The sequence below is a fragment of the Anaerobacillus sp. 63XJN7_4_ISO-PGPR-S23-413 genome, from assembly GCF_056173725.1.
Map to the genome: position 1 here is coordinate 3,335,954 of NZ_CM149688.1, position 230,686 is coordinate 3,566,639.

At 40.0% G+C, this 230,686-nt stretch carries 243 protein-coding genes, 1 tRNA gene, 1 other RNA gene, 3 pseudogenes and 3 riboswitches (2 of these 251 cut by a window edge); of the genes and pseudogenes, 54 read left to right on the plus strand and 194 right to left on the minus strand.

The annotated features are described in order from the left end of the window. From AC0VYO_RS17475 to AC0VYO_RS17515, 9 genes are all read right to left on the minus strand, one after another. Positions 1-474: the 5' portion of a sulfite exporter TauE/SafE family protein gene (locus tag AC0VYO_RS17475; protein ID WP_430246987.1), read on the minus strand. It extends 348 nt beyond the left edge of the window; the window shows 474 of its 822 coding nt (coding positions 1-474); its start codon is at positions 472-474; the stop codon falls past the left edge of the window. A gap of 11 nt (positions 475-485) precedes the next feature. Then, on the minus strand, positions 486-1,340 hold the full coding sequence (locus AC0VYO_RS17480) for a DUF72 domain-containing protein (protein WP_194218984.1): 855 nt from the start codon (positions 1,338-1,340) through the stop codon (positions 486-488). 168 nt (positions 1,341-1,508) lie between these two features. Continuing rightward, on the minus strand, positions 1,509-2,906 hold the full coding sequence (sufB, locus tag AC0VYO_RS17485) for a Fe-S cluster assembly protein SufB (protein WP_194218983.1): 1,398 nt from the start codon (positions 2,904-2,906) through the stop codon (positions 1,509-1,511). Between the two features lie 101 nt (positions 2,907-3,007). Continuing rightward, positions 3,008-3,451, minus strand: coding sequence for a Fe-S cluster assembly sulfur transfer protein SufU (gene sufU, locus AC0VYO_RS17490; RefSeq protein ID WP_430246986.1), 444 nt, complete (start codon positions 3,449-3,451; stop codon positions 3,008-3,010). Beyond that, positions 3,441-4,661, minus strand: coding sequence for a cysteine desulfurase (locus tag AC0VYO_RS17495; RefSeq protein WP_430246989.1), 1,221 nt, complete (start codon positions 4,659-4,661; stop codon positions 3,441-3,443). Before AC0VYO_RS17495 ends, sufU begins: the two co-directional genes overlap by 11 nt. Before the next feature lie 3 nt (positions 4,662-4,664). Further along, positions 4,665-5,972, minus strand: coding sequence for a Fe-S cluster assembly protein SufD (gene sufD, locus AC0VYO_RS17500; protein WP_430246985.1), 1,308 nt, complete (start codon positions 5,970-5,972; stop codon positions 4,665-4,667). 18 nt (positions 5,973-5,990) lie between these two features. Beyond that, complete coding sequence (gene sufC / locus AC0VYO_RS17505) at positions 5,991-6,776, minus strand: Fe-S cluster assembly ATPase SufC (RefSeq protein ID WP_430246984.1); 786 nt, start codon at positions 6,774-6,776, stop codon at positions 5,991-5,993. Between the two features lie 345 nt (positions 6,777-7,121). Further along, positions 7,122-7,298: a YuzK family famiily protein gene (locus AC0VYO_RS17510; RefSeq protein WP_475365733.1), complete on the minus strand. Its 177-nt coding sequence runs from the start codon at positions 7,296-7,298 to the stop codon at positions 7,122-7,124. Between the two features lie 228 nt (positions 7,299-7,526). Beyond that, positions 7,527-7,829, minus strand: coding sequence for a carboxymuconolactone decarboxylase family protein (locus AC0VYO_RS17515; RefSeq protein WP_194219604.1), 303 nt, complete (start codon positions 7,827-7,829; stop codon positions 7,527-7,529). Between the two features lie 251 nt (positions 7,830-8,080). Between AC0VYO_RS17515 and AC0VYO_RS17520 the strand changes: the two genes are divergently transcribed. Continuing rightward, on the plus strand, positions 8,081-9,031 hold the full coding sequence (locus tag AC0VYO_RS17520) for an L-lactate dehydrogenase (RefSeq protein WP_430246983.1): 951 nt from the start codon (positions 8,081-8,083) through the stop codon (positions 9,029-9,031). Between the two features lie 53 nt (positions 9,032-9,084). On the opposite strand, the gene AC0VYO_RS17525 is transcribed toward AC0VYO_RS17520, so the two are convergent. The 14 genes from AC0VYO_RS17525 to metX all read right to left on the minus strand — a co-directional run bounded on the left by AC0VYO_RS17525 (position 9,085) and on the right by metX (position 25,586). After that, a complete protein-coding gene (locus AC0VYO_RS17525) occupies positions 9,085-9,924 on the minus strand; it encodes a MetQ/NlpA family ABC transporter substrate-binding protein (RefSeq protein WP_475367898.1) in 840 nt (279 codons plus the stop codon). Positions 9,925-9,947: 23 nt separating this feature from the next. After that, positions 9,948-10,616 (minus strand): methionine ABC transporter permease, encoded by a 669-nt coding sequence (locus AC0VYO_RS17530; RefSeq protein ID WP_430246981.1) that lies wholly within the window; start codon positions 10,614-10,616, stop codon positions 9,948-9,950. Then, positions 10,609-11,631 (minus strand): methionine ABC transporter ATP-binding protein, encoded by a 1,023-nt coding sequence (locus tag AC0VYO_RS17535; RefSeq protein WP_475365734.1) that lies wholly within the window; start codon positions 11,629-11,631, stop codon positions 10,609-10,611. Before AC0VYO_RS17535 ends, AC0VYO_RS17530 begins: the two co-directional genes overlap by 8 nt. A 179-nt stretch (positions 11,632-11,810) precedes the next feature. After that, positions 11,811-11,920: riboswitch (SAM riboswitch) on the minus strand. 132 nt (positions 11,921-12,052) lie between these two features. Beyond that, complete coding sequence (ilvA, locus tag AC0VYO_RS17540) at positions 12,053-13,063, minus strand: threonine ammonia-lyase (RefSeq protein ID WP_475367899.1); 1,011 nt, start codon at positions 13,061-13,063, stop codon at positions 12,053-12,055. Then, the gene (gene leuD, locus AC0VYO_RS17545) at positions 13,060-13,650 is read right to left on the minus strand and encodes a 3-isopropylmalate dehydratase small subunit (RefSeq protein ID WP_194219601.1); all 591 of its coding nucleotides are present in this window, start codon (positions 13,648-13,650) and stop codon (positions 13,060-13,062) included. The genes ilvA and leuD overlap by 4 nt, the downstream gene beginning before the upstream one ends. 15 nt (positions 13,651-13,665) lie before the next feature. Further along, on the minus strand, positions 13,666-15,072 hold the full coding sequence (gene leuC, locus AC0VYO_RS17550; RefSeq protein WP_475365736.1) for a 3-isopropylmalate dehydratase large subunit: 1,407 nt from the start codon (positions 15,070-15,072) through the stop codon (positions 13,666-13,668). 27 nt (positions 15,073-15,099) lie between these two features. Continuing rightward, positions 15,100-16,206: a 3-isopropylmalate dehydrogenase gene (gene leuB, locus AC0VYO_RS17555; protein WP_475365737.1), complete on the minus strand. Its 1,107-nt coding sequence runs from the start codon at positions 16,204-16,206 to the stop codon at positions 15,100-15,102. A 16-nt stretch (positions 16,207-16,222) separates the two neighbouring features. Then, on the minus strand, positions 16,223-17,764 hold the full coding sequence (locus AC0VYO_RS17560; protein WP_475367900.1) for a 2-isopropylmalate synthase: 1,542 nt from the start codon (positions 17,762-17,764) through the stop codon (positions 16,223-16,225). Beyond that, positions 17,751-18,776 carry a ketol-acid reductoisomerase gene (gene ilvC, locus AC0VYO_RS17565; protein WP_430246975.1) on the minus strand — a complete coding sequence of 342 codons (1,026 nt, stop codon included), beginning with the start codon at positions 18,774-18,776 and terminating at the stop codon, positions 17,751-17,753. The genes AC0VYO_RS17560 and ilvC overlap by 14 nt, the downstream gene beginning before the upstream one ends. Positions 18,777-18,809: 33 nt before the next feature. Then, positions 18,810-19,331 (minus strand): acetolactate synthase small subunit, encoded by a 522-nt coding sequence (gene ilvN / locus AC0VYO_RS17570; protein ID WP_194218971.1) that lies wholly within the window; start codon positions 19,329-19,331, stop codon positions 18,810-18,812. Then, on the minus strand, positions 19,328-21,049 hold the full coding sequence (ilvB, locus tag AC0VYO_RS17575) for an acetolactate synthase large subunit (protein ID WP_408962576.1): 1,722 nt from the start codon (positions 21,047-21,049) through the stop codon (positions 19,328-19,330). The genes ilvN and ilvB overlap by 4 nt, the downstream gene beginning before the upstream one ends. Positions 21,050-21,422: 373 nt before the next feature. Next, positions 21,423-22,328, minus strand: coding sequence for a branched-chain-amino-acid transaminase (gene ilvE, locus AC0VYO_RS17580; RefSeq protein WP_430246974.1), 906 nt, complete (start codon positions 22,326-22,328; stop codon positions 21,423-21,425). Positions 22,329-23,197: 869 nt separating this feature from the next. Next, positions 23,198-24,496, minus strand: a complete 1,299-nt coding sequence (locus AC0VYO_RS17585; RefSeq protein WP_430246973.1) for an O-acetylhomoserine aminocarboxypropyltransferase/cysteine synthase family protein — start codon at positions 24,494-24,496, stop codon at positions 23,198-23,200. Position 24,497: 1 nt separating this feature from the next. Further along, the gene (metX, locus tag AC0VYO_RS17590) at positions 24,498-25,586 is read right to left on the minus strand and encodes a homoserine O-acetyltransferase MetX (protein WP_430246972.1); all 1,089 of its coding nucleotides are present in this window, start codon (positions 25,584-25,586) and stop codon (positions 24,498-24,500) included. 150 nt (positions 25,587-25,736) lie between these two features. Continuing rightward, positions 25,737-25,847: riboswitch (SAM riboswitch) on the minus strand. A gap of 213 nt (positions 25,848-26,060) precedes the next feature. On the opposite strand from metX, the gene AC0VYO_RS17595 reads away from it, so the two are divergent. Continuing rightward, positions 26,061-26,486 (plus strand): TlpA disulfide reductase family protein, encoded by a 426-nt coding sequence (locus AC0VYO_RS17595; RefSeq protein WP_430246971.1) that lies wholly within the window; start codon positions 26,061-26,063, stop codon positions 26,484-26,486. An 89-nt stretch (positions 26,487-26,575) separates the two neighbouring features. Here AC0VYO_RS17595 and ltrA read toward each other — a convergent pair whose 3' ends face one another. The 7 genes from ltrA to AC0VYO_RS17630 form a co-directional block, all read right to left on the minus strand. Further along, entirely contained in the window at positions 26,576-27,811 is a 1,236-nt protein-coding gene (gene ltrA / locus AC0VYO_RS17600; protein ID WP_475367901.1) for a group II intron reverse transcriptase/maturase, read from the minus strand. Then, positions 27,778-28,083: a hypothetical protein gene (locus tag AC0VYO_RS17605; protein ID WP_475367902.1), complete on the minus strand. Its 306-nt coding sequence runs from the start codon at positions 28,081-28,083 to the stop codon at positions 27,778-27,780. Before AC0VYO_RS17605 ends, ltrA begins: the two co-directional genes overlap by 34 nt. A 339-nt stretch (positions 28,084-28,422) precedes the next feature. Continuing rightward, positions 28,423-29,679: an anti-sigma factor domain-containing protein gene (locus AC0VYO_RS17610; RefSeq protein WP_475367903.1), complete on the minus strand. Its 1,257-nt coding sequence runs from the start codon at positions 29,677-29,679 to the stop codon at positions 28,423-28,425. A 21-nt stretch (positions 29,680-29,700) separates the two neighbouring features. After that, on the minus strand, positions 29,701-30,465 hold the full coding sequence (gene sigI, locus AC0VYO_RS17615) for an RNA polymerase sigma-I factor (protein ID WP_430241070.1): 765 nt from the start codon (positions 30,463-30,465) through the stop codon (positions 29,701-29,703). 337 nt (positions 30,466-30,802) lie between these two features. After that, complete coding sequence (locus tag AC0VYO_RS17620) at positions 30,803-31,120, minus strand: thioredoxin family protein (RefSeq protein WP_475365740.1); 318 nt, start codon at positions 31,118-31,120, stop codon at positions 30,803-30,805. 69 nt (positions 31,121-31,189) lie between these two features. Further along, a complete protein-coding gene (locus AC0VYO_RS17625; protein ID WP_303535493.1) occupies positions 31,190-31,522 on the minus strand; it encodes a toprim domain-containing protein in 333 nt (110 codons plus the stop codon). Between the two features lie 153 nt (positions 31,523-31,675). After that, entirely contained in the window at positions 31,676-32,203 is a 528-nt protein-coding gene (locus AC0VYO_RS17630; RefSeq protein ID WP_194218965.1) for a TraR/DksA C4-type zinc finger protein, read from the minus strand. Between the two features lie 139 nt (positions 32,204-32,342). Between AC0VYO_RS17630 and AC0VYO_RS17635 the strand changes: the two genes are divergently transcribed. Continuing rightward, positions 32,343-32,846 (plus strand): peroxiredoxin family protein, encoded by a 504-nt coding sequence (locus AC0VYO_RS17635; protein ID WP_430241076.1) that lies wholly within the window; start codon positions 32,343-32,345, stop codon positions 32,844-32,846. A gap of 219 nt (positions 32,847-33,065) precedes the next feature. Here the strand turns inward: AC0VYO_RS17635 and AC0VYO_RS17640 are convergent, their stop codons facing one another. The 9 genes from AC0VYO_RS17640 to AC0VYO_RS17680 all read right to left on the minus strand — a co-directional run bounded on the left by AC0VYO_RS17640 (position 33,066) and on the right by AC0VYO_RS17680 (position 42,201). Further along, positions 33,066-33,314 carry a YusG family protein gene (locus AC0VYO_RS17640; protein WP_194218963.1) on the minus strand — a complete coding sequence of 83 codons (249 nt, stop codon included), beginning with the start codon at positions 33,312-33,314 and terminating at the stop codon, positions 33,066-33,068. A 163-nt stretch (positions 33,315-33,477) separates the two neighbouring features. Beyond that, positions 33,478-33,867, minus strand: coding sequence for a glycine cleavage system protein GcvH (gene gcvH, locus AC0VYO_RS17645; RefSeq protein ID WP_194218962.1), 390 nt, complete (start codon positions 33,865-33,867; stop codon positions 33,478-33,480). A gap of 101 nt (positions 33,868-33,968) precedes the next feature. Continuing rightward, a complete protein-coding gene (locus AC0VYO_RS17650) occupies positions 33,969-34,328 on the minus strand; it encodes an arsenate reductase family protein (RefSeq protein WP_475367904.1) in 360 nt (119 codons plus the stop codon). Positions 34,329-34,600: 272 nt separating this feature from the next. Next, a complete protein-coding gene (locus AC0VYO_RS17655; RefSeq protein WP_194218960.1) occupies positions 34,601-36,385 on the minus strand; it encodes an acyl-CoA dehydrogenase family protein in 1,785 nt (594 codons plus the stop codon). A 30-nt stretch (positions 36,386-36,415) separates the two neighbouring features. Further along, entirely contained in the window at positions 36,416-37,591 is a 1,176-nt protein-coding gene (locus tag AC0VYO_RS17660; protein ID WP_475365743.1) for an acetyl-CoA C-acetyltransferase, read from the minus strand. 19 nt (positions 37,592-37,610) lie between these two features. Then, positions 37,611-40,007 (minus strand): 3-hydroxyacyl-CoA dehydrogenase/enoyl-CoA hydratase family protein, encoded by a 2,397-nt coding sequence (locus tag AC0VYO_RS17665; protein WP_475367905.1) that lies wholly within the window; start codon positions 40,005-40,007, stop codon positions 37,611-37,613. Between the two features lie 186 nt (positions 40,008-40,193). Further along, positions 40,194-41,108: a proline dehydrogenase family protein gene (locus AC0VYO_RS17670; RefSeq protein ID WP_475367906.1), complete on the minus strand. Its 915-nt coding sequence runs from the start codon at positions 41,106-41,108 to the stop codon at positions 40,194-40,196. Positions 41,109-41,547: 439 nt separating this feature from the next. Beyond that, positions 41,548-41,823: a YusU family protein gene (locus AC0VYO_RS17675; RefSeq protein WP_475365745.1), complete on the minus strand. Its 276-nt coding sequence runs from the start codon at positions 41,821-41,823 to the stop codon at positions 41,548-41,550. Between the two features lie 45 nt (positions 41,824-41,868). Next, positions 41,869-42,201: a hypothetical protein gene (locus tag AC0VYO_RS17680; RefSeq protein WP_194218955.1), complete on the minus strand. Its 333-nt coding sequence runs from the start codon at positions 42,199-42,201 to the stop codon at positions 41,869-41,871. A gap of 385 nt (positions 42,202-42,586) precedes the next feature. Between AC0VYO_RS17680 and AC0VYO_RS17685 the strand changes: the two genes are divergently transcribed. The 9 genes from AC0VYO_RS17685 to AC0VYO_RS17725 all read left to right on the plus strand — a co-directional run bounded on the left by AC0VYO_RS17685 (position 42,587) and on the right by AC0VYO_RS17725 (position 51,366). After that, positions 42,587-44,068 (plus strand): FAD-dependent oxidoreductase, encoded by a 1,482-nt coding sequence (locus AC0VYO_RS17685; RefSeq protein ID WP_475367907.1) that lies wholly within the window; start codon positions 42,587-42,589, stop codon positions 44,066-44,068. Positions 44,069-44,141: 73 nt separating this feature from the next. Next, positions 44,142-44,321 carry a hypothetical protein gene (locus AC0VYO_RS17690; RefSeq protein WP_475365748.1) on the plus strand — a complete coding sequence of 60 codons (180 nt, stop codon included), beginning with the start codon at positions 44,142-44,144 and terminating at the stop codon, positions 44,319-44,321. A gap of 72 nt (positions 44,322-44,393) precedes the next feature. Then, a complete protein-coding gene (trhA, locus tag AC0VYO_RS17695) occupies positions 44,394-45,038 on the plus strand; it encodes a PAQR family membrane homeostasis protein TrhA (RefSeq protein WP_430241143.1) in 645 nt (214 codons plus the stop codon). Positions 45,039-45,147: 109 nt separating this feature from the next. Next, the gene (locus AC0VYO_RS17700; protein ID WP_475365749.1) at positions 45,148-46,011 is read left to right on the plus strand and encodes an ATP-binding cassette domain-containing protein; all 864 of its coding nucleotides are present in this window, start codon (positions 45,148-45,150) and stop codon (positions 46,009-46,011) included. Then, positions 46,008-48,263 carry an ABC transporter permease gene (locus tag AC0VYO_RS17705; protein WP_475367908.1) on the plus strand — a complete coding sequence of 752 codons (2,256 nt, stop codon included), beginning with the start codon at positions 46,008-46,010 and terminating at the stop codon, positions 48,261-48,263. Before AC0VYO_RS17700 ends, AC0VYO_RS17705 begins: the two co-directional genes overlap by 4 nt. Further along, positions 48,260-48,826, plus strand: a complete 567-nt coding sequence (locus tag AC0VYO_RS17710; RefSeq protein WP_226615125.1) for an RNA polymerase sigma factor — start codon at positions 48,260-48,262, stop codon at positions 48,824-48,826. Before AC0VYO_RS17705 ends, AC0VYO_RS17710 begins: the two co-directional genes overlap by 4 nt. After that, the gene (locus tag AC0VYO_RS17715) at positions 48,807-49,607 is read left to right on the plus strand and encodes a hypothetical protein (RefSeq protein ID WP_226615126.1); all 801 of its coding nucleotides are present in this window, start codon (positions 48,807-48,809) and stop codon (positions 49,605-49,607) included. Before AC0VYO_RS17710 ends, AC0VYO_RS17715 begins: the two co-directional genes overlap by 20 nt. Before the next feature lie 9 nt (positions 49,608-49,616). Continuing rightward, entirely contained in the window at positions 49,617-50,483 is an 867-nt protein-coding gene (locus AC0VYO_RS17720; RefSeq protein ID WP_430241092.1) for an ATP-binding cassette domain-containing protein, read from the plus strand. Positions 50,484-50,607: 124 nt separating this feature from the next. Then, positions 50,608-51,366 carry a potassium channel family protein gene (locus tag AC0VYO_RS17725; RefSeq protein ID WP_430241094.1) on the plus strand — a complete coding sequence of 253 codons (759 nt, stop codon included), beginning with the start codon at positions 50,608-50,610 and terminating at the stop codon, positions 51,364-51,366. 151 nt (positions 51,367-51,517) lie between these two features. Here AC0VYO_RS17725 and AC0VYO_RS17730 read toward each other — a convergent pair whose 3' ends face one another. The 5 genes from AC0VYO_RS17730 to AC0VYO_RS17750 form a co-directional block, all read right to left on the minus strand. Further along, positions 51,518-52,321, minus strand: coding sequence for a cupin domain-containing protein (locus tag AC0VYO_RS17730; RefSeq protein WP_475365752.1), 804 nt, complete (start codon positions 52,319-52,321; stop codon positions 51,518-51,520). A 316-nt stretch (positions 52,322-52,637) separates the two neighbouring features. Continuing rightward, a complete protein-coding gene (locus tag AC0VYO_RS17735) occupies positions 52,638-53,642 on the minus strand; it encodes a S8 family peptidase (protein ID WP_283153713.1) in 1,005 nt (334 codons plus the stop codon). A 114-nt stretch (positions 53,643-53,756) separates the two neighbouring features. Further along, complete coding sequence (locus AC0VYO_RS17740) at positions 53,757-55,118, minus strand: PhoH family protein (RefSeq protein WP_475369071.1); 1,362 nt, start codon at positions 55,116-55,118, stop codon at positions 53,757-53,759. 150 nt (positions 55,119-55,268) lie between these two features. Further along, the gene (locus tag AC0VYO_RS17745) at positions 55,269-55,760 is read right to left on the minus strand and encodes a GNAT family N-acetyltransferase (protein ID WP_475367909.1); all 492 of its coding nucleotides are present in this window, start codon (positions 55,758-55,760) and stop codon (positions 55,269-55,271) included. Positions 55,761-55,814: 54 nt separating this feature from the next. After that, positions 55,815-56,039 (minus strand): hypothetical protein, encoded by a 225-nt coding sequence (locus tag AC0VYO_RS17750; RefSeq protein WP_475367910.1) that lies wholly within the window; start codon positions 56,037-56,039, stop codon positions 55,815-55,817. 156 nt (positions 56,040-56,195) lie between these two features. Between AC0VYO_RS17750 and AC0VYO_RS17755 the strand changes: the two genes are divergently transcribed. Continuing rightward, positions 56,196-56,354 (plus strand): Fur-regulated basic protein FbpA, encoded by a 159-nt coding sequence (locus AC0VYO_RS17755; RefSeq protein ID WP_194218945.1) that lies wholly within the window; start codon positions 56,196-56,198, stop codon positions 56,352-56,354. Between the two features lie 135 nt (positions 56,355-56,489). After that, positions 56,490-56,762 (plus strand): HU family DNA-binding protein, encoded by a 273-nt coding sequence (locus AC0VYO_RS17760; protein WP_226615133.1) that lies wholly within the window; start codon positions 56,490-56,492, stop codon positions 56,760-56,762. A gap of 154 nt (positions 56,763-56,916) precedes the next feature. Here the strand turns inward: AC0VYO_RS17760 and AC0VYO_RS17765 are convergent, their stop codons facing one another. The 3 genes from AC0VYO_RS17765 to AC0VYO_RS17775 all read right to left on the minus strand — a co-directional run bounded on the left by AC0VYO_RS17765 (position 56,917) and on the right by AC0VYO_RS17775 (position 58,504). Next, positions 56,917-57,558 carry an MOSC domain-containing protein gene (locus AC0VYO_RS17765; RefSeq protein WP_475367911.1) on the minus strand — a complete coding sequence of 214 codons (642 nt, stop codon included), beginning with the start codon at positions 57,556-57,558 and terminating at the stop codon, positions 56,917-56,919. Between the two features lie 98 nt (positions 57,559-57,656). After that, on the minus strand, positions 57,657-57,776 hold the full coding sequence (locus AC0VYO_RS17770) for an FbpB family small basic protein (RefSeq protein WP_370314259.1): 120 nt from the start codon (positions 57,774-57,776) through the stop codon (positions 57,657-57,659). Between the two features lie 116 nt (positions 57,777-57,892). Next, positions 57,893-58,504 (minus strand): TetR/AcrR family transcriptional regulator, encoded by a 612-nt coding sequence (locus AC0VYO_RS17775; protein WP_475367912.1) that lies wholly within the window; start codon positions 58,502-58,504, stop codon positions 57,893-57,895. A gap of 147 nt (positions 58,505-58,651) precedes the next feature. On the opposite strand from AC0VYO_RS17775, the gene AC0VYO_RS17780 reads away from it, so the two are divergent. From AC0VYO_RS17780 to AC0VYO_RS17800, 5 genes and pseudogenes are all read left to right on the plus strand, one after another. Beyond that, the gene (locus tag AC0VYO_RS17780) at positions 58,652-59,539 is read left to right on the plus strand and encodes an ABC transporter ATP-binding protein (RefSeq protein ID WP_475365756.1); all 888 of its coding nucleotides are present in this window, start codon (positions 58,652-58,654) and stop codon (positions 59,537-59,539) included. Continuing rightward, on the plus strand, positions 59,536-60,342 hold the full coding sequence (locus AC0VYO_RS17785) for an ABC transporter permease subunit (RefSeq protein WP_475367913.1): 807 nt from the start codon (positions 59,536-59,538) through the stop codon (positions 60,340-60,342). Before AC0VYO_RS17780 ends, AC0VYO_RS17785 begins: the two co-directional genes overlap by 4 nt. Before the next feature lie 23 nt (positions 60,343-60,365). Beyond that, entirely contained in the window at positions 60,366-60,821 is a 456-nt protein-coding gene (locus AC0VYO_RS17790; protein ID WP_226615137.1) for an NUDIX hydrolase, read from the plus strand. 111 nt (positions 60,822-60,932) lie between these two features. Next, positions 60,933-61,130 (plus strand): annotated as a pseudogene (locus AC0VYO_RS17795) (c-type cytochrome); the annotation flags it as partial. Between the two features lie 243 nt (positions 61,131-61,373). Continuing rightward, complete coding sequence (locus tag AC0VYO_RS17800; protein WP_430241107.1) at positions 61,374-62,480, plus strand: hypothetical protein; 1,107 nt, start codon at positions 61,374-61,376, stop codon at positions 62,478-62,480. A 59-nt stretch (positions 62,481-62,539) separates the two neighbouring features. On the opposite strand, the gene AC0VYO_RS17805 is transcribed toward AC0VYO_RS17800, so the two are convergent. Further along, positions 62,540-62,707, minus strand: a complete 168-nt coding sequence (locus tag AC0VYO_RS17805) for a Fe3+ hydroxamate ABC transporter substrate-binding protein (protein WP_475367914.1) — start codon at positions 62,705-62,707, stop codon at positions 62,540-62,542. Between the two features lie 138 nt (positions 62,708-62,845). Between AC0VYO_RS17805 and AC0VYO_RS17810 the strand changes: the two genes are divergently transcribed. Next, on the plus strand, positions 62,846-63,007 hold the full coding sequence (locus AC0VYO_RS17810) for a DUF4021 domain-containing protein (RefSeq protein WP_194218936.1): 162 nt from the start codon (positions 62,846-62,848) through the stop codon (positions 63,005-63,007). A gap of 163 nt (positions 63,008-63,170) precedes the next feature. On the opposite strand, the gene AC0VYO_RS17815 is transcribed toward AC0VYO_RS17810, so the two are convergent. The 3 genes from AC0VYO_RS17815 to AC0VYO_RS17825 all read right to left on the minus strand — a co-directional run bounded on the left by AC0VYO_RS17815 (position 63,171) and on the right by AC0VYO_RS17825 (position 64,342). Beyond that, positions 63,171-63,485, minus strand: a complete 315-nt coding sequence (locus AC0VYO_RS17815; protein WP_283153710.1) for a TIGR04104 family putative zinc finger protein — start codon at positions 63,483-63,485, stop codon at positions 63,171-63,173. Between the two features lie 212 nt (positions 63,486-63,697). Continuing rightward, entirely contained in the window at positions 63,698-64,087 is a 390-nt protein-coding gene (locus AC0VYO_RS17820) for a hypothetical protein (RefSeq protein ID WP_475367915.1), read from the minus strand. 33 nt (positions 64,088-64,120) lie between these two features. Beyond that, a complete protein-coding gene (locus AC0VYO_RS17825) occupies positions 64,121-64,342 on the minus strand; it encodes a hypothetical protein (RefSeq protein WP_430241112.1) in 222 nt (73 codons plus the stop codon). A 243-nt stretch (positions 64,343-64,585) separates the two neighbouring features. On the opposite strand from AC0VYO_RS17825, the gene AC0VYO_RS17830 reads away from it, so the two are divergent. Together AC0VYO_RS17830 and AC0VYO_RS17835 are read left to right on the plus strand one after the other, a co-directional pair. Continuing rightward, positions 64,586-65,041, plus strand: coding sequence for a LytTR family DNA-binding domain-containing protein (locus AC0VYO_RS17830; protein WP_430241114.1), 456 nt, complete (start codon positions 64,586-64,588; stop codon positions 65,039-65,041). Further along, the gene (locus AC0VYO_RS17835) at positions 65,042-65,455 is read left to right on the plus strand and encodes a DUF3021 domain-containing protein (protein ID WP_475367916.1); all 414 of its coding nucleotides are present in this window, start codon (positions 65,042-65,044) and stop codon (positions 65,453-65,455) included. Between the two features lie 231 nt (positions 65,456-65,686). Here the strand turns inward: AC0VYO_RS17835 and AC0VYO_RS17840 are convergent, their stop codons facing one another. Next, a complete protein-coding gene (locus AC0VYO_RS17840; RefSeq protein ID WP_194218924.1) occupies positions 65,687-66,130 on the minus strand; it encodes a cell wall hydrolase in 444 nt (147 codons plus the stop codon). A gap of 183 nt (positions 66,131-66,313) precedes the next feature. Next, positions 66,314-67,144 (minus strand): tyrosine-type recombinase/integrase, encoded by an 831-nt coding sequence (locus tag AC0VYO_RS17845; protein WP_475367917.1) that lies wholly within the window; start codon positions 67,142-67,144, stop codon positions 66,314-66,316. A gap of 424 nt (positions 67,145-67,568) precedes the next feature. Between AC0VYO_RS17845 and AC0VYO_RS17850 the strand changes: the two genes are divergently transcribed. Next, complete coding sequence (locus AC0VYO_RS17850) at positions 67,569-68,636, plus strand: SDR family oxidoreductase (RefSeq protein WP_475367918.1); 1,068 nt, start codon at positions 67,569-67,571, stop codon at positions 68,634-68,636. Positions 68,637-69,134: 498 nt separating this feature from the next. Here the strand turns inward: AC0VYO_RS17850 and AC0VYO_RS17855 are convergent, their stop codons facing one another. The 6 genes from AC0VYO_RS17855 to AC0VYO_RS17880 form a co-directional block, all read right to left on the minus strand. Next, the gene (locus AC0VYO_RS17855) at positions 69,135-69,665 is read right to left on the minus strand and encodes a GNAT family N-acetyltransferase (RefSeq protein WP_475367919.1); all 531 of its coding nucleotides are present in this window, start codon (positions 69,663-69,665) and stop codon (positions 69,135-69,137) included. A gap of 251 nt (positions 69,666-69,916) precedes the next feature. After that, the gene (locus AC0VYO_RS17860) at positions 69,917-70,369 is read right to left on the minus strand and encodes a VOC family protein (protein ID WP_475367920.1); all 453 of its coding nucleotides are present in this window, start codon (positions 70,367-70,369) and stop codon (positions 69,917-69,919) included. A 160-nt stretch (positions 70,370-70,529) separates the two neighbouring features. Beyond that, the gene (locus AC0VYO_RS17865) at positions 70,530-70,715 is read right to left on the minus strand and encodes a hypothetical protein (protein ID WP_303533611.1); all 186 of its coding nucleotides are present in this window, start codon (positions 70,713-70,715) and stop codon (positions 70,530-70,532) included. A 232-nt stretch (positions 70,716-70,947) separates the two neighbouring features. Beyond that, positions 70,948-71,481, minus strand: a complete 534-nt coding sequence (locus AC0VYO_RS17870) for a GNAT family N-acetyltransferase (RefSeq protein ID WP_475367921.1) — start codon at positions 71,479-71,481, stop codon at positions 70,948-70,950. A 139-nt stretch (positions 71,482-71,620) separates the two neighbouring features. Next, entirely contained in the window at positions 71,621-71,809 is a 189-nt protein-coding gene (locus tag AC0VYO_RS17875) for a hypothetical protein (protein WP_475365780.1), read from the minus strand. A gap of 105 nt (positions 71,810-71,914) precedes the next feature. Further along, a complete protein-coding gene (locus tag AC0VYO_RS17880) occupies positions 71,915-72,535 on the minus strand; it encodes a VanZ family protein (RefSeq protein WP_475365781.1) in 621 nt (206 codons plus the stop codon). A 187-nt stretch (positions 72,536-72,722) separates the two neighbouring features. Between AC0VYO_RS17880 and AC0VYO_RS17885 the strand changes: the two genes are divergently transcribed. Further along, complete coding sequence (locus tag AC0VYO_RS17885) at positions 72,723-72,887, plus strand: DUF4083 family protein (RefSeq protein WP_475367922.1); 165 nt, start codon at positions 72,723-72,725, stop codon at positions 72,885-72,887. Between the two features lie 74 nt (positions 72,888-72,961). On the opposite strand, the gene AC0VYO_RS17890 is transcribed toward AC0VYO_RS17885, so the two are convergent. From AC0VYO_RS17890 to AC0VYO_RS17920, 7 genes are all read right to left on the minus strand, one after another. Beyond that, complete coding sequence (locus AC0VYO_RS17890) at positions 72,962-73,372, minus strand: hypothetical protein (protein ID WP_475367923.1); 411 nt, start codon at positions 73,370-73,372, stop codon at positions 72,962-72,964. A gap of 527 nt (positions 73,373-73,899) precedes the next feature. Then, positions 73,900-74,130 (minus strand): PF20097 family protein, encoded by a 231-nt coding sequence (locus AC0VYO_RS17895; RefSeq protein ID WP_283152820.1) that lies wholly within the window; start codon positions 74,128-74,130, stop codon positions 73,900-73,902. A 224-nt stretch (positions 74,131-74,354) separates the two neighbouring features. Further along, positions 74,355-74,768, minus strand: a complete 414-nt coding sequence (locus tag AC0VYO_RS17900) for a hypothetical protein (protein WP_475367924.1) — start codon at positions 74,766-74,768, stop codon at positions 74,355-74,357. A gap of 113 nt (positions 74,769-74,881) precedes the next feature. Continuing rightward, complete coding sequence (locus tag AC0VYO_RS17905; protein ID WP_475367925.1) at positions 74,882-75,208, minus strand: hypothetical protein; 327 nt, start codon at positions 75,206-75,208, stop codon at positions 74,882-74,884. A 418-nt stretch (positions 75,209-75,626) separates the two neighbouring features. Next, positions 75,627-76,061, minus strand: coding sequence for a YhfM domain-containing protein (locus AC0VYO_RS17910; RefSeq protein WP_194218891.1), 435 nt, complete (start codon positions 76,059-76,061; stop codon positions 75,627-75,629). Positions 76,062-77,067: 1,006 nt separating this feature from the next. Beyond that, entirely contained in the window at positions 77,068-77,223 is a 156-nt protein-coding gene (locus AC0VYO_RS17915) for a hypothetical protein (RefSeq protein ID WP_475367926.1), read from the minus strand. A 264-nt stretch (positions 77,224-77,487) separates the two neighbouring features. Beyond that, positions 77,488-77,682 (minus strand): hypothetical protein, encoded by a 195-nt coding sequence (locus tag AC0VYO_RS17920; protein ID WP_475367927.1) that lies wholly within the window; start codon positions 77,680-77,682, stop codon positions 77,488-77,490. Between the two features lie 379 nt (positions 77,683-78,061). Here AC0VYO_RS17920 and AC0VYO_RS17925 point away from each other — a divergent pair, with 379 nt between their 5' ends. Further along, a complete protein-coding gene (locus AC0VYO_RS17925; RefSeq protein WP_194218881.1) occupies positions 78,062-78,358 on the plus strand; it encodes a hypothetical protein in 297 nt (98 codons plus the stop codon). 67 nt (positions 78,359-78,425) lie between these two features. Here the strand turns inward: AC0VYO_RS17925 and AC0VYO_RS17930 are convergent, their stop codons facing one another. Continuing rightward, positions 78,426-79,148 (minus strand): YebC/PmpR family DNA-binding transcriptional regulator, encoded by a 723-nt coding sequence (locus AC0VYO_RS17930; RefSeq protein WP_194218880.1) that lies wholly within the window; start codon positions 79,146-79,148, stop codon positions 78,426-78,428. Between the two features lie 204 nt (positions 79,149-79,352). Here AC0VYO_RS17930 and AC0VYO_RS17935 point away from each other — a divergent pair, with 204 nt between their 5' ends. Next, positions 79,353-80,369 (plus strand): DmpA family aminopeptidase, encoded by a 1,017-nt coding sequence (locus tag AC0VYO_RS17935; protein ID WP_475369072.1) that lies wholly within the window; start codon positions 79,353-79,355, stop codon positions 80,367-80,369. A 43-nt stretch (positions 80,370-80,412) separates the two neighbouring features. Here the strand turns inward: AC0VYO_RS17935 and AC0VYO_RS17940 are convergent, their stop codons facing one another. Then, positions 80,413-81,171, minus strand: a complete 759-nt coding sequence (locus AC0VYO_RS17940; protein ID WP_194218879.1) for an SDR family NAD(P)-dependent oxidoreductase — start codon at positions 81,169-81,171, stop codon at positions 80,413-80,415. A 96-nt stretch (positions 81,172-81,267) separates the two neighbouring features. Between AC0VYO_RS17940 and AC0VYO_RS17945 the strand changes: the two genes are divergently transcribed. Beyond that, complete coding sequence (locus AC0VYO_RS17945; RefSeq protein WP_475367928.1) at positions 81,268-81,636, plus strand: MerR family transcriptional regulator; 369 nt, start codon at positions 81,268-81,270, stop codon at positions 81,634-81,636. 66 nt (positions 81,637-81,702) lie between these two features. On the opposite strand, the gene AC0VYO_RS17950 is transcribed toward AC0VYO_RS17945, so the two are convergent. The 11 genes from AC0VYO_RS17950 to AC0VYO_RS18000 form a co-directional block, all read right to left on the minus strand. Next, on the minus strand, positions 81,703-82,809 hold the full coding sequence (locus AC0VYO_RS17950) for a glycerate kinase family protein (RefSeq protein ID WP_430247129.1): 1,107 nt from the start codon (positions 82,807-82,809) through the stop codon (positions 81,703-81,705). Positions 82,810-82,825: 16 nt separating this feature from the next. Beyond that, positions 82,826-85,441 carry a mannosylglycerate hydrolase gene (mngB, locus tag AC0VYO_RS17955; RefSeq protein WP_475367929.1) on the minus strand — a complete coding sequence of 872 codons (2,616 nt, stop codon included), beginning with the start codon at positions 85,439-85,441 and terminating at the stop codon, positions 82,826-82,828. Between the two features lie 22 nt (positions 85,442-85,463). Further along, positions 85,464-87,407: a PTS 2-O-a-mannosyl-D-glycerate transporter subunit IIABC gene (gene mngA, locus AC0VYO_RS17960; protein WP_475367930.1), complete on the minus strand. Its 1,944-nt coding sequence runs from the start codon at positions 87,405-87,407 to the stop codon at positions 85,464-85,466. A 119-nt stretch (positions 87,408-87,526) separates the two neighbouring features. Next, entirely contained in the window at positions 87,527-88,276 is a 750-nt protein-coding gene (locus AC0VYO_RS17965) for a MurR/RpiR family transcriptional regulator (protein WP_475367931.1), read from the minus strand. A 137-nt stretch (positions 88,277-88,413) separates the two neighbouring features. Continuing rightward, positions 88,414-89,508: a glutamate 5-kinase gene (proB, locus tag AC0VYO_RS17970; protein WP_430244787.1), complete on the minus strand. Its 1,095-nt coding sequence runs from the start codon at positions 89,506-89,508 to the stop codon at positions 88,414-88,416. A gap of 157 nt (positions 89,509-89,665) precedes the next feature. Continuing rightward, positions 89,666-90,703: a ribonucleotide-diphosphate reductase subunit beta gene (locus tag AC0VYO_RS17975; RefSeq protein WP_226615165.1), complete on the minus strand. Its 1,038-nt coding sequence runs from the start codon at positions 90,701-90,703 to the stop codon at positions 89,666-89,668. Positions 90,704-90,717: 14 nt separating this feature from the next. Continuing rightward, the gene (locus AC0VYO_RS17980; RefSeq protein ID WP_475369073.1) at positions 90,718-92,931 is read right to left on the minus strand and encodes a ribonucleoside-diphosphate reductase subunit alpha; all 2,214 of its coding nucleotides are present in this window, start codon (positions 92,929-92,931) and stop codon (positions 90,718-90,720) included. A 154-nt stretch (positions 92,932-93,085) separates the two neighbouring features. Further along, a riboswitch (cobalamin riboswitch) is annotated at positions 93,086-93,261 on the minus strand. A gap of 358 nt (positions 93,262-93,619) precedes the next feature. Beyond that, positions 93,620-94,942 (minus strand): sensor histidine kinase, encoded by a 1,323-nt coding sequence (locus AC0VYO_RS17985; protein ID WP_475367932.1) that lies wholly within the window; start codon positions 94,940-94,942, stop codon positions 93,620-93,622. Continuing rightward, entirely contained in the window at positions 94,929-95,615 is a 687-nt protein-coding gene (locus AC0VYO_RS17990; RefSeq protein WP_430244791.1) for a response regulator transcription factor, read from the minus strand. The genes AC0VYO_RS17985 and AC0VYO_RS17990 overlap by 14 nt, the downstream gene beginning before the upstream one ends. A gap of 146 nt (positions 95,616-95,761) precedes the next feature. Next, positions 95,762-96,292 (minus strand): hypothetical protein, encoded by a 531-nt coding sequence (locus AC0VYO_RS17995; protein ID WP_475367933.1) that lies wholly within the window; start codon positions 96,290-96,292, stop codon positions 95,762-95,764. 103 nt (positions 96,293-96,395) lie between these two features. After that, complete coding sequence (locus AC0VYO_RS18000; RefSeq protein WP_475367934.1) at positions 96,396-97,481, minus strand: mechanosensitive ion channel family protein; 1,086 nt, start codon at positions 97,479-97,481, stop codon at positions 96,396-96,398. Between the two features lie 135 nt (positions 97,482-97,616). On the opposite strand from AC0VYO_RS18000, the gene AC0VYO_RS18005 reads away from it, so the two are divergent. Continuing rightward, positions 97,617-98,516 (plus strand): DUF4349 domain-containing protein, encoded by a 900-nt coding sequence (locus AC0VYO_RS18005; RefSeq protein WP_475367935.1) that lies wholly within the window; start codon positions 97,617-97,619, stop codon positions 98,514-98,516. An 11-nt stretch (positions 98,517-98,527) separates the two neighbouring features. Here the strand turns inward: AC0VYO_RS18005 and AC0VYO_RS18010 are convergent, their stop codons facing one another. From AC0VYO_RS18010 to AC0VYO_RS18030, 5 genes are read right to left on the minus strand one after another with little or no spacing between them, the layout of a single operon-like run. After that, positions 98,528-99,442, minus strand: coding sequence for an ABC transporter permease (locus AC0VYO_RS18010; protein WP_475367936.1), 915 nt, complete (start codon positions 99,440-99,442; stop codon positions 98,528-98,530). A 28-nt stretch (positions 99,443-99,470) separates the two neighbouring features. Further along, on the minus strand, positions 99,471-100,397 hold the full coding sequence (locus tag AC0VYO_RS18015) for an ABC transporter ATP-binding protein (protein ID WP_194218864.1): 927 nt from the start codon (positions 100,395-100,397) through the stop codon (positions 99,471-99,473). A 1-nt stretch (position 100,398) separates the two neighbouring features. Continuing rightward, positions 100,399-101,097, minus strand: a complete 699-nt coding sequence (locus AC0VYO_RS18020) for an ABC transporter ATP-binding protein (RefSeq protein ID WP_430244800.1) — start codon at positions 101,095-101,097, stop codon at positions 100,399-100,401. Further along, entirely contained in the window at positions 101,094-101,474 is a 381-nt protein-coding gene (locus AC0VYO_RS18025; protein WP_226615176.1) for a GntR family transcriptional regulator, read from the minus strand. Before AC0VYO_RS18025 ends, AC0VYO_RS18020 begins: the two co-directional genes overlap by 4 nt. A 3-nt stretch (positions 101,475-101,477) precedes the next feature. Then, positions 101,478-102,248: a hypothetical protein gene (locus AC0VYO_RS18030; protein WP_430244802.1), complete on the minus strand. Its 771-nt coding sequence runs from the start codon at positions 102,246-102,248 to the stop codon at positions 101,478-101,480. Positions 102,249-102,434: 186 nt separating this feature from the next. Here AC0VYO_RS18030 and AC0VYO_RS18035 point away from each other — a divergent pair, with 186 nt between their 5' ends. Beyond that, a complete protein-coding gene (locus AC0VYO_RS18035) occupies positions 102,435-103,403 on the plus strand; it encodes a class F sortase (protein WP_226615178.1) in 969 nt (322 codons plus the stop codon). Positions 103,404-103,479: 76 nt separating this feature from the next. Here the strand turns inward: AC0VYO_RS18035 and AC0VYO_RS18040 are convergent, their stop codons facing one another. The 8 genes from AC0VYO_RS18040 to AC0VYO_RS18075 all read right to left on the minus strand — a co-directional run bounded on the left by AC0VYO_RS18040 (position 103,480) and on the right by AC0VYO_RS18075 (position 112,739). Then, entirely contained in the window at positions 103,480-104,889 is a 1,410-nt protein-coding gene (locus tag AC0VYO_RS18040) for an alanine/glycine:cation symporter family protein (RefSeq protein ID WP_226615179.1), read from the minus strand. A gap of 209 nt (positions 104,890-105,098) precedes the next feature. Further along, entirely contained in the window at positions 105,099-105,737 is a 639-nt protein-coding gene (locus tag AC0VYO_RS18045; RefSeq protein WP_226615180.1) for an SDR family oxidoreductase, read from the minus strand. Between the two features lie 82 nt (positions 105,738-105,819). Further along, the gene (locus AC0VYO_RS18050) at positions 105,820-106,869 is read right to left on the minus strand and encodes a GGDEF domain-containing protein (RefSeq protein WP_475365806.1); all 1,050 of its coding nucleotides are present in this window, start codon (positions 106,867-106,869) and stop codon (positions 105,820-105,822) included. Positions 106,870-107,060: 191 nt separating this feature from the next. Continuing rightward, complete coding sequence (locus AC0VYO_RS18055; RefSeq protein WP_475367937.1) at positions 107,061-108,164, minus strand: NADH:flavin oxidoreductase; 1,104 nt, start codon at positions 108,162-108,164, stop codon at positions 107,061-107,063. A gap of 261 nt (positions 108,165-108,425) precedes the next feature. After that, complete coding sequence (locus AC0VYO_RS18060) at positions 108,426-108,893, minus strand: divergent PAP2 family protein (protein WP_194218855.1); 468 nt, start codon at positions 108,891-108,893, stop codon at positions 108,426-108,428. Between the two features lie 229 nt (positions 108,894-109,122). Continuing rightward, entirely contained in the window at positions 109,123-109,494 is a 372-nt protein-coding gene (locus AC0VYO_RS18065; protein ID WP_430244812.1) for a VOC family protein, read from the minus strand. Positions 109,495-109,623: 129 nt separating this feature from the next. Further along, positions 109,624-111,555: an endonuclease MutS2 gene (locus tag AC0VYO_RS18070; RefSeq protein WP_475367938.1), complete on the minus strand. Its 1,932-nt coding sequence runs from the start codon at positions 111,553-111,555 to the stop codon at positions 109,624-109,626. Between the two features lie 416 nt (positions 111,556-111,971). Next, complete coding sequence (locus tag AC0VYO_RS18075; protein WP_475367939.1) at positions 111,972-112,739, minus strand: SDR family NAD(P)-dependent oxidoreductase; 768 nt, start codon at positions 112,737-112,739, stop codon at positions 111,972-111,974. A gap of 196 nt (positions 112,740-112,935) precedes the next feature. Between AC0VYO_RS18075 and AC0VYO_RS18080 the strand changes: the two genes are divergently transcribed. Then, positions 112,936-114,288 carry an alanine/glycine:cation symporter family protein gene (locus AC0VYO_RS18080; protein ID WP_194218851.1) on the plus strand — a complete coding sequence of 451 codons (1,353 nt, stop codon included), beginning with the start codon at positions 112,936-112,938 and terminating at the stop codon, positions 114,286-114,288. 38 nt (positions 114,289-114,326) lie between these two features. On the opposite strand, the gene AC0VYO_RS18085 is transcribed toward AC0VYO_RS18080, so the two are convergent. The 7 genes from AC0VYO_RS18085 to AC0VYO_RS18115 all read right to left on the minus strand — a co-directional run bounded on the left by AC0VYO_RS18085 (position 114,327) and on the right by AC0VYO_RS18115 (position 120,534). Continuing rightward, positions 114,327-116,081, minus strand: coding sequence for an ABC transporter ATP-binding protein (locus AC0VYO_RS18085; RefSeq protein ID WP_475367940.1), 1,755 nt, complete (start codon positions 116,079-116,081; stop codon positions 114,327-114,329). A 219-nt stretch (positions 116,082-116,300) separates the two neighbouring features. Beyond that, on the minus strand, positions 116,301-116,936 hold the full coding sequence (locus AC0VYO_RS18090; RefSeq protein WP_194218849.1) for a nitroreductase family protein: 636 nt from the start codon (positions 116,934-116,936) through the stop codon (positions 116,301-116,303). A gap of 116 nt (positions 116,937-117,052) precedes the next feature. Beyond that, positions 117,053-117,553, minus strand: coding sequence for a Crp/Fnr family transcriptional regulator (locus tag AC0VYO_RS18095; RefSeq protein ID WP_475367941.1), 501 nt, complete (start codon positions 117,551-117,553; stop codon positions 117,053-117,055). A gap of 71 nt (positions 117,554-117,624) precedes the next feature. After that, positions 117,625-118,041, minus strand: a complete 417-nt coding sequence (locus tag AC0VYO_RS18100; protein ID WP_194218847.1) for an RrF2 family transcriptional regulator — start codon at positions 118,039-118,041, stop codon at positions 117,625-117,627. Positions 118,042-118,111: 70 nt separating this feature from the next. Further along, a complete protein-coding gene (locus tag AC0VYO_RS18105; RefSeq protein WP_194218846.1) occupies positions 118,112-118,459 on the minus strand; it encodes an IDEAL domain-containing protein in 348 nt (115 codons plus the stop codon). Between the two features lie 87 nt (positions 118,460-118,546). After that, complete coding sequence (locus tag AC0VYO_RS18110) at positions 118,547-119,554, minus strand: LLM class flavin-dependent oxidoreductase (protein WP_475365815.1); 1,008 nt, start codon at positions 119,552-119,554, stop codon at positions 118,547-118,549. 218 nt (positions 119,555-119,772) lie between these two features. Next, a complete protein-coding gene (locus tag AC0VYO_RS18115; protein ID WP_475367942.1) occupies positions 119,773-120,534 on the minus strand; it encodes a DeoR/GlpR family DNA-binding transcription regulator in 762 nt (253 codons plus the stop codon). 285 nt (positions 120,535-120,819) lie between these two features. Here AC0VYO_RS18115 and purU point away from each other — a divergent pair, with 285 nt between their 5' ends. Continuing rightward, positions 120,820-121,686: a formyltetrahydrofolate deformylase gene (gene purU, locus AC0VYO_RS18120; protein WP_475367943.1), complete on the plus strand. Its 867-nt coding sequence runs from the start codon at positions 120,820-120,822 to the stop codon at positions 121,684-121,686. 43 nt (positions 121,687-121,729) lie between these two features. Here purU and AC0VYO_RS18125 read toward each other — a convergent pair whose 3' ends face one another. From AC0VYO_RS18125 to AC0VYO_RS18145, 5 genes and pseudogenes are all read right to left on the minus strand, one after another. Then, complete coding sequence (locus AC0VYO_RS18125; protein ID WP_136948892.1) at positions 121,730-121,816, minus strand: YjcZ family sporulation protein; 87 nt, start codon at positions 121,814-121,816, stop codon at positions 121,730-121,732. Between the two features lie 119 nt (positions 121,817-121,935). Beyond that, positions 121,936-122,040 (minus strand): annotated as a pseudogene (locus AC0VYO_RS18130) (YjcZ family sporulation protein); the annotation flags it as partial. A 377-nt stretch (positions 122,041-122,417) separates the two neighbouring features. Next, complete coding sequence (locus AC0VYO_RS18135) at positions 122,418-123,035, minus strand: flavodoxin family protein (RefSeq protein WP_194218841.1); 618 nt, start codon at positions 123,033-123,035, stop codon at positions 122,418-122,420. Positions 123,036-123,145: 110 nt separating this feature from the next. Then, positions 123,146-123,448: an EthD family reductase gene (locus AC0VYO_RS18140; protein ID WP_194218840.1), complete on the minus strand. Its 303-nt coding sequence runs from the start codon at positions 123,446-123,448 to the stop codon at positions 123,146-123,148. An 85-nt stretch (positions 123,449-123,533) separates the two neighbouring features. Further along, complete coding sequence (locus AC0VYO_RS18145) at positions 123,534-124,130, minus strand: TVP38/TMEM64 family protein (RefSeq protein ID WP_430244828.1); 597 nt, start codon at positions 124,128-124,130, stop codon at positions 123,534-123,536. 355 nt (positions 124,131-124,485) lie between these two features. Between AC0VYO_RS18145 and AC0VYO_RS18150 the strand changes: the two genes are divergently transcribed. Further along, positions 124,486-125,772, plus strand: coding sequence for a hemolysin family protein (locus AC0VYO_RS18150; RefSeq protein ID WP_430244829.1), 1,287 nt, complete (start codon positions 124,486-124,488; stop codon positions 125,770-125,772). A gap of 54 nt (positions 125,773-125,826) precedes the next feature. Here AC0VYO_RS18150 and AC0VYO_RS18155 read toward each other — a convergent pair whose 3' ends face one another. From AC0VYO_RS18155 to AC0VYO_RS18215, 13 genes are all read right to left on the minus strand, one after another. After that, on the minus strand, positions 125,827-126,606 hold the full coding sequence (locus tag AC0VYO_RS18155) for a sulfite exporter TauE/SafE family protein (protein ID WP_430244831.1): 780 nt from the start codon (positions 126,604-126,606) through the stop codon (positions 125,827-125,829). A gap of 56 nt (positions 126,607-126,662) precedes the next feature. Then, a complete protein-coding gene (locus tag AC0VYO_RS18160) occupies positions 126,663-126,890 on the minus strand; it encodes a sulfurtransferase TusA family protein (RefSeq protein WP_194218836.1) in 228 nt (75 codons plus the stop codon). Positions 126,891-126,906: 16 nt separating this feature from the next. After that, positions 126,907-128,028 carry an MBL fold metallo-hydrolase gene (locus AC0VYO_RS18165; RefSeq protein WP_475367944.1) on the minus strand — a complete coding sequence of 374 codons (1,122 nt, stop codon included), beginning with the start codon at positions 128,026-128,028 and terminating at the stop codon, positions 126,907-126,909. 80 nt (positions 128,029-128,108) lie between these two features. Next, the gene (locus tag AC0VYO_RS18170) at positions 128,109-128,672 is read right to left on the minus strand and encodes a sulfurtransferase TusA family protein (RefSeq protein WP_475365820.1); all 564 of its coding nucleotides are present in this window, start codon (positions 128,670-128,672) and stop codon (positions 128,109-128,111) included. Between the two features lie 20 nt (positions 128,673-128,692). Then, positions 128,693-129,001 carry a rhodanese-like domain-containing protein gene (locus AC0VYO_RS18175; RefSeq protein WP_475367945.1) on the minus strand — a complete coding sequence of 103 codons (309 nt, stop codon included), beginning with the start codon at positions 128,999-129,001 and terminating at the stop codon, positions 128,693-128,695. 11 nt (positions 129,002-129,012) lie between these two features. Further along, positions 129,013-129,372: a rhodanese-like domain-containing protein gene (locus tag AC0VYO_RS18180; RefSeq protein WP_404683267.1), complete on the minus strand. Its 360-nt coding sequence runs from the start codon at positions 129,370-129,372 to the stop codon at positions 129,013-129,015. 12 nt (positions 129,373-129,384) lie between these two features. Beyond that, the gene (locus AC0VYO_RS18185; protein ID WP_194218831.1) at positions 129,385-129,864 is read right to left on the minus strand and encodes a DsrE/DsrF/DrsH-like family protein; all 480 of its coding nucleotides are present in this window, start codon (positions 129,862-129,864) and stop codon (positions 129,385-129,387) included. 53 nt (positions 129,865-129,917) lie between these two features. Beyond that, positions 129,918-130,178, minus strand: coding sequence for a metal-sensitive transcriptional regulator (locus AC0VYO_RS18190; protein WP_194218830.1), 261 nt, complete (start codon positions 130,176-130,178; stop codon positions 129,918-129,920). 138 nt (positions 130,179-130,316) lie between these two features. After that, positions 130,317-130,685 carry a YidH family protein gene (locus AC0VYO_RS18195; protein WP_226615201.1) on the minus strand — a complete coding sequence of 123 codons (369 nt, stop codon included), beginning with the start codon at positions 130,683-130,685 and terminating at the stop codon, positions 130,317-130,319. Between the two features lie 113 nt (positions 130,686-130,798). Continuing rightward, on the minus strand, positions 130,799-131,926 hold the full coding sequence (msrB, locus tag AC0VYO_RS18200) for a peptide-methionine (R)-S-oxide reductase MsrB (protein ID WP_475367946.1): 1,128 nt from the start codon (positions 131,924-131,926) through the stop codon (positions 130,799-130,801). A 3-nt stretch (positions 131,927-131,929) separates the two neighbouring features. After that, complete coding sequence (locus AC0VYO_RS18205) at positions 131,930-132,973, minus strand: sensor histidine kinase (RefSeq protein ID WP_475367947.1); 1,044 nt, start codon at positions 132,971-132,973, stop codon at positions 131,930-131,932. Further along, positions 132,970-133,662, minus strand: coding sequence for a response regulator transcription factor (locus AC0VYO_RS18210; protein ID WP_475367948.1), 693 nt, complete (start codon positions 133,660-133,662; stop codon positions 132,970-132,972). The genes AC0VYO_RS18205 and AC0VYO_RS18210 overlap by 4 nt, the downstream gene beginning before the upstream one ends. A 12-nt stretch (positions 133,663-133,674) precedes the next feature. Next, positions 133,675-134,166, minus strand: a complete 492-nt coding sequence (locus AC0VYO_RS18215; protein WP_475367949.1) for a DM13 domain-containing protein — start codon at positions 134,164-134,166, stop codon at positions 133,675-133,677. A gap of 246 nt (positions 134,167-134,412) precedes the next feature. On the opposite strand from AC0VYO_RS18215, the gene AC0VYO_RS18220 reads away from it, so the two are divergent. Further along, on the plus strand, positions 134,413-134,781 hold the full coding sequence (locus AC0VYO_RS18220; RefSeq protein WP_194218824.1) for a winged helix-turn-helix transcriptional regulator: 369 nt from the start codon (positions 134,413-134,415) through the stop codon (positions 134,779-134,781). Positions 134,782-134,869: 88 nt separating this feature from the next. On the opposite strand, the gene AC0VYO_RS18225 is transcribed toward AC0VYO_RS18220, so the two are convergent. Further along, positions 134,870-135,847 carry an acyltransferase family protein gene (locus AC0VYO_RS18225; protein WP_194218823.1) on the minus strand — a complete coding sequence of 326 codons (978 nt, stop codon included), beginning with the start codon at positions 135,845-135,847 and terminating at the stop codon, positions 134,870-134,872. Positions 135,848-136,185: 338 nt separating this feature from the next. On the opposite strand from AC0VYO_RS18225, the gene AC0VYO_RS18230 reads away from it, so the two are divergent. Beyond that, the gene (locus AC0VYO_RS18230) at positions 136,186-137,628 is read left to right on the plus strand and encodes a carbon starvation CstA family protein (RefSeq protein WP_475365825.1); all 1,443 of its coding nucleotides are present in this window, start codon (positions 136,186-136,188) and stop codon (positions 137,626-137,628) included. 18 nt (positions 137,629-137,646) lie between these two features. Here the strand turns inward: AC0VYO_RS18230 and AC0VYO_RS18235 are convergent, their stop codons facing one another. From AC0VYO_RS18235 to AC0VYO_RS18245, 3 genes are all read right to left on the minus strand, one after another. Continuing rightward, complete coding sequence (locus AC0VYO_RS18235) at positions 137,647-138,252, minus strand: nitroreductase family protein (RefSeq protein WP_194218821.1); 606 nt, start codon at positions 138,250-138,252, stop codon at positions 137,647-137,649. Between the two features lie 176 nt (positions 138,253-138,428). Beyond that, the gene (locus AC0VYO_RS18240) at positions 138,429-139,421 is read right to left on the minus strand and encodes a Gfo/Idh/MocA family protein (protein ID WP_475367950.1); all 993 of its coding nucleotides are present in this window, start codon (positions 139,419-139,421) and stop codon (positions 138,429-138,431) included. A gap of 15 nt (positions 139,422-139,436) precedes the next feature. Beyond that, positions 139,437-140,093 (minus strand): GTP pyrophosphokinase, encoded by a 657-nt coding sequence (locus AC0VYO_RS18245; RefSeq protein ID WP_430244853.1) that lies wholly within the window; start codon positions 140,091-140,093, stop codon positions 139,437-139,439. Positions 140,094-140,286: 193 nt separating this feature from the next. Here AC0VYO_RS18245 and AC0VYO_RS18250 point away from each other — a divergent pair, with 193 nt between their 5' ends. After that, a complete protein-coding gene (locus AC0VYO_RS18250; protein WP_194218818.1) occupies positions 140,287-140,484 on the plus strand; it encodes a hypothetical protein in 198 nt (65 codons plus the stop codon). Between the two features lie 43 nt (positions 140,485-140,527). Here the strand turns inward: AC0VYO_RS18250 and AC0VYO_RS18255 are convergent, their stop codons facing one another. Both AC0VYO_RS18255 and hpaB read right to left on the minus strand, forming a co-directional pair. Continuing rightward, positions 140,528-141,853, minus strand: a complete 1,326-nt coding sequence (locus tag AC0VYO_RS18255; RefSeq protein ID WP_475367951.1) for a short-chain fatty acid transporter — start codon at positions 141,851-141,853, stop codon at positions 140,528-140,530. A 118-nt stretch (positions 141,854-141,971) separates the two neighbouring features. Continuing rightward, complete coding sequence (gene hpaB / locus AC0VYO_RS18260; protein WP_475367952.1) at positions 141,972-143,414, minus strand: 4-hydroxyphenylacetate 3-monooxygenase, oxygenase component; 1,443 nt, start codon at positions 143,412-143,414, stop codon at positions 141,972-141,974. A 190-nt stretch (positions 143,415-143,604) separates the two neighbouring features. On the opposite strand from hpaB, the gene AC0VYO_RS18265 reads away from it, so the two are divergent. Beyond that, positions 143,605-144,339 (plus strand): SurA N-terminal domain-containing protein, encoded by a 735-nt coding sequence (locus tag AC0VYO_RS18265; protein WP_430244860.1) that lies wholly within the window; start codon positions 143,605-143,607, stop codon positions 144,337-144,339. Positions 144,340-144,364: 25 nt separating this feature from the next. On the opposite strand, the gene AC0VYO_RS18270 is transcribed toward AC0VYO_RS18265, so the two are convergent. Continuing rightward, complete coding sequence (locus AC0VYO_RS18270) at positions 144,365-144,778, minus strand: acyl-CoA thioesterase (RefSeq protein ID WP_475365830.1); 414 nt, start codon at positions 144,776-144,778, stop codon at positions 144,365-144,367. A 209-nt stretch (positions 144,779-144,987) separates the two neighbouring features. Between AC0VYO_RS18270 and AC0VYO_RS18275 the strand changes: the two genes are divergently transcribed. Next, complete coding sequence (locus AC0VYO_RS18275; protein ID WP_475365831.1) at positions 144,988-145,410, plus strand: VOC family protein; 423 nt, start codon at positions 144,988-144,990, stop codon at positions 145,408-145,410. Positions 145,411-145,553: 143 nt separating this feature from the next. On the opposite strand, the gene AC0VYO_RS18280 is transcribed toward AC0VYO_RS18275, so the two are convergent. Together AC0VYO_RS18280 and ilvD are read right to left on the minus strand one after the other, a co-directional pair. Beyond that, a complete protein-coding gene (locus AC0VYO_RS18280) occupies positions 145,554-146,534 on the minus strand; it encodes a nuclease-related domain-containing protein (RefSeq protein WP_475369074.1) in 981 nt (326 codons plus the stop codon). 139 nt (positions 146,535-146,673) lie between these two features. Next, a complete protein-coding gene (gene ilvD, locus AC0VYO_RS18285; RefSeq protein ID WP_475367953.1) occupies positions 146,674-148,368 on the minus strand; it encodes a dihydroxy-acid dehydratase in 1,695 nt (564 codons plus the stop codon). 244 nt (positions 148,369-148,612) lie between these two features. Here ilvD and AC0VYO_RS18290 point away from each other — a divergent pair, with 244 nt between their 5' ends. Both AC0VYO_RS18290 and AC0VYO_RS18295 read left to right on the plus strand, forming a co-directional pair. Continuing rightward, on the plus strand, positions 148,613-149,407 hold the full coding sequence (locus AC0VYO_RS18290; protein WP_475367954.1) for a helix-turn-helix domain-containing protein: 795 nt from the start codon (positions 148,613-148,615) through the stop codon (positions 149,405-149,407). After that, positions 149,397-149,837 carry an SRPBCC family protein gene (locus AC0VYO_RS18295; RefSeq protein ID WP_475367955.1) on the plus strand — a complete coding sequence of 147 codons (441 nt, stop codon included), beginning with the start codon at positions 149,397-149,399 and terminating at the stop codon, positions 149,835-149,837. Before AC0VYO_RS18290 ends, AC0VYO_RS18295 begins: the two co-directional genes overlap by 11 nt. 57 nt (positions 149,838-149,894) lie before the next feature. Here the strand turns inward: AC0VYO_RS18295 and AC0VYO_RS18300 are convergent, their stop codons facing one another. Then, the gene (locus tag AC0VYO_RS18300) at positions 149,895-150,053 is read right to left on the minus strand and encodes a DUF1540 domain-containing protein (protein WP_194218808.1); all 159 of its coding nucleotides are present in this window, start codon (positions 150,051-150,053) and stop codon (positions 149,895-149,897) included. Between the two features lie 171 nt (positions 150,054-150,224). On the opposite strand from AC0VYO_RS18300, the pseudogene AC0VYO_RS18305 reads away from it, so the two are divergent. Next, a pseudogene (locus AC0VYO_RS18305) lies at positions 150,225-151,427 on the plus strand (MFS transporter). 89 nt (positions 151,428-151,516) lie between these two features. After that, positions 151,517-152,059: a DUF6944 family repetitive protein gene (locus tag AC0VYO_RS18310; protein ID WP_475367956.1), complete on the plus strand. Its 543-nt coding sequence runs from the start codon at positions 151,517-151,519 to the stop codon at positions 152,057-152,059. Positions 152,060-152,099: 40 nt separating this feature from the next. Here AC0VYO_RS18310 and AC0VYO_RS18315 read toward each other — a convergent pair whose 3' ends face one another. Further along, positions 152,100-152,651, minus strand: a complete 552-nt coding sequence (locus AC0VYO_RS18315) for a DJ-1/PfpI family protein (protein ID WP_430244874.1) — start codon at positions 152,649-152,651, stop codon at positions 152,100-152,102. Between the two features lie 184 nt (positions 152,652-152,835). Between AC0VYO_RS18315 and AC0VYO_RS18320 the strand changes: the two genes are divergently transcribed. The 4 genes from AC0VYO_RS18320 (at position 152,836) to AC0VYO_RS18335 (ending at position 155,475) form a co-directional block, all read left to right on the plus strand. Then, positions 152,836-153,714 carry a LysR family transcriptional regulator gene (locus tag AC0VYO_RS18320; RefSeq protein WP_475367957.1) on the plus strand — a complete coding sequence of 293 codons (879 nt, stop codon included), beginning with the start codon at positions 152,836-152,838 and terminating at the stop codon, positions 153,712-153,714. Positions 153,715-153,830: 116 nt separating this feature from the next. Beyond that, positions 153,831-154,262 carry a carboxymuconolactone decarboxylase family protein gene (locus tag AC0VYO_RS18325; RefSeq protein ID WP_475367958.1) on the plus strand — a complete coding sequence of 144 codons (432 nt, stop codon included), beginning with the start codon at positions 153,831-153,833 and terminating at the stop codon, positions 154,260-154,262. 173 nt (positions 154,263-154,435) lie between these two features. Continuing rightward, positions 154,436-154,975 carry a PadR family transcriptional regulator gene (locus AC0VYO_RS18330; RefSeq protein WP_475367959.1) on the plus strand — a complete coding sequence of 180 codons (540 nt, stop codon included), beginning with the start codon at positions 154,436-154,438 and terminating at the stop codon, positions 154,973-154,975. 14 nt (positions 154,976-154,989) lie between these two features. Next, positions 154,990-155,475 carry a DUF4188 domain-containing protein gene (locus tag AC0VYO_RS18335; RefSeq protein WP_475367960.1) on the plus strand — a complete coding sequence of 162 codons (486 nt, stop codon included), beginning with the start codon at positions 154,990-154,992 and terminating at the stop codon, positions 155,473-155,475. A gap of 83 nt (positions 155,476-155,558) precedes the next feature. On the opposite strand, the gene ssrA is transcribed toward AC0VYO_RS18335, so the two are convergent. The 14 genes from ssrA to rpoN form a co-directional block, all read right to left on the minus strand. Beyond that, positions 155,559-155,917: a transfer-messenger RNA gene (gene ssrA / locus AC0VYO_RS18340) on the minus strand. 100 nt (positions 155,918-156,017) lie between these two features. Beyond that, complete coding sequence (smpB, locus tag AC0VYO_RS18345; RefSeq protein WP_194218797.1) at positions 156,018-156,485, minus strand: SsrA-binding protein SmpB; 468 nt, start codon at positions 156,483-156,485, stop codon at positions 156,018-156,020. A gap of 98 nt (positions 156,486-156,583) precedes the next feature. After that, positions 156,584-158,911, minus strand: coding sequence for a ribonuclease R (rnr, locus tag AC0VYO_RS18350; protein WP_430244884.1), 2,328 nt, complete (start codon positions 158,909-158,911; stop codon positions 156,584-156,586). Between the two features lie 38 nt (positions 158,912-158,949). Then, positions 158,950-159,696 (minus strand): alpha/beta hydrolase, encoded by a 747-nt coding sequence (locus tag AC0VYO_RS18355; protein WP_475367961.1) that lies wholly within the window; start codon positions 159,694-159,696, stop codon positions 158,950-158,952. Between the two features lie 361 nt (positions 159,697-160,057). Further along, complete coding sequence (gene secG, locus AC0VYO_RS18360) at positions 160,058-160,288, minus strand: preprotein translocase subunit SecG (protein WP_098445013.1); 231 nt, start codon at positions 160,286-160,288, stop codon at positions 160,058-160,060. A 103-nt stretch (positions 160,289-160,391) separates the two neighbouring features. Next, complete coding sequence (locus AC0VYO_RS18365; RefSeq protein ID WP_475367962.1) at positions 160,392-160,586, minus strand: hypothetical protein; 195 nt, start codon at positions 160,584-160,586, stop codon at positions 160,392-160,394. Position 160,587: 1 nt separating this feature from the next. Beyond that, a complete protein-coding gene (gene eno / locus AC0VYO_RS18370; protein WP_224882172.1) occupies positions 160,588-161,877 on the minus strand; it encodes a phosphopyruvate hydratase in 1,290 nt (429 codons plus the stop codon). Positions 161,878-161,903: 26 nt separating this feature from the next. Beyond that, the gene (gpmI, locus tag AC0VYO_RS18375) at positions 161,904-163,436 is read right to left on the minus strand and encodes a 2,3-bisphosphoglycerate-independent phosphoglycerate mutase (RefSeq protein ID WP_475367963.1); all 1,533 of its coding nucleotides are present in this window, start codon (positions 163,434-163,436) and stop codon (positions 161,904-161,906) included. Further along, positions 163,429-164,190 (minus strand): triose-phosphate isomerase, encoded by a 762-nt coding sequence (tpiA, locus tag AC0VYO_RS18380; protein WP_475367964.1) that lies wholly within the window; start codon positions 164,188-164,190, stop codon positions 163,429-163,431. The genes gpmI and tpiA overlap by 8 nt, the downstream gene beginning before the upstream one ends. 41 nt (positions 164,191-164,231) lie before the next feature. Further along, positions 164,232-165,416 carry a phosphoglycerate kinase gene (locus AC0VYO_RS18385; RefSeq protein ID WP_475367965.1) on the minus strand — a complete coding sequence of 395 codons (1,185 nt, stop codon included), beginning with the start codon at positions 165,414-165,416 and terminating at the stop codon, positions 164,232-164,234. A gap of 133 nt (positions 165,417-165,549) precedes the next feature. Then, a complete protein-coding gene (gene gap / locus AC0VYO_RS18390; protein WP_404683297.1) occupies positions 165,550-166,557 on the minus strand; it encodes a type I glyceraldehyde-3-phosphate dehydrogenase in 1,008 nt (335 codons plus the stop codon). 47 nt (positions 166,558-166,604) lie between these two features. Then, positions 166,605-167,636, minus strand: a complete 1,032-nt coding sequence (locus AC0VYO_RS18395) for a sugar-binding transcriptional regulator (RefSeq protein WP_430244892.1) — start codon at positions 167,634-167,636, stop codon at positions 166,605-166,607. Between the two features lie 149 nt (positions 167,637-167,785). Further along, positions 167,786-168,022 carry a glutaredoxin family protein gene (locus AC0VYO_RS18400; protein ID WP_430244894.1) on the minus strand — a complete coding sequence of 79 codons (237 nt, stop codon included), beginning with the start codon at positions 168,020-168,022 and terminating at the stop codon, positions 167,786-167,788. A gap of 81 nt (positions 168,023-168,103) precedes the next feature. Then, the gene (gene rpoN, locus AC0VYO_RS18405) at positions 168,104-169,399 is read right to left on the minus strand and encodes an RNA polymerase factor sigma-54 (RefSeq protein WP_475367966.1); all 1,296 of its coding nucleotides are present in this window, start codon (positions 169,397-169,399) and stop codon (positions 168,104-168,106) included. A 192-nt stretch (positions 169,400-169,591) separates the two neighbouring features. On the opposite strand from rpoN, the gene AC0VYO_RS18410 reads away from it, so the two are divergent. Next, a complete protein-coding gene (locus AC0VYO_RS18410) occupies positions 169,592-169,870 on the plus strand; it encodes a hypothetical protein (protein ID WP_475367967.1) in 279 nt (92 codons plus the stop codon). Positions 169,871-170,034: 164 nt separating this feature from the next. Here the strand turns inward: AC0VYO_RS18410 and AC0VYO_RS18415 are convergent. Further along, positions 170,035-170,113 (minus strand) — tRNA-Arg (locus AC0VYO_RS18415). Between the two features lie 302 nt (positions 170,114-170,415). Between AC0VYO_RS18415 and AC0VYO_RS18420 the strand changes: the two genes are divergently transcribed. Beyond that, the gene (locus tag AC0VYO_RS18420) at positions 170,416-170,802 is read left to right on the plus strand and encodes a YhjD family protein (protein ID WP_475365843.1); all 387 of its coding nucleotides are present in this window, start codon (positions 170,416-170,418) and stop codon (positions 170,800-170,802) included. Between the two features lie 164 nt (positions 170,803-170,966). Continuing rightward, the gene (clpP, locus tag AC0VYO_RS18425; protein WP_098445023.1) at positions 170,967-171,551 is read left to right on the plus strand and encodes an ATP-dependent Clp endopeptidase proteolytic subunit ClpP; all 585 of its coding nucleotides are present in this window, start codon (positions 170,967-170,969) and stop codon (positions 171,549-171,551) included. A 206-nt stretch (positions 171,552-171,757) separates the two neighbouring features. Here clpP and AC0VYO_RS18430 read toward each other — a convergent pair whose 3' ends face one another. The 16 genes from AC0VYO_RS18430 to AC0VYO_RS18505 all read right to left on the minus strand — a co-directional run bounded on the left by AC0VYO_RS18430 (position 171,758) and on the right by AC0VYO_RS18505 (position 185,541). Beyond that, on the minus strand, positions 171,758-172,012 hold the full coding sequence (locus AC0VYO_RS18430) for an HPr family phosphocarrier protein (RefSeq protein ID WP_430244900.1): 255 nt from the start codon (positions 172,010-172,012) through the stop codon (positions 171,758-171,760). Between the two features lie 322 nt (positions 172,013-172,334). Continuing rightward, a complete protein-coding gene (gene whiA / locus AC0VYO_RS18435) occupies positions 172,335-173,276 on the minus strand; it encodes a DNA-binding protein WhiA (protein WP_194218784.1) in 942 nt (313 codons plus the stop codon). A 40-nt stretch (positions 173,277-173,316) separates the two neighbouring features. Beyond that, complete coding sequence (locus tag AC0VYO_RS18440; protein ID WP_226615241.1) at positions 173,317-174,285, minus strand: gluconeogenesis factor YvcK family protein; 969 nt, start codon at positions 174,283-174,285, stop codon at positions 173,317-173,319. Position 174,286: 1 nt separating this feature from the next. Beyond that, the gene (rapZ, locus tag AC0VYO_RS18445; protein ID WP_194218782.1) at positions 174,287-175,177 is read right to left on the minus strand and encodes an RNase adapter RapZ; all 891 of its coding nucleotides are present in this window, start codon (positions 175,175-175,177) and stop codon (positions 174,287-174,289) included. A gap of 45 nt (positions 175,178-175,222) precedes the next feature. Next, complete coding sequence (locus AC0VYO_RS18450; RefSeq protein ID WP_408962562.1) at positions 175,223-175,696, minus strand: 8-oxo-dGTP diphosphatase; 474 nt, start codon at positions 175,694-175,696, stop codon at positions 175,223-175,225. Between the two features lie 369 nt (positions 175,697-176,065). Next, positions 176,066-177,025 carry a thioredoxin-disulfide reductase gene (trxB, locus tag AC0VYO_RS18455; RefSeq protein ID WP_276511794.1) on the minus strand — a complete coding sequence of 320 codons (960 nt, stop codon included), beginning with the start codon at positions 177,023-177,025 and terminating at the stop codon, positions 176,066-176,068. A 121-nt stretch (positions 177,026-177,146) separates the two neighbouring features. Next, a complete protein-coding gene (locus AC0VYO_RS18460; protein WP_475367968.1) occupies positions 177,147-178,727 on the minus strand; it encodes a tetratricopeptide repeat protein in 1,581 nt (526 codons plus the stop codon). A gap of 191 nt (positions 178,728-178,918) precedes the next feature. After that, positions 178,919-179,056, minus strand: a complete 138-nt coding sequence (locus AC0VYO_RS18465) for a hypothetical protein (RefSeq protein WP_165994973.1) — start codon at positions 179,054-179,056, stop codon at positions 178,919-178,921. 67 nt (positions 179,057-179,123) lie between these two features. Next, entirely contained in the window at positions 179,124-179,753 is a 630-nt protein-coding gene (hisIE, locus tag AC0VYO_RS18470; RefSeq protein WP_194218778.1) for a bifunctional phosphoribosyl-AMP cyclohydrolase/phosphoribosyl-ATP diphosphatase HisIE, read from the minus strand. Beyond that, positions 179,750-180,508 (minus strand): imidazole glycerol phosphate synthase subunit HisF, encoded by a 759-nt coding sequence (gene hisF, locus AC0VYO_RS18475; protein WP_475365845.1) that lies wholly within the window; start codon positions 180,506-180,508, stop codon positions 179,750-179,752. Before hisF ends, hisIE begins: the two co-directional genes overlap by 4 nt. Before the next feature lie 2 nt (positions 180,509-180,510). After that, on the minus strand, positions 180,511-181,230 hold the full coding sequence (hisA, locus tag AC0VYO_RS18480; protein WP_475365846.1) for a 1-(5-phosphoribosyl)-5-[(5-phosphoribosylamino)methylideneamino]imidazole-4-carboxamide isomerase: 720 nt from the start codon (positions 181,228-181,230) through the stop codon (positions 180,511-180,513). Position 181,231: 1 nt separating this feature from the next. Continuing rightward, positions 181,232-181,867, minus strand: a complete 636-nt coding sequence (gene hisH, locus AC0VYO_RS18485) for an imidazole glycerol phosphate synthase subunit HisH (protein WP_404683306.1) — start codon at positions 181,865-181,867, stop codon at positions 181,232-181,234. Next, positions 181,868-182,461 carry an imidazoleglycerol-phosphate dehydratase HisB gene (gene hisB, locus AC0VYO_RS18490; RefSeq protein ID WP_408962561.1) on the minus strand — a complete coding sequence of 198 codons (594 nt, stop codon included), beginning with the start codon at positions 182,459-182,461 and terminating at the stop codon, positions 181,868-181,870. Beyond that, on the minus strand, positions 182,461-183,732 hold the full coding sequence (hisD, locus tag AC0VYO_RS18495) for a histidinol dehydrogenase (RefSeq protein WP_475365847.1): 1,272 nt from the start codon (positions 183,730-183,732) through the stop codon (positions 182,461-182,463). Before hisD ends, hisB begins: the two co-directional genes overlap by 1 nt. Then, on the minus strand, positions 183,719-184,360 hold the full coding sequence (gene hisG / locus AC0VYO_RS18500) for an ATP phosphoribosyltransferase (protein WP_427391271.1): 642 nt from the start codon (positions 184,358-184,360) through the stop codon (positions 183,719-183,721). The genes hisD and hisG overlap by 14 nt, the downstream gene beginning before the upstream one ends. Continuing rightward, the gene (locus AC0VYO_RS18505) at positions 184,360-185,541 is read right to left on the minus strand and encodes an ATP phosphoribosyltransferase regulatory subunit (protein WP_475365848.1); all 1,182 of its coding nucleotides are present in this window, start codon (positions 185,539-185,541) and stop codon (positions 184,360-184,362) included. The genes hisG and AC0VYO_RS18505 overlap by 1 nt, the downstream gene beginning before the upstream one ends. Before the next feature lie 305 nt (positions 185,542-185,846). Between AC0VYO_RS18505 and cax the strand changes: the two genes are divergently transcribed. Both cax and map read left to right on the plus strand, forming a co-directional pair. Next, the gene (cax, locus tag AC0VYO_RS18510) at positions 185,847-186,920 is read left to right on the plus strand and encodes a calcium/proton exchanger (RefSeq protein ID WP_475365849.1); all 1,074 of its coding nucleotides are present in this window, start codon (positions 185,847-185,849) and stop codon (positions 186,918-186,920) included. 212 nt (positions 186,921-187,132) lie between these two features. Further along, positions 187,133-187,888 carry a type I methionyl aminopeptidase gene (gene map, locus AC0VYO_RS18515; RefSeq protein WP_475365850.1) on the plus strand — a complete coding sequence of 252 codons (756 nt, stop codon included), beginning with the start codon at positions 187,133-187,135 and terminating at the stop codon, positions 187,886-187,888. 36 nt (positions 187,889-187,924) lie between these two features. Here the strand turns inward: map and AC0VYO_RS18520 are convergent, their stop codons facing one another. From AC0VYO_RS18520 to uvrB, 14 genes are all read right to left on the minus strand, one after another. Further along, positions 187,925-188,431, minus strand: a complete 507-nt coding sequence (locus tag AC0VYO_RS18520) for an acyltransferase (RefSeq protein ID WP_475365851.1) — start codon at positions 188,429-188,431, stop codon at positions 187,925-187,927. After that, positions 188,428-189,072 carry a pyrophosphatase PpaX gene (ppaX, locus tag AC0VYO_RS18525; protein ID WP_475365852.1) on the minus strand — a complete coding sequence of 215 codons (645 nt, stop codon included), beginning with the start codon at positions 189,070-189,072 and terminating at the stop codon, positions 188,428-188,430. Before ppaX ends, AC0VYO_RS18520 begins: the two co-directional genes overlap by 4 nt. After that, positions 189,062-190,012: a nucleoside recognition domain-containing protein gene (locus tag AC0VYO_RS18530; protein WP_475367519.1), complete on the minus strand. Its 951-nt coding sequence runs from the start codon at positions 190,010-190,012 to the stop codon at positions 189,062-189,064. The genes ppaX and AC0VYO_RS18530 overlap by 11 nt, the downstream gene beginning before the upstream one ends. 10 nt (positions 190,013-190,022) lie before the next feature. Then, positions 190,023-190,835 carry a prolipoprotein diacylglyceryl transferase gene (gene lgt, locus AC0VYO_RS18535; RefSeq protein WP_475365853.1) on the minus strand — a complete coding sequence of 271 codons (813 nt, stop codon included), beginning with the start codon at positions 190,833-190,835 and terminating at the stop codon, positions 190,023-190,025. 36 nt (positions 190,836-190,871) lie between these two features. After that, the gene (gene hprK / locus AC0VYO_RS18540; RefSeq protein WP_194218766.1) at positions 190,872-191,810 is read right to left on the minus strand and encodes an HPr(Ser) kinase/phosphatase; all 939 of its coding nucleotides are present in this window, start codon (positions 191,808-191,810) and stop codon (positions 190,872-190,874) included. A 221-nt stretch (positions 191,811-192,031) separates the two neighbouring features. Continuing rightward, entirely contained in the window at positions 192,032-193,708 is a 1,677-nt protein-coding gene (locus tag AC0VYO_RS18545; protein WP_430244960.1) for a glycerol-3-phosphate dehydrogenase/oxidase, read from the minus strand. 272 nt (positions 193,709-193,980) lie between these two features. Beyond that, complete coding sequence (gene glpK, locus AC0VYO_RS18550) at positions 193,981-195,477, minus strand: glycerol kinase GlpK (RefSeq protein WP_430244932.1); 1,497 nt, start codon at positions 195,475-195,477, stop codon at positions 193,981-193,983. 31 nt (positions 195,478-195,508) lie between these two features. Beyond that, on the minus strand, positions 195,509-196,336 hold the full coding sequence (locus AC0VYO_RS18555; protein ID WP_475367520.1) for an MIP/aquaporin family protein: 828 nt from the start codon (positions 196,334-196,336) through the stop codon (positions 195,509-195,511). A gap of 203 nt (positions 196,337-196,539) precedes the next feature. Next, positions 196,540-197,100 carry a glycerol-3-phosphate responsive antiterminator gene (locus AC0VYO_RS18560; RefSeq protein WP_430244934.1) on the minus strand — a complete coding sequence of 187 codons (561 nt, stop codon included), beginning with the start codon at positions 197,098-197,100 and terminating at the stop codon, positions 196,540-196,542. Between the two features lie 85 nt (positions 197,101-197,185). After that, positions 197,186-197,548 carry a phage holin family protein gene (locus tag AC0VYO_RS18565; RefSeq protein ID WP_430244936.1) on the minus strand — a complete coding sequence of 121 codons (363 nt, stop codon included), beginning with the start codon at positions 197,546-197,548 and terminating at the stop codon, positions 197,186-197,188. Between the two features lie 63 nt (positions 197,549-197,611). Next, a complete protein-coding gene (locus AC0VYO_RS18570) occupies positions 197,612-198,664 on the minus strand; it encodes a DUF4097 family beta strand repeat-containing protein (protein ID WP_475365854.1) in 1,053 nt (350 codons plus the stop codon). A 43-nt stretch (positions 198,665-198,707) separates the two neighbouring features. Next, complete coding sequence (locus AC0VYO_RS18575) at positions 198,708-199,001, minus strand: magnetosome magnetite crystal formation protein family (RefSeq protein WP_194218760.1); 294 nt, start codon at positions 198,999-199,001, stop codon at positions 198,708-198,710. Positions 199,002-199,109: 108 nt separating this feature from the next. Next, entirely contained in the window at positions 199,110-201,977 is a 2,868-nt protein-coding gene (uvrA, locus tag AC0VYO_RS18580) for an excinuclease ABC subunit UvrA (RefSeq protein WP_475367969.1), read from the minus strand. Positions 201,978-201,984: 7 nt separating this feature from the next. Continuing rightward, complete coding sequence (uvrB, locus tag AC0VYO_RS18585; RefSeq protein ID WP_430244942.1) at positions 201,985-203,961, minus strand: excinuclease ABC subunit UvrB; 1,977 nt, start codon at positions 203,959-203,961, stop codon at positions 201,985-201,987. Positions 203,962-204,166: 205 nt separating this feature from the next. Here uvrB and AC0VYO_RS18590 point away from each other — a divergent pair, with 205 nt between their 5' ends. Continuing rightward, the gene (locus tag AC0VYO_RS18590; RefSeq protein WP_194218758.1) at positions 204,167-205,033 is read left to right on the plus strand and encodes a sulfite exporter TauE/SafE family protein; all 867 of its coding nucleotides are present in this window, start codon (positions 204,167-204,169) and stop codon (positions 205,031-205,033) included. A gap of 3 nt (positions 205,034-205,036) precedes the next feature. On the opposite strand, the gene AC0VYO_RS18595 is transcribed toward AC0VYO_RS18590, so the two are convergent. The 18 genes from AC0VYO_RS18595 to AC0VYO_RS18680 form a co-directional block, all read right to left on the minus strand. Then, complete coding sequence (locus AC0VYO_RS18595; protein ID WP_430244947.1) at positions 205,037-205,267, minus strand: DUF2198 family protein; 231 nt, start codon at positions 205,265-205,267, stop codon at positions 205,037-205,039. Positions 205,268-205,400: 133 nt separating this feature from the next. Further along, positions 205,401-205,955 (minus strand): acyl-CoA thioesterase, encoded by a 555-nt coding sequence (locus AC0VYO_RS18600; protein ID WP_242057229.1) that lies wholly within the window; start codon positions 205,953-205,955, stop codon positions 205,401-205,403. Positions 205,956-206,071: 116 nt separating this feature from the next. Continuing rightward, complete coding sequence (locus AC0VYO_RS18605; RefSeq protein ID WP_226615289.1) at positions 206,072-206,407, minus strand: hypothetical protein; 336 nt, start codon at positions 206,405-206,407, stop codon at positions 206,072-206,074. 294 nt (positions 206,408-206,701) lie between these two features. Further along, the gene (locus AC0VYO_RS18610; RefSeq protein ID WP_475365856.1) at positions 206,702-207,892 is read right to left on the minus strand and encodes a PDZ domain-containing protein; all 1,191 of its coding nucleotides are present in this window, start codon (positions 207,890-207,892) and stop codon (positions 206,702-206,704) included. Positions 207,893-208,140: 248 nt separating this feature from the next. Continuing rightward, a complete protein-coding gene (locus AC0VYO_RS18615) occupies positions 208,141-209,580 on the minus strand; it encodes a S41 family peptidase (protein ID WP_475369075.1) in 1,440 nt (479 codons plus the stop codon). A gap of 158 nt (positions 209,581-209,738) precedes the next feature. After that, complete coding sequence (locus AC0VYO_RS18620; protein WP_475367970.1) at positions 209,739-211,094, minus strand: murein hydrolase activator EnvC family protein; 1,356 nt, start codon at positions 211,092-211,094, stop codon at positions 209,739-209,741. 52 nt (positions 211,095-211,146) lie between these two features. After that, positions 211,147-212,040 carry a permease-like cell division protein FtsX gene (gene ftsX, locus AC0VYO_RS18625; protein WP_430245873.1) on the minus strand — a complete coding sequence of 298 codons (894 nt, stop codon included), beginning with the start codon at positions 212,038-212,040 and terminating at the stop codon, positions 211,147-211,149. After that, positions 212,030-212,716, minus strand: coding sequence for a cell division ATP-binding protein FtsE (ftsE, locus tag AC0VYO_RS18630; RefSeq protein WP_430245871.1), 687 nt, complete (start codon positions 212,714-212,716; stop codon positions 212,030-212,032). Before ftsE ends, ftsX begins: the two co-directional genes overlap by 11 nt. A 435-nt stretch (positions 212,717-213,151) precedes the next feature. Continuing rightward, a complete protein-coding gene (locus AC0VYO_RS18635; protein ID WP_475367971.1) occupies positions 213,152-214,726 on the minus strand; it encodes an IS1182 family transposase in 1,575 nt (524 codons plus the stop codon). A 176-nt stretch (positions 214,727-214,902) separates the two neighbouring features. After that, on the minus strand, positions 214,903-215,283 hold the full coding sequence (locus AC0VYO_RS18640; protein WP_430245869.1) for a c-type cytochrome: 381 nt from the start codon (positions 215,281-215,283) through the stop codon (positions 214,903-214,905). A gap of 89 nt (positions 215,284-215,372) precedes the next feature. Further along, positions 215,373-216,245, minus strand: a complete 873-nt coding sequence (locus tag AC0VYO_RS18645; RefSeq protein ID WP_303534350.1) for a YitT family protein — start codon at positions 216,243-216,245, stop codon at positions 215,373-215,375. 289 nt (positions 216,246-216,534) lie between these two features. After that, positions 216,535-217,639 (minus strand): peptide chain release factor 2 gene (prfB, locus tag AC0VYO_RS18650; RefSeq protein WP_430245867.1). Its coding sequence is split into 2 segments (ribosomal slippage): positions 216,535-217,566 and positions 217,568-217,639, totalling 1,104 coding nucleotides; the frame shifts between segments, so codons are not numbered across the junction. A gap of 72 nt (positions 217,640-217,711) precedes the next feature. After that, positions 217,712-220,225 (minus strand): preprotein translocase subunit SecA, encoded by a 2,514-nt coding sequence (secA, locus tag AC0VYO_RS18655; protein ID WP_430245865.1) that lies wholly within the window; start codon positions 220,223-220,225, stop codon positions 217,712-217,714. A gap of 219 nt (positions 220,226-220,444) precedes the next feature. Then, the gene (gene hpf, locus AC0VYO_RS18660; protein WP_194218748.1) at positions 220,445-221,008 is read right to left on the minus strand and encodes a ribosome hibernation-promoting factor, HPF/YfiA family; all 564 of its coding nucleotides are present in this window, start codon (positions 221,006-221,008) and stop codon (positions 220,445-220,447) included. 281 nt (positions 221,009-221,289) lie between these two features. After that, positions 221,290-221,490: a cold shock domain-containing protein gene (locus tag AC0VYO_RS18665; RefSeq protein ID WP_194218747.1), complete on the minus strand. Its 201-nt coding sequence runs from the start codon at positions 221,488-221,490 to the stop codon at positions 221,290-221,292. 140 nt (positions 221,491-221,630) lie between these two features. Next, positions 221,631-222,023, minus strand: a complete 393-nt coding sequence (locus tag AC0VYO_RS18670; protein ID WP_475365857.1) for a ComF family protein — start codon at positions 222,021-222,023, stop codon at positions 221,631-221,633. Positions 222,024-222,340: 317 nt separating this feature from the next. Beyond that, the gene (locus AC0VYO_RS18675; protein WP_475367972.1) at positions 222,341-223,450 is read right to left on the minus strand and encodes an ATP-dependent helicase ComFA; all 1,110 of its coding nucleotides are present in this window, start codon (positions 223,448-223,450) and stop codon (positions 222,341-222,343) included. Positions 223,451-223,859: 409 nt separating this feature from the next. Beyond that, positions 223,860-224,708 carry a DegV family protein gene (locus AC0VYO_RS18680; RefSeq protein WP_475367973.1) on the minus strand — a complete coding sequence of 283 codons (849 nt, stop codon included), beginning with the start codon at positions 224,706-224,708 and terminating at the stop codon, positions 223,860-223,862. A gap of 310 nt (positions 224,709-225,018) precedes the next feature. On the opposite strand from AC0VYO_RS18680, the gene AC0VYO_RS18685 reads away from it, so the two are divergent. Beyond that, positions 225,019-225,945, plus strand: a complete 927-nt coding sequence (locus AC0VYO_RS18685) for a C40 family peptidase (RefSeq protein WP_404683329.1) — start codon at positions 225,019-225,021, stop codon at positions 225,943-225,945. Between the two features lie 119 nt (positions 225,946-226,064). Here AC0VYO_RS18685 and AC0VYO_RS18690 read toward each other — a convergent pair whose 3' ends face one another. Next, positions 226,065-226,769, minus strand: a complete 705-nt coding sequence (locus tag AC0VYO_RS18690) for a response regulator (RefSeq protein ID WP_159785070.1) — start codon at positions 226,767-226,769, stop codon at positions 226,065-226,067. 3 nt (positions 226,770-226,772) lie between these two features. Then, positions 226,773-227,924, minus strand: a complete 1,152-nt coding sequence (locus AC0VYO_RS18695; RefSeq protein WP_430245854.1) for a sensor histidine kinase — start codon at positions 227,922-227,924, stop codon at positions 226,773-226,775. Positions 227,925-228,193: 269 nt separating this feature from the next. Between AC0VYO_RS18695 and AC0VYO_RS18700 the strand changes: the two genes are divergently transcribed. Both AC0VYO_RS18700 and AC0VYO_RS18705 read left to right on the plus strand, forming a co-directional pair. Then, a complete protein-coding gene (locus tag AC0VYO_RS18700) occupies positions 228,194-228,826 on the plus strand; it encodes a YigZ family protein (protein ID WP_430245852.1) in 633 nt (210 codons plus the stop codon). 203 nt (positions 228,827-229,029) lie between these two features. Next, entirely contained in the window at positions 229,030-230,109 is a 1,080-nt protein-coding gene (locus tag AC0VYO_RS18705) for a glycosyltransferase family 4 protein (protein WP_226615308.1), read from the plus strand. Between the two features lie 31 nt (positions 230,110-230,140). Here AC0VYO_RS18705 and AC0VYO_RS18710 read toward each other — a convergent pair whose 3' ends face one another. Continuing rightward, positions 230,141-230,686, minus strand: the 3' portion of a protein-coding gene (locus AC0VYO_RS18710) for an LCP family protein (protein ID WP_475367974.1). Its footprint extends 423 nt past the window's final position; 546 of the gene's 969 nt are visible here — the last part of the coding sequence; the start codon falls outside the window, past its right edge; the stop codon is at positions 230,141-230,143.

The window sequence follows — 230,686 nt, forward strand, 5'->3', positions numbered from 1 at the left end:
AGCTGCTACGGCAGAAAAGTTATAGTTCATCTCTGTCCCATTCGGATCCGTATACGTTCGTTCAAATTGACCATTTAGTTTCATAGGGCGTAAACGGTTCCTTACCATTAATAATATGGAAACAAGCACCATAAATACCCCAAAATAAATGGAAAAATAATCAACCTGAATAAATTTATTTAGCCACGCCCCTAGAATAGCCCCTGGTCCACTTCCTAGAAAAAAAAGCGCTCCGCTTTTATAATCAACGCTTTTCTTTTTCATGTAAGCAAGTGTAGAGGAAAGACCGATCACGACGAGGACAACGATCGAGCTACCTACAATTTTCTGAGGCGTTAAATCAGAAAGCCAGTTCGTATATTGATCGATAATGAGAAGAACAGGAACGATAATAATGCCTCCCCCAAGACCGACAAGGCTTCCAATCGTACCTGCTAATAGACCAATGATAAATAATAAGAACCACGTCACCATAGGTATACTCCTTATAAATCAAAGAGATCAAGTTGCTTCGGATTTAAATTCGTGTACTCAATATCGAGCATTTGAATCATTTCCTTAGCATTATTAGCAGCATGACCTCCTGAATTATTATTAAATAAAATAAATACATTTTTACATTGTCGTTCTAATTCTAATATTTGTTCCTTCCATTGTAAGAGTTCTTCTTGATTATAATCATATAAATACCGAACTTCCCTCCAGTTATGGCGATTACCTGGATTCGTCCATCCATTTGTATTTCGACCATGTAACCTGACAAGGACCTGATCCTGGTTTAGGGTTTCCATCACTAAAGGAACCGATCCCTCGCCAGCTTGTGGCTCATCGCAAATCGTATGGATAAAACCCTGTTCCTCTAGAAATGAGAGCGTCTTATCACGAAAAGCTTCATGATACCAGGACTGATGTCGAAATTCTACCGCACATGGAATATCTCCCATCCGCTGTTTACAGTCCCTCAAGATGTTAACATTATCTTTATTCACATCAAACCAGGGAGGAAATTGAAAAAGCACCATCGCAAGCTTTCCTGCATTTCGCAGGGGACGAACCGATTCCTTGAAAGCTTGAAACATTTCATCTCTTGTTTCAAAGGGAATATCCCCACGTTGATGGCCAGTCATACCCTGGTAAGCCTTAACGACAAACCGAAACCCTTCTGGTGTCTCATCTACCCATTTCTGAAAATTACGTTCTGGTTGCACAGCATAGAAGGACGAATCAACTTCAACAGTAGGAAAGTGCGAACCATATATCGAAAGTTTTTCATTGCTTTTTACACCTGGTGGGTAAAGATCATCATGGTCTCCCCACCCTGTTACGCCTATGTAAATCATGCAATTCTTCCTCTCATCTCGATTCTCTTTCTCTATTCTCATATCATTACCCGAAAATAGCAAGTGAAAATCCCTCATACTATTTTGAAATAACAATTAGGATTTAGCCCTTTACACTTTCACATATAAAAAACGAACCGGAAGATCCGGTTCGTTTAAAATGGAAGCTTAACCGATTGAACCTTCCATCTCAAATTTAATGAGACGGTTCATTTCAACCGCATATTCCATAGGAAGTTCTTTCGTAAATGGCTCGATGAAGCCCATTACGATCATTTCAGTTGCTTCTTCTTCAGATACGCCACGGCTCATCAGATAGAAGAGCTGCTCTTCAGAAACCTTCGATACTTTCGCTTCGTGTTCAAGTGAAATGTTATCGTTTAGGATTTCATTGTAAGGAATTGTATCAGAAGTAGACTCGTTATCCATGATAAGCGTATCACACTCAACGTTTGAGCGAGCACCTTCCGCTTTACGGCCAAAGTGAACGATACCACGATATGTTACTTTACCGCCTTGTTTTGAAATAGATTTCGAAACAATTGTCGAAGAAGTGTTAGGTGCTAAATGAATCATCTTAGCGCCAGCATCCTGGTGCTGTCCTTTACCAGCAAGAGCGATGGAAAGCGTCATACCACGAGCGCCTTCACCCTTTAAGATAACAGCTGGATACTTCATTGTAAGTTTGGAACCAATGTTACCATCGATCCATTCCATCGTAGCATTTTCTTCCGCAACTGCACGCTTCGTAACAAGGTTAAACACGTTGTTAGCCCAGTTCTGAATCGTCGTATAACGGCAGTATGCATCCTTCTTAACAATGATCTCAACTACAGCACTGTGTAGAGAGTTAGTTGTATAAACCGGTGCAGTACAACCTTCAACGTAATGTACAGAAGAACCTTCATCAGCGATGATAAGCGTACGCTCGAACTGACCCATGTTCTCAGAGTTAATTCGGAAGTATGCTTGTAGAGGCGTATCGACTTTCACACCTTTAGGAACGTAGATGAATGAACCACCTGACCATACAGCAGAGTTAAGAGCTGAGAACTTGTTATCCGTTGGAGGAATTGTTTTCGCAAAATACTCTTTAAAAAGATCTTCGTTCTCTTTAAGTGCAGTATCTGTATCTTTAAACACAATCCCCATGTTCTCAAGGTCTTCTTGCATGTTATGGTAAACTACTTCAGATTCGTACTGTGCAGAAACACCCGCAAGGTATTTTTGCTCAGCTTCAGGGATACCTAATTTATCAAATGTCGCTTTGATTTCTTCTGGTACTTCATCCCATGATCTTTCAGACTTCTCGGAAGGCTTTACGTAGTACGTAATTTCATCAAAATCTAGATCAGCAAGGTTTCCGCCCCATTGAGGCATTGGCATGCTGTAGAAATGTTCAAGCGATTTCAAGCGGAAGTCAAGCATCCACTGTGGTTCATCCTTCATGCGAGAAATTTCTTTTACAATTTCAGGAGTTAATCCACGCTCTGAACGGAAGATCGAAACGTCTTTATCACTAAAACCATATTGGTATTCGCCAACTTCAGGCATTTTTTTAGCCATTTTATTTCCCTCCTTGACATTACACATGTCAGTGTTTGGCTGATGTTCTCTTTCCATCATTCTAGTATGAAAAAGAAGCGGTGACAACACCTGGAAGCGGGTTAAGCTTCATCCTGTTCCTTGAAACCCTTCTCCATTGCCTTCCAGGAGAGTGTTGCACATTTAATACGAGCAGGAAACTTCGAAACGCCTTGAAGTGCTTCAATGTCGCCTAGATCGAAATCTTCTTCTTCATATTCTTTCCCCTGCATCATATCAGAGAAAATACCGGATAGCTTCAAGGCCTGATCAACTTCAAGTCCTTTAACTGACTGTGTCATCATCGACGCTGATGCCAGGCTTATAGAGCAACCTTCTCCAATAAACTTCGCATCCGAAATCTTCCCATCATCTACTTTCAGCTGAAGCTGAATTGTATCTCCACATGTAGGGTTATTCATGTTTATTTTAAGGGCGCCTTCTTCAAGCTCCCCTTTATTTCTTGGATTTTTATAATGATCCATAATGACCTGTCGATACAACTGGTCTAGATTATTAAAAGACATTACCGAAAAACTCCTTTGCTTTTCGTAATCCGGCTACAAACGTATCCACGTCTTCTTCAGTATTGTATAAATAGAAGCTAGCACGCGCAGTAGCCGATACCTCTAGCCACTTCATTAGTGGCTGAGCACAATGGTGTCCAGCGCGGACAGCGATGCCTTCTGTGTCAAGTACGGTTGCCACATCATGTGGGTGAACGTCATCACTATTAAAAGTGACAACCCCAGCACGTTTTTCAGGTCCGTAAATGGATACGCCTTCGATAGTTGATAACTGCTGCATAGCATATTTAGCAAGATGAGTTTCATGCTGTTGGATGTTGTCCATGCCAATTTCATTTAAGAAATCAATCGCAGCTCCAAGACCAACCGCACCTGCAATGATTGGTGTGCCCCCTTCAAATTTCCAAGGGAGCTCTTTCCATGTCGAATCATACAGACCAACAAAATCGATCATTTCTCCACCGAATTCAAATGGCTCCATGTTTTCAAGGAGCTTTTTCTTCCCGTAGAGGACGCCTATCCCAGTAGGTCCGCACATTTTATGTCCAGAAAATGCAAAGAAATCGCAGTCAAGATCCTGAACATCAATCTTCATATGAGGGGTGCTTTGAGCCCCATCAACAACCATAACAGCGCCATTTCGGTGCGCAATCGCGGCAATTTCTTTAATCGGGTTAATTGTCCCAAGCACATTCGAAACTTGCATAACAGAAACAATTTTTGTGTTTGCTGTTACCGTTTTCTCAACGTCTTCCAGCGCAATTGTTCCGTCTGGTTGAAGAGGAATATATTTTAGAGTGGCTCCAGTTGCTTTTACAACCTGTTGCCATGGAATAATGTTGCTGTGATGCTCCATCGGTGTGATGACAACTTCATCACCTTCTTGAAGATTTGCACGTCCATAGCTTGAAGCGACCATATTAAGGGCTGTGGTTGTTCCGCGAGTAAAGATCACTTCTTCTGTTGAAGAAGCATGAATAAATTCACGAACCTTTTCACGTGCGCCTTCATAGGCATCTGTCGCATGTGTTCCAAGCGTATGAACACCACGGTGAACGTTTGAGTTAATTTCCTTGTAGTAACGCTCTACTGCGTCAATTACTTGAGTAGGTTTCTGAGACGTTGCTGCACTATCAAGGTAAACAAGAGGTTTCCCATTTACCTCTTGATGTAAAATGGGAAACTGCTTGCGAATGTCCTGGACATTCATCATTTAATTAACTTTCCCTTCAGTTACCTCAACCGCACGTTTACGAACACCTTCGATCGGAAGTTCGTTAATAACTGGAGCGAGGAAACCGTGGATGATCAAACGTTCAGCCTCTTGACGGGAAATCCCGCGACTTTGCAAATAATAAAGCTGAATTGGATCAACTTTACCAACAGATGCAGCGTGGCCTGCCATAACATCATCTTCGTCAATAAGAAGGATCGGATTTGCATCCCCACGCGCTTTCTCATTCATCATTAGAACGCGCTGTGTTTGCTCACCGTTTGATTTCTTAGCACCGTGTTCAATCTTCGTAACACCGTTAAAGATGGCGCTAGCACTATCTTTTTGGACACCGTGCACAAGAAGAACACCCTCAGAGTTTTGACCGTGATGGAAAATCTGATTAGTGAAGTTCTGACTCTGGCTTCCACGACCGATTGTTACAGTCTTAGAATCAGCATAAGAACCATCACCAATAAGGTGCGTTGTATTTGTAGAAACCGTGTTGCCATCGTTCATTTGAGCAAGAGCCCAATCAACTTTACCGTCTCGTGCCACATTTGCACGGCGATTTACGTAAGTAGTGACACCTTTTGCAAGGTTATCAACAGAACCAAACGTAACGCGAGCATTCTGTCCTACATGAACTTCAGCAATAATGTTCGCAACGGATTCAACATCGTGACCATAAGATAAGAAGTTCTCAACATATGTCACAGAACTATTATCCTCTGCTACGATAATCACGTGGTTGAATATCCCAGCTTCAGGGTCTTCTTGCCAATTTAGTGCTTGGATTGGCACTTCAACTTCTACATTGCGAGGTACATACAAGAAAGTACCGCTATTAAGAAGTGCTGCATGAACGGCAGTTAAACGGTTCTCATCAACCTTCATAACGTCTTTCATGAAATACTTCTCAACTAGATCACCATGATTTTGAAGAGCTGTTTGAATATCTGTGAAAATCACACCTTGTTCTTTCAGCTCATTCGATAGCTGATTGAAAACAGGTGTAGAGTTACGGTGCACAAGAAGATTTCCTGACTGTTGATCTTTAGCAACAAGATCGCGCACATCTTCAGGAAGATCATCAAGTGATGAAATCGCTTCTCCAGCTACATCGTGTTTAAATGAAGTGAAATTCCACTTATCGATTTTTGTTTTATCAGGTCTTGGCATTGGAAGACTTTCTGACTTCTCTAAAGCCTTTAAACGAAGAGAGGCCATCCATTGCGGCTCCTGACGTTTTTCTGAATAAGATTTAATGTATTCTTGATCGAATGCAATTTTCGTATCCACTGACATTGTCATCCTCCTTACTGCTTACGCTTCTTGACCAACTGTTTCGTCTTTAATTCCAAGTTCTTCTTTAATCCACTCATAACCTTCTTCTTCAAGACGCTGTGCTAGTTCCGCACCGCCTGATTTCACAATGCGACCTTGCATCATAACGTGTACTTTATCAGGAGTAATGTAGTTCAATAGACGCTGATAGTGAGTAATGATCAAGCAACCGAAGCTCTCATTGCGCATAGCATTAACACCTTTAGAAACAACTTTAAGCGCATCGATATCTAGACCGGAGTCAATTTCATCCAGAACAGCGATTTTTGGTTCAAGCATCATAAGCTGAAGAATTTCGTTACGTTTCTTTTCACCACCAGAGAAACCTTCGTTAAGGTAACGCTGTGCAAATTCTTCACCCATATCAAGTTCAGCCATTTTACCGTCTAGCTTTTTGATGAATTTCATTAGAGAAATTTCATCGCCTTCTTCACGACGAGCATTAATTGCAGAACGAAGGAAATCAGCGTTTGTTACGCCACTTACTTCACTTGGATATTGCATTGCAAGGAAGAGTCCAGCTTTTGCACGCTCATCAACTTCCATTTCAAGTACATCTTCATTATCAAGGAAGACACTGCCTTCAGTGATTTCGTATTTCGGATGGCCCATAATTGCAGAAGCAAGGGTAGATTTCCCTGTACCGTTCGGCCCCATTACTGCGTGAATTTCTCCACCATTTATTTCAAGGTTCAATCCTTTGATAATCTCTTTTCCCTCAATGGAAACATGAAGATTCTCAATCTTTAGAGTTGATGCTGCCATTTGTGAATACCTCCAATAACGTTTATACTATTCCTTCCTTATTGTAGTACCTATAAGGTGTATGTCAAGGAATGTGTGCTGAGTCATTCTCAATCTATTTTCATTCTTATTTTATAACAAATCCAAACTAATATCAAGGAACGCAAGACTCATACTTTCTAGCGTTAGCCAAGGTATAGCTTGCTATTCAAATTGAGAATGAATCGTTTATATTTTCGTTGCATACCTTTCTAAGCCTACCATTTAATCACCAGAGCTACAACGAAATACACGTGATTATCTTCATACAAAAAAACCAGTCGTAAGACTGGTTTTTCGTATATCATAGTTATTTTGGATGCTGATTCATCTAGATAGTTTACGGTCGAATTCACTAACCATTTTGAGACTCCGACGGTGATCCAGCTCACGCTCTCGCTCGACTTGCATTCGCTTGTTGAAATTACGACTATACTCCGCATAGCCAACTCCGTGAGACTGGTACATCGCCTTTTCCATTTCAGGTGTGTGGTTTAACCGCATGGGGCTAATAATGAATCAATCCTTTCAATATCGTTTTACTTACAAAAATTACTTTACCACGTTACATTAGTAGCTACAAACAGCATTTTAAGGGCTGAGGGGGGTTCCGGAGTGGTGAAAGAAGTTCTGAATAGTTAAAAAACATCCATTCTTACTTTTCCTCCCATATCCACCCTATTTCAGTCCTTCGACACAATACACTATTTAAATAGTAGAAACACGAATTCATTAATGCTTCGGTTGGTTCAAATCTTTCATACATTCCTGTACGAGAGTAACGGCCTGGCTCATCGCTGCGCCACCACCAAATGCAGCTGTCACTCCTACCGTTTCAAGTATTTCTTGTTCAGAACATCCTTGATCAAGACAACCTTTCGTATGGTAGATAATGCAATATTCATCTTGTGAAAAAATAGATATACCGAGCGCAATCATTTGTTTCTCCTTTTGACTCACTTCCCCATCTTTAAAACACGCTTCAGTAAATGCCGAATACTTCTTAGCTAACTGCGGCATCTTCTCTGTAAACATTCCTAATCCTTCTTTATAATCATGTAGCGCCGCTTCTGCAAAGTTGTTAAATTCCTGTTCCTGTTTCAAGACACAGGCCTCCTTTATTCAATATCATCCGTACTAGTATGAGAATTGGGTAACAAAGCTATCCATCATTTTCTTTAAATTGTTTTTGGATGAGTGCGTTTACATGTGATGTATGTCACACTAATAAGTAAACGGATACGTTATGATGCTTATGAAGACAATATCTACTAGCAGAGGTGAAGATGATGTATGAAGGAAAAACAACGCGCGTAGCATTAATTGGCACTGGATTTGTAGGGACAAGCTATGCCTTCTCGTTATTGAATCAAGAACTAGTAAACGAACTTGTACTAATCGACGTAAATAAAGAAAAAGCCGAAGGGGAAGCAAGAGACTTAAATCACGGCCTTCCTTTTGGCGCTCCAATGAAAATTTGGGCTGGCGACTATCCCGATTGCAAAGGCGCAGATATTGTCGTGATCGCAGCGGGCGCAAATCAGGCACCAGGTGAAACACGCTTAGACCTTATTGATAAAAACACTGCGATCTTTAAAACAATCGTTTCAAGCGTTATGGAAAGTGGATTTGATGGTATTTTTATCGTTGCAACGAATCCTGTAGATGTGCTTACTTATGCGACTTGGAAGTTCTCAGGCTTGCCTAAAGAACGGGTTATCGGCTCAGGTACGATTCTCGATACGGCTCGATTCCGTTATTTACTGAGCGACTATTTTAATGTAGATTCTAGAAATGTACATGGCTATATTCTCGGGGAACATGGTGATACTGAACTTCCTGTCTGGAGTCATGCTACAATCGGTAGTCGACCAATCATGTCTCTTATTAAAGATAAACCAGAGGCTAAAGAAGATCTTGATGCGCTTTTCGTCAATGTTCGCGATGCGGCTTATCATATCATTAATCGTAAGGGAGCAACATACTACGGTATCGCAATGGGCCTCGTACGGTTAACAAGAGCAATTATTCGAAATGAAAACTCTATTCTTACCATCTCTACGTTACTTGAAGGCGAATATGGTTTAGATGATTTGTATATTGGCGTACCCGCGATTGTAAATAACAACGGCATTCGTGAAATTATTGAACTTGACCTTGATCAAACCGAGCTAGACCAATTGCACCATTCTGCAAAAACGTTAAAAGAAGCGATGAAGCCAGTTTTCCAACATTAAAATAATTAAAAAAAGGTCCTCCGTCGTTTTGGCGGAGAACCTTTTTTTCTTTCTTATTCGTCTACTGGTACAACAGCGCCATCGTATTCTTCTTCAATAAAACTCTGAATTTCATCAGAATGAAGAACTTCTACTAACGCCTTGATCGCTTCATTGTCTTCGTCACCTTTGTTTACTGTAATCACATTCACATATGGTGAGTCTGAATCTTCAAGTGCGATGGCATCTTCTTGAGGATTAAGCCCTGCATCAATCGCATAGTTTGTATTGATCATCACTGCATCACCTTCACCTTGCTGGTAAATCTGCGGAAGCAGTGAAGCCTCAACATCTGTTTTGAAATCAATATTCTTAGGGTTTTCAGCAATATCTTCAACCGTTGCATCTGAAGCCTTTACGCCTTCTTTTAATGTGATAAGACCCTGTGCTTCAAGTAATGAGAGCATACGTCCATGGTCAGAAACAGAGTTACTCATTATGATCTGAGCACCATCAGGAAGCTCATCTAAGCTCTTGTAATCCTGAGAGTAAACACCGATTGGCTCGATATGAATGCCTCCAGCATTCACGAAGTCATAATTATCGTTTTCTTCCATTTGCAAGTCCATATAAGGAATTGTTTGGAAATAGTTTGCATCTAATTCACCATTTGCAAGCGTCTTATTAGGTAGAATATAATCCTGGAATGTTTTAATTTCAAGCTCTATTCCTTTTTCCTCTAACATCGGCTTAGCTTCTTCAAGAATTTCAGCATGGGGGATGTTTGAGGCACCTACTACGATTTTCTTCGAATCTTCACTGTCACCAGAACCTTCGCTGCTTCCGCCATTATTCCCACACGCAGCAAGCACTGCAAGAGCAAGAACTACGATTAGCGATAAAAACTTTTTCATCATAATCTCTCCTTTTCTCCTCATTATCTTTTGTCTATTACTCGTGTTGCAATGTCTCCACAAACCTGAAGAATCGCAACAATTACTAATATCAATACTGTTGCAACAAGTGTCACATCAGGATTATTCCTTTGGAAACCTTCAAGATAAGCTAGGTTTCCGAGACCCCCTGCGCCTACAACACCAGCCATAGCGGTGTAGCTTACAAGAGCTATCGCCGTCACAGTAATCCCTGAAATAAGGGCTGGCATTGCTTCTGGTAGAAGCACTTTAAAAATAATCGAACCATTGGATGCTCCCATTGACTGAGAAGCTTCAATGACCCCTTTATCTACTTCACGTAAAGCAATTTCAACCATTCTCGCATAAAATGGCGCCGCTCCTGCAATAAGGGCTGGAAGGGCAGCATTAGCACCTAGCATCGTCCCTATAATGTAAACCGAAAGAGGGATCAGCAAGATAATCAAAATGATAAATGGTATGGAGCGAAATAAGTTCACGACTCCGGCAATAATACTATTCACAAATTTGTTTTCCCATATGTTCCCTCTACCTGTTAGAAACAACAATAAACCAAGGAGGATTCCGAGAATAAACGTTGCCAGAACCGAAATTGCCGTCATGTACGCTGTTTGTAGAGTGGCTTCCCACATAGATTCCCACCTGACGTTAGGAAATAACGATTCAGTCATTCGTAATCACCTCCGCTTTAACACCTTGGGCCTGCACATAATTCAAGGCCTTTTCTACCACAGCTGGTTCCCCTTTAAGGAACACAGAAAGTTTTCCATAAGGACCATCCTGTGTATGAGAAATCTTCCCTTGAATAATGTTGACTTCCACATCAAATTCACGAATCAACTCTGTCACAAGTGGTGAACCTGTTTTTCCTTTCACAAAAGTAAACTGAACAAGTTCTCCATCCTGACTCGTTGCCAGATGTGCAATCGATTCCTTCATTTCTTCAGGCTCGCTTAGCTGATTAACAAAGTCTTTCGTAATCTCTTCCTGCGGATGGTGGAAAACTTCAAGGACAGAACCATTCTCCACTACTCGTCCATTCTCCATAACGGCTACACGATGGCAAATTTTGCGTATGACGTGCATTTCATGCGTGATGAGGACAATCGTTAGGCCAAGTTTCTGATTAATTTCAGTCAGAAGTTCTAGAATGCTATCCGTCGTTTTAGGATCTAAAGCAGAAGTAGCTTCATCACAAAGCAAAACCTTTGGATTGTTAGCAAGTGCTCTCGCAATTCCCACTCGCTGCTTTTGTCCACCACTTAGCTGTGAAGGATAAGCTCCTTCCCTACCTTCGAGTCCAACAAGGTTAATTAATTCATCAACACGCTTCATTCTCTTTTCTTTCGGAACACCTGATATTTCAAGAGGAAAGGCGATGTTATCACGTACCGTTCTTGACCAGAGAATATTAAAATGCTGGAAAATCATACCGATTTCCTGTCTTGCTGCACGAAGATCTTTCCCATTAAGAGAAGATAGATTATTACCAGCCACTGTGACTGTCCCATCAGTAGGTCTCTCAAGAAGGTTAAGCATTCGAATTAGCGTACTTTTCCCAGCACCACTGTAGCCAATAACACCAAATATTTCGCCTTTTTTGACTTCAAGGTTAACATCCTTAACGGCTTCCACCTTCCCGGATTTCGAAAAGAAGGTCTTATTAATGCCTTTAAGCTCAATCACATGTCTCACATCCTTTATGCATTTGCATGATCAGCTACCTGAAAAAGGACTTCAGTCCCATGCCTTTGTTCTTTATTTCTGTGCACTTAGAAGCCTAATTCGCTTATCACTTTGTATAGTAAAGTAAAAAAATGCCCTTCTGCTTTGAGCAGAAAGGCATTTGATAAATCGATGTCTTCCTCTCATTTCTCAAAGCAGTCGCTTTGCAGGAATTGGCACCTTTTCAAACGAGTCGTTTGACGGTTGCCGGGCTTCATAGGGCCAGTCCCTCCACCTCTCTGAATAAGAGATATATAGTTGTAATTACTTTACTGTGGTTAAGTGCTAAATGAATTCTAGCATGGTACTTTATGAGTGTCAATTACTGAGCAAAAAGTCGGAATAATCTAAAATATATACTTTGAATCCCATTAGAAAACCATCAGCTTATTCGCCTGATGGTTTTCGCTCGTTGAGAAAGTTGTTTATAAAGGGATATTTTCGCAAGATCCGCATTCCCTCCACTAACAACAACACCAATTCTCTTACCTTCTAAACGATTTGACTTGCATAAGACAGCAGCTATCGATGCAGCACCCGCACCTTCTACAAGCGTTTTGTGTCTCTCAAGCATAAAGACAATCGCTGCAGCAATTTCTTCTTCTGACACGGTTAGCATATCATCAACAAGCTCTTCAATAATTGGAAAAGTTAATTTTCCAGCTTCTTTCACAGAAATACCGTCTGCAATCGATTTGACAGATTGAAGGACAAGAGGACCAGTACCTTTAAATCGATTCCATGTCGCAGATGCTTCAGAAGCCTGGACTCCGATGATTTTCACGTGAGGAAAGAACGACTTAATCGCCATCGCCATTCCAGCTAACAATCCTCCACCTCCAACAGGTACGAGAATCGTATCTAAGTCAGGACATTGTTGCATCATTTCGAGTGCAACCGTTCCCTGTCCTGCCATTACTTCAGGATCATCGAAAGCATGAACGAATGTGGCCCCTTTCTCAACACGCTCACGATCCGCTCCACTAAACGCTTCGTTATACGATTCTCCTTCAAGAACAACCTCTGCTCCATAAGATCGCGTCGCATCAATTTTGCTTGTCGGTGTATGGACGGGCATATAAATCTTAGCTTTAATTCCACGCTCTCTAGCAGAAAGCGCCACTCCCTGAGCATGGTTTCCAGCCGATGCAGCAACAATCCCTCGCGCTGCCTCAATATCCGTTAGCGACGCAACTTTGTTATAGGCACCTCGAAGTTTGAAGGAACCCGTTCGTTGAAGGTTTTCCATCTTCATGAAGACATCTTTATTTGTATAATCATTAAGCGTTGTCGACTGCTGAAGCGGGGTCCTGTGGACGGCTTCCAGCAAATTCTCCATTGCTTTTACGACATGAACGTTATATTTCTCCTGGTAATTCCCAACGTCATTCACTCTCCTACAAGTTGTTTTTCTTCATATAATTTAATTTTATCTTCGAGAGATAAAGTTCGAGACACTTCATCCCATCCATTTAACAGCATTTCTTTCCAATAAGGATCGATCTCGAACGACGCATTTAGTCCTTCTCCATCAATTACTTGCTGTTTACTTAGGTCTACGCTAAGTTCGTATCCATCCTTTGCTTTTTGAAAAAGCTCCGAGATCGTTTCTTGATCAAGAGCGATAGGAAGTATACCGTTTTTTACACAGTTGTTATAAAAGATATCAGCAAAGCTTGTCGCAATGACAATTCGAAACCCATAATCTAGAAGGGCCCATGGAGCATGTTCTCTTGATGAACCACACCCAAAGTTTTTACCCGACACTAGAATAGAAGCATGCTGGTATTGTTGTTCGTTCAAATTAAAATCTTCACGCGGTTGACCATCATCATCAAACCGCCAATTGTAAAAAAGAAACTGACCAAAGCCTTGCCGTTCAATTCTCTTTAAAAACTGCTTCGGAATAATTTGATCTGTATCTACGTTAACCTGCTCAAGGGGATAAACGATCCCTTTGTATTTATTAATCGGTTCCAGGACGTCTCACTCCTTTTACACTACAAGAGGTTTTATTTTTCTAGCGTCTGTAAATCGGCCTTCAATGGCAGCAGCTGCAGCCATAGCTGGGCTGACAAGATGTGTTCTAGCGCCATTCCCCTGACGCCCTTCAAAATTACGGTTAGATGTAGACGCGCAGCGCTCGCCTGGTGGAACAATGTCATCATTCATCGCAAGACACATGCTACATCCTGCTTCTCGCCACTCAAACCCAGCTTCTTTAAAGATCGTATCTAACCCTTCTGCTTCAGCTGCATCCTTCACTGATTTAGATCCAGGTACTACGAGAGCTGTCACACCTTCATGAACTTTTCGACCACGAACAATATCAGCAGCTGAGCGCAGATCACTTAATCGTGAATTCGTACACGATCCGATGAAAACATATTGAATATCTATATTCTGAATAGGCGTTCCCGGTTTAAGATCCATATAGGCAAGTGCTTGCTTAATTGCTTTTTGGTCACCTGGATCTGCATAATCCTCAGGGAAAGGAACGCGAGCATAAACAGAAGATCCCATTGAAGGGTTCGTCCCCCATGTTACTTGTGGCTCGATTTCGTCAGCTCCAATTTCGAGCACTTCATCATACGTTGCCCCTGGATCAGATGCGAGCTCTTTCCACTCAGCAACAGCTCGATCAAAATCTTCTGGAACATGTCTTTTTCCTTTTAAATAGGAAAAGGTAGTCTCATCTGGGCTAATAAGCCCTGCTTTTGCGCCAGCTTCAATTGACATGTTACAAACAGTCATACGTTCTTCCATTGTCATATTTCGAATCGCTTCGCCTGTGTACTCCACAACCGCGCCAGTACCTGCATTAACACCAAATTTAGCAATAACAGCAAGAATTAAATCTTTAGCGGTCACCCCAGAACCAAGGCGTCCGTTCACACGTATTTCAATTGTTTTGGGTCTTGATTGCCATAGCGTTTGAGTAGAAAGAACATGCTCTACTTCACTCGTTCCAATCCCAAAGGCAAGGGCACCAAACGCCCCATGTGTTGAGGTATGACTGTCACCACAAACGATCGTTTTTCCTGGCTGCGTTAAGCCCAGCTCAGGACCAATGACGTGAACAATCCCTTGATCTGGATGATTAATATCGGCGATTTCCACTCCAAATTCATGACAGTTCTCTTCAAGCTTCTCCATTTGAACTTTTGATACAGGGTCATTAATAATATGACGTGCAATGGTTGGAACGTTGTGGTCCATAGTAGCAAAGGTTAAATCTGGTCTTCTTACACTTCTATTATTCATCCGCAGACCCTCAAAGGCCTGCGGAGAAGTCACTTCATGAACAAGATGCAAGTCTATATATAGGAGATCCGGGCTACCTTCTTCTTCATGCACAACGTGTTTATCCCAAATCTTTTCAATAATCGTTTTCGGCTCCACACCCATCCTCCTCTTACCTGTTTGTCATTAAGCGTATGCTTCCATGATGCCTGCTGTAGCATCCGCTTCTTCTAATTGATAAATCACTTTCTTGATCATAGCGTCTGTCCCAAGAGCTTTCGGCGAGCCATTTGCAAGATCATTCGTATAATATCCGGCATCAAGTACTTCTTTCACAGCCTTTTCGATTGACTCCGCTTCTTCATTCATATCGAATGAATACTTCAGCATCATTGCACTTGATAAAATCATCGCCAGTGGATTCGCAAGATTTTTCCCTGCGATGTCTGGCGCTGAACCGTGTACTGGTTCATACATTCCAAAACCGTCGCTACGAAGACTTGCGGAAGGCAACATTCCAAGTGATCCTGTGATCATCGAGGCTTCATCGCTCAAAATATCTCCAAATAGATTCTCAGTTACAATAACATCAAAGTGAGCCGGGTTTTGAACCAGTTTCATTGCTGCCGCATCGACAAGCATATGCTCCACTTCTACTTCAGGATAATTCTTCGCTTTTTCTTCAACGATTTCTCTCCACATTCGGCTTGATTCTAGAACGTTCGCTTTATCTACGCTTGTTAATTTCTTGTTTCGCTTACTTGCAGCTTCAAATCCCTGATCCACAATACGTTCGATTTCTTCTCTTGTGTAACGAAGCGTATCAACAACTTCTTTCCCATTTTGACGACGCTCACTCGGAGTACCGAAGTACAAACCACCCGTTAATTCGCGAACAATTAACATATCCACACCTTTAATCCGATCCGGTTTAAGTGGAGATGCATCTAATAGACTTTCAAATGCCGTCACAGGACGAAGGTTCGCAAACAAGCCTAGTTCTTTTCGAATACCAAGAAGACCTCGTTCAGGACGAAGATGGCCAGGAAGAGTTTCCCACTTAGGACCACCGACAGCACCTAGTAGAACAGCATCGCTTTCCCTACAGATGCGCAGTGTTTCATCTGGTAGTGGCGAGCCATCCTCATCAATAGCAGCCCCTCCAATTCTTCCCTGTTGAAATTCAAACGTATGGCCAAATCGATCTGCCACGGCATTTAGAACTTTCATCGTTCCTTCCATTACTTCTTTACCAATTCCATCACCGGGTAATACCGCAACTTTTCTCTTCATCCTTCTAACCTCCCTGTTAGACGTGCGCTTTTTTATTAACTTGATAGCTTTCACGAGCAAGAACGCGATTCACTGCATTCAAGTAAGCAATAGCGGAAGATTCAAGAACATCCTGCGCTGTGCCGCGACCATTCGACTCAACCCCGTTATACATGACTCGCACATGAACTTCAGCAAGAGCATCTCTTCCACCACCGACGGAATTAATTCGATAGTCCTGAAGCTGAAGTGTGCCAGGAATCATTGCTTCAAGCGTGTTATAGATCGCTTCTACACTACCCGATCCTGTTCCAGCTTGTTGAATCATGGTTCCATCAGGCTTCTCAATTGAAATAGTAGCCGTCGGAATGTTTGCAGTTCCATACTGTACTTGAATACTATGAATCTCATATTTATCAACAAATTCATCTGTTTGAATATCAGTTAACAATGCGAAAAGGTCATCTTCCGTAACCTGCTTCTTCTTATCAGCAAGATCTTTAAAGTCTGCAAATGCCTCATTAATCTTCGCTTCGTCAAGTTCAAAGCCTAAATCCTTCACTTTATCTCTAAAGGCGTGACGGCCAGAGTGTTTTCCAAGAACAAGACTATTCGACTGAACACCGATAAGCTGTGGACTAATAATTTCATAGGTTGTTTTTTCTTTTAATACTCCATCCTGGTGAATGCCTGATTCATGAGCAAAAGCATTCGCCCCAACAACTGCTTTATTACCAGGAACCGCCATGCCAGTAAGCTTGCTGACAAGGTTGCTTGTTCGTTTAATTTCATCAAGTTTCAATCCTGTTTCTGCTTGGTAGAAATCATTGCGAATTCGAAGCGCAACGGCAACTTCCTCAATTGCTGCGTTACCAGCGCGTTCTCCAATACCATTAATCGTTCCTTCTATTTGAGTCGCGCCACATTCAATCGCAGCTAGGGAATTCGCTACCGCCATCCCTAGGTCATTATGGCAATGGGCAGAAAGATCAACGCCCTCAATATTCGGAACATTGTTTCGCAAATAATTGAACAGTTCTCCGTATTCCTGTGGACTTCTGTATCCAACTGTATCTGGAATGTTAATGACAGATGCTCCTGCATCAATCACTTCTTTAATAATCTTTGCAAGAAAGGAGCGGTCGGAGCGGCAAGCATCTTCTGCTGACCACTGCACTTTCGGGAAAAATTTCTTGGCATACTTCACTGCTTCAACTGCTGTTTCAACTACTTCATCAGGAGTCTTCTTTAGCTTGTGAGTCATATGAATGGGAGACGTTGCAAGAAAAACATGAAGTCTTGGATCAGCGCCACCTTTTAAAGCATCCCATGCTGCATCAATGTCTTTCATATTCGCTCTCGCAAGACCAGTAACGGATACATCCCTTACAGTATCAGCAATGTTCTTCACACCCTGGAAGTCACCTTTGGAAGCAGCAGGAAAGCCTGCTTCCATAATGTCGACTCCAAGTCTCTCAAGCTGCTTCGCGATTTCCAGCTTCTCTAATGCATTCAGATTGACTCCGGCTGACTGTTCTCCGTCACGAAGCGTTGTATCGAATACATTAATCTTTCGCACTGGCAACCACTTCCTTCTTTGATTTTGGTTTCACGAATGGCATCATCGCACGAAGCTCTTTTCCTACTTGCTCGATTGGATGATTCTTCTCTTTCTCGTTGATCGCGTGGAATTCTGGACGATTTAGTTTATTTTCTAGGATCCAGCCCTTCGCAAATTTACCTGTTTGGATATCTTCAAGAATATCTTTCATACGCGCTTTTGTATCAGCATCAACAACACGTGGTCCAGATACGAAGTCCCCCCACTGAGCTGTGTCAGAGATCGAATAACGCATACCAGCAATACCATCTTCATACATCAAGTCAACAATAAGCTTTAGCTCGTGCAAACATTCGAAGTAAGCGACTTCTGGTTGATATCCCGCTTCCGTGAGCGTTTCAAATCCAGCTTTTACTAGTGAGGATAATCCGCCACATAGGACCGCCTGTTCACCAAAAAGATCTGTTTCAGTTTCTTCTTTGAAGGATGTTTCAAGTACCCCAGCACGAGCACCGCCGATTCCTTTTGCATAAGCTAGTGCAAGCTCTTTTGCGTTACCAGATACGTCCTGATAAACACCGAATAGTGCTGGAACCCCTGCACCATCTTCAAATGTTCTTCTTACAAGGTGTCCAGGTCCTTTTGGAGCAACAAGGAAAACATCCACATCTGATGGGGGTACAACTTGATTGAAGTGAACGTTAAACCCGTGAGCAAAGACTAGCGCATTTCCAGCACGAAGACCTGGTTCGATTTCCTCTTTGTACACTTCAGGCTGATACTCATCTGGAAGAAGAATCATGATAACATCTGCTTCATCACTTGCTTCCTTTACTGTTTTTACATCAAAACCATCTTCCTCTGCTTGATTCCATGAACGCCCTTTACGTAAGCCGACTGTTACATCAAAACCACTCTCGCGAAGATTTAGTGCATGCGCATGACCTTGAGATCCGTAACCAACTACTGCGATTTTCTTTGCTTTTAGCATTCCCTCGTTGATATCACCGTTATAGTATACTTTTGCCATTTTCATTCATCCCTTCATATTTAGGTTTATTAGTTAATTTAAAATGGAATACTGTTTCAAATCTGTTACTGACTTTTGACTTCCTCTTGGAAAAGCCGTTATACCTGTTCGAACCATTTCCTTAATGCCATATGGCCTGAGAAGGTCTAAAATCGCTTCAATTTTGTCGGAGTTACCCGTTACTTGTACGGTAATGCTCTCTCGACTGACATCGATGATAGAAGCCCTAAACGGCTCAATAATTCCTGAAATCTCACTTCTAATTTGGGCGTTACTTATAACCTTAATTAACGCTAATTCTCGGACAACGATAGCTTGATCCGTTATATCAGTTACTTTCAAAACATCAATCTGCTTATTGAGCTGTTTGATCAGCTGCTCAATCTTCGCATCACCGTCGACATTAACGACAAAGGTCATTTTGGATACCCCTTCTGTCTCGGTATGACCAACCGTTATGCTTTCAATGTTAAATTGCCGCTTGGTCATCAACCCCGTAATGCGGTTTAGAACACCACTTTGGTTAATCACTGTTGCAGTTACGATTCGTTTCATGGTTTCACCCCAATCATCTGATGAAGCCCTTTACCAGGCGCAATCATTGGATATACATTTTCCTTTCCAGCTACTCTACAGTCGATCAAAACTGGATCTCGGTGAGAAAAGGCTTCTTCAAAAACAACTTTTGCTTCTTCTTCATTGGTTACTTTAAAAGATTGGATACCGTAAGCTTCACCAAGCTTCACAAAATCTGGCTGTACAGGTATAAGGGATTGAGAATAGCGTTCTTCATAAAAAGCTTCCTGCCACTGCCTCACCATTCCAAGCGTCTGATTGTTCATGATGACTACTTTCACAGGAAGGTTTAACTCTTGGAGAGTCGATAGCTCCTGTAATGTCATCTGAAATCCCCCGTCTCCTGTAAGAGCCACAACCGTTTGTTCAGGGAATGCGAGCTGTGCTCCAATCGCGGAAGGGAAACCAAAGCCCATCGTGCCAAGTCCACCAGATGTTACCCATCGGTTGGCATCTGCAAATGCGTAGTACTGAGCCGCCCACATTTGATGTTGACCAACGTCCGTCGTAACAATAGCGTCTCCCTTCGTGTATTCATGCACGAGTTCAACTACTCGCTGTGGAAGAAATTCCGTTGAAGATGTTTTCTTCCAAAGTGGGAAATCTTCACTATTTTGAGTTAGCACCTTACGCCAATCCTCTGTATCTGGAACTGGTGAATCAATATCTAGAAGCTTCTTCAATGCCTCTCTTGCATCAGATACGATTGGAATCTGAGTAGGAACGTTTTTCCCAATTTCTGCAGGATCAACGTCGATGTGAGCAACCGTTGCATGAATGGCAAAATGGTCAAGGTTACCTGTTAATCGATCATCAAATCGTGCTCCAATGCTAATTAACAAGTCACATTCATAAAGTGCCATATTCGCTGTGTACGTTCCGTGCATTCCTCCCATTCCAAGGAATAGAGGATGATTGCCAGGATAGCTTCCTAAACCAAGTAATGTATTGATGACTGGAATGCGATGCTTCTCAGAAAAAGCGACGAGTTCTTTTCCTGCATTCGCATGGAGAACACCAGCTCCAGCTAAAATCACCGGTTTCTTTGCTGCACCAACCGCATCCGCGAGCTTCTTGATCTGCAAAATGTTTGGCGAGAAAGTTGGCTGATAGCCGGGTAGATGAATAGTAGAATCATAGCCGGGTGAAATGGTTTTGTTCGCCACATCCTTAGGGATATCAACTAGAACTGGACCGGGACGTCCTGTTGTTGCAATATGGAACGCTTCTTTAATAATTCTTGGTAGATCCTGAACGTCACGCACCTGATAATTATGTTTTGTAATTGGTGCTGTAATTCCCATAATGTCTGCTTCTTGAAAGGCATCTGTACCAATCACCGTACTTGCAACCTGCCCAGTGAAGATAACCAGTGGTAATGAATCCATCATGGCATCTGTAATCCCCGTTACGAGGTTTGTTGCTCCTGGACCTGATGTTGCAATAACTACACCTGGTTTCCCACTAACCCTCGCATATCCTTCAGCCGCATGAATGGAACCTTGTTCATGCTTTGAGAGAATGTGTTTAATTGGCGATCGATAAAGTGCATCATAGATCGGAAGAACTGCTCCTCCCGGATATCCGAAGAGAACTTCAACATTTTCTTTTTTTAAAGAGTCAATCAATACGTCTGCCCCGGTCATTTCCGCTGTTACCGCTTCGGCTTCTGGTTTAGCCTTCGCCCGCATATTCATACCCTCCAATGCTTTATTGTGTTGCACGCCTCCGTTCGATAACGGGTTTGCGTATTTCACTGTTTATTACTAATAAAAAAAAGCCTTCTCATCCCTACGCCGCTTTTTTTACGGTCCATAGGGGCGAAAAGACTTCACGGTACCACCCTACTTTGCGACAAAAAGATGCCGCCTCATGAGCAAACTGCTCGTTTTGATAACAAGTGTTTTTAGAACACTTGGCTGATCCTATGTTACTTGATTCAGATCAGCACTCGGAGGGGATGTCGATACAGGGGGTAATACCGGCTTCCACCACTACCGGCTCTCTGGTTAATACCAATTCCTGTTTCTTTTGCCTCGTCATCGATTATTGATATTTATTTTGTAAGAATTATCCTGCTTGAACGTCTCGTTTTGAAGGGTAAACACTGACACCATCGACAGTGACGATATCTCGAAATGCTCCAAGCAACTCGTTCGTCGTTTTACCCGGCTTTGCTTCACCAATTTCTCGACCATCTACTTTTACGACCGCAATAACTTCAGCAGCTGTTCCAGTTAGGAACACTTCATCTGCAACATAGACATCATGACGTGTGAAAGTCTCTTCCCTCATGTCATATCCCTTTTGTCTTGCTAATTCCATAATGGCATTTCGCGTAATTCCTTCTAATGCACCAACATATCCAGGTGGTGTTTTGATCACATTTCCTTTTACGATGAATATATTATCAGCTGATCCTTCAGCGACATATCCCTGATCATTTAACATTAGAGCTTCGCTGACACCAGCTAAATTCGCTTCGATTTTTACAAGAATGTTATTTAAATAGTTGAGCGATTTAACCTTCGGACTTAAGACATCCGATCGGTTTCTTCTACTTGCTACCGTTACAATATCAATTCCTGTTTCATATAATCGCTTAGGGAACAAGGCTAGTGATTCTGCAATAACGATCACTTGAGGTTCCTTACATGTGAAAGGATCAAGTCCCAGGTTCCCAACTCCGCGTGATACAACAATGCGGATATAGGCATCCTGAAGGTTGTTTTTCTTCAGCGTTTCCACAATAATGGCGGTCATTTCCTCCATAGTGTGCGTTATTTTAAGCATAATTGAATGAGCTGAATCATACAGCCGTTGTAAATGATGTTCTAATCGAAAAACATTTCCGTCATACATGCGAATTCCTTCGAACACCCCATCGCCATAGAGAAAACCATGATCGTATACAGATACTTTGGCATCTTCTTTCTTCACAAATTCTCCGTTAAGGTAGATCCACTGTTCACTCACCTTGTTCACTCCTTTCTGTTTGTTAAGTAGACGCAGTAAAGCGTTAGTGTTTAATGATAGGACCAACGTAATCCGGGGTCCTAATTGTGTGTTTGAGTTATTTGAATACTTTGTTTAATTGAGGATTATATTACGCCGGTTTGGACTTAAGGTCAACACCTAAAATATAAGTTTTTTGATAATTTCGATATATCAATCTATTTGGAAACGCTTACAACGTTGGTATGCGTGAGATTTAATCACACGAAAAATTTTTAATTATAAATTCAATAAAACGCTTACAGTTTTAGTTGTTTTATGACAAGGAAATTTAAAAGAAAGATCTGGATCCATCTGTACCTTTTCTTGGCCAAGCCCTCTCCTGATCTTTAAACCATTCCCAAAAAATTTTAAATATATCTTATATACTTTACACCTGCCAACGCCATACGCAGTGCTATCTTCTGTGAGAATTCCTATACTGAGCTATAACTCTTTCAAGTATATACCTGGATTTTTCTAATTATTTTAGCCAATTTGATAAAAACTGAATTAAACAACAAACCTATCTCAATGAGTAGCATCATAGCGAAGCTCTCGTTTTTATGAAAAAGCATAGTAGAAAAAATCACGACTCGATTTACTTATTGAAAAGAAAAAGATTAAACTAGGAACGACCAAACGGCTTAGTCCTCTTTCGTAATTGACCATTGCATCACCAAAAAGGTAAGCTTTCTTTCTGTATGTTTATTTACAGTTGTCATGTGTATATATGATGAGCTTTGAAGACTAGCCATCTTAGTCTCTCATTCAACATTAGACTTAATGAAGTAAAAAACTGCTAAACTAAAAAAAGCTCTCTTCAAATGGAAGAGAGCTTTAGTGCTGAATTATACGTTAGCTTCAACTTTTGCTTTTGCAATGGCCTGATCCAGGTCAGCAATTAAATCATCAATATGTTCAATTCCAACAGATAAACGAATGAGGTCATCTCGCACACCGGAAGCTGTTAGCTCTTCCGCACTTAGCTGCTGGTGGGTCGTGCTAGCAGGATGAATAATTAAACTTTTCGCGTCTCCCACGTTCGCTACATGAGACCAAAGTTCAACTGAATTAATGATTCCTGCTCCGGTTTCGCGTCCTCCCTTTATTCCGAATACGACGACAGCTCCAGCGCCTTTAGGTAGATACTTTGGCACCAATTGATTCGATACGTGATCCTCATCTTCAGGATAGCTCACCCACTCAACTGCCGGATGATCTTTTAAGTAAGAAACGATTTTTCGAGTATTTGCAATGTGCTCTTTCATACGAACATGGAGTGTTTCTACACCTAGGGCAATTTGAAAAGCGTTAAATGGACTAAGCGCAGCACCTGTATCTCTTAGGAGCTGGACCCTTGCTTTCACGATATACGCGGCTTCGGGTAGCGCTTCTGCGAATACTATGCCATGGTACGTGTGATCGGGTTCGGTGAAGCCCGGGAACTTAGGTGAATTCCAATCAAATTTACCACCATCGACAATAATCCCTCCCATTGTGGACCCGTTTCCGCCAAGCCATTTTGTGGCGGAATGAACGACGATATCTGCTCCATGCTCAATTGGTCTACAAAGATACGGAGTAGCAAATGTATTGTCTATAATAAGTGGGATTCCAGCTTCATGTGCAATATCTGCTACTTTTTCAATATCTAATACATGTAGACCCGGGTTGCCTATCGTTTCTGCAAAAATAGCTTTCGTATTTGGAGTAATGGCTGATTTAAATGATTCCAGATCTTCAGGATCAACAAAATTGGTCTTTATTCCGTATTTCGGAAGTGTAGCAGAAAAGAGGTTATACGTTCCACCGTATAAAGTCGAAGCAGATACAATTTCGTCTCCGCTATTGGCTACATTTAGAATGGCAGTTGTAATGGCAGCCATACCACTTGCAAGAGCTAGTGCTCCAACACCACCTTCTAGTTGAGCAATACGTTCTTCAAGTGTACCGACTGTAGGGTTGCCGATGCGCGAATAGATAAACCCTTCTTCCTTTAAGGCAAATAAATCGGCTGCGTGATCAGTATTATTAAATCGATAAGCATTCGATTGATAAATCGGTAGAGCCCTTGCGCCTGTAGCTGGATCAGCTTGTAAACCTCCATGAATTCCAATTGTCTCCAAATTATATTTTTTCTCTGCCATTTCACTTCACTCCTTCGATATTTTTAGTTAATGTTACTTGTTCCTTTATAAGCGGTCCCCATTTATCAAACTCAACGAGAAATCCATCATGACCAAATTTCGTGTTGATTAAATAAAACGGAGAAGAATGAGCTTGAGCAAACAATTTTTCTAAATCTTCTGGAGGATAGATTAAATCCCCTTTAAATCCAATAGCAAGAATGCTCGCTTTAATGTTCTTGATGATGGATATAAGATTACCTCGCCCTTTACTAATATCATGTGTGTCCATTGCCCTTAATAAATACAAATAGCTATTTGCATCAAATCGGCTTACAAGCTTATTTCCTTGATAGTGTAAATAAGATTCCACTTCGTACTGTGCTTCTTTATGATTTTCTTCTGAAGTTTCGATCGCCGCTCGACCGAATTTTTTTTGAAACATTTCATCTGTCCGATAAGAAATCATACCGATCATTCTTGCAGTTGCAAGCCCCGATGTTGGCTGGTGATGAGGATCGTAGTATCCATCCTTCCAATCAGGATCGTTTGTAATAGCAAATCTAGAAATCGCGTTATAAGCTATTCCATACGTATTTAAGCTTGGAGTTACTGCAAGTGGAATCAGATGCTCCATTCCATCTGGGTAAAGGGCACCCCATTCAAGAACCTGCATTCCTCCAAGTGATCCACCAATCACAGCATGAAGGTGATCGATACCTAACACTTCAAGTGCCTTTTTCTGTGAGTGCACCATATCTCTCACTGAAACAAATGGGAAGTCCGCTTTATACTGTTCTCTGGTGACTGGATTAATCGATAGCGGTCCTGTAGAACCGTTACATCCTCCAAGAACGTTAAACGTTATAACTTGAAATTCGGAAGTATCGATATAGCCATCCTTTCCTATTAATCCTTTCCACCAGCCGGGCTCCGAATCACCAATTGTATATTGATTTCCTGTTAATGCATGACAGACAAGAATAACGGGAGCGTCTTCTGGTCCAACGCGTTCATAAGCGAGTTCTACTTCATGTAGCGTCTCGCCCGACTCAAGTGTGAACGATCCAATCAATACGTTCTGAGCTTCGTATCTCGTCTCACTTTCCAAACCCCTATCACCCCTTTCGAGCAATCCATCTTTATTCATTAAGGCTATAATAATGAGCCATAAATCTAGAACCAATGCTATAAGAAAACGTCGCTTCAATATAAAAAAACCTCTCCGAAAGACAGAGAGGCTTGATTTATTCATCAGCTCCGCTTATCTTTCAGGATTTCTCCTGCAGGATTTGGCACCTTTTCAAACCACAATTGGTTTGACGGTTGCCGGGCTTCATAGGGCCAGTCCCTCCGCCTCTCTAGATAAGTAAGAATATTTTGTTTTTGTTTAATTGAGTTTATTTTAGCAAGGTGGCGCATTAGTGTCAAACACTTTTTCGGAATTATCATTCTTTTCATTTTTTTAAAGAATGTCTAAGTTAATCCAAATTATCGTGAAACAGAGCCTACAGTGTATTAAGTTTGATTAGAATCGAATTTTTGATAAAGTAGCCTTAGAATAATTTTGAAGAGGTGATTGATAGTGCAAGCGCCGTCCTTTGCGTTAGAAGAAGTACAAAGCGGAGAAATCATCAGCTTAACGGACTTCAGGGGGAAACCAGTTATGATTACATTCTGGGCTTCCTGGTGCCCCGATTGTATGAAAGATTTACCGATGAAAGAACAGTTCTACCAGCATGCAGATACTGATACATTAGCATTCTTAACAATTAACGTGACAGGTCGTGAACGGTCAGAAGAAGCCGGTAAAGATTTCACGATCAAAAACAATCTTCCTTTCCTCGTTTTACAAGACAGTGGACGAGAAACTTACGACAAATTTGGTTGTACAGGTGTCCCAACAACTGTATTGCTTAATCAAGATCATCAAATCGCACATGTGTTCGATGACAAATCATCATTTCTTGATATCGCAAAGGCATTGCCCGACATCATGACATCAAAATAAACACACCAATCGAGTAGGAGGGGGTGACTAACCCCCGACCTCTCACACCACCGTACGTACGGGTCCGTATACGGCGGTTTCATGAAAATCTAACGTTCTTCTAACGACTTCAATCCTAACTTGCGCCAATAGTCGTCATTTAGGGGTCGATGGAGGATTGGGCTACTGGCAACTCGCCAGTAGCCTTTTCTTGTGTTTGCCCATTCAAAAGCTTTCGCTTTTCTTACACCTAAAGAAAGAAGATGTTTTCTCCTTGTCTTTGGGGTTTTCCATTCTTTCCATCGAATCATCCGTAATCTTCTTCTCAACCATGCCATTAATTCTCTGAAGATTGAAGGTGTCTCAGCGAGCTGAAAATAGTTACGCCACCCCACGATGAATCGGTTGAGCTTCCTGATTCGTTCTTCTATTGCTATACTCCACTTTCGTGACGTTAGGCGTCGGAATTCCTGTTTCGCACGGTGAATCGCCTGCTTTGCGACCCTGATCTTCGCTCTTCGGTGTGGGGTGAAACTAAAACCTAGAAACGTTCGTTTCCACGGTCGGTCAATCGCACTCTTTTCTTTATTAACCTTCAGTTTTAATGTCTTCTCGATGAACTGGCTGATATTTCTAAGAGTGCGCTCGGCTGCCCTTTTTGAGCCTACGTAAATCTGACAATCGTCAGCGTATCGGACGAACCGAATGCCTCTCGACTCTAGCTCTTTATCCAATTCATCTAACACGATATTTGAGAGAAGGGGACTTAAAGGACTACCTTGTGGTGTTCCTGTTTGGTTCGTCTGTGTTAAGCCGTTCTCCATAACTCCAGCTTGTAGGTATCTCCGAATGATTCGAAGGACACGACTGTCCTTGACACGATAACTTAATGTACGCATGAGTCGGTCGTGGTGAACGCGATCAAAGAATTTCTCCAAATCGATATCCACCACCCACCGAAATCCGTCATTGATATATTCTTGCGCTTTTCGAACCGCGTCGTGCGCTCGTTTTCCTGGTCGGAATCCAAAGCTTGAGTTGGAAAACGACGGATCGTAGATCCGTTGAAGATAAAGGTTGATAGCTTGTTGGATCAAGCGATCCATGGCGGTTGGAATTCCTAGCTTCCGTTTGCCTCCGTTTGGTTTCGGGATTTCGACACGACGGACGGGTGACGGTTGATAGGTTCCATCCAGGAGTTGGGGTTCGATGTCGTTCCAGGACTCCGAGATCTGGGATTTCAGTTCGGACGTGGGAATGTGATCGACCCCGTGACTTCCTTTGTTTCGCACCACTCGTCGATAGGCTCCATTTAAATTGTTTCGATGAAGTATCTTTTCCAACATGCTTTCTTCCTCCACGTGACAGGTTTCGTTCCTTGTGTGACATCGATTCTCCACGCTCCGTATGCCCTCCGAGACTTCACTCTTCCCTCATAAGTTGAGCTGATATGTTCTGTGTCATCGAATGATGCGTACATCGGAGAAACCTGTTCTCTTTTCATGATTCGGTCCTTCCCGTCCCAACTCGAGTTTGGGGTGGTACTACGACCTCGGCTGACTTCTGATGACTCAGTGGCTTCTTGAAAGTCAGTTACCGCAAGTGTGCGGCTCGTCATCAGATCTCCCCGGGTAAGTGCACAAACTTCCTCTCCATATACCCGCCTTATTTACTACCATTCCCTTTGGTTGTATGGATTTTAATGTGTTTAGCCATTTCGTCCAAGAATGATAGCCTTCTATAAGGTTCGTGTTCCTCAGGTCGGAGATTTGCCTCCAGCTTCCTTCAGATTCCAAGTCGCCCTGGACACCCTTGCCTTTGGCTAACGGTTACTACAACCTTCACCGTTCGGGACTTGAACCCTAAAGCGTGTGCACATGCCGGGCACACTAAAAAAAGCCAGAGGGATCCCTCTGGCTTAAAATAATGAAAATAAAATAAATAATAGCATGTTGCGTTATTTGTCTTTTTTATCTTTCTTGTCTTTCTTGTCTTTCTTGTCTTTCTTGTCTTTCTTGTCTTTATCCTGCTTTTCGTCTTTCTTTTTGTCCTTTTTATCCTCTTTTTCTTGAGCTTTTTCTATTTTTTTATCCGATTTTTCCTGAGATTTCTCTATTTTCTCGTTTGCTTTTTCAGCTTTCTTTTTTTCTTTGTCTTGTTCTTTAGCTATTATAGAATTAGATTTGTCTTCGTTTTTCTCTATTTTATCTTTTTGCACTTTGTTGTTATCTTTAGAGTCTTCAGTTTGATCTGACGGGCTGGTTTCTTGTTCTGAAGGCGTGTCCTTTTGTTCTTTCTCCACCTTTTCAACCTTATCAGAAGAGCTTTGCTCAGGCTCCTGAAGAACTAAATCACTATCTTCTCGATTCTGATTAGGTACCGTCTTATCGTTCAACTGGACGACAGAATCTTCTAGCTCCAAAGAACGATCTTTCGACTTTGATTCCACTGCGGTCATGCTTTCGGTCTCTAATTCATCCATGTTTTTGACAGACAAATTCCGTACATCCTCTATTGATAACGTAGCTCCCCGATCAACAGCAGCAAGATAAGTCATATATTTTCCTGGTGTTATCCCATTTTCTATAGCTTTTGCTCGAGTACTATAGTCAGTATCAAGTATGGTTGTAATAGCAACTGCTTGATTGACTAATGCTTCATTCTGTTCTATTCCTTGAATCGTATTCTCAAGCTGATCCTTAATCGCCTGATAACGCTCTTTCTTCTCCACATTTGAGGCGACAATAAGCAGTTTTCTATCTTCTGTTAGATACCCCTCTTTGTCGAGTTTCGAGACTAGGAGCCCTCCAAATTCGCTTAGAGGCATGTTCGTTACCTCTTGATCTAAGTTTAACCCTTCACCGTCCGAATTCCACGCTTGATATTGAACAACTTCAAGGTCGGAGTTGACTCCAACCTCAATACTTGGATTGATATCAAAGCTTACATAGGCCGCAACTGCGTCATTTTGTCTAACAGGAATCACACCTGTCACGATTACAACTAATAACAAAATTGCTGCCATACCGGCCAGGGTGGGCATAGAGGGGGTAAAATAACCTTTTTTCTTGTTTAATGGTTTTGGTGTAAGTTTAATTTCAGAGCCGATTGTTAACGTATGATTTCGCTTCAAATTGATCGTAGTAAACTCCCCATCGGGTGTTAATACAACCGCTTTACGTCCACGAATGTCCATTATGACCCCATTTTTCATCCCCTGGCCCCCTTAATTCAACTACTGTATATATGATTTCAGCGCATTAAATCCACCCAGATGAATTAACGCCACTGCTATTATATACTTTCGATTACGTTCAATCGTTTTTCGACTGCATGTAACGAGCGCTAGCAAATCTTTTATAGGGAGCTGCTTTTTTTCTAGCAAATAACTTGAAAGAATGTCATCTTGAGCAATCAATTGCGCAATCATCTTTGCATTTTCTCTTGCATCAATATGTTTAGGACAGTTTTTGCTCAGAACTTTAAACGTAATGCTAAATTTCTTCAACAATTGTTCGTATTCCTCAATTTCATACATTCTTACTTCACGCTGTCTGTCCATTTCGTATACATCAAGTGCAGCTTTCTGTTCTGCAAAACTATCTTCTAGTCGGCCTTCCTCATCAAGTTCCTCAGGCTCAAGATAAATATACTTATTTTGTCTTGCTTCTTTACGGATATGGTCGATGACTCTTCTTCTAATCACCATATCAGCAAAGGTTAAAAATCTACTTCCTTGTCCTTTTCGAAACTGATCCATCGCTTCGTTAAAAGCTGAAAGTCCGATACTGAACTCATCCATCGAATGATTGATATAACGATTACAAACTTTGGACGTGATTTTCTTAATAAACGGTTGGTAATCTTCTAATAGCTGGTTTCTTAATAACTGGTTTCCGTTTTGTATACTATCAATTTTATCTTCTAATGTAATATTATCTTTTTTATTTTCTTTATGATTTGCGAAATTTCCCATTGTGCTGATTGAAATGGTTGTCATGTTATACACCTCTCATCTTGCAGTCAATTTCTAATTGATTGCTTCTCGGGTTGGATTCTTAGATGTTTTTAGTTTGAGAATTCTAAATTAGTAATTAAAATAAAAATGCGTCACCATTCGTATCAAACATCGGAAAGGTGACTCTATTCAGTTATACCATTCAATCAGCATGAACGAAAATACAATTTTATGACAATGTTACTGTTTCTTTACTTCCTGTTATATTAATTTATCATTATTAATCTTGCTTAATTTTCAGCGAATTGCGTATTCATTCAAGCCCGTCTTGAAGCGATTTTCTAAAACCAGAAAATAACGATAAATTGGTCAAATTTCATCAAACGAATTTGTGTTCACTAAGAAATGCATCCACAGTTACGACTGATTCGAAGGCAAAAAGGGTGTTATTTCCGCCCTTCTCCCTAATAACTGTTAATGCAGGTACACTTTGTATTTTAAGTGTTTCCGCTACCCAAGGAAAATAATTTAAATTACATGAGTAGATATGTGATTCAACCCCTTTAGAGCTCGAAACAATTTGTAACATTCGCTCTGCAATTTTACACGTCTGACAAAAAGGCGTGTAAAAGAAAAAAACAGTGCCTTCCTTTTGTAAAAGTTCACTAACCATGGATTCATCGGTTATGTCTTGCATGTTAATACCCCATTCTATGTAAGAGCGAAAAGGAAGCTTCGTTAAGCTTCCTTTTCGCTCATTTCTTGATTATTGGACGGTCACTACTTTAAATTTCGCCGCCCTTAAAATCCTATTTAAATAATTTAGAGGTGTTTCTGCTACTTCACGATGAAGCATTGTAATGTAGAGATGTTCGGCATGTGGAATTTCTTGTGTAAGCTGCCGTCTTAATTTCTCACCGGCATCATCAGCATCTACAAGAACATATACATCCTTCTCCTCAAGCTCTTCACTAAGTTCTTCTAACCTGTCAAAACTAATCGTTCCATAAGTGCAGATAATCTCCACTTGCTCATCTAACACTCTCATTAACTGTTCTTTATCTGTCTTTCCTTCTACAATAATTACTTTATCAGTCATGGCACAACGCTCCATTTCAAGCTGTCGTATCAATTCATTTACTATAGCATATGGTAGTTGAAGCATTTCGTTTCAAGGCATATGATTTAATTTATTCATTTTGAAGTGTTAGATACAACAGCTACTCATTGAGCCAGATGAATGACAGCTTTGTTAATCATTGTCTTGATCAGGATCGTCCTCTTCTAAATATGTTTCAGATGTTGAATTACCGTGTTCATTCTGAAGATCATCTACTGTGCGAAGGCGATCATCGACTCTATTGCCTGACGTTTCAAATGTAGCCTCATCATCCGGTCTATTGCTGTCTTTGGCCTCTTCCAATTGATCTTGTGCTTCTTTGGTACGTATTGCATAAGGAATGGCTTCAAGACGTTCTTTATCAATTTCTTCACCAGTATCCACACATATTCCGTAATTACCTTCTCGAATACGATCAAGTGCTGTATTAATTAAGCTTAGTCGTTCTCTAGCTGCATCTTCTAGTGTAATATCTTTCTCGCGTTGATCCAATTCAGAAGCCATATCAGCAAAATGATTGTCGTACGATGTTAATTCTCCTGTTTCCTCAGATAGTGCGGCATTTTCATCTCGGTGACTTGCACCACCATCTAAAAGATCTTTCTTTTGATCTAATAATTGTTTTTTAAAATGCTGTAATTCTTGTTTCGACAAAGCCATAGTAATTCCCTCCATAGGTCATTTTCTTTTCCAGTACCTATTTTCCCTTTACCCTACTCACACTAAACCACACAATTATGTTTTATCATGCTCAACTGGTGGAAATAAATCAATAAGATTAAAGATTGGAGTGGTCATAATGGCAAAGTTAAAACTTGGACAGGAAGTACCATCCTTTTCGTTAATTAATACAGAAGGTGAACTGTTTCAATTTGAACAGCACCAAAAGGAAGACAAGCGTTGGCATATGCTCGTATTTTTCAGAGGAGAATGGTGCCCTGTATGTAATGAGCAATTAGAAGAGCTTCAAGAGCATCTAGGTGCTTTTAGAAAGTTAGACGTCCATCCAATTGCAATTGCAAAAGATAGCTTAGAATCTCTTAGAAAAATGAAAGAAAAGCATAACCTCGAGTTCCCAGTACTAAGTGACAAAGAGAATGCGGCAATTGACTCCTTTGGCGTTATGATGCATCGAGAAGACGACCCTTATGAAGATCACGGTGAGCATGGAGAGCCTGCCATCTTTCTTATCGATGAGAACGGCAAATTAATGGCGCAATATTTACAGTCAAGCCCATTTGGAAGACCGTCAGCTGATGGTCTAATCACAACGATTAAATATATTCGCAAAAACAAAGCATAAAAAAGACCGGCCAAATGGCCGGTTTTTTTGCAGTAATAAAGTCGTTGGCGTTAGAAGAGAAGTGCTTGTCGGGCCTTAACGAGCGTATTCGCTTTTCTTGTCCAGCTACTACGCTCAGTCCCTCGATCACTTCTCCTTATGATTTGAACACAAAGAGCGTGTTCGAATCATAAGGTTCCAGTGCTTGTCGGGCCTTAACGAGCGTATTCGCTTTTCTTATTAACACCAGCCGAGGTCGCAGTCTTCTACATACCTTCCATTTTGCTCGATTACTTGTTCGTAATGATAAATTTTGTTCTGCTCCATCTCAAATCCTTCAAGAAACTCATATTGATTTCCTTGATCTGAGAATAAGATACGGCCAATTCTTTCCTTGTCCATAAACAAGTTCATCGCTTGTTGATCAAATTTACCATATACCTTTCGAGTAACGTCGATTCTTTGCATTGGGCGAGGTGTCTCAATCATTGGTATCATCCCCTCTTTATTGTGTCATTCCGTAAAGCCATCATGTATTCATTCTATGACTGAAATTAGGAAACACATTCATTTATAAGAGTTTACGATGATGAGTGGACTTTTACGCTCATAATTCGACTAGCAATGGAGAGCTATAAAATGAATGACTGATTTATTCGTCTTCGCTTACCATTTTTTCGTATGCTTCAGCTGTCATTAGTTCTTCTACTTGAGAAGGCTCAGAAGGTTCTACAACGACCATCCATGCTTTTTCGTATGGTGAATCATTAACGAATTCAGGGCTGTCTTCTAAATCCTCATTGACAGAAAGAACTTTGCCTGAGATTGGTGCGTATAGCTCAGAAACAGTTTTTACAGATTCCACGCTACCGAACGGCTCGTCAGATTCAATCGTGTCGCCTTCTTCTGGAAGCTCAACAAAAACGATATCTCCAAGTTCTGATTGTGCGAAGTCTGTAATACCGATGCGGATGTTTCCGTCTTCTTGTACTTGCACCCATTCGTGTTCTTCTGAGTAGCGAAAATCTTTTGGTAAGTTCATTAGTAATTCCTCCCTGAAATAATTCCTCTTAATAAAGGTTAGTAGTCAATATTATTTACAATAACTATCGTATAATAGTTATTATTAATTAAGCAACTATTTTATCGTTTCCATGTTTCCTCAAATACATCCTCTTTAAACCCAACAGTAACTTTTTCTCCGTCAGTTACGATTGGACGTTTGATTAACATCCCATCAGAAGCAAGGATTTCAAGCAATCCGTCTTGAGTCGATGTAGCGACCTTATCTTTTAATCCAAGCTCTCGATATTTCTGCCCACTCGTATTAAAGAATTTCTTAATTGGTAAGCCGCTATAATTAAGCAGGACAGCTAACTCATCTTTTGAGGGCGGATTTTCGACAATGTGTACTTCATTTACTTCAATATCGTTTTGCTCGAACCATTTCTTCGCTTTACGGCATGTACCACATTTGGGATATGCATAGAATGTAATGGGCAAATCTGTTCCTCCTTAAAGACACTCAAGTGATTATAACGTTAGTTTACCACATGAGAGGAGTTGGACAAATACAGATGCACCTAAAAGTAAATTTCGTCATCTATTAACAAAATCCTTTCATTATTCCACTCACTATTTTTCCTAATTAAGAGAAAAAAATCCCCCCATTTCTGGAGGGACAATAGAGAACATGGTTTGGAAGTTAGTTTTGATCCTACCGGTTATGACCAATTCAAATTGTTATTTTACATTAGTATAGCGATGATAGCTTATTAAACCGTAAAACGCTGTTGTTCAAGAATGCTTGCAGCGATTTCACGTTTCTTCGCAATAACATTAATTGGCGTGTAACGTGATAGTTTACGAAGAGCAGATATCATCATGCGAAGTGAATCGCCTGTTTCGACGGCAACCAAAGTCTCTTTAGCATGAGCTTCAATACGGTTGAAAGCTTCCTGACAGAAAACTTGTGTTAGAAGAAGTTTATTTTGTTGCTTTTCTGCACCAGTTTTATTAATCGCTTTCTCTGTGCGAAGTACGGCTGATTCCATAGAGTAAATTTCGCTTACGATATCTGCCATGTTTGATAAAACTTCTTGTTCTTTATCAAGAGCCTTGCCATATTTTTGAACAGCTGTACCTGCAGTCATAAGCATAATCTTCTTTGCCATCTTAACGAGATGCTTTTCCTGTTCAAGAGGTGCATCACCAATTTCTTGTGGCGTTAACATCATGAGCTCTTCTTGAAGTGCAGTAGCCTTTTCAAGGAATGGAAGCTCGCCTTTCATTGTTTTACGGACAAGCGTGCCTGGAACTAGAAGGCGGTTGATTTCATTCGTTCCTTCAAAAATACGATTGATACGAGAATCACGGTACATTTTCTCAACTTCATATTCAGACATAAAGCCGTATCCACCGTGAATTTGTACTGCCTCATCTACAACATAATCTAGCGCCTCTGAAGCAAACACTTTATTTAGTGAACACTCAATTGCATACTCCGCAATTGCTTCTGCGACTTTCGCTCCGTCTTTTTGTTCTTCATCCGAAAGCTTTCCTAACTTCTGCTCAAAAAGACCTCCTGTGCGGTAAGTAGAACTTTCTGTCGCGTATGTTGCTACTGCCATATTCGCCAGTTTCTCTTGTATGAGAGAGAACTTTGCAATTGGCGTGTTAAACTGCTTACGCTCTAAAGCATACTTAGCGGAAAGTTCGATCGAACGCTTCATTCCACCAATAGTACCTACTGCTAGCTTATAGCGACCAACGTTCAAGATGTTAAACGCAATGATGTGCCCTTTACCTGCTTCTCCTAGTAAATTTTCTTTTGGCACGGCTACATCTTCAAGAATCAATGTTCTTGTAGAAGAGCCTTTGATGCCCATTTTCTTTTCTTCGGGACCAGTTGAAAGACCTTTGGAATCCCGCTCAACAATGAAAGCAGAGAAATGTTCGCCATCAATTTTTGCATAGACAATGAATACATCTGCGAAAGCGGAGTTCGTGATCCACTGCTTTTCACCGCTTAGAAGATAGTGTGTTCCTTCAGCATTGAGCTTAGCTGTGGTTTTAGCCCCAAGAGCATCAGAACCTGAACCAGGCTCAGTCAAAGCATAAGCAGCAATTGTAGCTCCTGACGCAAGACCTGGAAGATACTTTTTCTTCTGCTCTTCGTTTCCGAAAAAGACGATAGGTAGAGAACCGATTCCAACATGGGCGCCATAACTTAGGGAAAACGAACGAGCACGAGCGAATTTCTCAGTAATAACAGATGAACTGATTTTATCAAGGCCAAGACCGCCGTATTCTTCTGGGACGTCCGCTCCAAGAAGTCCGAGATCACCAGCTTTTTCGAGAAGCTTCCGTGAAATTTCAAATTCATGATTCTCAATTTTATCAAGCGCTGGAACGACTTCCTTTACTACAAAGTCTTCCGTTGTTTTCCCCATCATGACATGCTCATCTGAAAAATCCTCCGGTGTGAAAATATCTTCTGCCTTTTGATCTTCAATCAAGAAGCTTGCACCTTTAACCGTTTTGTTCATTGTATTAGACATGCTTGTTTTCCTCCCTTGTTTTCGTTGCTCTTAAAGAATTTCAAACACTCCAGCAGCGCCCATTCCTCCGCCAATACACATCGTCACAACGCCAAATTGTTCTCCGCGGCGTTTCATCTCATGAATTAAGCTTAAGGTTAACTTCGTCCCTGTACATCCAAGTGGATGACCAAGTGCAATCGCTCCACCATTTACATTCACTTTGTCTTCATCAAGTCCAAGCTTTCTAATGACGCGAAGAGATTGTGATGCAAAAGCTTCATTTAATTCGAATAACCCAATATCAGATAGCTCAAGTCCAGCGAGTCGAAGAGCTTTAGGAATCGCTTCAACCGGTCCGACTCCCATTATTTCGGGTGCTACACCAGCAACAGCAAATGATCTGAACTTAGCCATAGGCGCTAAGCCTTCACTTTCAGCTTTTTCTCGATCCATGACGAGAACACTTGCTGCTCCGTCACTTGTTTGTGATGAATTTCCGGCGGTCACAGAGCCTCTAACATTAAATACTGGACGTAACTTACCGAGAACATCAAGTGACGTATCTGCCCGAACACCTTCATCCTGTGAGAAAAGAACTTTCTTTTCCTGTAATTTGTTTTTCTCATCAATCCATCTTTTCGTTACTTCGATCGGAACAATTTCATCCTGAAACTTCCCATCTTTGATTGCCTGAGCTGCACGCTGATGACTCCTTAGTGCAAAAGCATCCTGATCTGCTCTGCTAATCTCAAAGCGACGTGCGACTTCTTCCGCTGTGTGTCCCATTCCCATAATATATTCAGGTTTTTCTTCTACAAGAGCAGGATTGGGCTTTATTACATGACCGCCCATCGGCACAAGACTCATCGATTCCACTCCACCAGCCAATATGGCACCGGATTGGCCAAGCATTATGCGTTCTGAAGCATAAGCGATACTCTGTAAACCTGAAGAACAATATCGGTTGATTGTAATGGCTGGAACCGTCTCAGCAAGACCTGCTCTAGCTCCAATCATTCTAGCTACATTCAGCCCTTGTTCAGCTTCAGGAATAGCGCATCCCATAATCACATCATCTATTTCACCATCATAACCGCCGGCACGCTTTAACGTTTCCTTAACGGTAAGTGCTCCAAGATCATCTGGACGCATATTGGCAAGCGTTCCACGGTTTGCTTTTCCAACAGGTGTTCTAGCACCGGATACAATAACTGCTTCTTTCATCAAACTTCCCTCCTCCATACTAGTTACGCAGCGGTTTTCCTTTAAGTAACATATGCTGCATTCTTGCTTGCGTTTTTGGCTCTCCTAGCAGGCTGAGGAACGCTTCACGCTCAAGATCCAGAAGATACTGCTCATCGACTAATGTTCCTTCTTTTACTTTTCCGCCCGCAATGACGTGAGCAAGTTTGGTCGCAATCGTTAAATCGTGATCGGACAGGTAACCGCTCCATTTCATCGTTTTCGCTCCCATTAGCATTGCAGCATAACCTGCTTCTCCAGCAACTGGGATCTTTTTAGCAACAGGTGGCTGATAGCCTTGTTCAGCAAGGAAAAGTACTTTTTCCTTTGCATCATGAAGAACGTGATCCGCGTTAGCACTAATACCATCCTGAGGTCGAATGAATCCTCGTTCCATTGCTTCATGAGCTGATGTTGAAACTTTCGCCATCGCAATCGTTTCAAAAACGTTGGCTGCAATATCAGTTAAGTTAACATTAACTCCTGGAGGCGTTTGCTCTAGCTGACGCATATAAAGTTCTTTATTTCCGCCTCCACCTGGAATCAAGCCAACACCTACTTCTACGAGGCCCATATATGTTTCTGAAGAAGCTTGAATGGAAGCTGCTGGCATACACACTTCTGCCCCACCGCCAAGCGTCATCTGAAACGGCGCTGCTACGACTGGTTTTTGAGAGTAGCGAATACGTGCCATGGACTGTTGGAACTTCCTTGCAACCATTTCGATTTCAAAGAAATTATCATCTTGAGCTTCCATTAACATATACGCGACGTTGGCACCAACACAGAAATTTTTGCCCTGGTTTCCAATCACAAGTCCTTCGAAGTTTTTCTCCGTTTCATCAACGGCTTCATTAATCATCTGGAGAATATCCATTCCAATTGCATTGTTTGGGGAATGGAATTCAAGGCCTGCAACCCCATCTCCAAGATCAAGAAGCGTTGCTCCAGTATTTTTCTTAATCACGCGATTTTGCGCTTTTAATCCTTTAAGGTGGATAATTTTCTTGCTTTCCTCCACTACTCTTTGCTCACCATTATGGTAGAAAGATTGAGTGGCACCTTCCTGCTTATAGAAAGACGTTTGCCCTGAGGCAAGCATTTGATCAACCCATTCAGGAATCGTTTCACCTTCTTCCTTCATTCGAGCCACTGATTTCTCAACTCCAAGAGCATCCCACGTTTCAAAAGGACCCATTTCCCATCCAAAGCCCCATTTCATGGCACGATCGACGGCGTCGATATCATCAGCAATTTCATAGGTTTTCTCAGCAGAGTAAAGCAAAACAGGCTTCATGATGTTCCAAATTAATTCACCTGCGCGGTCATTCGCGTAAGCAAGCGCTTTCAGTTTATCCGCTTTTGACTTCGCTTGTTTACTTGCCTCAACAGAAGCTGTTTTTAATTTCTGTCGTGGTTCATATTCAAGCGTAGATGGATTTAACTCTAGAATTTCGCTTCCTTTTGCCCCTTTTTGTTTTATGAAAAAGCCCTGACCTGCCTTTGCTCCAATCCAGCCTTTTTCTTTCATCTGTTGCATAAATTCAGGAATCCGGAATACTTCTTTCTCATCACCTTCAACCTGTTCAAAAACGTTGTTCGCTACGTGAATAAACGTATCAAGTCCAACTACATCAAGTGTTCGAAACGTTGCACTTTTTGGACGGCCGATTGCTGGGCCAGTTACAGAATCTACTTCTCCAACTGAAAAGCCGCGATTCATCATTTCTCTAACTGTGACAAGCAGGCCATAAGTTCCAATTCGATTGGCAATGAAGTTTGGCGTGTCTTTCGTTTCTACGACACCTTTGCCGAGAGTATCTTCACCAAATGTTTTCATATAGGAAAGGACGTCTCGATCCGTGTCTTTCGTTGGAATCACTTCAAGAAGCTTTAAATATCTTGGTGGGTTAAAAAAGTGCGTACCAAGGAAGTGCTTCCTAAAATCTTCTGATCTACCTTCAGCCATTGCTTCTACGGAAATACCGGAAGTATTCGAACTAACAATGGTTCCAGGTCGTCTATATTCATCTACTTTTTCATATACTTTTTTCTTGATCTCCAGGTTTTCGACAACAACTTCAATGATCCAGTCAACTTCTTGCAAGCGCTCCATATCGTCTTCCATATTTCCCGCTTCAATTAATTGAATGTGATCTTTCTTAGAAAGCGGTGCCGGTTTTTGTTTCTTAAGTTTCTCAATCGCTTCTGCCGCAAGTCTATTTCTGACAGAACGGTCAGCGAGTGTAAGTCCTTTGACTTTTTCCTTTTCATTCGGTTCCTTTGGTGCAATATCCAATAGCAAACTTGGAATTCCTACATTCGCCAGGTGGGCGGCAATGCCTGATCCCATTACTCCTGCTCCTAATACAGCTACTTTATGAATGCTACGTGTCATAGCGAACCTCCCCTGTTGAATGAATGCTCATTCATTTTTAATTTAAAAAAAAGAGCGAGATCATTTCCTCTGTCTATACTATAAAATATATTCTGAAATTTAGCAATATATCACACGGATTTTTTTGACAAAATTTTATAAATTTAAACAAAGCTTATTTTAAAGCGGACATTCGTCCGCTTTTCACTATTTCATCATTTTTTTAAGGACGAAAGCTACGTTTGCAGGCCTCTCAGCAAGTCTTCTCATAAAATATCCATACCAGTCTTTTCCATAGGGTACGTAGACACGCATTTTGAAACCTTCTTTAAGGAGCTCATCTTGTTTATCTACACAAATACCATATAGCATTTGAAATTCAAATTGAGAACGGGGGATATTGTATTCCTCTACGAGCTTCTTTGTGTATTCAATGATGCGATCATCATGGGTCGCAATGGCTGTGTAATTTCCATTCAATAAGTGCATTTTAATGATTTTTTTGAAATTCTCGTCGACATCCTTTTTATCCGGAAATGCGACTTTTGGTGACTCTTTATAAGCACCTTTAACAAGTCTAAGATTTGGAGATAGATCGTTCAGCTTTTCTACATCTTCAGCTACGCGGTATAAGTAGGCTTGAAGAACTGTACCAATGTTCGTATACTCCCTCTTTAGGTTAGTAAAAATCTCTATTGTTTTTCCGCACCTCTCGAAATCTTCCATATCAATCGTAACAAAGACATTGTGCTGATCAGCAGCTTCAAGAATTCGGCGCATATTTTTCATCGTCATATCGTAATCAATGTCTAACCCCATTGATGTGAGTTTAAGAGAAAGCTGAGAATCAAGATTTTCTGCTGCAATTCGCTCAATTGCTTCAATACAGTGGTTTGTCATTTCATCAGCCTCAGCGGCGTTATCTACAAACTCACCAAGATGATCGATTGTAACAGAAAGTCCCTTTTCATTTAGTTTCTTAATAGCATTTACAGAGCTATTAAGAGACGCACCGGCTACAAACCGGCTAGCTCCAAAGCGCATACCATACCGTTTCGCTACTTTTGTAGCTACTTTATTCTTCCCCATGTATAAAAAGAAATTACGCATTACTTGTTCCATCATAACCCCTCCATGTAAACGCATACAAAACGTCTAAAAAAATATATAGTAGAGAAAATCGGCATATAGTATCAAATACCGCCATATTTCGCCTTTAATGCTATTCTACCATGATATGCTGTCGTTTAGTCTATTTTTGATAGATTTTCTCCGTAATAAATTTTGTTAAATATTTACTTGAATTAGTATTCTATACCCCGCTTTTCACGAAAAAAACTGGAACTTAAAATAGTATATTTAAATGTTTCAAAATCGGATACTTCTCTTCTCATCTATTTTCATAACCTTTTTTCTTAACAACCACCTCATTTCTCAAGGGATGAGCTTCTGAAATGAAACAAAATCCTATATTAGCTTAAATGGTTGATTCTCGAATAAGCTAAAATCAAAAACGTTCGAAAATGTAGCCAAAAAAAAAGAAACCAGGGAAGTCCTGGTTTCACTTATCTGATTCTTTCTGGTTATCCTGTTGGTCTTTACGATGCTCTTCGTTCATAGTTTTGATTTCGGTCACTAGCTCTTTCATGGCATCCTTCGCATCAGGATACGTTTGATTCCAATGTTTCGCAAGAGGAGGCATCGTTTTTGAAAGATGCGTGTACATCGCCCATAGCTTCACTTTTTCCTTCAGCTCAGGGCTCGTATCTCCAAGGAGAAGCTCGGTGTATTTATCCATCAATCCATCGACTTGTTCCTGAAGTGTTTCAAGACTCATTTCATTCACTCCAATCACTAGCAGAATATCCTGATTATAGCATAATTAATGGGATACTCGACCGTTCACCTGAACTTCTCTTAACCTTCCATAATCAATGCGTTCTTGATTTTCTTTAATTGCCTTTATCAACTCTTCTATAAGTACCTTTTCATCCGTCACAATAAAGAAACGGCATGATATCATCGCGAAGTCGCCAAAAAATGCTCTGCAACCAGCATATCGTTTTGCATCACGGACTGGCTGATAAGGAAAAATAAAATTTCCACTTTGTTCAAATGCAGGATCAAGAGGATGTTCTTCAAGTTTCTTAATCAGCTCTCGAATCGTCAGCTCTCTTCCATGCTCATTTGTTCCTATTTCGATAATTTCAAGCAAGGTTGATTCCCCCTTCTTTACAAGATTCGAAAGCAAACTGCTCTGATAGAGGGCCGAAAGTGGAATGCACTCATTTCATGCGCTTTGATCCGAATCAATAGGCTATTATACATGCATTATCTAACATAGCCAAAAAAAAGAGTCAGAATAAATTCTGACTCTACAATGGGTCACAAAGAGTGAGTATATACAGAGGGGGGACCTGACCTCACTCTTTAATTTATCTTATGTTTCTTTTAACTTTGTGGCTGGACAAGTACCCCGGTACAAACATGGAAATTTCTCATTCATTAAGCTTCTTCTCGACACACTCATACATGATTTGCAACATCATACCTATTATAATAGAAGGATATCAAGCTCGGACCATCTTGGAGGGATCATTATGGATATTGTTGTTATTGGTGGTGGCATTGGCGGACTGACTGCTGGAGCATTACTGGCGAAAGAAGGCTACAACGTAACAATACTTGAAGCATCGAATGAATGGGGTGGATCAGCAGGAAAATTTACACGAGGGCATTTTCTCTTCCCTGTTGGAGCGACGATGGGGATGGGGTTCGAAGAAGGTGGATTACACTATCGCATTTTCCAAGAACTCGGTTTGTCCTTCCCTGTTTTTTCGTTGGATGAAATTATGAGAATATACGATGGCAATCGCGTCATGCCTTATTATACAGATCGAAATCGCCATTTATCAGAATGCGCTACCCAGTTTCCAGAACACTCCAAACAAATTGTTTCTTTCTATCGAGAAATATGGAAAATTGGAGCCGAAGTACGTAAGTTAATTGGACCTCTCCCTGTTGTACCTCCAGTCACCCTATCAGAATGGAAAGGGCTTCTACTATCTCTCAAACCAGGAACTCCCGGACTGGTTCCCTACCTTCGGAAAACAATGGGAGATCTTCTAAAAAAACATAATCTTAATGATGCACTAGACTTTCACCATTTTATTGATGGACAATTAATTGATAGCATGCAAACAACTAGTGAAGAGTTCTCAGCACTTATGGGTGCTCTTGCTCTCGATATTTATCACGAAGGGGCATATTACTCTGAAGGTGGATTGTATCGCATCGCTGAAACACTACAGCAATATATTGAACAGAACGGTGGTCGAACTTACCAGAGAAAGCAAATTCAATCGATTCGGCGTGAAAACAACCGTTGGGTAGCTGTCGATCAAAAAGGGGAGAGTTGGAGAGCTGATCACCTTATTAATAACTTACCTGTACAGGGCTTTGTTCCACTTCTTCCAGAACCACTTCAAGAACAACTCCCCACTAAGTTAAGAAAACGAAGTCAAATGACTCAGTGGGGAGCTTTTACGATGTATCTTGCTTTAGATGAAAAAATCATCCCTGAATATACGTCCCTCTTTAGTCAAGTCTTTTCGGATAATGGAAAAATGACCGAAGGAAATCACCTCTTCTTGTCACTTTCAAAATCCAATGATCTCTTTCGTGCGCCAGAGGGCTTTCGCACATTAACAGTCAGTACACATACAGAGCTTCACCATTGGGATACGAAAGAGAAATACGATCAATATAAAAAGGAGCTAACTGAGAAAATGCTCACAGGTATTGAAAGAGTGATACCTAATGTAAGAAGTGGAATCGAATTACAAATGACAGGTGCACCACGAGCATGGGAAAGATTTACGAAAAGACCTAAAGGCATGGTTGGAGGTTTCCCACAAACGAATGAATTTAGTTTGTTCAACAGTCTTTCTCACCGTACTGGTCTCAAGGGATTGTGGCTTTGTGGCGACAGCGTTTTCCCTGGAGCAGGTACTATTGGGGTTTCTACTAGTGGATATCATGTCTATCGCTCTATCACTAAGGAAATGATGAAAATAAAATAAGTCATTTTAGAATAAAATCGCTTCCTTAAGGCACAATGAGACTATCATTTAATGTTGAAGGAGCGAACCAACCGTGGATCAAAAGAATAATTTAGTTACTACTGACAGTGAAAAGTTACTTACTTCAATGCGAGAAGAAATTGCGGAAGAGTTTCTCGTTATGGCAGCTGCCACAGAACAAGTAGAAGAAAAAGATTTTTACACTTATCATCTCTTAAAAGAAGCAGAAAAACTACGTAATCTTAAAAAATAAGGTTCGATCAGAAATGACGTTCGGGAAATCATGTAGTATACTTCTAGTAATTGATCTAAAGGAATGATGCGAATCATGACAACTCATACGTTTACAGTTGGCGAGGAGCGAGCAAATTATATTACTCACGGAATTGGAGCTATCATAAGCGTTGCCGCTCTAGTCATCTTAATTGTGTTTGCGTCTCTCTATGGAACTGCCTGGCATATTGTAAGTTTTACACTTTTCGGTACAACGATGCTGATGCTTTATACGGCCTCTACACTCGTTCACAGCTTTCCACCTGGGAAAGCGAAAGACTTTTTCGAAATACTAGATCACTCTTCTATCTATTTCTTTATCGCTGGTACTTACACCCCCTTCTTGTTTATTGTAATTGAAGGTTGGCTAGGTTGGACACTATTTGGCATCGTGTGGGGACTCGCGATTATTGGAACAGTATTTAAAGCTTATTTTGTAAAAAAGTTTCTATTTGTCTCAACCATTCTCTACGTTTTAATGGGCTGGCTGATCGTTCTTGCCTGGAATCCACTCACGCAGAACTTGGCTCCAAACGGAATGATGCTTCTCATTGTTGGGGGTGTTCTCTACACAATTGGAGCGGTATTCTATGTCTGGAGAGCTTTTAAATACCATCATGCAGTTTGGCATCTTTTCGTGGTAGCTGGAACACTTGCTCATTTCTTCTGTGTTCTCTTCTATGTATTACCTCTTTAAAACCAATCCTCTGCACGCATCGTGCAGAGGATTTTTGTTTTCCATAACAAAACCTTTTATCGACTATAATCGTCTTAGCCATAGAATACTAGTAAAAGGATGAACGATTTTGATTGAAGTATCTCATCTAACTAAACAGTTCAAAAAAGAGAAGATTCTACATAACCTCACTTTGTCCATCGAAGGAGGCATGGTAGGGCTTATTGGTCCAAATGGTGCTGGAAAAACGACATTTATGAGAATGCTAGCTGCGGTCTCAAAGCCTTCTTCCGGAGAAATCTATCTTAAAGGTTATTCACTTAACCGAGAAGCTTCAAGTGTTCGGAAAGAAATCGGTTACCTCCCTCAACATTTCAAGCTGTATCCGCAGCTTACTGCATCTCAGTTTTTGGACTATGTTGGGAAGTTGAAACGAGACCACCATTATGATCATGAGCGAGAAAAAAAACGATTGCTTCATGCCCTTAATTTAGAAAAGCAACAGAATCAAAAAATTAAGACGTTCTCAAATGGAATGCAGCAACGTCTCGGCATTGCCCAGGCGCTTTATGGAGAACCCGCTGTGATGATATTCGACGAACCTTCTGCTGGACTTGATCCTGAAGAACGCTTACGCTTTCGCAACTTACTAGCTGATGTTTCTAGCCGAAAAACCGTCATTCTTTCTACGCATATTGTAGAAGACATTGAAGGAAGCTGTGATACGCTGATCGTTCTAAATAAAGGGCGCATTCTTTTTCAAGGCACACCAGATGAGCTTCAACGTAAGGGGAATGGACTTGTTTGGGAGTTCGACCTCTTTGATAATAACTGGGACCAATTAAATGGATTACAAATGACACTTACAAAACGAAAAGCAACAGGATTAAGGTGTCGAGCAATATCTCCAGTAGCACCATTTGAATTTGCCGAAGCCGTGGATCCTACCCTTGAAGAAGGGTACATGGCACTGATTGGGCGTGATGGACTATGAGAAAATGGCTTATCCAGTTTAAGCTTGAATTTTCTTTTTTGTATAAAAACTGGTTTTTCGCACCTCTTCCTTTCTTATATTTGATCTGGTTACTTTTTAGCATGAGTGCAGATCAAGAAGGAGGACATGGCAACCTCTACAGAACAACCTATGAAACAACGCACTCTCTTATATTCATTCTCGTTATTGGCTTAAGTATTCTGATTGGCGTTTATTTAATACGACGAGACGTTGGGAATGAATCATTTGAGTGGCACCAATCATTTCCCGTGTCCAATTTCGTATTCATATCAGCAAAATTGATGTCCGCGCTCATCTATATGACGATATATACGGTCCTAATGAGTGGAACCTACTTTATCTTTGCTATGAGAGATAACATTCCGGTGGAAGAAACGTTCACAATTCTGCGTTTCTATGGGACTCAATACGAAGTAGCGTTCTTTATTAGTTTAACTCTTGGCATGCTTTTATCGGTACTTATTAAAAATCGCTTTGTTTACTTAATCGCCTTCTGCGCCTGGATGTTTGGTACGCTATTCATGGAAATTTTCATTATTGATCAAGGCGGACACTTTTATCTTAAAGCGTTCCATCTAACCTACTTATTTGTCGATTCTGTTCTTGTTAATGGCACCTGGGGAATTGAATTAATGAAAGAAGAACTACAGTTACAGCGCATTTTTGTTTTAACGGTTTCTTCCTTTCTCCTGGTACTCATCATTTTCATTCTCAATAAACGCAGACCTCATCCATATACGTGGCTGTGGAAGGTTGCACTCATGATCAGTATAGGAATTGTCGTGATTTCGTATCTTCCATATGCTTCTTTCTGGAAGGAGCGAACTGATGAATTTAGTAAGATTAAACAAGAATCTCCATTGATAACAGACGAACAAAACGGTCAAGCTAGTTACATGTCTTTCCCTTCCCTTTCTTCTCCTAATACTCTTATGAAAGAGGAAGAAGAGCTCTATCAACCAGAACGTTTTGAAATAAAACAATTTGACTTATCCATTCAGCATGAAGATCAATCACTTTTCATTGATGCATCTCTCACTCTACCATCAGCAGAATTTCAAACAAAGGAGTTCATGAAATTCACATTGAATCAGACATTTTCAGTTAACCAAGTCACGATTGATCAACATCCAATTCCATTTACTCAAGAGAATGATTTTCTGACCGTTACTTTACCTGAAAATATGAAAGAACCTGTTATTCGTATTCAATATGAAGGACCATACAAACTATGGGCATCTAATAATGGTCAGGAATACTATCCGGGCCATGTTGGAAATGATCAAATGATTATGCCTTCTCAAACAGCCTGGTATCCATTGCCAGGGCATCAATATTTATATGACATGAACGGAGAATCACAAACGAATATTGGGATTTCGAATAGAGCCACTTTTAATGTTGAAGTTTCAAGTATAGCACTACCCTTATATGGCACAATCGATGAACTTAAAACAAATGTTGGAACCTATAAACTTCAAGGGAAAACTTCTAAATTAGACCTTTATGCTGGAGATCTGACTGAAGTTGATTCTACTTATTATCCAATGTCAATCGTAACGGACAGTTACAATCGTGATCGTGCTGTTGAGCTCATGAAGGAATTGGACAAACGCCTTCTATACACCAACCACTATTTAACGAAAAAAATAGAGCCTATGCGTCATTTTTTTATCGTTCCTGTAGAGAATATTCGCTGGGCCAATTACGTGAGACAACAAGGTTTTATTGATCAAAACTATATCCTAAGCGAATCCACTTTCTATCAAATGGATGAAACTTATCTTATGAAATTGCTCTTTCAAGTGAGTCTATTCCATGATGGTACTGAGATTTATGGGTATGAGGACGGCGAGCTAGTAACAAGTGCCATCCAAAGTGCTTATACGTACATTTATGAATTAGAAAATGGAAATAAAAAAAAGGCCAGTCAAATCCGCGACCTTGTTATCAAGATTCAAGATGATATCCCACTGGAAGACTACAGTGAGGAAGAAATCAAAGCTAACCAGATTTTCACAATGATCAACGAAGCCATTGCTGATGAAGATAGTAAGCAAGTGAAAGAAGTCCTAGATCGAATATATAGCGAACGCTGGGTAGACCCGGGATTCGCAGCAGATTTCACCTTGTTTCGAGAACCTTCTACTCTCATTCCTTACGAAGAATGGCAGAAAATATGGGATGAAGTGATGCAAGGTCATCAGACTAGAAAGGAGGATGGTTCATGACAGATGAGGAACTAGTAGTCGCTATGGCACGTGGAAATCAGGCTGCTTTCGAAGCCCTTGTTCATCGTTATCATGCTCCGCTTCTTGGTTATCTAGAACGGATGTTACGTGATAGAAGAAAGGCCGAAGATGTTGTTCAAGAAACCTTCCTGAAATTAATTAAACAACTAAAAACAAAGAAAACCCCAGAAAAGATCAAGCCCTGGCTTTACCAGGTGGCCACAAATCAATGCCGAGATTATTGGAAAAGCGCGGGATTTAGGTCAGAAAAGCAAATTCTCGACTTCATTCCAGATCAAGCTGACCGAGAACCATCAGTAGTGGAACTATTTGAAAGGCAAGAATCACGCGTGGAGTTTCTCAAGCAGCTCGATACGCTTTCTGAGACGCAAAGAGAAATTGTGTATTTACGGTTTTACCAGGAATTAAAGTATCAAGAAATTGCAGAAGCTTTGGAACTTCCACTCGGTACAGTAAAGTCGAACTTATTTCATGCCTTGAAGAAACTAAAAGCTTCAATAGAACGAAAGGAGGAAGTTAGCCATGCAAGACATCGATCTTGAATTAGAAAAGTTAGAAGAAGATCTAGAGCAGCCGATCAAGTCATATCTGGCAACGTCACCCCGTTCAGAGGATACACAGAAGCTGCTTCTTTCGTTACAGGATCCTTTCGATGAACTTAAACCTTCTCAAATCGAATTTGATTTCGATGAAAAACCTGAGCCTGCAAAACCGTCACTAACAAAGCAATGCCTTAATCAATTCCGTTCTTATCACTGGGCTTACTGGCTGATTAGCGTATTGATTTTTGCAATGTTAACGATGATTTCGGCTGGAAGCATGGAATCAGACAGTTTATTTCCTATCGTTGTTCCCATTTATCTATTATTTGGTGTGCTTTATAGTTATAAAACCTGGAACAAAGAAATGCGGATGGTCGAATCGATTACACCTTTTCCTCCAGCACTTCTTCTCTTAAGTAAATTGCTTGTTGTCTTAGTCGTAAACATTGGTTTGGCCCTGTTATCTACCTTATATATTGTGAAAGATAATACGATGGTTAACCCCGCTACGTTTCTTTTGCATTGGTTCGCGCCGCTTCTCTTTCTGACAGGTTTGCTTGCCTTTGTCATGTTCCATAAAGGGGTAATTGCCGGATTTATCGCCTCACTTGCTGGATGGGCGCTTACTTTTCTTGTATTACCTTATACTGTTTTCGAACTATCTGGTGAAGCACTTCAACAAGACTTACTCTTTGTTGTCTCCTACCTTATTATCCTTGGACTTGGAGTTGCCATGCTCTTCTTATCGTATCGGAAGAGTTTGCATCTTCAATATTTGTGAGATTAGGGTATGATTCAACTACAAAACATCAAATATACTCGAAAACAATTCTCACTTGCTATTCCCGAACTAACACTTGGTTCCGGAATCACCATTCTAGTTGGTAAGAACGGCGCTGGTAAATCTACCTTACTACAACTTCTAGCAACAGCAATAAGACCACATAGAGGCATCATTGAATATGGTGGGAGAACAGTTGATACCTCCCTCCCCTTTATTCGTAAGAATATCGGCTTTCTTCCAACAGGTATCGAATTATATGAAGAAATGAGAATGAAGAGGTTCCTTAGGTATATGTGTGAATTAAAAGGGGTCCTTCACCAGGATGCCGTTGATCAAACGATGGAAGCCCTACATATTCAAACATGTAAAAGGAAGAAAATTAAAGCTCTCTCTCAAGGAGTGAAACAGCGTGTTGGTATTGCACAAGCCATTCTTGACTGTCCTCCTATTTTGCTACTTGATGAACCGTTAAACTACCTCGATAGTCGTGAACGAAAGAACGTCGTCTCCCTTCTATCAAGATATGCCGAAAAAAGGCTTGTTCTTATCGCGACACATGAGTTAAATGAATGGGAAGATATTGCTGACGATTTAATATGGCTTCATGAAGGGGAAATTCTTTTTCATGGGTCCATTTCTCTTTGGAAAAGAGAGCTTCCTTTACGTGTGTGGGAAGGGAAAATCCTTCTTAACGAAATCGCTCAACTAGAGCAGGAGCGGATTATTCACATGAAACGATTAAATAAACAGTACTTGATTAAATACATTGATATCACAAAACCCTTCGATCATTTTCGTGAAGCGGAAACAACCATTGAAGATGCCTACTTCATTCGCAAGAAATCATGGGATGGAGACATCATCCCAATCTAAAGTTCTTTTGCTTTTATCAAAAAAGCTTAACTTCAGTCCCCCAATTTATGGAGGACTTCTTTTTTTGCAGGGAGATTCTTCTTGATAGCGAAATAGTGATAAATAGACAAAAGAAGGTGATCCATTGCAAAAGCAGTCTCTAGGATTGATTTATGAATTTGTGCTCGCCCTTCTCCTTATTTTTTCACTCGTCATTGATTTACCCGATCCCGAAGGCGCAGCGCTCGATTTTTTTATTTGGATTTTATTCTTACTTGATTATGCGACGCGGCTTTTTTTAAGTGATCACAAATGGACTTTTATCAAACAACATCCGCTGGATTTGATTGCTATTATTCCGCTCGATCAATTGTTTCGGACCGCAAGACTCGTCCGCTTTATACGGGTGATTCGATTAGTCGCACTTATTAATCACCGCACGTCTGTTTTTGAACTCTTTCTAACCAAATATAAAATTGATCGTGCGTTTGTCTATGTTATCTCACTCCTCTTCATTTCAGCGCTTTCGATGAAATGGATTGAACCAGAATTTGAGACATATGGTGATGCCCTCTGGTGGGCAGTTGTGACTACTACTACGGTGGGGTATGGAGACCTCTATCCTGAAACAACTGCAGGCAAACTGGTTGCTGCGGTATTAATGATGGTCGGAATTGGAACGATCGGTGTTATTACAGGAACCGTTGCGGCTATGTTTTCAAATAACAGTCGAAATAAACTCCCTACTGAGTTAGATGACATTAAAAGAAAAATCAATCATTACCCTAATATTAGCCAGCTAGACTACAAGCATATGATCGAACAACTTGAAAAAATAAAGATACAAGAAGCAAATAGAACGGATGACCCACAAAACACGAAAGAAAGTGATGACTCCTTTTGAAGTTAAACTTCCAATTAGCACAAATATGGTTTCACCTCAGAAGAGCTAATCCTTTTTAAGCTCTTCTGGGGTGAAAAATTTCTGTTAAACAATTCGAACCCTGATCAATCTACGACCGTAGAGCATCTTGTTCATTTTCTTAAGCTATTTTCTACATGTTCTTACTTTGTTGAAGAAGTTTGGACTGTCCAGTTCGCTCCCAATCTTCCACTATTTCATAGGCTTTTTCAGGAGAGTAACCCTTTCCAACCAGCACTCCCATTAGAATAAACTCTTGAAGAATGTGTGTTGCATTTATACCTCTTTCGACATCTTCCAACCCTTCATTTACTAAGAATTCCGTGTATTTCACCCATTCATCTGGCGTTTTGCCAAACACAGCTGAGTTTCGATTACGCTCGCCTTCTTCCGCCGCTATAGCATCTTCTTTTGTCTCATGAACCGTTCCAAAAGGATGATTAGGTGGAGCATAGATCGAGTAAAGCTTAATCGGAACATCTCCAGTATTTGTGAGATTGTGCCATGTGCCAGCGGGTATAAATACAGCATAATCATCATAAACCTCTCGTTCATAATTCAAAGAATCTTTACGTTTCCCCATTTGCACCTTTCCCTGCCCTTGTTCAATTCGCAAAAATTGGTCAAGGTTCGGGTGCATTTCCAAACCAATGTCTTCACCAACATCGATACTCATTAACGTTAATTGTAAATGTTCACCTGTCCATAAAGCTGTGCGAAAGGTATCGTTTTGCTTCGTTGCTTCATTAATATTAGCGACAAATGGTTTCGGTCCATAATCTTTGAATTCCCTACTTCCAGCATTGTTAGAAGATGGAGATGCAAGACCTTGCTTTGTCAATTGAGGCAAAGGTTCGTAACCAGGCTGTCTCTCCTCGTTATAAGTTGGCGGACGTTGATAGTGATGATAAGGATGCACAGAAGGATCATAGTACATAGTTTCTCAATCCCTTCACAATGTATAAATTATCCTATGCATCTATCATGGGTGTGTACCTAATAAGAACTAGGAAAATATCATTAACCTTATGAAGATCCTCCTAGCTCACATCAAAAATGAATGCTTTGTTGCATAGTGAATCCTTTTACATACTTTTTCTCAAGTCCACTTCTTTTGAACCTGATTCACCACCTTAGATTGGAAATATCATGCACCAACATATTTATATAACACACAAATCGTAGTGCGAATCTTAATTCGCACTACGATTTGTGATGTAAATGATAATATTGATTTCACTTTACTTGTGAAGTTATTTCGTTACTTTTTCTGATTTCACTTCAGTTTGATCCCACGCGGTTGTATAAATATTAAAGAGCGATTCGAGCTGATTCATAAAATTTAAAGCGAGAAGGCCATTTCCTTCAGCTTGCTTTGTACAACCGATAGGCACGGTTCTCTTGATAAGCTGTGAATAAATTTCAGCTTCACTAAGCGTGCGCTTAAATTCCTTCTCAGAAACATTCATGAGAAGTGCCAGTGCCCCTGATACGTGCGGAGCAGCCATTGAGGTTCCAGAAAGAACAGCATATTCACTACCAGGATAAGTTGAAAGAATATCTACACCTGGTGCAATTAAGTCAATCTCATTATTCGTATTGGAAAATGGAGCGAGCGTGCGTTGGAAAGAGGCCGCTCCTACTTCAATTACTTCATTATAGGCACCTGGATAAGCAAATTCAGATGTGTCTTCTCTATCGTCTCCTTCATTACCAGCGGCGCACACAACTGAAATATTTTGATTCACGGCATCTTTAATAACATCGTGAAGTTCTGGTACATCAGATGGTCCACCGAGCGACATCGAGATCACATTTACCCGTTCACCTTCTGTCCCCTTCCAATCGATGGCATACCGAATCCCATTAATGATAGATTGATATGAACCACTTCCTGCTTCATTCAGTACTTTAACGATCAAGAGCTTTGAATCTGGGGCAACACCTTGAACCCCTTTTTCTCCGTTCGTTGCTGCAATCGTTCCGGCGACATGCGTACCGTGACCATTATTATCATCATAACGATCTGCATCTCCACCGAAATCTTGCGTAAAGTTCTTACCTCCAATAATACGTGATTGAAGATCAGGATGATCAATTTGACAACCTGTGTCTACTACCGCAATGATTCGTCCTTTTCCTTTTTCAGATTCTTCCCATACCGCTGGTGCTTGAATCATTTCAATCCCATCTGGAAGAATTCCTGCTTCTTGAACGACTGCATTAACCTCGAATGGTATTAATCTAACATCACTCATGTTTAGCGCCCCTCTCTTTTAACTGAATTATCTGATAGAAAAGATCGGTTTGTCTAGTTCCATATGGTCTAATTTCCCATTTTATTTTTTGAGGATATCATCCCTTCGTACTACTTAAAGAAGTCGAGCAGCTATTTCAGCAAGCTTACTTCGCTCTGTACTCGTTAAGTGGACAATTCCTACCTCATCTTCCTGCTTTAGCCGTTCAACAGCATACGTTAAACCATTGTTCACTGAATCGAGGTAAGGATGATCAATCTGTTCGGGGTCCCCAATTAGAACAATCTTCGTTCCCTCGCCTACTCTTGTTAAAATCGTTTTCACTTCATGTGGAGATAAGTTTTGAGCTTCATCAATAATCACAAATTGATGAGGGATGCTCCTCCCTCTTATGTACGTTAACGCTTCGACTTTTAGCGTCCTCAAGCCAGTTAAAATGTTTGTTAACTCTTCTTCATTACTGGCATCAAATAAAAATTCTAGATTATCATAGATTGGTTGAATCCAGGGTCTAAGCTTCTCTTCTTTCTCACCAGGTAAAAAGCCGATATCATTTCCAACTGGTACCACGGGCTTTGAAACAAGTAGCTTTTGATAATGCTGCTCGTCTTCCGTCTGACTAAGTCCTGCAGCAAGTGCAAGAAGCGTTTTCCCCGTTCCCGCCTTTCCAGTTGCACAAACAAGTGAAACACTTTTATCCATCAACTGTTCCATTAACATACGCTGCTGCACGTTTTTTGGGAGGATTCCCCAAATATGTTCACTTTCTCGGTTTAGGCCTTGAATTACTACTTTCTGATTTCGAATTAATACTCTTCCAATCCCAGAATGACTACTTCCAAAAATATCTTTTAAAAGGATAAAATCTTGACTATAAACTTCTGTGTTCATATACTCACGCAGAATATTCATAGAGAGTTCGCCGCTCTTATAAAGAGAGTCAATGATTTCAGGAGGCACTAGAATTTCATGATAGCCTCTATGAAGACGATCGACGTGCTCAATAAGACGATCATTTTCATATAGTTCAGGAAAAAAAGATGGTAACTCAAGTGATTTTTTTAAGGCATCTGCTTTCGCGATCATTAACATATCATTTGAAACAAGAACGACATCTCCTATATCATCCGCGCTTAAGTTAATCGATACTGCAATAATGCGATTATCATTGGAATCTTCACTAAACTCATTTCGTAGTTTATCAAAAGAGCGATGATTTAACTCAATTCGAAATGTTCCTCCAGATTCAAATGGAATCGGTTCATCGAGCTTGCCTTTGTTTTTATCTCGCAGTTTTTTGTACATTCTGCTAAATTCTCGTGCATTACGACCTACCTCATTCATCAACCGCTTCTTAGAATCGATTTCTTCAATCACAATCGCTGGAACCACAACGTGATTGTCACCAAATCGAAATAGGGAATGAGCATCATGCAAAAGAATATTGGTGTCTAGAACAAAGGTTTTCAACAACAGAACAGCTCCTTTTTAACGGAAGTTTAAGAAGGCGAAGGATTAATTCTTCACGTTGAGTATTCCAGATTCTCTCTTCGCAATCCTACCTTTTTACAGAAACACAATGAGATTTACAGCATCTTCACAAAAGGTTGGCTACTGTTTGCGCTTCTATTCTCGGATATATTGCTTATACTCCGCATACTCCCTAAACCCCAGCTTTCGTAGAATAGGTTCAGAAGTACCGACTCTCGCTTGCGTCACCGCTATCTCGCATCCTCTTTGACTCGCTTTATATAAACGTGCCTTCAGCATGTTTTTGTAAATCCCTTTCCCTCTATATTCAGGCAGAACCGCTGCTCCATTTAAATAAAGAGCTTTCCCATCCTTACTATAGCGATAATTTGAATAACCGATTGGATACTTTCCGTCTAGTAAGAGCGTATAGCCTCCTCTTCGCTCAGCGAACTGAAGATAAGAAGCTCTTTCATTAATAGCAGCTTGCATCGCCTGATTGTCATAACCCCAAACCTTCCCTGCGGTCTCTACATGCCCAAGAACGTCTTCTTTCGTTGTCACTTCCTTATGGATATATTCTGATGATGACGGAATTTCTTCTGTTAGTTCCTTTGCTAAACCAACGTATGTATCTGCGTGCTTCATCCCCAATTTAATAAGCTTTTTTTCGAGTTCACTAGACTCAGAACTTGTTTGGATCTACCAGGAGAAGGGACTGTTCTGAAAATACGCTATCGCTTCTTCAACCTCGTTAAGAGTTCGACTGAAGCGAACAACCTTATTCGCATAGACGCTTGCTGATTTATCATTTTTGATCATCACTAGGTCATCTTTTTGAATATAGTGAATAGATTCAGGTACAAGAGCTTCTTCGTAATCCCATTGAATGGCTTCAATTGCACAAATAATTTGCTCCTCATTCATTGCTCATCATCTCATTTCTATAAAAAGCTTCAATTATGTATAAGGCGCTCTAAGAATCCTACATGTCCTTTGTCCAATCTGTCACATCTAATTTTGATTAAAATGCATAGCCCCAGGACATACTGGGAATAAAAAATCGTTAAGGAGGATGTGCTCATGGAAACCAATCAGCTCAGAAAAGCACTAGAGCAACGTAGAAATTACTACATTTCGAAGCTTATTGAGGCAGGAGCCTATTCCACCGCTGACCACCATCTGTATCAATGTACACTGACGGACCTTCAAAAAGAGTACAAACAACTATCCAACTATTAATATCCTATAATCACTGGAGATTCGTTAAGAGTCTCTTTTTTATATTCTTTTATTCACGATGTATAAATCACTGATGTACTGGCGAAAATAGTGCCATAGCATTGAAACTAGCAAATTTAGAAAGGATGAAACTCAGTGAATAAAGCGGAACTTCTAACGACAGTTGCGGAAAGATCGGAAATGTCAAAGAAAGATACTGCAAGAGTGGTAGACACGTTAATGGATACGATTGCTGAGGCACTTGCGAAAGGGGAAAAAGTGCAGCTTGTAGGATTTGGTAATTTTGAAGTAAGGGAACGTTCTGCCCGAAAAGGACGCAACCCGCAAACTGGTGAAGAAATTCTCATTCAAGCTTCAAAGACACCTGCTTTTAAACCTGGGAAAGCATTAAAAGAAAAAGTTGTTTAACTTACAGATAAGCTGGATCCACTCGGTTCCAGCTTTTATTTGAGGAGAAATCAATGGAACTGATGCAGATTGTTAAATACACCGTTACTTTCGTTACGATTATTATGCTGATCGTCTTTTATTATAGAATGGCTAAAAAATAATGGCGCGCAACTTAAAGCGCGCTCAACTGTTTACTTAGCTTGTTATACCAGTTTTCATTCAGTTCTTTTGCAAGTAATACCTTTTCGAGCCCAGCGCGATCTTTTCGATCATTGTACGTAACGCGATTGACTAAAGCAACAGTTACATCATGATCTGGACGACTCTCAAGGGTTATTTCATCCCCGGCTTTAACTTCACCTTCTTCTAACACTCGGAGATAATAACCACTGTATCCATTTTCCATCACAAATAAGTGCATGTTATCATCTTCAAACTTCTTCGCGAGTTTAAAGCATGGCTGCCTCGGTAAGCTAACCTGTACTTGAATCTCACCAATTCGATAAATATCACCGATACGAGCTTCTGTCTCATCCATTCCAACTACTGTAAAATTCTCACCAAATGCACCAGCCTTCAGTTCACATCTTAAACGTTCTTCCCAATAGGCATAATGCTCCAAGGGATAAACACAAATGGCTTTCTCTGATCCTCCGTGATGAACAAGATCCGCTTGCCCATCTCCTTCTACTTGTAATTTAGATACATAAACTGATTCACTCACTGGTTGTTTGTATATGCCTGTAGAGATCAACTTCCCTTTGTAGCGCGTTTCAATAGGTTTCCCTACATTCAAACTTACTAATTTCGCCATCCGACCGCCTCCTTTCTATAGTTTAGCACAGGGAGAAGCAACAAATATGATTCTAATTCATGCAAAAAAACAGCCGATTGACGACTGTTTCCTTTGAATTAAACGTGTCTATTATCAATACGTTTTTCTATTTCAGCTAATTCTTTTTCATTTTTAAGAAGTTCTGCTTTATTTTGATCAACGAGCTGTTTAAAGGTTAACTTTTTCAGCTTTTTCAACAAAATTCACCAACTTTCCCTCTGTATGGTTTCATTATACAACAGGTGTGTGTTAGATAAATTAACAAACTATTAAAATTTTGTGAAAATTTACACACATTTCAGTTTATGAATGATTATTCAGATTCATTCCTACTTGAAACTGGACCACCACTTAAACCATAAAAGAATAGTTGAAGAACATCGTCGAGAAAGTCCTTTCGCTCTGACCATGTTTCGGCTGGAATGCGCTGCACCTCTGTCTTTAAGGCATTGAGATATAGCATAATCGACTCCATCGAAAGCGAAGCATTAATTTCTCCTCGTTCACGTGCCTTTTCTAAGAGTTGCACAAATAACGGAAGTGTCTGTGTCCGATAAAAATAATCCACGTAATCCTTCAGCTCTTCATCTGTCGTTAACATTTCTGCTAGAAGCGATGGATTAAGGCTTTGGACTGCCTTATGCTTTTCAAAAATAATCAATTCAATCACTTCAGCGAAAGAATGCTCCTGCTGAACTACTTCTTTAAAAGCTTTAAATTGATTGTTCATATAGTCTTTTAGCACCGCTCTTACAAGCTCTTCCTTACTCGTAAAATGATTATAAATCGTGACCTGAGAGACATTAGCAAAACGAGCAATGTCACTAATCTTTACCTTTTTTATACCTTCTTCGTTAAATAACGTAAAAGCTGACGCCACTATATCTTTGCGCTTCTGTTGTTTACGTAATTCAAATCCATTCATTCTCATCACCATTATTAGTATATCACTTATTGAACTTTATATTAAATATGAGTTCAATAAATGTTGCTTATTATTATAGAGTCATTTATGATAAAAATGAAATATATAATATAATATAGTTCAAAAATCAGCCGAGGGGGCACCTCAATGATCGAATTAAACGGGTTAACAAAGCAATTTCCAAACGGAAAAGGAATTTTCGATGTTACGTTCTCTATTCCTAGAGGCGAAGTATTTGGATTTCTCGGCCCAAACGGTGCTGGTAAATCGACAACGATACGTCACTTAATGGGATTCATGAAGCCTTCAAAAGGCACGGCTACGATAGATGGAGTGAATACGTGGAAAGATGCTGCCAAAATCCAGAGGAAGATCGGATACCTCCCTGGTGAAATAGCCTTTCTAGATGGAATGGATGGCATCGGTTTCCTTCAATTAGTTGGCGGAATGAGAGATCTAAAAAACACCACATACCGTGATCAGCTAATTGATAGACTTCAATTCGATGTAAAAACTCCTATTCGTAAAATGTCCAAAGGAATGAAACAAAAAGTGGGGATCGTAGCTGCTTTTATGCATGAACCTGAAGTTATTATATTAGACGAACCAACCTCTGGTCTTGACCCGCTCATGCAGCGAATTTTCATTGAAATTGTAATGGAGCAGAAAGAGAAAGGCACTACATTCCTAATGTCTTCTCATAGCTTCTCCGAAATTGAACGAACGTGTGACAGAGCTGCGATCATTAAAGATGGAAAAATTGTTGTCGTCGAGAATATTCATGATCTGCAGCAAAAGCAGCGTCGTCTTTTTGATGTTACGTTTGCTACTGAAGCAGAAGCAAAGCGTATCAAAGAAAGTAACCTCGAGGTCATATCAGTCATAGATAACCGCGCAGAAATAGCGGTTCAAGGTGACTACAATCAATTTATTACTGCTTTAGGAGATTATCAGATTCGGAACATTGATATTCATGAACAAAACCTTGAAGAAGTCTTTCTTACTTATTACGACAGGGAGGCAGAGAAATCATGAATATGACACTCTATGCTAGGATGCTAAAAGTCCATGCCAAGTCCATCTCTAGCTATGCAATTGGCTCTGCACTTTACCTGCTTCTTATCATCGGCATCTACCCTTCGATTGCAGATGCACCTGGTTTGAATGAATTAATGGAGTCTATGCCCGAAAGCTTTCTAGCTGCATTTGGAATGGAAGGTGGATTTCAGCATGTAAGTGACTTTATTGCAGGGGAATATTATGGATTACTGTATATAGTCATTTTATCGATTTTTTGCTTAATGACAGCTTCACAGCTAATGGCTCGTCACATTGAAAGAGGATCAATGGCTTACATTCTCGCAACACCAAACTCACGAAAGAAAATTGCGTTCACTCAATCTCTTGTGCTGCTCACCGGACTTCTTATTATCGGATTAACAACTGCTCTTGCAGGAGTCATTGGAACAGAAATATTAATTGATGATAAGCCGTTTGAAGCCATGACGTTTATGAAGGTTAATCTCGTCGGTATTCTTTTGTTCTACGTCATCTCAGCCTACTCGTTTCTATTCTCTTCCTTATTAAATGATGAGCGACAGGCACTAGGACTTTCTGGATTACTCACCATCGTCTTCTATGGAATGGATTTAATCGGGAAAATGAGCGATCAACTCGATTGGATGGTGAATCTCTCACTCTTTTCAACATTTCGGCCAGTTGAGATTGCCAGAGGTTCTGTTGAAATCTGGCCATCAATGACGTTCCTATTCTTACTAGGTACCGTCCTTTATGCCCTTGCCATCATGATCTTTGCGAAAAGAGATCTTCCTTTATAATAGGAAGAAAAGGAGCGATAGGCATGAATTATGTGAAGGAATTGCGTGACGTTGTTGGTCATCGGCCACTGATCTTAGTCGGGGCCGTCGCAATAATCTTAAACGAAAATGGAGAAATTCTACTCCAACAGCGTAACGAAAAACAAAAACGCTGGGGGTTACCGGGTGGATTGATGGAACCAGGAGAATCAACGGAAGAAACAGCCGTAAGAGAGTCTTTTGAAGAAACGGGTTTAACAATCCAAAAGCTCACTCTTTTTAAACTCTATTCTGGTGAAGAATTTTTCACGAAAGCAGATAACGGTGATGAATTCTACTCTGTCACTACGGCTTATGTTACAAATGAGTATGCTGGAGATCTCACCCACACTGAAGAAAGTATAGCTTTAGGATACTTCTCTTCAGACCATCTTCCAGAGCTGATGGTTGGAAGCCACAGACGAATGATACGAGATTATATTAGAAATAAAACACAATAAATACCCAAAAAGCAGTGGAACTCGTTCCACTGCTTTTTGGCATTTCAACGCATTTTCCAAAACAGCACTGACTTTTCAATCAATTGTTAATAAAGGATTTACATAAAATGAAGGTTTCCTTATACTAGAACACCTTCTCAGTTTGATGTTCCAACGCTACTTGGCGTCTTTGCAACAGCGCCTTATTTACACGATGGAAGTGCTAAAACCATCGACGACGCTATTGAACGCCATGAATATGAAACAAAACCTCAATTCGAAGAAGGCGAAGTTGCCGCAATCGCTGAGTACGTGCGTTCCATTGACTAAACTGAATGAACCTCTACATGTAAAATTGTTTCACCTGTCAACATCTTTAAAGCTGCCATCCATTTAAAAGGACGGCAGCTTTTCTTTGTAAATGATCGCTTTCGATATGAAATATAGTACTGATTACCTCATTTCACCTTATTACCTGTCTATTCGTTCGGTTTTACTCGGGATGTGTTAGAATGAGAAGGTCGTTTTGACAAAACTATGAATCTCATTAACTTACATAAGGAAGTGAATATCATGAGGAAGCTATTCCTTTTCCTTCTCGTTGCTTTAGTAGCTTTAGTTACCGCATGTTCGAACACCGCCTCAACAAACGAGCAAACTGACGAACAAGCTGATCAGCAAGCAACGAATGAAGATGAAAACAAAGAAAACGAAGAAAAGACGGAAAAAAAAGAAGAGACTCCTCAACCTTTCAAAGCCATGGAGCCTTCTGAGGACGCTAAACCGCTTGATGAAACCATGACCGAAGAAGAATTAGCGAAAATGCCTGTCGTTGAAGCCCACGGTGAAGACCGCACAAGAAAAACACCCGTTGGCGAAACGCTAATGGAAGGCACAACTGATGAAACGGATGGTATTCTAAAAGATTACCGCCTTGTTGCTTACTATGGTCAACCGAACTCCACTCAAATGGGCATTCTCGGTGAGATGGAACCTGAAGCCCTGATGACGAAATTAAAAGAACAAACACAAGCTTATTCCGATGCTGATCCAAACCGGCCAGCGATTCCAACAATTGAGTTAATCACAACGATTGCTCAGCGCGATCCAGGACCGAATGGAAAATATTATCATATGACCTCAGAAGAGGATATTGACGAATACGCAGAGCTTGCTAAGAAACATAATGCCATTTTAATGCTAGATGTTCAGCTTGGTCGTGACACTGCTCTTCATCAAGTGAAGCTTCTTGAAAAATGGCTTAAGCTTCCTTACGTTCATGTTGCCATCGATACGGAGTTCCACGTAGAAGAAGGTCAAACACCAGGTATCGATCTAGGTAGTGTGGATGGCTCAGAAGTACAGGAAGTTGTCGACTATGTATCTAAATTTGTTGAAGATAATGATCTACCTGATAAGATTGTTCTCGTCCACCAGTTCACTGATCACGCTGTGACGAACAAACAGGCAATCAAGCCAACAGATAACGTAGAGGTTGCTCTAAACTTTGACGGATACGGCGACTATGGAACGAAAATGTCGCTTTACCGTAAATTTGTTCGAAATGAGCCTGTTCAATACGGCGGATTTAAAATTTTCTATAACAAAGATAAACCGGTTCTAACCCCATCCGAAGTGTTGCAACTTGATCCAAATCCAGCGATCATTAATTATCAATAATGGATGTCGCCCAAAAGCGCCTCACCCTTTTCTATAAGGGCGAGGCGCTTTTTTTAATCTTAGTTGTTTTTAAAACAAGTCTCACAAATGAACGTACCTTCGTTTTTCAGAAATGCTTTGATTTCCGTCATACCTTTATGTGAAGGATATCGCATCTTAACATAGACAACATCATTTCCTTTGATTTCTTTTTTACAAATACTACAAGTTGATTTTTCTCCGAACACTCCTACCACCTCCATAAAATGGTTATTTCTTTCATACGGACAAGTGTGTGAAATGTTTCAGAAATAGTGGTTATCCGGCTCATTTAATAGGTATACTTTTTCCATGATTAGCCAACCTATTCAGTGGAGGTGAATATCATGGACAAAAAGACACCAAGCAAAAGCGAAATAAATCAAAACAATAGAAACAAATTTACGAATGAATATGGTGCGGATTTAGATGAACAGGCGATGAATGGTGATTACGGCATGCTCGAAACTGAGGAAGAAGATCGAGCGAACAAAAAAGCGAAGAACTGATTAGATGGGGTCACCTTATCACATAAGAAGGTGAGCCCTTTCTCTTTAAAAAGAATTGTGTCTTTATGTCCGTTTCTATTCACCTTTAAATCGGCCCATCACAAGCAATTTTTATAACTCCTCCATCAAAAAACAGGCTAATGTTGCAACCCTATAAACGTATTCAATATAAATCCGGTTGTTTCCCATATTTCAAAGTAATCATATATGGAAAGAGGAAGATCAATAATAGCAAGAAAACGACAACACCTCCAATAAACAAAGACACTGTGAATTTCTCGCTATAAAAAAGAAAGAACATCAAATAAATATGAAAAAGAATAAAGAAAGGAATATAGCGAGATCTTCTTAATTGAGAATAATGAGGTGCCTGACAGTTTGGACATGTTATCCCTGAAATAAACTGCTTCATTCCAATTGTATTCTTTGTCATCTCCATCCACTTAAATTGATAACCACAATTCTTACATTTCGGCATGCACCATACCCTCTCTCTTTAACATTCATTTATAGCATCATCTACCCTTTTTCAGCTAAAAATGAACTACTCAAGATAAGATTAATATCTGCTAATCTACTTCTTTTATTTTTTTAAAATCTCTCTTAATTACTCGTTTTGTACTTGAAGTTGATCCGTTATTTCCACCCACTCTATTTAGCTTATTCACATCATTTTTATTGTTCCTTAACTTACTCGCCCTGATCGTACGTTTGCAGAAAATTTTTTCTAACATATATGGTATAAACTATTACAACCACTGAAAAAAGCATATTCCCGAAAAAGGGTTGCTGAGATTGATTCGAAACAAGGATTGAACTAATGAATCCGAAAACAATGGAATAAGTAATCATCATCCAGAATCCCCACTTTTTCAACCTCATATATCCATAAATCATCCCTAAAGAAAGAAAAGCGATACCTACTCTCACTAACCTTTCCGGTGCATACGGTAATCCAACTCGATCTGCCATTCCGATAGAATTCGCATTCGGATCATAAAAGACTGACGTTACTAGTAAAACAACAGCTCCAAATAAATAGAAATAACTTATGAGTGAAACACCTATAGGTCTTTTCAACGATCTCCTCCTTGCTCGTTAACTATAAAACGGTTAAAATTCTTCATCAACTTCTTCTTCCTTTTCTCGCTTTTGATGGTAGGTTCTCTTCTTTTCATCTTCTCTTATGAAAATAACTAGGTGCAAAGCGATACCAAATACAATAATGCTAATACCAAGCTCATCAAACCAAGTCACATAAAACCCATCAAAATAAGCAAACGAAAATAATAAAAAACCTAACGTTACATAAATCGCTGCTACAATATGTCCCATCTTGATTAACCTCCGCACTTTATTTCCTCACTCCCAATTATTTCAAAACAGTATCTTACTGGCAATCATTTCTTTTAGCAGCTTAAATTGTTCTTAGCAACCTCCGTCATTGCAACGTAAGAGAAACGTCGCCAGATGCATCTGATCCGCAAGTAATGACCCCTTACCTTCATTCTAATGACATCCACCTTTTCCAGATCTATACTAACCATAAGAAGGACGCAAAAGGAAGGACGTGAACAAGTGAAAATTTCACTCGACGTTGACGGGAAGTATCGAGAAACTAGCGTTACGATTCACTGCAAAGAAGTGGATGATTCAATAAAAGAGATACTCGATTATCTTAATACACAAAAAACAGAGTTCATTGTAGGAAAAAAAGGCGAGCAGCAGCACATTATAAAACCAAATCATGTGCACTACTTCCATTCAGAGGGGGATCAGGTCATGGCGACAACTTCCGAAGGTGTTTTTAAAGTGAAGGAGAAATTATATGAGCTAGAAGAGAGTCTTCCATTTAGTACATTTATACGCCTCTCCAAATCCGTTATTGCTAATCTGCACGAAATCAATCATTTTGAGCCATCTTTTAACGGAACACTTGCTGTACACTTCCACTCTGGCAAAAAAGAATATGCTTCAAGACACTATGTAGGAAAATTGAAAGACGTTCTAAAAATGAATAGGAGGAACAAATAAATGAAAACATTTCTATTTAGAAGTATGATAGGACTATTTTTCGGGGGATTCCTGGCTGTTTTGCTGACGTACGCTGTGATCTTTTTCGGAGAACAAACGACACTTGATTCAAGCCTTTTTGTGACAAACTCCTTAGGTGCCATTTTCTGTGGATGGCTATTTACCGTGACACCACTATACTTTGAAATTCGTTCACTAAAACTTCCACAGCAAACGGCTTTACATTTTTTCACAGTAACAATCGTTTACTTTATCCTAGCGTATGGAATCGGTTGGATTGAAGGTGGAGCAATAAACATTCTTATATTCCTCATTATATCAACCATTTTTTATAGCGTGATGTGGATAGCTTTCTATCTATACTTCAAGCATGAATCAAAGAAATTAAATGATGACCTTCAACATATTAAATAATTGAGAACTTTCTTTATATAAAATCTTAATAGTATCAACTAAACTCTCGCCTTAATATGGTGAGAGTTTAATTTTTTATCAATTTATTTGATGATAACAGGAATTTACAGTCCTTTCTTCAAATATCATTTAATTATTTTTTCAATTAGATAAAATACAAATGAAAAGCGAATGCAAGTAGCATCCGCTTTCAAGAAGGCTTTCATATCTTAATTTCTGAATAGAAAAGACTCACCCACCAATATAGACACTGCCACATGTTCCAGGTGCTGGTTCATAATAACAATGATTTTTATATTGACCAGCGAAAGGCTGACCGTACCATGTAGGAGGACAAGGACCATATGGATTGAAATACCATAGAGAATATTTCCCTGGGTGTTCTCTCCAATAATCCAAATTCTTTTTCGCTAACCTTTTCTCAGCCGATCTTGCTCTGTTGTAGAAGACATTACCCTTTTGAACTGCTTCAAAAGAATAATTCCCTCCCTGGACTTGATAAATAACTTGAGGAATAGTTCTCACATCTTGGAAATCTAAACAATTCGCTTTTGCACGATTCACAATGACATTCCCTACATATAGCATGCCTTGCTTTCCTTCACCCTCGGCTTCTGCTCTCATCATCCTTGCCATTAAGTCGATGTCTTTACTTGTGTATTTCACTCTTGGCATTTTTCCCACCCCAACAGTATTGTATGAAAGAAGGCTGGTTTGATGTCATTATATTTATATATTGCTGAAGAAAAAAAGAAATGAATAGGTGCTTTTAAGATTAACTTGCTGACTTGAAGAATCATTATAATGGCACGTGTGCCCGTCAGCTCAATACTAAGTATGGTCGTTTAAATGAGCTTCTTAGAAATACTTCGTATAGAAATCGTATCTTAATTTTCCACTAAGCTGGGCGTACAATTTGGTTGTTTCGCTTTTCTCGTGCCCCATCAAACTTTGGATTACCTCAAGAGGCGCACCGTTGTTAATCATATGCGTCGCGTAGCTATGTCTTAATTGATGAGGGTGAATCTCTTTTTTTAGCCCTGCATTTCTAGAAATTCGTTTAATGATATAGCGAATAAGGTCAATACTCATCCGTCTTTTTGGCCTTCTCTCAGTTATAAATAAGCAAGGATCAAGATCACCACGCTCATCAAGATAGCGTTTCAACCAGATTGAGCAGCGTGTGTTAAAATACACTTCTCTTTCTTTGTCCCCTTTTCCATGAACAATGACTGAATTTGTATGGAAATTAATATCTTCACGATTGAGCTTCACAACTTCACCAATACGACAACCAGTTGAGTAAAAGAATTCAAACAAAGCTTTTTCCATCGTGTTCTGACAACCCTCTCTCAAGAGTTCAATTTCTATTTCAGTAAGAAACTTTGGTATCCTTTTACCAAGCTTAGGTTCTTTCAATTTAGCAGCTGGATTTTTCTGAATAAACCCTTCATCATAAGTCCATTTAAACAACGATCGTATACACCGGATACGATGCCCTAAGCTAGAAGGCTTTAAATGACTCCCCATTTTCAATAAATATGATTTAAGCTGATTTGTCGTAATCACATTCATATCAACATTACCAAAGTGACATAAGAGCTGATTGTACTGAAAATAGTAAGTCTTGAGCGTTAATGGAGAATATCCTTCAATTTTCTTATCAAGATTATACTTTTCCCAAAACAAGCGATAACAACATCCAATCCACTCCCCCAAGTTACGAATCTAGTAATCTTGATTTTATTATGTCCAGGAAGTGGGAAGTTTATGCTAGAGTTATTCAACAATCGCATTCTTAGCTTAATTACTTTACTTCAAATTCTCTGGGAGTTGTAAAGATAGTATTGTTTGATGTATCACCACTAAAAGCAGTTCCTACGTATAGTTGATAATGATCTTTTTGAAGTTTAAGTCCCTTAATTGTTTGAGAAAATTCATCTTCTTTTTTTTCCTGTTCGTTTTAACAATTAAAAATTTAAGGACGTCGATCCACTCATTTGATGAATTCTTCCACAAGGCATTCCTGGGAAAAGGTGTTTAAAAGGAGTTAGTCGTGGGAAGATTCTATCCATTGGTAAAATATTCTTTTCTAATCTTGGAGGTACAGAATATGCAGAAAAAAACAGCTTTGGTTGCCGGAGCCACAGGAGTCATCGGAAGCTATATTGCCAAACACTTGAGTAAACTAGAAGACTGGAATGTCATTGGCATATCCCGTCATATTCCGGAAGATGAATCGGACATCACCTACATATCAGCGGATATGATGAATGCTCAAAATGTCCGAAAGAAATTGGAGTCGTTCTCAAAAGTGACCCATTTTATTTATGCGGCTTATCAGGACTATGAATCTGATCCGCAGAAGCAAGTGGAAGTCAACCAGACGATGTTTGAAAATACATTAAATGCCGTGGAAGAAACCGCCGACAACCTGGATCGTCTCATATTGATGCAGGGAGCAAAAGCCTACGGCGTGCATCTTGGGCCGATTAAAACACCGGCGAAGGAAACGGATGCTCGTTATATGCCGCCGAACTTCTATTTTAACCAGGAAGACTATATGCGCCGCGCTCAGGAAGGGAAAAGCTGGAGCTGGACCATTCTTCGCCCGGATGTCGTTTGCGGCTTTTCTGTTGGAAAGCCTATGAACCTTGCGATGGTCATCGGTGCGTACGCTTCGATCTCCAAGGAGCTTGGTCTACCACTTCGTTTTCCGGGAAAAGCACTCCCCTATCTTGCTCAAGTAACGGATGCAACCCTTCTCGCTAAATGTGTCGAGTGGGCAGCGGTGGAGGAAGCGTGCGCATTTGAAATTTTCAACGTGACGAACGGGGATTTCTTCCGCTGGGAGCACATTTGGAAAACAATCGCTGACTACTTTGATATGGAAGCCACCGGAGCTGAGCCGCCGATTCAACTCTCTGAGATGATGGCCGATAAGCAGGAGTTATGGGATCAAATGAAACAGAAATATCAGCTTCAGGACATTCCTTATGACAAGCTTGCCTTATGGGCTTTCGGAGATTTCATTTTCAACTGTGACTATGATGTAATGTCTGCTACAACGAAATTGAGGGAATTCGGATTCTATGAATTCGTAGACAGCGTAGAAATGTTTACTCGTCTATTTCATGAGTTTCAGGAGGAAGCCATTCTTCCCGATTTTTCGAAGCATTAAAAGGATGAAGATCCACTTGAATGACGGGTGGATCTCAATCTGTATGAAAAGTATGTTGTTCCGTGGAGTTATTCGAAAGTGGTTCGATGGCCACGTGCGGCTAACCGGTGGATGCTTACCACAGGTACAACCTCAGCTAACTTTGGCAGAAAGACCACCTGCCTCAAGTGAATCTTCGTCTCGTGTTGTTCCTGTAAGGGGTACCACCGAACGCCCTTCGTGACTACACTAAATGAAGTACGGAATAAGGAAAAGTCCTATTGCTAAACAACAGAACATCCTTTATTTTACGGCTAAAATCACAGGTGAAAGAACTATGGTTATACAGCCATCCGGTCTAAGAGAAGCACAGCCTTTATCTATGGTTGTTTACGACCTTCTTTTTCTAAGGCTTTGTTAAAGTTTCTTGTTGATATTACTAACAAATATTGGGCTTATTTAACTAAAGCTCCGAGTTTGTTGAAGACTTTAAATCAAGATGATTTGTATGGCTTTAATCTACTTTTCTTCCAGCCACTCCTTCTCTAAAATACTCATTTCCCATAAACTCCAGTATTCTTCACCAATTTTCCATGATTCTCTCAGTAAACCTTCCTTTTTAAATCCAGCCTTTTCATAACAAGCAATTGCTGAAGAATTAAAGTCAAACACACCAAGACTGACTCTATGTAAATGTAGTTCATCAAATGCTACTTTAAGAATTTCGGTCATCATTTGTTTGCCGATCCCTTTTCCTCTTACACTCTTATCGCCAACTAATACTTTTCCTACTCTTGCAGAGTTATTTCCTCTATCGATTTTACCTAACGAAATATGTCCTATTACTGTTTCAGTTTCTCTATCAAAAACACTATAAATTAATACTTCAGAATCATCATTGTTGGCATCCTTCAAATAAACCCCAAGCTGATCTTCATCTAATGGAAAAGTGAAATTAGGACCTCCCCATTGTAGTAGGAACTCAGGAGTTTCAATCCAATTTATAAGTTTATCAAAGTCAGCACGTTCAAAAGGTTTCAATTCAATCATTATAAATGTCTCCTCATTTCATTTCGAATCGCTTTAATCACATTTAAAACGATAACTGTTTATTTTATTCCTGTTTTGCTTCGAGTTTGTTGAATGAGAATTCCCTTCGAATCGAGACGGATTGGCATATAACGTTTTCGCGTGAATCTGCTTCCCTACTTCTTCGAATTACTTTCACACTGCTTGTCTGTTTTAATTTTCACTTCAGTAATTTATATTTCAGTAAAGACTCTTTATAATACCTCACTTACTTATTTGTTACCGAGTTGTTCTGCCAAACCGATTAGAAGTCCTTCGATTCCACGAATGTAGCAGAGCCGATACGAGTCCTCGTATTGAACCATTTCGCCAACGAGCTGAGCACCATACTTAGTGAGTCTTGATACCATTTCGTCAATGTCTTCAACGGTGAACATGACGCGTTGATAACCGAGGGCATTTACAGGAGCAGTCCGGTGATCTGATATAGTAGGTGGGGTGAGAAATCGCGAAAGTTCAAGTCGGCTATAACCATCTGGGGTAACCATCATAGCAATCTCTACGCGCTGAGAACCCAATCCTGTTACGCGACCAGCCCACTCACCTTCGACAGTGGCTCGCCCTTCGAGGCTCAAGCCAATCTCCTCGAAGAATGAGATTGCGGCATCAAGGGATTCTACAACGATGCCGACATTGTCCATTCTGAGTAACCTGCTTTTTGCCATAGTTAGATCACTCCTTTTAAATTTTGATCAAGACTATAGACTAATAGCACCGAACTCAGGTAAATTTATATTAAGTAATAACGTTCCTGGTCTTCTAGATAAGCTCCGAGCTTGTTGAAGACTCGATCTCAAATTAATCTATCTTGTAATGATCGAAGTTTTACGTTCGATCAGATTTCTCTTCTAATAACCTATCTATCTTCGCTTCCACTCGCCCTAGTCTAGACGCTCTCTTATTTAATAAAATGATGAGCATCACAATCCCTACAGGTATAGCTACTAAAAGAAGAAATGCAATAACCTGGAATATAACATCCCCAGTATTAAATCCAGCTGCTAATAACATAAAAAACCTCCAATTAAAATAAAAGTACATTCATAAAAAAATTGCTAACTTATCACTTAATTCCAATTATTTCAAAGCACACCCACATACTCAACCTTATTCTAAAAAAAGACGTAATTCCTCAGTTGGGGATTACGTCTGATAAATGAAGATTGATATTCCACGTTTACAAAGCTATGATATTAAAGAATTGCTCCGAGATTCTTGAAGACTCGAAATCAAGATACCTATTCTAAGTTTCATTAATTAGACCAAACACATAATGGTCTACATATTCGTCGTAGAGCAATTCTGATTTTTGGAGACAGCCCTCTTTTTTGAATCCTAATCTGTGTGGAATGGCTAAACTTTTTTCATTCTCAGTTGCCACTCTTATTTCTATACGCTTGAGATTAAGTTCATTAAAGCAATAATTTATGACTTCTTGACAAGACTTTGTCATTAATCCTTTTCCTTGAAAAGAATCTCCAAGCCAGTAACCTAAGGAAGTAGATTTGTGTGACCAATTAATAGTATGTAATCCAACAATCCCTGCTAATTCACCTTTATACCAGATTCCCGCCTGGAACCCATCATTGTTACAGAATTGCTTTAATGTTCCCTCAATAAATCCCTTTGAATTATCTTCTGTCTTTGTACTGTCAATCCAAGGTAACCATTTACGCAAACTATTTCTTGAAGCATCAATGAGTTGAAATAATTCTTCAGAGTGCCTTAATTCTAGTAAACGAAGTTCAGTATCTTCGTTAATTTTACATTTAAACATTCATTATTCCCCTTTCGTTCTGCACCGTAGAAGACGATTCTCTTAATGGATAATCGCTCCGAGTTTGTGGAAGATTGTCATATTACTTCCAATACTCGATTACTGTAACCATTAGTGAAAATACCTAGTAGGAGATTACTCATATATCTATACCAAAAAAATTTAATAGTTCTGAAACGATTTCATCACTTCCTGGTGTAAACATAAATATTGAGAACGCAATACTTATGACACCTATCAATACCAAGCCATTTCTTTTATTCCCAAGTAGCCCCTTAACAACTAAAAATATTCCTACAAATAATATTAAGAAATACCAAAACCCCATAACCTCACCCCTTAATAGAATAACGTTTCGTCAAATCTTGCACCAGATTGCTAAGGGATAACCACTGTGTAGCTATCGCTCTGAGATACTTTAATAAAGGGAAATTCAATTATTCATTAGTCCACTTGATCGTTGGGATGGTGTCATAGCCTTACTCAATTTAGCAAATATCATTTTATAAACAAGGAAACCCAAAACAGTCCCTAGTACATTACAAATAACATCGTCAATATCGACTACGCGTCCCAATCCAATTCCTAAAAGAAGTTCAACAAATTGTAGGCATTCTATAGATAAAGAGGCAAGAAGTCCAAGTAAAAGTGTATTCTTTAGCCTCTTGTACATATCTAATAACATCGGAGCAAAGAATCCCAACGGCATCAGCAATAGTATGTTACCACCAACATTTTTCACTATCAGCTTGAGCATAAACAGTGTATCTCCATTATAAGCTGTACCTATTTGTTCAATGTCTCTGAATATAGAGGTAAGAGGAGTGTAATTTAATGACCTAAAAGAATTCATTCCGTACGTGTTATCACCTAATACCAATGGGAATAGCGTTACTGAAATAACCACAAATATGTATATTACAGCTAGCATTCTTAATAATTCTTTCAACCATATAAAAGACTTTTTGTATTTAAGTTTTAATGCGAATATTCCCCTCACCGCTATGTAACATATTATTCCAAAAACAATAACCACTTCTCCATCAACTAACAAACTTATCAACCATCCTTAATACAGTGAGAATAATGTATTCTAAAAGTGAGCTTCCCTTTGTTATTCAAACATCGCTCCGATTTAACAGAAGACTCGGTATCAAGATGATTAATTATTTTCAAGACATATTTTTGTAAAATATACCAATAAGTGGTGGTATAATATTCTAAAGTGAGGTGAGAAAACTTTGAATATTGGTGACATTATTTTTCAGGTATTTGCATTTTTAATTCCTATTGCTATTGTAGTGGCTATTGTATTTTTTGTTCGATCTTCAAAAAAGAGAAAGGAACAATTAAATAGAATCGAAGAGAAACTAGACACAACATCTGTACAATCCCCCAAAAAATAGATTATAGAGCTCGGTTTAAAAAATCGAGCTTATATTTAACCTTCTCCAATTTGATGAAAAGCAAAACCACCGCACTAACCGATCGTTATATGAGGAATTTTATTTAATTCAAAAACCCTGAAAAAGTTATCAATATTCTTTTTAATTATTTCACTTAATTTATCTATTAAATCAATCTCCGATAAAAGCAAATGATCAAGTGTATCAGAGCGTTTATACAATTCGTATATATAACGTTTAGAATTATTTTTTATGTACCCTACATAACCGTATGATCTTGGAAGACAGAGTGTTAGTGGGAATGTAATCTTGTTTACGATTACCAAATCATCGGAAAGCTCATCTAAAAGGTCATCTTCCCATTCAGGGATAATAATATAAATAATCACTTCTCGTTTATAGAGATTATCAAGCATAGAAATAAAACTTTGTTCATTAATATCCTCATCGATCGATAGTTCTCTTATCTTCGGAACGCTTTCCAATAACATCACTCCCTTTCTAACAGCAGCAATAACAAAGTGCACTCACTTTTATGAAACAAACGCTCCGATTTAACGGAAGATTGAATTATTATCTACTAGCCATCGTAACAAAGTCTATATTCAAGTCACATTTATTCAAGTGCCAAATATCAGAGTGCCAAAGAAGAGATAAATAAAGGGGAACATTATTAAGACGCCGTTTCCTACTATAGCAGCTATTGAAAAAACACTCTTTTTATAACCCAAAGCCTTCGCCGCGAAAAGGAGCCCTATTGTGCAAAATAGTAATGGAAAGAATATAGGCAATCCTTGCAGCTTGTTGAGCGTAATAAAATCCAAGAAAAAATTAGCGATGAATAAAACGGGAATCAAGAATAATAAATAAGAAATTACTAATAGTAGTCTATACAATTTAAAGCCTCCACCCAATATTTTTAAAAAAATTTGATTCCATCAGTTGACTATCCCTCTTCCAGATATGCTCCGATTTAACGAAACAATAAACTCAATTCAAAATTACTTTACTGCTATTTTATATCTTTGTTTTCACCATGTTTGAAAATAACTACACTACACTCTTCACACCTTAACGCTGGAACTTTTTTGACTTTTAACCATGCATCACCTATTAATATTTCACTTCCAAAATCCGCAAAGATGGAATCAGGTGAGTCTGACCAGCAAATTCTTCGAGGAGAGAAAATATATCCTTGCTTCAATTGGTTACCACATTCAGGACACATTACAACATCGTCCATTGTTAATTACACCACCTTCATCGTAGCGTTCTTAATGGAATAACTGGTTAGCCTGCACCTTCAATTTTAAATTAACTTTTATTTTGCCCGATGATTATGTAATAAGGACGAGTACTTTATAAAGTATTAGCTCCGAGATTGTTTAAGATGAAAAGTTGCAAACTATCGAAGTTCAAAGTCTTTTTTTAATTGACTTTCGGATTATACTTTTCAACTAAATCTTTTCATTTACTGTTCTTGAATATTTCTAACATTTCACCTTTACCTGATATAAATTCAATGGTTTTATCATTGTCTTTGTATGTAGTTATAGGAATTTTAATTTTTATAGACTTGATTTGCTTGTTCGCCGCTAAATACCTTTCGTAATCTGATGCCTCATCAATACCTTTTCTTACCTCATCGCCGATCAAAGAATATTTTGTAGAGTTTTTTAACTCCTCTTCCAATTCTCTTTGTTGAGTCAAAATATCGAATATTTCCTTGAATGTTACAACTTTTGTCTCAGTTTCAACTTTCTTGTTATTTTCGTATGAATACAATTTAGCATGAGCCAATATATTCGGTATATTTGCCAATATGACGATTAGAATGACAGCACCTAGTATGATACTAATTTTTTTAATAGGTTTGTTCATCCCCTCTTTGTATAATTGTTGGATCCCTTATCCTAATTCAACTCTACTGTCCTAAATTTTAAAAAGGAAATTCTCTTATAAGAGAATCGCTCCGAGATTATGGAACAAAGGTTTTATCTTACTAACTTATTATTTTCATCATAAAAAAACAATTCCGCTGGAAAGGTTTGTTTTAAATTGCTTGGCAATTTTTTATACCTTAAAAACGTTTCATCTTTAGATACATCAGAAGTAAAACTATAATTCTCGGACAATAATTCCGCTTTAATTTTACTAATCTCCAAATTGGAATTTCTGCCTATCAAGACTCCATACATGCCAATGTTGGTTTTAATGCTTCTGTATGAAACTTCATTTGTGCCATGCCCGGATTGTAGAATTTTAAATCTTCCATTCCATCCTTTAATAAATTGAGCATAACCTACGTCACCATTCTTCAATTCAAAAAATGCGATGTAAGAATTAGAACTATCCAGTTGTGAAAAACTTATTATAGTTGGTTCTACCTTTTCACCATGACCTCTATCAAACCAACGTATCAGGTTTGACTGTATTGCTGCTTGATCGTTTTGAATATGGTAGTTCTTATAATAAGATGAGAAATATATACCCCCACTAATAGCTATGATTAAAATAACAAATGAAATTATAATCTTTACCTTTTTCTGAATAATTTCCCCCTCCCCTATAAATGAATGTTTTGTAAAAAGCTATATTTCTGTGTCTAAATAAACCTACTTCAATTCATTAATACCAATTATTTCAAAATGTTGAGAATAACTCACTTCTTTTTTCGTAAAGAGGTCTCTATGTTATTACAGGTAAGCTCCAAGATTATGGAACACCTCACAAACTATTTCATTTTTCAAATTCGATGTTTGGTAGAAGCGTAACATTATCTTGTTGGTTTAAAATATTTGTTACATCTTTTACCGAACCTTCATCCAATCGGTATGTTAGGCTATCTTCTGGTAAAAGACTTTGAATGAACCCTTCTCCATCTTCAGTAATCCATAATTGAAATGCTTTATTATTGCTTCCTTCAATAATAAGATTGTAGGTCAATACTGGAGGGGTTTTAATTACCTTTTGATCATCAAGTTCTTTTGCATTGTTGGTGGCACCAACGAATACATCTACCTCTTCCTTCTCTTTAAACGCTACTTCTTCTGATTGTTTTTCATTTCCAATCCAAAAGCTTGCTTCTACTTTTTCAACATTTTGTAATTCGTTAGTTGAACAGGCGCTTAGAGATATTGAAAGTATAATCATAATCAATAGGTTTCTTTTCATTATTCGTCCTCCCGGTTATTCTACCCTTCTCCCTAAAGCCTACTTAGCCTTACAATTTATTACGCAAACGCTCCGATTTTACGGAACTAGAATAAAAATGATATATTAGTTTTCGTTATTCAATCCTTTAGTTCGTTGATACATAAACACGAAAGTCAATATAGTAAGTAATGAAAATAAAGATATTCCTATGACCACGAAAGTGTCATTATATAAAAGTGCACACAGAGTTGTCCAAATTATTACACCTATTACAAAAGAAGCTCTTGGATAAAAAACTTTGATTGCAACTAAATTAAATATAGTCAAAAAAAGAACTAATGTGAAACCATTGTAATACCAAAACTCGATATCCTTTATATCATAAATAAAAAAAGAGAAAAAAAACGGAAATGCCAATATAACTAACAATTTACTTCTATTATCTTTGGTCATATTAATCCCTTCTGATTCCATATAGGTAAAAGTTTGGTTTTAGTTCCAAGACTCTCAATTATGTCGAATTCAATCCTTTCATTACACTGCCCAGTTACTAGCAAAAAATAGAGCATAATCGTTTTAGAGTAAAGCTCCGAGATTGCTTAAGACTCGTAGTATCTATTGTATGCACTAATAGTAACTCCACTGAAATTGAAAAAGCTGCTCTCAATTCTATTTTTCTTTCTTTCGGAAATATTTCCATTTGTATGCGGTACTTAATGCCAATAAAGCGATAATTAGAAAGGACTTAAGATAAGGGTTTGATACTGTGAAATATACGAAAAAAGTAGATATTACTATAAATAAGTAAACAAGTAATAAAGATAAAGGTAAAGGCTTATCTGACTTCAAAGTATCACCTCTTTAAATTAATTATTTATAGTCTCTTTCTAATACAGTAACAAAGGAGTAAGATGACTTAATTCTCCTACCAACATTCCAGAATCATCTCCTAAACCTACATTGAGAGCTTACTTTTTATTAAGTAAACGCTCCGATTTTATTGAATAACCCTACACTAATTAACTTAGAACATTAGATTTCGTACAAATAAAACACCATATAGTAGAGCTCCTCCAATAAAAACTAACAGTCCGACCATTACAAAACCATAGATATATCCTTTCCCCATTGCATATAAGTCTGAAATAATATTCTTAACCTTTTTGAGTAGTATTTGCATAGTATCCCCTCTAACATAACAGTTGTTACTCTAGCTATCTTAATTATCAATACGAAACATTCTGTTGAATGGTTTCATACATCTTCAACGGAAAACTTCCCTAAACTTACATAGGGAGTTCATTTTTTATTAAGCAAAAGCTCCGAGATAACGAAATACTCGCTTACTCTCCAATAATATCTTTAGATTTTACTATAATAAGTAACAAAAAGCTCAACCACGAGATACTTAGCATTATCACAAATAAAACATTCCAATTTGATATTACTTTGCCGTTTCTTCTTTCTCTTTCCAATGAAGGACAATAAGGCTTGCGGAGAAAATTAACAATAGCAACATAAAAATTGGGGAGATTAGTGATGTAATCCCAGCTTGATTGCTAAAGTTACTGAAAATCTCGAACAAAAAATAGGGCATTAACAGTATGCTTATTACAAATATAAGAACTTCAATTTTCACCTTTCTTACCTCCATTTCATATTTTTACTTTTAATGGTATCCAGTCTAAGGATGGGAAAGTAAATAGATTCACTAACCTGCTTCGTCAGTTTAATTAACTAAATTTGCTATGCTTATGTAATAAAGCTTCCTAATAAACATACGAAATCAATTCAATTTAGTTTCATACTGTCTATTATCTCGAAACTGAGTCTTCCACAATCCTGCCCTTTAACTGAACAACTACTTCTATTATCCTCATCACCAATATTAACATATTATTCCACAAAATCACTGAACTCCCCTATTCACAAAACATATTTTCTAATAAACTTCGGTTAGAAACATTCAAAAAAGAAAAGACTAGAAGCATTCTATTGTATTGGGAAGGAATTTGGTCATGACATTTCCTGTTATTCATACAAACTTCTGGGACGCTGTTCTTGCGGTGCCTGTAGTGATGATTCTGACACAATTAATCAAGATTCTCACACCTATACCTCGTACCTTTGTTCCAACACTAGCGATCATTCTAGGACTTGTGATCTCAGTCTTTTATAGCCATCCTCATCACCTTGTAGCTGGTATCTTTATGGGTTATTTTTACGGATATGCAGCGATTGGAAACTATGCATCTTTAAAGACATCGCTTCTAGCATTAAAAAAGAAAAGAAGAAATAAAGAACATTTTTCATAATCGAATGTCAATCCATATTAAAAGAGCGGACCTCCGAAATCCGGAAGCCCGCTCTTTTGTCTTTGTTTTATTCTTCGCCTAGTTCAACGTTATGATATACCTGTTGCACATCTTCTAATTCTTCAAGCGCATCGATCATTTTCAAGAACTGCTCCTGATCTTCTCCAGCAAGCTCAACGTCATTTTGGGCAAGCATCGTAAGTTCAGCTACGGTAAACTCAGTAATCCCCGCATTCTTAAATGCTTCCTGCACCGCATGGAACTGGTCAGGTTCAGCATAGACGATAACAACCTCATCTTCTTCCATAATGTCACGCACATCTAGATCTGCTTCCATTAACAACTCAAGTACTTCATCTGCTGATTTGCCTTCAATTCCGAATACGGCTGTTGAGTCGAACATGTAGGCAACTGAACCGTTCACGCCCATGTTTCCACCATTTTTCCCAAATGTTGAACGAACGTCAGATGCCGTGCGGTTTACGTTGTTTGTTAACGTATCAACGATCACCATGGATCCGCTTGGACCAAATCCTTCATAACGAAGTGTGTCGTAATTTTCATCTGCTCCGCCTTTCGCTTTTTCAATCGCCCGGTCAATGATTGCTTTTGGTACGTTATATGTTTTCGCACGTTCGAGAACTAAGCGAAGAGCCTGGTTAGCTACTGGATCCGGTTCACCCTGCTTTGCTGCTACATAAATTTCACGACCAAACTTTGCATAAATTCGACTTGTATTCGCATCTTTTGATGCTTTCTTTTCCTTAATGTTATTCCATTTACGGCCCATTCTATTTCACTCTTTTCTACTAGTTATCTGTTGCATGACAAATTCAAATTACTCTCTATACGTCTCGTCAATTATACCATATTTTACAGTTAACATTTGCTTTAGGGACTTGGATGAAATAGAAATAATAGTAAACTAATAGAAAAGAGGAGTGATCATTTGAGTCAGAAAAGATTGCGAGATTACGGAGTTACAATCGGGGAAATGGAGCCTGGCGAAAAAAATGCGATTACGGACGTGGAAGGAGTAACCGTCGGACATACCACTCTGAATAATGGGGAGGTTCAAACTGGCGTAACAGCGATCCTACCGCATCAAGGGAATCTGTATCAGCAGAAACTAATCGCATCCAGCTATGTTCTTAACGGGTTTGGTAAAACAATGGGAACCATTCAGCTGAATGAGCTTGGTACGCTTGAGACGCCAATTATCTTAACGAATACATTAAGTATCGGAACGGCTGCCGATGCGGTGTTTGATTATATGTTGGAACAAAATCCTGAGATTGGCAACACGACCGGGACGGTTAATCCTATTATCGGCGAATGTAATGATATGTTCTTAAATGATATTCGAGGGCGTCACGTTCGAAAGCATCACGTTCATGAAGCAATCGCAAATACTTCTAGTACATTAGAGGAAGGCTCTGTTGGAGCTGGGAGAGGCATGCTATGCTACTCGTTAAAAGGTGGAATTGGCACTGCTTCAAGAAAAATAAAACTCCAACATGGGAGCTATACCATTGGTGTCCTTGTTGTCACAAACTTTGGTATTCTTCGTGATCTGCACGTGAATGGAAAGAAAGTAGGCAAGAAGTTAAAAGAAGCTCTTCTTCATTCATGGGAAGAAAGGGATAAAGGGTCCATCATGGTGATTGTTGCAACAGATCTTCCCGTTTCTGAAAGACAGCTTCATCGCATTATTAAACGGGCTTCTACAGGTCTTGCAAGAACAGGATCGATTATCACAACAGGTAGTGGTGAAGTTATCATTGGGTTTTCCACCGCTAACACAGTCTCTCATCAATATAAACCGCAAACTCAATCACTAGAAACCATTCATGAAGAAGAAATCGACACCGCTTTTCGTGCCGTTGGGGAAGCGACGGAAGAAGCCGTTCTGAATTCGTTAGTAACCGCCACAAATGTGATTGGACGAAAAGGGAATGAGAGACCAACGTTAATGGATTTACTTCAGAAATTTAGTATGAAACTTACATAAAATAAAAATCCTCCCGTCATCACGACAGGAGGATTTTATTTTCTTAACGGTTGCGTGCTACATAAGGATAGATTGGGTTTTTCAATTGGAATTCATACGTATTGCCATCAACGATTCCAACGACCTTATTGCTATCGTAAAGATCTAGCATAAAGTCTGCCATTTCTTTTGCTGTATGGAACTTTGGCACAGTCCCTTCATATTCGAAATTATCTACATCCATTGAACGGTTTGCAAATTCTGTCTCCGTCGCTGCAGGTGCCAGAACTTTAGCCTGCATTTTTGCTCCCTGTCCTTGAAGCTCCTGAGCAAGTCCTTCTGTAAAGGCACTTACAAAGAATTTCGTTGCACAATACGTCACGGCATCGGCTACGATCGTATAGCCTCCACCAGATGAAACGTTAATCAATTGCGTTCCTTCTACATTCGCATAGTCACGAACATACAAGGACGAAAGAATCGTTAACGCCTCATTGTTCAAACGAAGCATTGTTTCAATTTTAGGAAGCTTCTGCTCACCAACTGGATCGAAATTACCGAATCCTGCATTGTTAATAAATGTTTCAATTTCAATATTTTCTAAGCTTTCATAAAATGCGTAAACATTATCATTCAAAGATAAATCTGCTTCACGAATAATCACATCAAGGTCAGAATTGATTTTGTGTACTTCGCTTTTCAACTCTTCTAATTTGGCTGTGCGACGCGCAGCAATGACAAGGTTCTTCCCTCTTGCCGCAAACGCTAGTGCAGCTTCATATCCAATACCTGAACTTGCTCCTGTAATAACGGTGTACTTCATGCCAATCCCTCCACTTATTCATTATGATACAATCTTATTGTAGACGTTTGAGTGCACTCTAAGTCAAACGATAACTAAAAAGTAAGAGGCGATTGAATGTACTCGATAAGTGAAATAGCCGAAAAGGTTGACATAAGTGCTCATACCCTTCGTTATTATGAAAAAGAAGGAATCATTAAGCCTGTTCGTAATGATAGTGGTGTTAGACAATTCGACGAAAAGCACTTGCAATGGTTGCAATTTGTTAAGAAATTAAGAGAAACCCAAATGCCCGTATCCCAGATCAAAGAATATACGCGGCTATTTCTAAAAGGAGAGCACACGGCGAATGCCCGTCTTAATCTTCTTGAAGAACACCAGCAGTATATTCGTGATCAAATTGAAACACTGCTCGCGACGGATGACATGTTAACAAAGAAGATTTCAACTTATAAAGAACTCATGAGGAAATCTTTAGTTAAATAATGGAGAGAAAAACCCGATTCCTTTCTTGCGTTAGAAAGGAATCGGGCTTTGATCACTATTCATCGTTTACTTGTCTCTTTCGCTACTCCAAATGCGCATTACTTGTTCAGCTGAAAAAGCAAGTTGTGCTTTCGCGATGTCTGGTTTAAGCGCATGTTGTAGTGAATGGCATCCCTGCTGTATCGAAACAACTCCAGTTAATTTCTCATATAAGTTATGCACTGGTTCAACGACCTGTCCTGCTAATGCAATGCAAGGAACACGATGCTTTTTGGCTAGTTCTCCAACACCAGCCGGTACTTTCCCATAAGCCGTTTGACGATCGATTTGCCCTTCACCAGTAAAAGCAATGTCCGCGACAGACAGCTTTTCCTCTACTTTTAAAAGTTGAAGCATCCACTTTATACCAGGTACATAAGTTGCGCCAAGAGAATAGAGAGCTCCGCCAATTCCACCGGCTGCACCAGCACCTTTTTGTCGTTCGGATATAGAAAGAAGGTCTGCCACTCTATGAAGGGCAGCATCGTAAGAGGGAATCTCTTCTTTCTTCATCCCTTTTTGTGGTCCAAAAACATAAGCCGCTCCACGTTTTCCTGCGTAAGAATTATCTACATCTGTCACCAAATAGAGGTTAGCGCTCAGCTTCGTGTTACTTTTACGGATCGTCATCGTATGTTGCAAAGGGTTATGGAGGAGTGGCAGTTCTTTACCGGAGTGATCTAAACACGTATATCCAAGTGCTTGTAACATTCCAAGTCCTCCATCCGTAGTACCAGTCCCCCCGAGAAAAACGTAAATGTCACTTGCGCCTTTGGCCTCTGCATCCTGAATTAATTCACCGACACCGTAGCTTGTTAACAGTGAAGGTTTAAGTTCTTCAGAAGAGATCAAGTGTAATCCAACTGCTTCAGCTGATTCAATATAAGCAGTTTGACCCGCTCGATAATACCGAGCATCCCTTAACTTCCCGTCTAGCTGATGAATCTCCGCCGTCTCGAACTGTCCGGGAATTGTCTGGATTGCCTCTAGTGACCCTTCTCCTCCATCTGCCACAGGAATAACTTCAACGAAACTATTTGGGAAGACTCTCTTAACACCTACCTTAACTGCTTCACCTGCGTCCTTCGAGGAAAGAGAACCTTTGAATGAGTCCATTGCAATCAATACATTCATTTCTCCACCTCCCTGGCTATTGAATCAAAAAGCTCTTCACCTGACTAGGTAAAAACAATATGTTGGATTCTTTGTGTTGATTATCAACCCTAACTTCATTTAAATTCGCTTCCCTCACTTTATAAATAGTGGGATGACCTAACCTAATCGTTTGATCTTGACGAGAAGGATTATAATATCGAATGATGAAAGCATCTTCAGATTCAGCCTTTTTCAACGTACTCATCACTAGCTCTGTTTCTTCAAAAGAAAACAAACTGAATTCAGAAGGAACTTGAACGTTTTCTTGATTCAACTTCATTGCATTATGCGGGATTTTGTTATACGAAAGAAAAGGGCTGACATATCTTTTCACACATTGGGCTACTTTAGCTGCATCTCGATTTCCTTCCACATATGCGAATCCAAAGTCAAAGGTATATTCGCCAAGCATTTGTGAATCAGGTGTTGGTAATTTGATTCCTGATGGACGCCCTGGACGTCGAACAAGCTCTTCCTTACCAAGAACACCAACGCTTCTAAAGAGCGTGAGCGCAATAGTGTCATAGGAGTCTCCGATAATCTCATATTCTCGAACGCTTTTCGTCATGACAAACGCGCTCTTCTCCTGATCCTCAAGTCCCACATAACTAAGGAAAGGATAAATCGCATCCGGTCGTTCATCCCAACCTTCTGACTCCCAAACCGCCATTCCATCATCGATAACGTTACGATCAATTGTACCAAATTGTTGATCTGCAAAAGAAAAAGAACTGGAAATATTTGTTGGAACTATGACGCGGATCCGGTGATCTTTCGCATTATTTTTAACTTTACATGAAACTTCGATCGCATTACTTTCAATTGGAATCGTAAGCTCAATATGGAAATCTATGGTTTCCATACGCCCATCATCTTGCTTTCTCGCTTCAAGATCCGCCGGTACAATCCATTGATAAGCGATCTTAACATGATGAGTATGTGGTGTTGACTGTAAACTGATTTGAGCATCCGTTATTTCCTCAGCACTAAAGCGTGGTATTTCTCCTTCTAAAGGAGAGAAATCATATTCATCTCCATCATCCCCAACATTCTCAAGTCCAAGAACGCCAACATGAGTTTGACCAGTCTGTTTATCAGTTAGTGATAACGTACCGTTTTGCTCAAACTGAATCGAGTAAGCAACCGTTTCAACGGAGCGATGGATTTCTCTTGGAAGTGCTAGCTGATGATCGTTTGTTTCAACTACATAGTAAGTGTGATATCCGATACCAGGAAGTTGGGTTTTCACTTCAATTGTAAATTCCACAAATGGATCATAGTTTCCGTAATGCACGATTTGTCGGTCAATTAAACCGGGATCAATCACTTTTGTAGAAAGAATTTCATATTCGAGTTCTTTTCCATGGTCGTCCATGAGTTTAAATGAACTAAACTTTGTCGTGACAGTCGTTGTTGTTACTTCTTCGCGCTCCTCAGGAAGAAGATTAAAGAAAACAAGACGATCCTCTTTGCGATCTGTATTGATATGGTCTGTGATTTTACGTTTATAGAAATCGACCAAGCGGTCTGTCCGTTCTTCAGCATTCTGGAAGCGCGCCATAATTTCCGCATGAACTTTATCAGAACAGCAACATCCGATACTATCATGTGCATGGTTTTTCATAATTTCTTTCCATATCGGCTCAATTAAACCGTGATGATACTCAAATCCTAGTTTGTAGGCGAGTGATGCTAAAGGTTCTAGATGATTCGTCAGTTTATTCTCAATCCGAGTATTTGCTGCTTTTATATCCGCTCTAGTTGAGTAAATACTTCTATGGACTCGCTGGTATTTACCGTGAAGAAACTCACCGTAAATCTCATCAAGACCTTCATTTTTCTCGATTCTCTCGAGCAAGTCTTCATAACGACTTAAGAAAAACTCTCTTTCTGGATAAAGTTTTTTCAATACCGAGATTATTTCATATATGTTTTGCTGGATAGGCATCTGGTCATGTCCATTTGGAAGGAGCACATCTTCGCCTGTAGCGCCTCGATCGAGCACAGTAAAATATTTATCCATTCTTTTTTGTAATGCAGCTTCTTCTTCAGGTAGATACTTCCCAATGGCATAACCAAGCGGCATAAGTTGTACAAGAACTTTTGACTCCCCAGGAGCAGTCCAATAAAATTCGGTTTTATCCGTACCGTGATTCTCAGAAGTTCCTCTCCAGAAAATCGAATATTTAATATCAAACCCATTTAGAATTTGCGGCATCTGAGCAGATTGTCCAAAAGAATCAGGGAGATAGCCAATTTTCATTGGCTCACCAAATTCTGCGCTATCTTTTATACCGTAATAAAGATTTCGTACAATGGACTCTCCCCCAACAACCATCTCGTCCGTCTGCGTGTACCACGGACCAATAATCAACTTACCTGCTTGAACAAGTTTCTTCACGCGTTCTCTTTGCTTCGGACGAATTTCAAAAAAATCCTCTAAAATCGCTGTTTGTCCATCTAATACATAGTAAGGATAATCAGGATCGTTTTCTAATCTTGTTAGAATCTCTTCCATATTATTTACGAGTAAAATCCGTGATTCTTCTGTTGAAAAATACCATTCTCGATCCCAATGCATGTGAGGGACGATGTGGACGTTTTTTGTCATAGCTGCTCACCTCATTTAAAAATTATGCTGCTTGTTGCTTTAATGCTTTTTCATATCCATATTTTTTGATCTTTTGTTTTCTCGTTAAGATAAGAAGGATCGTTGAAATGGCTGCACCAATTACTGCGGCACCAAACCAAATGACTGCATTCATAACCCCGCCCGTTCCTCCTTGAAGGAGAGCAAGTGAGAAAATACCTGCGCCAGGTACGTTTAACCCGATATTCGCTACAGAAATAATCGCTCCAGTCACCGCTGATCCCGCTACAAGTGAAGGAATAACGCGTAATGGGTCATTAATCATAAACGGAATGGCTCCCTCCGTGATTCCTGCTAAACCAAGAATCCACGTCTGTTTTCCAACAGCTTTTTCACTTTGACTAAACGATTTATTTGCAATGATGGTAGCTGCTGTAACGGAGAAAGCGGAAACCATTTTTACTGAAGCGAAAGTGGCATAAGGAATAAAGTTACCGCTCGCCATGGCTCCAATACAGAATGTGTATGCGGCTTTATTGACTGGACCGCCTAAATCAAAGGATACAAAACCTCCAATCAATGCTCCTAGAATAATCGCATTCGTTCCTGTCATACCATCAAGCCAGTTAAGTAGAGTTTCATTTAGCCACGTAACTGGCTCGCCAACGACAAATAACATAATTAAAATGGTGATAAGAGAACCGAGCACCGGATACACCCAAAAGCTTACAAATCCTGCAAAAGTACCACTAGGCTTAATTTTTTGCTTCATGTATTTCAGTAGATAACCAGCAAGGAAACCACCAAGCATCCCACCAAGGAATCCGCTTCCAATCATATTGGCCGCGACACCAGCTGCAAATCCAGGTCCGAGACCAGGTTTATCCGCGATAGAGTATGCCATGTAGGCAGCAAGGATCGGAACCATTAGTGTGCTTAATAACAGCCCACCTAACGTTTTAACCTGGAATAACCATGATCCCTCGGTTGCTAGTACATTCTCTAATCCGAACCCTTGCGCAATAAGCGTTGCAAATGCTGAAATCATCCCACCTGCAACGATGATTGGAATAATGTACGAGATTCCCGTTAGAATTGAATCTTTTATTTCGGTTTTAAAAGGTTTGTTGTCTTCATCTTCACTCATCTCATCTAGATGTTCCGTGTTTGAAGTGGAAGATTGTTTCTTCTGAAGGACTTTTTCAATTAATCCTTTGCCGTCTTTCATAGGGGAAGCGACATTCGTTTTCACAGTTGGTAAGTGTTTGAAGCGTCCCTGGTCCTTTACAGCTACGTCATTTGCAAAAATAACACCAACTGCTTCACTTAAGTCTTTCTTTGTATGACGACCTTCGATGCCATTGGCACCTTGCTTCTCTACTTTCATTCTTACATTCAATTCTTTTGCGGCCTTCATAAGTGCCTCTGCTGCCATATAAGTATGAGCAATCCCTGCTGGACAGGCCGTAACACCTAGCACAAGCGGTCGAGTCTCCTTACTTGTGACTTCTTCCTCTTGCGGTTTCTCTTCAGCGTCACCAAGAGCCTCATATAACTCATTTGCTGTTTTCATTTTGACTAATTGATCTTTATAAGTTGAATCAGATAGGCGTGTGACTAACTCTGCTAAGAGAGAGACATGTGTTGATCCTGCTTCCGCTTCAGGGATAGCCAGTAGAAAAACCAAATCAACCTGGTTTGTCGGATCCACACTTTCCCAATCTTCTATTGGTTTACTTACTGTCGCTACAGCGAAGGCTGCCTCTTTAACACCTTTCGATTTACCGTGCGGAATCGCAAGTCCACCTTCAAAACCTGTCGGTGAAAGCTTCTCTCGTTCTAACACAGCGTTGAAGTATTGATCTCTATCTGATAGCTTTCCTGCTACTTCCAGCGCTTCAGTTAATGATTCAATCGCTTCACGTTTTGTAGCGTAATTTTGATTTATCTTAATTAAATCGAGAGAAGTGACGTTTTGTAGATTCATTTTTTTACCTCCCCATCAAGTAATCGCTTACAAATTCATCATAATTGTTTTAAAGGTTCGAATCGCCATTTTGTTAGCGCATTCACAAAAACTAATAGAAATAGATAAGCTCTGTGTATTTATACACAGAGCTTACGGTAAGATTCAACTAATAACCGAGCAATCATGGCCATAGGAACGAAATTTGTGGTGTTATAGCCTTTTGTCTCTTCTTTTGGAGCGTAACAATATAGCATTAAATCAGCTAGCTCAGTTAAGCTACTTTCGCCAATATGACTCATTCCAATGATTCTAGCTCCTTGATTTTTCGCATATTTCCCAAGATCAAGAGTTTGCTCTGTTTCTCCTGATTGACTTAGCAGAATGACAACGTCTTTCTTAGTAAAACGTTGTAAGGATGCCATATTCTCATGACGGTGTTCAGAAAAAGTAACATCTTTATGAAATGGCTTAATGTTCATCACAATTAATTCACTTATATAAGAATGTGCTCCCGCCCCAAACACTAGGAGACGTTGAGAATGATGAATCCACTCACTAGCCAATTGAATCAATCGCTTATCTGTTAATTCCATCGTTCGTTCCATTTCATATTGAAAAAATGGACTTTTTGTTTCTTTCGTGGCCATTTCATCTTTCAATCTAAGTTTCAATTGCGTAAATCCTTCATACTCCAATTTCTTCATAAGTCTCATAACAGAATTCGGTACTGTATGAGTTTGCTGTGCAAGATGTTGTACCGACATTTTGACAACATCCGCTTTATTTTGAAGAATATATTGAATGATTTGATCTTCGAGATCCGTTAACTGAAATTCAAATTTACGATATCGATCTTCTAAAGATAACATGCTATACCAGTCCTTCAATTAGATTCATAGCTCTATTCTACCATCGTTTTCTTCTATGTTCTAAAACCACAGATTCTTCATATGGGGAGATTTTTCCTATAAGGAAAGAGATGCCCTCCGCTATCAGGTTCGGAGGCATCTCTTTTCTTGATTTATTATGACTTCATCATCTCTGCCACCCATTGATCTCTATGAATCACTTCAACTGTGGTGCTCTCATTCTCATGATCTCGAATCACGTTCTCCAAGAAAGAAGAGGAATATCGAACCTGTCCTTTTCCAAGCTTTCCATTTTTCCCGTGTACTTCTACGACATCTCCTACACTAAAGTCGCCTACGACTTGCTTAATTCCGCCATAAAGCAAACTCTTCCCTTTTAGAATAATCGCTTCTTCCGCCCCTTCATCAATATAAAGCTGACCTGATACGTGAGAGTGCATCGCAATCCACTGTTTTTTAATTGGGAAAGATGTGGCTTTCTCTCGACTGATATAAGTTCCGTCTCCGACACCAGAGAGAATTCGAAGTAACTTTTCACTACCAGTTTCATGACCGATAAAGACGCGAACGCTCAGGTTTAAAGCTGTCTTCGCTGCAATTAGCTTTGACTTCATGCCCCCTGTTCCAGCGCTCGATCCAGCGCCGCCGGCTTGAACAATCATCGTATCATCAATCTCTGTCAGAGAGTGATGTTTAACAGCCTCAGGGTTCGCTGCCGGATTCGAATCGTAGATACCGTTCACATCTGTTAAAATGATGAGCTCATCTGCATGAACCAGTCCGCTTACAAGAGCTGAAAGCATATCGTTGTCACCAAACTTTAACTCTTCCGTTGAGACCGTATCATTTTCATTAATAATCGGCATGACCCCTCTTGCCAGCAATTCAGAAAGCGTATCAAACGCATTTTTGTATCGTTCTTGATTCGAGAAATCGGGGCGTGTTAAAAGAATTTGAGCGACTGAAATGTTCCGCTGACTGAATTCCTCGATATAAGATTTAATAAGTAAACTTTGACCAAGAGCGGCTGCAGCCTGCTTTCCTTTTAACGTGACGGGTCTTGCTGGATATCCAAGTTCTTTAAAACCTGCCGCAACTGCGCCTGAAGAAACAAGAAGTACTTCATGTCCTTCCTGACGAATTAATGCGAGGGCGTTAACATGATCAATGAGCTTAACTAGATCAATTTCTCCCTTACCGTTTGTTAATGAACTGCTCCCAATCTTAACAACAATTCGTTTCTTTCTCATGTTACATCTCCTTATATGAATACGTTCTTTCACGTTAAAGTACAAAATGATTTTTAGTATCTTACCACAAAATTTCTTTTTTGTCGTACATTACTTTTACTCTTAATGTCTAAAAAAAGATCAACTCATTATTTGAGTTGACCTTTCTTTCATTTCTTTATAAATCATCAAATCCATTATCATCAGACACTTTTGTATACTGACGTGATTTCTGTTCGAAGAAATCACTTTTCCCAGCGTTCACATCCGCGTAGGCTTTGATCCACCGCATAGGGTTCTCTCGGTGACCTTCAAATGGGCGTTCGATACCAAGCTGATTGACGCGATTGTTTGCCATAAATTTAATGTAGTCATTGAGTTCGTTCATTGTAATACCAGGGAAACGATTACCAATAATGTATTCTCCCCATTTCATCTCAAGCTCAGCAGCTTCACGAAATGTATTCGTGATGAAATCATGATTTTCTTTCGTATTCAGTTCAGGATGCTCATTGAACAATTCTTTCACTATATTAACGAACAACGTCACATGCAGCTGCTCATCCCGATTAATATAGTTAATCATTGTTGAGGTAGACACCATCTTTTGATTTCGAGCAAGGTTATAAAAGAAAGCGAACCCGGCGTAGAAGAAAAGCCCTTCAAGAATAATGTCATAAACAATCGATTCAAAAAATGTTTGTGGAGTTGGATTTTTAACAAATGCTTCATAACCAGAAGCAATAAATTGGTTTCGTTCTAGGAGCACGTCATCATGCTTCCAATATTCAAAAATGCGGTCTTGCTCATTTTTATTTACAATGGAAGAAAGTACATAGCTATATGACTGATTATGCACAACTTCCTGGAACGAAAGCACCTGCATGAGCGCAGAAAGGCTTGAATCTGTTAAGTAATCCGCAACCTTACTTGAATAGTCGGTTTGAATCGAATCTAGGAAGGCAAGAAGACCAATAATTTTCTTAAACGTATCTTGCTCATCTTCGCTTAATGCTTCCCATTGCTTCACGTCGTTCGACATATTGATTTCAAACGGAGTCCAAAAGTTTCCTAGCATATTTTTGTACATAGGATATGCCCAGCTAAAGCGGACATCATCCCAGTTTAAAACGTTTGAGCTTTCTCCATTAATAATTCCAGTCGAGCTATTCGGTGCGGAGACATCGTATAGCTTTCTTTGTTGAATCGTAGCCATTTCCAATTCCTCCTTTAGCTTGCGCAGCTTTCACAGTCGTCAATATCTACAGATGTACTTCGTGTATAGTAGGTTGTTTTCAACCCTTTTTTCCAAGCTGTCATATGAATGTTCAATAAGTCCTTCGCTTTTACCGTACTTTGCACATAGATATTAAACGATATTGATTGGTCCACATGACGCTGTCTGGCTGCATTCTGCTCAATACTCCAAAGCTGATCAATGTGATAAGCCGATTTGTAATACCAGGTCGTTTCAGGTGAAAGATCAGGCGCTGTAACGGGAATTTTGTAGTTCTTCTTTTCTTCAGAGTATTCTTTTTGGAAAATCGGATCGATTGATGCTGTTGATCCAGCTATTAAACTTGTTGAACTGTTAGGGGCAACCGCTAAAAGATAGGCGTTTCTGACACCATTCGTTTGGACCCTTTCCTTAAGGGACTGCCATTTTTCACTAACGTAACCTCGTTGCTTAAAGTACTCCCCATTTTGCCAATCAGAGCCTTCAAAGAGAGAGTAGCTTCCTTTTTCAACGGCAAGCTCATGACTTGCCTGTATCGTTAAATAATTGATTGTTTCATATAGTTCGTCCGCATAGTCTGCCGCTTCCTGACTTTCCCAGACAATCTCTTTTTTCGCAAGGAGGTGATGCCAACCAAACGTTCCAAGACCAATGCTTCTATACTTCTCATTCGTTAACTGGGCTTGAGGCACTTCGATCGTATTAATATCGATCACGTTATCCAGCATTCTTACCTGAATTGGAATTAATCGCTCTAGTGCATTAGCTGCAACCGCACGCCCAAGATTAATACTTGATAGATTACAAACGACATAGTCACCAGGCGTTTTCGTAATGATAATTTTACCGTCTTTCGTGATTTCCTCTTCAACAGTCGTTGCACTCATATTTTGCATAATTTCCGTACAAAGATTGGAAGCATAGATCATACCAGCATGCTTATTCGGATTCGCTCGATTCACCGTATCTCGATAGAACATATAAGGCGTCCCAGTTTCCAATTGTGATTTCATAACTCGCTTCATAATCTCAATCGCCGGCACGGTTTTTCTTGAAAGTTCAGGATGGTTCACACATTTCCTATATTTCATACGAAACTCTCCTGATCCTTTTTCTTTGTCATAAGCATCTTCAAGAGAGAACCCCATCACCTGACGGACTTCATGCGGATCAAATAAATACCAGTCTCCACGGTCTTCCACTGCTTCCATAAAGATATCTGGAATACAAAGACCCGTGAAAAGATCATGTGTCCTCATTCGTTCGTCTCCGTTATTAAGCTTGGCATCAAGAAATTCGAAAACATCTTTATGCCAGACATCAAGATATACAGCAACAGCACCTTGACGCTGTCCTAGCTGGTCTACGCTCACAGCTGTATTGTTTAACTGCTTCATCCATGGTAAAACCCCAGATGAATTTCCTTTAAATCCTTTAATATCACTCCCACGAGAACGAATTTTCCCGAGATATGCTCCAATTCCTCCTCCATTTTTCGAAACGGTCGCTACATCTGTATTGCTGTCATAGATTCCTCTAAGACTGTCATCCACCGTATCGATAAAGCATGAGCTTAGTTGTCCATAGCTTTTCCCTGCATTTGAAAGAGTAGGAGTTGCTACTGTCATATATAAATTAGATAGCGCCCAATACGCTTCTTCAATCAGATTTAACCTCTTATCTTTTGGTTCATTTACCATGAGCGTCATAGCAATGACTAGAAAGCGCTCTTGAGGTAATTCATACACATTCTTATCATGATCTGTAGCTAGATAGCGGTCTGCGAGCGTTCGTAGTCCGATGTATGTAAACAAACGATCTCTTGATGGCTCGATTAATTTAGCAACATGCTCTACTTCATTCTTGGAATAAGACTGAAGGAGTGCCTTGTTATAAATCCCTTCATCTGTCAACTGTTGTAGAAGGCGATAGAAGCTTCCCCCACCATATACCTCTTTCTCAGTTCGATGTGAAAGAGACTTACGATAGAGCGAACGAAGATGAAAAGCTGCTGCCACATAAGTCCAGTCAGGTTCTGTTGCGCTAATTCGTTCAAGGGCATTTAAAACTAGAATATTACCAACCTCTTCTTGCGTTGATTCTTCTGAAATACCATCAATTGTTTTTTCAATAAAACTCTCACTAGCAAGTAACGGGTACTCATCTAAGAGCGTTCTTACTTCCTCTATCATTTTTGTTACTGTCATTTCTGCTACAGTACTCATATACCTCTCTCCTTTATCCATCCAAAATAAAAGGCTCACTCTCGGAAGAGTGAGCCTGGAGAAAACGACAACGTATAAATGAACGTACTCGTACATTTACCCTGCCATTTCTCACCCTCAACCCCCGAAGAATAGAAACGTTTTTGACTATACGGCAGGTCTACTGGCTTGTGCTTCTTCCTTGGCAAGCCTTCCCGGAATTAACTCCAGTGGCTTCTTGCCTCGTCCACACGACAGTTGCGGGGACAGCTCCGGATTCAGACCGGATTCCCTATTAAGTCGTTATACGACACCGCATACTCAATTATTTAATTACGTACAATTCACACCATATATAGTATCCGAAACACTTGATAGTTACTAAATATTGATAACCTCATCTTACATGATGCTTTAATTTAGCACAAGCTTTATTGTTACATTGACTTCGATTTATTTCAACTCTAAAGACACTCACCTATCACTTTCAACATGCTCATGCATATATTGTTGATACCTAAAAAAGTTTCCTAAAGGAAAGAAAGGTGAGTATGATGAAAAGATTATCTTCGGTTAATTTTAAGAAATTGGCTGGCTATACACAACTCTGTCAGAAATTTGGTATTTTGAGTGAACAAGAAAGCAAAGAAATTCTACAAAAGTTAAGTGAGCATAAAACATAAAGTTCTAACTACGATTGAAAAGGAAGCGAGATCACGATCCTTCCTCCCTTTTTATTGTCTTCGGCGTAAATGTTACCATTATGCTTTTCTACTATTGTTTTCGTAATCGATAGACCAATGCCAGAACCTGACTTGTCACCTGTATAGAATCGTTCAAAAACGCGCTGTGGATTCTCGCCAAAGCCTTTACCATCATCTTCAACCTCAATATAAACTTGACCATTATCTTGGTGGACATGTACTTCTATAACGGACGAAGCGAATCGAAGGGCATTACCGAATATATTCATAAAAGCTTGCTTCATTTTATCACTGTCCATCTTAACGTCTATGGCATGATCAGTGTCATACCTTACCTCTATTTGCCGTTGATGTGCAAGTGGTTTTACCGCAGTGATGACTTCCATCAACACGTGATGAAGATCGACTACTTCATAAGTAAAAGATTCATCTACTGTTTCTAACCTAGTTAAATAAGAAATGTCCTGCACGATCTTTTTTAAACGCTGCGTTTCTTTCACAATTACTTCAAGACTATACTCGACGTCCTCTCCTACGATTACTTCATCTAGAATCCCTTCCGCATTCCCTTGAATGGCCATTAGAGGTGTTTTTAATTCATGAGACGCATTTTGAAGGAATTCCTTCTGATCAAAATCATTTTTTCGAAGTTGCTCCGTTAGTTCTTGAAACGTCTTAGCAAGTTCATTGATTTCATCCTTTGTTTTAAGCGTCAACGGGGGTTGTTCCTTGCGCATCGTAAATTCCCTCATGTGGTTGGCAAGTAATCGAATTGGCCCCGCTATTCCTTTCTGCATAATAGCAGCAAGGAGCACGGCAACAGCAGCAGATACTAAAAGACTAACAGCCTGTGATTGCTGAATAATCCGATTGAAACCTTCAAGACTTTCTACCTTCGTAAATAGCACAATACTGCCAACTTGCTCTCGTGAAAGACTAATTGGCACTTCCTCTGTAACGTATAATTTTCCTTTGTTTTCTTCATAATCAATTCGAACTACTTCATCGACATTCGAATAAATTGCCTTCTCGTTTGCATTATAAATTATAAATTGAGATGAGATTAAATTGCCTGCCATTTCAATTCTTCTGCGATCAAGTAACCTATTTGGTGAATTTTCGCCCTTCCACTGTCGATCTTCGAGCATTTGACTAATTTGCAATCCCTCTTTTTGCAGCTGTTCTCTCGTTTCGCGCACAAGATATTCTTGAAACAAATATTGAAATGAAATAGTAGTAATAAGCAGAATAACAACAATAAGAACGATATAACTAAGAAACAATTTGGTACCGATATTAACCTTCTTCATCGATTTTATAGCCATACCCCCAGACTGTCGCAATCTTCGCTTGCGCATTTGCATCTGACATCTTTTTACGTAGCCTTTTCACAAGGTCATCAATAATCCTGCCATCACCTACATATTGATAACCCCAAATGGCTTCAATTAATCTCTCTCTTGTAAACGGTTGTCCTGAATGTTGGAGGAGATAGGCGAGCACATCGTACTCTTTCGGCGTTAAAGCCATTTCTTCCTCATTCACTAATAACAGTCTTTTTTTCTTATTTAAACGTACGTTCTGAACAGTGATTTCTTGTGAAGAATGGTTTTTCTCTAGGCGATTCATCCGTTTGAATAGATTCTTAATACGCACAACAAGTTCTCTAGGGCTAAAAGGTTTCGTTAAGTAATCATCAGCACCAAGTTCAAGGCCTAGTATCCGATCAAGCTCTTCATCTCTTGCGGAAACAACGATAACGGGAATGTAAGAATACTTTCTTAACCGTCGAAGGAGTTCAAGTCCATCAACATTTGGCATCATAATATCTAATACTAATAAATCGGGTTCAATTGTTTCTAGAGCACTTAACACTTCTGCCCCATCTGTAAAGGTTGAGACAATAAACCCTTCTTTTTTTAAATACTTCTCTAAAATATCACGTATATTTTGTTCATCATCTATCACAAAAACGTGCTGCATCTCTCTCAACTCCGTTCCCTTTTCACATCTTAGACGAAATGTGCTTTTCATACTCTTTATATTATCCTAGCCTTATCTGACAGTAAATCAGCCGCATGTCTTCAAAACATACGAAAGAGATAGGGGGCCCCTATCTCTCGCTAAGATTAGCTAAGTTTTTCAATCAGCTGATCAAGTATATCATTTTTTTGTTTCACAATTTCTTGAGCCTGCTCTCGCTTGGCTTCCATCTCTTCGCGCATTTCTTCTCTTGCGGCTTTCTCTTCGTCGGTTAACTCTGGACGCTCTCCACTTTCTTCAAGTTCCTGCTTCTTAGACTCTCTCTCTTCATGAGCAGCCTGTGCTTCATCATGCATCGCATCAAGCTGTGAGTTTAGATCAGCAAGCTCTTTCTGAAGCTCATCGACACCTTCAACACTAGAAGCATCCTGATCAAGCAAAAGGTCGATTAATTGATCTTTTTTCTCAGCAGTTGCCATTTTCAGTTCGCGATCTAGAGAGCGGTCTTCGAAGTGACCTCTTTTCCCATGATGTCCTCTAGTACCTGCCATCTCCTGGGTTTGCCCTACTGTTTGCTCTTCTATTTCAGTTGACTCGTCATCTGCCGCATTAACATTTGCTCCAGCTATCCCCCCAGCTAAAACCATAGAGGCAACACCAATCATCCATTTGTTCATCTTCATCAATCTCCCTTCATAGGTATGTTCTTACAATACCTATTATGGACAACAACTTACGAAGAAATTTGTAAGAATGATGTGAAAATGATGTGAGTTTGCTCTATCTCTTTTTTAATTGGTCGATCACTTTAGCATCCAAACTACGTACATGCAAATCACGCTGTGGAAACGGTATCTCAACGTTGTGATCTGCAAGAATTCGGTTAATGCGGAAGTTTAAATTACTCTTCGTTTCTACCGCTGCTTTTGGTGACGAGATCCAAATGAATAGTTGAAAATCAAGTGATGAATCACCAAAACCAAGGAAATTCACAAAAGGAGGAGGAGTCTCAAGCACATACATGGAATTCTCTTTTTCTTCCATAGCTACTTGAAGCAATAGCGATCTCACAAGTTCCACATCTGAACCGTATGCCACCCCTATTGGTAAAACGAGGCGCAATCTTGAGTCTCCATAAGAGTGGTTCACAACCTGCTCTTCGATAAAATACGAATTTGGCATAATAATCCGTTCATTGTCTAGTGTTCGAATAATCGTGGCACGCATGTTAATTTTTTCAATGTCTCCAATAACATCGTTTATGATCACTCGATCACCTACTTTAATTGGTCTTTCAAATAAAATAATTAAACCAGAAATAAAGTTATTTGCGATGTTCTGCATTCCAAAACCGATTCCAACCCCAAGTACTCCTGCAAAGACCGTTAAAGCACTTAGATCAATCCCGACTGTCGTTAAACTAATAACGACCGCTATCACCATCAATGTGTAATGAAAAACACGATTGAACGTAAATTGCAAGCCTGTATCCAGGCTGTATCGATCATAAAGCGGAGGCATAAGAAAGGAAGTTGCAATCTTTGAAAGTCGATTTGCAAGAGTAATGATAAATAGTGCAATTAATATAAGAAACAACGAGATTTCAACACTACCAATTGCAAATAATTGACTAAACATCCAACTGTTATCGGAAAAATAAAATAAAACAAATAGCAGGATGGCATACCCTGTTGTCCAATTTATAAATGAGAGGAAAGCTGGTCGAATACCGTTTGGGTAATTCTCCTCTTTGTCTCGTTTTGTCAGCCATAATTTGATCAGAAATCGAATCAGGAATAGACCTAGTATCACAGAAATTGTAATGACTATGTCCATAATGTTCGCATTGTCTAAAATTGAATGCACAAAAGGCAACCCCTTTTTTATTCAGTTATCCTTTATCATATCATGGAAATTGTAACCTCCGCAGGTCTTACACCGTCTAATTCTTTAAGAAACTTCTAATCGATTTACAAATAATCACGAAGCGGGGACAAACTTATGAGAAGATGGATCCTTCTTATCTGTACATCAATTCTTTTACTAGCAGGATGTAGTTCTAATAATGGAAACTTTTCAAATGAAAGTAGCGATATAGCTACTTCAACTGATCAATCCACAGATGAAAACCAGGGAGGAAATGAAAGAGAAAAAGAGAAAAATTCGTCTTCTATAGAAAAATCAGAAACGCCTGCCTTACAGCAAGATCGCAAGGTAATCTTCAATGCAAACCTTTCCTTAACAGTTGAAGGTTTACCTAAGGCTACTGCCAAAATCAAAGATCTAACTAGAACTTATAAAGGTTATGTTGTCGAAGAAAGTATTGCTTCAGAAGAAGATTCTCTCTTTGGATCAATGACCGTACGCATACCCCAACCTGAATTTGACTCTTATCTCAATGCAGTTGAAGGGCTTGGGAAAGGAGCTCCACAAAAATCGATATCCGGAACCGATGTCACCGAAAACTACGTTGATCTTACCTCAAGGCTGAAAGCAAAAGAAGCTGTTCAAAAACGACTGGAATCATTTCTTAACGAAGCAACTAAAACAGAAGATCTGTTAGCTATATCTAATGAGCTTTCCCGTGTACAGGAAGAGGTCGAACAGCTGAAAGGTCAACTAAATTACCTCAATAACCAAAGTGAATATTCGACTGTTACGATTTCACTCGAACAGCAGAAAATTATTGTTCCTTCTATTGATAAGAATGAATTTCAAACTCTAACAGAGGCAAAAAAACTGCTAATGACAACTGTAAATGGGCTCCTTTCCTTTTTCTCCACAGTGGCTGTACTTTTGATTGGTCTCTCACCTATTTTGGCCCCGCTCGTTCTTATAGGATTATTTTTCTTGTATAGAAAGCGAAAAAAGAAGAATCAAAAAGCCGATCAGCATACCTGATCGGCTTTTCCTTATGATGCTACATCACGTTTCGTGAATAGTAGCCATGACAATGACAAGAACAAAACAAAGTAGACGAGAAGCATGGTCAACGAGAAACCGAGCGTCATACTTTCAATTATAGGTGAACCATCGAAATAAACACTTAAGTCCGTATTGGCAAAGAGGATATACTTCACCCAATCGTATTGACTAAGAATAAAAGTAAGTTGGCTCCCTGTAAACATAAGGAATATAGCTAATCCAATCGCAAGAGAGGAACTTCTAAAGATACTCGATAGCATGAATGCAAATGTTACCATCATAAGCAAATTCACACTGGCAAGCGCATATTCAACAATATAATGAATGGCCATACTCGTTTCGGCCACTTCCCCACCTGAATAAGTTAGGTATGGTTGATCGACTGCACTAAAACCGAGGAATAACCCGCCGATAATAAAAGTAGAAATGTATAAGATGACGAGAGAAAATAGCGCAAATAATAGCGTTGAAATAAATTTAGAAGCAAGGATTTTCGTGCGTGAAGCAGGTCTGATCAACAATAACTTAATGGTTCCCCACGAATATTCACTCGCTATAACACCTGCGCCGATAATAATCGTAAAGATGGAAATTAAACTCACAATGCCAGTTGAACTATCCATAAAACTCCATATTGAATCACTTTCTAAAGGGGGAATATCATTCTCTAACCGATATTCATTTATCGCAATAGAACGTTCCTGACTGTCTTTAAAGGCTTTGGGCATTCCCTCTGAATCTTTTAGCGTTTGTTCTGCCTGTTGGATCGCATTTTCAGAATCAGTGCGCCAGTTCGTAGTCTCATCACTCGCATTCATATTAGTAAAAATGCCTGCTACAAGTACGGCTGCCACCACAAGTCCGATCATCACCCATGTTCCAACTCTTCTATAAATCTTCATGTTTTCATTTTGTATTAAATGTAGCATACTAGACAACTTGCTCACCCCCAGTTACTTCCAGAAACACATCTTCTAACGTTTTCACAGAGGATTGAATACCGTATACGCGGACGCCCTTTTCCACGAGAACAGCTGTTACCTCTGGAATAAGCTCATGTTCTATTTTAATCGTCAACTTACGCTCCGATTTTTCCATCTCACAATCAGGGAAATTTGCTTTAACAGCGTGAACCGCGTGTTCTACTGGATCGACTTCAAATGAAACCATAACGGCGTGATCATTTTGAACAAAGTCATTCACTCGCTGCACATCGACCATTTTTCCGGCCTGAATAATGCCAATTCGATCACACATGAGTTCGATTTCGGATAATAAATGACTAGAAACAACTACAGCAACATTTTCTTCTCTTGCAAGCGTTCGTAAATATTGTCTGATTTCTCGAATACCCGCGGGGTCTAGTCCGTTTGTTGGCTCGTCTAGAATGAGTAGCTTAGGTCGGTGTAGCAGTGCCTGGGCAAGTCCAAGACGCTGTCGCATTCCAAGTGAATATCCCTTCACTTTTTCATTGATACGACCTTGGAGTCCAACCAATTGAATGACTTCTTGAATGCGTTCTTTTGAAACACCTTTGACCATTCGAGCATAATGAACAAGGTTTTGGTACCCAGTCAAAAATTTGTACATTTCAGGATTTTCAACAATCGCTCCTACTTTTACAATCGCATTCTCGTAATCTGTTTTAATACTGCTTCCATCAATGAGAACTTCGCCTTCCGTCATTCTCATTAGCCCAACCATCATCCGAATTGTTGTTGTTTTTCCTGCTCCATTCGGCCCCAGAAAACCAAACACTTCACCTGGGTATACATCAAATGAAAGTTGATCAATGATTGTTTTCTTTCCAATTACTTTTGTTAAATCTCGAATCTGAACAACTGGTTTTACAGCCATTTTACCCCTCCTCTTGATACAACTTTTTCAACCACTCCACTATTCTCATACGATCTCGCTCGCGAATGGTTTCAACATCTTCGAGCGCGAGAACCTTACCATTTCGAATCGCAATAACCGTTTCAAGTAATGGTTCGATTTCCGTTACTTCATGTGTCGTGATGATTACCGTTTGTTTTTCTAAGTCGATAAAAGAAAGTAAACTTTTCACAATTGAATCTCGCACCATCGGATCAAGACCTGATAACGGCTCATCCATCAGAATAATAGGTACATCTCTCGCAAGGGTAAGAGCAATCTTCAACCTCCCACGATTTCCTTTAGATAAATGCTTCACCTTTTGATCCTGATCCACTTCCATAAATTTAACAATATCGTGGGCCTTTTCAAGATTAAAATCGCTAAATTGACTTGCAAAAAAGCGGATTGTCTCTTTCACTGTGAAGAATGAATAGTAAGCGTCTAACTCTGATAAATAAGCAACTTTATTTGCCGAACGCCTCGAAACTTGTTCTTCGTTAAGCATTACTTTGCCTTCACTAGGCACTACAAGACCTGCGATTATCTTCATGAAAGTAGATTTCCCACTACCATTGGAGCCAACAAGGCCAATGATTTTCCCTTCAGGAATTCTTACGTTCACATCTGATAGAGCTTGTTTTCTAAGATAACGTTTAGATACGTTCTCGAATGTAATCATGATTGATTCTCCTTTTCGTTCGTAACGTAAGTTCGAATACCTTCAATCATATCTTCTCGAGAAAATCCCATTTGCTTCATTTCATCAATGAAATTCTGGATGTGGTTAATCTTGAGCTGTTCTCGAAGTTCGGTCAGTCTTTCTTTTTGCTCCGTTACAAACGTCCCTTGCCCTCGTTTCGTCTCCACAATCTCCATCCTCTCCAGTTCATTGTAAGTTCTCGACACTGTATTTGGATTTACGCCTGATTGAATGGCCATATCCCTTACAGAAGGAAGCTTTTCACCAGTTTTTCGTTCCCCTTTAATAATCTCCCAGCTAATGCGGTCCACTAGCTGCAGGTAAATCGGCTTTGAGGGATTAAATTCTTCTCCCATCCCTTACACCTCCACTTTTCGATCAAGTACCCAGCATGTCATTATGAAAACAAGGATGATAGTAATGAGATCAAATATTACATTCCCAATTGCAAACGGAAATGTTGAAACGGTTAATTCAAATGCCTGCTGACTAACCTCCATATTTAACGGTGACGGTAGCTCCACATACCCCCACTCGATCATCACTTCATAAAGACGAGTCCCACTCAACCATGAACCAAACCAACTGATAAAACCAACAATTAAGAGAATAAGAAGAAGTGCCCACTTGCCGATATACGTTTTCAGAACTTGATACAAAGTCCAATAGAAGATTAGCCAAACCCCCATATAGACTGATCCTGTAATAATAACGGTGAGAAAATAAAATCCGAACAGCCACACATTATCAATTGGAAGTTGAATGAGGCTAGGTTCAAGGTTATAAGCTAGAAGAGATAAACTACTGACAATACCAATAGATAGCAGTAATGCTAATAACCCATTTAGCAATTTAGCTCCGAGTAAACGAGCTCCTGATTGTGGATTGTGTAGCCAGAGGTGTAAGTTCCTTCCTTCAGTGTTCAGACTAATTAATAAATAGAGTGGCAAAAAGAAGACGTGCATCGCCGTTAGTACGGCTCCAATAATAGCTGTTAAATAAGGGATTTCCCATCTTGCAGAGGCAAGAAAAAATCCAATCATTACTAGTAAATCAAACGCTGTAACGCCTAATAGAAGGGCTCTTGAAACACGAAATTCCTTTCGTAATAACCCACTCCAATTCTTCATGATATAGTTCCCCCTCAATGTGTTGGTGTATTAGTTACATAGTACACCAGTACTTTGGAATGGTCAATATTTTTATTTTCAATTTCACAAAAAAATGATCCATTTGAATATTGATTTCGTTAGCTATATAAGAGTATAGTCAATAAAAAATGCTAAGATATAACTTAAGTAAAAGAGGTGAAGAACGTGAAAAAAGTCTTATTGCTCGTAGTTGGTGCGATTATTTGGCTCGTACTCGCAGGGTACAATAACTACGCTGAACCCGTAACGAATACAGCCGTTGAAAAAGAACAAACGAATGCTGCGTTAGAGGTAGAAGAGATAGAGAAACCAGATGTGCTATCAGACGAATTTCTTCTTCTTGATGATCAGAAGAAGAAAATCGAAGAAGCCAAAGAATCCCAAAACGTTCAAGAGGGAATGGAGCCTGTACAAGTAGAGATTCCTGCAATCGATGTTAAAGCTCCCGTTGAAAATGTCGGTATATTAGAAAATGGACAAATGGGTGTTCCCGAGGACATCAACAAAGTTGGTTGGTTTGAACCTGGCTTTAAACCAGGAACAAAAGGAAATGCTGTCTTAGCTGGGCACGTAGATAGTAAAACAGGACCGGCTATTTTCTTTTATCTTGAGAAGCTTTCAAAAGGTGACGAAATTATTTTGACTGATAAAGAGGGGGAAAAAATGACATTCGTTGTCACTGGTAAAGAACGATATCCTTACAACGACTCTCCTATCGAAAAAATATTCGGAACAACTGATTCACGCACGTTGAATCTTATTACGTGTGTTGGAACATTTAATCGCTCAAAAGGAACACATGAGGAGAGACTTGTTGTTTCTACAGAGTTAAAGGAAGATCCGAGTAAAGAGAAAAAAGAAGTAGATCCTAACGAAGTTCCAGATGCTCCAACAAACCTTAGCGTTAGTGGGAATTTCTTATCATGGCATGCTGTTCGCGACGAAAATGTTGTAGGATACCGCATTTACAAAGCTGACGCATACGGTGTTTATAAGCAAATTGAGAGCATTTCTAACCTTGAACGTAAGAGCTTCTCAGATCCCGACGCTTCAACCTCCTCATACTATGTAACTTCTGTAAATATATTTGGAAACGAATCAGCTCCATCTAAAAAAATGACTCCTGAGAAATAACAAAAGCGCGGCTGGATTTTTTCCAGCTGCGCTTTAGTTTCATTAAATGAAGAAAATGTCTCTATACATCAAATGATTAACTCGCTTTTTTCATTTGAGATTCTACAAGATAACGATTAAAATAATCATCTGTTTCGCTTCGTATGACTTTATAAAGTAATAATAACGCAATTAAGTTTGGAATCATCATCAAAGCATTTGCCATATCCGCAAAAGCCCAAACAGTAGTCAGGTTCGCAACTGTACCAACAAAGCATGCCAATACATATACTGCTCCATAATAAATGGTTACTTTCGTACCAACTAGGTATTCAAAGCATTTATAACCATATACGTACCAACCAATAATGGTTGAGAACCCAAAGAAAATAACGGAGAAAGTTACAATATACTCTCCGATCAGACCGAGACTTGAACCAAATGCAGCCGTAGTCAAAGCACCTGCTTCTAGATTCGGATCATGCACGACTCCCGACAGGTCTCCTCCCGTTGGGTCCCAAAATCCAGAGATAAGGAGCACAAGGGCTGTCATTGTACAAACAATGATCGTTACGATAAACGTACCAGTCATGGCTACGAGAGCCTGTTTCACTGGATGATCGGCTTTCGCATTACCAGCAATAAGGGCAGCCGTACCAAGTCCTGCTTCGTTCGAGAAAATCCCTTTGGAAACTCCTGATTTTACAGCTTCCATTACAATAACACCTGAAAATCCTCCTACCGCCGATATAGGTGAAAAGGCATATGTAAAAATCAGCTTCATAGCTGGGATAACAGCATCTATGTTAATGACGATAATAATGAGTGCACCAACTACGTAGAGAACCGCCATAATCGGAACAAAGAAACCTGCAACAGAACTAATTCGCTTTACGCCACCGAAGATGATGAGCGAAGTAAGTGCAGCAAGGATAATCCCAGTTACCCATCCATCAATTTGGAAGCTTTCATCAACAACACTTGCGATTGTATTTGATTGTACGCTATTTCCGATTCCGAGTGAGGCAATCGCTCCAAATAAAGCGAACGAGATAGCGAGCCACTTCCATTTTGACCCTAGTCCCTTTTCGACATAATACATCGGCCCTCCGGCATATTCTCCGTTATCATTTTTCACACGATATTTCATCGCAAGTAAAGCTTCTCCATACTTCGTTGCCATTCCAACAAGACCTACAATCCACATCCAGAAAATCGCACCTGGACCCCCAATTGTAATCGCTGTAGCAACTCCTGCAATATTACCATTTCCTATCGTGGCAGCTAGTGCTGTCATCAGAGCTTTATAGTTACTAACGTCACCTTCAGCACTGCTATCCTCTTCTTTTTCTTTTGAGAATGCTAATTTGAAAGCATATCCCAGCTTTCGAAACTGCAGTCCTTTCAGAATAAATGTGAGAAAGACACCTGTCCCAAATAATAAAATTAGGCTTGGTGCTCCCCAAAGAACTCCATTAATTTTCTCTAGCCAATCTAAGATGTTCATTCTCTCTCTACTCCTTTGTGTTAACGCTTTCATGCACTGACCTTTACCACATTATCATTTGTAAGCTTGAAGCGCAATTCCCACCTTTAAATTTGGGGAAATAGTCACTATTCAATTTTTACTATAGCCCATTAAGAAATTCAATTAGTAACTTTCTCCAACGTAAAAGAGAGACTTAACATAAGTTAAGTCTCTCTAGATAACTGCTCTTACAATTGACCGATGGCATCACTTATCGATTGATCGCCATTTAAAACTTCAAATGTTCGGTTAAACGTATGCTTGTTCTCCAAGACTTCAGTAAGAACAGCAGCCACATCTTCACGTGGTATTTCACCAGATTTATCTTCAAGTGTTTCGGCTGCTCTAATTTGTCCTGTTCCAGGCTCATTTGAAAGACTACCTGGACGAAGAATAGTATAAGTTAAGTTTGTTGCTTTCAAGTGCTCATCGGCACGTTTTTTCGCATGTAAATAAGGCTTCATATTATCTGGACCTTTTTCAGGATAATCAGATCCAACAGTACTTAGCATGACAAAGCGTTTAATTCCTTGTTGCTTCGCTTCATCAACTGCTTTAATCGCACCTTCCTGGTCAATCATAATGGTTTTATCTGCGCCAGTGTGCGGTCCTGAACCTGCAGCGAAGATAACCGCTTCACATCCGTACAGCGCTTGTGAGAAATCTTTTTCAAGATCGCCAAGCACGGTTTTACCGCCTGCATCTTCAATCGCCTTAACTTGATCTGTATCGCGAATCATACCAACTGGCTCATGACCGCGTTCTGCTAATTTTGTAATTAAATGTGTTCCTACTTGTCCGTTTGCTCCAATAACGAGTACTTTCATGACAATTCGTCCTCCTTTAAAAACCTTAACACTTGTTATATTCCGCAAATTCATCTTTTTAAACCAACGAATGTGCAAAATGCTAAAAGCATACTTCGTTTCGCCCATTTTTCTTCGCTCTGTAAAGAGACTTGTCTGCTCGTTCAACGGATGCCATTAATGGTTTTTCAAGATCGAGTTCAGCTAATCCAATTGAAACAGAAACATCCTTTATTTCGTCTCCCATCTCGGTCATAAATCGCTGCTTACTTAAATTGTGCTGCAAATCCTTCATGCGATCATATGCCTCATCTTTCGTTGATGCTTCAAGCATGACAATAAACTCTTCTCCTCCGTATCGTGCAACGAGCCAATTATCGCTTTGATCTGAAAGGAACATGGCAAATTCAGCCAAAACGCGATCCCCGTTAAGATGACCATATTTATCATTAATTTGCTTAAAAAAATCAAGATCAAGCATGGCTACCATTTTTATCAAATGAGTCTCCTGAGCTTTCGCTTTCTTTAGAAAACTTCTCAGATTAAGTAATCCGGTCAGAGAGTCGTGTTCAGCATAAAAGCGAAGTTGCTGACTCATCTCAAGATTATTAGTGCTCATTTGAATAAAGAAATACATAATTAGGGCAGATAGCTGAAAGGAGATAAACCGTATTAAATAAGAATAGAGCGTGATGTCTTCTGAAATGATATAGCCAACGATCGCATCTGAAATAAACCAGATGCCAACAAAATAAAAAAACAGCTTCAAATATGTGAGGTTTCGAAAAAGCTTCTGTCGTACTAGCATTGTTACAACTGTTGGGATTAACAAGGTGAAAAAGATCTCTAAGTAAATAAAGTCACCTGGAAAAGCGAATCGAGCTAGTGTAATGATTATGAGCACGGGAATGCCATATTGATACCCATGGTACAGAATTAGTATTACCATAGGAATGGTTCGTAAATCATATAGATACCCGTCTAACGATACCGGCAACATATAAAGGAAAATAATACCGATTGCCACAATGAATATGTGCGCGACAGCGACAACCTGACTCGGCCACCGCTTCTGAAAGGCAAGATAGTATACGCTTTGGATGCATAGGTGCATAAATAATAAGATGGAAAAGTTCGCTAATAAAGATTGCATCTGCCGTGTCACTTCCATAATGGTTATTTTTTAATCATTCTTACTTATAGATTTTACACCTATCTTAGCATTTTTTGGAAAATAATAGAACATTATTATCCTATGTATTATGAATAAAACCAAGTATCCCTCTTTCTAGAGAAATACTTGGTTTTCATTATAAGCAGTCAGATAATGACCACTTCACATATTTAGTATAATTTTTGAAGAGCTTCTTTATCAAATGGTAATAAATCATCTGCGCGGCCATCACGTACTTTGCTTACCCATTCAGGGTCCATTAATAACGAGCGACCAATTGCTACAAGATCAAACTCTTCACTATCAAGCTTTTCAATCAAGCCATCAAGACTTGTCGTATTTGCTCCAGCAAAGCTTGTAAATTCTCCATCTAGTCCGACTGAGCCTACTGAAATAACTGGCTTACCAGTTAGTTTCTTCGTCCAACCAGCTAGATTCAATTCGGAACCTTCAAATTCAGGCTCCCAGAAACGACGTGTTGAGCAGTGGAAGATATCTACTCCAGCTTCAACGAGCGGCGTTAGGAACTGTTCTAATTCCTCAGATGTAGTCGCAAGCTTCGCTTTAAAATCGTTCATTTTCCATTGAGAAAAACGGAAAATAATCGGGAAGTCTGGCCCCACTTTACGACGGCAGGCTTCGATGATTTCTACAGCAAATTGAGTTCTCCCTACAAGATCGCCACCATAACGGTCAGTCCGTTTATTTGTCTGCTCATAGAAAAATTGGTCGATCAAATAACCATGTGCTCCGTGAAGTTCAATCGCATCAAATCCAAGTCGCTTCGCATCTGCTGCTGCATCTGCATACGCTTCAACTAGCTGTTCCACTTCTTCTGTTGTCAAAGGCTCGTTTACCTTCTCACCAGATAGTGCTAGACCTGAAGGACCAACTGGTTGTGCTTCTTCGTTTGGCAGTTCGCCCATTTTTCGGGTCATCCCAACATGCCAAAGCTGAGGTGCAATTTTACCGCCAGCTTCATGGACTTCTTTCACAACATTTTCCCAGCCTGCTAGTGCTTCTTCACCGTGAAAGACAGGAATGCTCGCACCTGAAACCGATGAAGGATGGTTAATCCCAGTTCCTTCTGTCACTATTAGCCCCACGCCATTTTCTGCTCTACGTCGATAATAAGCAGCTACATCTTCACCTGGTACATTTCCTGGTGAAAAGCCTCGAGTCATTGGCGCCATAACTGTGCGATTTTCTAAAGATAATTTTTCACTATTGAACGTTCTAAATAACGCTTCAGTTGTTTTCGTTGTATGTGTCAATTTATTTCCTCCTCTAACCTGTTTGCATTCATTATTATTTCAAAATCATTCTCCAAAAGAAAGAAATCTGTTTATGTAATGTGCTGGTGATCCGATGAATCCTCTAGAAAGCTATTAATTCCGCGATACTTAGGATATTTCCGCGAAAAGTCGATTTTTTCCGCGAAAACTGAAATATATCCGCGATTTTGCGATTATTTCCGCGATATGCCAATGTACGAAAAAAATCATAGGCGAAGCGCCTATGATTTCCTCTCTCTACTACTTATTCTCATATTTAGCTGAAAGAAAGCCTAAAGCTGCCCCTAATATGGCTCCACCTAGAACCTCAACAGGTTGATGTCCAAGAAGCTCTTTCAACTCTTTTTCCCTTTCCACAAATTCCATGCTAGGGTAATCTCCAGAGATCGTCGCTAGATTATCCTCTAGATCGTTTACTAGAGCAGCAATTTCTCCTGTATGACGCCTAACCCCCTGGGCATCGTACATAACAATCACACCGAAAATAGTAGCGAGAGCCGTTTCTGTATGACGAGATCCTTTATTTGAAGCAATGTAAGAAGTAAGGGCTGCAACACCAGCTGAATGCGAACTAGGCATTCCACCCGTTGTCGCAACTTGCTTCACATCCCATTCTCCTTTTAACACCTTATGAGTTAGGATCTTCAAACCCTGAGCAATCGCAATTGAGGAAACTGCTGTTAAAATTCCTCTGTTCATTTTTTGCATCTCTCTCATCCTCCACTTTGCCATCTTTTCTGCCTGAGCAGAATGTTCTATTAGATGCATTACCCTTTAGGAAGGAATTTTACGCAGAGAAATTGTTTTTCAGGAAATCTACCACGCTTACATTCAATTCACTTTTCACTGAATATAAAATGGTTTCCAATGTTTACATTCAAATTTCTTTCATGCAATCAAAGAAATCTTTAGTAGCTGATACAATCGATTCTCGATTTCATCTATGCTGATCAACAAGAATGGGATTGCCATCAGGGTCTTCTATTGTAAAACTCGTTGGCCCTTCACTTGATTCATCCGCTTCAGAAAGAATATTCACTCCGTTTTCTTTTAGCTGCTTTTGAAGTGTTCGAATATCTGTAAACACTTCAAGATTTTCAGCGTTCTCATCCCAACCTGGATTAAACGTTAGAATATTTTTGTCAAACATCCCTTGAAACAGGCCAATGACGGTACTGTCATTCTTCATAATGAGCCAATTTTGAGAAATATCTCCTCCAAACGATTGAAAACCTAATTTTTCGTAAAAATGCTTTGAGGCTTGGATATCCTTTACACTTAAACTTACAGAAAAAGCTCCGAAATTCATAATTATACCTCCTCATTATCGTTGCTATAAAAGATTCTTCTCTATTCCCTCCTTTCCTACCTTCTTTTAATTGGATTAAGATAAAGTTACTTATAGTGTGGTTCCAAACTAGAATTTTTTCTTTGCTTTTCAATACTCTTCATAATCAATTTTCACACCATCAATATGCTTGCGATTCATCAATTTCTTTTTCTTTCTGTTCTCAACAGTTTCAAATAGGATATCAAAATCATAATTCTCCGGATAAAGCTCGCTGGCAGGCAAGAGTAGTTTTACACGCTTCGCATGAATCGTTTCTTTTTGGCCATTTATCATTACAATCAAATTCCCAAAATCGTCCATTGGTTTATAAACGATTCCTTTCTCTTTCAACGAAGGGATCGCTACACTATCTCCAATCGAATAATTCTCAAAAATCTTCTCGACCTCCACTTTTTTCTGGCTTCGCGGTTTCTCTATTTTTTTACTTTTTAGCTGCTGCTCATAGTGCCAGTGATCTTTTTGGTTGAACCCTTCTCGATAGGATTGCTTTTCTTGATACGTGATTTCATGAGCTCGCTCAATAATATTCGGATGCATACCAAGACGTAATGCGATGGCAAATGCCTGACTTTCCCCTGGAACACCCATCCGTAGTTTAAACGTTGGACGCAATGTCTCTGGATCGAACTCCATTGATCCATTCTCAAAATCTGGATGAGCTGAAGCGAAATTTTTCATTTCACTATAGTGTGTTGTGGATAGAATAGTTGACCCCAGACGATTCAATTGTTCTAAAATAGAAACGGCAATACCCATCCCCTCACCGGGATCTGTACCCGAACCAAGTTCATCCAGAATAACAAGAGAATCCGGCGCTGCTGCTTGTAAAATGGAAATAATGTTCGATATTCGAGAAGAGAAAGTACTCAACGATTGTTCAATGCTCTGTCCGTCTCCAATATCAACTAATATTGATCCAAAAATCCCAAAAACAGAAGACTCATTAGCAGGTATGTGTAAACCACATTGCACCATCATTGAAAGAAGCCCGACTGTTTTAATTGATACGGTTTTTCCACCAGTATTGGGACCGGTTATCACAAGTCCTTTATATGCTTTCCCTAACTCAAGGGAAAGCGGTACAGCCTCATGAGAGAGTAAGGGATGACGACCATTTTGTAACTCAAGTATTGGCTCGCTTGATAGCTTTACTTGATTGCCATCAATCGCTACACTATATTTCGCCTTTGCAAAAATATAATCGTAGTGTGTCATTGTTTCAATGTTGATTGAGATCTCTTGCGCATATCGCTCCACTTCTCCAGTTAATCTGCTTAGAATTCGCTGTTCCTCCAAGTATTCATCTGCCTTTACTTCATTTAATTCCATTTGAACTTTACGAACTTCTTCAGGTTCAATATATACAGTCGAACCGCTTGAAGATTGGTCATGAACGATTCCTTTTATTTGTTTCCGATATTCTTTCTTCACAGCGACAACATAGTGGCCATTTCGATCGCTGATGATCGTATCCTGAAGTGCTTTCCTTTTCGAAGATGAACGCAGAAGATGATTCAGTTTTTCTTTCACTCGTTCTTCATAAACGGTTATTTTCTTTCTAATTCTCCCAAGCTCCTTACTCGCTGCATCATCAATCTCACCATTTCTGATCGCTCGTTTCAATTCTTCTTCAAGATCCATAATCTCATAAAGAGAATAGATATAAGTTGAAATTGTAGGCGCCAGCCATTCTTTCCCCGTCATAAACTGTTTCAGTTTCCGGCCGCTTTCGATTAAATCAAGCACAGTTATCAGCTGATCTGGCCGTAAAGGAACACCTTTGTTTAATTGTTTCATCACCTGGATAATGCCATGAAGACCATGAAGAGGGACGCTTGAACTTTTCTTAATAATTTCTTTCGCCTCTGTCGTTTCATTTAATCGATTTTGCACAACCTCTTTATCGTGCAACGGTCTCATTTTCTGGATCTCACTTTTTGCTTCTTCTGAAAGGGCATAGTGAGCTACTTCGCTTCGAATTTTATCAAATTCAAGTGTTACCATAGTTTGTTCGTTCAATGTTCTTCCTCCTCGATTCGTATATGTTCGCGCATCTTAAGAAAAACTTCCATTCAATTAACATACATGTCACTTCCTTTCCAACAAAAAAAGAGCTACGAATGAACACAGGTTCATTCGTAGCTCTTCTATAAAAGGGTAGACGACACCCATCCCCCCCCATGCTTAAAAAGCATACAAAAAGCTGCGCACAGAGCGCAGCTGGAATGGTTGTTGTCATTCTTGAGCTTTTCTGTGTTCTTAACTAAATTGACAGAAGGCATATTTAAATAAGCATAGAATACATGCTACTTTAAAAGCCAATCCATCTATAAAATTACGTTAGTTAAGAATCACCGATAACATAAAATTTGCCCCTTTTACTTTTCAGGTTACATTTATTATAAATGGGAATCGTTGTTCTTTCAAGTTGCTCTTTAGAAAGCGTGTGAAGTCGTTCCGCCATCAATAACAATATTTTGTCCGGTCGTATAGCTCGCATACGGTGATGCAAGAGATAAAAAGGCTGGAATCAATTCATCTAACCGACCAACTCGATGCATCGGATTACTTCCGTTGATTTTATTTAAAAGAATAGGATTCTCTAATGCTTTTTCGTTAAACGGCGTTTTAATAAAGCCAGGACTTATCGCATTAACAGTGATCCCAAGTGGGGAGAGTTCCTGTGATAACTGTTTTGTTAATTGCACTACAGCCGCTTTACTTGGGCCATACGGGGTGGAAAAAGGAAGTCCAACTTCACTTGCCATCGATGCAATGTTAATAACCCTAGATCCTTCGCCTTCTTTTAAATCAGGGAGAACTGCTCTAGTCATCATATAAACTGATTTCTCATTCGTTTCCATCACATCGTCCCATTCATCCGCTTCAAGATCTTCAATTGTTTTTCGAACAGTTTTCCCAGCATTATTAACGAGAATGTTAATTGTCCCTATGCTTTCATGAATGTCACTTATGATTTGCTGAATGCTTCCCTCATTCGTGACATCTCCTACAAATGCAACGACTGATCTATTTGTTTCCTTACTTATTTCTTTTGCTGCATCTTCAAGAACTTCTTTTGTTCTACCAACAATGGCGACAGTAGCTCCCGCTTCGGATAGAGCACGTGCAATTGTTTTGCCAATCCCTCTGCCTCCACCTGTAACGACGGCCACTTTATTTGTGAAATCAAAATACTTCATCTAGCATCCTCCTCTACTTTATCTACCATACAAAATATTCTTATTTCCATCCATTAGAGTGCTTCAATGATGATGTAAAAACCTTGTTTGTATCATTATTCGACAGCATCCTAAAAAAATTATTTTGTATTTGAAAGGTAATTGTGGTAATTTGTTAGAATATTTAGTATTAAGATACATAAAGGAGGAGTTCTTATTGGAAGCAGCATTAAATAACATTAGTGGATTTGTATGGGGGTGGCCTCTGCTCGTCCTACTTGTGGGAACGGGTATTTACCTCACTATTCGCCTTGGGTTTCTCCAGTTTACCATGCTTCCATATGCGTTGAAGCAAGCCTTCACGAAGAAACAAGATAAAAACGCAGAAGGGGATATCTCTCACTTCCAGGCTTTGATGACGGCACTTGCCGCTACGATCGGAACAGGAAACATTGCCGGTGTCGCAACGGCTGTTTTTGTTGGTGGACCTGGTGCCGTTCTCTGGATGTGGATCAGTGCTCTCTTTGGAATGGCAACGAAATATGCTGAGGCAATCCTTGCTGTTAAGTACCGTTCGGTGAATTCGAATGGTGAAATGTCCGGTGGGCCGATGTACTACCTTGATAAAGGACTTAATATGAAGTGGCTTGGGATGATTTTTGCCTTTTTTGGTGCTTTCGCAGCTTTTGGAATCGGAAATATGGTACAGTCCAACTCAGTAGCAGATGCTGTCGCTACTTTCGGGATCGCTCCGTGGATTACTGGACTTGTCCTAATGTTCTTTACTGGAATGGTTATTCTCGGTGGGATTAAAAGCATCGGTAAAGTGACGGCTTACTTTGTTCCAGTTATGGCCTTATTTTATGTTATTGGTGGATTAGTCGTGATCTTTATGAATCTTAGCCTTGTTCCTGCTGCTGTTTCCCTTATCTTCTCAGACGCTTTTACAGGTGAAGCTGCTGCTGGTGGTGCCATTGGTGCCGTAATTCGTTATGGTGTTGCACGTGGAGTATTTTCGAATGAAGCTGGTCTTGGCTCTGCGCCAATTGCGGCAGCTGCTGCTAAAACCGATTACCCAGGACGTCAGGCACTTGTCTCTATGACACAGGTGTTCATTGATACGATTGTTGTCTGTTCCATCACTGGAATCGCGCTCGTTATGGGTGATCTCTATGGTGGAGATTTGAACGGAGCAGCCTTAACGACAGCGACGTTCGAGAAATTCCTGGGTGTTCCTGGAGCACTTATCGTTACAATAGGTCTTATTTTATTTGCTTATTCAACTGTTCTCGGATGGTCTTACTATGGCGAAAAATGCTTCTCTTATCTTTTTGGAGACGCGTCGATTAAATATTATCGTCTCGTTTTCGTATTGGCCGTTTTTGTCGGAACAACATTAAAACTAAACGTTGTTTGGCTTCTAGCTGATATTTTCAATGGCTTAATGGCACTACCAAACTTGATTGGACTTCTCGGTCTTTCAGGAGTTGTTGTCGCTGAGACAAAACGCTTCCTGGAGAAAGTGAAGGAAGAAAAGAGAGAAGCGCATTCAACGGGTGTATCTAATTAATACTTAAAAAAGGAGTCGGGAGCTCCCGACACCTTTTCTTATAAACTTTCTTCAATTTGAAACTGTTGCTGAGCAAGCTCTTTATAAAGACGGCTTGTCATATATAGCTCTTCATGTGTGCCCTGATCTGATACAATACCGTTTTCCATAACTAAGATTTGATCGGCATGAACAACGGTCGAAAGACGATGAGCAATAACAATCGTCGTACGTCCCTTCATTAAATTGTTCAACGCACGTTGAACCTGAACTTCTGACGTACTATCAAGACTAGATGTAGCTTCATCCAACAAAAGAATGTATGGATTTCGAACAATCGCTCTTGCAATTGCAATCCGCTGTCGCTGCCCACCAGAAAGCTTGATTCCTCTTTCGCCAATTTCTGTCTCAAAACCGTTTGGAAGATCTTGAATGAAAGGTAGGGCATAAGCTTGCTTTGCTGCCTCTTCAATTTTCTCATCTGAAACATCTTCTTCTAGCCCATAGACAATATTCTCTTTAATGGTTCCTGCTATGAGCGGACTTTCCTGAGAGACATATCCAATTTGCTTCCGCCATGAAACAAGTGAAAATTCATGAATGTTTTTTCCGCCAAGTGCGATTTCACCTTTTTGAGGTTGATAAAATCGTTCAATTAATGAAAATGTAGTCGTTTTACCGCTACCACTTGGACCAACTATTGCAGTGATTTTACCTGGTGGTACTTCAAAGGAAGCCTTTTTCAACACAAGTTCTTTCCCATAGGAAAATTCAACGTTATGAAATGAAAGCATCTTTGCTGGATCTTCAACTTCATCTCCGCTAAGTCGTTCTTCACTATCATGATCAAGTAAAAATTGCAGACGTTCTGTTGCACCCATTGCTTTTTGGATTGCTGTTAAGAACCTTGCCATTGAGCTGAATGGAATAATAATTTGAAAAAGGTATAAAAGAAAAGCGACAAGCTCACCAGCTGATAGTTCTCCTGTTGATACGCGAACGCCACCGTAGCCAACAATGACGACGAGAACCCCCATTAACAATAACGTCATAAGAGGCATAAGAAGGGCATAGATTTTCGCTTCCTTCATGCTGTAAGAGAAGACATTTTTAATGCCATTTTTCCCATTCTCTTCTTCCACATTCTCTGCCATCGAGAATTTCACAAGACGAACTTCTGATAATACTTGTGTGATTGTTGCTGTAAACTTAGCCGTTTCTTCCTGCAATCCCTTTGATACTTTATACATTCGCTTTCCGATAAAACGAATCCCAATCATCATAATAGGGACAACCGCAAGTAAAATGGCTGTTAATTTCCAATCAAGGTATAGTAATATCCCAATAGAACCGACAATCGACAGCGTACTCGTTAACAAACTAATTAAATGATTCGAGACAAGATCTTTTATTACTCCAGTATCATTCACAATACGACTTGTCGTATCCCCAACCCTATTGCTGTCAAAATAAGATATTTGAAGAGAAAGGACTTTCTTCATTAATCGCTCTCTCAACCGAGCTACCACTGTCTCTCCTATATACAACAGGAGGTACATAGATAAACCAGAGAAGATCGCCTGAACAACAAAGGCAGCAATTAATAATGTAATAACTCCCGAAGATAGCGAGCTACCTGAGAGCTGATCAACTAGATTTTTCGTAAAAAATGGCACGATTAATCCAGCTACGGTTCCAATCATACTCAATGCAATAGCAAGTGCTACAAGAGACTTTGAAGGATTTGTATCACGAATTAATTTTGATAGTCCGCGCCAATTCATTTTTTTCTCCGTATTTGCTTTTTGTTCCATTATATTCCCCCTTACGATCTCTCCTTAGTATACCTTGTCTTATCGTTAAATCAGAAAACGGAATGGAAATCATTCCGACGTTTCATTATTTCTCAAATACACACTCGCTAGAAACACTATGAAAAATAAGTATAGTGAGGCTATTGCGTTTGGCTATCAAGACTTTGTTAAGACAGAAAAAAGGAAGGGACAGTGCCCTTCCTTTAACATGATTTAAGATTAGAAGCTTTCTTTCACGACAACACGCTCAAGTGGGAAGCGAGCTGTTCCATGCGCTTCAACAGCTGCTTTACCAACAGAAATAAGCATTGTTGGTACATAACGCGAAGGAATGTTAAACTCTTCTACAAGGGCAACTGGATTAAAACCACCCATTGCCACCGTGTCATAGTCTTTTGCTTTTGCAGCAAGCATCAATTGCATTGCAGCCAATGAGCTATTCTTGATTGCTTCGCTTAAAGCAAAGCCTTCTCTTTCGTAAGCGCCATTGATTTGGCTAACAAGCGTTTCTTTTATAGCATTTTCCATGAATCCTAATTCAACTGCCTGGCCATAAATTTCTTCAGCATGTAGATTTGCTTCAAGGTCTCCTAGAATAACAATAGTAGCAGAGCTATCTACGATTTGTTGCTGATTAAAAGCAATTGGAAGTAGCTTTTCTTTTTGCTCATCACTTTCAATAACAAGGAACTTCCAATGTTGAAGGTTCCAAGAAGACGGAGCTTCAATCGTAGCATTTAAAATCTCATTCATAACTTCCTCAGGAATTTCGATTCCTTTTTCAAATTTCCTTACAGAATGACGATCTTTCATAACATCTAGAACACGATTGTTCTCTTGTACACTAACAGACATCGTTTGTTTCTCTCCTTTTTCTATCCATAAAATTTCTCTCTATTGATGGTCTAATAACCTATCTCACCCACACTATAATGTAACATATATCATTACAGTTAGAAAACAAAAAATCATTAGCAATTGTGGCAGTATCTTCCCTTTTTGCTAGTATTTTTATTAATCAAATTCTGAAATCCGTTTTTAACCTGCTTCACAAAAGAAGTTGCTGTGCGTTCAGGAAAATCAATGATTAATTTTAATCTTGATAGCTCCGTTGTTAGTTTAATTGCTAATTCAGGGTAAGCCAGATACAAAGCACGATAGGACGTTTGATCAAGTTGAATGAGCTCAACATTAGTTATTGTTTTTGCATACAAGTTTTGATGTACAAAAATAGAGCGATTGCCCAAAACATCATTCGGCCCAAGAACTGCTAGAGACTCATTCATGTTATCCGCATGATAAATGGCAATACTACCACTTTTAATAATATATACATCGCGATTTGTATGTTCTGGCTTTATCAAAAATCTTCCGTTGTTTCTCTTAATTAGCTGACCGGATCTTTCTAATCGATTCCAATCTTTCATATTAAGCTTGCTTCCTTCATTTCTTACCATCAGACCTGTACTCATGTCTGCTCACCCCCAACGTTTTTATTGAAACTTTTTTTGTTACAGTTAAGATATAAAACAAAAACAATTACTTATAATTGTTTTTGTTTTAGGCTTTGAATAATATCACGAATCGTATATTGTTTCAAGAATGCTGTTAAATGATTCTCAGCATCTGTGAAAATATCGCCCAGTACATTTGATAAATTCGCTCCCACAAGACAATACTGATTCGAATCAGGACACCTTGGTTGGAGAGTACCTATAGAAGTAAGGTTATAGATCTTATCAAGCGTGACATCTTCTACACGACAAGATAAAGTAAACCCACCTCCAGCACCCTCTTTTGAAACGATATAACCGTTTTTCTTGAGTAAACTAAGAATTTTTCTCATACGAACGGGATGGACAGAAGCACTTCCGGCAAGATAATCACTAGTTGCCATCTGCCCTGGCTTAATTGCGAGCAAAGCCAGACTGTGTACGGCGAGAGTAAAATCACTATTCAATTGCAGCGCCTCCCAACACTTTCTTCCACTTCCATCCTATCGTACTTCTTTTGTAGCTGGCAAGAAAATTTTAACAGGGAACTGCTTCCTCCGACTCATGTCGAAGCTGCTTAAGTTGTGCAGAAAGTTCCATGAACCATTGTTTATCTTTCGTAATTAAAGAAACTTCAATAAGGTTTAACAAGAAGGATTCATCCTGTTCAAAATTTGGTTCCTCCAGCTGGGAAATACGATTCTGGAAAGTTTCGATTACTTTTCCTACAGTTTCAGGATTATCACATTCTAGAACAAATACTTTAATCGTTCCAAGATAGTTATTTACAGATTCAACATATCCATGAATTAGTTCATCATGGACTGACTTTCCTTTTACCCAATCACCTTTTTGATATTGAGTTTGTTGATGTAATTGATTCATCATCATTTACCTCCTTATTTGGAAGACTAGTTTGTGTTCCAACTGAGTCAAGGTATAGTGTAATTCTAATTATTACAGTTCATTTTGTCAAGAAGAGGGTTTCTCATCTATTTGAAATGCATCTGCAATGAGTTTATAAGACTTCAGTCGAGTTTGAAAATCGTGTGTAATCGTATTAATGATCACTTCATCTGTTTGATAAGCATTTGCTAATTCTTCAATTTGTTTTTTCACCTGGGTCGGACTACCTACGATCATTCTTTTTCTGTTTTCCCGAATCCGTTCTTTATCAAACACTGTATATGGAAAGCTACGCGCTTCATCAGGGGATGGAAATCCGTCACCTGACTTTCCTTGTTCGATTAATAAGATCGATAAATCCAAACTAGATGCCAAATATTCTGCTTCTTCTTCTGTTTCACCACAAATGACAAATATAGCTACATTTGTTTTCGGTGTCTCGTTAAATTCAGATGGTACAAAACGAGAACGATATTTGTCAACCACATTCGTTCCACCATATCCATTAATGAAATGTGCAAAGGTAAACGCAAGTCCGCGCTGCGCTGCCATCATTCCACTTGCCCCACTTGATCCTAACAACCACATCTCAGGTGCCGTACTTCCAAGCGGTGTTGCTCGTACGTTCATTCTCTCAGGGTCTTCCCCTTTTAAATAGGCAGCTAGTTCGTTCACCTGCTCTAAATAGTTATCAATCCCCATACTGTTTCCCCCAGCGAGAGCTTTTGTAACATTCGGCATCCCTCCTGGAGCGCGTCCAAGCCCAAGATCAATACGATTGGGATTTAACGTTTCAAGCATACGGAAGTTTTCCGCTACTTTGTATGGACTATAATGTGGTAACAGCACCCCACCAGAGCCAATCCTCATACGCTTTGTGTTCGCTGCCAGATGTGAGATCAGGACTTCAGGACTAGACCCAGCCAGACTCTTCGTACTATGGTGTTCTGAAACCCAGAATCGATGAAAGCCTAGCTTCTCAACTTCTTGTGCAAGTACTGTTGTTTCTCTAAGTGCTTCTGTTGGCGTATTGCCTCTTGATACAGGTGATTGATCAAGTACGCTTAACTTCATATTCTTTCCGCTCCTTTAATGTAAAAATCATCATTACAGTTTATCTTATCAGATGAAAAATTGTTGACCAATAAATATGCTTACTATTAGATGAACCTCTTCATACTAGTAGTTACCCTTTTAAGACACAAAAAAACGGACCGTCACGCCCAATTGGTTACGCCGGTCCATTCTTTAGAAAATCATAAGCTCTCTTTATATGACGTCATTCTAGAAACTTAAGTCTCTGCAACAACGAGCTTAACCTGATGTCGCCTTAGCATTTCCTGCACTTTCTCTTCAGGAATTTGATCCGTAATAATAAGATCAATATCTTCAAGATGAGCAAAAGTAAAAAACTCAGAACGATAGAACTTTGAATTATCAGCAAGTGCGATAACATACTGAGATTGTTGAATCATCTTTCTTTTCACCATTCCATCTTCTTCATGAGCAATGGTTAATCCCTGCTTTGAGATTCCTATAACTCCTATAAAAGCAATATCTGCATTGTAGGTCGCCACCTTTTCGACTACAGCCGAACCATATAGGAAACGATGATCTTTCTCGAGTTTGCCTCCAAGAAGATGAATATCAATATGACTTCCGCTCGATAGAATATCTGCTTGATGAATGGAATTTGTAATCACTGTTGCTTGTTTATCAATTAGAAATTCAGCGCATGACTGAACGGTTGTGGATGCATCAAGAATAACCACGTCACCAGCGTTAACATATCCTGCGGCCATTTTGCCTATTCGCTGTTTTTCCTTTGACACAACTTTTAAGCGGTCATGATACGACTGGATCTCATGACGAAGCTGAGGAAGTACGGCTCCACCTCTTGTCCTCGTAACGGCTTCTTCTTCTTCAAGCTTCACAAGATCACGTCTCGCCGTGTCTCTTGACACTTGAAATAACTCGCAAATTTGATCTACAGATATTCTTCCGTGTTTTTTTAGATGATCTAAAATCGCTAGCATTCTTTCTTCTTGATACACTGCCTACACCTCATTTCCATGCACTTACATTATAAGTTTTCGTAAGTAATAAATCAATATTTATTAAGTGTTTTCGATTTTATATAAGTTTTTATAAGTAATTCTGCTTATTCTTATTATTTCCTCTTATTGCCCCATGATGATTTTTCGCATCATTACAATGGTAAACAAGATAGAACTTAAACAGTCAGTTCACAGAAAAATCCTAGACCATAAAATCCTTTTGCGCTTTACCTTGAAATAATGTATTATTGAAAATATTTACTAGATAAATGGAGGCTAATGATGAAGGGAAATTTAGATAAAGGCATTTTATTAATATCTTGCCCAGATAGAGAAGGAATTGTTTCAGCTGTCTCAACGTTTTTATTCACAAATGGTGCAAATATTATTCACTCTGATCAGCATTCGACCGATCCTGTTTTGGGACACTTTTTTATGCGCATCGAATTTAGCCACCCTCAATTAAACGAACAATTAGGAGAACTTAAAAGGGCTTTTGAAGAAACGGCATCTCCATTTCAAATGGAATGGTCCATAACGGCTTCTTCTAAAAAAACTCGTCTCGCTATTTTTGCTACGAAAGAAGATCACTGTCTTCAAGAGTTGATATGGAGATGGCAATTGGGGGAGCTACATGCGGAAATTGGAATGGTTATTAGTAATCATCTAGACTTTAAAGAATTAACGGAAAGCGCTGGGATCCCCTTTTATCATGTTCCAGTGACAAAAGATTCGAAAGCACAAGCAACAGCTGAACATCTTCATTTACTTGAAGAGCAACAGTTCGATACGGTTATTCTTGCAAGGTACATGCAAATCATACCTGAAGAAATTATTAACCTTTATCACAACGACATCATTAATATTCATCATTCATTCCTACCAGCCTTTATCGGTGGTCACCCTTATCAACAGGCCTTTGATCGAGGCGTCAAGATTATCGGGGCAACAGCCCATTATGTGAATGCAAAGCTTGATGAAGGTCCAATCATCGAACAGGACATCACTCGTATTACTCACCGTTATAATGTGAACGATTTGAAAAGACATGGCAAAGACATCGAACGCATCGTCCTCTATCGCGCAGTGAAATGGCACCTTGAAAAGCGTGTTATTGTTCACGGCAACAAAACAATTGTTTTTCAATAATGTTCCATAAGAAAAAGCACCCGAATCGGGTGCTTTGCTTATTTTAGTAAGCCCATACTGCGCCAACGATAATCAAAAGAATGAACAATACAACGATTAGCGCGAAACCTTGACCATAACCGTAACTCATGCGTATCCCTCCCTTCATGCTAATTTAACAAGAAAGGTTTAGTAGCCATATCCTCCGCCGTAACCGCCGTAGCCACCTTTTCCGTAACCACCACACTGACCGCCGTAGTTAGCTCCACCAACTGCCGCAGCTCCAACGATAATCAAAAGAATAAACAATACTACGATCAACGCAAAGCCTTTACCGTAGCCTCCGCCATGCCCTTGCTCTTTTCCACCACTCATTAGAAAACCCCCTTTCCTGGAAGGTTACTAATACTATATGTCGTAAGAAAAAGAAGGATTAGGCTGGTGTCCATAGTTAGATAGAATTATCATTTCTACTTATTTGTCACGCTTAAATAATGCCTGCTACAGCAAGTAAAATAATGACAAGAAGAATGAAAAGAATCAGAAACAAAATCAGTTCATCCACTGAGATCCCCCCGTATTTGGTCGTTTAATAACATATGTGACTCTGGGCGCGCCGGTGAATTCGCGTTCTCGTTTTCCAATTCATAACCAGATCATCTTATTGAGATCTCGAGTGAGCCGTCATTCAATAATCATTACCATAGCCTAAAAAATGCCCCTTCCTATTGGAAGAGGCTTAGCTCATTGCATTATTCCATCGTGTTCCCTTTAGCAGGAATAGGATTTTCATTAAAGATTCGTGCAAAATGAATTAAGTTATACGCCATTGTTTTCGCATGACCGGTAGAAAAGTCATTCTTTTGACCGTTCGCTTCGATATAAGAAGCGCCTGGTCCGGCTTCTCCAACCCAGTAAGCATCTACGTTTGGAGGAACGGTAATGCCAATATGAGAAAACCCGTATAGCACAGAAGCCGCTGCATGCTTAGCACCATCTTCGTTTCCTGTAATCACGACGCCGCCTACTTTATTGTAGTATAACGACTGCCCTTTCTCATTTGTTAATCCGCTTCCTCCGTATAATCGCTCGATTGCAAGCGTAGCGACACTACTCTTTTCACCTAGCCAGAGAGGAGTACCTAGTATGATAATATCCGCTTCTTTTACTTTTTCAAAAATAACTGGCCATTCATCTCCATGACCTTCATCTTCCGAAACACCATAAGCGATTTTATAATCGCTTATGCGAATGCTTTCAGATTCAATTCCCTCTTTCTTAAAAATCGCTTCTGCTTCTTGATAAAGAGCATCCGTGTTAGAAGTCGTTTCACTCGTTTTAAGAGAACAATTTAGAAATAGTGCTTTCATATTAATAAACTCCTCCTTCACCTTTGGTTATTCCTACCAACTATTTACCTCCTAGAAAAAAACTTAAACAAAAGAGCACTTGAAATAAGATCCAAGTGCTCTTTCCTTTGCTATTCTGTTATAAGTAATAATGGAGCCTCATTTAAGAACTTCATCATGTTTTGTCCATCTTCTGATACTTTTGCCCATGCCGGTGACTGCATTGCTTCTTCTAATTGCTCTTTTGAACTAAATTCAATAGTAGCTGTTAAGAAATAGTTCTTGTCTGTATTCATTGCTGCCGTCACATAGTTAACTTCAGCATTCGTAACGTTCGGAACATCCTTTACAAGAGCCATATGATTGTTCTCATAATAGTTCTTAAACTCATCGACATCTTTCGGTTCTTGATAAATCACTATGATTTTTGCCACTTTTCATCGCTCCCATTGATTTAGTTATTCATCTACATCATAAGGTCAGTGAAGCTGATAAGAAAGTAATATGCACCGCTAAAGTTTATACTGATCCGCTTAGCTTTTTTCGATTCGACCTCATTTTCCCGAATAGAAGCAGAACAATGATGATCGCACTTGCCCATATAAACCGCGTTTGGTACTTTTCTAAGTTCGCTAAATCATGACCTACAATTGTGTATAAAATGGTTCCAGGAATTTGACCTAGCGCAGTAGCTAACGCAAACGATCGAAATGAAATGCGACTTAACCCTGCAAGAAAGCTAATAAAATCAAACGATACAATCGGGACTAATCTGGCAACGAGTATTAAGAAAAAACCATTTTTCCCGCTGTACCGATTGGCCTTTTCAAGAATGTCGCTCTTCTTTGTTACTTTTTCAACAAATGCGGCTCCAAACCATCTTGCTAGCCAAAACATCACGAGAGCAGCTGCCATTCCACCTGACCAAGAAACGAGGAAGCCAAGTGGAATTCCAAAAGCGAGACCGTTAGCTGCTGTAATGACAAAGGATGGGAGCGGCGCGAGAATTCCTTGCGCAATCATTAAAGCAATACTAATAACGGGCGCCCATATTCCTAAGGAGCGAAAGTAATCAGCGAGCAGAGGGAGTGAATCAAGCGAAATAAATGAACGCATTTGAGCCAACCATGGTGGATTGATTAAAAAGATGATTATAATAACGATTAGGAGACATACTCCTATCCCTATCAAGGGTTTGGTGGACTTTTTCATAATTAACCCCGATTCTGAAAAAACTATAACATAAACGCTCACGATATCATTATCAGGTTGGTAAGGTATGGTCACAAAAATGATCATAGCATCTTATGAATGATAAAATCTATTTCTTACAACCTTGAGCGTTCAAACATTCTCATTGAGGTAGATTTTTTTTGTTTTACGTTACCCCAAAAGAGGAAAACATCGTTATAATAACGTTACAATAACTATTACATAGGAGGTGAACCCTTACAACTCTGTAAGGGCCTTATTGGAACTAATCAAAGTAATTGCTGTTCTATTGTTAATTGTATTAACGGCATTTTTCGTAGCATCTGAATTTGCGATCGTAAAAATTCGAAGAACGAGAATAGATGCACTTGCCAGTGAAGGAAACAAGAAAGCCAAAGCCGTTCAAAAGGTACTTGGTAACTTAGATGGGTATCTTTCAGCATGTCAATTAGGTATTACCATTACAGCGCTAGCTCTTGGTTGGCTTGGTGAAGAAACCGTTGAACAGCTTCTGCATCCTTTATTTGAGCTTATTAACCTTCCTGACTCAATCGCTACACCAGTTACGATTGCGCTCGCCTTTGCGATTATAACCTTTCTACACGTTGTTCTTGGTGAGCTTGCTCCGAAGACATTTGCAATTCAAAAAGCGGAAGCTGTTAGTTTACTTCTAGCTGGTCCACTTATCTGGTTCTATCGTATAATGTATCCGTTTATTTGGGCATTAAATGGTTCAGCTAGAGGCGTGGTAAAGTTATTTGGTCTTAAATCAGCGAATGAACATGAACAAGCCCATTCTGAAGAAGAACTTCGACTCATTTTATCTGAAAGCTACAAAAGTGGGGAAATCAATAAATCCGAAATGGAATTTGTGAATAATATCTTTGAATTTGATGAAAGAATGGCCCGAGAAATCATGATTCCAAGAACGGAAATGACCTGTCTATTTTTGGACAACACTACTGAAGAAAATCTTGAAATCATGAAGAATGGTAAATATACACGTTATCCTGTCGCTGATGGGGATAAAGATAAAATCGTTGGGGTCGTTAACATTAAAGAAATTTTAACACAGTACAAATGGGGCGAAGAGCTTATACTTAATGAATACATCCACCCCATTAATCACGTTATTGAAACTGCCCATATTAAGACACTACTAGCGAAAATGCAAAAGAGTCACAATCATATCGCGATCGTCGTCGATGAGTATGGTGGAACGGCCGGACTCGTTACAGTTGAAGATATACTTGAAGAAATTGTTGGCGAAATTCAAGATGAATTTGATTTTGATGAAAAAGCGCCTATACGAGAAGATTCAAATGGACAAACAATCGTCGATGGAAAAGCTTTAATTAGTGATATCAATGAGCTACTCGGAACATCAATTGATCATAAAGAAGTGGATACAATTGGTGGCTGGATCCTAACTCATGATATAGAACCGGAACAAGGAACATCATTTACCGTAGAAGGCTATCAATTTACAGTTCGTGAAGTTGATGGACATCAGATTAAAGAATTAGAAATTAAGCAACAAGTATAAGAAAAGCTGTCTCCTCAAATTGCATGTAGCAATGAGAGAGACAGCTTTTTCCGATTATGAGAGAAGGTCAATCCAAATCTTAATAGACGTTCCAAGAATTAGGGCAGCAAGCACCCATTGAAGAATTTTTGTATTGATCTTCTTACCAGCATTCGCACCAAGTGGCGAAGCAATTAAGCTTGCGACAATCATTATCGCAGCAGGAAGTAAAAGAACCTGCCCTGTTGCGAGTTTTCCAACCGTCGAACCTATCGAAGAAATAAACGTGATCGCAAGAGAAGATGCAATCGTCATCCGCGTCGGAATCTTTAGCACGACGAGCATGATCGGAACGAGAAGGAATGCTCCTGCGGCGCCAACGATCCCAGCGCCAATACCTACAATAAAGGCAAGAGCTGATGAAAGTAGTTTATTGAATTTCACCTGATCAAGCGGTATATCATCAATGCCTTTTTTCGGTATAAACATCATGACAGCTGCAATCGCAGCAAGCAGTCCATAGACGACATTGATTCCCTGTTCGGACAAAATGGTCGAACCATATCCTCCAATAAAACTACCGATTAGAATACTAACCCCCATGTAGAGGATCAATTGCTTATTAAGATAACCACCTTTACGGTAAGCCCAAACACCACCAATGGTTGCGAAGAATACCTGAACTGCACTAATACCAGAAACTTCGTGGGCACTAAATGCCGCAAAACCGAGTAGTGGTGGGATATAAAGTAGCATCGGGTATTTAATAATCGAGCCACCGATTCCAACCATTCCTGAAATAAAAGATCCAATAAATCCAATTGCAAAAATCGTTATTATAAAACTCAAATCCATCCTGTTCACCCCTTACATTAAAACGGAGGTACTTATTCAGTACCTCCTATCATGTACTAAGCTTTTTTAATCCAGAAATAGAACACGCCGTCTGTTTCTTCAGACTTCATTAGTTCATGACCACCTGATTTCGCCCATGCAGTAAGGTCACTTTGAGCTCCTTTATCAGTCGCTTGAACTTCAAGAACTTCACCTGACTCCATGTCTTTCATTGCTTTTTTTGTTTTTACGATTGGCATTGGGCATGCTAGCCCTTTTGTATCTAATGTTTTTTGTGCATCCATTTGTAATTCCTCCTTATTAGTTAACCGCACAGCGGTTTGGTCCAATTTCCATTTCTCTTTTTGTTTCTTCATCAGGGGTAATTTTCCCCATATTTGTTTCACGAATTTCCTGATAAGCATTAGGCTGTGGAGGAAGATTTTCGGTTACCATTTTTCTGAAATCTTCTTCCTTCTCCACATTTAGACCATCATTCTTTTGGTAAAGATCCTGGAGTTTTGCAGACACGGCTCCATTTTCATCAAGCTCAGCCATTTTTGAGAAGTGAGCTGGAAGAACAACTAATTCCCCTGCCATCTCTTTATACCGGTTATAAAGTGTTGTGCGAAGGTCAAGAACCCAATCTTCAGCTTTGCCAGCTAAATCCGGGCGACCAATTGATTCAACAAATAGAATATCACCAGTTAAAAGGTAAGCATCATTGATCATAAGTGACGTACTTCCGATGGTGTGTCCTGGAGAGTAGATCGGTTCAACTGTTACGTTTCCAATAGACACTGAAGTTCCTTCTTTAAGTGCTGAATATTCGAATGTTACTTCACCAGCATCTTCTTCTGGAAGGTAATACGTTCCATTTACCTGGTCAGCTAACGACTTCCCCCCAGAAATGTGATCTGCGTGAAGATGTGTGTCAAATGTTGCTTTAATCGTAAGACCTTTGTTTTCTGCAAAGGTTGTGTAATTCTCAATCATTCGATTCGCATCCACAATAGCAGCCTCTCCATTTGATTCAATCAAATATGAAAGACACCCTTTACCAAGGCGAACAAATTGATAGAGTGCTCCTCCCGGAAGATCGCCTACTTTAACAGGCTCAAGGTATTCACTCCATGCCTTCATTCCGCCAGAAAGATAAGATACATTCTCCATTCCCGCTTCAACGAGTTCTTCACCTACAAAGATCGAAGAACCTTCTTTTGCACATACAACTAGAATTTCTTTATCCTTTGGAAGCTTTGGCAGGATCTCTTCAACGCCGTCAATTAAATCGAAGTAAGGAACATTCATAGACGTAACAGATTCACCTTCGATTTTCCAATCGCCATAAGCTTCTTCATTTCTTACATCGAGAATAAAAAGCTCTTGCTTATTAATCACTTTTTTTGCTACTTCACTTGCATGTTTTTGTTTCAAATCCACCTCATATACCCCCGTCCGTATTTATGTTTCCAAAAAAAATTAAGTTGTACGCGGGGAAAAAATCCCCGCCCTTTTATCTTTTAAAGATCAGATGTAGTAGGACCATCCCACTCGGACATTCCTGGCACAACATTGATCACATCATAGCCATTTTCAGCTAACTTTTGAGCCGCAAGATCGCTTCTTGTACCTGTACGACAAACTACATAAATCTTCTTCCCTTTATCTAACTCTGCCATACGGTTATCTAAATCGCCAAGTGGCAAAGAAATCGCATTTGGAAGGTGACTGAACGCATATTCTGCTGGCTCTCTTACGTCAACGATCGTCATTTCATCATCTGAGAGTTTAGCTGTAAGATCTGCATTTGAAATCACATGTGGATGACTCTGCTCAAGTGTCGTCTCACCATCTGAAGCCTTACGAAGATAATGTTTCAAAACGTCACCTTCTTCAATTGTTCCAAGATAGTGATGCCCTACTTTGTCAGCCCATGCCTTAAGATCTGCTTTTGATCCTTTATCTGTTGCTAGGATTTCAAGAACGACTCCTGATTCAAGATCCTTCATCATTTTCTTCGTTTTCACAATTGGCATCGGGCACGCTAGGCCCTTTGCATCGAGTACGTGATCAGTTTGTATCATTAGTCTACCTCCTGTAGTCGTTATTCTGTTTCTCCAGTCCATTCAAGCATGCCGCCTGTCATATTTAACACGGAATACCCGTTTGATTTTAGAACCATAGAAGCCATGCTGCTTCTGCCACCTGATCGGCAGACGATAATATGCTCCGTTTCCTTATCAAGCTCATTCATTCTTCCCTGTAATTCATTAACCGGTAGATTGTAGGCACCAGGAATCTTTCCTTCTGCCACCTCTTCTGGTCCGCGAACATCGACAATACTAATTGATTTATTTTCCTTCAACATGTTATTCACTTCAGTTGGCGTTACATCTTTTACATAACCAGACATTCTAATTCCCCCTATTTCCACATATTCATTCCGCCGCGAACATTCGATACAGACGTGAATCCTTGTCTCTTCAATTCTCCGCAAGCTTTTGAACTTCTCATTCCACTTTGACAAATCACGACGACTTCTTTATTAGGATCCAGTTCTTTTGTGCGTTTGCTAAGTTCGTTGAGCGGCATATTTTTAAATTGCTTCACTTTTTGACCTTTATATTCACCAGGTGTACGAACATCAATAAATTGAACATTGCGATCGCCAAACTTCCTTTTTGCTTCTTCAGAGGTGATCGTTGTTACACCTTTTCCTGGTCCTACCTTTTTATAAATGAACCATCCAGCTATCACAATGACAGCTATTAGCAAAAGTTCCATTCTTTTCGCTCCTTAAATGAAGAGATTGACGTTACCATCTTCAGCGTCGCCTAGATATGCAGCAACACCTGCATACTCGATTTCTTCTAGCAGCTCATCCTTTTGAAGACCTAAAAGATCCATTGTCATCGTACAAGCAACGAGCTTCACTTCCTGTTCTTGCGCAAGCTCAATCAGCTGCGGAAGTTCTGTTACATTGTGCTTCTTAATGACGTTCTTAATCATCTTCTTACCCATTCCACCATAGTTCATTTTTGAAAGACCCATTTTATCAGCACCGCGGGGCATCATTTTGCCAAACATTTTCTCTAGGAACCCTTTATTGACTTCAACTTGCTGATCTTTCCTAAGAGCGTTTAACCCCCAGAATGTATGGAAAATGGTTACCTCATGGTCATATGCGGCGGCACCATTCGCGATAATGTAGGCAGCCATTGCTTTGTCGTAATCTCCACTAAATAGGACAATCGTTGTTTTCTTTTGTTCACTCATTCTATTTCCTCCTCTTATACACCTTGGGGTATATAATGTGTTAAATTTTTTTATTATCGACTTCTTACTAAAAGATTAACAGCTTCCTTCACAACATCATCAGTAGATTCTCCCTGTTCAATCTGTTGGTGAAGACACTGTTCAAGATTTGAACTTACAATTAATCCAATCGAACGATCGATACCAGAACGAGTGGCAGAAAGCTGATTTACAATGTCTTCACAGCTTTTCTCTTGTTCCATCATCTGGATAACACCGCGAATTTGTCCTTCAATTCGCTTCAATCGATTCATAACTGCTTTATCATATTGCATTTCATTTCCTCCTCACCTTATACCCTACGGGGTATAAAATCAAGTAAAAAAATTTATCTGTAAATCGAATTCGTTTGTGTTTTTTAATACCTATAGGGGTATTATAACGCACCTGTATGAAATGTCAACACCCTGGTTTTAAGAAAGCCAATTGATTTGAATAATAAAATACGTGGCGATCAGTGCAATCATTAACAACACTACTATAAGAAGAAACACAACAATCCATGAAGAAGAAGGAACCTCAAATTTCATAATGCGTTTTTTCGTTCGGTAGAACTGCACCGCTCCTCCAGCGATCGTTAATAATCCAAAAAATAAAGATGAGAAACTAATGAACACGGCGACCTGATCATCAGCTCTCTCTCCAGCAGCTCTAGTAAAATGTAAGCTTGCTGTTAGAAAACCAATACCAATGATCGCAATAGAAGTTCGAACCCATGCTAGAAACGTGCGCTCATTCGCTAATAACTGTTGCACACGTCCATCTGCCTTTTTATTTTCCACCCTTATTCACCTCACATGATCTGTATTATATACCCCTTAGTGTATGTATTCAATGTAGAAATCTTATTCAACTACTCTTATTCTTCTATCATGAACAAAAAAAGCAGAATCCATTAGGATTCTGCCCCTTCTTCAAATTCATCCAAATATTCTCCGTAACCCTTTTCTTTCATTTCGTCTTTTGGAATAAAATCAAGCGCTGCAGAGTTTAAGCAATAGCGGAGACCTGTTGGTTCAGGGCCATCTTCAAACACGTGACCTAAATGAGAGTCAGCGTTCATACTTCTTACTTCCGTCCTAACCGTAAACCAGCTTTTATCCTCTTTCTCTACAATGTTCTCAGGTACAAGGGGCTTTGTGAAGCTAGGCCATCCTGTTCCTGATTTATATTTATCCGCTGAACTAAAAAGAGGTTCTCCTGAAACGATATCGACATAGATTCCTTCTTCTTTGTTATCCCAATACTCATTATCAAAAGCTTTCTCTGTGTCGTCCTCTTGCGTCACACTATATTGAATCGGTGTAAGCATCTCTTTTAGCTCTTCATCAGAATACGTGAGATTTGTCTTCGCTTCTGGTGCATCTACCTCAAGATCATCTCCCCATGCTTTCTCAAGAAACTGATCTCGTCCTGAATTATTTCGATAATATTTATAACGCAGTTCATTTTCTTTGTAATAATCTTGATGATACTCTTCCGCTACATAAAATGTTTCTGCTTGTTCGATAGGCGTGACAATAGGTTTATTAAATCTGTTTGAACTTTGAATTTCTTCCTTAGACGCTATAGCAGCTTTCTTTTGCTCTTCATTATGATAGAAAATTCCAGATAAATATTGGTCTCCCCTATCAACAAACTGTCCTTCATCATCAGTAGGATCGATTTGTCTCCAAAATACATCTAACAATGTTTCATAGCTCACAACGGAAGGGTCATAATATACTTGGACAGCTTCTACATGCCCGGTTCCACCAGAAGATACCTCTTCATAAGAAGGGTTTTCTGTATTCCCGCCAGTATAGCCTGAGACCGCTTCTCTTACGCCATCTAATTTCTCAAACGGCGGCTCCATACACCAGAAACATCCTCCTGCAAAAGTCGCCACCGCTTCATTATCCTGTACAGCTTGTGCTGGCTCGCTTCCATAAGAACGTTTAAAAATCACATCATAAAGTTTTGGAATAGCAAATACGAGCACTGCCGCAATCCCAATTAACAGAAACCATCTCGTTATCTTCATTCATTATTCCTCCTTCTTCTCAAGTGGAAGCATAAACCAAAATTCGCTGCCATGACCTACGTTACTTTTAACGCCTATCTTCCCTCCATGAAGCTCAATCAATTGTCTCGATATGGCTAGACCCAGTCCGGAACCCCCGTACCTTGTGTTACGCGATTTCTCAACACGGTAAAAACGATCAAAAATCCGTTCTTGTTCTTCTTTCGGAATTCCGTTTCCTTCATCTCTTATAAAAAAGAGAGCAGCTGTCTCAACCTTTTTCAGTGTAATATGGATCGTAGAATGATCATCTGAGAACGCGATTGCATTTTGAATTAAGTTCGTAAGCACGCGTTTGATATGGTCTGGCATCATAGGGATGACACCTAGCTCTTCATCAATTTCAACTGCAAGTTCAATCTCTCTCTCTTGTAGCTTGCGATCGAACTGCTGTAGCGTTTCAACTAAAACGACGTCAGGGTGAACGAATCTAGGTTCATATGGTAAAGTGCCACTTTCTAGTTGAGATAAATTCAACAGCTCTTCAATCAAGTGACTAAGCCGTTCTGTTTCTCTTTCGATCGTATCTAGATACTGTCTTTTTGTTTTCTCATCTGTAACGACGCCATCTTGAAGTGCTTCAGCAAAGGATCGAATCGAAGAAACAGGTGTCCTTAAATCATGAGAAACGTTCGCAATCAATTCTGTTTTGTATTGCTCCGAACGCTTCACTTCTGAAAACATTAGATTTAGCTTCTCGGACATCACATTGAAATGCTGTGCAAGCTCCTGTATTTCTGTTGGCCCTTGCTCTGCCACCTTGACATCGAACTTTCCTTCAGCGATTCTGCTCGTATCTTCCGTCATCTGATTCACTGACTTCAAAATTTGCGATGTGAATATAAAATGAGCCAACATCGATAGAGAACCAGCTCCAATCGTAATGAACGTAAGGGTGAGGATCAGTTCAGGTGAAAGGACCATTCTTACGTAACTAATAATGAGAAAGACTAGGATAAAAGCAATCGATATCCCATTGGCAAGCATTAGCATCGTTCGCAATTTCATGTTGATTCTCCTTCAAACTTATACCCGATGCCCCATACGGTTTTAATCCATTTAGGCTCTGCTGAATCTTTTTCAATTTTTTCACGTAGACGTCTTATATGAACATTTATCGTATTGCCATCACCGTCGAATTCATATCCCCATATCGCTTCAATCAATTGTGAGCGAGGAAAGACACGTGTAGGATGACTGGCTAACAAATAGAGAAGTTCAAATTCCTTAACAGTCAATTCCACTTCATTCCGATCGACTGTTACCTTTCTTCGAGATTCATCAATTGTAAGCTCACCGTACGTTAAGAAAGAGGCATTCTCCGCATGTTGTCGTTTCGTCCGACGCAATATATTTCGCACTCTAAGAACAAGCTCTCTTGGGCTAAACGGTTTAGTTAAATAATCATCCGCGCCGACCGTTAATCCTAAAAGACGATCTCGTTCCTGACCTAAAGCTGTCAGCATAATAATAGGAACATCATCGACCGCTCGAATCTCCTCCGCCGTTTCCATTCCATCTTTTAACGGCATCATCAAATCAAGTACAATGAGATCTGGCTTCTCTTTTTCCCACCTACTTATAGCCTCTTCTCCATCTGCTGCAGTAATCACGTGATACCCATCTCTCTCCAAATACCTCCTACTAACGTCAAGTATGGATTCTTCATCATCCACTAGTAGGATTTTTTCTGCCAATGCACTTCACCTCTATTCCTTATGAAACAGTTCCGCAAAGCCGAAATCAACTTCAAAAGCTTTGCACCAAACGACAATCCGATCGCCTTCTTCAAGTGAAGACGAATCAGGAATGCGATAGTTCTGACTGCCAACATTTCCTTTCAATTTCCCAAGTATCGTTCCTTCATCTGTTGACTGCCCTTCTTTTACGAGTACAGTATATAAGTCAGGACCATTCGTCACTTCGAAGTTCTCAAACCTAACCCATTGTTTCGAATCAGTGTAAAACGATGTGACGTTACCTGAAGCATGATGGGTATCATCACCATCGACAAACATCCCTGAGTGGGATACAGCTGGTGATTCTTCATTGGATGTCTCTTCAGCATTAGTTGTTGCTTCAATCGTTGTCGGGAGATCTTCATCAACCACTTCATCAAGAAAAAGAGGAGAAACCATCCACCATCCAACCACGATCAAAAGCACAAGAAAGATACTTCCAATCCATCCTTTCTTACTCATCAACATCGTTCCTTCCTCTTATAGGATATCCTCATCATAAGAAATAAAAATTAGTGATTCCTGAAGAAAGTATTACGATTTGATTAACTCTTCTCTAGTGTAACTCATTTTAAACGTTGCGTAGATGTTTGATCGGTTTTGAAAAGGGGTCCGGGTGTATCATCATTTTTCTGGTTAAACAAAGCTATAGGTGATAGGATATGAGTATAGAATTCAACCATATATTTATTGTAAGGAGTATATACGATGAAAAAATATAATATTCCTGTCGAAGCTGCCCTGGAAGTGATCGGAGGAAAGTGGAAAGTCGTCATACTCTGTCATTTAATAGAAGGCACAAAGCGTACAGGTGGACTTAAAAAGTTGATGCCTGGCATAACTCAGAAAATGCTGACCCAACAGCTACGTGAGTTAGAGACAGATGGTGTGATACTAAGAAAGGTCTATAACCAAATCCCCCCTAAGGTTGAATATTCTCTTACGGACTATGGATGGTCTTTAAAAGAAATTCTGGATTCACTTTGCGCTTGGGGAGAACAACATATTGAGAAAACCTATCCATGTAAAGAAGACGTTCTTCTTCAGCCTGAAGAGCGTGACACAATGAAAGCCTAATTGCCATTCTTTCCACATAGCTCATATCAGAATCAACCATCCCATATAAAAACGGTACGCCACTCAATAGTGACGTACCGTTTTTTTGTTATCTTCGTGCAGATGTCAATTTGTCAGGAGACGGTAGCCACCTGTCGAACGCCAAGAGTTTCGAAAAGAAAGGCATTGCGAACAAAGTGGAAATAAATAAAGTAAAGACTAAAATAAAAGGTACGCCCCATATCGTGGCGATAACTTCAGACGACTGCTGTTCTAAGAACCATTTAATAACAAATCCATGGAACAAGTAAATCGCAAAAGTTCTTGATCCGAGTGGTGTAAATACAATTGGTCCCTCTGGAATCATTGAAAAGAACAAGAACATCACAATTGCTGTACCAACATAATAAGTTAGTCGAATCAACAAGTCTGTGTTTGATTCATAAACATACGTACCATAAAGTAGATCAGCAAGTCCTTCTATTTTGTATAAATAAAACAGTAGGAACAATCCGCCGAGCACAACAGGGGCTATCCACTTCATATGTGGAAATCTGATCGGTTTTTTTCGACATCCCATGACCATCCCAAGTACGAAGAAAGGCAAGAAAACAAAAAGTCGATCTAATGATAAAAATCTCTCAACATCAAAATAACCCACAGCGAGCCCTGCACCAATACTTAATGGAAGCAAAATGCTTGCTTTCATTTTAAGCAAAAGCGGTGAAATCAGTTTATAAGCGGCTATACATAAAAGGAACCACATTGCCCATCGCGGCGTTAGAAACTCGATTGCAAATGACTTTTGATAAAGGTTTGTATAATAAATCGAATAAACAACTTGAAAAATCACATAAGGCAATAAAAACGTTGTAAATATTTTCCAGAAATACCTAGTTCCAGATGCTTTTCTAGTGAAATAACCAGCTAGGAAAATAAATGCAGGCATGTGAAAAATAAAAATAACGTGGTAGAGACTATACAAAAAACGTGAATCGTCAATAAACGGAGTCAGCATATGTCCGCCCACTACTAACAATATTAATATAGCTTTACTATTATCGAAATACGCAATACGTTCTGACACGAAAAACAACCTCCTCAAAGGATTGAAAGACGATCACACGTATCGTCTTTCTCTATATACCCACTTTTTCGTATTTTCACCCTATATCTTTGTAAGTTATTCGCACCTTACCTATATTAATCTGTCAATATCACCAAAAGAAAGAATATTCAGATGATGTTTTCGTGTAATTCACACCCTTTTTACTAGTTAACACCAGGTCAAACGAACCAATTTTTAGTGAAAACGTTTGAATTAATAGAAAAATGTATTTTTTCTGAATAATTCTATTGTTTTTTCTCCCGGTGGTGAGTAGAATGAATGTTATATTTTCATACATCGAAAAGGAGGCGGGAGACATGATCACATTTGTCGGAGCCATTTGTTTATTGATTGTTGGCTATTACGTTTATTCTAAGGTGGTTGAACGAATTTTCGGCATAGACGATGATCGTGAAACGCCTGCATATACAAAGCAAGACGGCATGGACTTTATGCCAATGAGCTGGTGGAAAGGAAGTTTGATTCAGCTACTTAATATTGCTGGACTAGGTCCTATTTTTGGAGCCGTTCTTGGTGCTCTTTATGGACCAGTTGCGTTTATTTGGATCGTCATTGGTTCCATCTTCGCAGGGGCTGTTCATGATTATTTCTCCGGTATGATGTCGCTTAGACATAACGGTGAACAATATCCATCTCTCGTAGGTCGTTACCTTGGGAAGGGCGCAAAAGGAACAATCAATATTATCTCGATCGTTCTGATGATTCTAGTAGCTGCTGCCTTTACAGCTGGACCTGCCCAGCTGATGGCGCAGGTTACACCGCTTAATTTTACAATGAGCTTAGTCTTAATCTTTGCTTATTTCGTTTTAGCAGCCATTCTTCCAGTTAATAAAATTATTGGGCGTATTTATCCGATTTTCGGCGTCATTCTTATTCTGATGGCCGTGTCAATCGCAATCGGCTTGTTCTTTATGGACAATCCTGTACCAAACTTAACACTAGCCAATCTTCATCCAGATAATTTGCCATTATGGCCACTCTTAATGATCACAGTATCTTGTGGAGCGATTTCAGGATTCCATTCGACTCAAAGCCCAATCATTGCAAGAACAATGAAACGTGAAAGCGATGGAAAAAAGGTTTTCTATGGAGCGATGATTGCAGAGGGAGTAATTGCTCTTATCTGGGCGGCTGCCGGAATGACTTTCTTTGGAAGTACAGGTGGACTTCAAGGTGCCCTTGCAGCAGGAGGACCGTCTGGGGTTGTAAATGAAATCAGTTCATCCTTACTTGGAACGTTTGGAGGCATCTTAGCAATCGTTGGCGTCATCATACTTCCAATCACAACGGGGGATACATCACTTCGATCGTCTCGAATGATGTTAGCTGATTTGTTTACTAAAAAAGGAAAGTCAGAAGCGGCAGATGGAAAAGGCAAAACGCTTTTGTTAACGGCAGCTGTTGCCACACCAACTTTTCTTTTAACCCAAATTGATTACACTTTCCTTTGGAGATACGTAGGATTCACGAATCAGCTTGTTGCCACTGTGATGCTTTGGACAGCGGCCATGTATCTAGTTAAAAAGCAAAAATTTCATTGGATTTGTAGCGTTCCAGCACTTTTCATGACTATGACCGTAGCTACCTATCTCTTTCTTGCACCAGAAGGATTTCAGCTACCTTATGCGACATCCATGTTCATGGGTGGAGGCATCACATGTTTAACTGCTGGATGGTTTGGTTATCAGCTGTGGAATGCACGCAAAAAAGAAAACGTACCAGTAGAAAAAGTAGCATAGAAAAAAGAACATTCCTCTTTACATATAAGAGGAATGTTCTTTTTTAGATTGGGGCGCCGTGTCGCAAATTGTGAGGCTGTTCTTAATGGATTTCCGCTCTTTAGGATTCGGAATAACAGCGGGCTTTCCAATATGAAGCATGCCAACAATAACATCATCAGCTTCTAGCCCGATTCCTTCTCGAAACACCGGATCAAAAATAAATCCATTTGTTTTCCACACGACCCCAAGTCCTTTTGACCAGGAAAGAAGCTGGACATTTTGTATGAACGCACATGTAGCTGCAAAATCTTCATGTCTTTCTTTAGCTGATTCAGAGGACTTCATATAAACAACTAAATGAATGGGGATTTCATTAATGAATTGATTGATTTTCTCCTTCTTCTTCTCGCTCTTCTCTTCATCCAACTCATTACGGACAATGCTTTCCTGCACTTGATCAATGAGTTGACCTTTCCCATCCCCTTTGTATAGGACAACTTCCCATGGTTCTCTAAATTTATGGTTTGGAGCCCATTTGGCATCTTCAAGTATCTCCACAATTGTATGTAGAGGAATATCGTCTGGATGAAATTTGCGAATCGTTCTTCTCGAAACAATTGTATCCTGAATCATCTCATACATGTCTAAAGCACCCTTTCTCTATATACCTGCTTATCTTTGTGGCAATTAGATCTATTCAGATAAACTATTCTAATACTTATTTTATTGATAATGATTATCAATGTCAAATGGAAAATGATCATATTATGAATTTTACCCATTAGATCACTTTTAACGAATTAAAAAAGAAGCCTACTTTATAGGCTTCCGCTTTTCTGATAATAATTTGCCACAAGCTGATCCATTACTTTACTTGTTCGTAAAGCTGTCTTACCAGTACTTGGTGAATGACTTTCTCCATTCAACTCATTTACGATCGTCTGAATTAAAGGTTGTTGAACATGCTCAGGGTAGACGACTTCGATTTCACGTTCGCCCTGTTCATCTTTCAGAATCATTGGACGCTCTTGGAGAGTGGAATAGAGGAGTGACCCTTTATCACCAACAATCTCATTCCAATCTTCATTCTTATAAGAATTAAAGCACCATTGCCCCGTACCGTGAACACCTGATTCAAAGACGTATGAACCAGAGACAATATCTTCAGCCTGATATAGCTCCGCCTGATTCGTTGCAAATCCATTTACACTTTCAATAGGTCCAAGTACATAATCAAGAAAATCTAACGTATGACTTGCAAGATCAAAGAAGTGACCACCGCCTGAAATTTCCGGCTGCACGCGCCATGGCAAGTTTCCGTTCTTTTCTTGTTCAGAAGCTTTCTTATGGTGCACCGTAGTAACAAATCGAATGTTACCAAGAGCTCCACTCTCGATTACTTCCTTCACTTGCAGTAAGGCAGGCATAGCACGGCGATAGAAGGCAACAAACAGTGGCACGTCGTTCTCTTCGCATGCCTTAATCATCTCCTCGCATTCCTCTGTATTTAGTGCCATTGGCTTTTCCACATAAACAGGCTTTGAGGCTCTAGCTGCAAGAATGGCGTATTCTTTATGTGTTGATGGTGGCGTAGCGATATAAATCGCATCTACTTCTTCATCATGAATGAGTGCTTCTGCATTTGTGTACCACTTTGGAACATTGTGTCTTCTAGCATAGTCTTCAGCAAGTGTTGCGTCTCGACGCATAACAGCAACGAGCTCTGAATTCTCGGCTTTCTGAAAACCCGGGCCGCTCTTCTTCTCTGTCACATTCCCACAACCGATGATTCCCCAGCGAATTTTCTTCACATGAACACCCCTAAATTAAGTTATTGTTTGCTTCTCTTCTTTTTCATGCTCTTTAAATTCATTTACTTCGTCTTTAATTCTCATCATTTTGGCATCAAGGTAATGCACAATCTCGGCTGCCTCTTTTAATTCATCACTAAGATTTCCAGGTATTTCACCTTCAAATTTATAATAAATTTTGTGCTCTAAGCTTGCCCAGAAATCCATTGCAATTGTACGCAGTTGAATTTCAACTCTTACTAACTCAGGACCCTTTGATAAAAAGACTGGAATTTCAACAATCAGATGCAAACTTTTATAGCCATTCGGCTTTGGATTCTTAACATAATCTTTTACATCGATTAAGCGAATGTCATCCTGACTTTCAATCATTTCATAGATTCGATAAATATCATTTGTAAAGGAACACGTCACACGAACTCCAGCAATATCGTTTATATGTTTTTTTACATTTTCAGTTGTTATTTCAAGACCTTTACGTTCAAGCTTCGCCATAATGCTTTCTGGTGACTTAATGCGAGACTTTACATGCTCAATAGGGTTATGTTGATGCACAAATTGAAATTCATCATTTAAGATAGTTAACTTTGTATTAATTTCATCCAGAGCAAATTTATAAATAAATAAAAAATTCTTCCATTCTTCTATTCGTTCTTGGAATTCCTTCTTCATACTGAAATCATCCTCTCACCACATACGGTACCACATTTTTGTGAATGGAGTATGAACGACCTTTGACGAACTCTAAACAATATTCTTTTACATGTCCTTGGATTGATAGAAATTTATTATGCCTGTCGATTTTATTTTGTCGCCTAATTCTTTTGAGAAATTATGTTAAACTGACATGAAAAGGAGGAGAATAATGGATAAACCAAAATTTCATCCTTTCACCCTGATCAATCTATTCATTAGCGCCGTGGCAATGGGGATGTTTGCCTATGATATGTATAGTGAGAGCAAATTAGCCTACACCCTTACTTTTGTTATACTTTGTCTCTTTTTCACTTCTTCTGCAATCTATGGAATCATACGAAACCAAAAGCTAGATCGCGCGAATTAAATCAATCCACTACCCTATTGCAAAGTGGAGGAAATCCCCTCCCTTAACTTATGAAAACAAGCCCTAACGAAATTGCCACTCCACTTACGATTAGAACAATAAAGCAGTATCCCATAATGTCTTTTGCTTTTAATCCCGCAATCGCAAGAGCAGGCAATGCCCAAAACGGTTGGATCATATTTGTCCAGGCGTCTCCCCATGCGACAGCCATTGCCGTTTTAGGAACGGAAACCTCAAGCGCTTTTGCTGCATCTAGCATAATAGGTGCCTGAACCGCCCATTGCCCCCCACCAGAAGGGACAAAGAAATTCACAATTCCTGCACTTAAAAAAGCAAAGAATGGAAAGGTAAATTCGTTTGAGATGGAAACAAACCCTTCTGAAAGCTGAGCAGCAAGACCAGAAGCCACCATCATCCCCATTATCCCTGCATAAAAAGGAAATTGAATAATAATCCCGCTAGCTCCTTTAACTGCATTACCTACAGATTCAAGAAACAGACGCGGTGTACCATGAAAAAGAATGCCCAGGAAGAGAAAGCCAAAATTCACGATATTTAAATTCAGTTCAAATCCGGCGTTTACGAAATAATAAACAAGATAAGCAAGCCCAACAAATGAAATGATCATCGAGATGACGCGACTATTCTCGAGACGCTCAGCAGGTGTTAAATCTCCCTCCACAGTTGTAGCATGAAGGTTCCCTTCTTCTAGCAAAGTGCGATCAATTTGGACACGCTCTTCTTCCGCTGGAGACATAAAGTAATTAATAAGGGGTAACAGAATAAATAATGACGCGACAATAACGAGATTAAATAGGGAAAAGATTGTTTCCTTCGTTGATATGGTTCCAATGAGATCGGCTGTAAAATGATCAGGTGTTGCAATAGTCAATGGTATCGATCCAGCTAACCCACCATGCCACACAAGAAATCCACTATAGGCACTTGCGATCAGCAATCGGTAATCTATTTTTTCTACTTTTTTAGCAAGCTCTTTCGCATATAATGCTCCGATCACAAGACCAAATCCCCAATTGATCCAGCTTGCTACTAACGATACGAGTGTGACATACACAATGGCTTGTCCAGGCGTTTTCGCTCTCGCCGCAAGAAAACGGAGGGCTTTCTTGAAAAGAGGACTACTCGCAAGAACATATCCTGTTACAAGAACGAGTACCATTTGCATAGAAAAAGCTAGTAAACTCCAAAACCCTTCTCCAAAGTATTGCACCATCTGAACCGGTGAACTTCCAGTAAAAACAAGTCCAAATGCAAATACCACGAAAGTGAGGATGATCACAAATAAAAACGGATCGGGTAAATAGCGTTGCATGATGCGATTCGAAAATGAAATAGATGCTTTTAGCATATCTTCAACTCCTTTATGTATTGTGCCCCCTTCACATCATTCGTTAATAACAATCCCGTCTCCTTCCACACTACAGAAAACGCTTACAAATTGAATCAAAAGCCGCACAGCGGCGACTTTATTCTCCTACTTTATTTAAGAATGCCTCAACCATATCGACATATGGCTGAGTATAATATCGGTTGTAATGAACAGCTGCAAGACGGACGGGATCCCCAAAGAAGAACCTTTCAAATTGTGTTTGACGAGAACCAAAGGCGCTCATACCAAGGTCCCAGGCCATTCGAAACAATCTGACTCGCTCTTTCGCTTCAATATTCGCTCCTTGCAAATATTGTGCTAAATCTTCTTGGATATCGGAATTGAAATCTTTTTCAGTTGGTATGGAAATTAATCCACTTGCGCCGAGCAACTGAATAATTTCAATTAACCTCGGGTAAACAGTTGGAAAGTATTGACTGGCAGCTTTCAACGGCTGACTATCAGGTACAAGCGTTCCATAGTGATTGAGCTGACTATTGACCTCCGATGCCAGTAACAGAGCTTTCATAATCTCAAGAGTTGTGATAATTTCACTCATTTTTTGCTTCACATGCTCATACTCTTGAATTTGAATGGCATCTCCCATTGATTCGCAAAGCCCAAGAATATACTCTAACTTCACAACCTGCCTGCACACTGATTGAAATTGCAGAAACGTGTACATACCAGTCGCATCTTCCATTGCAGCAACGGTCTGGATATTCTTATATATAAAAACACATTCCCATGGTACAAGCACTTGATCAAACACAACAATAGAGTCATTTTCCTCAAATTGTGAGCCTAATGGATGGTCGAACTTCGAATCGCTATAGCAAAATGATTCCCTACATAGAAATTTGAGCCCTTTTGTATTTGATGGAATCATAAAACCAAAGATATACGAATCATCTAACGTATGCCCACCTGCGGGCAAGACAAGCAGTTCATCCGTCAATCCCCCCTGTGTCGCTAACAATCTTGCACCATGAATGACAATGCCTTCCTTCTTTTCTTCTACAACTTTAGCAGCTGTGATCGTAGAGTCATCAAAATATTGACCAATGGACCGATTTACCTGGGGATTAATAAATGTATGCGTTATGGATAGATCTTCTGTTCTTGCTTTTTCATATAATCTTTTGATGTTGTCACCAAAGACTTCCCGGTCCTCAGCAAAATGTTTAGCCGCAACACCAAGTGTCATAAGTAATGTATTCATATAGTCAGGCGAGCGCCCCATTAACCCCGCATTCAACCTTGCCCACTCCTGTGTTGCTTTTCGACGATTGGATAAATCTTTTATTCGCTTTGGTTGATGATAGGAAAACCCATATTCTTTCTTTAAATGAGGTAACGCATAACGAAAAAGCTCTTCATTTTCCTCCTTACACTGATACTCGTATAGAGCAGCTTTGCTTTTCACTATTCCTTTAAATGGTGCTAACTCCGATATTTTGCCTGTGCATTTCTCTCCTGCAATCCATACTTCATTATTGAGCGCATCAATACGCTCAACATACTGCTTCCCATTAATCATGGAGTCTCACCTCTTAGTAATAAACTTCTTATTACTCTATGCGCTAGGCATCCTAGAAGTTAGTGCTTCCACCTGAATCACGAAAGAATGTAATAAGAATGTGGTATTTATCCCATACTTACTGTTAGGGGTTTTCAACTCTATCTTTTTGTGGAACAATAGACACAGCCTTTTGAAAGGAGCATGTGAATTGCGTAAATTAACTTACTTACTCATAACAGGTTTACTAATCGTTGTATTAGCTGCCTGTGGAGGAAATGAAGAAAGCAGTAATGACAAGAAAGAAGAAGATACAAATACAGAAGAACAAGCACAATCCGGAGAGCAGGAACAACCGGAAGTTGATAAAGTTGATGCAGATAAGGTAGTAGCAACCGTTAATGGTGAAGAAATTAAAGGGGAAGATTTCAATGCCCTTTATAGCCAGAGCCAAATGCAGTACGTACAAATGGGCCAGGAAGTGCCTAAAGATCAGCTAGACCAAATGAAAAAACAAGTCGCTGAAAGCATGGTTGGACAGGAATTAATTCTCCAAGCCGCTCAGAAAGAAGGCATTGAAGCTTCCGACGATAAGATCAAAGAAGAGCTTGCCGGTATTAAAGAGGGCTATGAAGATGAGAAGAAGTTCGAAGCAGCACTTGAACAAAGCGACATGACAATGGAAGATCTTGAAAAAGAAATTGCGAAGAACATCCAATATACAACTTACATCGACCAGGAAATCGAAGTGGATGAAGTGACTGAAGAAGAAATGAAAGAATACTATGATCAAGCAAAAGAACAGGGTACTTCAGAAGAAATGCCAGCTTATGAAGATGTGAAACCTCAGATCAAAAAAGGTCTAGAAGATGAACAAAAATCGAAGAAAACTCAAGAATTAGTTGAGAAATTAAAGAAAGATGCTGACGTTAAAATCAACATTTAACTTTTATGAAAAGCCACTAGCGAAGTTACTCGCTAGTGGCTTTTTGAGTTGTGTAAAGATGTGCTTCAAGCTGATTTCGTATGTCATCTGGTATTGGCATGCTTTTTTGTTGATCAAAATGATAGTTCACATACGTGGCCGATCCTGTTACACAAACTTTTTCTTTCTGATGAATTTCCTCATAAACCTCAAAACTCGTTCGCCCAATTCTCTTGATCCAAGTGTATACGGTTATCGGCGTTCCGTAATAGAGTTGGGAGAGGTATCTCGCATTCATTTTTAAAAGGACGCAGTGCCAATCATGAAAGGTTAAATCTGGATTAAACAGTCGAAAAATCGGATCTCGACCAGATTCAAACCACACTGGAATGACCGTATTATTAATATGCCCTGCTCCATCTGTTTCTGAGACTCTTGGATCGATTACTTTCTGATACATACAGCACCTCCTATTGTTTTACTAATTCGCTCTGAAAAGCCACTCTTCCTTTCTTTAAAATAGCGTGAGTTTCCTTTCATATGCCCTACGAAAAACCCTCGCTGAATTGTGACATTTCGTGACGAACGAATGTTCTTTAGTATTTCTAGTCATAACGTTATACTAGATGTAGATAGACAAGCGACCTCATTTAAAGGAGAGTGAAGGCTATGAAGCACCATCCGATTCCTTATTTCACATTTGAAGGCACAGCGCGAGAGGCTTTGGCATACTACGAAGAAGTCTTTGAAGGCGAGATAACCGATCTCCAAACGTTCGGAGAAGCAGACTTTGAAACACCACCAGAAATGGACAATTACATCGTGCACGCACGATTCAAAAAAGATGAGCTCTTTTTCATGGTATCGGATACTTTTTTGAACCAAAACGTAACTGTAGGTAATAACATCTCTCTTGCCCTCGAACTGGATAGCGCTGAAGAAATTGAGTCGCTCTATGTGCATTTGAAAGAAAAAGGCACCGTTTATATGGAGCTTCAGGATACCTTCTGGGGAGCGACATTTGCGAAGGTTAAGGATGCCTATGGAGTGATTTGGGATCTTAACTTTGAGAAATCCGGGTCGTCTAAATAGTAATGGGGGTCCTCCACGCGTGTGGGGGCTTTTTTTGTGGTTGCTTGGTGGAGGAAATCCAGTTAATTCCGCGATTTTCTGGATAATTCCGCGAAATTCGATTTTATTCCGCGAAAACACGTATTATTTCCGCGGAAATTCAATTAATTCCGCGAAACATCAAAAAACCGAAAATCTAACTTATAGCGTCTTCCTTTTGTGGATCCAGTTGACTCCATTTTTAAAGATTTTAATAAACGAGTAGCAGCATCTCCGGAATCCATCTTCAAAAACCGTCTCGCCTCCTGATTCGTAATCTCTCTAGACACAAGCAACGCATAATCTTGAAGCGCTCTAAAGTGGGCATCACGCGAATAGGCACCACACCTCTCGCAATACCACCTACCGTGCAGCCTCCTCATAGCCAGGCGAGCACACTCTGGACAAGCTACACCAACTAGCAAGTCATTCCGAGAAATTGAAAATCGCTTCAGTACATCTCGGTCAAGCGGCTCATGTAGCTTAACAAGAGTACGCCCCAGCTTTCTTACTTCCTTCATCGTTAACCATAATTCCCCATATCGTTGATCCAGTGACTTCACTTTTGTAGGCAGGTACTCACTTCGAATAACTTTTGAAGAAATGAATTGAACCGCCTCGGTCGCTTTTATAACTGCTCTTCGGTTAGCGATGACAATAAGCGTTTCAATAGGTACTTCAGGTATTTTCATTTTTTGAAGTAAAGCGCGAAGTTGGGAACGCTGACGTTCCACCTGAGTGAGGGGATTTGGGAAGGCTTCTTCTTTCGTGTCAGAAATGCGTATTAATTGATTGAATATAGGATCAAAATGAAGAATTCCTGAAATGTTTTTCACTTCAAGAACCAGAAGATAGTGCTGGCTGATTACAAGCGTATCTATTTGAAAATGATGAACACCGTCAGAAATACGCAAGTCATGATAGATTGAAAACCGCTTATCGTCTAAAAAACTTAGAGGGAAATCAATGGATTTCTCACCTGATATTCCTGCTTGGTACATGGAAAGTTGCTCTTTCACTTCTTCAAAGCGTAGATGATGAGAAGGGAGGCGATCCAATAAGGTACTTAATTTGTGGAGATGTAGCGGGGGATCGTGTTCTTTCATTATCAAATGGGTACTCACTCCTCTAGCTTTTATTTTACCTATACAAATTCATTCTCCGCCGCTCAATCATTTCCTTTGCTGAATAAAATGAAAAAGCCAGCTTCTTCATACAGAAGAAAGCTGGCTTTTGGACGAAAATTTATTCAATATCCAAATCCGTTACGGCACCTTTTGCGGATGAGGAAACAAGTCTTGCGTACTTACCTAGAATTCCTGTTTTGTATCTAAGCTCAGGTCGTACCCATTCTGCACGGCGACGCTGTAGTTCTTCATCTGTCACGTCAAAATTAATTTGTTGCTTATCACTATCGATGGTGATGGTGTCGCCTTCTTTTAAGAGGCCAATCGGTCCACCAACAAATGCCTCCGGAGATACGTGGCCGATAACGAAACCGTGCGATCCACCTGAGAAGCGACCGTCTGTCATAAGCGCTACCTTCCCATTCAATCCTTTCCCAACAATCATGGAAGTAATGGATAGCATTTCCGGCATTCCTGGTCCGCCTTTAGGACCTACATTACGAATAACGAGAACGTCACCTTCTTTAATATCATCCGCTTCGATTGCTGCAGTTGCTTCTGCTTCGTTATTATAAACGCGAGCTGGTCCTGCAAAATGGCTAATCTTTTGACCGGACATTTTTGCAACAGAACCTTCAGGAGCTAGATTACCTCGAAGAACAACAAGTGGTCCGCTTGCTTTAATCGGATCATTTAGAGAACGGATGATTTCTTGTCCTTCTGTTAGTGAAGGTGCTTCTGCTAGATTTTCTTCAACTGTTTTACCTGTTACTGTGAGGCAATCGCCATGAAGCAAGCCATGCTCATGAAGAAGCTTCATGACGGCAGGTACTCCGCCAATTTCATAAAGATCTTGCATCACATATTTACCGCTCGGCTTCATGTCTGCGATGTATGGAACACGTTCGCGAACGCGTTCGAAATCATCCAATGATAAGTCGACACCAGCTGAGTGAGCCATTGCCGTTAGATGCAAGAAGGCATTAGTTGAACCACCAAGGGCCATTACGACTGTGATCGCATTCTCAAATGCTTCTTTTGTCATAATGTCACGAGGGTAGATGTCTTTTTCAAGAAGAGAAACCACTAGTTCTCCAGCCTGACGACATTCAGATTCTTTATAATCATTCACTGCAGGTGTTGAGGATGATCCTGGGATACTCATCCCTAGAGCTTCAACCGCAGAGGCCATTGTGTTTGCGGTATACATTCCACCACACGCTCCTGCTCCAGGACATGCAGAGCATTCAACTTTGTGTAGCTCTTCTTCGTTAATTGTTCCAGCTTGATATTGTCCAACCGCTTCAAATGATGAAACAATGTCGATATCATTTCCATTCAGTTTACCTGGCTGAATCGTACCACCGTACACGTATACGGACGGAATGTTCATACGACCAATTGCGATTAAGCAACCTGGCGTTGTTTTGTCACAGCCGCCAATCGCTACAATGCCATCAAGACGTTCTGCATTTGTGACCGTTTCAATCGAGTCAGCGATAATCTCACGACTTGGGAGAGAATAAAACATTCCTTCATGACCCATCGCAATACCATCAGAAACGGTAATCGTATTAAAAATCATTGGCGCGCCGCCGTTATCCTTAGCGCCCGCTTTCGCCTCACGGGCAAGAGAATCAATATGTACGTTACACGGCGTAACTTCACTCCACGTACTCGCTACACCAATCATTGGTTTTTTGAAATCTTCATCGGTAAAACCGACTGCTCGAAGCATGGAGCGGTTAGGTACTCGATTTACACCTTCACTGATTACTTTACTTCTGATTCGAAGATCTTTTTTGCCTTCCATTCCAATCACCCTTCCACATCACCTATAAAATTAGATAATTGATTCAATTCCAAATTTATATTCTTTGATGATACTAGTTTTCATGCTTTAACGCAAACAAATATCAGAAATTTCTTATAAACATTTGATAGCCAAGTAAATATTCCATTCATTACCTGTCATTCTCACTTGTTGGTTTGGTTAGAATAGCTTACGATTGGGCCACTTATTATGTTACCTTATAGTCACATTTCGGAGTGATGAGATGAACAAAGAAGAAGAACTATCGATCACATTCAGAGCATTAACGCACCCCATTCGAAGAGAGATTTTGGACTTGCTAAATAACGGTCCAAAAACAACGGGTGAAATAAGTGAGGCTTTCGCGAATATAAGTCGCTATGCAGTTATGAAGCATCTCACAATCCTTGAAGAAGCCAACCTTATGCTTGTTCGCCGCAAAGGAAGACAGCGGCTGAATTTTTTAAACGCTGTCTCGCTACAAAAAATGGCTGATCGGTGGATGAGTCATGTTCAATCAAACGTTACTTCCTCTTTATTAACATTACAATCAACTATTGAAAGGGGCATTACTGTAATGGATAACAACTTTAAGCTCGATACGTTTCAAATTGAACAGGAAGTGCGCATTGAAGCACCGATCGAGAAAGTCTTTTCTACATTGACAGAAGACATTAACTCCTGGTGGGCTTATCGCTTATGTGGAGATGACTCAACACTTTCATTTGAAAATGAAATAGGTGGTCGATTTATAGAAAAGGGAAAAAACAGTCAGGCTCTTTGGGGTACCATCACTTATCTACATGCACCATATGAAATTCGCTTAAATGGCCTTCTTGGCATGACAGGGGCAGTTACGAGTGGCTACGCATATACACTAAAAGAAGATCGTGAAGCAACGATCCTCTCCCTTTCTCATCAAACATCAGGTCTACTTGATCCTAACTGGCATTCCGCTCATGAGGAAGGGTGGAAAGAGCTGTTTGGGACATTCCTTAAAAATTATGTAGAGCAAGGGAAAAGATACAATGCAAACTAAAAAAATCGAAGTGAGAACAAGTATTTTGATTGAGCGGCCACCTGAAGTTGTTTTTAACTACATCACAAATTTCGTAAACAATTCAGATTGGCAAAGCTGTATGGTTTCGGCTACGTTTACGAATGGGGAATTGAGAGAAGGGGCGACATACGATCAAGTAGCTAAATTTCTCGGAAAAGAAATCAAAACCACTTTTATTGTTCGCCAATACAATCCGTACCACAAAATTCAAATCGAAAGCGTTGATAGTACGTTTCCGATTAAAGTCACAAGAGAAGTACAAGTTGCAGGTGAAGGTTGTGTCGTTAAGGCTGTCGTTGAAGGAAATCCAGGAACACTCTTTTCACTTGCTCGTCCTGTTCTGAGTAAATTGGTGCAGCGCTCCATTGAGAAAGACTATGCTCATTTAAAACAACTATTGGAAGCGTAAACGAGAAGCCGCCCTCGCTTGAGGACGGCTTTTTTTAATGGTAACGCCTCAAAGAGTTTAAAGGGTACCAGGCTCAAATGTTTTACAATCCGTTTCTTCACTATTGCTTGCTTGATTTCCTTTATGACTGACAACGTAGATTTCGTCTGCTCCACACTGCTTACCATTTCGGTTGTGGACACAATTTGATACCTCGCATAATACATCCATAGCCATTCCCTTCACCTCCTTCTTTCTAGCATAAACAAAATAAGCTGAAGGCATACCGATCGGATTATATTAGGTCCTTTACCATTCGTTAGCATTAAAACTTTCTTCGAATTCCGTAATTTATGTTTACCGCTCATGGTATGATATTAGAAACTAAAGAAGATCGAGGTCAAAATGATGTGGCAGAACAAAAATGTCTGGATTTTATTAACCGGTGAATTTGTAGCTGGACTCGGCTTATGGCTCGGTATTATTGGTAACTTAGAATTTATGCAAGAGAAAGTGCCTTCTGATTTTATGAAAGCTGTCATACTTGCGATCGGACTTCTTGCTGGTGTAGCGATTGGCCCCTATGCAGGACGAGTGACCGATCAAGTGAAAAAGAAGACGGTGATGATCGTAGCTGGACTTGCACGAGCCATTAGCGTGATCTTTATGTTAGTGGCTCTTCAAACCGGATCCGTTCTCTGGATGGTTGTTTTTCTCATTCTTATTCAGACCGCTGCGGCTTTTTACTTTCCAGCTCTTCAGGCCGCCATTCCACTTGTCGTGAAAGAAAAAGAGCTTCTGCAAATGAACGGGATTCATATGAATGTCGCTACACTTTCAAGAGTTCTGGGTACAGCTATTGCCGGAATCTTTCTTGTGATTATTTCTTTATCGACTATGTATATTCTTTCTTTAGGAGCCTACCTTATACTTGTGATTTTTACGCTTTTTCTTGCGATCGATGAACCGACCGTCTCTGTTTCGCATCGATCAAAAGCAGAAAGTGGCTTCAAGCATTTGTTCCCTATTATCAAACAGCTGCCAATTGTGACAATGACACTAATTATGACGATGGTTCCTCTTTTGTTTATTGGTGGTTTCAATTTGCTTGTTATTAGTATTAGTGAGCTTCAAGATAATCCTCTCATTAAAAGTTGGATTTACACCGCTGAAGGTCTTTCCTTCATGATCGGCGCTTTCGCGGTCAAAAGGCTTTCTAGGAAACAATCACCATACACAATTTTATTTCTTTTTTCATTTATTATTGGCCTCTCTCAACTGCTGCTCTTTTTTGCAAACAGCCCGATTCTTTCCGTTGTAGCATTTGTGGTATTCGGTTTCTCAGTCGGCTGATTCTTTCCAACAGCTGCTACCATTTTCCAAACGAGGGTGCCTAAAGAATATCACGGTCGTTTTTTCTCCTTCAGGAACATGCTTGATCGCATCATTTTTCAAGTTGTACTCCTATTAACGGGATTGATGCTTGATTTGATCGGACTTCAAATGATGTCTGTCATCTTTGGAATAATGTCGATGGCAATCACAGCTATTTTCTTCATTAAATATCGACAGAACGTCTATGTCAAGCCTTTGAATGTTGATGTGAGTTAGCTTCCAATCAAATCCTCTCATTTGATTAACCGATTTTTCTATTTTGTATAGAATGCAATAGGGCGACTTTTGAAGAAGGCGATCACATCATGAACAATGAAGTAAAAGGTGTATTTGGATCATGGGTACAGGCAATTGGAACGATCTTAGCCGCTATTGGAAGTACACCTATAAAAGAAATCCCCTCCTCAATACTTGATAGTTTAAATCTTATTGGAAATGTGATGCAAGGAACAGGAAACGCTCTAATCGCTGATACGATTACTCCCCCTTCATTAGACAAGATTGGCAATCAGCTTCAGGCAATTGGGAATTCGACGGTTGTGACAGGGATTCTGATTGATTTTGATGATCAAGTGAAGCAAATACTGAATATTGACGGAAACTGGCTTCAAGCTCTTGGTGGAGGGGTATCTCTTGCAGATGCATTAGACGGAGAAGTCTCGGCTTCAGCGTTGTATAGCATTTATGGAAACTTCCTTCAGGCGGTCGGCAATTCGCTTCAAGCGATTTCAGGAATTAAAGAGCTTAACAATGAAGAAGCAACAAATATTAATGTCGTAGGAAGCTGGATTCAGGCGGTTGGCTCTGTCATTTCAGCTATTGGCCAAACGAAATATCCTTCCTCTTAAAGAACCCCCTGATCGATCAATCAGGGGGTTACGTGTATCATTATTTTAATAAACGGAGAAATTCTTTCATGAAGCCTGGTAAATCTGGCCATGCCTGCCCTGAGACGAGATTATCGCGCGTATGGACCTTTTCATCAATGTATGTAGCGCCACATGCGGTTACATCTGGTTTACAAGCTGGATACGCGGTATACTCGCGATCTTTCATAATATCAGGAACCACATTAAGAACCTGTGCCGCATGACAAATTGCACCTACTGGTTTATTTTCTTCAAAGAAATGTCTTACGATGCCAGGTACGCTCTCATCCATTCGAATGTATTCTGGTGCTCGTCCGCCTGGAATAATTAAACCATCGTACTCTGCCGGATTAATTTCTGCAAACGCTGCGTGTGATTCAATTCCATAGGCTTGCTTCTCAACAAACGTTTCCATTTCATCTGTAAAGTCGTGGCATACCGTTTGTAGTTTTTTAGCGGTAGGGGATGCAATCGTCACATCAAAACCTTCCTCTAGACAGCGATAGTAAGGGTAGAAAATCTCAAGTGCTTCAACAGCATCACCGGAAATGATTAATACTTTTTTACTCAAAACGAGCACCTCCATAAGATATTTGATTGCCTTCTTCATTACCCCTCTTTTTTACATATGTAACAGCTCTCGTATAAAATAGGTCTAGAATCCCCGTCTATGGTTGAATTCGCGTATGATTTGCTACTACAATAAACCATAATGCATTTCTCATTCTGATGGGAATAGAGACAGGAGCTTTCATATGGACATTAAGCAGTTAGCCTATTTCGTTGAAGTTGCGAAGCAAAAAAGCTTTACGAAAGCCTCACACTCGCTCTACATCTCACAGCCAACTTTAAGTAAAATGGTGAAAAGTTTAGAAGCCGAGTTAGATGTTGAACTACTCGATCGCTCGGCACGATCGAGCGAACTAACCGATGCAGGAAAAATCGTGTATCTTCAAGGTGAAAAAATACTGAATATGGTGGATGATCTTTCTTCTCACTTATATGACATGATGAATTTAAAGAAAGGGCACATTAAAGTTGGCCTCCCGCCACTCATCGGCGCCCTCTACTTCCCAGGTATTTTGAAAGGATTTCAAGAACTCTACCCCGACATTACGATTGAACTAATGGAGCACGGAGCTAACATTGCTCAACAAAAAATCCTTGATGGAGAACTAGATTTTGCAGTCGGCCTCTTACCTGTCAATGATACAAGATTTGAAACACTTCCGTTTACAAATGAAGAATTAATGCTTTTTGTGCACAGTTCGCATCCAATCGCCGAAAAAAGTGAGGTCTCAATCAGTGATTTACGAAATGAGCAGATCATTCTATTTAGTGAAGACTTCATGCTCCATGATCAGATGATTGAACAGTGTCGCCAAGCAGGTTTTGAGCCTCAAATATCGTATGTTAGTTCTCAATGGGATTTCATAAGCGATATGGTTAGTCACAATTTAGGAATTACGTTCTTTCCTAAATCTATTCTAAGAAAAATCAATCAAGATAATGTGGTCTCTGTCCCGATTGTAAATCCTTCAATCCCATGGGACCTGGGGATTATCCTCCGAAAAGAAAAATATATCTCTTACGCATCCCGTGCTTTTATAAACTACATTAAGTCTTCTATCTAGTTGTATATCTCATTCGAATAGACTCTAATCAAAAGAGGTATTTCACACAAAAGCTTCCGCGCGGTATAGTAGGACACCTGATCCTACTAAAGGATATATTATAGGATGCTTTTACAATGGAAAAAGATCTCCTGCAGCAAGTTCTAGATAAATTAATGGAATACACTATATCGTCAAATGACGACATATCAACTCATTTGAAAATCTCAGATGATCTGGAGGAAATTGCTCCTGATGTTGGTAAATATATTATCGAATTTGCTTACAGAGACATCTACTCTCGTGATGGGTTAACGAATCAGCAAAGAGCGCTCGTTACCCTTTCATCACTTGTGACTCAAGGAACAGAACCTCAGCTTGAACTTCACATCAATACCACACTCACCTCCGGGCTGATGGCATCAGAGGTTGTGGAAGCTATCATACAACTCATTCCCTATACAGGCTTTCCACGAGTTCTTAATGCGCTTACGCTTGCCAAAAAAGTGTTTACTCAACGCAACCTGGAAGTTTCAGTCCACGAAGAAACCAAAGTAGCATCTGAATAGAAAACCAAACTAGTCGTCCAAAAGGGCGGCTTGTTTTTTTAGATTGTATTTGAACAAGTTGATAAACAAAATGCCAACTGTAAATAAAAGCCATTATTCAATTTCCATATTTAAAAAAAACGTGCTATTATATATCTAATTGATACATATCTTTTAGATATAGGGTGAGAAATATGGAAAAACAGTCAAATACGAAATTTGCTATTTTAGGCTTACTAACTACCGGTTGTCGCACTGGCTATTCAATGAAACAAATGATGGATGGTAGCTTGAATCATTTTTGGAAAATCAGCTACGGTCAAATTTATCCGACGCTGAAAAGTCTTTTGGATGAAGAACTTATTACGGTCCAAAAACAAAGCGAATCCGGTAAGCCAGACAAAAAGGAATATGAATTAACACAACTGGGCTGGGATGCGCTCAAAAAGTGGATGGAAACGCCTGTTGAGGAAGTAGCTTTAGAGAAAAATGAGTTATTGCTTAAGCTATTTTTTAGTCAGCATCAAAGTGATGAAGCAGTTGAAAAGCAATTGGAAAGCTATCTCGCCAAACTACTCGATCGCTTCAAGACTTATGAAGCCATCGAGGAGATGATTGTACAAACGTATGGTGATCAAGGGGATGCAAAGTTCTGGCTTATGACTCTTGACTATGGGAAACGAACGACAAAAGCTGCTATTGAATGGGCAAAGGATGCGAAAATAAAGCTCTAGAGGAGAAAATTCAGATGGCAAATCAGGTCTTTAGCGGGCGCTACACGGTGGATAAAGGACAGGACGTTGTAGTATTTCTCATTGGCATGCGAATCAATCAGTGGTGGGCTGTGCATAAATGGCTTCCAGTCTTTCTTGCGATGCCTGGCATGATTCGTGAACTTAGCACCAATAAACAGTTAGGGTGCCTTTCTATGGAAAACTTCTTTAGTTTCCGTACAACGCTACTTCTTCAATACTGGCGCTCATCTGATGACCTACGCCATTACGCGCATGGTCAAGCTCACTTAAAAGCATGGAAAAACTTCAATCAAAAGATCGGAAATAACCGTGCTGTCGGTATTTATCACGAAACATACGTCCTTCCGAGCTCTCACTATGAAACCCTTTATGGAAATATGCCTTCTTTTGGATTAGGAAAAGCACTCGGCCATGTTGCGGTCACCCCTCAAGCTGATTCTTTCACTAAACGACTCCAGGGGAAACAAATTCGTCACTAAAAAAGCGGAGAACGTGAAAGTTCATGTTCTCCGCTTTTTTAGTGAAGTGATTTTTGTAAATAAAAAACCACCAAATATGTATTTGGTGGAGACGGTGGGAGTCGAACCCACGTCCAGAGATATCGGCACTTAAGCTTCTACGAGTGTAGTCGTTATATTAGTGTTTCACTACAATTCTGCCCAACGACAGGCGTCCTTGTAGCTAGTATGGTTAATCTCTTCCAACTTTCCTCAGACGGTGGATTGTTGGCGTATCCCACTTAAGTTGAGTCCCTTACCCTACCACATGGGCGATGGAGGGAGGAACCGCAAAACAGCTTACGCTGCTAGTGCGAAGTTGTTGTTTTCTTTGCCAGTTATAGGCATGGCGTTTTTAACGTAGCTCGCCAACTCGACTCGCGACTTAAGCTCGACCTATCCCTGTCGAATCCGTAACGTCCCCATATAAGAAATGAGAACCGAAAACGGGAAAGCACTTAAGCTTCATATGTTGTTTCGGTAATAGTTAGTATAACACAGATCAGCTTCCAATCAAATGGAAACTATATCCGCTGACGCTCTTTCAACGCTTTATCCACTTCACGCTTCATCGTTTTATCTTTCAGATCTTGGCGCTTATCGTACTTTTTCTTACCTTTGGCAAGACCTAGAAGTACTTTCGCATAACCATTCTTAATATATACTTTAAGTGGAATAATTGTATAGCCCTGTTCTTTCGTTAAGCCAAGGAGCTTATCAATCTCTTTCCTCTTCATCAATAGCTTACGAGTACGGGTTGGATCGTGATTAAAACGATTTCCCTGCTCATATTCATTGACGTGCATATTGATAAGAAAAATTTCGCCTTTACGAATAATGGCGTGAGAGTCTTTCAGGTTTACGCGTCTTGCCCTGATGGATTTAATTTCAGTTCCTTGTAGAACTAGACCTGCTTCATATGTTTCAATAACAGAATAATCGTGTCTTGCTTTCTTATTTTGTGCAATGAGTCCACCATCACCTTTTGGCATGACCGTCCCCCCTCTCAAACGTCGAATTCCAGTATATCAATTTGGTCAGAATAAGTCAAGATGACTTACTCCGACCGACATGATTGAAATATCCCTAGTTAAGCATTATTATTTCGACGTTTTTTCTTTTTGTTTTTTGCTTTCTTTTTCGTTCCCTGACCATCTTTAGGTGGAGAGAACTTTCTTTTTTTCTGTCCTGCATCAGTTGTTTTATTCGATGACTTCCCACGTTTTTTACGCTTTCCGCCTTCAATAACTTTAGGACTTTCTCTACGACGACGTTCTTTCGGTGGCTTCATGCCAACAATTTCGAAGTCGATCGCTCGTTCGTCAATGTTAACATTTAAGACGCGAATGGCGATTTCGTCACCGATGCGGTATACGTTACCGGTACGTTCGCCGATCATCGCATAAGCACCTTCGTCATAATGGTAATAGTCATCGGTTAAATAGCTAACGTGGACAAGCCCTTCGATCGTATTTGGCAATTCAACAAATAAGCCAAAGTTTGTTACGCCGCTAATCACGCCTTCGAACTCTTCCCCAATTTTATCTTTCATAAACTCAGCTTTTTTCAGATCATCGGTTTCACGTTCAGCGTCAACTGCACGTCGTTCCATCGCCGAAGCGTGCTGAGCGATTTCACCAAGCGCTTCGCCCCACTTAGAAGTTGTCTGATTGTCGACTTTTTTCTCAAACAGGTACGTACGAATTAAACGATGCACAATTAAGTCAGGATAACGACGAATTGGCGATGTGAAATGCGTATAGAAATCTGTCGATAAACCGAAGTGGCCGAGACTTTCAGGGAAGTATTTCGCCTGTTGCATAGAGCGAAGCATAACCTTACTGATGACCGCTTCTTCTGGCTCACCTTTCACTTCTTCTAAAAGCTTTTGAAGCGCACGCGGGTGCACCGTGTTAGCATTACCTCGTACGACATAACCGAAGTTTGTAATAAACTCAAAGAATGTATTGAGTTTGTCTGAATCCGGATCTTCGTGAATACGGTACATAAACGGAACTTCCATGAAGTGGAAATGTTGTGCAACTGTTTCGTTCGCTACAAGCATAAATTCTTCAATTAAGCGTTCAGCTACCGAGCGTTCTCGTTGAACAATCTCCTGTGGTGCCCCTTCTTCATCTACAAGAACTTTCGCTTCCGCAAAATCAAAATCAATAGCCCCTCGTTCAAAGCGACCTTTTCTTAAGATTTCAGCTAGTTCTCCCATGCCATCGAAGAATGGAACTAGAGATTTATAGCGCTCAAGTACTTCATCGTCTTCACGTTTAAGAATTTTACGTACATCCGTATATGTCATTCGCTCATTTGTACGAATAACGCTTGGGAAAATTTCATGATTCACAACTTCACCCTGCGTTGTAATTTCCATTTCACACGAAATCGTTAAACGATCCACTTGAGGATTTAAACTACAAATACCGTTTGATAATCGGTGGGGAATCATCGGGATTACACGATCGACAAGATAGACACTTGTACCACGATCAAGCGCTTCTTGATCGATTGGAGAGTTCTCAGTGACATAATACGTGACGTCTGCAATATGAACACCTAATTTATAGTTCCCGTTTGGAAGTTTAACAACGTTAACCGCATCATCAAGGTCTTTTGCATCAGCACCATCAATCGTGACAATCGTTTCTTCACGCAAATCACGTCTACCTTCAATTTCCTTCTCATCAATTTGATCAGGCGTGTCATTGGCCTGTTTCATCGTTGCATCCGGAAATTCACCTGGTAATTCATGTTTATAAATAATGGAAAGAATATCTACTCCAGGATCATTCTTGTGTCCTAGTATTTCTGTAATTCGTCCTTCAGCACTCATACGTCCTTCAGGATACTTCGTAATTTCAACAACGACTTTGTGGCCGTCAACCGCACCACCAGTAGACCCTTTTGGAATAAAAATGTCATGTGGGATTCTTTTATCATCCGCAATCACAAAACCAAAATGCTTGCTGTCAGAGTATGTACCAACTGTGCGCTTAACACCACGCTCAATGATACGAATAACGGTCCCCTCTGGACGTGTCCCTGATGATTTTTGATGTAGTCGTGCGATGACACGGTCTCCATTCATCGCTCCCTCAAGGTCACTCTGGTTAATATAAACATCCTTCTCGCCAGTGTCGCTATCTGAAATCAGGAATGCAAAGCCTTTTGCATGAACCTGTAGCTTTCCTCTTACAAGATTCATTTTCTCAGGAATGCCATAGCGGTTACTTCTTGTTCTTACAATTAAACCTTCTTCTTCCATCCCGTTTAGGGTTTTCACAAACTCCTTAAACTCACTGGAATCTTTCACTCCAAAAACTTCTTCAAGTTCTTGTACAGTTAGTGGTTTATATGCTTCCTCTTTCATGAAGCTCAATATTCTCTGTTCATGTTCTTCTGCCATTGTCTTCCACCTTCTTTCTAGTAAAATATATCCGTAGATTATTCAGACCAATCAAGTCCATCAAGAAATGCGTGCACGTCCTTATGAAGTTCCTCTTTCTCTTTTCCAAGCGTAATGGCGTGTGTTGAATTCTCATACCATTTTAAACTCTTCTCATCTGATTCTACATGATCATGAATAACATTCGCACTCTCCGTATTAATCATCTCATCGTGTCTTGCCTGAGCGACAAATGTCGGAGCATAAATCATATCAATGTTATCACGCACATCATAGATCAGGTCTCGAAGTTCTCCGAGCGTGTTCATTGGGGTTTCTTTGAACGCTTCCATTTCTTCTTCAATTTGTTCAGGAGACTTCCGTTCAAATTTCTTATATTCTCTTGCGTAAGAAAGAACACCCTGATACATCGTTTCTTCATCCTTCATATCCATTGGGGCGCACATGGGTACGATTCCCTTTACAGGAACAGTATAACCGAGCTTTAAAGAAAATACGCCTCCAAGCGATAATCCCACAACAGCTATTTCCTCATGCCCCATGCTTTCAAGCAATTCATACCCCTCTTTGACGTTTTTCCACCAGTCTTGAGGACCTGTATGTACTAACTCTTCTGGGGGAACGCCATGTCCTTCATATTGTGGGGCATGACACGTATACCCCTGTTCCTGCAAATAACGTCCCATCATTCGGACATCTGCTGTATTACCAGTAAAGCCATGCAACATTAGTACCGCGCGATTACCTCCTTCAAATGTAAATGGCTTGGGTGCTACTACTTTCATGATGTGATCCTCCTCTAAATAATCCAGTCCTACTCATTAGTTTGACCTTCAAAAAACGATTTATCCTGTCTATTGAAGTCCTTATATGCATTTTAACGGTTTCCGTCCTCAGTAAAAAGGAATGTGTTCTTCTAGCTTATTTCCCTGTTTCATTCGACAAAAAACTTGCTTTTCTTTCTTCTTTAAAAAAGCACAAGCGCCTATTTCACACGCGACATGCTTAATACGAGCCTCAATGTAGCGCTTTTTGCCACAATGGAGCTTGGCGGCGCCAGATTCCACTTCACTGAATTTGATACTTTCATTTCCTCCAATGAAAAAAGCAGCAAGTGGTTCAACACCTGCTGCTTCCTTTATCACATTACACGAGATACGCAACGAGAATTGAAAGAACAAAGAACAATACGGCAAGTACTACCGTTACTTTATTTAAAACCGCTTCAAAGCCGCGGGCCTTTTGCTTTCCGAATAATTGCTCAGCTCCACCTGTAATGGCTCCTGATAACCCGGCGCTTTTACCAGACTGAAGCAATACGACAGTAATAAGTAAGATTGAAACGATAACTAATGCAATTGTAGCTGCAAGATGCATGATTCCACCTCCCGGACTATAGCCTTTCCAATACTATCAATTTACCATAAATTTTTCAGTAAAAGCAATCTATTTCGGTAATACTGGACATTCTCATACCTTCTTAACATTGTGTTAACACTTCTTGAACGGTAACGACTGTTTTTGTAGACGTTGTTCCGATAAGAGTGGTGGCTGATTTGCGTGAAATCTCAACTTCACGCAAATCAGCCAGAAATCGACACTGTTCATTAACATAGGTTAAAAAAGAAAAGAACCCATCAAAAACCCCCGCGTTTTCACGCGGGGGTTTGTTCAACTTACTTCTTATCTAAGTTGTAGAAGCTTTTACGGCCACCGTAGATTGCAAGGTGTTCAAGCTCATCTTCGATACGAAGAAGCTGGTTGTATTTAGCTACGCGGTCCGTACGAGACGGTGCGCCTGTCTTAATTTGTCCAGCGTTAGTCGCAACAGCGATGTCAGCAATTGTTGTATCTTCTGTTTCACCAGAACGGTGAGAGATAACAGCTGTGTATCCAGCGCGCTTCGCCATTTCAACAGCATCAAACGTTTCAGTTAGTGTACCAATTTGGTTCACTTTGATTAGGATAGAGTTACCTACACTGCGCTCGATTCCTTCAGAAAGTTTGTTTGTATTTGTAACGAAAAGATCGTCACCAACAAGTTGAACTTTCTCACCAAGAGCTTGAGTAAGTTTCTCCCAGCCTTCCCAATCGTTTTCGTCAAGACCATCTTCAATTGAGATGATCGGATATTTTTCACATAGCTGGCTGTAGAATTCGATCATTTCTTCAGATGTCTTCACTACGCCTTCACCAGCAAGGTTGTATTTACCGTCGCTGTAAATTTCAGAAGATGCTACGTCTAGAGCGAGCATTACTTCTTCACCAGGCTTGTAGCCAGCTTTTTCGATTGCTTCGATAATTGTTTGGATCGCTTCTTCGTTTGAACCAAGGTTAGGAGCGAATCCGCCTTCGTCACCTACAGAAGTGTTAAGGCCTTTTTCTTTCAAAACACCTTTAAGGCTGTGGAAAATTTCAGCGCCAGTGCGAAGTGCTTCTTTGAAAGAAGGTGCTCCAACAGGCATAACCATAAATTCTTGAATGTCTACGTTGTTATCAGCGTGCTCTCCACCATTAAGAATGTTCATCATTGGTGTTGGAAGAGTTTTTGCATTGAAACCACCAAGGTAAACGTAAAGTGGAAGTTCAAGCTCTTCAGCAGCTGCACGTGCAACAGCCATAGATACGCCAAGAATAGCGTTAGCACCTAGCTTGCCTTTATTATCAGTACCATCAAGGTCAATCATCATGTGGTCGATTCCAAGTTGGTCATAAACGCTCATTCCTACTAGCTCTGGAGCGATTGTTTCGTTAATGTTAGCTACTGCTTTTTCTACGCCTTTACCAAGGTAGCGATCTTTGTCACCGTCACGAAGTTCAACTGCTTCGTATTCACCAGTGGATGCGCCAGATGGTACCATTGCGCGTGCTTTAACGCCTGCGTCTGTAAATACTTCTACTTCAACTGTTGGATTACCGCGGGAGTCAAGGACCTCGCGTGCATAAACGTCAGTAATGATTGGCATAACGTGTCATCTCCTTTAAATGTAAGTTATTTAATTAATGATTTTCCTGTCATTTCCTTCGGTTGCTTGCCGCCAAGCAAATCAAGAAGGGTTGGTGAAAGGTCCGCAAGAATTCCGTCTGTACGAAGCTCAGCACCGTCTTTAGTAACAATAACAGGTACAGGATTCGTTGTATGAGCAGTCATCGCATCGCCATCAAGCGTCGTGACTTCATCAGAGTTCCCGTGGTCAGCGGTAATAATCGCATTTCCGCCTTTTTCTAAAATTTTATCAACGATCTTACCAAGACATTCGTCAACAGCTTCAATCGCTTTGACTGTCGGTTCAAGCATTCCGGAATGCCCTACCATGTCAGGGTTAGCAAAGTTCAAGATAATCGCATCGTGCTTATCGGCATCGAGCTCTTTCAGTAACGCGTCCGTTACTTCGTAGGCACTCATCTCCGGCTTCAAGTCATAGGTTGCAACCTTCGGAGAGTCGATAAGAATGCGCTCTTCCCCAGGAAACTCTTCTTCGCGTCCACCGCTAAAGAAGAAAGTAACGTGTGGGTATTTCTCTGTCTCAGCAATACGCAGCTGCTTGTAGTCCTGCTGAGCTAGTACTTCACCAAGAGTGTTATCAAGGTTTGTTGGTTTGAAAGCAACGTCCCCTCCAACTGTTTCACTAAAACGAGTGAGTGAGACAAAGTGAAGATCTTTCGGACGTTCTTCCCCACGATCGAAACCGCGGAAATCATCATTCGTAAAGACTTGTGAAATCTGGATTGCTCGGTCAGGACGGAAGTTAAAGAAGATTACTGCATCCTCATCATCTACCGTCGCAATCGGTGAACCGTCTTCTTCTGTCATAACGGAAGGAAGAACGAATTCATCATAGATTTCATTCTTGTAATTATCATCAATTAACTCATTTGGATCTTTGTAAGAAGGGCCTTCACCGTATGCCAGGGCACGGTAAGACTTCTCTACGCGATCCCAACGCTTGTCGCGGTCCATGGAATAATAACGTCCTGAGAGAGTCGCAAGACGACCTACTCCGACTTCTTCCATTTTTTCCTCTAACTGCTGAATGTAGGTTTTCGCAGATTGTTGGCCAACATCACGACCATCAAGGAAACCGTGAACATAGACATCTTTTAAACCTTGCTTAGCAGCAAGTTCAAGAAGAGCGAAAAGATGTTTAATGTGACTATGAATACCACCGTCAGAAAGAAGTCCGAACAAGTGTAGGCTTGTCCCTTTTTTCTTTGCATGGTCAATAGCCTCTAGAAATGTTTCATTCTCGAAGAAGTCACCTTCTTCAATTGCAAGATTTACTCTAGTTAAGCTTTGATAAACAATGCGTCCTGCACCGATATTCAAGTGGCCAACTTCTGAGTTACCCATTTGTCCGTCTGGAAGTCCAACTGCTTTACCACTCGCTTGTAGGGTAGCGTGTGGGTATTGGTTCCAGTAACGGTCAAAATTCGGTTTTTTCGCATGAGCTACGGCATTTCCTTTTTCTTCATCTCTAAGGCCGAAACCATCTAAGATGATTAAAGCTTCTGGCTTTTTAGGCATTCTGACCAGCCTCCAAAAGCTGAAGGAAAGATTTCGCATCAAGACTCGCGCCGCCGACTAAAGCTCCATCAATGTCGGATTTACCCATAAGCTCGTCAATGTTACCAGGTTTCACACTGCCGCCATATTGGATACGGACCGCATTAGCTGTTTCGTCAGACGTTTCGTCTTTAAGGACGCCGCGGATAAATGCACATACATCATTTGCTTGATCGCTTGTTGCAGTTTTGCCAGTACCAATTGCCCAGATAGGCTCATATGCGATGACAGATTGAGCTACCTGTTCATTTGTAAGACCAGCGATTGCCTTTTGAACTTGTCCTTTAACGATTTCTTCTGTTACGTTGCTTTCACGCTGTTCAAGCGTTTCACCAACACAGATGATCGGTGTTAGGTTATGTTTAAACGCTGAATGAGTTTTCTGGTTAACGATTTCGTCCGTTTCACCAAATAGCTCACGGCGTTCAGAGTGACCAAGAATCACATAGCCTACTCCAAGATCGTTAAGTGCGACAGGGCTAATTTCACCAGTAAACGCGCCATTTTCTTCAAAGTGCATGTTTTGAGCACCTACTTGAAGTGCTGTTCCTTCTAGCTCATCCGTTAAATAATCAAGGAAAAGAGCAGGAGCACAGACAACGGAATCTACGCGATCGCCATTAGGAATAAGTCCTTTCACTTCGTCAACAAAGCTTTTTGTTTCCGTAAGTGTTTTGTTCATCTTCCAGTTACCTGCGATGATTGGTTTGCGCATGTTCACTCACCATCCCTTTATAAATTTAAGTCATAAGTATTTTATTTGTCGTTAAGTGCGACAACACCAGGAAGTTCTTTACCTTCCATAAACTCAAGAGAAGCACCGCCACCAGTAGAGATATGGCTCATTTGATCAGCATAGCCGAATTTCTCAACCGCTGCTGCAGAGTCACCGCCACCAATAACAGAATAGGTATCATTTGCATTAGCAAGTGCTTCTGCTACTGCTTTTGTTCCATTAGCGTAAACATCTAGTTCGAATACACCCATAGGGCCGTTCCAGATAACTAGCTTGGAATCAGCAACAACTTTGCTGTACGTTTCTCTTGTTTTTGGTCCAATATCAAGCGCTTCCCAGTCAGAAGGAATGTCTTCGATGCTTACAATTTTCGTGTTTGCATCATTTGAGAAATCGTCGCCAATAACAACGTCTTCTGGCATATAGAAATTAACGCCTTTTTCTTTCGCTTTATCCATGAATGTTTTCGCAAGCTCAATTTTGTCTTCTTCAAGAAGAGAAAGACCGATTTCATGGCCAAGCGCTTTTACGAATGTATAAGCAAGTCCACCACCGATGATCAAGTTGTCCACTTTATCTAGTAGATGATCAATCACACCGATTTTGTCTTTTACTTTCGCTCCACCGATAATTGCAGTAAATGGACGAGAAGGCTCAGTTAGCGCGCTTCCGAGAACTTCAAGTTCTTTTTCCATAAGAAAACCAGCTACAGCAGGAATATGATGAGCGATGCCTTCTGTTGAAGCGTGAGCACGGTGTGCAGCTCCAAAAGCATCATTTACGTAAAGATCTGCCATTGCAGCAAATTTCTTCGCAAGTTCTTCATCATTCTTCTCTTCTCCAGCTTCAAAACGAACATTCTCAATAAGAAGAAGGTCGCCATCTTCAAGACCTGCAATCGCACGGTCTACTTCTTCACCATAGACTGCATCAGTTTTTGTTACTGTTTTGCCAATGAGGTCGCTTAAACGGTCTGCAACCGGATCAAGACGTAACTCATCAACAGCTTCACCTTTAGGACGACCAAGATGGCTCGCAAGGATGACTTTTGCTCCTTGATCAGCCAAATGCTGAATCGTTGGAAGTGCTGCTTTAATGCGCGTTTCATCTGTTACCTTTCCGTTATCCATAGGTACATTGAAATCAACGCGACAAAATACCTTTTTGCCTTTTAACTCGACATCACGAATTGACTTTTTGTTCATCACGCATGTCCTCCTCTGCATAAAGTTTTAAAAGGTCGTTTATACCACCTTTTAAATATAGCTATATCGTTAGTAATGACAATGGAAAAGGAGGAAGGCTCAAGACTTCCTCCTCCTCTATTAACAATTCTTATTATAGCCCTTTTGCAGCGATGTAGTCGACTAGATCTACTACACGGTTAGAATAGCCCCACTCGTTGTCGTACCAAGAGATAACTTTAACCATGTTTCCATCGATACCCATTGTAGAAAGACCATCTACGATTGAAGAGTTCGGGTTACCGTTGTAGTCTTTTGATACTAGTGGCTCGTCGCTATAACCAAGGTATCCTTTAAGGTCGCCTTCAGCAGCTTCTTTAAGAGCAGCGTTTACTTCGTCAACTGAAACGTCTTGATCAAGTTCAGCTACAAGGTCAACGATTGATACGTTAGGTGTAGGTACGCGCATAGCCATACCATTCAACTTACCATCAAGCTCTGGAAGTACAAGAGATACTGCTTTAGCAGCGCCTGTAGATGTTGGGATGATATTTTCAGCTGCCGCACGAGCACGACGGTAGTCTTTATGTGGAAGATCAAGAATTTGCTGATCGTTTGTATAAGAGTGAGTTGTAGTCATTAGACCACGCTTAATACCGAACTTGTCGTTCAATACTTTAGCAACTGGTGCAAGACAGTTTGTCGTACAAGATGCGTTTGAGATTACGTGGTGGCTAGCTGCATCGTACTTGTCTTCGTTAACACCTAGAACAACTGTAATATCTTCGTCTTTAGCTGGTGCGGAGATGACAACTTTCTTAGCTCCTGCTTCAAGGTGCTTCGCAGCATCGTCACGGTTTGTGAAACGTCCAGTGGATTCGATTACCACTTCAACACCAAGATCTCCCCATCCAAGTTGTGCTGGGTCGCGCTCAGAAAGAACAGTGATTTCAGTTCCGTTAACTACAAGGTTCTCGCCGTTAACTTCTACTTCAACATTAAGTTCTCCATGTACGGAATCGTATTTTAGAAGGTGTGCAAGCATGTTTGCATCTGTAAGATCGTTTACAGCTACAATATCAACACCAGGGTTGTTTAATGCTGCACGGAATACGTTACGTCCAATACGTCCAAAACCGTTAATACCTACTTTTGTTGCCATTGTGTAGTTCCTCCTTGAATTTCCTCGTTTCCCGAGGTGTGGTTTATTTAATAAAGGGAATCTCCCTCTAATAACGCTTTAGCGGCGCCTTCATCAGTCACAAGGATACTTTGAATCCCCGTCTTAAGATAGGCTTCGATGGCTTTTGCTTTCGAACGGCCGCCGGCTACCGCAATGACTAGTTCACTTCGCTCTAAATCTTCGAGCTGCAGTCCGATTGTTTTCACTTTATGAACGACTTCACCAGACTGATTGAAGTAATACCCGAACGCTTCAGCGACAGCATCCTCACGCTCAATCTTATTAATAACATCAAGCGTAGATTTACGCCTTTGCGCCATCGTTCTAGCTTCCCCAATCCCATGAACCACAATACCGGCAGACTTGATAATCTCAAGGATATCTTTCACGCCAGGCTCTTCAATAAGGGATTGGTATGCTTCTTCGCTCAATTGATCTGGAACATGAAGCAAACGGTAGTCAGTATGGGCTTTTCTTGCCATTTTCGCACAAATTGTGTTGGCCTGATTTTCAACCTGTTCTCCTAGGCCCCCTCGAGCCGGAACAAACAGTGTTCCTTCCATATCTGAGGAAGGAATCATCATATCAGCCACACCTGCGAGCGTGGTACCGCCTGTTACAGCAATCACTCTATCTTTTAGCTGAAACTTTTTCAAGCGTCCCACAGCGGCTCTGCCCATTTCTTTCTTTACCCAGGGGGTCACATCACTATCACCAGGGACAATAAATACTTCCGGAATGCCAAGTTTATCTTTCAAGCGTTTCTCGAGATTATCGAGCCCGGAAACTTCATCCATAACCGGTTCAAGCTCAAGAAGTAGCTGTTCGCCTTCCTCCGTCAGTTGCATACCTTGTACAGACATATGTAGGAGCCCCTGATCTTTAAAGAAAGTGACTTCGCTTCTGAGAACTCGTTCGGTTATACCCAGACTGTTCGCAAGACTTCTACGGCCAATTGGCTGCATTAGCCTCAACTGTCTTAATACCCGATAGCGCTTATTCATAACATCTAACATGTCCGGCAATAATTTTTGTTGAAGTGACAATAATGAGCGCATAATTCGTCTCCCCTGCTGTTCTTCTTTTCCTCGAGACGTATTATGTCCCGCTTAGACATTTTTAGTCCCACCTGGATCAAAAAGAACTTCTTACAATTTTCATTGTAGCAGTTGCCAAAAGTATGGGCAACTATGTTATACTGAAATTTTTAAAGTAAGCGTTTTCTTATCGATTTTTTTGAAATTCGACCATAATCCACTACTTCCTCATCGATTTCAACGACGGGGATCATCAGCATAAACTTTTCTAACAGTGCCTCATCCTTATAAATATCAACTATCTGAAGAGAGAACATTTCCTCTTCCTGAAGCTCAAGAAGTAGTTCATATGCTTCATCACAAAGTGGGCATGTCTCTTTCGAATATAAAATAACCGATTTTTCCACACGTTAAACCTCCCTTCATTACTTTACTAGTTTACTCAGACAGCCTTTCGAACGCAAAAAAAAAAGCGACTAGTGTAGCCGCTACGAAAATCGTTTTCGTTTCGATGAGCTTAAGATCTTTAACTCATCTCGATACTTTGCAATCGTACGCCTCGATACTTCAATCCCTTTCTGGATATGAAGAGCTTCTACAATCTTTTGATCTGATAATGGTTTCATCTTATTCTCGTTCTCCACAAGTTCCTTAATGAATAGCTTTACACTAGAGGAAGAAGCAGCTTCTCCAGACTCACTAGACAGTTTGGAAGTAAATAAGTCCTTTAAGGCGAAAAGACCATGTGGCGTTTGAACGTATTTGCTTTTAATCGCTCGACTTACCGTGGACTCGTGGACATCTGCTTCCATCGCTACTTCCCTCAAGGTTATTGGAGAAAGCTCACTAATCCCATTTCTCAAAAAATTTTGTTGGTGAACAATAAAAACGCCCATTATTGCTCGAAGCGTTTGCTTTCTTTGCTCAATACTTTTTAATAACCAGCTGACTTGCTGATATTTATCCTTTAGATACTCTTCCGCTTCGTTATTTTTAAAAGAACGGTAGGCGTTGCTCACTTTCATTGCTGGTAAATCGTCATCAAGTAATGCAATAGAGAATCTACCATTTTTCTCTTCTATCATGACATCTGGAACAATGTAGGATGGTTTATCAATACCCCACTTTGATCCTGGACGAGGATCGAGATCAGCTACTATATCCGCAGCCCGCTGTATATGCTCCACCGGAACATGAAATTCTCTCGAGAGTTCACGATATTTCTTTTCTGCTAGCGCTTTCAAATGATAGGAAACAAGATCTCGAGCAAGCTCGAAAATTTCTCCCGACTCATTTAACTGTAAAAAGAGACATTCGGAAAGAGAGCGCGCCCCTATACCTGGTGGGTCAAGTAATTGAATCTCTCTAATGGCTTCAGTGATCTCAAAGTGCTCGACATCAAAGTAATTCATTACCTCCGTCTCATTTATTCTTAAGTAACCACTTTCATCAATATTATCAATTAAATAATGCACAACGGCTTCCCTTTTACGTGGAAAGTGTAGACACCTCGCCTGATCGTGTAACTCATCATGCAAACTTTTTCTTGTTTCAGCGTATTCGAGTGGATCTTTTTTAAGCCCCGTATCATAAGAGCGTTTTGAAGAACGAACGCCACCATCCCATGAAGGGGAGTGTAATTCAATTAATGGATTTTCAAGAGCCTGTTCTTTCACGTACTCCAGTAATTCGACCGTAGAATATTGGAGTATAGAAATCGCTTGATGCAACTGGGTTGTCATGACTAATTTCGTTGTCTGCTTTTGTATCAATCCTAATTCCATCGCAATCCCTCCACCTTCATCATACTATATCGCTTCATTTTATGGTATGAAAAAAATGAAAATGACCAGAATTTTCTGTTTTTTAAAAGGGGATTTTGACACCATTTTTAAAGAAAATGATGAAATAGCCCGTCCCTTAGTCAAATTTCTACATAAACTGTCTTATAGAGAGAGAAAAAGGAGGCAAATGCCATGGATTTAGCTGTATATGGAATTGCTTTGCTTCCAGTCATCATTGGAGTTGTACACCTTTTTAAGGTGTTTGGTTTTCCGGTAAGGTTCTTACCGATTCTTTCCATTGGAATCGGAATTGTAATGAGCCACATTTATGTTGAACCGGAAGACTTCAAAAAAGCCTTCTTTATAGGATTATGGCTTGGACTATGCGCTACTGGAATGCACTCAGGCTTCAAACACACGATGAGTGGAGCAATCAGCAAAGGACATGACGATGACAAAGATAAGCCCTGATAGAAGGTAAGACTGATCGCAAGAAGAGTGGACGAGTTCTACTCTTCTTTTTTTCTGTTCAAAATGAAGGATATTATTCATTCCCTGGATCTAAGCGAACAAAGATGACATTTATCATAAAAAAATCCCCTTCACACTAGCGAAAGGGATTGGAATTATGTAATTGGTGCGCCCGGAGGGATTCGAACCCCCGACTGACGCGGTACCGGAAACCACCGCTCTATCCGACTGAGCTACGGGCGCGCTTCATTAGCGCAAGGATTATTATACGATATGCCCCCTTTTTTTGCAAGGTGAATTTCATAGCTTCCAAGTGACGATCAATGAGTAATCAATAGTGTATAAGAGCATTTTATCTATACCATGTTAATGAACGCTGTTGCTTTTTTACTCTGGTGAACGGTGAGGTATTAACAATATTGGCCAAAGCTATTATCCAAACATTTCATTCATATCATAGAAAAGGTATCGCTTCAGTTCTTGACGTCTCACCTGTCTCATAGTAAAGTTATACCAAACATATGTTCTGTTAGGTGGAGATGATCATGTTCCAATTAAGTAAAGAAGAAACGAAGGCATTAAGAAACTACCTCTTACTTCCTTACCTGAAAAGAGTGCTGGAAATTGACACGAAATGGGTGAACCATTCGAAAATGAAACTTCCGCGCCCTTATCTGGAACTAATTCATGCCGCTATAACGTTAGCCTCCTCTGACTTAAAATGGGCAAAAGCAATGCTTCATGATAGAGGAATCCGCGTCTATATAGAAGATACGAAAGAAGATGTTGTGATTTGCAAAGTATATTGTCGAGGTTACAATCAAACATACCGCTATTCTTCCATTCAAATACGTAATCAGGTAGAAAGACGAATTTTAGCCTACTTTTTAGCAGACGATCGATTAAAAAAAAGGAACATTCGCTCTGTTTAAAATAAAGGGATGCGGGGAAAATGGGTGTATGTGGTTAAAGAAAAATCAAACCCTTTTCATCGATTAAAAAATAGGACAGCACTTCATTTGACCTATATTGACCTTTTAGGTATGATGAACATACAGCAACTACATATTCCACAAATATAAGGGAGGAATTTAAAATGGTTTTAATTCCAACGGTAATTGAACAAACAAACCGCGGTGAGAGAGCGTACGACATTTATTCTCGTCTTCTTAAGGACCGTATTATTATGCTAGGAACAGCAATTGACGACAACGTATCAAACGCAGTCGTTGCACAACTTCTTTTCCTTGCTGCTGAAGACCCAGATAAAGACATCTCACTTTATATCAACAGCCCTGGTGGTTCAATCACTGCAGGTATGGCGATTTACGATACTATGCAATTCATTAAGCCAAAAGTATCAACAATCTGCATCGGTATGGCTGCTTCAATGGGTGCCTTCCTACTTGCTGCTGGTGAACCTGGTAAGCGCTATGCTCTACCAAACAGTGAAGTAATGATTCACCAACCGCTCGGTGGTACTCAAGGTCAGGCTTCTGACATTGAAATTCACGCAAAACGCATCATCCAAATGCGCGAGAAGCTAAACAAAATTCTTTCTGAGCGCACAGGTCAACCACTTGAAACAATCGATCGCGACACAGATCGTGACCGTTTCATGGAAGCGACTGAAGCGAAAGAATACGGCTTGATTGATGAAGTAATGGAAAAGAAAGCATAAGATAGACCCTAAAAAGCCTTTCCCTACATTGTTGGGAAAGGCTTTTTCTTTCTTAGAATAGGCGTTGTTTTTGAACCATCTGCTATTTGAGCAGCCAATGAACCACAATGGATGATCCCACTCTCTATAACTCTATTCTCTTAAGAATGTTTCGCAACGTTAACAATTTAATGCAAAACAAAAACCTGGCACACAGCCAGGTTTTGCTAATCTTTTTGAATAAAATCAATTAATGAAGACATCGCATCTTCTTCATCATTACCATCAACAGTTAAAATAACAGAAGAACCAGTACCAACAGCAAGGCTCATGATGCCCATGATGCTTTTGGCATTAACTTTTTTACCGTCCTTCTCAAGGAAGATATCCGAGTTAAATCGGTTTGCTTCCTGTACAAACAGAGCTGCTGGACGTGCCTGTAATCCTGTATCCAAAGTAACCACAACTTCTTTTTGAATCACTTGTTCATTCCTCCCCTTATTTAAAACAGTCGATCAGAACACCAGAAGCGCTATACCAGTTTCCCTTGCACTCGCCACTTTCAAACTAAAGCTATGATAGCTCATTTTGTGGCCTCTCGATTTTAAATTTACTAAAGTGTTAAATTACCTAAAAAAGTAAGCGCTATCTCGAAAGGTGAAAAATTTAGAAAAACGCTATTTCCAATGCTTTCATTAAGAAAAATAGGGTTTTTCTTTGAAGATTCATGCTATCTATTGTACTGCTAGAAAACAACCTTCCACCATTATAGGTGGAAGCTTTTTTCTAACTTGTCCGAAAGGCTTAGGAGATCGGTTTACCATCACGAAGCTTATCAGCAATCTGGTCAATCTTTCGTAATCTATGATTGATTCCTGATTTACTAATAGCTCCTCCAGTAACCATCTCACCGAGTTCTTTCAGTGTAACATCTTGATGCTTCACGCGAAGTTCAGCGATCTCTCTTAACTTATCAGGAAGAATTTCTAAACCAACTTCCTTTTGGATGAAGCGAATATTCTCAACCTGTCGAAAAGCCGCGCCTACCGTTTTATTCAAATTAGCCGTTTCGCAATTCACGATTCGATTAACAGAATTCCGCATGTCTTTCATAATGCGTACATCCTCAAAATAGAGCAGCGCCTGATGGGCACCGACAACACTTAAGAACTCCGTAATCTTCTCGCCTTCTTTGATATAAACGATATACCCTTTCTTTCGCTCAAGCATTTTCGCATTTAATCCAAATTCATTCATTAAGTTACAAAGCGATTCCGTATGCTCTTCGTACATTGAGAAGATCTCAAGATGATAAGAGGTTTCAGGATGATTGATTGATCCCCCCGCAAGAAATGCTCCTCTTAGATAAGAACGTTTGCAACAAGACTTCTTGGTAAAATCCTTTGAGATTACTCTAGTGAACGTAAAGGCGTTATCCATTATACCGAGATCTTCAAGGAGATCTCTTGCTTTGGCTGAGACACGGACAATGTATACATTGTTTTTCTTCAGCCTCATTTTTTTACGGACAAGTAGTTCAACATCGAAGTTGTATATCCGCTTAATGAGCGTATAAATTCTTCTTGCAATGGCAGCATGTTCAGTCGGAATGTTTAGAATCAGCTGTCTGTTACCAAACGAGATCGATCCATTCATTCGAATAAGTGCTGCTAGTTCTGATCTTGCACAGCAAGGTTTACTTTCTAACTGCGTCAATTCTTTCTTTGTATCAGCAGCAAATGACATTGCCATCCCCCCTTTTTCATGCAGGGGCCCCACTGACCCATCATGATCTTTTATCGTCTAATAAGGATAAAAGAATCGATGATATTTCCTTCGCATCATGGCGTACATATTTCTCATCGTATTGAATAATTTTATCACTGATTACATGAAAACCAAAGCTCTTTAGACGATTTTCGTCATATTGCACAACCTCTGCTCGTTCTTGTGCATAACGTTTTGCATAGAAAGATGGAATCATTTCCTCATTTACAATAATCGTATCCATAAGTTTATAGCCGATGTGATCAATGAGTGCCTGCACGTGGTCACTCGCCGTATAGTTTTCCGTTTCACCTAGCTGAGTCATAACGTTACAAACATACACTTTCCTTGCCTTAGACTGCTGAATTTCCTCAGCAATGCCCGGAACAAGTAAATTCGGTAGAATACTTGTATATAGACTACCTGGCCCAAGAACAATCAAATCAGCTTCACGAATAGCTTGTAGAGATTCGGGGAGCGCTTTGATGCCTGGTGGTGAAAGAAATACCCTCTTAATTGCTTTATTTACCTTTGGAATTTGTGATTCACCTTGAACAAAAGTACCATCACGCATTTCAGCATGTAAAACAATACTTCGATTTGATGCAGGAAGAACTTCACCACGTACGTTAAGAACGCGGCACATTTCTCTAACTCCTGTTACAAAATCACCAGTAATGTCCGTCATGGCGGCTAACATTAGGTTGCCAAGGGAATGACCTGATAGTCCATTCCCATTTTTAAACCGATGTTGCATAAGTCCTTCTAACAGAGGTTCAACCTCCGATAACGCTGTAATAACATTTCGTACATCACCTGGAGGAGGTATATCAAACTCATCACGTAATCGACCTGAACTTCCTCCGTCGTCAGCTACAGTGACAATCGCAGTAATGTCGACAGGAAACTTTTTAAGTCCACGAAGAAGTACCGATAGGCCTGTTCCTCCACCAATGACAACAGCCTTTGGCAGATTAGTGTCATCCATATTATTTATGACCCTTCCCTTTTTCGATATCCCTGTGCGTAATATTCGTGCGATACTCTGTTTCGAAATGGTGACCAATGTGTTCTGCAAATGCAACAGATCGATGCTTTCCACCCGTACATCCAATCCCAATGACGAGCTGGCTCTTCCCTTCTCGTTTATATTGAGGAAGCATATACGCAAGCATATCAATTAATTTAGCTAGAAATGTTTGTGTTTCTTTCCACTTAAATACATAGTTCGCGACTTCTTCTTCCACACCTGTTTTTGGACGCAAATGCTCCACATAGTGTGGGTTTGGTAGAAAACGAATGTCAAAGACTAGATCGGCATCGATTGGAATACCGTATTTAAATCCAAACGACATCACATTGACACCAAAGTTCTCTTTCTCATTGTTCGAGAATCGGTCCATGATTTTTTCTCTTAGCTGAACTGGCTTAATGTCGCTCGTATCAATAATTTGCTGAGAGCGCCCTTTTAGCTCTTCAAGCATTTCTCTTTCTTTCTTAATGCCTTCTAGCGGCAAACCTTCTGGTGCAAGCGGATGAGAACGTCTTGTTTCTTTATAGCGCCTGACAAGTGTTGAGTCCTTTGAATCAAGGAAAAGAATCTCCGCATCAAGACGCTCATGTGAATCGAGGTGATCAACAGCTTCCACGAGATGGTCAAAGAAATCCCCACCACGCAAATCCATCACGAGTGCTACTTTATTTAATTTCCCTTCCGAACCGTCAACCATTTCAACGAACTTCGGTAAGAGCGCGGGTGGCAGATTATCAATACAGAAATAGCCGATATCTTCAAAACACTGCATTGCCACTGTCTTACCAGCACCACTCATTCCTGTAATAATGACCATATGAATGCGTTTATCAATCGAATCGGTCATTTTCCCCACTCCGTTTCTCAATTTCTCTTATTGTGACACTTCTATTTAAGACGGATCTAATCGATATGAAAGAAGTTTAAAGTCAGGTGTATAAGTAAATGTACCGTAAATAATGCCGTGACCCTTCATCATATAATCAAGTATATGATAATCACCTGGGGCCATTGGAAGCTCACTAACATCATTTGTATTTACCCAGGAGACTTTTCCTTCATCTGATTTCTCAACTGGCTCGCCATCGTACTCCGTTGCAAGAAACGTAAACATCATCCATTCTGATTTTGTTACTTCATTTTCTTTAATAATGAATGTGAAAATGCCTTTTAGTTTTGGGTTCTTTAAATAGACACCAGTCTCTTCTCGAAACTCTCGGATCACTGAGTCACGGATTGATTCTTCCGATTCCATTTTTCCACCTGGTGCAACCCACCATCCGCGTCTTGGCTTTTGTAGTAAAAGTACTCGATCATTTGCTTCGTCATTTAAAATACAGTTTGTTACACGTTGCACAATTGTCACCTCAATTCAATTATCCGATTTTTATATGAAAGCCTTATGTGCTCAGACTTCTAGATTTTCTATACATAGTATACTATGATTGCTTATCATGAACAATGAGATCGGTTTGGAGAAGCTGTTACGAACCGTCTCAACTCCACAAAAAAAAGAGCACGGAGCATATGCCCGTGCCAATGAATGAATCTATTTAAAGGGGGGGTTAAATCTATTTATAGTATACCCCATTTGTATTTCACCGCTGTTACAGCAAAATTAAAAGCGAATGACGCGGTGACAGGCACCACCCGATACCGCTCGAAAGCTGTCGAAATAAGGTTTATGGGTAAATGTAAAGCCGGGAATCATGAAATTCCCGGCTTCGTTTTGGTATTAAACTAACGCTTCTTTTCCAGCGTCTTCTAGTGATTCAATGTAGTGCTGAACAGATTGTGCAGCAATACTTCCATCACCAGTAGCTGTTACGATTTGACGAAGCATTTTGTCTCGAATGTCACCAGCTGCATAGATGCCTGGAACCTTCGTCGCCATGTTTTCATCTGTTACGATATAACCTTCTTCATTTGTAATCTCAAGTCCGCTAACGGCCTGATTTAATGGAAGCATACCGATGTAGATAAAGACGCCATCTGCACTGAATTCACGCTCTTCGCCCGTTACAGTGTTCACAAGAAGCGTTTTGCTCACTTTCCCATTTTCACCTAGAATTTCTTTGATTGTATGATTCCAGATAAAGTCGATTTTTTCATTATCAAACGCACGTTGCTGAAGAATCTTCTGTGCTCTTAGCTGATCACGTCTGTGTACAATCGTTACTTTAGATGCAAATCGAGTAAGATACACACCTTCCTCAACAGCAGAGTCTCCTCCACCTACAACAACGAGTTCTTTGTTTTTAAAGAAAGCCCCGTCACAAACTGCGCAATAAGATACGCCACGACCACTGTACTCAGCTTCACCAGGTACACCAATTTTCTTGTATTCAGCTCCGCTTGTTACAATAATGGCTTTCGCGTGGAATTCTTGATTTCCGGAGACAACTGTTTTGTAATCACCATTATCTCGAATTTCTTTTACATCACCATATTGATATTGAGCGCCAAATTTCTTCGCGTGCTCAAACATTTTTGTAGATAGATCTGGACCAAGAATACTATCAAATCCTGGATAGTTTTCTACATCTTCTGTATTTGCCATTTGTCCGCCCGGAATCCCGCGTTCAATCATAAGAACATCGAGATTAGCACGAGAAGTGTATACAGCTGCAGTCATACCTGCAGGACCGGCACCGACAATAATGACATCATAAATTTTTTCACTCATCTGTTTCACTTCCTTCACGTTTCTAATAGTAATTTAATTATATTCATTATTAAAAAGTAATGTTTCTTATTTAGAATCATATCCGATTAGTAGAAAAAAGTCTAATAGGATGCTCATCATACCTAGTGTTCTAAAGTAATCGAGTTAACTTTTTACGATAGGCATAAACTGTTGACCCAGATACACCGAACGCATTTGCTACGTCGATTTGAGTCACATCCGTTTGGTTAACTTTATGCCACATGTAGAGCATGGCTGCAGCAGTGGCTTTCTGATTCTGAAATGCTTTGCCACTTTCTGAAAGCTTAACATAACAAGGTAACCAGATCATCGCAATTAGCTCATGCAAATCTGAGTCACTGATGTCTGCCTGCTCGAGCTCAGCAATCACACGCATACCTGAAAGAACATGATCAGGGAAGTCTGTCTGTGTGTAAACCATATATTCATCTTTTTCATTTACAATTTGAACTGGTTCATCAGAAAGCGTAAGCGCAATATAAGCTGACAGTTCTTTTACAATAAGGGGCTCATCTTTACGTCTGCAATACGATTGCAGAATTGATGCGCCTTCAGGATCACGTCTTGTATAGAGCAGCATAAGATGCGTCATTCTCGAATAATAATCGTGTTTCGCTTCATGCTCCTCTGCGACCGACATCTGGGATCGATAGCTTAGCTGATTTTTATCAAGCTTCCCTTGCTCTAGTTCAGCAAGATAGCGGCTCGCCATTTCATTAGATGATTCCACTTGCTGCATTTTTTTCCAATTACGTCTCGCAAGATCAGGACGATCGAGGTGAAAAGCAGAGACAGCCAGCCAATGATAGAATGGTGCATCCCATGTGTGTCGTGTTACTTCTGCTTTACGTAGCCAGTGATATGCTAGCTCATGTTGACCTAGGAATCCAAATGTACTCCCTAGCTTATATGAATGATCAGGATGAATCGGATAAACATTCTTCAACCGTTCAAGCATGACATCACGTTTGACATGTTGCCCAAGGAAATCATAGAAAAGCGTGAGATTACAAACCGCATTCAAGTTTCCTTCATTTTTCGTCAGAACATCATCTAGTACTTGAATAGCTTCCTCATATTGCTCGCTATAAAAATAAGCTAGCGCAAGATTGTTATAGGCAGGCCAGAATTCAGAGTAAACCTCCGTCATCCGCTCCAGTAAATCTATGGCATCAAGAAATTGGCCGGATTCAATGGCTTTACGTGCAGCTTCATGTTCTTGAATCAGCTGCTCTTCTTCACCAATCTCCTGAGGTAAATCTTCCGACTGCTCGAATAAAATAAGATCTACGAGCTCTTCTGCGTCTTCAATAAATTCTCCGTCAGGTTCGTGTTCAAGGTAAGTTCGCGCATTCTCTTCCGTTTGTTTAAACAGACCCATATGTGCGTAATTGTTCGCAAGAAAAAAGTAGCAATCATAGTATTCAGGATCAAGATCGTCAAGTACAAATTTGAGCCATTCATTTGATGCTTCATATTCGCCTAATTCCGACAGGACCGCTGCAAGTTGACATATATAATCGACTTCTTCGGGGACAAGTTTAACCGCACGTTCAAGATGCTGTTTTGCTTTATCCAAATTCCGTTGCTGATAGGCTCTCATAGCCTTTTTATAAAAATAATCTCCGTCCTGAACGAACGGAATCAGTCGGCCTTTCATTTCCGAAGAAGCATGAAGTTCTTTCCTCATGTTTCCCCCCAATAATTTCGCTTCGAATAATTCTATTACCAGTCATATCCGTTCAAAAGTATAACATACATCAGGGTGAAGTCATAAAAGAAAATAAGTAGTAAAACCTGGCTAGCGGCACACTCAAGCTAACTAAATTGTTTCTTTCTGTCCCAATTGCCCAAAATAAAAACGAGCTCCGCGGCTCGCTTTTATTTCCACATATCTTTTTTGCGCTTTGAAATTTCTTGCGCAATAAAACCAATTCCCATTCCAAGCAGTACACCAGGTCCTGGCTGTCCGAGAAAAAGCCCAATAGCAAGTCCCACAAACATAAACCCTACAAACATACGACCTCTCTCCATTTCTCGTAATTGAATTTACTCTTATCTACGATCAAAAGAGAATAAAGTTTCATTACTTCGAAGCGTGTCGTTCCTCAAGTACTTGAAGGACGTCATCAAGCGAACATTCCTGCTCTCTTAACAGAACCATCCAGTGGAAAATGAGATCCGCTGATTCCCACGTAAGTTCTTCGTGGTCGCGGTTTTTCGCTGCAATAATAACTTCAGAAGCCTCTTCTCCTACCTTCTTCAGTATTTTATCGACACCTTCCTTAAAGAGATACGTAGTATACGCCCCTTCAGGACGCTCTGCTTCTCTTTTCGCAATCACTTCTTCAAGCGTATTGAGTATGGCGAAGCGATCAGCGTCCGGCTTTACTTCTTCTGAAAGTAAGGAATCATTGAAGCAAGAATAGGTTCCTTTATGACAGGCAGGTCCCGCAGGGTTCACAAGTACAAGGACGGCGTCTTGATCGCAGTCATAACGTAGATCCAATACCTGTTGCGTATTACCTGAAGTCTCTCCTTTATGCCAGAGTTCTTCACGAGAGCGACTGTAAAACCACGTTTCTTTTGTTTCAATCGTTTTCGTAAGGGACTCTTTGTTCATATAAGCAAGTGTGAGAACTTCTTTACTTGCTGCATCCTGTACAATCGCTGGCACTAGACCTTTTTCATCAAATTGGATCATTTCGGTATTCATCGAATCGCCACCCCGTTTTGTTTTAAGTAATCTTTCACATGTGATAGAGAGGTTTCTTTATAATGGAAGATGGACGCCGCAAGAGCAGCATCTGCTGAAGCATCATGGAAGACTTCAAGAAAATCTTCTGATGACCCTGCTCCTCCTGATGCAATCACTGGAATTGAGACGGCATCACCAACTGCTTTCGTTAAAGGAACATCAAAACCATCTTTACTGCCATCCGCATTCATACTAGTTAGTAATATTTCTCCTGCTCCCATTTCCTGTGCTTTGATTGCCCACTCAACTGCATCCCAATCCGTCGCAGTCCGACCACCGTGCGTATACACACGCCATGATTTCGTCTCATCTTCCCACTTCGCGTCAATCGCCACAACCATGCACTGCGTTCCAAAATAATCGGCGCCTTCACGGATCAATTCCGGACGAAGAACTGCTGCAGTATTCATGGATACTTTATCCGCTCCGGCACGAAGTACACGCTTCATATCCTCAAGCTTATTAATGCCTCCACCAACGGTGAAAGGAATGGCAAGCTCTGCTGCAACTTGTCTTACCACATCAACCATCGTTTCTCTTCCTTCATGAGAAGCTGATATATCTAGAAAAACGAGTTCATCAGCGCCTTCTTCATCATACACTCTTGCTAATTCAACTGGATCACCTGCGTCTCTCAGACCAACAAATTGGATACCTTTCACAACGCGGCCGTCTTTTACATCAAGACATGGAATAATTCGCTTTGTTAGCATGTCTAGACCTCCAACGCCTGTTTTAATGTAAATTGATTTGTATAAAGAGCTTTCCCGATGATCGCACCGCTAATCGAATCACTTCTTTGCTGAAGACTAATTACATCGTCAAGATTACTTATCCCACCTGAAGCGATCACTTCTTTCCCTGTAGCCTCACCAAGTTTAGCAATTGCCTCAACGTTTGGCCCAGACAGCGTGCCGTCCTTTGAAATATCAGTGAAAATGAAAACTTCCGCTCCGTGTTCAGCGAGTTCTTTGCCAAGATCCACCGCTTTGACTTCAGAGGTTTTCAACCATCCTTCGACAGCGACATACCCATCTCTTGCATCGATACCAATCGCGATTTTTTCTTTATAACGCTCAAGCATTCTTTTCACGAAGTCAGGATCTGAAATGGCGCTACTACCGAGAATAATACGATCAACACCGTTCTCAAGATAATAAGCGACATCTTCTTCAGTTCGAATCCCGCCGCCAACCTGGACTCGCGCCGATAACCCATTTGCGACTTCAAGAACGTGACGATCATTCACGCGCTTTCCTTCTCTCGCACCGTCAAGATCAACCATGTGAATCCACTCGGCCCCATCATCTGCAAATTGCTTTGCCATATCAAATGGTGAATCGCCGTAAACCGTTTCTTTGTTATAGTCACCTTGCAAAAGGCGTACACATTTGCCGCCTCTCATATCAATAGCAGGATAGATCGTAATTGGCATCTTATGCGTCATTCCCTTCTATGTATTGAGCATAATTCTTTAAGATCTCAAGGCCAGCATGGCTACTTTTCTCCGGGTGAAACTGGGTGCCAAACACCTTCCCCTTACCAACAACTGCTGGAACTTCCTCAGCGTAATCTGCCGTGGCAATAAGAACATCCCGATCGTTCGTATCAACATAATAGGAGTGAACAAAATACACGTGTTCCTCACCGACATCATTCATTAAAAACGATTCTGGCTGCTCGATCACTAGCTTGTTCCACCCCATATGTGGAACTTTATAAGCGTTACCTAAAGAATCTTGTCCGGGGAACTTCTTTACTTTTCCTGGCAAAAAAGAAAAGCCTTCCGCATACCCATTCTCATCGCTTTCTTCAAATAGAAGCTGCATGCCAAGACAAATCCCAAGAAGTGGCTTTCCTGCCTCCACTTCTTTTTCAATAAAAGCCTTTAATCCTGTTTCAGTCAAAATCGCCATTGCGTCTCGAAAGGAGCCGACTCCAGGAAGAAGGAGCCCCGTTGCTTTTGAAAGCTCCTGTTCATCTTCGGAAACGAAATAATCATAACCGAGACGTTCTAGTGCCTTACTAACGCTGTATAAATTCCCCATTCCATAATCAATAATTCCGATCATTTACAGCATTCCTTTCGTTGATGGCACGCCTTTTACACGAGGATCAATAAGTGTTGCTTCGTCTAACGCACGTCCTAGCGCTTTAAAAATGGCTTCAATGATGTGGTGCGTATTGTGGCCATAGTGAACAATTACGTGTAAGTTCATTCTTGCTTCAATAGCAAGCTTCCATAAAAACTCATGAACCAATTCGGTATCAAATGTCCCTACGCGATTCGATGGCAATTCAACACGGTATTCAAGATGAGGACGGTTGCTTAGATCAACTACTACCTGCGCAAGCGCGTCATCCATCGGCACAAACGCATTTCCATACCGCTTAATGCCTTCTTTCGTACCAAGTGCTTGTTTCAACGCTTCCCCTAGACAAATACCAATGTCTTCCGTTGTGTGGTGATCATCTACTTCGGTATCTCCGTTCGCAGCAATGGCTAAATCAAACTTTCCGTGCTTCGTGAACAGATCCAGCATATGAGTAAGAAAAGGAACGCCGGTTTGTAAATCTGTTTTCCCGCTTCCATCTACCCCAAACGAAAGGTTAATCGATGTTTCAGATGTTTCTCTTGAAATCGAACTTTTTCTCTCTTCACCCATTATAAATCCTCCAATCGAAGTTCAACGGCTCTTGCGTGTGCATCCAGACCTTCAAGCTTTGCGAGCGCTGCGATGCTGCTACCGTTTGTTCTCATTGCTTCTTTACTATAAGAAATAACGCTTGATTTTTTAATGAAATCGTCTACTGATAGCGGACTTGAAAAACGAGCTGTTCCGTTCGTAGGTAGTACGTGGTTCGGGCCGGCAAAATAATCACCAACAGGCTCTGAGCTATATGGACCAAGGAAAATAGCTCCTGCGTGACGAATTTTCCCAAGAAGCGTCATTGGTTCCTCTACCATAATTTCAAGGTGCTCAGGAGCGAGTTCATTGACGGCATCGACCGCTTCGGCAAGAAGATTCACGACATAAATCATTCCGTAATCATCAATTGACTTAGATGCAATTTCAGCTCGTGGAAGCTCGACAAGCTGTTGCTTCACCTCTTCTTGAACACGTTCAGCTAGTGTCTCTGAAGTTGTCACTAGAACAGCGCTAGCTCGCTCATCGTGTTCGGCCTGCGATAATAAGTCTGCTGCCACATAAGCTGGATTAGCCTTTTCATCGGCTAGAACAACGATTTCACTTGGACCAGCGATCATATCAATATCAACAATCCCAAATACTTCTCGTTTCGCAAGGGCCACAAAAATATTTCCTGGACCGACGATTTTATCTACGGGTGCGATCGATTCCGTCCCGTAAGCAAGCGCGCCAACAGCCTGCGCTCCACCTACTTTAAAGATTTCCGATACACCCACTTCATTCGCTGCAACAAGTACACCTGAAGGAACATTTCCGTCTGAGTCAGGTGGCGTTACCATCGCAATTCGCTTCACACCTGCAGCGACAGCAGGAATAACATTCATTAATACGGAAGAAGGATATGCAGCTTTGCCACCCGGAACATAAACACCGACAGAATCAAGCGGTGTTACTTTTTGTCCAAGCATTGTACCGTCTTCAGAAGTTGTAAACCATGATTGACGACGCTGGCGTTCGTGAAATGATTGAATATTGCCAGCCGCCTTTCTAATCGTCGTAATGAGTTCATCAGATAAATCGAGATATGCCCGTTCGATTTCTTCATTTGACACGCGAAGTTCTTTCAAATCTGCTCCATCAAACTTCTTTGTATTTTCCTTAACGGCTTCATCGCCAGTTGCTTTAACTTGCGAAAGAATAGAAAGAACAGCCTGACGCTGCTCTTCTGTTCCCTGCTCAATCGATCGTTTGATAGATACCCCTTCGCTCCTATTAACGATTTTCATCTGCGCTCTCTCCTTCCACAACCGCTGAAAGACGCTCGACCATATCGTCAATGATTGCATCCTTCGTTCGATAGCTAACTGGATTCACAATAAAGCGAGATGTGATTGGCTCAATAAACGCCGTTTCCATTAAACCGTTTTCCGTTAACGTTCTTCCTGTTGAAACAATATCGACGATACGATCAGCAAGGCCGATTAGCGGAGCAAGCTCAATCGATCCGTTTAACTTAATAATCTCAACCTGTTCACCCTGCTGACGAAAATAGTTAGAAGCTACGTTCGGATACTTTGTAGCAATCTTTGGTGCAACGCCTTTAATTGGTCCATCAGAAAGACCTGCAACAGCTAAATAGCAGCCACTAATTTTTAAATCTAGTACTTCGTATACATTGCGCTCTTCTTCTAGCATGACATCTTTCCCAGCAATTCCAACATCCGCTACACCGTGCTCCACGTATGTCGGAACATCCATTGGTTTTGCTAGAATGAAACGAAGATTTTCTTCTTCTATATCGAGAATTAATTTTCTTGAATCATCAAACTCAGGGGGAAGTTGATAACCCGCGTTTCGAAGCAATTCTACCGCCTCTTCAAAAATACGCCCTTTTGGCATTGCCATCGTCAGCATTACAACATCCCCTTTCCGTTCTTACCGATTAAATACGTGACGTCATCAAAACGTTCCGAGTAAGCATCAAGGTTTGTGACACCACTTAACTCCTGCACCACAACTTTTTCACCAGTAGCCCTTCGTTCTGACGCCTGTTGAATCGCTTCTTCTCTTCGTTCAGGACTAAAAATAATCGCATATGGGAGCTTTTCCTCACTCGTTACACCAAGTGCTTCAGCAAGATGATCTAAACGAATACCGAACCCTGTTGCCTGTGCCGGACGATCAAAACGCGACAGCAGTTCATCGTAGCGTCCTCCATTGCTTAACGGTACACCAAGGTTATTGGCATATCCCTCAAACACCACTCCCGTGTAATAACTCATATGACTTACAAGAGTGAAATCAAATTTCACCTGCTTAGCTACCCCATATGCTTCAAGCGTATGTAGAAGTGTACGAAGCTCATCAAGAACTCTTTCACCAGCGTCAGTCGGTAGCAAGTCAATGGCTTCTTCTAGTTTTGAACCATCTCCTCTGAGCGTTAAAAGAGCCATAAGTCTTTTTTGATCAATTGTAGAGAGCGGCATTTCTCTTACATGCTGGCGATACCCTACATAGTTTTTTTCATATAAATAGCGGCGTAGAACGGCAGCTCTGTCTTCGTTACCAACGATCGAAAGAAACAGCTCCTGAATAAATCCAACATGGCCAATCGCGATTTGGAAATCTTCAAGACCGGCTTCTTTTAAAACGGCTGCCATTAATGCGATCACTTCTGCATCGGCGCTCGTCGTGCGATCACCGATTAACTCAACACCTATTTGTTCAAATTCTGCCGGTTTTCCACCTTCGTCTTCCTGCGCTCGAAACACATTAGAATCATAAGCAAGGCGCAGTGGAAAAGGCTCATTCTTTAGACTAGACGCAGCGACACGAGCAATTGGGGCGGTCATATCAGGTCTTAAGACAAGCGTATTGCCACGCTGGTCAAGTAGTTTGAAAAGCTGCTGATCAAGGATAGCAGAAGCTTCTCCGACCGTTTCATAGTACTCTAGCGTAGGGGTGTTCATAAAACGATAGCCCCATCCCTCTGTTACACGCTGAATTTTTTCACGAATACTTGTTTTCAAGTCATATAGTACCGGTAGCGTATCGCGCATACCGAGCGGCTTCTCAAATACGAATGGTCTTGTCATTTTGTGCACCTCACATTTTCTTTAGTTCGCTAACATACTAACAAGATGAAGTTATTTGTAGTTTACACGCCTTTATTTTTTTCGTCAACCGATAAGGGGCATTATTCCCTTTACTTCTTTTCTGTACTTCAATATGAATCCCCTTTATTTTTTAGGTAATCTTAAGGAATGATGTCGATTTATGACTCATCCCGTCTTCATCAGGATCACTTATTGATAAATTAGGGTAATAGCTTTGAAAGAAACTTTCTTTTCCAATTAAGGAAATCTATAATGAGGAAAAGAGTAGATGATGAAAAGAGAGGATGTGTCATGTGGTCAATAAAATCTTCTTCTTCCTAGTTATTATTGGAGTACCATTGTCCGTTGCCGGAAGTCTTCTTCACTGGTCGCAAACACTAATGTTTATTGTCTATTGCTTAACAATCATTTCTCTTGCTGCTTTTATGGGAAGAGCGACGGAAAGCCTTGCTGTTATCTCTGGCCCTAGAATTGGCGGATTGTTAAACGCCACATTTGGCAATGCTGTTGAACTGATCATTTCTATCTTTGCATTAAGAGAAGGTTTAATTGAAATTGTGCTCGCTTCGCTAACAGGATCAGTACTGGGGAATCTACTCCTTGTTGCTGGATTATCCTTTTTCGTTGGGGGCTTAAAATTCAAAAGGCAAAAATTCAATGTATATGATGCAAGGCACAACTCAGGATTACTTATGTTTGGTGTCATCGTAGCGTTTGTTATTCCTGAAGTTTTTTCAATGGGCATGAGTGACGCTGAAGCCATTTCATTGAGTACAGGCATTTCCATTATCCTCATCATTCTTTACCTTGCCGCTCTCTTCTTCAAGCTCGTCACTCACCGCGGCGTATATCAGCACGTCTCAGACCAAGAAGGTGGCGATCATGCACATGAAGAGCCTGAATGGAGCAGAAAAAAAGCAATGCTCGTTCTAGCACTCTCCACAGCCGCCGTTGCATACGTGTCAGAAAGCCTTGTTCATACGTTTGAAACAGTTGGAGAAACGTTTGGATGGAGCGAGTTATTCATCGGGGTGATTATTGTAGCGATTGTAGGAAATGCCGCTGAACATGCTTCAGCTATTATTATGGCCTACAAAAACAAAATGGATGTTGCTGTGGAAATTGCAGTAGGATCAACGCTTCAAGTTGCGATGTTTGTTGCACCGCTACTCGTCCTAATCTCTCTTTTCTTCCCAGTACAAATGCCACTCGTCTTTACATTACCAGAGCTTGTCACTATGGTAACAGCTGTCTTACTTATGATTGTGATTAGTAATGATGGAGAAACAAATTGGTTTGAAGGAGCAACATTACTTGCTGCTTACTTAATCATGGGGATAGGATTTTATTTACTTTAATCAATAGCTATGTTGGCTTATATTGTTAATATCTTTATTTTTGGTTCATTAATATAAGCTAAACAATAAACCTGCAATTTGCGGGTTTTTTTGTTACAGTAACTGAGGGAAGTTCTTCCGCATAACGTGTTAGAAAATAAACGATAATAGCCAATAACAGGTGGAAGAAACACCTAATAGAACAAATGAATACGCAGAAAGTAGGCGAAAATATGATTCACCGTAAAACAAATCGAGAGATTCAATTAATGAAAGAAGCAGGCGAAGTACTTGCCGATTGTCACAAAGAATTACGAAGCATTATCAAGCCTGGTGTAACAACTAAACAAATCGATGACTTCGTTGAACTCTTTCTAGAAGAACGCGGCGCGACACCTGAGCAAAAGGGATACCAGGACTATCCTTACGCAACGTGTGCTTCAGTTAATGATGTCATTTGCCACGGATTCCCAGGTTCAAAAAAATTAAAAGAAGGCGACATCGTTACAATTGATATGGTTGTCAATTTGAATGGCGCACTCGCTGATTCTGCATGGACGTATGCAGTTGGAGAAATTGCAGAGGAAAAACAGCATTTGCTTGAAGCTACGAAAAAGTCCCTCTACCTTGGCATCGAGCAGGCAGTCATTGGCAATCGTATTGGCGATATTGGCCATGCAATTCAAAAATACGCAGAAGCAGAAGGCTTTGGCGTTGTCCGTGACTTCACAGGACACGGCATTGGACCAACGCTTCACGAAGAACCAATGATTCCACACTTTGGTCAACCTGGTACAGGAGCACGATTGAAAGAAGGTATGGTAATTACAATTGAACCGATGCTCAACATCGGTAAACCATATAGCACAATTGACGAAGACGGCTGGACAGCTCGCACAGTAGATGGTTCTACATCAGCTCAGTATGAGCATACGCTTGCGATTACAAAAGACGGTCCAGTAATTTTAACTGATCAAGGTGACGAATAACTAATAAAAATCCCGTAGCATATTGCTACGGGATTTTTATATATCATGCTTTGCTCGTTCTTCTTTCGTATAAATCACCTGCATCGGATTCCCACCAACAAAAGCCCCTGCTGGCACACTTTTATGAACAAGCGTTCCAGCTGAAACAATCGCTCCGTCACCAATCGTAATGCCAGGAAGCAAAGTACTATTCGCTCCGATCATTACGCGATCGCCAATCACAACATCTCCAAGTCGATACTCATCAATTAAATATTCATGAGCAAGAATGGTCGTATTGTAACCAACAATCGAATTCTTACCGACTGAAATTTTCTCCGGAAACATTATGTCGAGCATCACCATTAGGGCAAATGCGGTTTGGTCGCCGATTTTCACTCCAAGAAATGTCTTATATAACCAATTTTTAATCGGAATAAAAGGGGTGTACCGAGCAAGCTGAATAATAATAAAATTCTTAACTACCTTCCAAAAGGGAACTGTTTTATAAATTTGCCAGAGAGCGTTGCTACCAGTAACGGGGTACCGCTCCGTGTTTCTCACTTTTCGACTCCAGCAATCGCAAGAAGTTCTTCCATATGGTCAACAAGGTAATCTGGCTTAAACGACGCCAGGAAGTCGCTCCCTTTAATCGTCCACGAAACACCTACAGTCGTAACACCTGCATTTTGTCCAGCAAGAATATCGTATTGGCTATCTCCAACCATAATCGTTTCTTCTCGAACTGAACGAAGCTTCTTCATTGCTGTTTCAAGCTGTTCTGGATGCGGTTTAGGATTCTCAACTTCATCAACTGTGATGACAACTGGGAAGAACTGATCAAGCTCAGTTAGCTTTAACCCCATTTCAACTGTGTTTCTCATTTTCGACGTCACAATCGCAAGCTTATATCCGTTTTCAGATAGCGTCTTAACCGTTTCAAAAACACCATCGAATTCCGTTACAAGCTTATCGTGATTTGCGATATTATGTTCACGATAAAAAGCGACCATTTCTTCCGCTCGACTTTCATAATGCTTAGCAAATGTCAGATAAAGTGGCTCTCCAATAAACTGCTTCAAATCTTCATCCTCATAACGACCTGGATAAAAGTGTTCAAACGTATGTCTAAATGAAGCCATAATTAAATCATTCGTATTAATTAGTGTTCCGTCTAAATCAAATAAAATTGTGTTAATGCTCATACGATGGTTCCTTTCTTTCTGAAGCGTTCAATTCACGTCGCTTCCATATTACTGAGACGATAATCGTTAAAAGAATGGCTGTTACAAGTCTTACGAGAAGAAGCCAGATAACAGGAATTCCAAGAGGAATGAAAATAAGGGTATCCTCAATGACAGCATGACACGCCACAAGAAAAATAAACGCTAAGTAAAGGTCTTTCTTCTCCACGCCATCTTCTTTTACAGCTTGAATCATTACTCCTGCTCCATAAGCCAGCCCAAAAACAAGACCTGCAGCAAGCGTTGTCGATGTATTTTCTTTCATACCTAACCCCTTCGTCACTGGAGCCATCCAGCGTGAAAACGTCGAAAGCCAGGATAAATCTTTCATAACCTGTATGAAAATCATAAGTGGAATCACGATCAGAGCGAGCTGAAGAACACCTAACGATGCTTTTTCTAATCCTTGAAGAATAATAGAGCCCCAACCGGTAACCATTTCATTCGTTTGAGAAACAAAACCATACGCTGCCTCTTCGCTTCCTCCTTGCCAGACAATATTGATTATAAAAGCAGAGAGGACAGCAAGCCCCAGTCTAACGGCAAGAATAACCCATAACTTTACACCTACTCTTGCAGCTACGCCTGACTCAATTAGCAAATTGTGTGAGAAGGAAAGCATAACAGCCAAAATAAACACCTCTTTGACCGTTAAATCGAGTGTAAGAATGGCTCCGATCCCCGCATAAAGATTCAAGAAATTCCCTATCACAAGAGGAATAGCTGCGTCTCCAGACAAGCCAATCCATTTCATGACAGGAGCGATTAACGTAACGATCCATTCGAGAACAGGTGTATAACGAAGGAGGGTCATTACTAAGGTGATTGGAAAAATAATTTTCCCAAGGTCCCACGTTGTCATGAGCCCTGCTTTTAAGCCCCGTCGCAAAATGCCCACAATGACACTCCTCCTATCCTTTTTCGTTATAAGGCTTTACTTTCATTACTTTGCGTCGATAAATGATTAAGGCAATCGACACAATAATTAATACGACTGAAATCACCTGTGCTACCCTTAAAGATTCCGTTAACATTAGACTATCTGTACGGAGTCCCTCAATATAAAGGCGACCAATAGAATACCATGTTACATAAGCAAGGAAAACTTCTCCTCGCTTAACGGCCGTTCTTTGAAGAATTACAAGCAGCACGACTCCAGCTATGTTCCAAAGTGATTCGTAAAGAAATGTCGGGTGATAATAAGTCCCGTCAATATACATTTGATTAATAATAAAATCCGGAAGCATCAGATTCTCGAGAAATGCTCTTGTGACAGGTCCCCCATGCGCTTCCTGGTTCATAAAGTTACCCCAACGTCCGATCGCTTGCCCTAGTACAATACTCGGAGCAGCGATGTCAGCAATTTTCCAGAAAGATAGTCCACGCTTTCTAGTGAAAATAATAGCTGTAATAACAGAACCAATTAATGCACCGTGAATGGCGATACCACCTTCCCAAATGGCAAAGATGTCACCAGGATTATCCTTGTAGTAGCTCCACTGGAAAATAACATAGTAAATACGCGCTGAAATAATGGCTATGGGGACAGCCCATAAAATTAGATCAACAAAGGTTTCTTTTGGCAGGCCCTGGCGCTTTGTTTCTCTCATAGCTAGAAGCAAGCCAAGGTAAGCTCCAAAAGCAATGATAATGCCGTACCAGTAAATCGAGATCGGTCCCAGCTCTAGCGCGACGCGATCAAGAGGCTGTATTGAGGCTAGCATGTCGTTGTCTCTCCTTTATCCATATCTTGATTAAGATTAGATGCTGTCGTGCTCGTCTCCATCTTCAATCTCTCTTGTCAGTCTTTCTGAAAATTGCTTTGCTGCATTCATCCCCATATTTTTCAGACGGAAATTCATCGCTGCTACTTCTATAATGATCGCAAGGTTTCGTCCTGGACGAACAGGCACAACAAGTCTTGGCACATTCGAATCAATGATTTTCATATACTCCTCTTCAAGACCAAGACGATCATAAACCTTTTTCGAATCCCAAAGTTCTAGATTCATCACTAGGGAGATCTTTTTGTAGTTTCGAATCGCACCTGCACCAAACAATGTCATGACGTTAATGATGCCGAGGCCTCTTATTTCAAGTAAATGTTGAATTAATTCAGGAGCGCTACCGACTAGCGTATTTTCCGCTTCCTGACGGATTTCCACGGAATCATCTGCTACAAGACGATGACCACGCTTCACAAGCTCAAGAGCTGTTTCACTTTTCCCTACGCCACTCGAGCCTGTAATGAGTACACCTACGCCATAAATATCCACAAGAACACCGTGAATTGCAGTGTTCGGCGCAAGCTGACTCTCAAGATAATTCGTTAAGCGGCTGCTTAAGCGAGTCGTTGTCATATTCGATCGTAAAATAGGAACATCTTTTTCTTTAGATGACGCGATCAATTCCTCAGGAACTTCCATATCTCTAGAAAGAACTATCCCAGGTGTTTCGTCTGTACAGAGCTTCTGCATCCGCTCTACTTTCTGCTCATCTGTTAAACCATGAAAGAAGGACATCTCTGTCTTTCCGAGTAGCTGCAAACGTTCTGCTGGATAATATGTGAAAAAACCAGCCATTTCTAGTCCCGGTCGTGAAATATCACTCGTTGTGATCGGACGATGAATCCCTTCCTCCCCACTCACAAGCTCAAGACTGAACTTCTCAATGACATCTTTCATACGAACTTTAACCATTCGTAAACCTCCTATGTAAGAACCAAAAAGACGGTTCCATTTCAACTTCCCCTATTGTACCATTTCCTATTTCAAAGCACATACAGATTTAAAGCCCTTTTTGTGAGTGGGGTCAGGTACGTACCTGACCCCACTCTCACTTGACCCCACTCTCACTCTCCAAAAGATTAACATTCCTTAAAATACAAAAAAACCGAAGCGAATGCTTCGGTTTGAAAAGCTTATTTTACTTTTAATGGCACAACAGCATCATGCATTTGCTTATCTAGCTCTTGAATGTGTGCTTGTTTCATGTCATTTGACCAGTTAAGTCGCTTAGCCATATACTCGATAACTGGCTCTTTCCAGCGACGAACCCAATCAATGTCAAAGTAAAGGGCACTTGTTCTACGATTGAAGTAATCAAGTGGAGTTGCCACCATTTCTTCTTCAATACCATAGATAAGGGTAGCGAATACTTCAAGACTTAAGTTATGGAAATTCGCTTCCGTTCCGACCGTTTCAATGATTTGATAAATTCGTTCAATGTTAGAACCATATCGCTGCACGAGGGTTTCTGCTTCATTAACACTAAGACCAAGTGTTGTACCTCTACGAACTTGTTCTGTTGCATATTCTTTAAAGCCTTTGCTTCCTCCTACATAGCCACCAGAGAGAACCATATTCTTTGTAGTAGAAGCAGGGAATTTCTTATATTTTTCTTCTTTAAATTGATCCGCAATCAGACTAACGACTTTTTCAGCCATTTTGCGATAGCCCGTTAATTTACCACCAGCAATGGTAATCAAACCGGAATCTGATAGAAAGATCTCATCTTTACGAGAAATTTCAGATGGGTCTTTTCCTTCTTCGTGAATCAACGGACGTACACCTGACCAGCTTGATTCCACATCTTCTTTTGTTACATTAATGCTTGGGAACATATAGTTCGCTGCATCAACAATATAATCTCTGTCTTCTACTGTCATCTGAGGATGTACAGGATTTTTCGTATAATGCGTATCCGTTGTACCGATATACGTTTTGCCGGCGCGTGGGATTGCAAACATCATTCGCCCGTCATTAAAAGGCGTGTCGAAATAAACGGCTTGTTGAAGTGGGAATTTAGATTGATCAAATACTAAGTGAACCCCTTTAGTCAGGAACATGTGCTTACCTTTTTTCGATTGATCAAGATCACGAATTTCATCGACCCATGGGCCAGCTGCATTCACAACTTTTTTCGCTCTAATTTCACGTGTTTCACCTGTTACTACGTCTTTAGCTCGTACACCAACAATCTTACCATCTTCATATAAAAGCTGTTCTGCTTTCACATAGTTTACAGCTTTTCCACCGCGATGAACGGCTTCTTTCATAATTTCAAGCGTGAGACGAGCGTCATCTGTGCGATATTCAACATAATATCCGCCGCCCTTTACATCACTTTTACGAAGAAGTGGCTCTTTGTCTAGCGCTTCCTTCTTAGAAAGCATGCTTCTTCTTTCTTTCCGTTTAACACCAGCCAGTCTGTCATAAAGTGCAAGACCAGCTCCAGTAGAAAATTTGCCGAATGTACCGCCTTTAATAATTGGTAGTAGCATCCATTCAGGTGTTGTAACGTGAGGAGCATTTTCATAAACGATCGCTCGCTCTTTCCCAACTTCAGCGACTAATCCAATTTCGAGATTTTTCAAATAACGCAATCCACCGTGAACAAGTTTCGTTGAACGACTTGACGTACCAGCAGCAAAATCCTGCATTTCGATAACAGCCGAGTTCATTCCACGAGATGCAGAATCAAGCAAGATACCTGCCCCTGTAATTCCGCCTCCAACAACGAGTACATCTAACTCCTCTGATACAATTTGATCAAGCACAACGCTTCTTTGTAATCCTGAAAATGGTTTAACCAAGATGAACACACTCCCTTTTGTTATATAAACACTTACATTTTTAAAATGATTAATTAATACCTCTTCAGTACTTTACCCCTAATGTAGGGCTTCTTAAGCATAAGATTGAACATTCCTACTAAGAAAACTGGTTTAAAGGACAAAAAAAGACCACAACACACCAGAGCATAACAAACTATGCTTGGGCGCTGTGGTCTTCTCCTATTCTCCGACCAGAACTATATTAACTTGTCTCCATTGTAGCACAGTTAGAAGACTGTGCCTACAAAAAAGGATTATTTAAAAGCCATTGTAGCATTTACAGCTTTCTTCCATCCTCCATAAAGCTCTTCTCTCTGATCTTCTTTCATTTCAGGATCAAATGTATGGTCAATCATCCACTGCTTTTTGATCTCTTCTTTATTCTTCCAATATCCTGTCGCAAGTCCTGCAAGATAAGCTGCACCAAGTGCAGTCGTCTCACTAACAGTCGGGCGCTCAACAGGTACACCAATGATATCGCTTTGGAATTGCATCAAGAAGCTATTGTTTACTACGCCTCCATCGACGCGAAGTGTTTTCAAGTCGATGCCAGAATCAGCTGTCATCGCATCAAGAACATCTCTTGTTTGATAAGCAAGTGATTCAAGAGTTGCACGAACAAAGTGCTCCTTACTCGTTCCTCTTGTTAATCCAAATACAGCACCTTTTACATCGCTATCCCAATAAGGTGTACCAAGACCAACGAAGGCAGGTACCATATACACACCGTCTGTCGACTCAACGCGTTCTGCATAACGCTCACTTTCTGGCGCTTCGTTAAACATGCGTAATCCGTCTCTTAACCATTGAATCGCTGATCCCGCGACGAAAATACTACCTTCAAGAGCATATTCCACTTTTCCATCAACGCCCCATGCGATTGTCGTGAGAAGTCCATTATCTGACTTAACCGCTTTTTCACCTGTATTCATAAGCATGAAACAACCTGTACCATATGTGTTCTTAGCCATTCCTTTTTCATAACATGCCTGGCCAAATAATGCTGCTTGCTGGTCTCCGGCCACCCCAGCAATTGGGACATTCTGACCGAAGAAGTGGTAATCAACTGTATTAGCATATACTTCAGAAGATGGGCGAACTTCAGGAAGCATTGACTTAGGAACATTCAGCATTTCAAGCAACTCATCGTCCCATTTCAAGTCATATATGTTATACATCATCGTACGAGAAGCATTTGTATAATCCGTCACGTGTGCTTTTCCGCCTGATAGTTTCCAGATCAACCAGGAATCGATTGTACCAAAGAGAAGATCCCCATTCTCAGCCTTCTCGCGTGCACCATCAACATTATCCAGAATCCATTTAACTTTCGTTCCAGAAAAGTAAGCATCGATTAGAAGACCAGTTTTATCTCGAACCATCTCTCCATAACCCTGTTCTTTTAATTCATTGACGATTCCGGCTGTTTGGCGAGACTGCCATACAACTGCATGATAAATTGGCTTACCAGTATTCTTATCCCAAACTACTGTTGTTTCACGTTGATTTGTAATCCCGATGGCTTCAATATCTTTCGCAGACAACTCAGAAGTGGACGAAAGTACTTGAGCCATTACCGAAAGAATTGAGCTCCAGATTTCTTGAGCATCGTGCTCAACCCAACCAGCCTTAGGAAAATACTGCTTAAATTCTTTTTGAGCAACGTTTACAATTTCACCTTTCTTATTAAACAAAATGGCACGTGAACTCGTAGTTCCTTGGTCTAATGATAGAATGAACTTCTCTGACATAATAATTCCTCCCTAAATATAGTTATGAAGATTAATTTTTAGCCTCTGAAGAAGAGTGAACAGAATCTTGAAGTTTATCACTAAGCTGATACAGCACAATAAATAAAATGGCTGTAATCACTGTAGCTATCCAGAAAATCATACCATAACTTGCTTCTGTTACCGCTTTAAAAAGAATGGCTCCATACATTCCCCCACACACTGGCCCTATAACTGGAATCCATGCATATTGCCAATTCGAATCACCTTTACCTGGAATAGGTAAGAAAAAGTGTGCGATTCTTGGACCAAGATCACGAGCAGGGTTAATGGCGTAACCAGTCGTACCGCCTAGTGATAGACCAATCGCTACAATGAGAAAACCAACGATGAATGGATTCAGTCCATCTGTAAATTCATTAGAACCAATCGCTAGTAACCCAATTAACAGCATAGCCGTCCCAATAAACTCACTTAAAAAGTTGCTGAACGTATGCGGTATAGCAGGGTCAGTAGAAAATACAGCTAATTTAAGCGCTTTATCATCTTCTCTACGAAAATGAGGTAGAAAATGAAAATACACAATACATCCACCGAGAAATGCACCAATCATTTGCGCCGCTATGTAGCTCGGTACATCGCTCCATGGAAAATCGCCAACGGAAGCTAGTCCTAATGTTACAGCTGGATTGAGGTGAGCCCCACTAACTTGTCCAACAGCATAAACACCCATCGCAACACCAAGTCCCCAACCGAGGGCTACAACGATCCATCCACCTCCCTGAGCTTTAGAATCTTTTAAGTTAACGTTTGCAACAACGCCACCACCAAAAATAATTAAAATCATAGTTCCTAATATTTCACCAATAAATGGGGTCAATTTAATCACCTTCCTTTGATTTTAGCTAAAACTCTTCTTTGAGTCTATTCCCTCTTTCTGTCGTTCTAAAAGGGAAATTAAAAAAAACCACAACAATCGATCTTATCAATTGATAAGATATGCGTGTGGTTCTCCTCATCTCAGGCACGAGCTATTAACTTATCTACTATTAAACCAAAACAATGTAAGCGATGTCAAGTTGTTTAATCAGGTTGAAAATGTTTCCATAAGTCTTTCTTCGAGGTCGTTACAGCAGCAGCACCACCACTTAACGCCGCTTCCACATCCTCTACTGAACGAATAAATCCTCCTGCGAAAATGGGTACTTTAATTTGTTCATGTAGCTCTTCAAAAACCTGTGGAATGATACCAGGCAATACCTCGACACAGTCTGGCTTCGTATTCCTAACCATACTGTAACTAGTATCAAGAGCCATTGAATCAAGCATAAATAAACGCTGTACAGAAAGAATACCTCTACGTTTAGCTACGGAAAGAACGCTCGATCTTGTAGAAATTAATCCAGCAGGCTTTACTTCCTGACAGAGAAATTCTGCACCGTGTTCATCATTCCTTAACCCTTGAACTAAATCAGCATGAAGAAGAATCTTTTTCCCTGCTCGATTCCCTTCCTTTATCACCGATTTCAACTGACCAATGTGCGTATCTAAAAGCACGATATATGTATACTTACTGTTCAATAATGTTTCAAAATCACGCATCTTCCTAACAGCAGGCAAAATGCTCTGGTTATGAAATGACATGCACACCCCTCCTTTTCTTATTATCTTACCAGAAAAAGCACTTCCGAATGCGACGAAAAACACGCCCTCACAAGAGGGCGTGCTTTTAGGCTTTATTACGAATAGGTTCGATAATCACTTTATCAATTAACAAGTTCAACAAACCTATAATAAGCGCAGCAAGAATGGCCATCATAAAACCATTAATTACGAAAGCTTCTCCCATTAAAAAGGCCGTTATCATAAGCGTAATAGCATTAATGACAATGAGAAACAGACCCAGAGTGACAATCGTAACGGGAAGCGTAAGTAAAATTAATATTGGCTTCACAAAAACATTCACAATTGCAAGGAGCACGCTTGCCAGTATAGCCGACCCGATTCCTTGAAGGTAAAAACCTTCAAAATATCCTGCTACGACCATTAATACTATACTGTTGACGAGTAAGCTTACAATCCAGTGGCGCATCACGATTCCTCCTTACAATTGACCTTAATAGTATAAACTGTTAATTACACCTTATTCGAGCCATTAAAGATACGACACTGAAATCGAACCAGCAGTCGAATTGGCTTCAATTCGATAGTTATGTTCTGATTCTTCTTCTGTTCTAAACTTCTTCAATCGGTGAGAAATTTCTTTCTTCTCGCGAATAATACTCATATGATCAAGGTCAGTCGTAATCGCTCCAATCGTCGATTTTAGATCACCTTTAATATTTATACCCTTTGGCACAACAATTTGAATCGTACCGTTTACTGTTTTAAGGTCTGCACTTCCGCTTACTGGATTGGTAAGAGTATGACGAATAGCTCCGTTCATGGATTGTGCATCCGCTTCAACAAATGTCCCATCAATTGTAATTGGGCCGTTTGCTGTCTCGAGCTCACAAACTTCTCCATTTGTATCTTCTACAGAAATTGCGCCGTTTCCGGTCTCAGCTTCAAGCACTTTCACCGTAGATTTTCGAATGCCAATTTTCCCATTCCCTGTTTTTAACTTCGCTTTCGCAGAGTTCATTCCTTCACCGGTAACGTCACCATTGAAGGTCGTTATCCATACACCTTGATATTCTTTTGCAGGAACATAAATAACTAAATTCACTTTCACATCGGCACGTTCTGATTTAAAAGTTACTTTATCATTATCAACGGAAAAGTACGTTTCACGGAGAAGCTTATCCATGGCATCTTTCTGATTAGACACTCTGTAAACATTAGCGCGACAATCAATTTTTACTTCGTTGCGGTCCCAAGTCTGAAATGTAATTTCCCCATTTCGAACATGAACATCAAGTGTATCCGTCGAAACCTCTGATTGTTCAAAAACATGGGAAACCTCTTCAGAAGAACCAAAGTTGAAATCAAGATCCATATCCTTTACTTTTTGAATGAGCGACTCAACGAATTGACCTACTCTATATGCTGGAGCCGACCGATCTGCGTTAGAATCTGAAGACTTCTCTTGCTTCGTTTCTTCGGATTTTTCGTTTGTGCCAAGAGCTTTTAACAGTTTCGCTCCCTCATCAGCTGATATTTTACCGTCTTCAATCATTTTCAAAATCATTCTACGTTCTTCATTCATTCAAAACATCTCCTTTTTTAAATTCGTGTGAACCCCTATACGATTACCAGCGGAGAACCTGAATACCTTTGACAATGTTCCAAACAAACACAATGACATTTAGTAAACTAAACAATAGAAAACCTAAAATGATCACAACTCCTATATCCATCATAAAAACAGCCACTAACGCAAGAAGGATAGTGAGGAATGGAAGGAGATGAGAAACAATCGAGCGCTTCGCATGGTAAGAAACTTCTTCGTCCTTCACCACAAAATAAACGATGATTGGGAAAAGAAACGGTGCGAAAAAAACGCTAAAATAACAAAGGGAGGACATCACTTTCTCAACAGACATAATTGCTTCCCCTTTCAATATTCTCTAACTATCTATACGATTCGTCAAAAAGAAAGTTTCAAAAATGAAAAAGAAAAACGAAAAGACAGCGATCGCTGTCTTTTCCAATTATACTGACTGTGTTTGTTCTAACCTTTTCTTCATCCGATTCTTATCACGCTCTAGAATTGGGGCAAGGTAACTTCCCGTATAGGAACGCTCTTCTTTTACAATTTTTTCCGGTGTGCCGGTTGCAATGATTTCACCACCACCGTCGCCACCTTCAGGTCCAAGATCAATGAGGTAATCAGCGGTTTTGATGACATCTAGATTATGCTCAATAATGAGGACAGAATCACCGTTTTCAACAAGTCTCTGTAAAACTTCCAGTAACCTTGAAATATCGTCTACATGTAATCCCGTAGTCGGTTCATCAAGAATATATAGGGTTTTACCCGTTGAACGTTTGTAAAGTTGTGAAGCTAGCTTCACACGCTGTGCTTCACCACCGGATACGGTTGTTGCAGGCTGACCTAATTTAATATAGCTTAACCCGACATCATAAAGCGTTTGTAGCTTACGATTAATCTTTGGAATGTTTTTAAAGAAATCTAGACCATCTTCTACCGTCATCTCAAGAATATCGGCAATATTCATACCCTTGTATTCAATTTCAAGCGTTTCACGATTATAGCGTTTGCCATGACATACTTCACACGGCACATAAACGTCTGGCAAGAAGTGCATTTCAATTTTAATAATCCCATCACCACGACAGGCTTCACAACGTCCACCTTTGACGTTAAAGCTGAATCGTCCCTTCTTATACCCGCGAACTTTCGCTTCATTTGTTTGTGCAAAAACATCACGAATGTCATCAAAAACTCCTGTATATGTTGCAGGATTTGAACGTGGCGTGCGGCCAATTGGAGACTGATCGATATCAATGACTTTATCCACATTCTCGAGTCCATTTATTTTCTTATGCTCACCTGGTTTATCCTTTGCTTTATGGAGTTTCTGAGCAAGTGCCTTATATAAAATTTCATTAATAAGTGTACTTTTACCAGAGCCAGATACACCCGTTACACAGGTGAATAATCCAATTGGAATCTTCGCCTTAGTGTTTTTTAGATTATTTTCTTTTGCCCCTACTATTTCAATATATCGACCGTCTGGTTTTCGACGCTCACTCGGAACAGGGATAAATTTCTTGCCTGATAAATATTCCCCTGTTAAAGAATCCTCGTCATCCATTATTTCAGCAGGCGAGCCTTCTGACGTAATGTATCCACCGTGGGCTCCTGCACCAGGTCCTATATCAATAATATGATCTGCCGCTAACATCGTATCTTCATCATGCTCCACAACGATAAGTGTATTTCCAAGATCCCGCATGTTCTGAAGGGTTGATATTAAACGATCGTTGTCACGCTGATGTAGTCCGATAGACGGTTCATCCAAAATATACAGTACACCCATTAATCTTGATCCTACCTGGGTTGCAAGTCTAATCCGCTGCGCTTCACCTCCGGATAATGTACCAGCTGATCGGTTAAGCGTTAAATAATCCAAACCAACATTGACAAGGAAGCCAAGTCGATCCTGGATTTCTCGTAAAATCATTTTTCCGATTGTAGCTTCTTTTGCAGTTAAATCCAACTGATCAAAAAAGCCAGCAGCATCTTTAATCGCATACTCCGTTGCTTCGCCAATATGTTTCCCATTAATTAAGACTGAGCGAGCTTCTTTCTTTAATCGATAACCTTTACAAGTTGGACAAGGTTTTTGTGCCATATAGGCTTCCATTTGCTCACGGATATAATCAGAACTAGTTTCACGATAGCGTCGTTCAACGTTTGGAATAACTCCTTCAAAAGGAACGTTATTTTCACGAACCTGCCCAAAATCATTTTCATAACGGAAGTAAACTTTTTCCCCATCGCTACCATAAAGCACTTTATCGAGCTGTGCTCTAGGAATTTTGTCTACTGGGGTATCCATATCAATTCCAAAATGATTACAAACACTTTGAAGTAGCTGCGGGTAGTAATTGGAACTTACCGGCTCCCAAGGTGCAATGGCATGTTCTCGAAGGGATTTGTCCCAATCCGGTATGACTAGGTCAAGATCCACTTCAAGTTTCAGTCCTAAGCCGTCACAAGAAGGGCAAGCACCAAATGGACTGTTAAAAGAAAATAATCTCGGCTCCAATTCCCCGATTGAAAAACCACAGTACGGACAGGAATGATGTTGATTGAAAAGAAGCTCTTCCTGCCCCATCACATCTACGATCACCTGGCCACCACCAAGATTAAGGGCGGTTTCAAGTGAATCTGCTAATCTTGATTGAACGCCTTCTTTCACTACAATACGATCAATCACAACTTCAATGGAATGTTTCTTGTTTTTTTCTAGCGAGATCTCATCCGCAACTTCCAACATCTCTCCATCTACTCGTACGCGAACATAGCCTTGCTTCTTAATATCTTCTAATACTTTCACATGCTCACCTTTACGACCTGAAACGACTGGGGATAGAATTTGGAGCTTAGTTCGCTCTTCATAAGTCAGTATCCGATCAACCATTTGCTCGATCGTCTGTGACGTAATTTCTACGCCATGACGTGGACAAACAGGACGTCCGATTCTTGCAAATAGAAGACGGAGGTAGTCATAAATCTCGGTTACCGTTCCAACCGTTGAACGAGGGTTACGACTTGTTGTCTTTTGATCAATGGAAATGGCGGGAGACAGACCTTCAATAGCATCTACATCCGGCTTATCCATCTGTCCAAGGAATTGTCTTGCATATGCTGATAACGATTCAACATACCGTCTCTGTCCTTCTGCATAAATCGTATCAAATGCTAGAGATGATTTCCCTGATCCTGACAAGCCTGTTACAACAACAAGCTTATCTCTTGGGATCGATACATCTATATTTTTTAAATTATGGGCTCTGGCCCCTTTGACGACGATCTCATCGTTTGCCATCTGTTCGTCATCCTTCCGCTTTAAGCTCTAATAGTAGGTCACGAAGTTCTGCAGCACGTTCGAAATTCAGTTCTCGTGCAGCTTCCTTCATTTCAGTTTCCACATTTTCAATCACTTTAGCACGCTCTTGCTTCGTCATCTTACCTTGCTTAGGAATCTTGTATTCTTCTCCATCTTCAGCTGCAACCGTTGCTCTTATACCTTCACGCACTTTCTTTTGAATTGTTGTAGGCGTAATGCCGTATTTTTCGTTGTATTCTTGTTGAATTTCTCTTCTACGACTCGTTTCATTCATTGCCACTTCCATTGAATTGGTGATTTTATCAGCATACAAGATAACATGGCCACCTGAATTTCGAGCAGCACGTCCTATTGTTTGAATTAAAGAACGCTCAGATCGTAAGAACCCTTCCTTATCTGCATCTAAAATTGTAACAAGAGATACTTCTGGGATATCGAGACCTTCCCTTAGAAGGTTAATACCAACAAGAACATCAAATACACCTAATCGGAGATCACGAATAATTTCAATTCTTTCGAGAGTCTTTATTTCAGAGTGAAGGTATCGTACCTTTACCCCCATTTCAAGCAAATAATCCGTTAAATCCTCTGACATCTTTTTCGTGAGCGTCGTCACAAGTACCCGTTCATTACGTGCAGACCGCTGATTGATTTCATCTAATAGGTCATCAATCTGACCTTCGATTGGACGAATTTCAATCGTCGGATCAAGAAGACCGGTTGGGCGAATAATTTGTTCGACGACTTTGGTTGAATGCTCTTCTTCATAGGTCCCTGGCGTTGCAGATACATAAACAAATTGATGAGCCTTCTCTTCAAATTCTTCAAAGCGAAGAGGGCGATTGTCTTTTGCTGATGGTAAGCGGAAGCCATGATCCACTAGCACACCTTTTCTTGCCTGGTCTCCATTGTACATTCCTCTTACTTGGGGAAGCGTAACGTGAGATTCATCAACCATAATTAAGAAATCATCTGGAAAGTAGTCCATTAATGTATATGGCGTTGCTCCTGCTTCTCTTAGTGTCAAATGTCTAGAATAGTTTTCAATTCCTGAACAAAAGCCCATTTCAGCCATCATTTCAATATCGTATCTCGTTCGCTGTTCAAGACGCTGAGCTTCAAGAAGTTTGCCTTCTTCATTTAAAATCTTCAGTCTCTCTTCAAGCTCAGCTTCAATTCGCTGTATCGCGATTTTTAACTTTTCTTCACGGGTAACGAAGTGTGAAGCCGGGAATATAGCCACGTGCTCTCTTTCTCCAAGAATTTCACCTGTTAGGGAATTCACTTCAGTAATTCGATCAATTTCATCTCCAAAAAATTCGACGCGAATACAGTGTTCATCTCGTGAGACAGGGAAAATTTCCACAACGTCTCCTCTAACGCGGAACGTACCACGTGTGAAATTAATATCATTCCGGGAATATTGAATATCGACCATATCGCGCAACAGTTGATCACGATCTTTTTCCATTCCTTTTCGAATTGAAAGTACTAGACTTCTGTATTCCTCTGGATTACCAAGACCATAAATACAAGAAACACTTGCTACAATAATGACGTCATTACGCTCAAACAAACTTGATGTTGCAGAATGTCGTAGTTTATCTATTTCGTCATTAATACTTGCATCTTTTTCGATGAATGTATCCGATTGAGGTATGTACGCTTCTGGTTGATAATAATCATAATAGCTTACAAAATATTCCACAGCGTTATGCGGAAAGTACTCCTTAAATTCACTATATAATTGACCAGCAAGCGTTTTATTGTGCGCAATAATGAGGGTCGGTTTATTCACCTCTTGTATCACGTTAGACATTGTGAACGTTTTACCAGTTCCTGTTGCGCCGAGCAACGTTTGATGGCGTTCATTATTATGAACACCTTGTACAAGTTTCTTAATGGCTTCAGGCTGGTCGCCTTGAGGCTCATAATCAGATACCAACTCGAACTTTTTTTCCACCATCTTCGCCTCCGTTCCTATCATCCATGTCACTTATTATATCACAGAATATGGTTTAAACTTCAATTAAAGCGAACTGATATTCGCATTTTATTTTCAAGGTTATCTTTCTCTTCATACAAAACTATTGTATGCTGTTAAAGGTTGATTCACAGTGTAGCGGAATTCACGCAGTACTAAGTTTTACTACAAAGGAGTTTTAACATTGCTGCTTTTATGGGCTTTACCACTTGGCCTCTCAATCGGTGCTGTCTCAGGATTTTTTGGCGTAGGCGGGGGATTTCTCCTCACACCTATTCTTTTGTTACTTGGTTATTCACCTGCAACAGCAATCACCATTAGCCTTCTTTATAGCATGAGCACTTCGATTTCTGGATCTTTGAAGTATATTCAAAGTAAAAGAATTCTATGGAAAGTGACTCTTTTTCTATCGATTAGTGGCATGATCGGAACACAGGTTGCTAAACCACTTGTCTTATATTTGGAAGAGAGCAAAATCGATGGTCCAGTTATCTCAATCTTATATATCGTTCTTCTCGCATACTTTTCCATATCCATGCTTTCCAAAGGACAAACTATAGATGAAGAAAATGTTTCTATTTCTGTTTCCCCTCTTCGAACAATTTTAATCGGCTTACTAGGCGGATTTATTTCTTCTACTCTTGGAGTGGGGGGCGGTTTTGTCATGGTACCACTATTAATTCATGTACTACGTCTTCCGCCACGACTTGCAGTGGGTACATCTTTAACTTCCATCTTCTTCATTGTATTGACCGGTTTCTTCTCATATATTCAAACGGTTACCATTCCGATCACCCTTGCCATTCTCTTAGTGATTGGAGCGATCATTGGAGCTAGAATCGGAGCAGGAATGACAGATTCTTTCACTGAAACCACATTAAAAAATCTTCTTGGCATTCTTTACTTTTTTACGTTAGTTAGTATTCTATTACAGCTATTCCATCAGTCGATTTCAGGCCTACTCATTCTATTTCTCTATATTATTTGCCTAATGTGTCTCTTCATTTACCAGTATTGGACGAAAAAGAAGCGCCTATTCTTTTTAAAATAGGCGCTACTTCATTTTTTTCTTATTTTGTTTTTGTGTTTTCATTGAAAAATAAAATCCAACAAGCGCTGACAAAATCGTTAAGACAATCAAATGTATCGGATGATCGATTCCACCAAACACAGCCCACATAAATAAAATCGTTAACCCGAAACTAACGTAAGTATTATATGTAACTCGCGTAAACACGACCATGATAATTGCCGGAACGAATAAAGCAATTAATATTCCTTGCATACTGGTAAGTTCCCCTCTCTAATCACAACTTCTCCCCCCCATCTTACAACAAGTTAGGGAGAGAATGCTATGATCAGAAAAGAAAACTCATCATTGTAAAGTCGTTTCTTATCACATAGGATAAGAAACGACTTTACAATGTAGTAAACTGAGCTGCATCCCAGGGCTTTGGAGTTCCAAATTCACGAGCTAGCTTTCTACTTTCACCTTTGCGACCTTTACGAATCTCTTTTCGTTCAACAGCTGTTTCATTCAAGAATTTCTCCTCTTCTGTTTCAGGGTAAACACCTGGTACCTCAACTGGATTTCCTTCTTCATCAAGGGCTACAAATGTTAACAGCGCAGTCGCACATACGTGACGTTCACCAGTGAACATTTTCTCTGCAATTGCTTTAACAAAAACCTCCATTGATGTTTTGTGTGTCCACGTCACCATGGATTCAAGACAAACAATGTCTCCTTGATTAATCGGATGAAGAAAATCCACTGAATCAGTTGATGCTGTTACACAGGGTCTTCTTGAATGACGAGTTGCTGAAATAAGAGCAACGTCATCAATGAAGGCCATCAGTTGACCCCCAAATAATGTTCCATGAATATTTGTATGAGTCGGATTGACTACGGTTGCTTTAGCCGTTCTTGACTCATTGGTAGACTTCATATTTGTATCTTCGAATACATTGTCCATTCTAATCACCTTTACTTTCTTAATGGCTCTGCTAATACACTGGGTTCTAGATTTATACCCTAATCGAGTAAATCTGTGTTGTTAGTAACAAATGACAAAATTCAACCCTTTATAGCTTATTTACTATATTTAAATCCTTTTTCACTAATCCGAGTAATAGGATAATCTTTTGACTCTGCGAGCATTTCAAGGATATTAAAAAGGGATGACTTTGAAATAGTGATTCTATAATGCTTCTCTAGTAGATCTGTCAGGTAAAGCGGCCCCATCGCCACTTGAGAACGTTCAAGGGTTTCTACGATTTCGGAAATTGGAGCTCTTGTAACGACAGACGCGCTACCGTGCATTTGATTCATAATTGTCTCACGCTCTATTTCAAACTTTTGAAGCAACTTCATTTCTCTTTCATTAAGATCCATTAATTGTTGCTGCAACTGCTTTTCTCCAGTCATTGCGACATGCTCCTTTACGTTAAGAATGATCAAAGTGTAGCAAGCGTTTTGCTAACATACAAGACATAGAAAAACACTGTAAACGCAATCATCCAAGGGATGAAACGGTTTTCTAACTTCCATATATTTCTTGAATAGAACCTATAACTAAATGGCATAGAAACAAGTACAACTTTATTGTTGAAATAGGTTTAATTCTATAAGTGACAAAGAGAAACATAACTTTTGCTATTTAACGAAAAATAGCATAACAAAAAAGAAGAAAGCCTCAGCCTTCTTCTAACGATTCGTTTATTATTGTGCTTCCTCTTGCTCCTCAAAACGATTTTCTTTTACAAATAGCAAACCAAGCTCATGATGAGTATTATTATAAAGCGCTTTTTGCTCAAACCTAACTTCTCCATTAACATCAAGCACTTCCATTTTACAAAAAGCGGCATTACGTTGAAGAGCCGTATAAAAATCCACACCTTTTCCTAAAGGTAGCCCATTCACCTTAGAAATGACTTCGCCAACTTGTAAGTTCATTTGATCTGCAGGTGAGCCAGGGAGAATTCCGAGAATAACAAGTCCTTTATTTCGTTCATTGAAATAGGCAGGCTTATTTTTACCTCGATGAAGAAGTAAAATACCAGCTCGTCCAAGAATCACTAGAATGATTGCAACTAATGCAATCCATTTATTACTCAAAAAGTAACTCATTAGACCAATTAAGACCGTCGCTCCCCCGAGAAGAGCAACCTGCCTACCATTACTCTTCATCTCTGGAAGGGGTAATGCATGGTGTATAAGCTTTCGAAAGCCAATTGGATATGGCAATAAGATAAAGGCATAGGTGCCAGCACCAAAATCAAGAAGAGGCCACCATGTAAATGATTCAACCTGACCGACTGGAAGGAAGAGGAATAGTGGTAAAAGCCATAGTCTTTGGACTTCATGGGCCCCCACTAACTTTCCACGTTTACTTTCTACGAGTCTTGGTGACGTCTGTTTCCCGGCATTCATCGTAATGAATAACCCTTCCATGAATACTAGAAAGCCAACTAAAATAGCGAGCGCAATCGGCGATGCATTCCCGATCCCCTCTTGCATCGTATTGAGAGTATCGTTACCGAGATCGATTGGAGTATAAAAAAACGTTGCTAGTGTAGGTAAGATGAACACAAAAGCAGGTGATAAAAAACGAATTTGTCCTGTTACTAAAAGCAAAAATGCTCCGAGACTCATTGCTACGGTGGTACTGAAAGGAATCGTTAAACCAAGCAAAAGATTAAGTATCAGAAAAGCGGCTCCAATCAATAATCCAGGTATGATAGCAAATGGAACATCGTCCAAAACATCATGTACTCTTGTGTGAAAATCTCTTCTATCACGTTTTACTCGTGAAAGGCCGAGCATAAATGCTCCAATAATCGTAATATACGTGAGGGGATGAAGGAAAAAACTAATAATTCCCTTAAGTATTGAAAGGCCAAAAGTGTCCATTTTATATTCCTCCATGCTTGTTAGCAGTTACTAAATGACTGGCTATGTTATATGAATGTTCCGCTCTGTCATGAGAGAATTATCGAAAATACCCTAACATTGCCAAATAATCATGAGACAACCAATCTAGTTTACCTCATTTTGAAAATGTCTTCTACTTGTTCAACGTGCTTATCATGGTCGAAAAAAATTCCGCAGGATTTCCTGCGGAATAGCTTCGACATCAACAGTTCATTTCCTTCTTGAAATTATTTAGCAAGGAGCTCCACCGCTGTCTTAAGCTGCACATCGTTATCAGGATTGCGAATGGAATCAATAATTTTTTCCTGAAGTTTCTGCGCAGTTTTTTCATCTATTTTCCCAGTAATATTTATAACATTCGAACGTTGGAAAGCTTTTACTGCTGTAACTGTTTTATCACTAAAATAACCGTCTTTGCGTCCCGGTTCAAAACCAAGGCCTTTGAGCATGATTTGCGCAGACTCTACTTGCTCGCTGTTCTGATCAAATTCTAACGTCTTTTCAGTAGATAATGGATTTACATAGAAGTAATCAGGCTGCTTTGCTTCAACCGTTGGCTCAATTCCTTCTTTATGAATCCAGTTGCCATCTGGTGTTAACCATTTAAACATTGTCAGTTTAATATTACTGCCATCTCCAAGGTCTAGCGTTGATTGAACCGTTCCTTTACCAAATGACGTTTCACCGACCAAATCATAATCGCCTGCTTCTTTAAGCGCTCCGGCAAGAATTTCTGCAGCAGAAGCACTCCCACGATCAATAAGTCCTACGACAGGATAATCTTTTTTCTCTTCAAGAGTAGAAACAGAACGCTGCTTCTCTCCTTCACGATCTTCAATTTGAACGTAAGGTTTGTCATTAGGAATCAGTTCTTCCGCCATATCCGAAACAACATTTAACAGGCCTCCTGGATTATTACGAACGTCAAGTACCAAACCATCAATGTCCTGTTTTTCTAATTTAGTCAACTCTTCTGAGAAGCTTTTAGCTGTATCCTCTGAGAATGAAGTGATTTGCAAGACACCGATTGTTTTTCCGTTTTCTTCTACCGTACTTGCACGGACCGTTTCGATAGGAATCTCATCACGAGTCACTTCTACCTTCATAGTCTCTGAAGCGCCTGGGCGTTGAACGCCGAGCGTGACAACCGTGCCTTTCTCCCCACGAATCTTTAATACGGCATCATACAAATCAAGTCCTTCTGTGCTTTCACCGTCGATCGTCATGATTTTATCATTCGGACGGAGGCCTGCTTTCTCAGCAGGTGAATCTTTATAAGGTGACACTATCGTTACTCTTCCCTCAGTCATATTCACTTCCGCCCCGATTCCCTCAAAGGAAGAACCAAGTGATTGGCTAAATTGCTCGGCTGTTTTAGGGTCCATATAGACTGAGTAGGGATCTTCAAGAGTATCTACCATTCCTTTAATAGCTCCATCTAACAACTCTTTTTGATCGACATCATTTACATAGCGATCCTGGATTAATTCATAAGCTTTGTTAATTTTCGTTAGCTCTTCTGTCTCTATTTCATTACCGGAACCAAGAGTTAAAGATTGAGTGCTCCCTTCAGGCTCGTCCTGTAATAAAGTGAAGGCCGCGTATGTACCACCTGAACCGATTACGAGGGCGATCACGACAAGTAAAGCGACAACTTTCCCCTGTATCTTCATTGTACTCACCTCTTCTAATTTGAAGGAAAAGGCACCCCATCATAACGATGCGATGCCTTTTCATCTTATTGTACTATATGATTCAGTTGTTTTCATTATGTTTCCATCTCAAATTGTGAGGGGGAAAGCCCATTGAAGCGAGGCTCATCTAATTATCGAATGTAATTCATTGGGTCAACAGCATTTGACTTACTAGAGTTCCATGAACCTTTGTGAATTTCAAAGTGTAAATGTTGTCCAGTTGAATGACCAGTATTCCCCATTGTACCAAGGTAAGTTCCCTGACTTACTGACTGACCTGTAGAAACTGCGCGATTTTGCAAATGAGCATACACTGTTGTGTACATTTGACCATTGATACTATGCGTCAAGAATACTACATTACCATATGAATCTGAATGATAAGATCTTAATACTGTTCCATCTGCAGCAGCTGATACTGGGTTTTGACCACCTTGAGCAATATCAATTCCTGCGTGGAACGTTCCCCAGCGGCGGCCTAATCCAGATGTAATTGGACCAGCAGCAGGCTTAATGAATGTTGCGTTACTAGAAGGCGCTGGTGCTGGCTCAGGAGTTGGCGCCGGTGCTGAATTTGAACTGCTTGAACTATTTGAACTGCTAGACTTGCTTGAGCTTGCCGCTGCTTCCTTTTTCGCTTGTGCTTCAGCTTCAGCTTTTTCTTTTGCCGCTTTAGCTGCGGCTTTACGCTCTTCTTCAGCTTTACGAGCTGCTTCTTCAGCACGCTTAATCTCTTGCTTTACTGCTTTTTCTTGAGCTGCTAGAAGTTCAGCAGTTTCATTTAAGTCCATCATATGATTATGAAGATCGCCTTCTTCTTCTTCAAGGGACTTCATTAGCTTATCTTTTTGAGCTTTTTTAGAATCAAGCTCTTTTTTAAGATCTTCAAGCTCTGCTTTATTCTCTTCAAGAGAGGCAAGTTTCTCTTCTACTTGAGTTTTCTTTTCTTCTACTGCCTGCTTGTCCGCTTTATGCTCTTCAAGAATCTTTTTGTCTTGATCAGCGATTGTATTAAGAGCAAGAACGCGTTCTACTAGATCACCAAAATCAGTAGCACCAAGTAAAACTTCCATGTAATCAACTGTTCCGCCACCGTTTTGTTGCATAGAGCGAATGCGATCTTTCAATAACTTATCACGCTCAGCAATACGGTCTTCTAAAGCGCTAATTTCTTCTTTCAACTGATCAATTTCAGCATTTGTATCTTTAATTTCCTTCTCTTTCACTGAAATCTTCTCATCCGTTTCAGCTACTTCTTTGTTTAACTGTTCAATTTCTGCTCGAACATCTTCTTGCTCTGCTTTCACGTCCGCAAGTTCAGATTCCTTTTGCTCAAGCTCTTCCTGGTTTGAAGACTGCTTTTCTTTGACATTATTAAGTTGATCATCAAGATTTGCGGCTTCAGTCGTTTGTGGAAGTGCTGCAGTTGTTAGTCCGCTTAAACCTAGAGTCAATGTTAGAGCCGTTGCTAATATTTTACGCTTCAATCTTTGTTCCTCCCCCAAAATAGATGAATCTATTTATCTCTTAATTTTCATTTTAAACTTTTAAGAATTTACGCATTGATGTAAGACTTCCCCATACTCCGATAATCACACCGAGGATAATTAACAACCCTGATAGCTGGTAAACAAACGGTGTTACCGGTAGTAAATCGATGAATAAAGTTGGGAAACGATTTGCTATTAATTCAATTAAATAGTAATAGCCGTAGATTAGAATTCCAATTGGGATAATCGAGCCGAAAATTCCAATTAGGATACCCTCTACTAGGAATGGCCATCGAATGAACCAGTTCGTTGCTCCCACTAGCTTCATAATTTCAATTTCATGACTTCTGGCAACAATTGTTAGTTTAATAGTATTAGAAATGAGGAACATGGCTGTAAATAGTAATCCAACCACAAGGGCCAGTCCAACATTTCGTGCGATCTCAAGAACTTTAAAAAGTCTGTTCACCGTATCTTCTGCAAACTCAACATCTTGTACATTTTCTAGCTGCTTAATCTCTTCAGCCACTGCCGTTACATTCTTAGGATCTTTGGTTTTGACCAGGAATGCGTCACTTAAAGGATTTTCTTCTCTTAATGACTCGAACACTTCACCTTCATCCCCAAGGTTATCAATTAAATTATCCAATCCTTCTTCTTTAGATTGATAAGTAACAGATTCCACTTCAGAAATGTTCTCGATCCTAGACTTAAGTTCATCTTGCTGTTCTTGCTGAGCCGTTAAATCAATAAATGCGCTGATTTCAACATCACTTTCAAGCTGATCACCAAAAGCATTTAAATTAAGAAGCAATGCGAGACAAACGCCGACTAAAAGTAGTGTAACGGTAACCGCAGAAATCGAAGCGAAGGTCATCCAGCCATTTCGACCAAGATTTTTGAAACCTTCTTTTCCGTGGCGACCAAACGTTTTAATTTTCATACCCGTACTCACCTCTTGCTTCATCACGGGTAACTATACCGCCATCAATTGCAATAACACGTTTTCTGAATGTATTCACAATATCCTTATTATGGGTTGCCATAATAACAGTTGTACCGCGATTGTTGATTTGATCTAGTAAATCCATAATGCCCCATGCAGTTTCTGGATCCAGATTCCCGGTAGGCTCATCTGTTAGCAGAATGTGAGGGTTATTGACGATCGCTCTTGCTATTGAAACCCTCTGCTGTTCCCCACCTGAAAGTTCGTCTGGTAAGAACCTTGCTTTGTTTTTCAAATTAACGAGACTTAGCGTTTCCATGACTCGCTTGCGCGTATTTGCTTTACTTTCCTCGATGACTTCAAGAGCAAAAGCGACGTTCTCATAAACGGTTAATCTTGGCAAAAGTTTAAAGTCCTGAAAAACAACGCCGATTTCGCGACGTAGCTTAGGGATGTACTTACTCTTCAATTTGCCAACATCTTTTCCATTAATTACGATTTTTCCACTTGTAGGCTTTTCTTCCCGATACATCATTCTCATAAATGTTGACTTACCGGCGCCACTTGGTCCTACTATGTAGACAAATTCACCTTTATCAATTGTAATATCGATACCGTTTATGGCTTTGATTCCATTGTCGTATGTTTTCCAAACATCTTTCATTTCGATCAAACTGTACCACTTCCTACTTGCTTAAATTCTCGATGCAAATTCTTAGGAGTTAGTTTTATTATTGGTGTTTTTATTTTTGATTAGTTCCTTTACATCTGAAGATATTATAACAAACAAATTCGCTATTTTAAGACAAATTTTTATTACATTTTTATTTCAAGACTCTCTTGATCTGACATCTTCTGCAATAATACATTAATAACTAATAGATTATTACACAATTATCTATGCTTAACTTTGTCAAGAAGGGAAATACAAGAGATCCCCTCTCTCCTTCGTAATATTACATCCTCCTTTTTCCAAGTTTATAATCAAAAATACGACAATAAAAAAAGAGGCTGGGACATAACTAGCTTGAAATAATGAAAAAAGGTTCCGTTCAGCGTTTTTGATGAACGGAACCTTTTTTGTTTGGTTATTCCTAAGATTATTGGATCACTCTGCACTCATGGCGGTGTACTTTCTCAAGTTCACCGCCATGAGCGCAAAGCCCATTTCATTTTTGACCTTCTCTTTGCCCCTTACGGACATCCGAGTGAAACCCAAAATAGCCTTCAGAAATCCAAAAACTGGCTCTACATCGATTTTCCGTTGACCGTAGATTTCACCTGTTTTTTCGTCCGAAAGCAGCTCTTTAACCTTATTCTTTTGTTGTTCCCACTTGGTATTGTAATAGACTCTCCGATTCGTGCCATCTTTGGTCTTTGTACATTGTTTACGTAAGGGACAACCGGTACAATCTTCGCATTCATAAACTTTAAATTCTCGTTTGAAGCCACTCCGGTCAGTGCGATGAGAGACGTAACGGAACGGCAACAATTTCCCATTTGGGCATGTGAATAAATCTTCTTCTTCATTGTAGTCCCAGTTGGATACGCGAAACGTATCCTTCGTAAAGCTCTTCTTTTTCTCTTTGCGATAGGTATTGTACGTGATGAGAGGGATTCGCTTGCGATTCTCCAGGACATCGATGTAGTTTTCTTCGCTTCCATAACCGGCATCCGCGACGATGTAAGGTGGGAGTTTAAAGAAATCATTCTCCACACGATCTAGAAAGGGACGAAATGTGCGTGTATCCGTTGGATTCGGGAAGATATCATAAGCGAGCGTATATTGTCCCTCCGTCGCAATCTGGAGATTGTAACCGGCTTTGAGTTGCCCATTTTTCATATAGTCATCTTTCATGCGCATGAACGTGGCATCATGATCGGTTTTGGAATAACTGTTCCGTTCTTTGAAGATAGCCATATCGTTTTCGTATTTTGTTTTGCGCAATACGAAATCCTTCATTTGTTTAAGGAACTGCTTCGGTCCTTTTCGCTCTGAACGAAGCTTTTTTCGTTCGGTTACATCGGCACTGGTTTCAATCTTCTCATTGTATTCTCCGACTTTTTCTTCTAGCTTTTCTTCTATTTTAGAAAGTTCTTTAATGGAAAGTTGTTCTGGACTTTCCCGTTCGATTTCGGGGATCACTTCTTTTTCAATCAACTCATCGTACATCGCATTCGACTTTTCAATCAGACTCTCGCTGTACCTTTCAACAGCCTTGCGCCACACAAATGTAAACTTATTGGCATTCGCTTCAATCTTCGTACCATCAATAAAGATCGCTTCATCATCAATGAGGTCTTTTTGAACGAGCTGACAACGAAACTGTACGAAGCCCTGACGAAGAAGTTCTTTGACTTCTGGGTGGACACGGAACCGATTGATTGTGCGATAGCTGGGTTCATACCCTTGCGCTAACCACATCATCCGTACACTATCCTTGAGGAGACCTTCAATCTTTCTTCCTGAAAAAGCCGATTGGGTGTACGCACATAAAATAACTTTCATCATCATACGTGGGTGATAAGCAGGGCATCCCGTATCACGTAGGAACGCAGAAAAAGCTTCATCCGGAATCTGTTCGACCAACTCATGGACGGCATAGGCGATATCATTTTCTTGTAATTTCATTTCTAAATCTAAGGGCAAAATCACTTGATTCATGTTATAATCTTTAAACATAAGGGCACCTCCGATGGTTATTGTGTGGTAACTATAATTTTATCAGAGGTTGTCCTTATTTTATTGTTAAATTAAGATGAAAATATAGAAAGAGTGGCCCTGCGAACAAATTCTTTGTCCGCAGGGCCACTCTTATTTTAATTTACTGGGTTTTGTCCCAGCCTCTTCTTCTCTACTTATTTCATATCCGCTAGCCAGCTTGCTACGTTTTCTTCCACTTCCGTATCTCCACGTAAAATATTCCCAGGCATTTGCCCTTTCCCGTTTTGAATGACAGAGAGAATCTCATCTTTCGATAACCGTGAGCCTACATTTGAAAGTTGTGGCCCTACTTTCCCCTCAAGGTTGTCTCCATGACAGCTTAAGCAATTCGTTTGATATGTAGCTTCTGCGGCATTAGCATCATATTCACCAGAAGCTTGGCCAGCATTCCCATTTTCTAAGTTACCTTCTTTTGAAGAGCCCTCATTCTTGCTATTTTCATTATTACTCGCACCACATGCAGCTAAACTAAAAATCAGAACAACTACAAACAGAAACCCCATCCACTTCTTCATTATCTTCACTCCTCATATATACTGCCACCCATTGGACAAAGTAAAAACCTCACCTCTAATGGAGCTCACTTTCATTTACAATAGCCGGCTTACTCTCTTTTAAAACCTTCTCCTAGCACTTCAGTGGCGTTGGATACAATCACAAATGCTGAAGGATCAACCCCCTTCACGAGCTCTTTTAGCTTTGTAACCTCATTTTGCGCAACAACAACCATTAAGATGGGACGCTTATCATTGGTGTATCCACCCTGACCTGAAATTCTTGTCACACCTCGATCTATTACAGTGATGATTCCTTCACGCAGCTCTTCTTCTTTATCTGAAATAATAAGAGCCATTTTCGAGTAGCCCAATCCTAGTTGAACAACATCAATTGTTTTACCTGTTAGATACATAGCAATAAGGGCATAAAGTGCTTCTTCTAGGCTGAACACAAACGCTGAAGCAACGACAATTAAGCCATCAATCATAAATACACACGTTCCGAGCGAAACTCCTGTATACTTGTTTACAATTTGTGCAGCAAGGTCCGTACCTCCAGTAGAGGCCTTTCCCCTGAATACAATTCCAAGGCCAATCCCAACTCCAAGACCACCGAAAAGGGCACCTAATAACGGATCTGTTGTCGCTGGTTCTACGTTCTCTGTCAATTTTACGACAAAAGGTAAGAAGAGAGTTCCGACCAAGGTTTTTGGACCATACTTTTTCCCCAGAAAGATTAAACCACTTATAAACAATGGAATATTAAAAGCCCACTGGACATATGCCGGTTTCCAATCAAAGACTCCTTTTGTAATGGTACTGATCCCGCTTACCCCACCAGAAGCTATGCTATTAGGGAGTAGGAAAAGGTTAAAGGCAATCGCCACAAGGGCGGATCCTACCATAACGCTTAAATATTCAAGTATCTTATGTGCTGGTGAAACCTTTCTTGCTGTAAATTTCGCTAACGTTGCTATCATAACTGCATTCACTCACTTACCTCTATGATTTAAGTCACTGCTCATTTCTAAGCAAAAGCCTTCAGTAGTATATCATCGGGCATATGGGGTGTAAACCGCATTGTAGCAGCGCGTTATCAAGTTGAAGCACTTCTTTCTCCCTTTATACTTTGCCCCATTTATGACAGAAACATGAAGAAGCGATTGGTGATCACAAAGGGTAAACGACCGAAAAGTAAACAACGTACACTAACATAGCCTTTAAATAAAAAAAGCCGACCTGATTCTACAGGTAGGCTTGAAGTTAGTTTCAATCATTTAAACGAGAACGGAGAAAAGCATCAATAAATGGATCGAGATCGCCATCCATGACAGATTGAGTGTTCCCAACTTCCATATTTGTACGATGATCTTTTACCATACTATATGGATGGAAAACATAAGATCGAATTTGACTACCCCAGCCAATTTCTTTCTGCTCGCCTCGGATCTCATCGAGCTCTGCTTCTTGTTCTTCAATTTTCAATTGATATAGCTTTGCTTTCAACATTTTCATGGCCTGTTCTCGGTTTTTAATCTGAGAACGTTCTCCCTGACAACTAACAACTACTTTAGTAGGAAGGTGAGTGATTCGAACGGCAGAGTCAGTCGTATTAATGTGCTGACCACCAGCACCACTCGCACGATACGTATCGATCTTCAAATCTTCTGTGCGAATGTCAATCTCAATTTCATCATTAAATTCAGGCATTACTTCGCAAGAAACAAAAGAAGTATGACGTCTGCCGCTTGAGTCAAATGGTGAGATACGAACAAGGCGGTGGACGCCTTTTTCTGCTTTTAAATACCCATAAGCATTATGACCTTTAAAGTTTAACGTAACACTTTTCACACCAGCTTCATCACCAGGGAGGTAATCAAGCGTTTCAACTTTAAATCCTTTTTTCTCACCATAACGCGTATACATTCTAAGAAGCATCGATGCCCAGTCTTGTGATTCTGTACCACCAGCACCCGGGTGAAGTTCAAGAATCGCATTATTTTTATCATGCTCTTCGCTTAGAAGAAGCGTAAGTTCAAATTGATTGACTGCTTTTTTTAGATCTTTAATTTCTACTTCAAGATCTTCAAATAACTCCTGATCGTTTTCTTCTTTCACAAGTTCATAAGAAACTTCCAAGTTCTCATATTCTTCTTGAAGAGAATCGAACTCATTAACAGCTTCTTTTAGAGAATTTGATTCATTGATCACTTTTTGAGCGGCATTTTGATCATTCCAGAAATCTGGATCAGTCATTTGAATGTCTAATTCATCGATACGGGCTCTTTTATTTTCGAGGTCAAAGAGACCCCCTAAAGTCGTTTAATCGTGTTTCAATTGTGTTTAGTTCGCTTCTAATTTCATGCATTTCCATCGTCTGCACCTCAAGTTTTTCGTTATTTTACATAGAATAAGCAGGTGTTCAGCTTTGAACACCTGCCCGGCATTATTCTGCTTTGCCGTGACAATTCTTATATTTCTTGCCACTACCACAAGGACAAGGATCATTTCGTCCAATATCCTGCTTTTTCTTAACAGGTTTTGGCTTCGAGCTTCCTTCTTCTTTTGGATTAACGGCTTTGCCTTCTGCTACTTTTTCTCGCTTTAGATTACTTTCAATCTGAGCTCTCATAATATAGGTAGAGACTTCTTCTTCTATCTCTGTAACCATGTCCTCGAACATTTCAAATCCTTCAAATTGATACTCGCGTAAAGGATCATTTTGTCCGTAAGCGCGCAAGTGAATTCCCTGACGGAGCTGATCCATTGCATCAATGTGATCCATCCATTTACGATCAACACTGCGCAGAAGAATAACTTTTTCGAATTCACGCATGCGTTCCGGTTCGAATGCAGCTTCTTTTTCATCGTAATTTACTTTCATTTTCTCAACAAGAAGTTCTACGATTTCTTCCTTATCAAGGCCTTTGATATCTTTCACTGTTACCTGGCCTTCTTGAAGGAAGATACCTTTCGCGTGATCAATAATTGCTTGATGATCCCACTCTTCTTGAATATCCTCATCACCTGTATGAGCATCAACGATACGTGTAATAACAGAAGTCAGCATCGTTTCGACAATTTCACGTAAATTATCTGATTCAAGTACTTCTGCACGTTGAGCATAAATGATCTCGCGCTGTTGTCTCATCACATCATCATATTGAAGAAGCTGCTTACGAGCATCATAGTTATTACCTTCGACGCGTTTTTGTGCTGACTCCACTGCTCTTGATACAAGCTTGGATTCAATCGGCTGATCCTCTTCCATCCCGAGACGGTTCATCATGTTCATCATATTATCCGAGCCAAACCTTCTCATTAGCTCATCTTCCATAGAAATATAGAACCTTGATTCACCTGGGTCCCCTTGACGTCCTGAACGTCCGCGAAGCTGGTTATCTATTCTTCGGCTTTCATGACGTTCCGTACCTAAGATAAAGAGGCCTCCAAGATCAAGTACACCTGTTCCTAATTTAATATCTGTACCACGTCCAGCCATGTTTGTCGCAATCGTTACCGCACCTTTTTGACCAGCAGATTCAATAATTTCCGCTTCACGAGCATGGTTTTTGGCGTTTAGTATATTGTGAGGAATTCCGCGTTTCTTTAGGAATTGCGAAATCAACTCAGATGTTTCTACCGCCACTGTACCAACAAGAATGGGTTGTCCATGCTTATGACGCTCTTCAATTTCTCTAGAGAGTGCCTGGAATTTACCGTTAGTGGATTTATAAACGAGATCAGGATAGTCCATACGAGCAATTGGCTTATTCGTAGGAATCGCAATAACGTTCATATTGTAGATATTCCGGAATTCTTCTTCCTCGGTTTTGGCTGTACCTGTCATACCAGAAAGCTTTTCATACATTCTAAAATAGTTTTGGAATGTAATCGTAGCTAGCGTCATACTTTCACGTTGGATTACAAGACCTTCCTTCGCTTCAATCGCTTGATGAAGTCCATCGCTATAGCGACGTCCCGCCATTAAACGTCCAGTAAATGAATCAACGATTACAACTTCCTCATCTTGAACAACATAGTCCATATCGAGTTGCATGATAAAATTAGCTTTCATCGCCTGATTAATATGGTGGTTTAGTTGTACATGTTTGTAATCATATAAATTCTCAATAGCGAAGAATTTTTCTGCTTTCGTAATCCCATCTTCCGTTAATTGAACGTTCTTTGTTTTGATATCAACATTATAGTCGTCTTCTTCTTTTAGTGTTCTAACAAATTGGTTCGCTTGAATGTATAAAGTAGTGGACTTCTCAGCACTCCCAGAAATAATAAGGGGTGTTCTTGCTTCATCAATTAACACGGAGTCAACTTCATCAATGATGGCATAATGAAGAGGGCGTTGAACCATTTCTTCTTTATATAAGACCATGTTGTCACGCAAATAATCGAAACCAAATTCATTGTTTGTTCCATACGTAATATCTGCAGCATAAGCTTCGGCTTTTTCTTCTTTTGACAGTCCGCTAATGTTTAGTCCAACTGTTAAACCAAGATAGTGGTAAAGTTCTCCCATTTCTTCAGCGTCACGCTTCGCAAGATATTCGTTGACCGTAATAACGTGTACACCTTTACCAGTTAAGGCATTAAGATAAACAGGCATTGTGGCACTAAGGGTTTTACCTTCACCTGTTTTCATTTCAGCAATATTTCCTTCATGAAGAGACGCCGCTCCCATAATTTGTACTGGAAATGGACGCATACCAAGAACACGTTCAGATGCTTCGCGAACGGTAGCGTACACTTCTGGTAACATTTTATCTAGATCTTCACCTTTTTGAATCCGTTCTTTGTATTCTTCCGTTTTGTTACGGAGCTGATCATCAGATAACTTCTTCATTTCATCTGAGAAAGTCTCTACTTGATCTGCAATCTTCTGTAAGCGACTAACCTGACGTTCATTGCCATTGGGTATGATTTTTCGTAATAAACCTTTCATCAAAACGCTCCTCTTTTGTTGTCAGTAGAGTGCTATCATATATCTAACTAAACTAAGAATTTTTTATACTATGTAGTTATTTTAACAATTAGTTGCTAGAGGCACAAGAAAGTAAAAAACCATGCCTTCTTACAACTATATTAATGTAGATAAAAAAACAAACTTCAGCACATATTTAAAGGGCAGGGGTGATCACCCCTGCCCTTGTTTATTTATTCGTTAATCTTGCTCAATCAATCCGTATTTACCATCTTTACGACGATAGACAACGCCTGTGCTTCCTGTAACAGCGTTTGAGAAAACGAAAAAGCTGTGTCCAAGCATGTCCATCTGAAGAATTGCTTCTTCAACGTCCATCGGCTTGAATGTAAAACGCTTTGTTTTCACTACTTGTAGATCGTCATCCTCATCCATATCAGCTTCAGCAACACTTGTTGTTGTAGGGTTTAATTCATCGCGGAACATATATTTAACGCTACCTTCCTGACGGAATTTGCGATTAACTTTTGTTTTATGCTTGCGAATTTGTCGTTCAAGCTTCTCAACAACTAAATCAATTGCTGCATACATATCCTGATGCTCTTCTTCTGCTCGAAGTAGAAGGTTTGGCATAGGGATGGTTACTTCAATCATTTGTTGATCGTTATAGACCTTCATGTTTACATGAACATCGGTATTAGGTGGAGTATCGAAATACCTTTCAAGTTTACTTACCTTCTTCTCAGTATATTCTCTCATTGCAGGTGTAACTTTAATGTTTTCACCACGGATGTTGAAATTCATCATGTGGCACTCCTCCTTCCATGCTATAACTATATTATTCGTTATACCCCCTCTATTACCCTCTATAAACTTTAAAAAATCACAAATATTTTTACGTTTTTTTCACAAAACACTCTAAATTCCGACATTTTTTAACAAATACATACATATAAGGGCTTATCCTCCTATTATATAACCCGATCGATAAGCTTAATCTAAAAAAACATCAGTATAAACTAAAATAGCTTTTAAAAATAAAAAGCCCCTATCAAATGATAGGAGCTTTAAGCGATTAATTTAATTTAAGATACTTTTTCTACGTTAGCAGCCTGTGGTCCACGAGCTCCATCAACAATCTCGAATTCAACTGTTTGGCCTTCTTCAAGGGATTTGAATCCTTCCCCACTGATTGCTGAAAAATGAACGAATACGTCGTCGCCATCTTCTCTTTCAATAAAGCCAAATCCTTTTTCATTGTTAAACCATTTTACTTTTCCCTGCATCTTGTTCAACATTCCCTTCAAAAATCTTCATGGCAGTGCCACATATTTATTATACGTTTATATTTACACACTGGCAAAGGGGTGTTTTTGTTGATATAACTCGAATGAAGGCGTTTTCTTGAATATTTTTCGACATTGCTTTATCCCCTGCTTAATGTAAGGGAATAAACTTCAGATGCACCTGCATTTCTTAGGGTGAGCGCTGCATAGTGAATGGTTGTTCCCGTTGTATAAAGATCGTCTAATAAAAGTATCTTTTTTCCATTTAGTGCAGATCCTTCTGTTACGCGAAACATGTCTTCTGTACGATTCATTCTTTTTTCTCGGGACAATTTACTTTGCTTTTCTTCGTTTTTGATTCGGATCAGTGGTGACTCTTGTTCAAATGATGTCCCTTCAATCCAAACCTCACATTGATTAAAACCTCTCTCATAGAGTCTTTCCTTACTAGTTGGCATTGGAATAACTTGATCGATAAAGGGATAAGATTTCTTTAACTCTTTTTGAATCAACTGTGAGAATACTCTTCCCACTTCAACATCCCCTCTAAATTTATAAAGAGCAAGCGTGTTTTTCAAAAAAGCATTGTATTCATAAAACGACTTATTATGGATAAGAACTTTTCCCCATCCTTTTTCCTCCCACTTTCTACAATCAGAACAGAATTGATTTTCTACAAATTTACTAGGAAGTTTATTTAGAGGCCGCCCACATTTCCGACATAAGTCTCCCTCAATTAGCACAAGTTGCTTACGGCACAGCTCACAACAATCCGGGTCACTTTGTATACCGACCAACCAGCTCCATGATACATTTCGACTTACATCTTCCCCGCACATAGTACAACGATTTAATTGAGCCAACCTTTCTCCCTCGCTTCAACATTCATTTTCTTAATTTGTTTTATAGCCTCTAACATGGCATTTGTTTTACCATAATGAAAAAAGCGAACATCTCCATCTGGGAATCTCTTACTTCTTCCAGCTCTTCCGGCAATTTGCACCAGGGCACTCTCTGTAAATACCTCATCCTCTGCTCCTAGCACGGCTACTGATATATTTTCAATCGTAATGCCTCTTTCGAGAATAGTCGATGAGAGGAGAATAGGGATTTCTTTTTTTCGAAAACGGAGAACTTTTTCGGCTCGATTTTCATCCTCAGAATGAACAGATTCACATCGGAAGTGATTTTTTTCAAATACAGCTTTTGTTTGATTAATGATTTTTATGGATGGAAGAAATAAGAGGACGGGCTTTCGCTCAGATACTTGTTTCTTTATCCATTCAATTAATATATGAGGAAGGTGACCTTTATTTATTTTCTTTCTCCAATTGCCACTCCAATGACAAGATGGAATAGGAAGTGGGAAACCATGGTACCTTGAGGGAATCCGTACGATTTGTAGATTTTCTTTTTTTAAAATCAACGGTGAAGGTGTTGCTGTTAAATAAATGAGGGAACCGCCTTGTTTTCTCGCTTTTTCAACATTGTATTGAAGAGAAGAATCCACACTATATGGAAACGCATCTACTTCATCAATGATCATGACATCAAAGTAATTCTTAAAACGCATCAATTGATGCGTCGTAGAAACAACAAAATGAGAATGAGGATCGGAATGACCTGCATATAAGGGAGAAATCACAAGACTAGGGAAGACCTTTTGTAGGCGTGGAGCTAATTCTAGTACAACATCTGTACGTGGCGTAGCAATACATACGGACTTTTGATTGGTGAGGGCATGAGCTAATCCATTAAATAACACTTCTGTTTTACCACTACCACAAACAGCCCATACAAGGAGAGTAAGATTATGTTGAATAGCCATGACAACAGAATTAGAAGCTTCCTTTTGACCATCCGACAATGTGCCAGACCACTCTAAAACAGCTTTATCTTCATTTTTTGGTATCCACTTGGATATGGAATATAGTGGAGAACAAAATGTTACCTTTCCCATTCTGATACACTTTCTACAATATTTACAGTTCTTACTATGGCAGCGCGAGCACGCGAAAAATGAAAATGAATCAGTACTTCCACACCTCATACAAGTTGCTTTTCCATCAATGCTTTGAATACCGGGTTCAAAATGAAGATAGCCATTTAAATAGTGTTCATGAAGTTCAAGAAATGAGTAAGGGATTTCATCGATTAATAAATGCCTTCCATATAAAAAATTCATAAGTTGAACATTCGGGTGAAAATCGGGATTTTGCGGTTGAGTGGGAATCGAGTTGAACATACCAATTGGAGCGAAATTGAGGGAGTAAGAAGGTTGATTAAGCAATTCAGGTATATATACTTGCTGGTTATTTAACACATAGGAAGCAAACCTCATGGGTTTGCTTCTTTTTCAATTTTAACGATCATACACGATACCAGCCGAGTCCAAGAGAACCTTCACCGAGGTGTGTAGCAATAACTGGTCCGAAATAACTTAAAATAATGCTTACGTTCGCGTATTTTTCTTCTAATTCAGCTTTCAAAAGCTCTGCTTCTTCTTTATTCGTTGCATAGATGACAGTTGCTTTAATGATATCTCCGCCTTTTGCAGCATCATCAAATAGCGTCATCAGTTTATTTAATGCTTTTTTACGAGTTCTAATTTTTTCATATGGAACAATTTTTTTATCTTCAAAAGTTAGTACGGGTTTTATTTGAAGAAGGTTTCCGACTACAAGCTGTGCAGCATTCAACCTACCCCCTCGATGTAAATGGCTAAGATCATCTACAAGGAAATAAGCATTTGTCCCTTGACTTTTTATCTTATGAAGACGATTTAATATTTCTTTACTTTTAAAGCCATCTTGCGCCATTTGTGCTGCTTCTAGAACATAAAAACCCTGCATCATGCAACTGATCTCTGAATCAAAAACATGAACGTCCGCGCCTTCAATCATTCCTCCAGCAGAATGAGCTGACTGATAGGTACCACTGATACCGCTGGAAAGAGTAATCGTAATAATTTCATCATGTGAACGAGCTAATGTTTCATATGCTTCGACAAAACTTCCTATAGAAGGCTGAGAAGTTTTAGGAAGCTCATCTTCTTTCTTTACTTTTTCAAAAAAATCCTCTGCCTGTATTTCTCTTTCTTCTAAATAGGATTCATTACCGAATATTACGCTAAGCGGAACCATCGTCACTTCGTATTCATTTAACATTGATTCAGGTATATAAGCCGTACTATCTGTTACAATAGCAACTGTCTTCATATTAACGCCTCTCTTCAATCTATTAAGTACTTCATACGATTTACGTTAAAAACCAGTCAAGTTAATGATAGAGCATTTTAGGCTTTGTGCCAACAAAAGCTTATAATATTTTTCACATAATTTGTCAACCATTTCTCACCATATTTTTTAATGTAAATGTCGTAAAATGAAACTTTTAGTAAATTAGGCAGGTATTCTGTTACATAATTGTAATGTTATATTCATCCTCCTGTTATCTCAATCATGTAAACTAGCAATCGTGATAGAGAAAATAAAAGGTTTTAACTTATAAATCAGGGGGAATTATATTATGTTTAAGAAAGTCGTGATCACTACTACACTCGCAGGTACTCTTTTATTAGCACCAAACGTAAGTGAAGCAGCACTAGGCGACCGTACCCTATACAATGGCATGAGCAACTCTGACGTAACTCAACTACAAAATGAACTTGATAATAAAGGCTATTTTGATTACCATAAAGCAACTGGATATTTCGGAAATATTACTGAAGATGGCGTTCGCGACTTCCAACGTAGCGCAGGCATTAGCGTAGACGGTGTTGTAGGGCCACAAACAGTTAGCGCACTAAAAGGTTCAACTTCATCTAAATCAAGCAGCTCTTCTAATACATACAGCAGCACACTTCGTCACGGTGATCGTGGACAAAGTGTAACAAATCTACAAAGTCAGCTTAAATCAAAAGGCTACTACAACTATTCCGTTGACGGCATTTATGGATCCATTACACAACAAGCAGTACGTAACTTCCAAAGTGCAAATGGTCTTAGCGTCGATGGCATTGCAGGATCAAACACATTTGCAGCACTTAATGGTTCTTCTGTAAGCTCATCTTCTTCATCACAGGTAAAAAGTGCATCAACATCTAACTCTTCTGTCGTATCTATTGCTAAGCAATACATCGGTGTACCATATGTTTGGGCTGGAACTACACCATCTGGTTTTGACTGCAGCGGCTACCTACAATACGTATTCAACAAAGCTGGTAAATCCATCCCACGTACTGTAGCTAGCATCTGGAACGCAACAGACAAAGTTTCTTCACCTTCTGTTGGGGATCTTGTATTCTTTGAAACTTATAAATCCGGCCCGTCTCACGCTGGTATTTATATCGGTAACGGTCAGTTCATTCACTCTTCTTCTTCATACGGAGTAACAATCAGTGACATGGATAACTCTTACTGGTCTCCACGTTACCTCGGTGCAAAGCGCGCATAATGGTACAAAAAATAGCCTCCAAAATTGGAGGCTATTTTTTTGTCTTCATTTTGTTTTCTCTTTACCTTTACCTTTACCTCTCATAACAAGTAGAATACCCCAAAGAAAAAAGGCACGCCTCAGCGCACCTTAACCCATCCTTTTTTAATTGCCTCTACTACCGCTTGAGTACGGTCGTTTACATTCATTTTTTGCAAAATATTGGAAACATGGTTTTTTACCGTTTTTTCACTAATATAAAGGTCTTCACCTATAGAGCGATTGCTTTTTCCGTCTGTTAGCAGTTGAAGAACTTCGCATTCTCGACGTGTTAAAATATGAAGTGGTTTACGATACTCAACTTCTTTGTAACCAATTTGAGTCGATGGTCTTTTACCTTCCGTAGCAAGACGACGATATTCATTCACAAGATTATGCGTTACTTTAGGATGAATATAAGCTCCACCAGATGCAACAACCTTAACAGCCTCAACAAGAGAGTTTGCATCCATTTCTTTCAATAGATACCCTGCTGCCCCTGTTTTCACTGCGTGCGTGACATATGTTTCATCATCATGAATTGATAAAATAATGACTTTTGTCTCCGGTACTTGTTCAATAAGCTGTCTTGTTGCTTCTACCCCATTCACATGCGGCATATTAATATCCATTAAGACCACGTCAGGTTTATTTTCTTCGACAAGACGAAGTGCTTCATCCCCATCATCACCTTCAGCGATCACTTCAAAATCATCTTCCATGTCTAAAATACGTTTAACTCCCTCGCGAAACAAGCGATGGTCATCTATTATTATAATTTTCGTTTTGGTTTTAGCTGCATACATCTCTTACACGCCCTCCTGTTCATGAATCGGGATTCTTATCAATATATATGTACCCTTGTTCGGCGTTGATTGAACCTGAATTGTCCCATTTAATAAACCGACACGCTCTTTCATTCCAATCAATCCAAAAGATTGATCTTTACGAACGTTCACATCAAAGCCAATTCCATTATCTTCAATGGTTACCACAATCTTATCACCATCAAGATTCAGGTCAACACTTATTTCAGTTGCATCAGCATGCTTCAGCGCATTTTGCACCGCTTCTTGTACAAGTCGAAAGATCGCTGCCTCAAGCCGAACGTGAAGTCGTTGGATCCCTTCAAAATAATCGAAATATATCGTTGCCTCTGAGCGATCATCCACTTTATTTAAATACTTTAATAACGTAGGCACTAGACCTAGGTCATCCAAAGCCATTGGACGAAGATCATAAATAAGTCGCCTAACTTCTTTTAAAGCATCCTCAATTAAGGATCTCATATCCTTTATTTCCTTGAACGCTTCATCTTTTCCCTTTTTCTCATAAATTCGTTCAATTAACTGTGACCTTAATAACACATTCGCAAGAACTTGGGCCGGGCCATCATGAATTTCTCTTGAGAGACGCTTTCTCTCTTCTTCCTGTGCTTCAATAATTTTAAGCCCATACTCTTGTTTTCTTCTAGCGTCTTCAATGACCTCACCATAGAGTCTTAGCTCTCCTCCAAGATAACTAAGAACTGTTGAGATTTGGCTCATAAAAGACTCGGCTTTTTCCGACGTATTTTGAAGTGAAGAAATCCGCTGTTCTAGATCTGCAATCTGGTCTTTAAGGCGCGATTCCTTCTCCATACTAACAGATAGCTTAATTTGGGCTTCTGAAGCCTTCTCATAAGCGTTTCTAATCTCCGGCTCTCCATAGTCTTGAAAGTTCTTACTAATCTTTACAAGCTCAGCTCGAGCGATTCTGTCCATATGAAGCCTTTCTTGCCTGAGACCCTGAACGGTCTCTAATTCTTCTTTTAATAATTGAAGTTGATTATTGATCTGCTGACATTCGTCATGAGACAGCTCTCCAATTTCGAACAATTTTGATTTACTTGTGTTAATACTCTCCATTGTCCTGTCAAGAATGACATCTAATGAATTTGGATCAAGCTTCTGAAAATCCAAGCTAACCCCTCCATTCCTTCAAGGGACGGACACTAAGAAAAGATAGTCCAAAAGTACTTCTTTTACAAAATTCGTATCTGACCGTCTTTTTATGACTTGAGGATATATATTTGATGGATTAATTTAAGAAACTTATAATAAGAAAGACACTAACCGAACTTATTACTTTCCCTCTTAAATCACAATCTTTAATTATGTACTATTCGATGGTAAGAAACAAATCCCTTTCATTCTAAAGAATGTTCAATGATTATCTGGAGGTTAACCAAATGCTTACTTCATATTATACAGTCAAAGGTGATGGAAAAAACGAAATCACTATACAAAAATCACGATTTATTGCACATGTAAAAAGGACGCCAACCGAAGAGGAAGCGCAAGAATTCATCCAATCGATCAAAAAAGAGCATGCAAGTGCTACGCACAATTGTTCAGCTTATTTAATTGGAGAGCAAGACCTTATCCAGAAAGCTAACGACGATGGAGAACCATCGGGCACAGCAGGTGTACCAATGCTTGAAGTGTTAAAAAAACGAAACCTAAAAGATACTACGGTAGTCGTTACCCGCTACTTTGGTGGAATTAAACTAGGCGCAGGCGGTTTAATTCGCGCTTACGGTCAATCGGTTTCAGAAGGGCTGAATGCGACTGGAATCGTAGAGCGAAGACTAATGGAAAAAATGACAACAGAAATTGATTATTCTTTATTAGGGAAAGTCGAAAATGAAATTCGTTCATCGAATTACTTATTAGATCAGATTGATTATATGGAGAATGTACAAGTTCAAACTCTTATCCAAAGCGGATTAGAAGAGCAGTTTACTGAATGGATGACGAATATTACAAGTGGACAGGCGAAAATCCTTTCAAATGGACAACTCTATAAAGAATATGATGTCTAAAAAGATTACTTATTAATTCTAAAGGGTATTGGTAATTAAATGTACCTCTATCATTCAACATGAAAGTCCCTTATTCGGGAAAGATAGTAATGCCATGAGTGATTTTGAAAGAATGCACGCTAAGAAACCTCTTGCAATACACACTTATTTTGATATGATATGAAAGGAATGAATTACTATTCCTCAGTTAGAGGGGGATTTTATTGTATTCGTTAACAGAGTATATCATAGCGTTTATCATCTCTATAACCGTCGCTATCATTGCTACACCAATTGTTAAATATGTATCACTTAAATTTAAAATAGCCGATAAACCAAATCAACGGAAAGTTCATAAAGGGCTTATGCCTTCAGCTGGCGGACTTGCTATTTTTGCAGGTACTGTCGCAGGCTTTTTATATCTTAGTCCTTATTCACCGTATATGCCAGAAATTATTATCGCTGGAACACTCATTATTGTTTTGGGCGTTTTTGATGATAAACTGGCTGTTTCACCGAAAGTTAAACTTGTTGGTCAAATTATTGCCGCTATTATTGTTGCCTCATCGGGACTTCAGGTTGAATTCGTTTCACTTCCATTCGTAGGTAGAATTGAGTTCGGATTTATGAGCTTTTTTATTACAGTATTGTGGATTGTTGGGGTAACGAATTCCATTAATTTAATCGACGGTCTTGATGGATTAGCTGCAGGTGTATCCACTATCGCCTTAGGTTCTATTTTAACAATGGCCATTCTTGACCATCAACTTGTAGTCATTGCACTAGCCGTGATTTTAATAGGTAGTACTCTTGGCTTCCTGATCTTCAACTTTCACCCTGCAAGTATTTTCATGGGAGATACCGGAGCTCTTTTTCTTGGGTTTGCCATCTCAGTAATGTCTATGCTAGGATTATTCAAAAGTGTGACGGTGTTTAGTTTGATCATCCCTGTTATCATTCTTGCAGTCCCCATTTTTGACACATTCTTTGCTATCATTAGACGAATATTAAGAAAGCAAAAAATCTCAACGCCTGATAAATTTCACATCCATCATTGTTTACTAGCTATTGGATTTTCTCACCAATCTACCGTGATCATTATTTACCTTCTCAGCTTTTTCTTTGGTATTACTGCCATTCTATTCTCAGCGTCTACGCTGTGGGGATCACTTTTCTTGCTTATCTTATTGCTTGTTGTGATTCAGTTTACGGCAGAACTCATTGGTTTAATTGGGAATCAGCGGAAACCTTTAATCAATACATTAAAAAAACTACTTGTTTTTACAAGTACAATGAAACGTTAAAAAGCATCCATAAGCGGATGCTTTTTTTCATTTATTTAGTTGAATTTAAAGTAGCATTTAGTTGCTGACTAAGTGAAGCTACACTTTCTTCATCTGGTTTAAAATAATACACATTGTTAATCCTTTCATCCGAACCATCAATTGTAAGGCTTTCGATATCAGATGAGCTTACACCAGAATAAGCTTTTTGAAGAGCAAATAATTCAGTTGGCTTCAAGTTCGTTTCGATGTTATTTCCAATGTGCTGAGCAATGTCGTCCAACTTTAGTAAACCTGATGCTGTTGAAACTTCGTCCATCGCAGCTTTTATAACCTGCTTCTGTCGATCACTTCGACCGAAATCACCGCGAGGATCATCCTTACGCATTCGTGCATAAGCTAGTGCCTCTGTTCCATCGAGGTTCATTGGGCCTTCTGTGAACGTTGCTCTACCACCTGGTACATCGGTATGCGCAATGAAATCGAATGGGACGTCCACCGTTATACCGCCGATTTCATCGATCACATCTTTAAATCCTTCAAAGTTCACTTTCACATAATAATCAATTGGAATATTCAAGAAATTCTCTACAGTGTT

Coding starts and splice junctions, on each gene's coding strand:
- AC0VYO_RS17480 (WP_194218984.1), bottom strand. CDS start 1,340: ATGATTTACATAGGCGTAACAGGGTGGGGAGACCATGATGATCTTTAC.
- sufB (WP_194218983.1), bottom strand. CDS start 2,906: ATGGCTAAAAAAATGCCTGAAGTTGGCGAATACCAATATGGTTTTAGT.
- sufU (WP_430246986.1), bottom strand. CDS start 3,451: ATGTCTTTTAATAATCTAGACCAGTTGTATCGACAGGTCATTATGGAT.
- AC0VYO_RS17495 (WP_430246989.1), bottom strand. CDS start 4,661: ATGAATGTCCAGGACATTCGCAAGCAGTTTCCCATTTTACATCAAGAG.
- sufD (WP_430246985.1), bottom strand. CDS start 5,972: ATGTCAGTGGATACGAAAATTGCATTCGATCAAGAATACATTAAATCT.
- sufC (WP_430246984.1), bottom strand. CDS start 6,776: ATGGCAGCATCAACTCTAAAGATTGAGAATCTTCATGTTTCCATTGAG.
- AC0VYO_RS17510 (WP_475365733.1), bottom strand. CDS start 7,298: ATGCGGTTAAACCACACACCTGAAATGGAAAAGGCGATGTACCAGTCT.
- AC0VYO_RS17515 (WP_194219604.1), bottom strand. CDS start 7,829: ATGTTTACAGAGAAGATGCCGCAGTTAGCTAAGAAGTATTCGGCATTT.
- AC0VYO_RS17520 (WP_430246983.1), top strand. CDS start 8,081: ATGATGTATGAAGGAAAAACAACGCGCGTAGCATTAATTGGCACTGGA.
- AC0VYO_RS17525 (WP_475367898.1), bottom strand. CDS start 9,924: ATGAAAAAGTTTTTATCGCTAATCGTAGTTCTTGCTCTTGCAGTGCTT.
- AC0VYO_RS17530 (WP_430246981.1), bottom strand. CDS start 10,616: ATGACTGAATCGTTATTTCCTAACGTCAGGTGGGAATCTATGTGGGAA.
- leuB (WP_475365737.1), bottom strand. CDS start 16,206: ATGAAGAGAAAAGTTGCGGTATTACCCGGTGATGGAATTGGTAAAGAA.
- ilvC (WP_430246975.1), bottom strand. CDS start 18,776: ATGGCAAAAGTATACTATAACGGTGATATCAACGAGGGAATGCTAAAA.
- ilvN (WP_194218971.1), bottom strand. CDS start 19,331: ATGAAACGAATCGTAACTGCAACAGTGATTAACCAAAGTGGTGTTCTA.
- ilvB (WP_408962576.1), bottom strand. CDS start 21,049: ATGAATATGCGGGCGAAGGCTAAACCAGAAGCCGAAGCGGTAACAGCG.
- AC0VYO_RS17585 (WP_430246973.1), bottom strand. CDS start 24,496: ATGGCAGAGAAAAAATATAATTTGGAGACAATTGGAATTCATGGAGGT.
- ltrA (WP_475367901.1), bottom strand. CDS start 27,811: ATGTTGGAAAAGATACTTCATCGAAACAATTTAAATGGAGCCTATCGA.
- AC0VYO_RS17605 (WP_475367902.1), bottom strand. CDS start 28,083: ATGACGAGCCGCACACTTGCGGTAACTGACTTTCAAGAAGCCACTGAG.
- AC0VYO_RS17610 (WP_475367903.1), bottom strand. CDS start 29,679: ATGAAAAATGGGGTCATAATGGACATTCGTGGACGTAAAGCGGTTGTA.
- sigI (WP_430241070.1), bottom strand. CDS start 30,465: ATGACAACCATTTCAATCAGCACAATGGGAAATTTCGCAAATCATAAA.
- AC0VYO_RS17620 (WP_475365740.1), bottom strand. CDS start 31,120: ATGCAAGACATAACCGATGAATCCATGGTTAGTGAACTTTTACAAAAG.
- AC0VYO_RS17625 (WP_303535493.1), bottom strand. CDS start 31,522: ATGACTGATAAAGTAATTATTGTAGAAGGAAAGACAGATAAAGAACAG.
- AC0VYO_RS17630 (WP_194218965.1), bottom strand. CDS start 32,203: ATGGCTTTGTCGAAACAAGAATTACAGCATTTTAAAAAACAATTATTA.
- AC0VYO_RS17635 (WP_430241076.1), top strand. CDS start 32,343: ATGGCAAAGTTAAAACTTGGACAGGAAGTACCATCCTTTTCGTTAATT.
- AC0VYO_RS17640 (WP_194218963.1), bottom strand. CDS start 33,314: ATGATTGAGACACCTCGCCCAATGCAAAGAATCGACGTTACTCGAAAG.
- gcvH (WP_194218962.1), bottom strand. CDS start 33,867: ATGAACTTACCAAAAGATTTTCGCTACTCAGAAGAACACGAATGGGTG.
- AC0VYO_RS17655 (WP_194218960.1), bottom strand. CDS start 36,385: ATGTCTAATACAATGAACAAAACGGTTAAAGGTGCAAGCTTCTTGATT.
- AC0VYO_RS17660 (WP_475365743.1), bottom strand. CDS start 37,591: ATGAAAGAAGCAGTTATTGTATCCGGTGCTAGAACACCTGTTGGAAAA.
- AC0VYO_RS17665 (WP_475367905.1), bottom strand. CDS start 40,007: ATGACACGTAGCATTCATAAAGTAGCTGTATTAGGAGCAGGAGTAATG.
- AC0VYO_RS17670 (WP_475367906.1), bottom strand. CDS start 41,108: ATGGAACAAGTAATGCGTAATTTCTTTTTATACATGGGGAAGAATAAA.
- AC0VYO_RS17675 (WP_475365745.1), bottom strand. CDS start 41,823: ATGAGTCTTGAAACACTTCAGGAACAAGTCGATGGATTGATGGATAAA.
- AC0VYO_RS17685 (WP_475367907.1), top strand. CDS start 42,587: ATGGATATTGTTGTTATTGGTGGTGGCATTGGCGGACTGACTGCTGGA.
- AC0VYO_RS17705 (WP_475367908.1), top strand. CDS start 46,008: ATGAGAAAATGGCTTATCCAGTTTAAGCTTGAATTTTCTTTTTTGTAT.
- AC0VYO_RS17710 (WP_226615125.1), top strand. CDS start 48,260: ATGACAGATGAGGAACTAGTAGTCGCTATGGCACGTGGAAATCAGGCT.
- AC0VYO_RS17715 (WP_226615126.1), top strand. CDS start 48,807: ATGCAAGACATCGATCTTGAATTAGAAAAGTTAGAAGAAGATCTAGAG.
- AC0VYO_RS17720 (WP_430241092.1), top strand. CDS start 49,617: ATGATTCAACTACAAAACATCAAATATACTCGAAAACAATTCTCACTT.
- AC0VYO_RS17730 (WP_475365752.1), bottom strand. CDS start 52,321: ATGTACTATGATCCTTCTGTGCATCCTTATCATCACTATCAACGTCCG.
- AC0VYO_RS17735 (WP_283153713.1), bottom strand. CDS start 53,642: ATGAGTGATGTTAGATTAATACCATTCGAGGTTAATGCAGTCGTTCAA.
- AC0VYO_RS17745 (WP_475367909.1), bottom strand. CDS start 55,760: ATGAAGCACGCAGATACATACGTTGGTTTAGCAAAGGAACTAACAGAA.
- AC0VYO_RS17750 (WP_475367910.1), bottom strand. CDS start 56,039: ATGAATGAGGAGCAAATTATTTGTGCAATTGAAGCCATTCAATGGGAT.
- AC0VYO_RS17755 (WP_194218945.1), top strand. CDS start 56,196: ATGGAAACCAATCAGCTCAGAAAAGCACTAGAGCAACGTAGAAATTAC.
- AC0VYO_RS17765 (WP_475367911.1), bottom strand. CDS start 57,558: ATGGCGAAATTAGTAAGTTTGAATGTAGGGAAACCTATTGAAACGCGC.
- AC0VYO_RS17775 (WP_475367912.1), bottom strand. CDS start 58,504: ATGAATGGATTTGAATTACGTAAACAACAGAAGCGCAAAGATATAGTG.
- AC0VYO_RS17780 (WP_475365756.1), top strand. CDS start 58,652: ATGATCGAATTAAACGGGTTAACAAAGCAATTTCCAAACGGAAAAGGA.
- AC0VYO_RS17785 (WP_475367913.1), top strand. CDS start 59,536: ATGAATATGACACTCTATGCTAGGATGCTAAAAGTCCATGCCAAGTCC.
- AC0VYO_RS17790 (WP_226615137.1), top strand. CDS start 60,366: ATGAATTATGTGAAGGAATTGCGTGACGTTGTTGGTCATCGGCCACTG.
- AC0VYO_RS17800 (WP_430241107.1), top strand. CDS start 61,374: ATGAGGAAGCTATTCCTTTTCCTTCTCGTTGCTTTAGTAGCTTTAGTT.
- AC0VYO_RS17810 (WP_194218936.1), top strand. CDS start 62,846: ATGGACAAAAAGACACCAAGCAAAAGCGAAATAAATCAAAACAATAGA.
- AC0VYO_RS17815 (WP_283153710.1), bottom strand. CDS start 63,485: ATGCCGAAATGTAAGAATTGTGGTTATCAATTTAAGTGGATGGAGATG.
- AC0VYO_RS17825 (WP_430241112.1), bottom strand. CDS start 64,342: ATGGGACATATTGTAGCAGCGATTTATGTAACGTTAGGTTTTTTATTA.
- AC0VYO_RS17835 (WP_475367916.1), top strand. CDS start 65,042: ATGAAAACATTTCTATTTAGAAGTATGATAGGACTATTTTTCGGGGGA.
- AC0VYO_RS17840 (WP_194218924.1), bottom strand. CDS start 66,130: ATGCCAAGAGTGAAATACACAAGTAAAGACATCGACTTAATGGCAAGG.
- AC0VYO_RS17850 (WP_475367918.1), top strand. CDS start 67,569: ATGCAGAAAAAAACAGCTTTGGTTGCCGGAGCCACAGGAGTCATCGGA.
- AC0VYO_RS17855 (WP_475367919.1), bottom strand. CDS start 69,665: ATGATTGAATTGAAACCTTTTGAACGTGCTGACTTTGATAAACTTATA.
- AC0VYO_RS17860 (WP_475367920.1), bottom strand. CDS start 70,369: ATGGCAAAAAGCAGGTTACTCAGAATGGACAATGTCGGCATCGTTGTA.
- AC0VYO_RS17865 (WP_303533611.1), bottom strand. CDS start 70,715: ATGTTATTAGCAGCTGGATTTAATACTGGGGATGTTATATTCCAGGTT.
- AC0VYO_RS17870 (WP_475367921.1), bottom strand. CDS start 71,481: ATGTTTAAATGTAAAATTAACGAAGATACTGAACTTCGTTTACTAGAA.
- AC0VYO_RS17875 (WP_475365780.1), bottom strand. CDS start 71,809: ATGGGGTTTTGGTATTTCTTAATATTATTTGTAGGAATATTTTTAGTT.
- AC0VYO_RS17895 (WP_283152820.1), bottom strand. CDS start 74,130: ATGGACGATGTTGTAATGTGTCCTGAATGTGGTAACCAATTGAAGCAA.
- AC0VYO_RS17900 (WP_475367924.1), bottom strand. CDS start 74,768: ATGAACAAACCTATTAAAAAAATTAGTATCATACTAGGTGCTGTCATT.
- AC0VYO_RS17910 (WP_194218891.1), bottom strand. CDS start 76,061: ATGAAAAGAAACCTATTGATTATGATTATACTTTCAATATCTCTAAGC.
- AC0VYO_RS17915 (WP_475367926.1), bottom strand. CDS start 77,223: ATGCAAATACTACTCAAAAAGGTTAAGAATATTATTTCAGACTTATAT.
- AC0VYO_RS17925 (WP_194218881.1), top strand. CDS start 78,062: ATGACATTTCCTGTTATTCATACAAACTTCTGGGACGCTGTTCTTGCG.
- AC0VYO_RS17930 (WP_194218880.1), bottom strand. CDS start 79,148: ATGGGCCGTAAATGGAATAACATTAAGGAAAAGAAAGCATCAAAAGAT.
- AC0VYO_RS17935 (WP_475369072.1), top strand. CDS start 79,353: ATGGAGCCTGGCGAAAAAAATGCGATTACGGACGTGGAAGGAGTAACC.
- AC0VYO_RS17940 (WP_194218879.1), bottom strand. CDS start 81,171: ATGAAGTACACCGTTATTACAGGAGCAAGTTCAGGTATTGGATATGAA.
- AC0VYO_RS17945 (WP_475367928.1), top strand. CDS start 81,268: ATGTACTCGATAAGTGAAATAGCCGAAAAGGTTGACATAAGTGCTCAT.
- AC0VYO_RS17950 (WP_430247129.1), bottom strand. CDS start 82,809: ATGAATGTATTGATTGCAATGGACTCATTCAAAGGTTCTCTTTCCTCG.
- mngB (WP_475367929.1), bottom strand. CDS start 85,441: ATGACAAAAAACGTCCACATCGTCCCTCACATGCATTGGGATCGAGAA.
- mngA (WP_475367930.1), bottom strand. CDS start 87,407: ATGAATCTACAAAACGTCACTTCTCTCGATTTAATTAAGATAAATCAA.
- proB (WP_430244787.1), bottom strand. CDS start 89,508: ATGAGAAAGAAACGAATTGTTGTTAAGATTGGGAGCAGTTCATTAACA.
- AC0VYO_RS17975 (WP_226615165.1), bottom strand. CDS start 90,703: ATGGCTACGATTCAACAAAGAAAGCTATACGATGTCTCCGCACCGAAT.
- AC0VYO_RS17980 (WP_475369073.1), bottom strand. CDS start 92,931: ATGACAGTAACAAAAATGATAGAGGAAGTAAGAACGCTCTTAGATGAG.
- AC0VYO_RS17985 (WP_475367932.1), bottom strand. CDS start 94,942: ATGAAGAAGGTTAATATCGGTACCAAATTGTTTCTTAGTTATATCGTT.
- AC0VYO_RS17990 (WP_430244791.1), bottom strand. CDS start 95,615: ATGCAGCACGTTTTTGTGATAGATGATGAACAAAATATACGTGATATT.
- AC0VYO_RS17995 (WP_475367933.1), bottom strand. CDS start 96,292: ATGAACAAATGGATGATTGGTGTTGCCTCTATGGTTTTAGCTGGGGGG.
- AC0VYO_RS18005 (WP_475367935.1), top strand. CDS start 97,617: ATGAGAAGATGGATCCTTCTTATCTGTACATCAATTCTTTTACTAGCA.
- AC0VYO_RS18010 (WP_475367936.1), bottom strand. CDS start 99,442: ATGAAGATTTATAGAAGAGTTGGAACATGGGTGATGATCGGACTTGTG.
- AC0VYO_RS18015 (WP_194218864.1), bottom strand. CDS start 100,397: ATGGCTGTAAAACCAGTTGTTCAGATTCGAGATTTAACAAAAGTAATT.
- AC0VYO_RS18020 (WP_430244800.1), bottom strand. CDS start 101,097: ATGATTACATTCGAGAACGTATCTAAACGTTATCTTAGAAAACAAGCT.
- AC0VYO_RS18025 (WP_226615176.1), bottom strand. CDS start 101,474: ATGGGAGAAGAATTTAATCCCTCAAAGCCGATTTACCTGCAGCTAGTG.
- AC0VYO_RS18030 (WP_430244802.1), bottom strand. CDS start 102,248: ATGAAGAATTGGAGTGGGTTATTACGAAAGGAATTTCGTGTTTCAAGA.
- AC0VYO_RS18040 (WP_226615179.1), bottom strand. CDS start 104,889: ATGAACATCTTAGATTGGCTAGAGAAAATTAATGGAGTTCTTTGGGGA.
- AC0VYO_RS18045 (WP_226615180.1), bottom strand. CDS start 105,737: ATGAAAGTACTCGTTATTGGAGCAAACGGACAAGTAGGAACACATTTA.
- AC0VYO_RS18050 (WP_475365806.1), bottom strand. CDS start 106,869: ATGCAATCTTTATTAGCGAACTTTTCCATCTTATTATTTATGCACCTA.
- AC0VYO_RS18060 (WP_194218855.1), bottom strand. CDS start 108,893: ATGCAAAAAATGAACAGAGGAATTTTAACAGCAGTTTCCTCAATTGCG.
- AC0VYO_RS18065 (WP_430244812.1), bottom strand. CDS start 109,494: ATGAATTTCGGAGCTTTTTCTGTAAGTTTAAGTGTAAAGGATATCCAA.
- AC0VYO_RS18075 (WP_475367939.1), bottom strand. CDS start 112,739: ATGAAGTATTTTGATTTCACAAATAAAGTGGCCGTCGTTACAGGTGGA.
- AC0VYO_RS18085 (WP_475367940.1), bottom strand. CDS start 116,081: ATGGAACAAAAAGCAAATACGGAGAAAAAAATGAATTGGCGCGGACTA.
- AC0VYO_RS18090 (WP_194218849.1), bottom strand. CDS start 116,936: ATGTCTGTTAGTGTACAAGAGAACAATCGTGTTCTAGATGTTATGAAA.
- AC0VYO_RS18095 (WP_475367941.1), bottom strand. CDS start 117,553: ATGAGTACAGGTCTGATGGTAAGAAATGAAGGAAGCAAGCTTAATATG.
- AC0VYO_RS18105 (WP_194218846.1), bottom strand. CDS start 118,459: ATGAATCAATTACATCAACAAACTCAATATCAAAAAGGTGATTGGGTA.
- AC0VYO_RS18110 (WP_475365815.1), bottom strand. CDS start 119,554: ATGAAGTTAAGCGTACTTGATCAATCACCTGTATCAAGAGGCAATACG.
- purU (WP_475367943.1), top strand. CDS start 120,820: ATGAAGGGAAATTTAGATAAAGGCATTTTATTAATATCTTGCCCAGAT.
- AC0VYO_RS18125 (WP_136948892.1), bottom strand. CDS start 121,816: ATGAGTTACGGTTATGGTCAAGGTTTCGCGCTAATCGTTGTATTGTTC.
- AC0VYO_RS18135 (WP_194218841.1), bottom strand. CDS start 123,035: ATGAAAGCACTATTTCTAAATTGTTCTCTTAAAACGAGTGAAACGACT.
- AC0VYO_RS18145 (WP_430244828.1), bottom strand. CDS start 124,130: ATGCGTTCATTTATTTCGCTTGATTCACTCCCTCTGCTCGCTGATTAC.
- AC0VYO_RS18155 (WP_430244831.1), bottom strand. CDS start 126,606: ATGGATTTGAGTTTTATAATAACGATTTTTGCAATTGGATTTATTGGA.
- AC0VYO_RS18160 (WP_194218836.1), bottom strand. CDS start 126,890: ATGGATGCACAAAAAACATTAGATACAAAAGGGCTAGCATGCCCAATG.
- AC0VYO_RS18170 (WP_475365820.1), bottom strand. CDS start 128,672: ATGATACAAACTGATCACGTACTCGATGCAAAGGGCCTAGCGTGCCCG.
- AC0VYO_RS18175 (WP_475367945.1), bottom strand. CDS start 129,001: ATGTCTGGTTATGTAAAAGATGTAACGCCAACTGAAGTGAATAACATG.
- AC0VYO_RS18180 (WP_404683267.1), bottom strand. CDS start 129,372: ATGGAACTTTTGCTAATAGCTGTCATTGTGATAGCTGGATGGTTCATT.
- AC0VYO_RS18185 (WP_194218831.1), bottom strand. CDS start 129,864: ATGAGTGAACAAAAGAAAACAACGATTGTCCTATTTAGTGGAGATTAC.
- AC0VYO_RS18190 (WP_194218830.1), bottom strand. CDS start 130,178: ATGCAATATGATAAAGCAGTTATGAATCGATTGAAGCGAATTGAAGGA.
- msrB (WP_475367946.1), bottom strand. CDS start 131,926: ATGAAGATAACGAGATGGTTTCTGTTAATTGGGATTGCGGCAGTGCTC.
- AC0VYO_RS18205 (WP_475367947.1), bottom strand. CDS start 132,973: ATGAAATTGCGAACGATGCTAATGCTTGCCAATGGGATATCGATTGCT.
- AC0VYO_RS18215 (WP_475367949.1), bottom strand. CDS start 134,166: ATGAGTAAGAAAGGATGGATTGGAAGTATCTTTCTTGTGCTTTTGATC.
- AC0VYO_RS18220 (WP_194218824.1), top strand. CDS start 134,413: ATGAAAAAATATAATATTCCTGTCGAAGCTGCCCTGGAAGTGATCGGA.
- AC0VYO_RS18230 (WP_475365825.1), top strand. CDS start 136,186: ATGATCACATTTGTCGGAGCCATTTGTTTATTGATTGTTGGCTATTAC.
- AC0VYO_RS18235 (WP_194218821.1), bottom strand. CDS start 138,252: ATGTATGAGATGATTCAGGATACAATTGTTTCGAGAAGAACGATTCGC.
- AC0VYO_RS18245 (WP_430244853.1), bottom strand. CDS start 140,093: ATGAAGAAGGAATTCCAAGAACGAATAGAAGAATGGAAGAATTTTTTA.
- AC0VYO_RS18250 (WP_194218818.1), top strand. CDS start 140,287: ATGGATAAACCAAAATTTCATCCTTTCACCCTGATCAATCTATTCATT.
- AC0VYO_RS18255 (WP_475367951.1), bottom strand. CDS start 141,853: ATGCTAAAAGCATCTATTTCATTTTCGAATCGCATCATGCAACGCTAT.
- hpaB (WP_475367952.1), bottom strand. CDS start 143,414: ATGATTAATGGGAAGCAGTATGTTGAGCGTATTGATGCGCTCAATAAT.
- AC0VYO_RS18270 (WP_475365830.1), bottom strand. CDS start 144,778: ATGTATCAGAAAGTAATCGATCCAAGAGTCTCAGAAACAGATGGAGCA.
- AC0VYO_RS18275 (WP_475365831.1), top strand. CDS start 144,988: ATGAAGCACCATCCGATTCCTTATTTCACATTTGAAGGCACAGCGCGA.
- AC0VYO_RS18280 (WP_475369074.1), bottom strand. CDS start 146,534: ATGAAAGAACACGATCCCCCGCTACATCTCCACAAATTAAGTACCTTA.
- ilvD (WP_475367953.1), bottom strand. CDS start 148,368: ATGGAAGGCAAAAAAGATCTTCGAATCAGAAGTAAAGTAATCAGTGAA.
- AC0VYO_RS18290 (WP_475367954.1), top strand. CDS start 148,613: ATGAACAAAGAAGAAGAACTATCGATCACATTCAGAGCATTAACGCAC.
- AC0VYO_RS18295 (WP_475367955.1), top strand. CDS start 149,397: ATGCAAACTAAAAAAATCGAAGTGAGAACAAGTATTTTGATTGAGCGG.
- AC0VYO_RS18300 (WP_194218808.1), bottom strand. CDS start 150,053: ATGGCTATGGATGTATTATGCGAGGTATCAAATTGTGTCCACAACCGA.
- AC0VYO_RS18310 (WP_475367956.1), top strand. CDS start 151,517: ATGAACAATGAAGTAAAAGGTGTATTTGGATCATGGGTACAGGCAATT.
- AC0VYO_RS18320 (WP_475367957.1), top strand. CDS start 152,836: ATGGACATTAAGCAGTTAGCCTATTTCGTTGAAGTTGCGAAGCAAAAA.
- AC0VYO_RS18325 (WP_475367958.1), top strand. CDS start 153,831: ATGGAAAAAGATCTCCTGCAGCAAGTTCTAGATAAATTAATGGAATAC.
- AC0VYO_RS18330 (WP_475367959.1), top strand. CDS start 154,436: ATGGAAAAACAGTCAAATACGAAATTTGCTATTTTAGGCTTACTAACT.
- AC0VYO_RS18335 (WP_475367960.1), top strand. CDS start 154,990: ATGGCAAATCAGGTCTTTAGCGGGCGCTACACGGTGGATAAAGGACAG.
- smpB (WP_194218797.1), bottom strand. CDS start 156,485: ATGCCAAAAGGTGATGGTGGACTCATTGCACAAAATAAGAAAGCAAGA.
- rnr (WP_430244884.1), bottom strand. CDS start 158,911: ATGGCAGAAGAACATGAACAGAGAATATTGAGCTTCATGAAAGAGGAA.
- AC0VYO_RS18355 (WP_475367961.1), bottom strand. CDS start 159,696: ATGAAAGTAGTAGCACCCAAGCCATTTACATTTGAAGGAGGTAATCGC.
- secG (WP_098445013.1), bottom strand. CDS start 160,288: ATGCATCTTGCAGCTACAATTGCATTAGTTATCGTTTCAATCTTACTT.
- eno (WP_224882172.1), bottom strand. CDS start 161,877: ATGCCAATCATTACTGACGTTTATGCACGCGAGGTCCTTGACTCCCGC.
- gpmI (WP_475367963.1), bottom strand. CDS start 163,436: ATGCCTAAAAAGCCAGAAGCTTTAATCATCTTAGATGGTTTCGGCCTT.
- tpiA (WP_475367964.1), bottom strand. CDS start 164,190: ATGCGCAAACCAATCATCGCAGGTAACTGGAAGATGAACAAAACACTT.
- AC0VYO_RS18385 (WP_475367965.1), bottom strand. CDS start 165,416: ATGAACAAAAAGTCAATTCGTGATGTCGAGTTAAAAGGCAAAAAGGTA.
- gap (WP_404683297.1), bottom strand. CDS start 166,557: ATGGCAACAAAAGTAGGTATTAACGGTTTTGGACGTATTGGACGTAAC.
- AC0VYO_RS18395 (WP_430244892.1), bottom strand. CDS start 167,636: ATGCGCTCATTATTGTCACTTCAACAAAAATTATTGCCGGACATGTTA.
- rpoN (WP_475367966.1), bottom strand. CDS start 169,399: ATGGAATTAGGATTGATACAAAAGCAGACAACGAAATTAGTCATGACA.
- AC0VYO_RS18410 (WP_475367967.1), top strand. CDS start 169,592: ATGGATTTAGCTGTATATGGAATTGCTTTGCTTCCAGTCATCATTGGA.
- AC0VYO_RS18420 (WP_475365843.1), top strand. CDS start 170,416: ATGTTCCAATTAAGTAAAGAAGAAACGAAGGCATTAAGAAACTACCTC.
- clpP (WP_098445023.1), top strand. CDS start 170,967: ATGGTTTTAATTCCAACGGTAATTGAACAAACAAACCGCGGTGAGAGA.
- whiA (WP_194218784.1), bottom strand. CDS start 173,276: ATGTCATTTGCTGCTGATACAAAGAAAGAATTGACGCAGTTAGAAAGT.
- AC0VYO_RS18440 (WP_226615241.1), bottom strand. CDS start 174,285: ATGGATGACACTAATCTGCCAAAGGCTGTTGTCATTGGTGGAGGAACA.
- rapZ (WP_194218782.1), bottom strand. CDS start 175,177: ATGACCGATTCGATTGATAAACGCATTCATATGGTCATTATTACAGGA.
- AC0VYO_RS18460 (WP_475367968.1), bottom strand. CDS start 178,727: ATGAGGAAAGAACTTCATGCTTCTTCGGAAATGAAAGGCCGACTGATT.
- AC0VYO_RS18465 (WP_165994973.1), bottom strand. CDS start 179,056: ATGTTTGTAGGGTTTATGTTTGTGGGACTTGCTATTGGGCTTTTTCTC.
- hisIE (WP_194218778.1), bottom strand. CDS start 179,753: ATGAATACCGAAATGATCCAATTTGATGAAAAAGGTCTAGTGCCAGCG.
- hisF (WP_475365845.1), bottom strand. CDS start 180,508: ATGCTAACAAAGCGAATTATTCCATGTCTTGATGTAAAAGACGGCCGC.
- hisA (WP_475365846.1), bottom strand. CDS start 181,230: ATGCCAATTACGATCTATCCTGCTATTGATATGAGAGGCGGCAAATGT.
- hisH (WP_404683306.1), bottom strand. CDS start 181,867: ATGATCGGAATTATTGATTATGGAATGGGGAATTTATACAGCGTTAGT.
- hisB (WP_408962561.1), bottom strand. CDS start 182,461: ATGGGTGAAGAGAGAAAAAGTTCGATTTCAAGAGAAACATCTGAAACA.
- hisD (WP_475365847.1), bottom strand. CDS start 183,732: ATGAAAATCGTTAATAGGAGCGAAGGGGTATCTATCAAACGATCGATT.
- hisG (WP_427391271.1), bottom strand. CDS start 184,360: ATGCTGACGATGGCAATGCCAAAAGGGCGTATTTTTGAAGAGGCGGTA.
- AC0VYO_RS18505 (WP_475365848.1), bottom strand. CDS start 185,541: ATGACAAGACCATTCGTATTTGAGAAGCCGCTCGGTATGCGCGATACG.
- cax (WP_475365849.1), top strand. CDS start 185,847: ATGTGTCATGTGGTCAATAAAATCTTCTTCTTCCTAGTTATTATTGGA.
- map (WP_475365850.1), top strand. CDS start 187,133: ATGATTCACCGTAAAACAAATCGAGAGATTCAATTAATGAAAGAAGCA.
- ppaX (WP_475365852.1), bottom strand. CDS start 189,072: ATGAGCATTAACACAATTTTATTTGATTTAGACGGAACACTAATTAAT.
- lgt (WP_475365853.1), bottom strand. CDS start 190,835: ATGCTAGCCTCAATACAGCCTCTTGATCGCGTCGCGCTAGAGCTGGGA.
- hprK (WP_194218766.1), bottom strand. CDS start 191,810: ATGGTTAAAGTTCGTATGAAAGATGTCATTGAGAAGTTCAGTCTTGAG.
- glpK (WP_430244932.1), bottom strand. CDS start 195,477: ATGTCAGAGAAGTTCATTCTATCATTAGACCAAGGAACTACGAGTTCA.
- AC0VYO_RS18560 (WP_430244934.1), bottom strand. CDS start 197,100: ATGTCATTTCATAACCAGAGCATTTTGCCTGCTGTTAGGAAGATGCGT.
- AC0VYO_RS18565 (WP_430244936.1), bottom strand. CDS start 197,548: ATGCGCCACTGGATTGTAAGCTTACTCGTCAACAGTATAGTATTAATG.
- AC0VYO_RS18570 (WP_475365854.1), bottom strand. CDS start 198,664: ATGAATGAAGAACGTAGAATGATTTTGAAAATGATTGAAGACGGTAAA.
- AC0VYO_RS18575 (WP_194218760.1), bottom strand. CDS start 199,001: ATGTCTGTTGAGAAAGTGATGTCCTCCCTTTGTTATTTTAGCGTTTTT.
- uvrA (WP_475367969.1), bottom strand. CDS start 201,977: ATGGCAAACGATGAGATCGTCGTCAAAGGGGCCAGAGCCCATAATTTA.
- AC0VYO_RS18595 (WP_430244947.1), bottom strand. CDS start 205,267: ATGCAAGGAATATTAATTGCTTTATTCGTTCCGGCAATTATCATGGTC.
- AC0VYO_RS18600 (WP_242057229.1), bottom strand. CDS start 205,955: ATGGACAATGTATTCGAAGATACAAATATGAAGTCTACCAATGAGTCA.
- AC0VYO_RS18605 (WP_226615289.1), bottom strand. CDS start 206,407: ATGACTGGAGAAAAGCAGTTGCAGCAACAATTAATGGATCTTAATGAA.
- AC0VYO_RS18610 (WP_475365856.1), bottom strand. CDS start 207,892: ATGGACACTTTTGGCCTTTCAATACTTAAGGGAATTATTAGTTTTTTC.
- ftsX (WP_430245873.1), bottom strand. CDS start 212,040: ATGAAAATTAAAACGTTTGGTCGCCACGGAAAAGAAGGTTTCAAAAAT.
- AC0VYO_RS18635 (WP_475367971.1), bottom strand. CDS start 214,726: ATGTTTAAAGATTATAACATGAATCAAGTGATTTTGCCCTTAGATTTA.
- AC0VYO_RS18640 (WP_430245869.1), bottom strand. CDS start 215,283: ATGAAGAAGTGGATGGGGTTTCTGTTTGTAGTTGTTCTGATTTTTAGT.
- AC0VYO_RS18645 (WP_303534350.1), bottom strand. CDS start 216,245: ATGATAGCAACGTTAGCGAAATTTACAGCAAGAAAGGTTTCACCAGCA.
- secA (WP_430245865.1), bottom strand. CDS start 220,225: ATGAAAGGTTTATTACGAAAAATCATACCCAATGGCAATGAACGTCAG.
- hpf (WP_194218748.1), bottom strand. CDS start 221,008: ATGAATTTCAACATCCGTGGTGAAAACATTAAAGTTACACCTGCAATG.
- AC0VYO_RS18665 (WP_194218747.1), bottom strand. CDS start 221,490: ATGCAGGGAAAAGTAAAATGGTTTAACAATGAAAAAGGATTTGGCTTT.
- AC0VYO_RS18675 (WP_475367972.1), bottom strand. CDS start 223,450: ATGGGAAAGGTAACATTTTGTTCTCCACTATATTCCATATCCAAGTGG.
- AC0VYO_RS18680 (WP_475367973.1), bottom strand. CDS start 224,708: ATGAAGACAGTTGCTATTGTAACAGATAGTACGGCTTATATACCTGAA.
- AC0VYO_RS18685 (WP_404683329.1), top strand. CDS start 225,019: ATGTTTAAGAAAGTCGTGATCACTACTACACTCGCAGGTACTCTTTTA.
- AC0VYO_RS18690 (WP_159785070.1), bottom strand. CDS start 226,769: ATGTATGCAGCTAAAACCAAAACGAAAATTATAATAATAGATGACCAT.
- AC0VYO_RS18700 (WP_430245852.1), top strand. CDS start 228,194: ATGCTTACTTCATATTATACAGTCAAAGGTGATGGAAAAAACGAAATC.